The 173,447-nt window shown below is 59.5% G+C and carries 165 protein-coding genes and 1 pseudogene; 88 read left to right on the top strand and 78 right to left on the bottom strand.

All coding sequences use genetic code 11. The features are described 5' to 3' along the window. The 8 genes from AC1DRN_RS05540 to AC1DRN_RS05505 all read left to right on the top strand — a co-directional run. The coding region (locus tag AC1DRN_RS05540) for an NAD(P)(+) transhydrogenase (Re/Si-specific) subunit beta (RefSeq protein ID WP_477786648.1) at nucleotides 1-309 on the top strand (309 nt) is incomplete at its 5' end. Between the two features lie 213 nt (nucleotides 310-522). Beyond that, the gene (locus AC1DRN_RS05535; RefSeq protein WP_223459267.1) at nucleotides 523-2,016 is read left to right on the top strand and encodes an acetyl-CoA hydrolase/transferase family protein; all 1,494 of its coding nucleotides are present in this window, start codon (nucleotides 523-525) and stop codon (nucleotides 2,014-2,016) included. Nucleotides 2,017-2,336: 320 nt separating this feature from the next. Continuing rightward, nucleotides 2,337-2,552, top strand: coding sequence for a DUF1127 domain-containing protein (locus AC1DRN_RS05530; RefSeq protein ID WP_108218709.1), 216 nt, complete (start codon nucleotides 2,337-2,339; stop codon nucleotides 2,550-2,552). 258 nt (nucleotides 2,553-2,810) lie between these two features. Continuing rightward, nucleotides 2,811-3,020 carry a DUF1127 domain-containing protein gene (locus tag AC1DRN_RS05525; RefSeq protein ID WP_223459273.1) on the top strand — a complete coding sequence of 70 codons (210 nt, stop codon included), beginning with the start codon at nucleotides 2,811-2,813 and terminating at the stop codon, nucleotides 3,018-3,020. Between the two features lie 146 nt (nucleotides 3,021-3,166). Then, the gene (locus AC1DRN_RS05520) at nucleotides 3,167-3,487 is read left to right on the top strand and encodes a DUF2388 domain-containing protein (RefSeq protein ID WP_223459265.1); all 321 of its coding nucleotides are present in this window, start codon (nucleotides 3,167-3,169) and stop codon (nucleotides 3,485-3,487) included. 107 nt (nucleotides 3,488-3,594) lie between these two features. Beyond that, nucleotides 3,595-3,912: a DUF2388 domain-containing protein gene (locus AC1DRN_RS05515; protein ID WP_223459263.1), complete on the top strand. Its 318-nt coding sequence runs from the start codon at nucleotides 3,595-3,597 to the stop codon at nucleotides 3,910-3,912. 27 nt (nucleotides 3,913-3,939) lie between these two features. Continuing rightward, on the top strand, nucleotides 3,940-4,260 hold the full coding sequence (locus tag AC1DRN_RS05510; protein ID WP_477786647.1) for a DUF2388 domain-containing protein: 321 nt from the start codon (nucleotides 3,940-3,942) through the stop codon (nucleotides 4,258-4,260). Beyond that, the gene (locus tag AC1DRN_RS05505) at nucleotides 4,257-6,218 is read left to right on the top strand and encodes a DUF7844 domain-containing protein (RefSeq protein ID WP_223459261.1); all 1,962 of its coding nucleotides are present in this window, start codon (nucleotides 4,257-4,259) and stop codon (nucleotides 6,216-6,218) included. The genes AC1DRN_RS05510 and AC1DRN_RS05505 overlap by 4 nt, the downstream gene beginning before the upstream one ends. A 154-nt stretch (nucleotides 6,219-6,372) precedes the next feature. Here AC1DRN_RS05505 and trpA read toward each other — a convergent pair whose 3' ends face one another. Further along, entirely contained in the window at nucleotides 6,373-7,185 is an 813-nt protein-coding gene (gene trpA, locus AC1DRN_RS05500) for a tryptophan synthase subunit alpha (RefSeq protein ID WP_104450435.1), read from the bottom strand. Continuing rightward, complete coding sequence (trpB, locus tag AC1DRN_RS05495) at nucleotides 7,185-8,405, bottom strand: tryptophan synthase subunit beta (protein ID WP_218431420.1); 1,221 nt, start codon at nucleotides 8,403-8,405, stop codon at nucleotides 7,185-7,187. Before trpB ends, trpA begins: the two co-directional genes overlap by 1 nt. A 124-nt stretch (nucleotides 8,406-8,529) precedes the next feature. Here trpB and AC1DRN_RS05490 point away from each other — a divergent pair, with 124 nt between their 5' ends. Further along, the gene (locus tag AC1DRN_RS05490) at nucleotides 8,530-9,423 is read left to right on the top strand and encodes a LysR family transcriptional regulator (RefSeq protein WP_223459258.1); all 894 of its coding nucleotides are present in this window, start codon (nucleotides 8,530-8,532) and stop codon (nucleotides 9,421-9,423) included. Here the strand turns inward: AC1DRN_RS05490 and AC1DRN_RS05485 are convergent. Then, nucleotides 9,420-9,743 carry an ElaB/YgaM/YqjD family protein gene (locus tag AC1DRN_RS05485; RefSeq protein WP_007969764.1) on the bottom strand — a complete coding sequence of 108 codons (324 nt, stop codon included), beginning with the start codon at nucleotides 9,741-9,743 and terminating at the stop codon, nucleotides 9,420-9,422. The two genes, AC1DRN_RS05490 and AC1DRN_RS05485, sit on opposite strands and share 4 nt — an antisense overlap. A gap of 155 nt (nucleotides 9,744-9,898) precedes the next feature. Here AC1DRN_RS05485 and AC1DRN_RS05480 point away from each other — a divergent pair, with 155 nt between their 5' ends. Both AC1DRN_RS05480 and AC1DRN_RS05475 read left to right on the top strand, forming a co-directional pair. Beyond that, on the top strand, nucleotides 9,899-10,114 hold the full coding sequence (locus AC1DRN_RS05480) for a dodecin (RefSeq protein WP_015092929.1): 216 nt from the start codon (nucleotides 9,899-9,901) through the stop codon (nucleotides 10,112-10,114). 120 nt (nucleotides 10,115-10,234) lie between these two features. Continuing rightward, the gene (locus AC1DRN_RS05475) at nucleotides 10,235-10,456 is read left to right on the top strand and encodes a DUF1161 domain-containing protein (RefSeq protein WP_223459256.1); all 222 of its coding nucleotides are present in this window, start codon (nucleotides 10,235-10,237) and stop codon (nucleotides 10,454-10,456) included. 68 nt (nucleotides 10,457-10,524) lie between these two features. Here the strand turns inward: AC1DRN_RS05475 and AC1DRN_RS05470 are convergent, their stop codons facing one another. After that, nucleotides 10,525-11,526, bottom strand: a complete 1,002-nt coding sequence (locus tag AC1DRN_RS05470) for an LLM class flavin-dependent oxidoreductase (RefSeq protein ID WP_223459254.1) — start codon at nucleotides 11,524-11,526, stop codon at nucleotides 10,525-10,527. A gap of 99 nt (nucleotides 11,527-11,625) precedes the next feature. Next, nucleotides 11,626-11,805 (bottom strand): hypothetical protein, encoded by a 180-nt coding sequence (locus AC1DRN_RS05465; protein ID WP_457266021.1) that lies wholly within the window; start codon nucleotides 11,803-11,805, stop codon nucleotides 11,626-11,628. A gap of 111 nt (nucleotides 11,806-11,916) precedes the next feature. On the opposite strand from AC1DRN_RS05465, the gene AC1DRN_RS05460 reads away from it, so the two are divergent. After that, nucleotides 11,917-12,150 (top strand): DUF1161 domain-containing protein, encoded by a 234-nt coding sequence (locus AC1DRN_RS05460; RefSeq protein ID WP_223459252.1) that lies wholly within the window; start codon nucleotides 11,917-11,919, stop codon nucleotides 12,148-12,150. A 4-nt stretch (nucleotides 12,151-12,154) separates the two neighbouring features. Here the strand turns inward: AC1DRN_RS05460 and AC1DRN_RS05455 are convergent, their stop codons facing one another. Further along, complete coding sequence (locus tag AC1DRN_RS05455) at nucleotides 12,155-12,577, bottom strand: PA0061/PA0062 family lipoprotein (RefSeq protein ID WP_223459250.1); 423 nt, start codon at nucleotides 12,575-12,577, stop codon at nucleotides 12,155-12,157. Between the two features lie 41 nt (nucleotides 12,578-12,618). Beyond that, nucleotides 12,619-13,041, bottom strand: a complete 423-nt coding sequence (locus AC1DRN_RS05450) for a PA0061/PA0062 family lipoprotein (RefSeq protein ID WP_223459248.1) — start codon at nucleotides 13,039-13,041, stop codon at nucleotides 12,619-12,621. Nucleotides 13,042-13,100: 59 nt separating this feature from the next. On the opposite strand from AC1DRN_RS05450, the gene AC1DRN_RS05445 reads away from it, so the two are divergent. Further along, the gene (locus tag AC1DRN_RS05445; protein ID WP_223459246.1) at nucleotides 13,101-14,198 is read left to right on the top strand and encodes an aminopeptidase; all 1,098 of its coding nucleotides are present in this window, start codon (nucleotides 13,101-13,103) and stop codon (nucleotides 14,196-14,198) included. On the opposite strand, the gene AC1DRN_RS05440 is transcribed toward AC1DRN_RS05445, so the two are convergent. From AC1DRN_RS05440 to AC1DRN_RS05425, 4 genes are all read right to left on the bottom strand, one after another. Next, nucleotides 14,180-15,409, bottom strand: coding sequence for a nucleoside recognition domain-containing protein (locus AC1DRN_RS05440; protein WP_223459244.1), 1,230 nt, complete (start codon nucleotides 15,407-15,409; stop codon nucleotides 14,180-14,182). The two genes, AC1DRN_RS05445 and AC1DRN_RS05440, sit on opposite strands and share 19 nt — an antisense overlap. A 230-nt stretch (nucleotides 15,410-15,639) precedes the next feature. Continuing rightward, entirely contained in the window at nucleotides 15,640-16,971 is a 1,332-nt protein-coding gene (gene gltP / locus AC1DRN_RS05435; protein ID WP_223459242.1) for a glutamate/aspartate:proton symporter GltP, read from the bottom strand. A gap of 792 nt (nucleotides 16,972-17,763) precedes the next feature. Continuing rightward, nucleotides 17,764-17,928 carry a DUF1328 domain-containing protein gene (locus AC1DRN_RS05430; protein WP_223459238.1) on the bottom strand — a complete coding sequence of 55 codons (165 nt, stop codon included), beginning with the start codon at nucleotides 17,926-17,928 and terminating at the stop codon, nucleotides 17,764-17,766. Between the two features lie 70 nt (nucleotides 17,929-17,998). Beyond that, entirely contained in the window at nucleotides 17,999-18,286 is a 288-nt protein-coding gene (locus AC1DRN_RS05425) for a hypothetical protein (protein ID WP_223459236.1), read from the bottom strand. A 438-nt stretch (nucleotides 18,287-18,724) separates the two neighbouring features. Between AC1DRN_RS05425 and algB the strand changes: the two genes are divergently transcribed. Together algB and AC1DRN_RS05415 are read left to right on the top strand one after the other, a co-directional pair. Next, nucleotides 18,725-20,071 (top strand): sigma-54-dependent response regulator transcription factor AlgB, encoded by a 1,347-nt coding sequence (gene algB, locus AC1DRN_RS05420; protein ID WP_223459234.1) that lies wholly within the window; start codon nucleotides 18,725-18,727, stop codon nucleotides 20,069-20,071. 10 nt (nucleotides 20,072-20,081) lie between these two features. Next, nucleotides 20,082-21,872, top strand: coding sequence for an ATP-binding protein (locus AC1DRN_RS05415; protein WP_223459232.1), 1,791 nt, complete (start codon nucleotides 20,082-20,084; stop codon nucleotides 21,870-21,872). Between the two features lie 7 nt (nucleotides 21,873-21,879). Here AC1DRN_RS05415 and AC1DRN_RS05410 read toward each other — a convergent pair whose 3' ends face one another. The 7 genes from AC1DRN_RS05410 to AC1DRN_RS05380 all read right to left on the bottom strand — a co-directional run bounded on the left by AC1DRN_RS05410 (nucleotide 21,880) and on the right by AC1DRN_RS05380 (nucleotide 29,150). Then, the gene (locus AC1DRN_RS05410; protein WP_223459230.1) at nucleotides 21,880-23,499 is read right to left on the bottom strand and encodes an EAL domain-containing protein; all 1,620 of its coding nucleotides are present in this window, start codon (nucleotides 23,497-23,499) and stop codon (nucleotides 21,880-21,882) included. Between the two features lie 76 nt (nucleotides 23,500-23,575). Further along, on the bottom strand, nucleotides 23,576-24,355 hold the full coding sequence (locus tag AC1DRN_RS05405; protein ID WP_457266017.1) for an N-acetylmuramoyl-L-alanine amidase: 780 nt from the start codon (nucleotides 24,353-24,355) through the stop codon (nucleotides 23,576-23,578). Nucleotides 24,356-24,458: 103 nt separating this feature from the next. Beyond that, nucleotides 24,459-26,453 (bottom strand): GGDEF domain-containing protein, encoded by a 1,995-nt coding sequence (locus tag AC1DRN_RS05400; protein ID WP_457266016.1) that lies wholly within the window; start codon nucleotides 26,451-26,453, stop codon nucleotides 24,459-24,461. After that, nucleotides 26,450-27,328, bottom strand: coding sequence for an endonuclease/exonuclease/phosphatase family protein (locus tag AC1DRN_RS05395; protein ID WP_218431436.1), 879 nt, complete (start codon nucleotides 27,326-27,328; stop codon nucleotides 26,450-26,452). The genes AC1DRN_RS05400 and AC1DRN_RS05395 overlap by 4 nt, the downstream gene beginning before the upstream one ends. Nucleotides 27,329-27,342: 14 nt before the next feature. Continuing rightward, nucleotides 27,343-27,984: a thiol:disulfide interchange protein DsbA/DsbL gene (locus tag AC1DRN_RS05390; protein ID WP_223459224.1), complete on the bottom strand. Its 642-nt coding sequence runs from the start codon at nucleotides 27,982-27,984 to the stop codon at nucleotides 27,343-27,345. A gap of 200 nt (nucleotides 27,985-28,184) precedes the next feature. Beyond that, a complete protein-coding gene (locus AC1DRN_RS05385) occupies nucleotides 28,185-28,814 on the bottom strand; it encodes a c-type cytochrome (RefSeq protein WP_223459222.1) in 630 nt (209 codons plus the stop codon). Nucleotides 28,815-28,859: 45 nt separating this feature from the next. Continuing rightward, nucleotides 28,860-29,150, bottom strand: coding sequence for a c-type cytochrome (locus AC1DRN_RS05380; protein ID WP_457266015.1), 291 nt, complete (start codon nucleotides 29,148-29,150; stop codon nucleotides 28,860-28,862). 191 nt (nucleotides 29,151-29,341) lie between these two features. On the opposite strand from AC1DRN_RS05380, the gene yihA reads away from it, so the two are divergent. Beyond that, a complete protein-coding gene (yihA, locus tag AC1DRN_RS05375; RefSeq protein ID WP_008002192.1) occupies nucleotides 29,342-29,986 on the top strand; it encodes a ribosome biogenesis GTP-binding protein YihA/YsxC in 645 nt (214 codons plus the stop codon). A gap of 418 nt (nucleotides 29,987-30,404) precedes the next feature. Here yihA and polA read toward each other — a convergent pair whose 3' ends face one another. Next, a complete protein-coding gene (polA, locus tag AC1DRN_RS05370; RefSeq protein ID WP_223459218.1) occupies nucleotides 30,405-33,209 on the bottom strand; it encodes a DNA polymerase I in 2,805 nt (934 codons plus the stop codon). A 74-nt stretch (nucleotides 33,210-33,283) separates the two neighbouring features. Here polA and AC1DRN_RS05365 point away from each other — a divergent pair, with 74 nt between their 5' ends. Both AC1DRN_RS05365 and AC1DRN_RS05360 read left to right on the top strand, forming a co-directional pair. Then, nucleotides 33,284-33,571 (top strand): DUF2782 domain-containing protein, encoded by a 288-nt coding sequence (locus tag AC1DRN_RS05365; RefSeq protein WP_223459216.1) that lies wholly within the window; start codon nucleotides 33,284-33,286, stop codon nucleotides 33,569-33,571. Between the two features lie 60 nt (nucleotides 33,572-33,631). Continuing rightward, entirely contained in the window at nucleotides 33,632-34,582 is a 951-nt protein-coding gene (locus AC1DRN_RS05360) for a homoserine kinase (protein WP_223459213.1), read from the top strand. 128 nt (nucleotides 34,583-34,710) lie between these two features. On the opposite strand, the gene znuA is transcribed toward AC1DRN_RS05360, so the two are convergent. Continuing rightward, complete coding sequence (znuA, locus tag AC1DRN_RS05355; protein ID WP_223459211.1) at nucleotides 34,711-35,631, bottom strand: zinc ABC transporter substrate-binding protein ZnuA; 921 nt, start codon at nucleotides 35,629-35,631, stop codon at nucleotides 34,711-34,713. A gap of 66 nt (nucleotides 35,632-35,697) precedes the next feature. Here znuA and zur point away from each other — a divergent pair, with 66 nt between their 5' ends. The 7 genes from zur (at nucleotide 35,698) to AC1DRN_RS05320 (ending at nucleotide 41,382) form a co-directional block, all read left to right on the top strand. After that, entirely contained in the window at nucleotides 35,698-36,180 is a 483-nt protein-coding gene (zur, locus tag AC1DRN_RS05350) for a zinc uptake transcriptional repressor Zur (protein WP_223459209.1), read from the top strand. Next, nucleotides 36,180-36,965 (top strand): zinc ABC transporter ATP-binding protein ZnuC, encoded by a 786-nt coding sequence (znuC, locus tag AC1DRN_RS05345; RefSeq protein ID WP_223459207.1) that lies wholly within the window; start codon nucleotides 36,180-36,182, stop codon nucleotides 36,963-36,965. The genes zur and znuC overlap by 1 nt, the downstream gene beginning before the upstream one ends. Continuing rightward, the gene (znuB, locus tag AC1DRN_RS05340) at nucleotides 36,958-37,746 is read left to right on the top strand and encodes a zinc ABC transporter permease subunit ZnuB (RefSeq protein WP_223459205.1); all 789 of its coding nucleotides are present in this window, start codon (nucleotides 36,958-36,960) and stop codon (nucleotides 37,744-37,746) included. Before znuC ends, znuB begins: the two co-directional genes overlap by 8 nt. 37 nt (nucleotides 37,747-37,783) lie before the next feature. Next, the gene (locus tag AC1DRN_RS05335) at nucleotides 37,784-38,500 is read left to right on the top strand and encodes a PA5502 family lipoprotein (RefSeq protein WP_223459203.1); all 717 of its coding nucleotides are present in this window, start codon (nucleotides 37,784-37,786) and stop codon (nucleotides 38,498-38,500) included. Between the two features lie 367 nt (nucleotides 38,501-38,867). After that, nucleotides 38,868-39,875: a methionine ABC transporter ATP-binding protein gene (locus AC1DRN_RS05330; protein ID WP_477786646.1), complete on the top strand. Its 1,008-nt coding sequence runs from the start codon at nucleotides 38,868-38,870 to the stop codon at nucleotides 39,873-39,875. Then, nucleotides 39,875-40,549, top strand: coding sequence for a methionine ABC transporter permease (locus AC1DRN_RS05325; protein WP_223459201.1), 675 nt, complete (start codon nucleotides 39,875-39,877; stop codon nucleotides 40,547-40,549). The genes AC1DRN_RS05330 and AC1DRN_RS05325 overlap by 1 nt, the downstream gene beginning before the upstream one ends. 62 nt (nucleotides 40,550-40,611) lie before the next feature. After that, nucleotides 40,612-41,382, top strand: a complete 771-nt coding sequence (locus AC1DRN_RS05320; protein WP_223459199.1) for a MetQ/NlpA family ABC transporter substrate-binding protein — start codon at nucleotides 40,612-40,614, stop codon at nucleotides 41,380-41,382. 173 nt (nucleotides 41,383-41,555) lie between these two features. Here AC1DRN_RS05320 and AC1DRN_RS05315 read toward each other — a convergent pair whose 3' ends face one another. The 5 genes from AC1DRN_RS05315 to AC1DRN_RS05295 are packed head-to-tail and all read right to left on the bottom strand — an operon-like array spanning nucleotide 41,556 to nucleotide 45,455. Then, nucleotides 41,556-42,191 (bottom strand): SCO family protein, encoded by a 636-nt coding sequence (locus AC1DRN_RS05315; protein ID WP_223459197.1) that lies wholly within the window; start codon nucleotides 42,189-42,191, stop codon nucleotides 41,556-41,558. Then, nucleotides 42,188-43,087, bottom strand: a complete 900-nt coding sequence (gene cyoE / locus AC1DRN_RS05310) for a heme o synthase (protein WP_223459195.1) — start codon at nucleotides 43,085-43,087, stop codon at nucleotides 42,188-42,190. The genes AC1DRN_RS05315 and cyoE overlap by 4 nt, the downstream gene beginning before the upstream one ends. After that, nucleotides 43,075-44,145 carry a COX15/CtaA family protein gene (locus tag AC1DRN_RS05305; RefSeq protein ID WP_223459193.1) on the bottom strand — a complete coding sequence of 357 codons (1,071 nt, stop codon included), beginning with the start codon at nucleotides 44,143-44,145 and terminating at the stop codon, nucleotides 43,075-43,077. The genes cyoE and AC1DRN_RS05305 overlap by 13 nt, the downstream gene beginning before the upstream one ends. A 10-nt stretch (nucleotides 44,146-44,155) precedes the next feature. Beyond that, on the bottom strand, nucleotides 44,156-44,749 hold the full coding sequence (locus tag AC1DRN_RS05300; protein WP_223459191.1) for a hypothetical protein: 594 nt from the start codon (nucleotides 44,747-44,749) through the stop codon (nucleotides 44,156-44,158). After that, nucleotides 44,715-45,455, bottom strand: coding sequence for an SURF1 family protein (locus AC1DRN_RS05295; RefSeq protein ID WP_223459189.1), 741 nt, complete (start codon nucleotides 45,453-45,455; stop codon nucleotides 44,715-44,717). The genes AC1DRN_RS05300 and AC1DRN_RS05295 overlap by 35 nt, the downstream gene beginning before the upstream one ends. A gap of 70 nt (nucleotides 45,456-45,525) precedes the next feature. On the opposite strand from AC1DRN_RS05295, the gene AC1DRN_RS05290 reads away from it, so the two are divergent. Then, the gene (locus AC1DRN_RS05290) at nucleotides 45,526-45,729 is read left to right on the top strand and encodes a twin transmembrane helix small protein (RefSeq protein WP_223459187.1); all 204 of its coding nucleotides are present in this window, start codon (nucleotides 45,526-45,528) and stop codon (nucleotides 45,727-45,729) included. Between the two features lie 5 nt (nucleotides 45,730-45,734). Here the strand turns inward: AC1DRN_RS05290 and AC1DRN_RS05285 are convergent, their stop codons facing one another. The 4 genes from AC1DRN_RS05285 to coxB form a co-directional block, all read right to left on the bottom strand. Beyond that, the gene (locus AC1DRN_RS05285; RefSeq protein WP_223459184.1) at nucleotides 45,735-46,622 is read right to left on the bottom strand and encodes a cytochrome c oxidase subunit 3; all 888 of its coding nucleotides are present in this window, start codon (nucleotides 46,620-46,622) and stop codon (nucleotides 45,735-45,737) included. 25 nt (nucleotides 46,623-46,647) lie between these two features. Further along, nucleotides 46,648-47,199 carry a cytochrome c oxidase assembly protein gene (locus tag AC1DRN_RS05280; RefSeq protein ID WP_457266012.1) on the bottom strand — a complete coding sequence of 184 codons (552 nt, stop codon included), beginning with the start codon at nucleotides 47,197-47,199 and terminating at the stop codon, nucleotides 46,648-46,650. A gap of 117 nt (nucleotides 47,200-47,316) precedes the next feature. Beyond that, complete coding sequence (gene ctaD / locus AC1DRN_RS05275) at nucleotides 47,317-48,909, bottom strand: cytochrome c oxidase subunit I (protein WP_103397925.1); 1,593 nt, start codon at nucleotides 48,907-48,909, stop codon at nucleotides 47,317-47,319. 82 nt (nucleotides 48,910-48,991) lie between these two features. Beyond that, on the bottom strand, nucleotides 48,992-50,119 hold the full coding sequence (coxB, locus tag AC1DRN_RS05270; RefSeq protein ID WP_223459179.1) for a cytochrome c oxidase subunit II: 1,128 nt from the start codon (nucleotides 50,117-50,119) through the stop codon (nucleotides 48,992-48,994). A gap of 370 nt (nucleotides 50,120-50,489) precedes the next feature. Between coxB and AC1DRN_RS05265 the strand changes: the two genes are divergently transcribed. Further along, nucleotides 50,490-51,140: a hypothetical protein gene (locus AC1DRN_RS05265; protein ID WP_223459177.1), complete on the top strand. Its 651-nt coding sequence runs from the start codon at nucleotides 50,490-50,492 to the stop codon at nucleotides 51,138-51,140. 59 nt (nucleotides 51,141-51,199) lie between these two features. Here AC1DRN_RS05265 and AC1DRN_RS05260 read toward each other — a convergent pair whose 3' ends face one another. From AC1DRN_RS05260 to AC1DRN_RS05250, 3 genes are all read right to left on the bottom strand, one after another. Next, nucleotides 51,200-52,726, bottom strand: coding sequence for a SulP family inorganic anion transporter (locus tag AC1DRN_RS05260; protein ID WP_223459175.1), 1,527 nt, complete (start codon nucleotides 52,724-52,726; stop codon nucleotides 51,200-51,202). A gap of 90 nt (nucleotides 52,727-52,816) precedes the next feature. Further along, nucleotides 52,817-53,548: a carbonic anhydrase gene (locus AC1DRN_RS05255; RefSeq protein ID WP_223459173.1), complete on the bottom strand. Its 732-nt coding sequence runs from the start codon at nucleotides 53,546-53,548 to the stop codon at nucleotides 52,817-52,819. Between the two features lie 243 nt (nucleotides 53,549-53,791). After that, nucleotides 53,792-54,850 carry a PA0069 family radical SAM protein gene (locus AC1DRN_RS05250; protein ID WP_223459171.1) on the bottom strand — a complete coding sequence of 353 codons (1,059 nt, stop codon included), beginning with the start codon at nucleotides 54,848-54,850 and terminating at the stop codon, nucleotides 53,792-53,794. Between the two features lie 214 nt (nucleotides 54,851-55,064). On the opposite strand from AC1DRN_RS05250, the gene AC1DRN_RS05245 reads away from it, so the two are divergent. Further along, nucleotides 55,065-55,370, top strand: coding sequence for a hypothetical protein (locus AC1DRN_RS05245; protein WP_223459168.1), 306 nt, complete (start codon nucleotides 55,065-55,067; stop codon nucleotides 55,368-55,370). Nucleotides 55,371-55,610: 240 nt separating this feature from the next. Then, nucleotides 55,611-56,255 (top strand): dual specificity protein phosphatase family protein, encoded by a 645-nt coding sequence (locus AC1DRN_RS05240; RefSeq protein ID WP_223459166.1) that lies wholly within the window; start codon nucleotides 55,611-55,613, stop codon nucleotides 56,253-56,255. A 42-nt stretch (nucleotides 56,256-56,297) separates the two neighbouring features. On the opposite strand, the gene AC1DRN_RS05235 is transcribed toward AC1DRN_RS05240, so the two are convergent. Both AC1DRN_RS05235 and prlC read right to left on the bottom strand, forming a co-directional pair. Then, nucleotides 56,298-56,585 carry a YheV family putative zinc ribbon protein gene (locus AC1DRN_RS05235; RefSeq protein ID WP_008018424.1) on the bottom strand — a complete coding sequence of 96 codons (288 nt, stop codon included), beginning with the start codon at nucleotides 56,583-56,585 and terminating at the stop codon, nucleotides 56,298-56,300. Then, nucleotides 56,582-58,633 (bottom strand): oligopeptidase A, encoded by a 2,052-nt coding sequence (gene prlC / locus AC1DRN_RS05230; protein ID WP_223459164.1) that lies wholly within the window; start codon nucleotides 58,631-58,633, stop codon nucleotides 56,582-56,584. The genes AC1DRN_RS05235 and prlC overlap by 4 nt, the downstream gene beginning before the upstream one ends. A gap of 88 nt (nucleotides 58,634-58,721) precedes the next feature. Here prlC and AC1DRN_RS05225 point away from each other — a divergent pair, with 88 nt between their 5' ends. Together AC1DRN_RS05225 and AC1DRN_RS05220 are read left to right on the top strand one after the other, a co-directional pair. Continuing rightward, nucleotides 58,722-59,267 (top strand): gamma carbonic anhydrase family protein, encoded by a 546-nt coding sequence (locus AC1DRN_RS05225; RefSeq protein WP_223459162.1) that lies wholly within the window; start codon nucleotides 58,722-58,724, stop codon nucleotides 59,265-59,267. 26 nt (nucleotides 59,268-59,293) lie between these two features. Next, on the top strand, nucleotides 59,294-59,944 hold the full coding sequence (locus tag AC1DRN_RS05220) for an HAD family hydrolase (RefSeq protein ID WP_223459160.1): 651 nt from the start codon (nucleotides 59,294-59,296) through the stop codon (nucleotides 59,942-59,944). A gap of 120 nt (nucleotides 59,945-60,064) precedes the next feature. Here AC1DRN_RS05220 and AC1DRN_RS05215 read toward each other — a convergent pair whose 3' ends face one another. From AC1DRN_RS05215 to AC1DRN_RS05175, 9 genes are all read right to left on the bottom strand, one after another. Then, nucleotides 60,065-60,688 carry an ABC-type transport auxiliary lipoprotein family protein gene (locus tag AC1DRN_RS05215; RefSeq protein ID WP_223459158.1) on the bottom strand — a complete coding sequence of 208 codons (624 nt, stop codon included), beginning with the start codon at nucleotides 60,686-60,688 and terminating at the stop codon, nucleotides 60,065-60,067. After that, entirely contained in the window at nucleotides 60,685-61,623 is a 939-nt protein-coding gene (locus tag AC1DRN_RS05210; RefSeq protein ID WP_223459157.1) for an MlaD family protein, read from the bottom strand. Before AC1DRN_RS05210 ends, AC1DRN_RS05215 begins: the two co-directional genes overlap by 4 nt. A gap of 1 nt (nucleotide 61,624) precedes the next feature. Continuing rightward, nucleotides 61,625-62,428, bottom strand: coding sequence for an ABC transporter ATP-binding protein (locus AC1DRN_RS05205; RefSeq protein ID WP_223459156.1), 804 nt, complete (start codon nucleotides 62,426-62,428; stop codon nucleotides 61,625-61,627). Then, nucleotides 62,425-63,573, bottom strand: a complete 1,149-nt coding sequence (locus AC1DRN_RS05200; protein ID WP_223459155.1) for an ABC transporter permease — start codon at nucleotides 63,571-63,573, stop codon at nucleotides 62,425-62,427. The genes AC1DRN_RS05205 and AC1DRN_RS05200 overlap by 4 nt, the downstream gene beginning before the upstream one ends. 54 nt (nucleotides 63,574-63,627) lie before the next feature. After that, on the bottom strand, nucleotides 63,628-64,656 hold the full coding sequence (locus tag AC1DRN_RS05195) for a DUF5924 family protein (RefSeq protein WP_223459154.1): 1,029 nt from the start codon (nucleotides 64,654-64,656) through the stop codon (nucleotides 63,628-63,630). A 145-nt stretch (nucleotides 64,657-64,801) separates the two neighbouring features. Beyond that, nucleotides 64,802-66,178, bottom strand: coding sequence for a M16 family metallopeptidase (locus AC1DRN_RS05190; RefSeq protein ID WP_223459153.1), 1,377 nt, complete (start codon nucleotides 66,176-66,178; stop codon nucleotides 64,802-64,804). 56 nt (nucleotides 66,179-66,234) lie between these two features. Continuing rightward, nucleotides 66,235-67,893: a Na/Pi cotransporter family protein gene (locus AC1DRN_RS05185; protein ID WP_223459152.1), complete on the bottom strand. Its 1,659-nt coding sequence runs from the start codon at nucleotides 67,891-67,893 to the stop codon at nucleotides 66,235-66,237. Nucleotides 67,894-68,187: 294 nt separating this feature from the next. Beyond that, nucleotides 68,188-68,955 (bottom strand): TerC family protein, encoded by a 768-nt coding sequence (locus AC1DRN_RS05180; RefSeq protein WP_223459151.1) that lies wholly within the window; start codon nucleotides 68,953-68,955, stop codon nucleotides 68,188-68,190. A gap of 85 nt (nucleotides 68,956-69,040) precedes the next feature. Then, nucleotides 69,041-70,348, bottom strand: coding sequence for a CitMHS family transporter (locus AC1DRN_RS05175; protein WP_223459149.1), 1,308 nt, complete (start codon nucleotides 70,346-70,348; stop codon nucleotides 69,041-69,043). A 319-nt stretch (nucleotides 70,349-70,667) separates the two neighbouring features. Between AC1DRN_RS05175 and AC1DRN_RS05170 the strand changes: the two genes are divergently transcribed. After that, nucleotides 70,668-71,069, top strand: a complete 402-nt coding sequence (locus AC1DRN_RS05170) for a GFA family protein (protein WP_223459147.1) — start codon at nucleotides 70,668-70,670, stop codon at nucleotides 71,067-71,069. Here AC1DRN_RS05170 and AC1DRN_RS05165 read toward each other — a convergent pair whose 3' ends face one another. Then, nucleotides 71,070-71,396: a DOPA 4,5-dioxygenase family protein gene (locus AC1DRN_RS05165; protein WP_477786645.1), complete on the bottom strand. Its 327-nt coding sequence runs from the start codon at nucleotides 71,394-71,396 to the stop codon at nucleotides 71,070-71,072. Between the two features lie 61 nt (nucleotides 71,397-71,457). Then, complete coding sequence (locus tag AC1DRN_RS05160; RefSeq protein WP_223459143.1) at nucleotides 71,458-72,408, bottom strand: choline sulfate utilization transcriptional regulator; 951 nt, start codon at nucleotides 72,406-72,408, stop codon at nucleotides 71,458-71,460. A 114-nt stretch (nucleotides 72,409-72,522) separates the two neighbouring features. Here AC1DRN_RS05160 and betC point away from each other — a divergent pair, with 114 nt between their 5' ends. The 3 genes from betC (at nucleotide 72,523) to AC1DRN_RS05145 (ending at nucleotide 76,699) form a co-directional block, all read left to right on the top strand. Then, entirely contained in the window at nucleotides 72,523-74,037 is a 1,515-nt protein-coding gene (betC, locus tag AC1DRN_RS05155; RefSeq protein ID WP_223459141.1) for a choline-sulfatase, read from the top strand. 16 nt (nucleotides 74,038-74,053) lie between these two features. Next, nucleotides 74,054-74,974, top strand: coding sequence for a choline ABC transporter substrate-binding protein (gene choX, locus AC1DRN_RS05150; protein WP_477786644.1), 921 nt, complete (start codon nucleotides 74,054-74,056; stop codon nucleotides 74,972-74,974). Nucleotides 74,975-75,130: 156 nt separating this feature from the next. After that, nucleotides 75,131-76,699, top strand: coding sequence for a SulP family inorganic anion transporter (locus AC1DRN_RS05145; RefSeq protein ID WP_223459137.1), 1,569 nt, complete (start codon nucleotides 75,131-75,133; stop codon nucleotides 76,697-76,699). A gap of 164 nt (nucleotides 76,700-76,863) precedes the next feature. Here the strand turns inward: AC1DRN_RS05145 and aroE are convergent, their stop codons facing one another. Continuing rightward, nucleotides 76,864-77,685, bottom strand: coding sequence for a shikimate dehydrogenase (gene aroE, locus AC1DRN_RS05140; RefSeq protein ID WP_223459135.1), 822 nt, complete (start codon nucleotides 77,683-77,685; stop codon nucleotides 76,864-76,866). Nucleotides 77,686-77,698: 13 nt separating this feature from the next. After that, complete coding sequence (gene hemF / locus AC1DRN_RS05135) at nucleotides 77,699-78,613, bottom strand: oxygen-dependent coproporphyrinogen oxidase (RefSeq protein WP_223459133.1); 915 nt, start codon at nucleotides 78,611-78,613, stop codon at nucleotides 77,699-77,701. A 163-nt stretch (nucleotides 78,614-78,776) separates the two neighbouring features. Between hemF and AC1DRN_RS05130 the strand changes: the two genes are divergently transcribed. Next, on the top strand, nucleotides 78,777-79,754 hold the full coding sequence (locus AC1DRN_RS05130) for an NADPH:quinone reductase (protein WP_223459131.1): 978 nt from the start codon (nucleotides 78,777-78,779) through the stop codon (nucleotides 79,752-79,754). 132 nt (nucleotides 79,755-79,886) lie between these two features. Here AC1DRN_RS05130 and tsaC read toward each other — a convergent pair whose 3' ends face one another. The 3 genes and pseudogenes from tsaC to AC1DRN_RS05115 form a co-directional block, all read right to left on the bottom strand. Continuing rightward, on the bottom strand, nucleotides 79,887-80,444 hold the full coding sequence (tsaC, locus tag AC1DRN_RS05125; protein WP_057397341.1) for an L-threonylcarbamoyladenylate synthase type 1 TsaC: 558 nt from the start codon (nucleotides 80,442-80,444) through the stop codon (nucleotides 79,887-79,889). A gap of 54 nt (nucleotides 80,445-80,498) precedes the next feature. Then, nucleotides 80,499-81,605: a DNA-processing protein DprA gene (dprA, locus tag AC1DRN_RS05120; RefSeq protein ID WP_223459129.1), complete on the bottom strand. Its 1,107-nt coding sequence runs from the start codon at nucleotides 81,603-81,605 to the stop codon at nucleotides 80,499-80,501. An 81-nt stretch (nucleotides 81,606-81,686) separates the two neighbouring features. Then, nucleotides 81,687-82,433: pseudogene (locus AC1DRN_RS05115) on the bottom strand (peptidoglycan-binding protein); the annotation flags it as partial. 265 nt (nucleotides 82,434-82,698) lie between these two features. Here AC1DRN_RS05115 and def point away from each other — a divergent pair. The 5 genes from def (at nucleotide 82,699) to AC1DRN_RS05090 (ending at nucleotide 87,441) form a co-directional block, all read left to right on the top strand. Next, nucleotides 82,699-83,205 carry a peptide deformylase gene (def, locus tag AC1DRN_RS05110; RefSeq protein WP_108218782.1) on the top strand — a complete coding sequence of 169 codons (507 nt, stop codon included), beginning with the start codon at nucleotides 82,699-82,701 and terminating at the stop codon, nucleotides 83,203-83,205. 69 nt (nucleotides 83,206-83,274) lie between these two features. Beyond that, a complete protein-coding gene (fmt, locus tag AC1DRN_RS05105; protein ID WP_223459124.1) occupies nucleotides 83,275-84,234 on the top strand; it encodes a methionyl-tRNA formyltransferase in 960 nt (319 codons plus the stop codon). Further along, complete coding sequence (rsmB, locus tag AC1DRN_RS05100; protein ID WP_223459122.1) at nucleotides 84,231-85,541, top strand: 16S rRNA (cytosine(967)-C(5))-methyltransferase RsmB; 1,311 nt, start codon at nucleotides 84,231-84,233, stop codon at nucleotides 85,539-85,541. The genes fmt and rsmB overlap by 4 nt, the downstream gene beginning before the upstream one ends. A 22-nt stretch (nucleotides 85,542-85,563) precedes the next feature. Continuing rightward, nucleotides 85,564-86,940, top strand: a complete 1,377-nt coding sequence (gene trkA / locus AC1DRN_RS05095) for a Trk system potassium transporter TrkA (RefSeq protein ID WP_223459120.1) — start codon at nucleotides 85,564-85,566, stop codon at nucleotides 86,938-86,940. 177 nt (nucleotides 86,941-87,117) lie between these two features. Next, nucleotides 87,118-87,441, top strand: coding sequence for a tetratricopeptide repeat protein (locus AC1DRN_RS05090; RefSeq protein ID WP_223459118.1), 324 nt, complete (start codon nucleotides 87,118-87,120; stop codon nucleotides 87,439-87,441). A gap of 59 nt (nucleotides 87,442-87,500) precedes the next feature. Here the strand turns inward: AC1DRN_RS05090 and AC1DRN_RS05085 are convergent, their stop codons facing one another. Both AC1DRN_RS05085 and tag read right to left on the bottom strand, forming a co-directional pair. Next, nucleotides 87,501-88,388 carry a lysophospholipid acyltransferase gene (locus AC1DRN_RS05085; RefSeq protein ID WP_223459116.1) on the bottom strand — a complete coding sequence of 296 codons (888 nt, stop codon included), beginning with the start codon at nucleotides 88,386-88,388 and terminating at the stop codon, nucleotides 87,501-87,503. Between the two features lie 40 nt (nucleotides 88,389-88,428). After that, nucleotides 88,429-88,986 carry a DNA-3-methyladenine glycosylase I gene (gene tag / locus AC1DRN_RS05080; RefSeq protein WP_204932641.1) on the bottom strand — a complete coding sequence of 186 codons (558 nt, stop codon included), beginning with the start codon at nucleotides 88,984-88,986 and terminating at the stop codon, nucleotides 88,429-88,431. A gap of 81 nt (nucleotides 88,987-89,067) precedes the next feature. Between tag and glyQ the strand changes: the two genes are divergently transcribed. The 4 genes from glyQ (at nucleotide 89,068) to AC1DRN_RS05060 (ending at nucleotide 93,492) form a co-directional block, all read left to right on the top strand. After that, nucleotides 89,068-90,021, top strand: coding sequence for a glycine--tRNA ligase subunit alpha (glyQ, locus tag AC1DRN_RS05075; protein WP_003187265.1), 954 nt, complete (start codon nucleotides 89,068-89,070; stop codon nucleotides 90,019-90,021). Next, nucleotides 90,018-92,072 carry a glycine--tRNA ligase subunit beta gene (glyS, locus tag AC1DRN_RS05070; RefSeq protein ID WP_223459114.1) on the top strand — a complete coding sequence of 685 codons (2,055 nt, stop codon included), beginning with the start codon at nucleotides 90,018-90,020 and terminating at the stop codon, nucleotides 92,070-92,072. Before glyQ ends, glyS begins: the two co-directional genes overlap by 4 nt. A 4-nt stretch (nucleotides 92,073-92,076) precedes the next feature. Then, complete coding sequence (gene gmhB, locus AC1DRN_RS05065; RefSeq protein WP_223459112.1) at nucleotides 92,077-92,622, top strand: D-glycero-beta-D-manno-heptose 1,7-bisphosphate 7-phosphatase; 546 nt, start codon at nucleotides 92,077-92,079, stop codon at nucleotides 92,620-92,622. A gap of 90 nt (nucleotides 92,623-92,712) precedes the next feature. After that, on the top strand, nucleotides 92,713-93,492 hold the full coding sequence (locus tag AC1DRN_RS05060) for a lysophospholipid acyltransferase family protein (RefSeq protein ID WP_223455494.1): 780 nt from the start codon (nucleotides 92,713-92,715) through the stop codon (nucleotides 93,490-93,492). A gap of 216 nt (nucleotides 93,493-93,708) precedes the next feature. Here AC1DRN_RS05060 and AC1DRN_RS05055 read toward each other — a convergent pair whose 3' ends face one another. Continuing rightward, a complete protein-coding gene (locus AC1DRN_RS05055) occupies nucleotides 93,709-95,244 on the bottom strand; it encodes a sensor histidine kinase (RefSeq protein ID WP_223459109.1) in 1,536 nt (511 codons plus the stop codon). A 169-nt stretch (nucleotides 95,245-95,413) separates the two neighbouring features. Between AC1DRN_RS05055 and AC1DRN_RS05050 the strand changes: the two genes are divergently transcribed. Then, nucleotides 95,414-96,130: a response regulator transcription factor gene (locus tag AC1DRN_RS05050; protein WP_223459106.1), complete on the top strand. Its 717-nt coding sequence runs from the start codon at nucleotides 95,414-95,416 to the stop codon at nucleotides 96,128-96,130. Nucleotides 96,131-96,191: 61 nt separating this feature from the next. On the opposite strand, the gene gyrB is transcribed toward AC1DRN_RS05050, so the two are convergent. From gyrB to dnaA, 4 genes are read right to left on the bottom strand one after another with little or no spacing between them, the layout of a single operon-like run. Beyond that, the gene (gene gyrB, locus AC1DRN_RS05045; protein WP_095943029.1) at nucleotides 96,192-98,609 is read right to left on the bottom strand and encodes a DNA topoisomerase (ATP-hydrolyzing) subunit B; all 2,418 of its coding nucleotides are present in this window, start codon (nucleotides 98,607-98,609) and stop codon (nucleotides 96,192-96,194) included. A gap of 5 nt (nucleotides 98,610-98,614) precedes the next feature. Continuing rightward, nucleotides 98,615-99,718, bottom strand: a complete 1,104-nt coding sequence (recF, locus tag AC1DRN_RS05040; protein WP_007985068.1) for a DNA replication/repair protein RecF — start codon at nucleotides 99,716-99,718, stop codon at nucleotides 98,615-98,617. Between the two features lie 20 nt (nucleotides 99,719-99,738). Continuing rightward, the gene (dnaN, locus tag AC1DRN_RS05035) at nucleotides 99,739-100,842 is read right to left on the bottom strand and encodes a DNA polymerase III subunit beta (protein ID WP_007969885.1); all 1,104 of its coding nucleotides are present in this window, start codon (nucleotides 100,840-100,842) and stop codon (nucleotides 99,739-99,741) included. A gap of 39 nt (nucleotides 100,843-100,881) precedes the next feature. Beyond that, nucleotides 100,882-102,402, bottom strand: a complete 1,521-nt coding sequence (gene dnaA, locus AC1DRN_RS05030; RefSeq protein WP_223459104.1) for a chromosomal replication initiator protein DnaA — start codon at nucleotides 102,400-102,402, stop codon at nucleotides 100,882-100,884. Between the two features lie 566 nt (nucleotides 102,403-102,968). Between dnaA and rpmH the strand changes: the two genes are divergently transcribed. From rpmH to glmS, 21 genes are all read left to right on the top strand, one after another. Next, nucleotides 102,969-103,103, top strand: a complete 135-nt coding sequence (gene rpmH, locus AC1DRN_RS05025; protein WP_003213577.1) for a 50S ribosomal protein L34 — start codon at nucleotides 102,969-102,971, stop codon at nucleotides 103,101-103,103. A gap of 16 nt (nucleotides 103,104-103,119) precedes the next feature. Continuing rightward, a complete protein-coding gene (rnpA, locus tag AC1DRN_RS05020; protein WP_056727027.1) occupies nucleotides 103,120-103,521 on the top strand; it encodes a ribonuclease P protein component in 402 nt (133 codons plus the stop codon). Beyond that, on the top strand, nucleotides 103,514-103,759 hold the full coding sequence (yidD, locus tag AC1DRN_RS05015; RefSeq protein WP_010207715.1) for a membrane protein insertion efficiency factor YidD: 246 nt from the start codon (nucleotides 103,514-103,516) through the stop codon (nucleotides 103,757-103,759). The genes rnpA and yidD overlap by 8 nt, the downstream gene beginning before the upstream one ends. Nucleotides 103,760-103,761: 2 nt before the next feature. Further along, nucleotides 103,762-105,441, top strand: coding sequence for a membrane protein insertase YidC (yidC, locus tag AC1DRN_RS05010; protein WP_008002313.1), 1,680 nt, complete (start codon nucleotides 103,762-103,764; stop codon nucleotides 105,439-105,441). 79 nt (nucleotides 105,442-105,520) lie between these two features. Then, nucleotides 105,521-106,891, top strand: coding sequence for a tRNA uridine-5-carboxymethylaminomethyl(34) synthesis GTPase MnmE (gene mnmE / locus AC1DRN_RS05005; RefSeq protein ID WP_223459101.1), 1,371 nt, complete (start codon nucleotides 105,521-105,523; stop codon nucleotides 106,889-106,891). A 549-nt stretch (nucleotides 106,892-107,440) separates the two neighbouring features. Continuing rightward, on the top strand, nucleotides 107,441-109,339 hold the full coding sequence (gene mnmG / locus AC1DRN_RS05000; protein WP_223459100.1) for a tRNA uridine-5-carboxymethylaminomethyl(34) synthesis enzyme MnmG: 1,899 nt from the start codon (nucleotides 107,441-107,443) through the stop codon (nucleotides 109,337-109,339). Continuing rightward, nucleotides 109,336-109,980: a 16S rRNA (guanine(527)-N(7))-methyltransferase RsmG gene (gene rsmG, locus AC1DRN_RS04995; RefSeq protein WP_223459098.1), complete on the top strand. Its 645-nt coding sequence runs from the start codon at nucleotides 109,336-109,338 to the stop codon at nucleotides 109,978-109,980. Before mnmG ends, rsmG begins: the two co-directional genes overlap by 4 nt. An 18-nt stretch (nucleotides 109,981-109,998) precedes the next feature. Continuing rightward, nucleotides 109,999-110,796 carry a ParA family protein gene (locus AC1DRN_RS04990; protein ID WP_007969897.1) on the top strand — a complete coding sequence of 266 codons (798 nt, stop codon included), beginning with the start codon at nucleotides 109,999-110,001 and terminating at the stop codon, nucleotides 110,794-110,796. A 9-nt stretch (nucleotides 110,797-110,805) separates the two neighbouring features. Next, nucleotides 110,806-111,678, top strand: coding sequence for a ParB/RepB/Spo0J family partition protein (locus AC1DRN_RS04985; RefSeq protein ID WP_223459096.1), 873 nt, complete (start codon nucleotides 110,806-110,808; stop codon nucleotides 111,676-111,678). 148 nt (nucleotides 111,679-111,826) lie between these two features. Continuing rightward, nucleotides 111,827-112,234, top strand: a complete 408-nt coding sequence (locus AC1DRN_RS04980; protein ID WP_223459271.1) for a F0F1 ATP synthase subunit I — start codon at nucleotides 111,827-111,829, stop codon at nucleotides 112,232-112,234. A 16-nt stretch (nucleotides 112,235-112,250) separates the two neighbouring features. After that, a complete protein-coding gene (atpB, locus tag AC1DRN_RS04975; protein WP_223459093.1) occupies nucleotides 112,251-113,120 on the top strand; it encodes a F0F1 ATP synthase subunit A in 870 nt (289 codons plus the stop codon). A 134-nt stretch (nucleotides 113,121-113,254) separates the two neighbouring features. Further along, nucleotides 113,255-113,512 (top strand): F0F1 ATP synthase subunit C, encoded by a 258-nt coding sequence (gene atpE, locus AC1DRN_RS04970; RefSeq protein WP_003097235.1) that lies wholly within the window; start codon nucleotides 113,255-113,257, stop codon nucleotides 113,510-113,512. 58 nt (nucleotides 113,513-113,570) lie between these two features. Next, nucleotides 113,571-114,041 (top strand): F0F1 ATP synthase subunit B, encoded by a 471-nt coding sequence (locus AC1DRN_RS04965; RefSeq protein ID WP_108218798.1) that lies wholly within the window; start codon nucleotides 113,571-113,573, stop codon nucleotides 114,039-114,041. A 12-nt stretch (nucleotides 114,042-114,053) separates the two neighbouring features. Continuing rightward, a complete protein-coding gene (locus AC1DRN_RS04960) occupies nucleotides 114,054-114,590 on the top strand; it encodes a F0F1 ATP synthase subunit delta (RefSeq protein ID WP_108218799.1) in 537 nt (178 codons plus the stop codon). 21 nt (nucleotides 114,591-114,611) lie between these two features. Beyond that, nucleotides 114,612-116,156, top strand: coding sequence for a F0F1 ATP synthase subunit alpha (gene atpA / locus AC1DRN_RS04955; RefSeq protein WP_030132553.1), 1,545 nt, complete (start codon nucleotides 114,612-114,614; stop codon nucleotides 116,154-116,156). Nucleotides 116,157-116,206: 50 nt separating this feature from the next. Then, entirely contained in the window at nucleotides 116,207-117,067 is an 861-nt protein-coding gene (gene atpG, locus AC1DRN_RS04950; RefSeq protein WP_007934344.1) for a F0F1 ATP synthase subunit gamma, read from the top strand. 27 nt (nucleotides 117,068-117,094) lie between these two features. Continuing rightward, nucleotides 117,095-118,474: a F0F1 ATP synthase subunit beta gene (gene atpD / locus AC1DRN_RS04945; protein ID WP_223459090.1), complete on the top strand. Its 1,380-nt coding sequence runs from the start codon at nucleotides 117,095-117,097 to the stop codon at nucleotides 118,472-118,474. Nucleotides 118,475-118,519: 45 nt separating this feature from the next. Next, a complete protein-coding gene (locus tag AC1DRN_RS04940) occupies nucleotides 118,520-118,945 on the top strand; it encodes a F0F1 ATP synthase subunit epsilon (RefSeq protein ID WP_007985046.1) in 426 nt (141 codons plus the stop codon). A gap of 114 nt (nucleotides 118,946-119,059) precedes the next feature. Beyond that, nucleotides 119,060-120,427: a bifunctional UDP-N-acetylglucosamine diphosphorylase/glucosamine-1-phosphate N-acetyltransferase GlmU gene (gene glmU / locus AC1DRN_RS04935; protein ID WP_223459088.1), complete on the top strand. Its 1,368-nt coding sequence runs from the start codon at nucleotides 119,060-119,062 to the stop codon at nucleotides 120,425-120,427. A 201-nt stretch (nucleotides 120,428-120,628) separates the two neighbouring features. Next, the gene (locus tag AC1DRN_RS04930) at nucleotides 120,629-121,405 is read left to right on the top strand and encodes a DeoR family transcriptional regulator (RefSeq protein ID WP_204932607.1); all 777 of its coding nucleotides are present in this window, start codon (nucleotides 120,629-120,631) and stop codon (nucleotides 121,403-121,405) included. Nucleotide 121,406: 1 nt separating this feature from the next. Next, nucleotides 121,407-123,239, top strand: coding sequence for a glutamine--fructose-6-phosphate transaminase (isomerizing) (gene glmS / locus AC1DRN_RS04925; protein ID WP_223459085.1), 1,833 nt, complete (start codon nucleotides 121,407-121,409; stop codon nucleotides 123,237-123,239). Nucleotides 123,240-123,284: 45 nt separating this feature from the next. Here glmS and AC1DRN_RS04920 read toward each other — a convergent pair whose 3' ends face one another. The 4 genes from AC1DRN_RS04920 to AC1DRN_RS04905 are packed head-to-tail and all read right to left on the bottom strand — an operon-like array spanning nucleotide 123,285 to nucleotide 128,094. Beyond that, entirely contained in the window at nucleotides 123,285-124,310 is a 1,026-nt protein-coding gene (locus AC1DRN_RS04920) for a DUF2955 domain-containing protein (protein WP_223459082.1), read from the bottom strand. Further along, nucleotides 124,300-125,418, bottom strand: a complete 1,119-nt coding sequence (locus AC1DRN_RS04915) for an HlyD family secretion protein (protein WP_223459080.1) — start codon at nucleotides 125,416-125,418, stop codon at nucleotides 124,300-124,302. The genes AC1DRN_RS04920 and AC1DRN_RS04915 overlap by 11 nt, the downstream gene beginning before the upstream one ends. Beyond that, the gene (locus tag AC1DRN_RS04910) at nucleotides 125,411-126,922 is read right to left on the bottom strand and encodes an efflux transporter outer membrane subunit (protein WP_223459078.1); all 1,512 of its coding nucleotides are present in this window, start codon (nucleotides 126,920-126,922) and stop codon (nucleotides 125,411-125,413) included. The genes AC1DRN_RS04915 and AC1DRN_RS04910 overlap by 8 nt, the downstream gene beginning before the upstream one ends. Nucleotides 126,923-126,936: 14 nt before the next feature. Continuing rightward, complete coding sequence (locus tag AC1DRN_RS04905; protein WP_223459076.1) at nucleotides 126,937-128,094, bottom strand: AI-2E family transporter; 1,158 nt, start codon at nucleotides 128,092-128,094, stop codon at nucleotides 126,937-126,939. 579 nt (nucleotides 128,095-128,673) lie between these two features. Here AC1DRN_RS04905 and AC1DRN_RS04900 point away from each other — a divergent pair. The 5 genes from AC1DRN_RS04900 to AC1DRN_RS04880 all read left to right on the top strand — a co-directional run bounded on the left by AC1DRN_RS04900 (nucleotide 128,674) and on the right by AC1DRN_RS04880 (nucleotide 135,830). Next, nucleotides 128,674-129,576 carry a LysR family transcriptional regulator gene (locus AC1DRN_RS04900; protein WP_223459074.1) on the top strand — a complete coding sequence of 301 codons (903 nt, stop codon included), beginning with the start codon at nucleotides 128,674-128,676 and terminating at the stop codon, nucleotides 129,574-129,576. A gap of 126 nt (nucleotides 129,577-129,702) precedes the next feature. Continuing rightward, nucleotides 129,703-130,329 (top strand): glutathione S-transferase family protein, encoded by a 627-nt coding sequence (locus AC1DRN_RS04895; RefSeq protein WP_223459072.1) that lies wholly within the window; start codon nucleotides 129,703-129,705, stop codon nucleotides 130,327-130,329. 63 nt (nucleotides 130,330-130,392) lie between these two features. Then, nucleotides 130,393-132,423: a pyridoxamine 5'-phosphate oxidase family protein gene (locus tag AC1DRN_RS04890; RefSeq protein ID WP_223459070.1), complete on the top strand. Its 2,031-nt coding sequence runs from the start codon at nucleotides 130,393-130,395 to the stop codon at nucleotides 132,421-132,423. 109 nt (nucleotides 132,424-132,532) lie between these two features. Continuing rightward, nucleotides 132,533-133,729: a DUF3142 domain-containing protein gene (locus tag AC1DRN_RS04885; RefSeq protein ID WP_223459067.1), complete on the top strand. Its 1,197-nt coding sequence runs from the start codon at nucleotides 132,533-132,535 to the stop codon at nucleotides 133,727-133,729. Beyond that, nucleotides 133,716-135,830 (top strand): hypothetical protein, encoded by a 2,115-nt coding sequence (locus AC1DRN_RS04880; RefSeq protein ID WP_223459065.1) that lies wholly within the window; start codon nucleotides 133,716-133,718, stop codon nucleotides 135,828-135,830. Before AC1DRN_RS04885 ends, AC1DRN_RS04880 begins: the two co-directional genes overlap by 14 nt. Before the next feature lie 3 nt (nucleotides 135,831-135,833). Here AC1DRN_RS04880 and AC1DRN_RS04875 read toward each other — a convergent pair whose 3' ends face one another. Continuing rightward, nucleotides 135,834-136,463: a LysE family translocator gene (locus AC1DRN_RS04875; protein ID WP_223459063.1), complete on the bottom strand. Its 630-nt coding sequence runs from the start codon at nucleotides 136,461-136,463 to the stop codon at nucleotides 135,834-135,836. A gap of 146 nt (nucleotides 136,464-136,609) precedes the next feature. Between AC1DRN_RS04875 and AC1DRN_RS04870 the strand changes: the two genes are divergently transcribed. Beyond that, the gene (locus AC1DRN_RS04870; RefSeq protein WP_108218814.1) at nucleotides 136,610-137,083 is read left to right on the top strand and encodes an Lrp/AsnC family transcriptional regulator; all 474 of its coding nucleotides are present in this window, start codon (nucleotides 136,610-136,612) and stop codon (nucleotides 137,081-137,083) included. A 122-nt stretch (nucleotides 137,084-137,205) separates the two neighbouring features. Here the strand turns inward: AC1DRN_RS04870 and lpdA are convergent, their stop codons facing one another. Next, nucleotides 137,206-138,606: a dihydrolipoyl dehydrogenase gene (gene lpdA / locus AC1DRN_RS04865; RefSeq protein ID WP_223459061.1), complete on the bottom strand. Its 1,401-nt coding sequence runs from the start codon at nucleotides 138,604-138,606 to the stop codon at nucleotides 137,206-137,208. A 213-nt stretch (nucleotides 138,607-138,819) separates the two neighbouring features. Between lpdA and hflK (AC1DRN_RS04860) the strand changes: the two genes are divergently transcribed. The 5 genes from hflK (AC1DRN_RS04860) to cfaB all read left to right on the top strand — a co-directional run bounded on the left by hflK (AC1DRN_RS04860) (nucleotide 138,820) and on the right by cfaB (nucleotide 146,181). Further along, the gene (hflK, locus tag AC1DRN_RS04860; RefSeq protein ID WP_223459059.1) at nucleotides 138,820-140,778 is read left to right on the top strand and encodes a protease modulator HflK; all 1,959 of its coding nucleotides are present in this window, start codon (nucleotides 138,820-138,822) and stop codon (nucleotides 140,776-140,778) included. Then, nucleotides 140,775-141,815, top strand: a complete 1,041-nt coding sequence (hflC, locus tag AC1DRN_RS04855; protein ID WP_223459057.1) for a protease modulator HflC — start codon at nucleotides 140,775-140,777, stop codon at nucleotides 141,813-141,815. The genes hflK (AC1DRN_RS04860) and hflC overlap by 4 nt, the downstream gene beginning before the upstream one ends. Further along, on the top strand, nucleotides 141,812-142,870 hold the full coding sequence (gene hflK / locus AC1DRN_RS04850; protein ID WP_223459055.1) for a protease modulator HflK: 1,059 nt from the start codon (nucleotides 141,812-141,814) through the stop codon (nucleotides 142,868-142,870). Before hflC ends, hflK (AC1DRN_RS04850) begins: the two co-directional genes overlap by 4 nt. Then, nucleotides 142,867-144,777 (top strand): cation-translocating P-type ATPase, encoded by a 1,911-nt coding sequence (locus tag AC1DRN_RS04845; RefSeq protein ID WP_223459053.1) that lies wholly within the window; start codon nucleotides 142,867-142,869, stop codon nucleotides 144,775-144,777. Before hflK (AC1DRN_RS04850) ends, AC1DRN_RS04845 begins: the two co-directional genes overlap by 4 nt. Before the next feature lie 219 nt (nucleotides 144,778-144,996). Then, nucleotides 144,997-146,181 carry a C17 cyclopropane fatty acid synthase CfaB gene (cfaB, locus tag AC1DRN_RS04840; RefSeq protein ID WP_223459051.1) on the top strand — a complete coding sequence of 395 codons (1,185 nt, stop codon included), beginning with the start codon at nucleotides 144,997-144,999 and terminating at the stop codon, nucleotides 146,179-146,181. Here the strand turns inward: cfaB and cls are convergent. Continuing rightward, the gene (gene cls, locus AC1DRN_RS04835) at nucleotides 146,178-147,617 is read right to left on the bottom strand and encodes a cardiolipin synthase (RefSeq protein WP_223459049.1); all 1,440 of its coding nucleotides are present in this window, start codon (nucleotides 147,615-147,617) and stop codon (nucleotides 146,178-146,180) included. The two genes, cfaB and cls, sit on opposite strands and share 4 nt — an antisense overlap. Before the next feature lie 132 nt (nucleotides 147,618-147,749). On the opposite strand from cls, the gene AC1DRN_RS04830 reads away from it, so the two are divergent. Next, nucleotides 147,750-148,271, top strand: a complete 522-nt coding sequence (locus AC1DRN_RS04830; protein ID WP_223459046.1) for a DUF3617 domain-containing protein — start codon at nucleotides 147,750-147,752, stop codon at nucleotides 148,269-148,271. Between the two features lie 99 nt (nucleotides 148,272-148,370). Here the strand turns inward: AC1DRN_RS04830 and AC1DRN_RS04825 are convergent, their stop codons facing one another. From AC1DRN_RS04825 to AC1DRN_RS04800, 6 genes are all read right to left on the bottom strand, one after another. Then, nucleotides 148,371-149,249 (bottom strand): His/Gly/Thr/Pro-type tRNA ligase C-terminal domain-containing protein, encoded by an 879-nt coding sequence (locus AC1DRN_RS04825; protein ID WP_457266010.1) that lies wholly within the window; start codon nucleotides 149,247-149,249, stop codon nucleotides 148,371-148,373. Nucleotides 149,250-149,378: 129 nt separating this feature from the next. Further along, a complete protein-coding gene (locus tag AC1DRN_RS04820) occupies nucleotides 149,379-150,254 on the bottom strand; it encodes a metal ABC transporter substrate-binding protein (protein ID WP_457266009.1) in 876 nt (291 codons plus the stop codon). Nucleotides 150,255-150,265: 11 nt separating this feature from the next. Continuing rightward, the gene (locus AC1DRN_RS04815) at nucleotides 150,266-151,132 is read right to left on the bottom strand and encodes a metal ABC transporter permease (RefSeq protein WP_223459040.1); all 867 of its coding nucleotides are present in this window, start codon (nucleotides 151,130-151,132) and stop codon (nucleotides 150,266-150,268) included. Then, nucleotides 151,132-151,800, bottom strand: coding sequence for a metal ABC transporter ATP-binding protein (locus AC1DRN_RS04810; RefSeq protein WP_457266008.1), 669 nt, complete (start codon nucleotides 151,798-151,800; stop codon nucleotides 151,132-151,134). The genes AC1DRN_RS04815 and AC1DRN_RS04810 overlap by 1 nt, the downstream gene beginning before the upstream one ends. Beyond that, complete coding sequence (gene folE2, locus AC1DRN_RS04805; RefSeq protein ID WP_223459036.1) at nucleotides 151,797-152,693, bottom strand: GTP cyclohydrolase FolE2; 897 nt, start codon at nucleotides 152,691-152,693, stop codon at nucleotides 151,797-151,799. The genes AC1DRN_RS04810 and folE2 overlap by 4 nt, the downstream gene beginning before the upstream one ends. Before the next feature lie 145 nt (nucleotides 152,694-152,838). Next, nucleotides 152,839-153,216: a glutamine synthetase gene (locus AC1DRN_RS04800; RefSeq protein ID WP_223459034.1), complete on the bottom strand. Its 378-nt coding sequence runs from the start codon at nucleotides 153,214-153,216 to the stop codon at nucleotides 152,839-152,841. Nucleotides 153,217-153,356: 140 nt separating this feature from the next. Here AC1DRN_RS04800 and zigA point away from each other — a divergent pair, with 140 nt between their 5' ends. After that, on the top strand, nucleotides 153,357-154,562 hold the full coding sequence (gene zigA, locus AC1DRN_RS04795; protein ID WP_223459032.1) for a zinc metallochaperone GTPase ZigA: 1,206 nt from the start codon (nucleotides 153,357-153,359) through the stop codon (nucleotides 154,560-154,562). A 15-nt stretch (nucleotides 154,563-154,577) separates the two neighbouring features. Here zigA and AC1DRN_RS04790 read toward each other — a convergent pair whose 3' ends face one another. Beyond that, the gene (locus AC1DRN_RS04790; RefSeq protein ID WP_223459030.1) at nucleotides 154,578-154,934 is read right to left on the bottom strand and encodes an NADH:ubiquinone oxidoreductase; all 357 of its coding nucleotides are present in this window, start codon (nucleotides 154,932-154,934) and stop codon (nucleotides 154,578-154,580) included. Nucleotides 154,935-154,961: 27 nt separating this feature from the next. Here AC1DRN_RS04790 and AC1DRN_RS04785 point away from each other — a divergent pair, with 27 nt between their 5' ends. Next, on the top strand, nucleotides 154,962-155,933 hold the full coding sequence (locus AC1DRN_RS04785) for a CobW family GTP-binding protein (protein WP_223459028.1): 972 nt from the start codon (nucleotides 154,962-154,964) through the stop codon (nucleotides 155,931-155,933). 4 nt (nucleotides 155,934-155,937) lie between these two features. Here the strand turns inward: AC1DRN_RS04785 and AC1DRN_RS04780 are convergent, their stop codons facing one another. Continuing rightward, a complete protein-coding gene (locus tag AC1DRN_RS04780; RefSeq protein WP_223459025.1) occupies nucleotides 155,938-156,351 on the bottom strand; it encodes a DUF3301 domain-containing protein in 414 nt (137 codons plus the stop codon). Nucleotides 156,352-156,470: 119 nt separating this feature from the next. Here AC1DRN_RS04780 and pdxY point away from each other — a divergent pair, with 119 nt between their 5' ends. Next, complete coding sequence (gene pdxY / locus AC1DRN_RS04775) at nucleotides 156,471-157,343, top strand: pyridoxal kinase PdxY (protein ID WP_046038853.1); 873 nt, start codon at nucleotides 156,471-156,473, stop codon at nucleotides 157,341-157,343. A gap of 112 nt (nucleotides 157,344-157,455) precedes the next feature. Here pdxY and AC1DRN_RS04770 read toward each other — a convergent pair whose 3' ends face one another. Beyond that, nucleotides 157,456-157,938: an acyl-CoA thioesterase gene (locus AC1DRN_RS04770; protein WP_056726807.1), complete on the bottom strand. Its 483-nt coding sequence runs from the start codon at nucleotides 157,936-157,938 to the stop codon at nucleotides 157,456-157,458. A 286-nt stretch (nucleotides 157,939-158,224) separates the two neighbouring features. Between AC1DRN_RS04770 and AC1DRN_RS04765 the strand changes: the two genes are divergently transcribed. After that, nucleotides 158,225-159,988: a cation:proton antiporter gene (locus tag AC1DRN_RS04765; RefSeq protein WP_457266005.1), complete on the top strand. Its 1,764-nt coding sequence runs from the start codon at nucleotides 158,225-158,227 to the stop codon at nucleotides 159,986-159,988. Between the two features lie 22 nt (nucleotides 159,989-160,010). Here AC1DRN_RS04765 and AC1DRN_RS04760 read toward each other — a convergent pair whose 3' ends face one another. From AC1DRN_RS04760 to uvrD, 4 genes are all read right to left on the bottom strand, one after another. Further along, the gene (locus tag AC1DRN_RS04760; RefSeq protein WP_003187120.1) at nucleotides 160,011-160,418 is read right to left on the bottom strand and encodes an SMI1/KNR4 family protein; all 408 of its coding nucleotides are present in this window, start codon (nucleotides 160,416-160,418) and stop codon (nucleotides 160,011-160,013) included. A gap of 138 nt (nucleotides 160,419-160,556) precedes the next feature. After that, nucleotides 160,557-161,435, bottom strand: a complete 879-nt coding sequence (locus AC1DRN_RS04755; protein ID WP_104450320.1) for a Tim44 domain-containing protein — start codon at nucleotides 161,433-161,435, stop codon at nucleotides 160,557-160,559. 179 nt (nucleotides 161,436-161,614) lie between these two features. Further along, a complete protein-coding gene (locus AC1DRN_RS04750) occupies nucleotides 161,615-162,055 on the bottom strand; it encodes an EamA family transporter (RefSeq protein ID WP_007971691.1) in 441 nt (146 codons plus the stop codon). A gap of 79 nt (nucleotides 162,056-162,134) precedes the next feature. After that, the gene (uvrD, locus tag AC1DRN_RS04745) at nucleotides 162,135-164,318 is read right to left on the bottom strand and encodes a DNA helicase II (protein ID WP_223459021.1); all 2,184 of its coding nucleotides are present in this window, start codon (nucleotides 164,316-164,318) and stop codon (nucleotides 162,135-162,137) included. 257 nt (nucleotides 164,319-164,575) lie between these two features. Between uvrD and AC1DRN_RS04740 the strand changes: the two genes are divergently transcribed. The 3 genes from AC1DRN_RS04740 to AC1DRN_RS04730 all read left to right on the top strand — a co-directional run bounded on the left by AC1DRN_RS04740 (nucleotide 164,576) and on the right by AC1DRN_RS04730 (nucleotide 168,953). Next, entirely contained in the window at nucleotides 164,576-167,446 is a 2,871-nt protein-coding gene (locus AC1DRN_RS04740; protein ID WP_223459019.1) for an EAL domain-containing protein, read from the top strand. Between the two features lie 200 nt (nucleotides 167,447-167,646). Continuing rightward, nucleotides 167,647-168,513 carry a transcriptional regulator HexR gene (hexR, locus tag AC1DRN_RS04735; protein ID WP_007954250.1) on the top strand — a complete coding sequence of 289 codons (867 nt, stop codon included), beginning with the start codon at nucleotides 167,647-167,649 and terminating at the stop codon, nucleotides 168,511-168,513. A gap of 230 nt (nucleotides 168,514-168,743) precedes the next feature. After that, a complete protein-coding gene (locus AC1DRN_RS04730; RefSeq protein ID WP_223459017.1) occupies nucleotides 168,744-168,953 on the top strand; it encodes a PA3496 family putative envelope integrity protein in 210 nt (69 codons plus the stop codon). Here AC1DRN_RS04730 and AC1DRN_RS04725 read toward each other — a convergent pair. Then, nucleotides 168,895-169,857, bottom strand: coding sequence for a LysR family transcriptional regulator (locus AC1DRN_RS04725; RefSeq protein ID WP_223459015.1), 963 nt, complete (start codon nucleotides 169,855-169,857; stop codon nucleotides 168,895-168,897). The genes AC1DRN_RS04730 and AC1DRN_RS04725 overlap by 59 nt on opposite strands. Nucleotides 169,858-170,046: 189 nt before the next feature. Here AC1DRN_RS04725 and AC1DRN_RS04720 point away from each other — a divergent pair, with 189 nt between their 5' ends. Together AC1DRN_RS04720 and oadA are read left to right on the top strand one after the other, a co-directional pair. After that, nucleotides 170,047-171,462 carry an acetyl-CoA carboxylase biotin carboxylase subunit gene (locus tag AC1DRN_RS04720; protein ID WP_046038868.1) on the top strand — a complete coding sequence of 472 codons (1,416 nt, stop codon included), beginning with the start codon at nucleotides 170,047-170,049 and terminating at the stop codon, nucleotides 171,460-171,462. An 11-nt stretch (nucleotides 171,463-171,473) separates the two neighbouring features. Then, nucleotides 171,474-173,282 (top strand): sodium-extruding oxaloacetate decarboxylase subunit alpha, encoded by a 1,809-nt coding sequence (gene oadA / locus AC1DRN_RS04715; protein WP_223459013.1) that lies wholly within the window; start codon nucleotides 171,474-171,476, stop codon nucleotides 173,280-173,282. The last annotated feature ends 165 nt before the right edge of the window (nucleotides 173,283-173,447 follow it).

Below are 173,447 nucleotides of genomic sequence, written 5' to 3'. Positions count from 1 at the left end.
GCCGAAGTACCTTACGACCAGGTGTTCGAGATGGACGACATCAACTCCGAGTTCGGCCAGGCCGACGTGGTGCTGGTGCTGGGGGCCAACGACGTGGTCAACCCGGCGGCGAAGAACGATCCGAAATCGCCGATTGCCGGCATGCCGATCCTCGAGGCGTTCAAGGCCAAGACCATCATCGTCAACAAGCGCTCGATGGCCAGCGGCTATGCCGGTCTGGACAACGAGCTGTTCTACCTGGACAAGACCATGATGGTGTTCGGTGACGCCAAGAAGGTCATCGAAGACATGGTCAAGGCTGTCGAGTAACCCTCTGCGGCACACAGAACGCCCCGACTCGTCGGGGCGTTTTTGTTTGCGCAAATCGTCGGACAAACTATTCTTTTGTTACCGATCCGGTAACGGTGTTTTGCTTGAAAGGCCCGGAATAGACGCCTCGATTGCGACCTTGGTAGCGGGACAGAAGCTGGCGCAATTCACTAGACTGCACGTCCTGCTACCTGTTGCCCGAGATAACAATCCATGTACCGTGACCGTATTCGCCTGCCTTCGTTGTTGGACAAAGTGATGAGCGCTGCCGACGCTGCCGCTCTGATTGAGGACGGCATGACCGTCGGCATGAGTGGCTTTACTCGCGCCGGCGAAGCCAAGGCCGTCCCCCAGGCGCTGGCCGAGCGCGCCAAGGTCACGCCGCTGAAGATCAGCCTGATGACTGGCGCAAGCCTGGGCAACGACCTCGACAAGCAGTTGACCGAAGCTGGCGTGCTGTCGCGACGCATGCCGTTTCAGGTCGACAGCACCCTGCGCAAGGCGATCAATGCCGGCGAGGTCATGTTCATCGACCAGCACTTGTCGGAAACCGTGGAGCAATTGCGTAACCAGCAACTGAAACTGCCGGACATTGCCGTGATTGAAGCCGTGGCGATCACCGAGCAAGGGCATATCGTGCCAACCACCTCGGTCGGCAACTCGGCCAGCTTCGCGATTTTCGCCAAGCACGTGATCGTCGAGATCAACATGGCGCACAACCCGAATCTCGAAGGTCTGCACGACATCTATATTCCGACCTACCGTCCGACCCGTACACCGATTCCGCTGGTCAAGGTCGACGACCGCATCGGCAGCACCGCCATCCCGATTCCAGCGGAAAAAATCGTCGCCATCGTGGTCACCAACCAGGCCGACTCACCCTCCACTGTGCTGGCACCGGACGCCGATACCCAAGCCATTGCCGATCACTTGATCGACTTCTTTAAACAGGAAGTGGCAGCCGGACGCATGACCAACAAGCTCGGCCCGCTACAAGCCGGTATCGGCACCATCGCCAACTCTGTGATGTGCGGCCTGATCGACTCACCGTTCGAAGACCTGACGATGTATTCCGAGGTCCTGCAGGACTCGACCTTCGACCTGATTGACGCTGGCAAGCTGAGTTTTGCGTCGGGCAGTTCGATCACCCTGTCGAGCCGGCGCAATGCCGACGTGTTCGGCAACCTGGAGCGCTACAAGGACAAACTGGTCCTGCGCCCGCAGGAGATCTCCAACCACCCTGAAGTCGTGCGCCGCCTCGGCATCATCGGCATCAACACCGCCCTGGAGTTCGACATCTATGGCAACGTCAACTCCACCCATGTCTGCGGTACACGGATGATGAACGGCATCGGTGGCTCGGGCGACTTCGCGCGCAACGCGCACCTGTCCGTGTTCGTGACCAAGTCGATCGCCAAGGGCGGTGCGATCTCCAGCGTGGTGCCGATGGTCAGCCATGTTGACCACACCGAACATGACGTCGACATCCTCGTGACCGAAGTCGGTCTGGCAGACCTGCGAGGCCTGGCACCGCGGGAGCGTGCCCGGATCATCATCGACAAGTGCGTGCACCCGGATTACCGCCAGGCGCTGAATGATTACTTCACCGCCGCATGCGCCATCGGCGGGCACACCCCGCACATCCTGCGTGACGCCTTGAGCTGGCACATAAACCTGGAAGAAACCGGGCAAATGCTGAAGAAGTAATTGCTACAGATAGCAGCTGGCGCAAACACAGTTTCGTCAGCTGGCTCTTACCCGCCTCCCAATATGAAAAAAACTGTACTGCTGTACCGGTCATTTCCCGAGGAAAATTCCTACCTTACCGAGCCAAAACAGCAATTTTGCACCTTAATAGTGCGCATAGGTACAGTTGCCTCAATTTTGACCAGTACACCCCCTATAAACAGTTAACTGAGCCCTCACAATACAGATGAACTGTATCTACAGAGACTAGGCAAACGAGAGGATCATGGGCACCAGTTAAACCACTACCTAATCCCGCCATAAGCGGAAGGATGACCACCATGGAACGTACACTCAGTTCCGATCTGTTCTTTCAAGACACTGCTGCAAAAACCCAGGCTTCCCTGCCTCTGCGCGTTATCGCCAACCTGATGCTGTGGCAGCGCCGCATCACCAGCCGCCATCAACTGGCTCGCCTGGATTCGCGTCTGCTGGCTGACGCCGGGATTAGCGAAGCACAACGCTACGAAGAGCTGAGCAAGCCGTTCTGGCGCTAAGCTAGCGTCGCTGGCTCTGACCTGAAGGTCCACCGCCAGCAACCCGAATTGAAAAAACAAGACCCGTCGTGGGAAACCACGACGGGTTTTGTCGTTTTGGCCTGTCAAATCCAGTCTTACAGTAGGGAAACCCGGATACCAGTACAGTTTGAAAAAAATACAAATTTGATGAGTACAATATCATCGCAGTGTGTCTGTAGCGGATGTTCGGCCGGTGTCAGCATGGAACCCTCTACCTATCAGGACAGGGACCGCACCATGAATTTTTTACAGGATGTTTCCACCCCATCGGTTCAATCGAGACCTCGCCTGAACGGGGTCAGCGATCTGTTAACAGGGCTCTTCGCCAGTCTCGAAAGAGCGAGAACACGACGTTTACTGGCTCAACTCGATGATCGTCAGCTATCAGATCTTGCTATCAGCCACGCCGACCGCAGCAATGAATTGGATAAACCGTTCTGGCGCTGACTTCCTGCTGGCATGGTCGGGGCTGTTCGAACCGGCACGCACAAGCCTAATATCAGACCAGAACGTAGCGAACGCCGAGTGCCTGGCGTCTGACATTGCAGACACTGCGCCATATTTCAATTGGTCTACCCAAAGGAGTTACCCCAATGCCCCGTCTTCGCCTGCTTAGCGCCGCGGTCCTGTTTGCCGTGGCTGCCAGTGCCCAAGCCAGCAGCTTCATCGTGACCACGGATGCTGTAGTCAATGCGCTCAAAGCCACGTCCGATGCGACCACCAACGTCGTCTCGTCTTCGTTCAAGGATGACAAGATCGTGCTTGCCGCCCGTGACGACGCCGCCAGCTTCGTCGCCAGTGAAGGCTCCATCCGCGGCGTGAAACTGGAAAGCGCCATCGATCACATTCACCGCCAGGCGCCACAGCTGAACGCAACCGACGCCCAACTGGCGCAAGCGATCCTGACGATCTAAACGACGGCACAGACATGGGGCACGCCCGGCGCGCCCCAATGTTTCGACGCTGGCTCTAGATCGGGCCTTGCGCTAGCCTTGGGACTCATTTCCAACTGTCGAGTCTCATGCGTTTTCCTTCAAGTCTCTTGATCGCTCCAGTCTTGCTTACCCTTGGTTACTGCGGATCAGCCCACGCTTATGACGCTTTCAACCTGTCCACCCAAGGCGTCGTCGCCAGCGGTTACGCCACAAGTTTGGTGACCAGCGCCCCCTTCGACCATAAACTGCTGCTCGCCGCCCAGGATGACGCCGCGGCATTCATTGCCAGTGACGGCCAACTGAGAGGCGCACGACTGGAGTCGGCCCTGCGGTATCTGCGCCGAACCCAGGCAAAACTTCATGCCAGCGACCTTGAACTGGCACAAGCAATTCTCGTCCAATAGTTATCCCTGCTTTTCTGGAGTCGTTCCATGCGTAACCCGCTGATTGCTGCCACCTTAGGCCTGCTGCTGTTGGCCGATGTGGCCCAGGCACATACTCTGGTTGCCACCAGTAATATGCTGATCCGTGCTACCCAGCGCACCCTCGATTTCACCTCCGACACCACCACGTCCATCCGCGATTCGAAAATCGTGYGCGAAGCCCAGGACGACGCCGCCAGTTTCGTTGCCAGCAATGGCGACATTCGTGGCGCTCACCTGGAGTCCGCTTTCGACCTGCTGCGTACCCGCGTGCCTGAAGCTCGCGACGCCAGTGATCAGGACCTCGCCGAAGCCATCCTCGCGCTGTGAAGCGTCCAGGCGCCTGGCTGCTGGCCGGGGCCCTGTTGCTGCTAGGCAACACGGCCCACGCAGGCCTTCAATTACAGCTAAAGACCGAAGGTCTGACTCCCACGCAACAGCAAGCCAGCCAAGCTTTGCTCGATGAAGCCATGCAGGCACTGCCGCCACGCTTTATCGAGCAACTCGATCGACGCATCGACGTCGGCTGGACCGATGACATGCCACGCAACGCCTACGGTCAGGCATCACTGGTGTCCGAGCTCGATCTGAACCGCAACCTGCTGGCCGGTCTCACCGATGGCAGCGCCGCGACGAAGAAAACCCATCGCCCCCATGGCACCGTGCGCCGGGAAATGCTGGCCACGGTGTTGCACGAGCTGACTCACATCTACGATCGCTCGCGCCTGTGGCCGGATGCCGAGCGCAAGCTGATTCAACGCTGCACCCAGCGCAACAACAGCTCAGGGCTGGTTGGCATTCCCGACCAATGCCGGGGCCAGTCGGATCGGCGTTTTACCCTCAGTGATGATCCACGCCTGCTCGACCTCGCCGGTTGGCAGCAATACGTAGGCCGTCGCGGTGAACGCGAACAGCACAATCGCCAGATTGCCCGCAGTCCGGACATCTACGAGACCAGCAATCCAAAGGAATTCGTCGCGGTCAACATGGAGTATTTCCTCCTCGACCCGAGCTACGCCTGCCGCCGACCCGCGCTGTACCGCTACTACAAGGAACATTTCGGTTGGGCGCCTGCCGCCAAAAACACCTGCAGTAAAACCTTCGCTTTCCTCAATGCCGGCAACGACTTCGCCAAGACACCTTTGGGCCAGGTCGATCCGGAGCGGGTGTATGCCGTTGACTATCTGCTGGCCGAGGCCAACCAGAACCTGTTCAGCCGCTGGGGCCACAGCATGTTGCGCCTGGTGATCTGCGCGCCGGGCCGACCACGCGGACCGGATTGTCGACTGGACCTGGACCAGCATCTGGTGCTGTCGTACCGCGCCTTCGTCGGCGACGTACAGCTGTCGAGCTGGGATGGCCTGGTCGGTAAATACCCGTCGCGGCTGTTTATCCTGCCGCTGTCCCAGGTCATCGACGAATACACCAAGACCGAACTGCGCAGCCTGGCCTCCGTGCCCCTGAACCTGTCGCGCAGAGAGATTGAAGACGTGGTGGGACGTGCCGCCGAAATGCACTGGAGCTACGACGGCAACTACTTCTTCCTGTCAAACAACTGCGCAGTGGAGGAACTGAAATTGCTGCGCGGCGGGACCAACAACCCGCAGTTGGTTGGACTCGACAACATCATGCCCAACGGTTTGCTGGAAGTGCTGAAGGGACGGGGACTGGCGGACACCAGTGTGCTGGACGATCCACGGGAAGCCCTGCGTCTGGGTTATCGTTTCGACTCCTTCCGCGATCGCTATCAAGCCATGTTCGATGTCCTGAAAAAGCACCTGCCGATCAAACAGGAAACCGTCGAAGACTGGCTCGACTTGAAAGCCGCGGAGCGTCGGCAATGGTTCGAGCAGGCTGATTTGCGCACCAGTGCGGCGTTGCTTCTGCTGGAGCAAGCGAGTTTTCGTCGGCAACTGCTGTTGGCCCAGGATGAAGTGAAACAGCGTTATCTGGGCGCCCGAGAACTGAAGAATGGCGGCATGGACAAGGCCAACGAGACGCTCAAGGACATTCTCGCCAACAGTGGCTTCCTCAGCCGGCCGGCGGAGCTGCTGGGCACCAACGGTTATGGCTTGCCGCAACCGAGCGAGTGGGAGCATCTGGAATCGGAAAGCAGCCAGCGCCAGAAGCAGCTCCTGGCACTGTCCGGGGATCTGGACAAGGAAGTGAGAGCGTTGCTTGAACCGGGCCGTGCCGCCGAAATGGCTGCCAATGAGGCCAACGTGAAACAGATTGGCGAGCACTTGCGCAAACTGCACAAGGCGTCAGGCGGGATAGAATTGCCTTGATAGCGCAACCTTGTGGGAGCGAGCTTGCTCCCACAAGGTTTACATCGTTCAGCCACACACAGCAAAAAGGGCTTCAGAACACAGTCCTGAAGCCCTTTTTGCTGTTTTGTCGGTGCCGCGAGGCTCTAATTCCTCTGTATCAGGAACTTTACCCTTAGCTGACGCGGGCTTTACGCACGCCGTCCGCCAACGCCGAGCACAGGCTCAATACACCGTCGACGGCCTGTTCTGCGGTTGCCGCATTGGCGATCTGGTCGATCAATGCCGACCCCACCACCACACCGTCAGCCAAGCGAGCGATGGACGCCGCCTGCTCTGGGGTACGGATACCGAAACCGATGCTGATCGGCAGGTCGGTATGGCGGCGCAGACGGGCGACCGCTTCCTCGACGTGTTCGAGCGTGGCGGCCCCGGCACCAGTCACGCCAGCCACAGAGACGTAGTAGACGAAACCGGAGCTGCCGTTGAGAACGGTCGGCAGGCGCACATCGTCGGTAGTTGGCGTGGTCAGGCGGATAAAATCCAGGCCCGCGGCCTGCGCCGGGTCGCACAGTTCGCCGTTATGCTCCGGCGGCAGGTCGACCACGATCAGGCCGTCAACGCCGGCCTCTTTGGCTTCGGCAATGAAGCGCGGTACGCCGTACATGTGGATCGGGTTGAAGTACCCCATCAGCACCAGCGGCGTTTCGTTGTTGTCCTGGCGGAACTCGCGAACCATTTGCAGGGTTTTCGCCAGATTCTGCTTGGCACCCAACGCACGGATGTTGGCGAGCTGGATGGCCGGGCCGTCAGCCATCGGGTCGGTGAAGGGCATGCCCAGTTCGATCACGTCGGCACCAGCCGCCGGCAAGCCCTTGAGGATGGCCAGGGACGTGTCATAGCCCGGGTCGCCGGCGGTCACGAAGGTCACCAGGGCGGCGCGGTTCTGTTCCTTGAGTTCGGCAAAACGCGTTTGCAGGCGGCTCATCAGTGTTTCTCCTGCTTTGATTGTTCCATATGGTGCATTACGGTCTGCATGTCTTTGTCGCCACGGCCGGACAGGTTGACCACCATCAGGTGATCCTTTGGCAGGCTCGGTGCGCGCTTGAACACTTCAGCCAGGGCATGGGCGCTTTCCAGGGCAGGGATGATCCCTTCCAGACGGCAGCACTGGTGGAATGCAGCGAGGGCTTCGTCGTCAGTCACCGAGGTGTACTGAACGCGGCCGATGTCATGCAACCATGCGTGCTCCGGACCGATACCCGGGTAGTCGAGGCCGGCAGAGATCGAGTGGGCGTCGATGATCTGGCCATCGTCGTCCTGCAGCAGGAAGGTGCGGTTACCGTGCAACACACCCGGTACACCGCCGTTCAGGCTGGCCGCATGCTTGCCGGTCTCGATGCCGTAACCGGCGGCTTCAACGCCAATGATTTCAACACTCTTGTCGTCGAGGAACGGGTGGAACAGGCCCATGGCGTTGGAACCACCGCCAATGCACGCCACCAGGCTATCTGGCAGACGGCCTTCCTGGGCTTGCAGTTGCTCACGGGTTTCTTTGCCGATCACGGCCTGGAAGTCGCGAACCATTGCTGGGTAAGGGTGCGGACCGGCCACGGTGCCGATCAGATAGAAGGTGCTGTCGACGTTGGTCACCCAGTCACGCAGGGCTTCGTTCATCGCGTCTTTCAGCGTGCCGGTGCCAGCCACCACCGGGATCACTTCGGCACCCAGCAGCTTCATGCGAAACACGTTGGCCTGCTGACGTTCGATGTCAGTGGTGCCCATGTAGATCACGCAATCCAGACCGAAACGCGCGGCGACGGTGGCAGTGGCCACACCGTGCATGCCGGCGCCGGTCTCGGCGATGATTCGTTTTTTGCCCATGCGTCGCGCCAGCAGGATCTGGCCGATGCAGTTGTTGATCTTGTGCGCGCCGGTGTGGTTCAGCTCTTCGCGCTTGAGGTAGATCTTCGCGCCGCCACAGAACTCGGTCAGGCGCTCGGCGAAGTACAGTGGGCTTGGGCGTCCGACGTAGTCGCGCTGGAAGTAGGCCAGTTCCTCCTTGAATGCAGGATCTTCCTTGGCCAACTCATATTCACGGGCCAGGTCGAGGATCAACGGCATCAGGGTTTCGGCAACGTAGCGACCGCCGAACGCGCCAAACAGGCCGTTGGCATCAGGGCCGTTGCGCAGATTAGTCTGGGTCATTTGGCGCTCCAGTTGAATGCGTGAAGTGATGCATAAAGAGATAGTGGGCTTCACTCTACCCCTGACGCCCCGACCTGAAAACCGATAAGATCGCCGCCACCTGTCAGGAAAACTCACAGATCAAATGAGCCATGACCTTCCTCCGCTGAACGCGCTTCGCGCCTTCGAAGCCGCTGCCCGCTTGAACAGCGTAAGTCAGGCGGCCGAACAGTTGCATGTCACCCATGGGGCCGTCAGCCGGCAACTCAAGGTGCTTGAAGAACACCTCGGCGTAAGCCTGTTCATCAAGGACGGACGCGGCCTGAAACTCACAGATGCCGGGTTGCGCCTGCGTGATGCCAGCAGCGAGGCCTTCGAGCGTCTGCGCAGCGTTTGCGCCGAACTCACACAAAGCACGGCCGATGCTCCATTCGTGCTCGGTTGCTCGGGAAGCCTGCTGGCGCGCTGGTTTATCCCGCGACTGGGGAGACTCAATGCCGACCTGCCGGACTTGCGCCTGCACCTGTCGGCCGGAGAAGGCGATCTCGACCCGCGAAGGCCGGGGCTGGACGCCTTGCTGGTATTTGCCGAGCCCCCCTGGCCCGCGGACATGCAGGTTTTTGAGCTGGCCAGCGAACGCATCGGCCCGGTCATGAGCCCACGGTTCACCGGCTATGAACGGCTCAAGGACGCGCCGGACACTGCACTGCTGAGCGAGGCTTTGCTGCACACCACCTCACGCCCGCAAGCCTGGCCGAGTTGGGCGCAACCACGTGGACTCGACGCGAGGGTGCTGAAGTACGGTCAGGGATTTGAACATTTGTATTACTTGCTGGAAGCCGCCGTCGCGGGTCTGGGTGTGGCGATTGCCCCCGAACCCTTGGTGACGGAGGACTTGAAGGCCGGCCGCCTGGTTGCGCCATGGGGCTTCAGTGAAACCCCGGCACACCTGGCGTTGTGGCTCCCCAAGCGCGCCGCGGACGGGCGCGCCCGGCAACTGGCGCAGTGGCTCAAGAACGAACTGCGTCAAACGGATTAATCACGCTTGCACAACAGATAAGCGGCCAGCAGGCCTAATGCGCCCACGGCGACACCGGCTGTTGTCCAGGGGTGTTCCTGGGCGTAGTCCCGGGTGGCAATCCCGGTTTCGCGGGTTTTGACCTTGACCTCTTCATAGGCATCGGCCAGCAAATGGCGCGAGTGCTTCAAGGCATTCTCGGCGTTGCTTTTCAGGGTCTTGAGTGTTTTACGCGACTCATCCGAGGCGTCGTCCTTCAAGCTTTCCAAAGACTTGAGCAGACTCTCGATCTCGGCTTCCATGCTTTGCAATGAGGCTTTGCGTAACGAGGTGTTGGCCATGGTGACTCTCCTGCATTGGTGATGAGTGGCATGTGTTGGTTGGGACTGCAGGGGTTCGAGAAAGTGCAGAAAACCTGAACTTCATCCTCACAGCGACCAACAGAAAATAGGAAAAATCACTGCTAGGCTGTAATTCACACGCCGAGGAGAACGCCATGTCTGACCATCACACCTACAAGAAAGTCGAGCTGGTTGGCTCGTCTACCAGCAGTATCGAAGATGCGATCAACAACGCCCTGACCGAAGCCAGCAAAAGCATCAAGTACATGGAATGGTTTGAAGTGACCGAGACCCGTGGGCACATCAGGGACGGTAAGGCTGCGCACTTTCAGGTGACCTTGAAAGTCGGGTTCCGGATTGCCAGCAGCTGACTTTGGGCTAGTCTTCTGAACTTGCACGCCGGCCGAATGCCATAGGGAATGGTAAAGCACTGCATGAGTGCGTCCGGCTGACGGCTGGTTACCCCTATGATCTGACCAGGGAATGCACCGATGAAGAAGTTTATGTTGGCGGTAGGCTTGTTGAGCCTTGCAGGGACCGCATTGGCGGGCGGCAAGCCATGCGATGAGCTGAAAGCCGAAATCGCAGCGAAACTTGATGCCAAGGGCGTTTCCGGATATTCGCTGGAGATTGTCGATAAAAGTGCCGCTGCCGGCGGGAAAGTCGTTGGCAAATGCGAAGCGGGCGCCAAAGTGATCGTCTATAAAAAGTAGGCCGACTCTCGCCTGAATGAATAAGCCGACGCCCTGGCGCCGGCTTTTTTATGCCTGCCGTTTGAGTATCAGCCTCGCATGAGCTGCGCCAGTAGCTCGTAGGAATGCACGCGATCCGAATGTTCGTACAGGTCACAGGTGAAAATCAGCTCGTCGGCCTGGGTCTGTTCAATCAGGACCTCGAGTTTGGCGCGGATTTTCTGCGGGCTGCCGATCATGGCCAAGCCAAGGAAATCGTGCACGGCCTCTTTCTCATGGGGCAGCCACAGGCCGTCCATGGTCTTCACCGGTGGACGCTGTACCAGGCTTTGGCCACGCATCAGGGCGAGAATCCGCTGGAACACCGAAGTCGCCAGGTAATCGGCCTGCTCGTCGGTATCGGCTGCCACTAAAGGCACGCCGAGCATCACGTAAGGTTTGTCCAAAACGGCTGACGGCTTGAAGTGATTGCGATAGACCCGAATCGCTTCATGCATGTAGCGCGGTGCGAAATGCGATGCGAAGGCGTAGGGCAAACCACGCTCACCGGCCAGTTGTGCACTGAACAGGCTCGACCCCAACAACCAGACTGGCACATTGCTCCCGGTGCCCGGCATGGCGATGATGCGTTGGTCCGGAGTACGCGGCCCGAGATAGCGCACCAGCTCCGCCACATCTTCCGGGAAATCGTCGGCGCTGCCGGAGCGTTCACGGCGCAGCGCACGTGCGGTCATCTGGTCGGAACCGGGCGCGCGCCCCAGGCCCAGGTCAATGCGGCCCGGATATAGACTTTCCAGGGTGCCGAACTGCTCGGCAATCACCAACGGTGCGTGGTTGGGCAACATCACCCCACCCGAACCGACACGAATGGTCGACGTGCCACCGGCCAGGTAACCAAGCAGCACCGAAGTCGCGGAACTGGCGATACCGTCCATGTTGTGGTGTTCAGCCACCCAGAAGCGGTTGTAACCGAGTTTCTCGACGTGCTGCGCCAGGTCCAGCGAATTGCGCAGCGACTCGGCCGCGCTGCCGTTCTCGCGCACCGGCACCAGGTCGAGGGTCGAGAACTTGATATCGGACAGTCGTTTCATAAACCTGCTTCTCCAATTGAGGGCGCAGGTTTGTTCTTGCGAACGCAAACCTGCCGAATCCAAAAGCGTGTTCATGCAATGTGGGCATATACCCGAGTTTCAATAGCCCGGTAAAAAATCCCGCGAAAAAAGCAGATTGATCGGACAGGGCTGCCCGGTTTCCAAAGTGCTGAATGCGAAGATCAGCCTGGAGGCCACACTGGTTGGCTGGATTTTCGTTGAACACAAAAGATCGCAGCCTTGGCAACCTGCCGGGATCATTCGGTAGATGGTGCTCAAGTCTGCGATCTTTTTTGCGTCGCGACAGATTTGCCCGCTAAAACTGTGGTCGAATAAACGACAGCAGCGAAAACCCATGACTGTGCGTGCTGCGTCAAAGGAGCTTCAACCATGAAACGTTTTACCCTGGCGGTTATCTGTTGCGCACTGGCCACTTCGGCCCTCGCGGCACCGAAACCCTGCGAAGAACTCAAGGCCGAGATCGAAGCCAAGATCCAGGCCAGTGGCGTCACCGCCTACACGCTTGAAATCGTCACCAACGACGAGGTCCACGACCAGAACATGGTCGTGGGCTCGTGCGAAAACGGCACCAAGAAAATCATCTACCAGAAGAACGACCGCTGACACCTCACATCAAGCAGTAAGACTCCCGATCTTCTGCAACGATCTCCCGCTTGGCGTTGTATAGCCTGGCTTCAGGGATGAAGGCAATCGAGCGGCCTTCAAGCACATAACGTTGGCCGGCTTCGAAATGATCGAAGTTGATGGTCAAGTAACATATGCGTTCAGAAGGGCCGCCCATCATGTTCAAGCCCCCGCCACCAGGTACTTCGTAGTCAAAGCGGACGATCAGTTCATGGCTGCCGGGCATAACCTCAAAAAAACGCCCGTCGGCCAAGCGCTGTTTATCCAGACGCTCGGCCATCAGCAATTTATCGTTAGGGAAGGGCGTGGAAAAATCGACCCAGGCCATCTTTGGATTAGCCGTCGGCATCGGGCTCTGACAGCCAGCGACAATGCTGGCAGCCAGCAACAGCATCAACCTGTACATGATGAATGTCCCAAGGGGTTATACATTCAGCATAACGCCGATCAGGTGTGTTGACAGCCCGCAGGCGTGCCTTGGCCAACCACTTTTCGCTGTTCATCGTAGAGCTTCGCCCAAGGCCGAAAACCGATGTTCCCCACCTTTAGCCGATAACGCTCGCCCGCGTTGAAGTCGTTGAATTTCACGTTCAACTGGCAATCGCGCCACAACGGTTCGGCGTCAGGGCCGATGTTGGTGGGCTGGACCGAGAATTGGTAGCGGACCGTCAGCTCATGGCTACCGGGCCGGACCTGGAAATAGCGTTTGTCGTCGGTGGCCTTGTTATCAACCTCCAGCGCCTGCAGAGTCGTATCTTTTTGCTTCGAGTCCAGGTCGATCCAGGCTTGCGCAGGATCAGGGCGGGGTAGTCCGAAAAAAGCACAGCCGGCCAGCATCAGCAGGCCTCCTGTCAGTATCAACATGCGCATAGCGGAGCTCCAGTCAGGCAGGATAGTCTTGCGGAAAGACTCTCCAAGGAAGAATTATTGTGTTCAGGCCGCTTCCTAGCCTTGGCTTACTTGATCGCGTTTTTCGCGTTTTGTTTCCGGGTGTGATGTTTTTGTTGCTCAACGGTTGCGCCAGCGTCAGCTACTACCACCAACTGGCCAGCGGCCAACTGCAGTTGCTGCGGGCCAGGGAGCCGGTTTCCAGCGTGATTGCCGACCCGGCGCGCGATCAAAAACTGCGCACACACCTGGAGCAATCGCAAAAGGCCCGAACGTTCGCCAGCCAGCAATTGCACCTGCCGGATAACCAGAGTTACCGCTTGTACGCGGACATTGGGCGCCCCTTCGTGGTCTGGAATGTCTTCGCCACGCCGGAATTTTCTCTCAAGCCTGTAAACCACTGCTTCCCCATCGCCGGCTGCGTGGCCTACCGCGGTTACTACAGCCAGAGTGCAGCCCGCGGCGAAGCAGCTTTGCAACGTTTGCAGGGCATGGACGTGTCGATTGGCGGCGTCGAGGCCTATTCGACACTCGGCTGGTTCAACGACCCGATCATCAGTTCGATGATGGGCTGGGGGGACGAGCGACTGGCCACGCTGATCTTTCACGAGCTGGCCCATCAGCGCTTCTATGTGAAGGACGACACGGAGTTCAACGAATCCTTCGCCACCTTCGTCGAGCAGGAAGGTACTCGCCAATGGCGCGCCTACCGCCTCCTGCCACCGGATAACAATGCGCAGGCGCGTCAGCGCAACCAGTTCACTGCGTTGGTGCTCAAGACCCGCACCCGACTGGAAAAGCTCTACACCTTGCCGCTGCCAACCGGACAAATGCGCCAGCGCAAGGCTGCCGAGTTCGAGCGCTTGCGCAGCGAATACCGGCAATTGCGTGACAGTCAGTGGGCCGCAGACAAACGCTACGACGCCTGGATCTATGCCCCGATGAACAATGCCCGACTTTTGCCGTTTGGTTTATACGACCAATGGGTACCGGCATTTGCCGTGCTGTTCCATCAGGTGAATGGCGATTGGCTCAGGTTTTATGCCGCCGTGGAGAAGCTCGGCGCCTTGCCCGCGGGCGAGCGCAAGGCGGCGCTGAAAGCATTGGCTGACGGGGCCGATCAACCAAAGAACCAATAGCAAACCCCGATTGCACCCAGCACCCCGGCCAGCTCCGCCAGCAATGCACAACCGACTGCATGGCGTGCGCGCTGGATGCCCACGGCGCCGAAGTACACCGCCAGGACATAGAACGTCGTCTCGGTACTGCCCTGGACCGTTGCCGCCACCAGCGCCGGGAAGCTGTCGACGCCCGAGGTCTTCATGGTTTCGATCAGCATCGCCCGGGCAGCGCTACCGGAGAAGGGTTTGACCATCGCCGTCGGCAGCGCATCGACGAATCGCGTGTCCCACCCGGCCCACGCGACCAGATGGCGAATCCCGTCCAGGCCGAAGTCCAGCGCACCGGAAGCTCGCAATACGCCAACCGCGCAGAGCATCGCCACCAGATAGGGCAGCAGGTTTTTGGCGACGTCGAACCCCTCTTTGGCACCCTCGATGAAGGCCTCGTAGACCTTCACCTTACGCAGCGCGCCGATCAGCAGAAACAGCATGATCAGGCCAAACAGCGTCAGGTTGCCGAGGATCGATGACAGACCGGCCAGCGCGGTCGCCGAAAGGGTCGCCAGTAACGCCATGAACCCACCAAGAGCGAGGGCACCGGGGATCATGTAAGCCAGCACCACGGGGTCCCAGATGCGCAGGCGCTGCATGAACGCCACCGACAGGAAGCCGACAATGGTCGAGCAACTGGTCGCCAACAGGATCGGCAGGAACACCAGCGTCGGGTCGGGCGCGCCTTGCTGGGCGCGATACATGAAGATGGTCACCGGCAGCAGGGTCAGCGAAGAGGCGTTGAGCACCAGGAACAGGATCTGTGCGTTGCTGGCGGCGGTAGCGCTGGGATTGAGTTCTTGCAGCGCTTTCATGGCCTTGAGACCGATCGGCGTGGCGGCGTTGTCCAGGCCCAGGCCGTTGGCGGCGAAGTTCAGGGTGATCAGGCCGATGGCTGGATGACCCGGCGGGACTTCAGGCATCAGGCGCAAAAACAGTGGCCCCAGGGCCTTGGCCAGCCATTCGACGATCCCGGCTTTCTCGGCAATGCGCAAAAAACCCAGCCAGAGGGTGAGGGTGCCAAACAGCAGCACCATGACTTCGACCGACAGCTTGGCCATGGCAAAAATGCTTTCCACCATTGCCGCGAAAATCCCGGCATTACCGCCGATCAGCCACTGCGCCAGCGCCGATACGGCTGCCACGATGAAGAAGCCAAGCCACAGGCCATTGAGCATCAGTCAAATCCCCCAAAAGATCCGCGAATGATAGCGGGGTGGCCAGAAACGACAAACCCCGGATTTCTCCGGGGTTTGTTGGGACAGCCGTCGTAGATCACTGTGGGAGCGAGCTTGCTCGCGATGAGGGACTCACAGCCAGCATTGATGTCGATTGATACACCGCTATCGTCGGAACGCCGCCCGGAGCAAGCTCACTCCCACAAAAAGCCAATCTACACAGGGTTTGATCAGCCCTTGAAAGTTTCACCCGCCGGCAGTTTTTCCTTGCTGCGCCAGTGCGGCAGGGAGTTCCAGTAGCGCTGGCCCTTGGCGTCGTCGTACATGCCTTCCCAGCGAGCGATAACCAGAACAGCCAGGGCGTTGCCGATCACGTTCAGTGCGGTACGGGCCATGTCCATGACGCGGTCGACACCGGCGATGAACGCCAGGCCTTCCAGTGGAATACCGACGCTGCCGAGGGTAGCCAGCAGTACCACGAAGGACACGCCCGGTACGCCGGCGATGCCTTTGGAGGTGACCATCAACGTCAGTACCAGCAGCAGCTGCTGACTGATCGACAGGTCGATGCCATACAGCTGGGCAATGAAGATCGCCGCGATGCTTTGGTACAGGGTCGAACCGTCGAGGTTGAACGAGTAACCGGTCGGCACCACGAAGCTGCAAATGGCTTTCGGCGCGCCGTAGGCTTCCATCTTCTCGATCACGCGCGGCAACACGGTTTCGGAGCTGGCGGTGGAGTAGGCCAGTACCAGCTCATCCTTGAAGATGCGCATCAGCTTGATCACCGAGAAGCCGAACAGGCGAGCGATCAGGCCCAGGATCACGAAAGCGAAGAAGGCGATGGCGACGTAAACCAGGATCACCAGTTTGGCCAACGGTATCAGCGACGCGAAGCCGAAGTTGGCCACAGTCACCGCGATCAGTGCGAACACGCCGATCGGGGCGTAGTTCATGATCATGTGAGTGACCTTGAACATGCTTTCCGATACGCCCTGGAACATCTTCACCAGCGGCTCGCGCAGGTCCGCCTGCAGGCTCGACAAGCCGAGACCGAACAATACGGAGAAGAAGATGATCGGCAGCATTTCGCCGCGAACCATGGCCGCGAAGATGTTCGACGGGATCAGGTTGAGGATGGTTTGGACGAACGCGTGTTCATGCTGAACCTCGGCCGCCGTGGCCTGGTACTTGGAAATGTCCACAGTGCCCAGGGTGCTCATGTCGATGCCGGCACCCGGATGGAACAGGTTGGCCAGCAGCAGACCGACCACGATGGCGATGGTGGTGACGATCTCGAAGTAAATGATGGTCTTGAAGCCGATACGCCCCAGCTTCTTGGCATCACCGACGCCGGCAATGCCGACAATCAGGGAGGAGATGACGATCGGGATCACGATCATCTTGATCAGACGGATAAAGATATCGCCTGCCGGTTGCAGGACGTTGCTGATCCACCAGGCTTTTTCGGCACTGAAATGGTTGAGCAGCGCACCGATTGCAATCCCCAATACCAAACCGATGAGGATCTGCCAGGCGAGGCTAAGCTTTGCCTTCTTCATATCTTTACCCTTAATTGTTGTTTGACTCAGGGAGATGCACGAACTGGAACGCTTATGGCGAAAAAGTCTAGTGCATCTACCCCCGTATAAGGTGCCCCGGAACGCGTGTTTATGGCTCTCCGGCAGGCGAAAAAGGCGCAACTATTCCGATGCAAGGGAGCGCCGTCTAATGCCGTAAACGCCTACCCTATGCCGAATCGGCATGAAGTTTTTTTAGTAAACCGCGCGTCCCAACCGGTTCGAATACGACATTTCGGCAGGTATAAGTGCCGTGAACCGGTCATCATAGAGCAGATTGAGTGTTTTTTGAGCAGTGGCCGAGAATTGATTTTTCAGCAGAATCCCGCAGGACGAAGCGAAAAATCGCGGCCAAAAAAAAGTGATTTTTCTCGATATACGGTCGCTGGTGAAACACCGGGAAAAGTATTTTCCGACGTTACCAGGACAAGAACGCGAGAACGGTGAGGAAGCCGAGACGAGCGCTCTATTTCAATGTGTTGCGTGATCAAGCCCTTCGCAAGCCCGTCGAACCATGGCGGTCCGGCGAACTTGCGCAGCAGCTTTTCCTGACCCGGCCCTTGCGCAGGCACTCGCTGTACCCGTAGGTCACTCCGCCCCTGAAACAGGCAGAACATCCCGACCCCTTGGTCATGCGCCAGCCTTCCTCAGGTGACGCAGGTGGAATGAGGCGCTGTGGCCTCCCTCATGTGTGTACTTCAATACCCGTTCGGATCTTTCTTCGTTTGCTCCATCGACAGGGCGGCTGCCAGTGCCTTGAACAAACCGTTCATGTCAGCTTCGACCGCGACGGCCAAAGAAGAAGGAAGCAACGAACATCACCAGGAACACGACAAACAGAATCTTGGCGATACCTGTGGCGGTGCCCGCGATACCACCGAAACCCAGTACGGCAGCGACTATGGCGATGATCAGGAATGTGATTGCCCAGCTCAACATGGTAATTCTCCTTACGCTTGTGTTTAGAGGTGCTGCGTTTCCCGGCGCATCGTGTACGCAGAAGTTTTGCCTAGAACACCCAATGCTCCTGATGACGTATCTCACCCACAGGCCCGGTCTGGTCGACATCCATCATGCGCATCGGGGTGGTGTCGGCCTGAAGACTACTGACAGCACTGAAATGGGTTTGGGTCGGATGCGGAATCGACAGGCGTGGCGCTTCCGGCTGCTGACTCTGCTCCCAGCGCAGAAACTGCTGGCCGCCGATCAGGGTGATCAACAGCGCCAGAACAGCAAGCAGTCCTTGCTCGATATGCACAGGCGAGAAGTGCAGGTAGGCGGCGCGTTGGCGGTTCATCCTGGATCTCCTGCCACTCGGGTCGGTATTCGATAGCGGGCGTCTGTTTTTGAATGCCCTGGTTAACCAGACAATTGCAGCCCACATGCCAGCTTTGACTCAATTTAATTTTCTTTAATTTCAATATCTTACAATCATCAAAAAAATCACTTCGCACGCATCCTGCACGATGCCACTTGCGCGGTCGTGCGTATTGCATGATTCGTTTGAAGGAGTGCGTAAATTTTTTGAATTGAGAGGAGGGCGCGGATGTCAGAAATACACGCTGGTTTTTGTAAGAAACCGGGCATCCATTAAAAGACCGGCGAAATCAGGTGGCTAAGCGATACATGGGATGAAAGCTACCCTGCCATGATCGGAATGGCTCAGAATCAATCATGCAACTTGCCCGATTTCTCCGAGACCAAATAAAGATTATTCATTAAGGAGCGTAGGAAAATGGAATCAGCCACTGAGCATCAAGGCCGCATTCTGCTGGTGGATGATGAGTCCGCCATCCTGCGTACTTTCCGTTATTGCCTCGAAGACGAAGGCTACAGCGTGGCTACCGCCACCAGCGCAGCGCAGGCAGAAGCCCTGTTGCAGCGACAGGTCTTCGACCTGTGCTTCCTCGATTTGCGTCTGGGTGAAGACAACGGCCTTGATGTGCTGGCCCAGATGCGTATTCAGGCGCCCTGGATGCGGGTGGTGATCGTCACCGCGCACTCAGCGGTCGACACCGCAGTGGATGCGATTCAGGCCGGTGCCGCTGACTATCTGGTCAAACCGTGCAGCCCCGATCAATTGCGGCTGGCAACCGCCAAGCAACTGGAAGTGCGGCAACTGTCGGCGCGACTGGAAGCCCTGGAAGGTGAAGTACGCAAGCCCAAGGATGGGCTGGACTCCCATAGCCCGGCCATGAAAGTGGTACTCGAAACCGCCCGCCAAGTTGCCACGACCGATGCCAATATCCTGATTCTTGGTGAATCCGGTACCGGCAAGGGCGAACTGTCCCAAGCCATTCACGGCTGGAGCAAACGCGCGAAGAAATCCTGCGTCACGATCAACTGCCCGTCACTGAACGCTGAACTCATGGAGAGCGAACTTTTCGGCCACAGCCGTGGCGCCTTCACCGGTGCCAGCGAAAGCACCTTGGGCCGAGTCAACCAGGCTGATGGCGGTACGCTGTTTCTCGACGAGATCGGCGACTTTCCCCTGACATTGCAGCCAAAGTTGCTGCGTTTCATTCAGGACAAGGAATATGAGCGCGTCGGTGATGCGGTGACCCGTCGCGCCGATGTGCGCATCCTCGCGGCCACCAACCTCAACCTTGAGGACATGGCCCGCGACGGTCGTTTCCGAGAAGACCTGCTCTATCGCCTGAATGTCATTACCTTGCACCTGCCACCGCTACGCGAACGCCGCGAAGATATTCTCAACCTCGCCGATCGTTTCCTCGCACGCTTCGTCAAGGAATACGCCCGTCCCGCGCGCGCCTTCAGCGACGAGGCGCGGGAAGCACTGCTGGGCTATCGTTGGCCGGGCAACATCCGTGAGCTACGCAACGTGATCGAGCGGGCGAGCATCATCTGTCCGCAGGAGCGGGTCGAGATCAGTCATCTGGGCATGGCCGAAACCCCGGTCCACAATGCACCGCGTATCGGCGCGGCTCTGAGCCTGGATGAACTGGAAAAGGCCCACATTGGTGCGGTCCTCGCCACCGCCGACACGCTGGACCAAGCGGCGAAAACCCTGGGCATCGACGCCTCGACGCTGTACCGCAAACGCAAACAGTACAACTTGTGAGCAACAGCGGATGAAACTGGCGATGAAATTGCGGACCCGGCTGTTCCTGAGCATCTCCGCACTGATGACCATCGCGTTGCTCGGGCTCTTGCTCGGGCTGGTCAGCGTGATGCAGATGGCCGGCAGCCAGGAAGTGCCCACCCGCAAAAACTTCGTCACTCTGGACCTGGGGCTCAAACTGCGTCAGACCCTGGGTGATCAACTGATCATCATGCTCAGCGAGAAACCTGACTCCGCCGCTTTCGCCGCCTCGAAGCAGCATTACTTCGAACTGCTCGAGGAAGGCATCGCCCAGGAGCCAGCGCAGACTGGAAGCGAGTACGGCTTCAGAAAAGCCAAGGCCGACTACGAGCGCTTTATCCAGGCTTATGAAACGTCCCCGGACCCGTCGAATGTGCTCGGCAGCCACAGCAACCTGACGGAAAAACTCAACGCGCTACGCAATGGCCTGATCGCCGAGCACAAGCGCGCACTGGATAACATCAAAGATACCGAGCGCCAGGCCCGGGAGCAGGCGCAGCTGATTGCCGGGTTGCTTGGCCTGGTGGCGCTGGCGGTGCTGATCGTCGGCTTCGTGACCGCGCAGGCCATCGCCCGGCGCTTCGGGGAGCCCATCGAGGCTTTGGCCAAGGCGGCGGACAATATCGGCCAGGGCAATTACGATGTCACCCTGCCGATCTCTTCGGCGGTGGAGCTGAACCAGCTGACCCGGCGTTTCGGGATCATGGCCCAGGCGCTGCGTGAGCATCAGGCCACTAACGTCGATGAACTGCTGGCCGGTCAGCAGCGTTTGCAGGCTGTACTCGACAGCATTGACGACGGACTGCTGATGATCGACCGTCAGGGCCATCTGGAACACCTTAACCCTGTGGCCCAGCGTCAGCTGGGCTGGGAATCCGATCGTCTGGGTCTAGGGTTGGGAACGGCGCTGGAGCGCCCCGAACTCGATGAGCAGCTACAACTGGTGCTGCGCGGCGGCACGCTGGAGCGGGCGCCGGAAGACTTGAGCATCGAAGTCGATGGCGAGTCGCGACTACTGACCTATAGCCTGACCCCGGTAAGCCATACCCAGGGACATATTCTCGGTGCCGTGATGGTGCTGCATGACGTCACGGAACAGCGTGCCTTCGAGCGGGTACGCAGCGAATTTGTATTGCGCGCCTCCCATGAGTTGCGCACACCGGTCACCGGCATGCACATGGCTTTCGGATTGTTCCGCGAGCGCGCTCACTTTGCCCGGGATTCCCGGGAAGCCGACCTGCTCGATACCGTGAATGAAGAGATGCAGCGGCTGATGCAGTTGATCAATGACCTGCTGAATTTCTCCCGTTACCAGAACGGCTTGCAGAAACTCACCCTGGCGCCGTGTTCCATCGAGGCGTTGCTGGAACAGGCTCAGTCACGCTTTGCCACAGCGGCCGAAGAGAAGGAAATCAATCTGCTGGTGGATGTGCAGGGACCTTTGCCGCGATTACAGGCCGACCAGCCACAACTGGACCGGGTACTCGACAACTTGCTCGACAATGCCTTGCGTCACACCGGCTCCGGCGGGCGAATACGCCTGCAGGCCCGGCGCCACGGCGACCGGGTCATCATCAGTGTCGAGGACAACGGTGAAGGCATCGCCTACGGTCAACAGGGGCGGATCTTCGAGCCGTTCGTACAGGTCGGACGCAAAAAGGGCGGGGCCGGGCTCGGCCTGGCCTTGTGCAAGGAAATCGTGCAATTGCATGGCGGGCGCATGGGCGTCTACTCCCGGCCGGGGCAAGGTACTCAGTTCTACATGGCGCTGACCGTTTAGCTCACCTTCACGCCTCGTCATCCAGACGTCGGCCAGCGCCGGCCAGGCGTCGGCCCCGGGTTATCAATTCAATGAACTGCACGGCGCTCAGCGCGCGGGCGAACAGCCAACCCTGGCCGAACTTCACGCCTTCACTGCTGAGGAATTCGGCCTGGGCCTCATGTTCGATGCCTTCGGCAATCACCTTCAGGTGCAGCGACTGGGCCATGTGAATGATGTGCGGGGCCACACCACTGCTGGCGGCGTCATGGCCCAACGCATCGATGAACGCCTTGTCGATTTTCAGGCAATCCACCGGCAGGGTTTGCAAATAGGCGAGACTGCAATAGCCGGTGCCGAAGTCATCGATCAACACCTGGTGCCCGACATCCCGTAACGATTGCAGGTTTTCCCGGGCCACCACCACATCGACCAGCCCGCGCTCGGTGACCTCAAAGGCAATTTGCCGTGCAGCGACACGGTGCAGGGTCAGCAGCCGCGCCATCACCTGACCAATCCGCGGAACCATCACATCACACGCCGCGAGATTGACCGAGATGTACAGTTGCGGGTTGGCACGCAGCAACTGGCCGAGTTGCTCGAGCAGGCGTTGCAGGACGAAGTCTGTCATCTGGCGAATCTGCCCGGTGTTCTCCGCCATCGGAATGAACAGGTCGGGACTGGTCAGAGTACCGTCCGGCCTGCGCCAGCGCAGCAGCGCTTCAGCCCCGACACAGTTGCGGCTATCGAGGTCGAAGATCGGTTGATACAGCACCTGCAACTCGCCACGGCGAATCGCGCCGGTCAGTTCGGCGTCCAGCGACTGCCGCTGGCGCACCAGCAGAAACACCAGGAACCCAACGCATATGCCCAGCGTGAGGCTGGCCGGCAGCAGCCACCACCAGACCGCCGGGATATGCATGCCGCTGCGCGGGCTGATCAACACCAATTGATATTCCGGATTGTCGGTGGGCATGCGGTATATCAGGCGTGTCTGGGTTATCTGCAGCGCATCACGGTTTCTCGGTGGCCAGGCCTCGGCCGGCGGCCAGATCTGAGTAGCGCCCAGCACCGGAATCGCGCGCGCGCCATGGTCAAGGACCACCAGCAGACTGCTGCCCGGCGACAGGTCGACCATATCGGTCAAATGTCCACGAGAGGTCGCGACCCGGAAATTCCCGCGCCCGAGCATCAGCGCGGCGCGGTTTTCATCGGGTTCGGTGGTGGTGTTGAGCCAATAGCTGTAAGTCGGGCCTTTGATGTCTGGCGATCGACTCAGCGACAGCCCTTCCTGGCGAGGGCGATTGGAGCAGATTCGCGAGGAGTCCATGTAGGCGGCTTCGTAGACGAAGCGATAATTGAACGTAACCTGTTGCAAGGTCGCGATCATTTCCGCATCGCAGCCACGCAACGGCTGCGCTTCAAGGTCGTCAAGGCTTTCGCGTAGTTGCCCGAAGAGCTGTTCCAGGCGGGCGAGGAAGCGCTCACCCTGAGCATTCATTTCTTCGCTTTCGTTTTGCTCGACCTGATGAATGGCGACGAACAGGCTGCCGGCCATCAATAACGTTGCGCTCAAGACAGTAGACATCAGCCCCAGGAACCAGGGGCGATGGAACCAACTACGGAGGGTCTCTCGAGCAACAGTCATTGTGCAATATCCGAAGGATTACCAATGAGTTATAGCTGCTGATTGGAAAAAAGCCCTGACCGTCGGGCGGGCGTCATTATTTTGTCTGATTCAACACCAAAAGTAGCGCTGCAGTTTGCGCATCCGGAGTGCCATCGAAACGCGCCGGACGGAAATGCATCTGGAATGCCGCTATCACATGCCGTGTCGCGACATCGAGCTCGCCGGTTTGTGGCGAGGCATAACCCAGTCGGGCCAATTGAGCCTGAAACCAGCTGATGCCCGGCAACTGTTCGGCGAACTGCATTTGCTGGCGCGCCACCGACTGTTCGTTCGGCCAGATGCCCAGGCCTTCGGCGGCCAGGCGCTTCCAGGGGAACAGCGGCCCCGGGTCCAGCTTGCGCAACGGCGCAATATCGCTATGACCGATGATGTTGCGAGGCCTTATACCGTGACGTTTGCTGATGTCCTTGAGCAATACGATCAACGACTGGACCTGATCTTCGGTGTAGGGGTGCCACACGCGTCCGGTCGGTGTGTCCTCGAAGCCCGGGTTGACGATTTCGATACCGATGGAACTGGAATTCAGCCAGGTTCGGCCATCCCACTCGCTCTCACCGGCGTGCCAGGCCCGCACATTTTCATCCATCAGCTTGTAGATGGTGGCACCCGTGTCGTCGCCAATCAGGTAATGGCTGCTGACTTCACCGTGGGCCAGCAATTGCAACGAACGCTCCAGCGAGGCATTGGTGTAATGCACCACCACAAACTGCACGCGGCTGTCGTAATTGGCCGAAGGGTGGCTGGTGTCGAAACGGGGACCGCTGGCACAGCCGGCAAGCACGATCAGCGATACGATCAGAGCAAAATATTTCATGGCGAAAGGCAGTACACGCAAGACAATAATGCAACAGTGTAACGTAATGCCTTGCGAGCGGACGGCAATCGCATCGAATTAAACAAAATGGAACAAATGATAGTCAGCCCGGCTCCACCCGATTGCGGCCGGCATTTTTTGCGCGATACAGCGCCTGATCGGCTCTTTTAAGCGCTTGATCGCCGTGTTCTCCCGGCCTGAACGCTGTCATTCCGATAGACACGGTGATGGTCACCGGTTCCCCCTTGAAGTGGAACGGACAGGCCTCAATCGAGGCACGCAAGCCTTCCAGCAACTTCAGCCCCGCCGCCGGCACCGTGGATGGCATTAACAGCACAAACTCTTCGCCGCCAAACCGCGCAATGAAATCCGTCCCGCGCAGACGCTTGCGCAACACACTGGCGATGATTTTCAGCACTTTGTCACCGGCCAGGTGTCCGTAGTTATCGTTGATGCGCTTGAAATGATCGAGGTCGAGCATGGCCAGCAGCAGCGTGTTGCCATGTTGCCGCCATTGTGTGACTTCATGATCCAGGCGCTCGCTCCAGGCCGCGCGGTTGGGCAGACCGGTCAACGGGTCGACCAATGCCTTCTGACGCTGCTCTTCAAGGTGCTCACGGTAACCCTGGGCCTCCTGCTCCATATGTGCGACCCGCTCGGCCAGGCTGTGCAGGCGCGTAGCGACCTCTTGCTCGCGCTCATCGCGCTGTTTCTGGTGCTGGTCCATGGTGCCCAGCAAGCCTTCGAGATGGTTTTCCAGGACGTGCTTGAGATCTTCCAGGTCCGCGGCTTCCTGCATGCTGCTTTGCAAGCCATCGACCTGTTCGCGGATCTGCGTGTCCATCTGCCGCGCAGCCGAACGGTTGTCGGCGTGTCCTGCGGTGGCGGCCTGCAAGTTGCTCTGGAACGATTCGAGGCGCTCGTTCAGTCGTTGCAGATAGGCTTCGAACTCATGTTGACCGCTGTCGGTAATGGCCAGCATCAACGTGGCGAAGTCGTCGAGGATCGGCAGCAATTCGTACCAGTTCAAACCGTTTTTCAGACGATCGCGCATGGATTCGGCTTGCGGGCGATAACGTTCGGGCAATGTCAGGTCTTCGAGCAGTCCTAGCAGCGTGTCTTCGATGTGACTGGCCACCGAACTGTAGGAGGGCTCGGGGGAGTCCGGGAGTGCGTAGAGAATGTCGTGCTCGGATGGCGCCTGATCGGTGGCGACCACGTCCTCCGTCGGAACCGGAAGCACGGGCACACTATCCGTCGATGCTTGCGCGGTAAGCTCGTCGGGGTTTGGTTCCGGCTCAGGAGGTGTCGCGATGGTTTCCGGGGTCGGTTGCTCGGCCGATTCGATTTCTGTCGCGGCTGCTCTGGCTGGTTGAGGCTCCGCAGCCGGGGGTGCAAAAGCCACGGCTGGCTCAGTCGGCGCGGACTCGTCCTCAGCTCGCTCAACAGCGGGTACCTCGCAGATTACCGGCTCAATCACGACCGTGGCCGACTCGATAATCGCCGCAGGGCTCTCGGCTACAGGGGCAGCCAGCGCAGGAGAAATAGCCGTTGAGGCCGCCGTCTCCTCCGCTTCACGACCGCCGAACAACCGCTGCAGCAAGCCCGGCCGATCGGATTCCGTCGGGGTCTCCAGCTGACTCAGGGCCCTGCCTTGCAAGCCACTCAGCTCGCTGAGCAACAACGGTATCTCACGTGCCTGACTGACCCGCGCCTCCAGTTGCTTGGCGAAACTCTTGAGTGGTCGGCTCACATCCCGTGGCAGCGGCAATGTTTGCAGCTGAGTGACCAGCGCAGTCAGGGCAGCACTGGTCTGGCTGACTCGGGTTTCCCGACGCTGTTCAGAGTCGAGCACGGCTTTTTCCAGGCGCGGAATCAGCGCGGCCAGGCCGGCGTCCATGTCGTCGGTACGCACGACCTCACGCATTTCCTTCATGCATTGGTCAACGGCGCGGTCGGTTCCTTCAGCCGCCAGGGTGCTGCGCACCAGCCCACGACGCAGTAAGTCGAGCCGCGCGTCCCAGCGACGTTCGAGCTTTTCCTGTTGTTCGATGCTTTTGAGGTATTTCTCTTTCCAGCGCTGTGCTTCGTCGCTCATTCATGGGATCCGCGAAGGGCAGGACTCAACGCGGGCAATGCATCGGCCGTGAGCGAACCCGGCAGACGAATCTCTACCGCGACCGGCAGGTGATCGGAAATGGGCTGTGCCAGCACCTCGACCTTTTCCAGGGTCAGGCTCGGGCTCAGCAGGATATGGTCCAGGCAGCGCTGCGGGCGCCAGCTGGGAAACGTCGCTTCCAGTTGTGGCGCAAGCAGGCCGAGATCGCGCAACGCGGAGTTTTGCAGCAGGTCACTGGCATGGGTATTCATGTCGCCCATCAGTACCTGGTGTTTGTAATCGCCAATCAGATCGCGGATGTAGGCCAGTTGCAGGCTGCGCGCCCTGGCGCCCAAGGCCAGGTGCATCATGACCACCACCAGCGCTTCCGGGCCTTCGCCGAACCGTACCAGAATGGCTCCGCGACCTTTTGGCCCCGGCAACGGATGATCTTCAATGGCCCACGGGCGCAATCGACTGAGCACGCCATTGCTGTGCTGGGCCAGGCGACCGAGGTTGCGATTGAGTTGTTGATACCAGTAGGGGAAGGCGCCGAGCTGGGCCAGGTGTTCGACTTGATTGACGTAGCCTGACCGCAGGCTGCCGCCATCAGCTTCCTGCAAGGCGACCAGATCGAAATCGCCCAGCAGATTGCCGATTTTCTGCAGATTGTCGGCACGCCCGGTGTGTGGCAGCAGATGCTGCCAGCCCCGGGTCAGGTAATGCCGATAACGCTCGGTACTGATACCGACCTGGATATTGAAGCTGAGCAAGCGCAGACGACTGTCTACGGGCAGGCCCGTGGACTCCAGATGATGCTCGTTGACCCGCGGATCATGCCGGCCAACGACGCGTTCAGTACCCCATCGGCGCATGGCAGTGACTGCCCTTAGTTGGCGGCAGCCTTGTTAGCCGCCCGCTCTTTGTCGATCAGTTTGTCGGCCAGTTGCAGGGCCTGTTCGGCACCGCCGGCAGAACCCACGTCAAACCGGTACTTGCCGTTGACGATCATGGTTGGAACACCACTGATTTCATACTTCTTGGCCAGTTCACGCGCCTTGACGATCTGACCTTTGATAGCGAAAGAGTCGAAGGTCGCGAGGAACTTGTCCTTGTCCACGCCTTGGGTAGCGAGGAAGTCGGCCATGTCATCCTTGTCGGTCAGTTTCTTGTGTTCTTTCTGAATCGCGTTGAACACCGCGGCGTGAACGTTGTGCTCGACACCCATGGCTTCAAGGGTCAGGAACATCTGACCGTGGGCGTCCCACGGGCCACCGAACATCGCAGGGATGCGAACGAAGTTCACGTCCGAAGGCAACTTCTCCGCCCACGGATTGATCACCGGCTCGAAGGCATAGCAATGCGGGCAGCCGTACCAGAACAGCTCTACCACTTCGATCTTGCCAGGCACAGCGACCGGAACCGGATTGCTCAGTTCGACATAAGGTGCGGCGGGGGCGTCAGCGGCCTGGGCAGTCATGCCGAACAGGCTGGCAGCGGCAAAAACGGCGCTGATGATCAGATTACGCATGCTTCACTCCTGGACAAATTTTTTCGCCTCGCGCGACCTGTTATCAGACAGGTCCTGGCGGGCTTGAGTTCTGTAGTGTAACGGCAGCGGCCACAAAAAAGGGCGGCCAAGGCCACCCTTTTTATACTTGCTGTGACGGATTAATCGAGCGTTAACGTTGCAGGCGATAAGCACCCTGTTCAACGCCCGATCCGCCGGCCTTAGTGCAGGCCCTGAATGTAGCTGGACACCGCGGCGATGTCTTCGTCGCTCAGCTTTTTGGCAATGGTCTGCATGGGTTTGGTGTCGCCGTCGTTGTTGCGGCCGCCTTCTTCCTTGCGGAAATCGGTCAGTTGCTTGGCGATGTACTGAGCGTGCTGGCCTCCCAGGTGCGGGAAACCGGCGGGGGCGTTGCCCGCGCCATTTGGCGAATGGCAACCGGTGCAGGCTGGCATACCCTTGCCCATATCACCGCCACGGAACAAGGCTTCACCGCGAGCGACGACTTTCGGATCGGCGGCACCGACGCTGCCTTTCTGGCTGGCGAAGTAGGCGGCGATGTCCGCCAGGTCCTGATCGCTCAGGTTGGTCAGCAGACCGGTCATTTCCAGAACGGTGCGCTTGCCCGACTTGATGTCGTGCAATTGCTTGGTCAGGTAGCGTTCACCCTGACCCGCCAGTTTTGGAAAGTTTGGCGCCATGCTGTTGCCATCCGGGCCGTGGCAGGCGCCACATACGGCAGCTTTGGCCTGGCCGGCTTTTGCATCACCCGGTTGTACTGCCTCACCTGCAGCATGGGCCATGCCGGAGATGCCCACGGTCAACAGCAGACTCACGATCAATTTCTTCATCAGCTAATCCAACTACGGCTAAGGGTTAAGAGTTATGGACCGGGCTTACTCGCTCATCCAAAGGATGATGGCTTGGTAATCCTCGGCACTGCAGTCCATGCACAAACCACGCGGCGGCATCGCCTTGAAACCCTGGGTCACGTGTTGCACCAGCGTCTCCATACCTTTCGCCAACCTCGGCGTCCAGGCTTCCTGATCGCCTTTTTTCGGCGCCATGGGGAGTTGGCCGGAATGACAGGCACCACAAACACGGTTGTACACAGCTTGCGGTTCCTGTGTAGCCTGAGCGCTGTAAAGCGGCATCAAGACACCGGCAGCTAGCAGCCATTTCGTCATAAAACGACCTTTTCAGGGTTGAGAGCGTGCTGCGTTCTAGTGCGCAATCAAGGTCTGTCGCTCTCGTGAACTTCATCCTACGCTGGGACAAAGCGCACACAAAATCTGCGGCATTATATACTGGCGTCACTGAAACGGAAGCGACACTGCTTGCCGCACCCATTCCTGGCGCCGCCCACATCGGAAATCCCATGCAACTCAAGAATCCCATCCTCGGTCTGTGCCAACAGTCCACCTTCATGCTCAGCGCAGCCAAAGTCGACCAATGTCCGGATGACGAGGGCTTCGAAGTCGCCTTCGCCGGGCGTTCCAACGCCGGCAAGTCGAGTGCCTTGAACACCCTGACCCATGCCAGCCTGGCGCGCACCTCGAAAACCCCGGGGCGCACGCAACTGTTGAATTTCTTCAAGCTAGACGATGAACGCCGTCTGGTCGACCTGCCGGGCTACGGTTATGCAAAAGTACCGATCCCGCTCAAGCAACACTGGCAGCGTCACCTGGAGGCGTACCTGGGTGGTCGCGAGAGTTTGAAAGGTCTGATCCTGATGATGGACATCCGCCATCCGATGACCGATTTCGACCTGCTGATGCTCGACTGGGCCGTGGCTGCCGGCATGCCGATGCACATTCTGCTGACCAAAGCGGACAAGCTGACCTATGGCGCGGCCAAGAACACGCTGCTCAAGGTTCAGGCGGAAATTCGCAAGGGCTGGGGTGATCTCGTGACGATCCAGCTGTTTTCGGCCCCGAAACGCATGGGCCTGGAAGACGCCTACACCGTACTCGCTGGCTGGATGGAGCTGGCGGACAAGGGTGCCGAGGTAGAAGCCCAGTAAGCAGCGAAGGCTGCCTGGGGCGCCCCAGGCAGTTTTCTGCAGGCAAAAAAAACCCCGGACTTCATATGGGGAGGGAGAAGTTCCGGGGTTCAAGCTCTAGACCGCTAGGGCGGGGTCCAGATATCTGCCAACACTTAACACAACATAGGAGCATCGAAGGGCTTCACCAGCCATTCAGTAACTCTGAGTGGTGGTCGCAAGATTAGTTCAGATTTTTTTCAAATAGCTTTGAAATAACTCCAAGCGCCTTCCGGACTAAGCGATTTGCGCCCTTCTGCCGCGGCACCATGCCGCAACAGAACACGACAATTTCCTGTAGGAGCGAGCTTGCTCGCGATGGAATTTCAGTCGAAATCGATGTATCTGACGCTCCATCGTCGGAACGCCGCCCGGAGCAAGCTCGCTCCTACAAGAAGGCTCAGTGAGCCTCATCCCAGTTATTTCCGACACCCACTTCGACCAGCAACGGGACATCCAGTTTCGCCGCCTCGCTCATGTGTACGCGAATTTCATCGCGAACCTGGTCGACCAGGTCTTCACGCACCTCAAGCACCAGTTCATCGTGCACCTGCAAAATGACTTTGGCGTCGAGGCCAGACGCGGTCAGCCAGTTATCAACTGCAACCATGGCTTTCTTGATGATGTCCGCAGCGGTGCCTTGCATCGGTGCGTTGATCGCCGTACGTTCCGCGGCGGCGCGCTCTTGCGGCTTGTTGGAGTTGATGTCCGGCAGGTACAGGCGACGGCCGAAGAACGTCTCGACATAACCTTGCTCGGCAGCCTGGGCACGCGTGCGGTCCATGTACTGGCGAACGCCGGGATAGCGGGTGAAGTAGGTATCGATGTAGGCCTTGGCGGTCTTGGTGTCGACGCCGATGTCCTTGCCGAGCTTCTGCGCCCCCATGCCGTAGATCAGGCCGAAGTTGATCGCCTTGGCGCTGCGACGCTGGTCGGAGGTCACGTCGGCCAGTTCGACCTTGAACACTTCGGCGGCGGTCGCGCTGTGCACGTCCAGATTGTGGCGGAAGGCGTTCATCAGCCCTTCATCCCGGGACAGGTGCGCCATGATCCGCAACTCGATCTGCGAGTAGTCCGCTGCCAGCAGCTTGTAACCGGTCGGGGCCACGAAGGCCTGGCGAATGCGACGCCCTTCGGCGGTGCGCACCGGAATGTTCTGCAGGTTCGGATCGCTGGAGGACAGCCGCCCGGTGGACGCCACCGCCTGGTGGTACGAGGTATGGATCCGCCCGGTACGCGGGTTGATCTGCTCCGGCAGGCGGTCTGTGTAAGTGCTTTTCAGCTTGCTCATGGAGCGGTATTCCATGAGCACTTTGGGCAATCGATAGTCGTCTTCAGCCAGTTTGGCCAGCACTTCTTCGGCGGTGGATGGCTGGCCCTTGGCGGTTTTCTTCAATACCGGCAAGCCAAGCTTTTCGTAAAGGATCACGCCCAGTTGCTTGGGCGAACCGAGGTTGAACTCTTCGCCGGCAATCTCGAAGGCTTCACGTTCCAGCGCCACCATCTTGTCGCCCAGTTCGATGCTTTGCACACCCAGCAGGGCGGCGTCGACGAAAGCGCCCTGGCGCTCGATGCGCGCCAGCACCGGCACCAGCGGCATTTCGATGTCGGTCAGCACGCTGGCCAGACTTGGAATGGCCGAAAGTTTTTCGAAGAGAGTCTGGTGCAGACGCAAGGTGATATCCGCATCTTCGGCGGCGTAAGGCCCGGCCTGCTCCAGGGCGATCTGATCGAACGTCAGTTGTTTCACGCCTTTGCCGGCGATGTCCTGGAAACTCACCGTGGTGTGGTCCAGGTACTTCTGCGCCAGGCTGTCCATGTCATGGCGCGTGGCCGTGGAGTTGAGCACGTAGGACTCGAGCATGGTGTCGAAGGCGATGCCGCGTACGGTAATGCCGTTGTCCTGATCGCCGCCGATGGCGCAGTTGGCCAGGATGTTCATGTCGAACTTGGCGTGCTGGCCGACCTTGAGTTTGTTCGGGTCCTCCAGAATCGGCTTGAGCGCACGCAGAACAGTGTCGCGGTCCAGCTGTTGCGGCACGCCGATGTAGGAATGGGTCAACGGGATGTAGGCCGCTTCGTTGGCCTGAACCGCGAATGACAGGCCCACCAGTCGTGCCTGCTGCGCATCGATGCCGGTGGTTTCGGTGTCGAAGGCAAACAGCTTGGCGTTGTTCAGTTTTTCCAGCCAGGCATCGAAACGCGCCTGATCGAGGATGGTTTCATAGGCAGCTTCAGCAGCAGCGGCTGGTGCTTCGGGCTCTGGCTCGCTGAACAGATCGGCGGCCGGTGCAGGCTCGGCGGCAGCGCTCAGTTCCAGGCGTTTGGCGTCGCGATCAAGGTCGTTCAGCCAGCTCTTGAATTCCAGCAGGGTGTACAGCTCGTAGAGTTTGGCCGGATCTTCAGGACCCATTTGCAAGTCGTCGAGCCCAACGTCCAGCGGCACGTCGATCTTGATGGTCGCCAGCTGATAGGAAAGGAAAGCCATCTCCTTGTGCTCTTCAAGCTTGGCCGGCAGGGTCTTGGCGCCACGAATCGGCAGGGTCGGCACGATGTCGAGTTGCGCATAGAGTTCGGTCAGGCCGCCGTTCACACCCACCAGCAGGCCGGACGCGGTCTTGGGACCGATACCCGGAACACCCGGAATGTTGTCGGACGAATCGCCCATGAGCGCCAGATAATCGATGATCTGCTCGGGAGCGACGCCGAATTTCTCCTTCACGCCCTCCACATCCATGCTGCTACCGGTCATGGTATTGACCAAGGTAATGTGACCGTCGACCAGTTGCGCCATGTCCTTGTCACCGGTGGAGATGATCACCGGACGATCCGCCGCCGCGCTACTGCGGGCCAGGGTGCCGATCACGTCATCGGCCTCGACGCCTTCGACGCACAGCAGCGGGAAGCCCAGGGCGATCACGCTCTGGTGCAGCGGCTCGATCTGCACGCGCATGTCGTCAGGCATGCTCGGACGGTTAGCCTTGTATTCTGCGTACATGTCATCGCGAAAAGTCCCACCCTTGGCGTCGAACACCACGGCGAACGGACTGTCCGGATACTGCTTGCGCAGGCTCTTGAGCATGTTCAAGACGCCCTTGACCGCGCCGGTCGGCAGGCCTTTGGACGTGGTCAGCGGCGGCAGCGCGTGAAAGGCGCGGTACAGGTAAGAAGAACCGTCCACCAGGACGAGGGGGGCTTGGCTCATGAGCAGGATCAACCTTTTCGGCGGGTCCGGCGCTAGAATAGCGGGACCGTTGACGACAAAGGGACAAGGTTATCATGCGCACACTAAATCGCCTGTTGCTGGCTGGATTGTTTGCAATCGCACCATTGGCCGTCATGGCGGCGGACGATGCGCCATCGCCGGAACCGGATGTCACCATTCGTACGGAAGGGGACAAGCTCATTCAGGAATATCGCCAAAACGGCTTCCTGTATGCGATCAAAGTCACGCCAAAAGGCGGCAAGCCGTATTTCCTGGTGCGCGCGGATGGCTCGGAAGGAAACTTCATCCGCTCCGACTACCCGGATATGCTGATTCCGGCGTGGGAAATTTTTAAGTGGTAAGTCGTCCCTAACTTTAATCGGCGCTGGCTCAACAGCGGCGCCCGTACTGGCAGCTTAAACATGTCTGTGTTCACCCCCCTGGCTCGGCCCGAGCTGGAAACTTTTCTCGCCCCTTATGGCCTCGGCCGCCTGCTTGATTTCCAGGGGATTGCCGCCGGTAGCGAAAACACCAATTTCTTTATCAGCCTGGAGCAGGGCGAATTTGTCCTGACCCTGGTCGAGCGCGGTCCGGTTCAGGAAATGCCGTTCTTCATCGAACTGCTCGACGTGCTGCACGGCGCCGACCTGCCGGTGCCTTACGCCTTGCGCACCACCGACGGCGTGGCCTTGCGCGAACTGGCGGGCAAACCTGCGTTGCTGCAACCGCGTCTGGCCGGCAAGCACATCAAGCATGCCAACGCGCAACATTGCGCGCAGGTCGGTGAGTTGCTCGGTCATCTGCACCTGGCGACCCAGGCCAATATGATCAAGCGTAAAACCGATCGCGGCCTGGACTGGATGCTGGAAGAGGGCACGCAGTTCCTCTCGCACCTCGGTGCCGAGCAGAAAGACCTGCTGCAACGGGCGCTGGAAGAAATCACCCGGCAGAAGGAAAAAATCCTGGCACTGCCGCGGGCGAACATTCACGCCGACCTGTTCCGCGACAACGCGATGTTCGAAGGCACGCACCTGACCGGGCTGATCGATTTCTACAACGCCTGCTCCGGGCCGATGCTCTACGACGTGGCGATTGCCTTGAACGACTGGTGCTCGGACGACGATGGCGTGATCGATGGACCGCGAGCGCGGGCCTTGCTGGGCGCTTATGCAGCCCTGCGACCGTTCACCGCTGCCGAAGCCGAGTTGTGGCCGACCATGCTGCGGGTGGCTTGCGTACGGTTCTGGTTGTCACGCTTGATCGCCGCGGAGTCGTTCGCCGGGCAGGATGTGTTGATTCACGATCCGATGGAGTTCCAACTGCGCCTGGCGCAGCGGCAGACGGTCAATACGCCATTGCCTTTCGCCCTTTAAAGGCTTTGACCTGTGGGAGCGAGCTTGCTCGCGAAGGCGGCATTACATTCAACATCAAGTTGACTGACCCGCCACTATCGTCGGAACGCCGCCCGGAGCAAGCACGCTCCCACAGGGTCCGGTGTCGGTTACAACGACTCCAGACACCCCGCCAGATCATTCCCCAACTTCTCCAGCACCTGCTCATAGCCCTGGGCAGTCGCCGGCGTGTACCCGCCCAGCGCATCCAGCTCAGCCAGTTTCACTGGCAAACCCGTCACCAAAGTTTCCGCCAGACGCGGGCGCAACGGCGGTTCGCTGAACACGCAGGTCTTGCCGACTTCCTGCAAACGCGCGCGCATCGCCGCGACATGCTGGGCACCGGGTTGCACTTCGGCCCCGACGCTGAACACTCCCACGTGCTTGAGGCCGTAAGCGTCTTCGAAGTAGTCGAAGGCTTCGTGGAACACGAAGTAGGGTCTGCCCTGAACATCGGCCAGGCGTTTCTTCAGGCGCGCATCCAGTGCATCGAGGCGCTCGTCGAAGGCCTTCAGGTTGCTCTGATAGCGCGCGGCATTGTCAGGATCGGCGGCACTCAGGTCGGCCGCCATTTTCGTGGCGATGACCCGGGCGTTGACCGGCGACAGCCACAGGTGCGCATCCAGGCTGCCCGGGCGGTGATCGTGGTCGTGTTCGTCGGCTTCTTCGGCGTGGGAGTGGCTATCTTCGGCGAAGCGGCGCAGTTTCATGCCCGGCAACTCCTGCACGGCGACGCTGGGCAGCGTACGACCATTGAGCACGCGAGGCAGGAAACCTTCCATGTCCGGGCCGATCCAGTACAGCAGGTCCACCGATTGCACCTTGCGTACGTCAGAAGGGCGCAACGCATAGTTATGCGGCGATGCTCCAGGTGGCAGCAAAACCTCGGGAATCGCCACACCGTCCTGCACCGCCGCGGCGATCAATTGCAGAGGCTTGATGCTGGTAAGGACCTTGACCTCGGCCTGCGCCGAACCGATCAGCAGAAAACTTGCGACAAATGCGACAAAGATAGAAAAAAGTCGGGACACGATGACCACTCGAAGAGGCGAGAACGGGTAACATAATAACGTCTCTCACAAAACTCGTCGCCGCTCATGCTAAAAACACCGATTGCCAGCCGCCCCCACGACCACTCACATTGCGTTCACAGCGCTTTGTCCGAGGCCGATGCCCTGTGCGCACGTCAAGGCCTGCGCCTGACCGCATTGCGCCGGCGGGTGCTGGAACTGGTGTGGCAAAGCCACAAGCCCCTGGGTGCCTACGACATTCTCGCGGTCCTCAGCGAGCAGGACGGTCGCCGCGCCGCGCCACCGACGGTGTACCGCGCGCTGGATTTCCTGCTGGAAAACGGCTTGGTCCATCGGATCTCCTCGCTCAACGCCTTCATCGGCTGCAATCACCCGGAACATGCTCACCAGGGTCAGTTCCTGATCTGCCGTGGGTGCCACGCCGCCATCGAGCTCGAACAAAAATCCATCAGCGACGCGATCATCGCCAGCGCCAAGGATGTCGGGTTTATCGTCGAAGGCCAGACCGTCGAAGTGGTCGGTCTCTGCTCGGGTTGCCAGGGGGCTTGATGAGCAACGCGCTGATCCGTCTTGAGCAGGTTGCCGTCACGTTCGCCGGGCAACCGGTGCTGGACAACATCGAGCTGAGCGTCGAACCGGGGCAGATCGTTACCCTGATCGGCCCCAACGGCGCCGGCAAAACCACACTCGTGCGTGCCGTGCTCGGCCTGTTGAAACCGGACAGCGGCAGCGTCTGGCGCAAGCCGAAACTGCGGGTTGGTTACATGCCGCAAAAACTTCACGTCGATCCGACCCTCCCGCTGTCGGTCCTGCGTTTCTTGCGCCTGGTGCCGGGCGTGGACCGTGCGATGGCCTTGGCGGCACTCAAGGAAGTCGGTGCCGAGCAAGTAATCGACAGCCCGGTGCAAAGCGTTTCCGGTGGCGAAATGCAGCGCGTGTTGCTGGCCCGGGCCTTGTTGCGCGAGCCGCAACTGCTGGTGCTCGACGAACCGGTGCAGGGTGTCGATGTGGCCGGCCAGGCTGAGTTGTACAGCCTGATCACCCGCTTGCGCGACCGTCACGGTTGCGGCGTGCTGATGGTCTCCCACGATTTGCATCTGGTGATGAGCACCACGGACCAGGTGGTTTGCCTCAATCGTCACGTCTGCTGTTCCGGCCATCCCGAGCAGGTCAGCGGCGATCCGGCTTTCGTCGAGCTGTTCGGAAAAAACGCACAAAGCCTGGCGATTTATCACCACCATCACGACCACGCCCACGACTTGCATGGCTCGGTGGTCAAGGCGCCCGCGTCGGGCCAACCCCATATTCACGGAGATAGCTGCAAGCATGGCTGATTTTCTGCTCTACGCCCTGCTTGCAGGCCTGGCCCTGGCCGTCGTTGCAGGCCCGCTGGGGTCTTTCGTGGTTTGGCGGCGCATGGCCTATTTTGGCGACACCCTGTCCCACGCGGCATTGCTCGGTGTGGCCCTGGGCTTCCTGCTGGATGTCAGCCCGACCGTTGCCGTCACCGTTGGCTGCTTGCTGTTGGCAGTGTTGCTGGTGACCTTGCAACAACGCCAGCCGCTGGCGTCCGACACACTTTTGGGAATTCTCGCACCCAGCACACTTTCTCTGGGTCTGGTGGTACTAAGCTTCATGCACGAAGTGCGAATCGACCTGATGGCCTATTTGTTCGGCGACCTGCTGGCGATCAGTCCGACCGACCTGGCCTGGATTCTTGGCGGTAGTGCTGCAGTACTGCTCTTGCTGGTTGCATTGTGGCGCCCATTGCTGGCAATCACGGTGCATGAAGAACTGGCCAGGGTCGAAGGTCTGCCGGTGGCTGGATTGCGCCTGGCCCTGATGCTGTTGATCGCCGTAGTGATTGCCGTGGCGATGAAAATCGTCGGCGTATTGCTGATCACTTCGTTGCTGATCATCCCGGCTGCTGCGGCACAACGTCACGCCCGTTCGCCGGAGCAGATGGCACTGGGCGCGAGCCTGCTGGGCATACTCGCCGTGTGTGGCGGGCTGGCGCTGTCCTGGTTCAAGGATACCCCGGCCGGCCCGTCGATTGTGGTGACGGCCGCCGCGCTATTTCTGCTGAGTTTTGTTCTGCCCCGTCGAGGGGTGTAGACTTGCTCGTTTTTTGCGCAAATAGAGAGTCGCAGGAATGAAGTCGTTCGCCTCCCGTTATCTGCTCCTTGTCGCATTTTCTTTGCTGCTGGGCGCCTGCCAAAGCACGCCACCGGCGGCCACCGAGGCCGCCGACGCGCGGGCCACGGCCATCGTACAGCTGGAACAAAACATCGCCAGCGATGAACTGGCCACCGCCGAAGACCAATTGGCAGCCTTGCAGGCCGAATCGCCCAACGATGCTTCCCTTGAGCAATACCAGCGGCAACTGGCCGAAGCCTACCTGCGCCGCAGCCAGATCGTGCTGCAAAAGGGTGACGTGGATGCTGCCGCTACCGCCCTTAGTCGTGCCCGCGCATTGATGCCCAAGGCTCCGGCACTGACCGGTGGAGTCAACGGCTCGATTGCCCAGGCGCGCAAGGCCGAGCTGGAAAAAGCCGAGGCTGCCCTCAAGGCTGCCGAAGCCAAGCCAAAAGCCAAGGTTGTCGATCTAATGGCTGAAAGCACCACGGTCGAGCTGAATATCAACGATATGGGCAAACTGCGTCGCCAACTCGATGCCATCGCTGCCGATGTGGTGAACTTTCAGTGTGACGTGAGCATTCAGGCACCGCGCACCAATGATTACCCTTGGCTGGCTAATTTGCTGACCAAACGGGTGAACAAGCTCGATCCTGAGTTTGATCTGAAGCTTGAGCGGCAGATTTTGCGCAGTGTTCCGGCGCAGATGGTTCTGACCCCTCGCAAATCTTAAAAGCATCGCGAGCAAGCTCGCTCCCACAGGGTTTCGGGTTGCCCACACATTTTGTGACCAACACTTCTCTACTGTGGGAGCGAGCTTGCTCGCGATGGCGGTCGCTCTAGCTCCGCAGATCTTCAGGCCAGAATCGCCTTGGCCTTCGCCTCCCTGTCCCAAACCCGATGCTGCCCAGCAGGTCGAAATTGCCTTCGGCCTTGGGCGAGCCTCTTCAGCCGTTACTTTTTTCAGACCTTTGATCGCGTTATTGCCAAATGACAGGACTAATGCGAAATAAATGCTAAGAACCTCTATACGGACAGGCTAAAATGCGCGCCCGGCTAACCGCTGATCCTTTTCTAACGCGCCCCACAAGGTTCGCTACGTGATCGAGTTTCAAAACGTCCATAAAACCTACCGCGTCGCCGGTAAGGAAATCCCCGCTCTGCATCCGACCAGTCTGACGATTGAGAACGGGCAGGTTTTCGGCTTGATCGGTCATTCCGGAGCAGGAAAAAGTACCCTGCTGCGTCTGATCAATCGCCTGGAAAACGCCAGCGGCGGCAAGATCACCGTCGGCGGTGAAGAAGTCACCGCGCTCGACGCCAATGGCCTGCGCCGCTTCCGTCAGCAGGTCGGGATGATTTTCCAGCACTTCAACCTGCTGGCCTCCAAGACTGTCGCCGACAACGTCGCGCTGCCACTGACCCTGGCCGGCGAACTGTCGCGTAGCGAGATCGACTCGCGCGTGGCCGAGTTGCTGGCGCGGGTCGGTTTGTCCGACCACGCGAAAAAGTACCCGGCGCAATTGTCCGGCGGACAAAAGCAGCGTGTCGGCATTGCCCGCGCCCTGGCGACCAAGCCAAAAATCCTGCTGTGCGATGAAGCCACCAGCGCCCTTGACCCGCAAACCACCGCATCGGTGTTGCRATTGCTGGCCGAGATCAATCGCGAGCTGAAACTGACCATCGTGTTGATCACCCACGAGATGGACGTGATCCGCCGGGTCTGCGACCAGGTGGCAGTCATGGACGCTGGCGTGATCGTCGAGCAAGGCTCGGTGGCCGAGGTGTTCCTGCATCCGAAGCACCCGACCACCAAGCGTTTCGTGCAGGAAGACGAGCAGATCGACGAAAGCGAACAGCGTGATGACTTCGCTCACGTGCCGGGTCGCATCGTGCGTCTGACCTTCCAGGGCGAAGCGACCTACGCGCCATTGTTGGGCACCGTCGCCCGGGAAACCGGTGTGGACTACAGCATCCTGGCCGGTCGTATCGACCGCATCAAAGAAGTCCCATACGGGCAACTGACCCTGGCCGTGACCGGCGGTGACATGGAAGCGGCCTTCGCCTGCTTCACCGCGGCCGACGTTCACATGGAGGTGCTGCGCTAATGGAAGCCCTGACAAGTTTCTTTGCCAATATCGACTGGTTCGAAATCTGGCTGGCCACCTGCGACACCCTGCTGATGCTCGGCGGTTCGCTGTTGTTCACCGTGCTGCTCGGCTTGCCGTTGGGTGTGCTGCTGTTCCTGTGCAGCCCGCGCCAGTTGCTGGAAGCCAAGGGCATCTACGCGATGTTGTCCCTGGTGGTGAACGTTCTGCGTTCGCTGCCGTTCATCATCCTGTTGATCGTGATGATTCCGTTCACAGTGTTGATCACCGGCACGTCCCTCGGTGTCGCGGGTGCAATCCCGCCGCTGGTGGTGGGTGCCACGCCGTTCTTCGCCCGCCTGGTGGAAACCGCCTTGCGTGAAGTGGATCGCGGCATCATCGAAGCGACCCAGGCCATGGGCGCGACCACGCGGCAGATCATCACCAACGCGTTGTTGCCTGAGGCTCGTCCGGGCATCTTCGCGGCGATTACGGTGACGGCCATTACGCTGGTGTCCTACACGGCGATGGCCGGTGTCGTGGGCGCCGGTGGTCTGGGCGACCTGGCGATCCGCTTCGGTTACCAGCGTTTCCAGACCGATGTGATGGTCGTGACGGTGGTATTGCTGCTGGTATTGGTCCAGGTACTGCAAACCGTCGGCGACAAACTGGTTGTGCATTTCTCCCGTAAATAAGACATGAGCCGGCCATTCGCTGGCAGGCGCCGGAAACCGGCGCCGCACAAGGAGTTAGCTGAATGAAAAAACTACTCGTGGCCTTCGCGGCCGTTGCCGCGTTCTCTGCCCACGCTGAAACCCTGACTGTCGCAGCCACTCCGGTTCCGCACGCCGAGATCCTCGAATTCGTGAAGCCAGCCCTGGCCAAAGAAGGCGTGGACCTGAAGGTCAAGGTATTCACCGACTACATCCAGCCGAACGTGCAGGTCGCGGAAAAGCGCCTGGACGCCAACTTCTTCCAGCACCAGCCATACCTGGATGAGTTCAACAAGGCCAAGGGCACCCACCTGGTTTCCGTGGCCGGCGTGCACCTGGAGCCCCTGGGCGCTTACTCCAGCAAGTACAAGACCATTGCCGAACTGCCTGGCGGTGCCACCGTGGTCATCCCGAACGACGCCACCAACGGCGGCCGGGCACTGTTGCTGATGGCCAAGGCCGGTCTGATCAAGTTGAAAGATTCGAACAACATCCTGTCGACCGTGAAGGACATCACCGAGAACACCAAGGACCTGAAAATCCGTGAGCTGGAAGCCGCGACCATCCCGCGTGTGCTGACCCAGGTCGACCTGGCGCTGATCAACACCAACTACGCGCTGGAAGCCAAGCTCGATCCGTCCAAGGACGCGCTGTTCATCGAAGGCAGCGACTCGCCGTACGTGAACATCCTCGTGGCTCGTCCGGATGACAAGGACAGCGAAGCGATGAAGAAACTGGTGGCTGCCCTGCACAGCCCGGAAGTGAAGGCCTTCATTCTCGAGAAGTACAAAGGCGCGGTGGTGCCGGCGTTCTGACCGACTGCTGCAACGAAAAGGGGGCGCATCGAATGCGCCCCTTTTTTGTGCCCGAAACACAGCCCTCCTGTGGGAGCGAGCTTGCTCGCGATGGGGCCGTCACATCCAACATAGATGTTGAATGTCAGTCCGCCATCGCGAGCAAGCTCGCTCCCACAGGTTTAGTGGTGCCGTTATTGACGCTTGAGCATCACCGGCAACTGCGCCACCAGCTTCGCATTGTTCAGCGGCGCCCGTATAAACCCGCGTTGGGTGCCGTCCGGCCCGATCACCGCGAGGTTGCCGCTGTGGTCGACGGTGTAGTTCGGCTTGCTGGTGTCCGCCGGAATGTATGGAATGCTCACCGCGTTGGCGATCTTTTGCAGCTCTTCGGTCGACGCCGGGGTCAGGCCGATGAACTGCGGGTCAAAGTAACCCAGGTACTGCTTGAGCTGCTTGGGCGTATCGCGATTGGGGTCGATGCTGACCAGCACGATTTGCAGTTTATCCACCGCTTCTTGCGACAACTCGCTCTTGATCTGTCGCAGCTGGGCGAGGGTGGTCGGGCAGATGTCCGGGCAGAAGGTGTAGCCGAAGAACAGCAGGCTCCACTTGCCTTTCAATTCATTGATCGCGACCGGCTGGCCGTCCTGATTGGTCATCGTCACGTCCGGCAGATTACGGCTCTGCGGCAGCAAAATGATTCCGGCGTCGATCAGCGCTGTCGGATCGCCCTGATTCTTCCCGGACAGCACCTTGTTGACGGTCAGGCCCAGGATCAGTGCGACCAGGGCAACGAGAATGAAGACGGTTTTCTGGGTTCGAGTCATAGGTTCAACAGTAAGTAGTGGTCTACGAGCAGGGCGATAAACAGCAGGAACAAGTAGTAAATAGAGTACTTGAACGTGTTGATCGCCGCGTGCGGCCGAGTGCCACGGTACAGCACCACGGCCCATTGCAGAAATCGCGCACCCAGCCCGAGCGCACACGCCAGGTACAGCACACCGCTCATGTGGATCACGTAAGGCATCAGGCTGACAGCGAGCAACGCGAAGGTATACAGCAGGATATGAATCTTGGTGTAGTGCTCGCCATGGGTGACCGGCAGCATCGGTATGTCGGCCTTGGCGTATTCCTCCTTGCGATGGATCGCCAGCGCCCAGAAGTGCGGCGGGGTCCAGGCGAAGATGATCAGCACCAGCAGCAGCGGTTCGGCGCTGACGTGACCGGTGGCGGCAGTCCAGCCGAGCAACGGCGGCGCAGCACCGGCCAGACCACCGATGACAATGTTCTGCGGGGTCGCGCGCTTGAGAAATCCGGTGTAGATCACCGCGTAGCCGAGCAACGAGGCGAGGGTCAGCCACGCGGTCAGCGGGTTGGTAAACGTCAGCAACATGGCTTGCCCGAGGGCTGCCAATACCAGCGCGAACGTCAGCGCAGCTGTCGGTGACACCCGGCCTTCGGCGAGCGGCCGTTTGTGGGTGCGCGCCATGACCGCGTCGATGCGCCGGTCCACCACATGATTGACCGCCGCCGCGCCACCGGCACACAAAGCGATGCCCAGGTTGCCGAAAATCAGCACCGTCCACGGCACGCCGGCACGGGTCGCGAGGAACATCCCCACCAGTGAAGTGATGAGCATCAGCACCACGACTTTGGGTTTGGTCAGCTCCAGGTAGTCACGCCAGATCGCCTGACTGGGACGTTCGCCGATCAGAATCGCCATGGCATCTCTCCTTTTATTGTTATGGGCCCGGCTGAGTGTTTACGCGGGCTGAAGTGCCAGCGCGCTTGCTTGACCCGGACCAGACTGGTGCGGGCGTGGTAATTGACCAGCACCATGGTCAGCAACAGCGCCGCCCCTCCCGCGTTATGCGCGACGGCCACCGGCAGCGGCAGATGGAACAGCACGTTGCTGATACCCAGGGTGATTTGTGCGCCAAGGACGATCAGCACCAGGCCTGCCAGGCGCGTCATGCCAACCGCCTTCAGTTGCCAGGCCAGACCGAGCAATACCAGGGTGACCAGCAACGCACCGATGCGATGGGTCAGGTGAATGGCCGTACGGGCATCGCTGTCCAGTTGCCCGCCGAGATAGTTCGGACCGATGTGTTGGGTCAGGTGAAAGCCATTGGCGAAGTCGGCAGGCGGCAGCCATTGGCCGTGGCAAGTAGGAAAGTCGATACAGGCCACGGCGGCGTAATTGGAACTGACCCAGCCACCGAGGGCGATTTGCCCGATCACCAGCAGCAGTCCGGCCGTCGCCCAGTGCTGCAAGCGTCGCGGCACGGTCAACGCCGGCAGTACGCCGGACAGGCGCAAGGTCAGCAGAAACAACAGGCTCAAGGTCGCGAAACCGCCAAGCAAATGCCCGGTAACCACCTGCGGCCAGAGCCTGAGCGTTACTGTCCACATGCCGAACGCGGCTTGGCCAAGAACCACCGCCAACAGAAACAACGGCAGCTTCACCGGTTGCCCCGGATGGCGGCGATGCCCCCACGCACGACCGGCCAACACCGCGATCAACAGCCCCAGCGTGCCCGCGAAGTAGCGGTGGATCATCTCGTTCCAACCCTTGTGGGCCTCGACTGGAGTGTCCGGGAAATGCAATTCGGCATGGGCCAGCTGGGCTTCGCTTTTCGGCACGCTGATGAAGCCGTAGCAGCCGGGCCAGTCCGGGCAGCCGAGGCCGGCGTGGGTCAGGCGGGTGTAGGCGCCGAGCAACACCACAATCAGTGCCAGCAAGGTGGCAAACAACGCGAGGCGAAATCCAGGTTTGGCCATGACGATGCCCTTATCCGATATTCGACAGTTTCAGCAGGTGACGCAGGTCGTTGAGCAGGTCCTTACCCTTCACCGACGGGTCATAGCGCAGCACCAGGTTGCCGTGAGGGTCGATGATCCACAGGTGCGGCGCGTCATTGCTTTGAGCGCCTTTAGTGTAGGCAGGCAAGTCCAGTGAATAGCGTTGCAACTGCGGGTACTCGCGTTGAAGTTTAGTCTCGTAATCGCTGTTCAGCGTCTGCGCGGCAGCCAATGCATGGCTGGCGCGGGACGCATCGCGGCCGAGGCCGATCTGGATCTGCCGCGCCAGATACACCAGTTGCTGGCAGTCCACCGCACAATCCTTGGGCGCCGTTACCAGTATCTGCCAGCGATCCTCCTGAGCCTGCACGCCGATGTCGGCACGGGTCTGGCCGTTACCGATCAGTTCGCCGTGATAACTGCGGCCCTCGGGCACCCAGAAATTCAGCTTGTACATGCCGGTGGCGAGGATCATCGGACCGATCACCCCGAACAGGATCAGCAGCAGTTGCAAGCGGCCCTTGCGCCGGTTCACCGACGGTTTCGCCTCAGATATGCTGGGTGGATTCATGGCCGCTCCCATGGTGCTTCTCCTTTGCGTTGTGCCAGCCGAGATAGAGATAAAGGCCGAACAGGGCGATCGTCATGGCGAACCACTGCACGGCATAAGCAATGTGTTTTTCCGGCCCCATGACCACCACCGGCCAATCGGCCTGATAAGTGGCGGGGCCGGTTTCGGCGCGTAGCTCAAAGGCAAAGCCTTCGCGGTTCAGCGCAGTCCAGAGCCTGGTTGGCTCAACGGCCGTAATCAGCTTCGGCCATGTCAACGTTGTGGGATCTGCGTGCAATTGGAACGTCGCACCGGGGGAGACGTAGACCCACGCGTCGAGGCTGACCGCTTCGGTGGGTGTCTTGAATTGAGGTGGTGTGCGGCGCTCCGGCCACGGCAGCCAGCCGCGATTGACCAGCAGCCAAAGCCCGGTGGCCTGATCGTGAAACGGTTGCAACAGCTCGACACCAACCCTGCCGTTGCGTTGACTGTTGTCCAGCAGCAGGCTGTGTTCGGCATCGAACTGGCCATGCAGGCGAACCCGGCGGAAGGCCGGGTCAGTGATGTATTGCAGTTCGGTGCTGGCCATCGGCTCGGCGACACGGCGCTCGGCGTAGGTTTGCAGCAGCGCGCTTTTCTCCGCGCCCCGGCTCAATTGCCAGAACCCCAAAGACACCAGCAGCGGCAGCAACAACGCCACCACCAGCGTTGGCACGACACCTGGCCGAAAGCGCTTCATGGCGTCGCCAGAAAGTTGATCATCGCGATAGCTATACTCATATCATCGCTTCTCCCCCCGGAGTCTCACCATGCTCAAAGCAGCCATCGTCCTGATGCTGATTGCCACGGTTGTCAGCCTGTTCAGCGGCCTGTTTTTTCTGGTCAAGGACGACAGCCGCTCAAGCCGCCTCGTCATTGCCTTAAGTGTGCGAGTGACGCTGGCCGCCCTTACCCTCGGTCTGATCGCCTGGGGCTTTTTCAGCGGCCAACTGGTCTCTCACGTGCCTTGGTAAAAGGCTTAGAGCACATAGACGAAAACGAACAGCCCGATCCACACCACATCCACGAAGTGCCAGTACCAGCTCGCCGCTTCGAAGCCGAACTGATGCTCGCTGTCGAAGTGCCCGCGCATGATCCGCATCAGCATCACGAACAGGATGATGGTGCCGATGGTCACGTGGGCGCCGTGGAACCCGGTGAGCATGAAGAATGTCGCGCCGTAGATGCCCGAGCCCAGGGTCAGTCCCAGTTCGTGATAGGCGTGCATGTACTCTTCGGCCTGGAAGGTGAGGAACCCGCAGCCGAGCAATACGGTGAGCAACAGCCAGAGTTTCAGTGCGCCGCGATGGCCCTTTTTCAAGGAGTGGTGGGCGATGGTCACGGTTACGCTGGAACTCACCAGTAACACGGTGTTGAGCAGCGGCAGGCCCCAGGGGCTGATGACTTCCTTGGGCGGCGGAAACAATTTCGAGTCGGGGTTGTTCAGCAACGGCCAGACGAATTCGAAGTTCGGCCACAGCATGTGCGCGATGCCTTTGGCGCCTTCACCGCCGAGGGCCGGGCCGGAGACATGACGCACATAGAACAGCGCGCCGAAAAAGGCGATGAAGAACATCACCTCCGAGAAAATGAACCAACTCATGCCCCAGCGGAACGAACGATCCATTTGCGCGCTGTACAAACCACCGCGACTTTCCTTGATGACCGTACCGAACCAGCCGAACAGCATGTAGGCCAGCAGCAACCCGCCGACGAAAAAGATCAGTGGCCCGTGGGACTCCGGGCGCGCCGCTTTCAGATCATTGAACCAGGTGGCCAGGCCGTACACGGTAGTGACCATGCCGAGCGTGGCGATGATCGGCCATTTGCTCTGGGCGGGAACGTAATAATGTTCATGAGTTGCCATTTATTGTTCTCCTTATCGGGCACGCTCAGCCGCCAGTGTTTACTGCTACTGGTGGATGTCGGGCGGTGATATCGAACAGCGTGTAAGACAGCGTCAGGTGCTTCACATCCTTGGGCATGTCACGGTCAACGATGAAACGTACCGGCATCTCGATCCGTTGACCGGGCTGCAGCACTTGCTGGGTAAAGCAGAAGCATTCGGTCTTGTGGAAGTACGCCGCCGCGGTGCTCGGCGCAATGCTCGGCACCGCCTGGGCGCTCATCGGCTTATCGGTGGGGTTGTGAGCGATGAAGATCATCTCGTTCACCGCCCCCGGATGGGCCACCAGTTCCTCGCCCTTGGGATAGAAGTCCCACGGCATATCGGCAGTGTTGGTCGACAGAAACTGCACACGCACCTGCCGCGAGGTGTCGACCGTCTGCTCGCCCTCGTACTGCCCGGCGGTTTTGCCATTAATGCCGAAAGCCTTGCACATCACGTCGTAGATCGGCACCAGTGCAAACCCGAACACAAACATTGCCACCACCACGGTCAGCAAACGCGTGACCAGTTTCTTCAACGAAATTGAGTCAGCCATGGTTTCGAACCTCCACACCAATCCCTGTGGGAGCGAGCTTGCTCGCGATAGCGGTGTGTCWGACACACCGAGTTGGCCCTATCGCGAGCAAGCTCGCTCCCACAGAAGGGCGCGCGTTCATTTCACTTCCGGCGGCGTGGTGAAGGTGTGATACGGCGCCGGTGACGGGATGCTCCACTCCAGGCCTTCAGCCCCGTCCCACGGTTTGGCCGGTGCTGGGGGGCCGCCGCGAATGGTCTTGATCACGATGAACAGGAAGAAGATCTGCGTGGCGCCGAACATGAATGCACCGATCGACGACACCATGTTGAAGTCGGCGAATTGCAGGTTGTAGTCCGGAATCCGTCGCGGCATCCCCGCCAGCCCCACGAAATGCATCGGGAAGAAGGCCATGTTCATGCCGATGAACGACAGCCAGAAATGCAGCTTGCCGAGGGTTTCGTCGTACATGTGGCCAGTCCATTTCGGCAGCCAGTAGTAGGCTGAGGCGAAGATCCCGAAGATCGCCCCTGGCACCAGTACGTAGTGGAAGTGCGCAACCACGAAGTAGGTGTCCTGATACTGGAAGTCCGCCGGGGCGATGGCCAGCATCAACCCGGAGAACCCGCCGATGGAGAACAGGATGACGAACGCCACGGCAAACAGCATCGGTGTCTCGAAGGTCAATGAGCCTTGCCACATGGTGCTGGCCCAGTTGAACACCTTCACGCCCGTTGGCACCGCAATCAGCAGTGTGGCGTACATGAAGAACAGCTCGCCCACCAGCGGAATGCCGACCACGAACATGTGGTGCGCCCAGACGATGAACGACAGGAACGCGATACTCGCCGTGGCGTAGACCATCGAGGTGTAGCCGAACAGCGGCTTGCGCGAAAAGGCCGGAATGATCGAGCTGACGGCACCGAAGGCCGGCAGGATCATGATGTACACCTCGGGGTGACCGAAGAACCAGAACACATGCTGGAACAGCACCGGGTCACCGCCACCGGCGGCGCTGAAGAAGCTGGTGCCGAAATGGATGTCCATCAGCATCATGGTCACGCAGCCCGCCAGTACCGGCATCACCGCAATCAACAGGAACGCGGTGATCAGCCAGGTCCAGACGAACAGCGGCATTTTCATCAACGTCATGCCGGGGGCGCGCAGGTTGAGGATGGTCGCGATCACGTTGATCGCCCCCATGATCGAACTGATCCCCATCAAGTGAATGGCGAAGATGAAGAAGGTCACGCTTTCCGGCGCGTAGGTCGTCGACAGCGGTGCATAGAAGGTCCAGCCGAAGTTCGGCCCGCCGCCGGCGGTGAACAGGGTCGATACCAGCAGCAGGAACGCCGCCGGCAACAGCCAGAAGCTGAAGTTGTTCATCCGCGGCAGGGCCATGTCCGGCGCGCCGATCATCAGCGGGATCATCCAGTTGGCGAGGCCGACGAAAGCCGGCATCACTGCACCGAAGACCATCACCAGACCGTGCATGGTGGTCATCTGGTTGAAGAACTCCGGCTGGACGATTTGCAGCCCCGGCTGGAACAGCTCGGCACGGATCACCATGGCGAACGAGCCGCCAAGCAGGAACATGGAGAATGCAAACCACAGGTACAGCGTGCCAATGTCCTTGTGGTTCGTGGTCAGCACCCAACGCATCAAGCCTTTGGCGGGGCCGTGGGCGTGGTCGGTGGCGGTATGAACATGTTCATCGATTACAGCAGTCATGTCCTGTCTCCTGCAAACAGATGGGCTGGGCAGGCCGGGGTGCAAAGCCCCGACCGGTTCCGTACGTGCGCAATAGACCGGGTCATTTGCTTTCCGCCTGTTTCAGCTCCAGTACTTCTTTAGGCGTGACCATGTCGCCTTTGTTGTTGCCCCAGGCATTACGTTCATAGGTCACGACCGCCGCGATATCGACTTCCGATAGTTGCTTGCCGAACGCCGCCATTGCGGTGCCGGGCTTGCCGTGGAAGACAATGCTCAGGTGAGCTTCTTTCGGTCCGGTGGCGATTTTCGAGCCCTTGAGCGCCGGGAACATCGGCGGCAGGCCCTGGCCTTCGGCCTGGTGACAGGCCACGCAGGTGGTGTGATAGACCTTGTCGCCGCGCTCCTTGAGCTCGTCGAGGGTCCATTCCTTGCTGGTCAGCTCCTTGAGCTGCGCGGCCTCGACCTTGCGATCGGCCAGCCATTTTTCGTAATCGGCCTTTTCCTTGACCTCGACCACTGTCGGCATGAAACCGTGATCCTTGCCGCACAACTCGGCGCACTGGCCACGGTAGATGCCGGGCTTGTCGATGCGGGTCCAGGCCTCATTGACGAACCCGGGAATCGCATCGCGCTTGACGGCGAAAGCCGGCACCCACCAGGAGTGGATCACATCGGCGGAGGTCACCAGAAAGCGCACCTTGGTGCCGACCGGCAGCACCAATGGCTTGTCGACTTCGAGCAGGTAGTGCTCGCTCTTGGCTTCCTTGTTGTGGATTTGATCCTGAGGGGTGGTCAGGTTGCTGAAGAACTCGACGTCCTGGCCCAGGTATTTGTAATGCCACTTCCACTGGTAGCCGGTGATCTGTATATCGATCTCCGGCTCGCTGGCGTCGTACATCTTGATCAGGGTTGCGGTAGCGGGAACCGCCATGGCCACCAGGATCAGGAAGGGCACGATGGTCCAGAGGATTTCGACGGTGGTGCTTTCATGAAATTTGGCGGCCAACTGCCCGGTCGAGCGGCGATGAAGAATCATCGACCAGAACATGGCACCAAAAACGATGATGCCGATCACCACACAGATCCAGAAAATGGTCATGTGCAGGTCGAATACTGCGTGACTGATTTCAGTCGCTCCAGGCGCCATATTCACAGTCCAGGCCGCTTGCGCCTGACTGAAAATCGACCACAACAGGAGGCCCATCCAGACATGTGGATGTCGCATCATTGCGGGTTCCCCTTATCGTTCTTGTTATCCCGCCGGCTTTCACCTGCGGCAAGGGAGCGGCTGCATCAGACTACGAACTTGATTCGCCGGGCCTTGCTGCACATGCAGTCGGGCGTTATCAGCTAACTCCATTCAATGGCGAGTATAGACAGCGACTCCGACCTCGCAACGCGATGACGTAAATGATCTGAAACAGCGGGGACTTGCATTCAAGGGCACGATTGGAGAAGGATGCAGACGAGTGGTGGCAAATCGATATAACGCAGATGCATCAAGGATGAAATAATTATGACAAATGCGTCTTAGCATTTTTCATAAGCCAGCTAAGTTATGTCTTCCCTATTTCATTGCCTTGTTTCCTGGAGTTTTCATGAACACCGCCGCATTGCGCGAGCAGATCCAAAAAGCCCAACAACATGAAGCCGACACCGGCCTGCTGACGCGTCAGCTGGAAAGCAAACTGCCTCATCTACACCCGGCGATCCAATTGCCGGAGACCGATACCAACGGCGTACTGACGCGATTTGTCGCCGCCTACATCGAAGAAGTGCCCGATCTGCTGGATGCAGCCAATGAAGTCGCCAGGGAAGCGGGCATTGAGTCACAGATCAAACCGGTGCTGAATATCGCCGAGCAGTACTTCCTCCAGCCGCCAGCCATCATGGCCGGCCATGTCGGGCTCGACAGCCTGCTGGATGAAGCCTACCTGGCGCACCGGTTTGTCGAAGAGGTCAACGACCTGTACATCAAGCATTTCGGCCAGCCACTGATCCCCTTGGACATGACTGTCGCCAACCTGATTGCTCACCAATTGATCGGTGAGGAGTTTGCCAACCAACTGGACGAAGTCGTACATCACGCGTTCGATCAAATGCTGACCGAAGAGAGCTTTGCGCTAGAGTCGGTGGAAGCCTACCGCGACAAGCTCAGCAGCCCGGACACCGGTGCCGCGTGGAAGCGCTGGCCGTGCATGTCGCGCCGTTTGGGCGTGGGCCTGGAGCTGGATCAGCCGGCAGCTTGATCCATCGCTAAACACAATCCCCTTGTAGGAGCGAGCAAGCTCGCTCCTACACAGGAACCTCAACCAGCCGCGCCTATGCCGGTATTCGTCCGCACCCGCCCCTCGAGCCTGCGCTTCAACCCCCGCGATTCAATCAACAGCTTCGAACCCTTGGCCGCATTCGCCCGACCCCATTCCTCCAGCAACTCCAGACACGAGTGATCGATGTAGCTCAGATTATTGAGCGGCACATGCACCGTCGCGCCTGCTGGAATACTACCCAGCACCTGGGTCAGCGCCGGCACTTTGAGGAAGGTCGCAGCGCCTGTCAGGCGCAATTCCATTTGCCCTTCCTGAGGCAGGTCGATCAGGCTGATTTTCAAGCGCGAGGCTTTAAGCGCGAGCTTCACCAGCGTCAGGCCGAAGCCAATCAACACGCCGGTCAGCAGGTCCGTGAATACGATGGCGAGCGCGGTTGCCGCGTAAGTGAACATCGGCGCCCGACCATACCGGCCCAAACCACGAAAGACTTTGAGGTCCACCAGTTTGAAACCGGTGTACACCAGCACGCCCGCCAGGCTTGCCACCGGAATGCTTTGCAGCACGCTGGACAGCAACAGCACGAACGCCAGCAGCCACAGGCCGTGGAAAATGGTCGAAAACCGCGTAGTTGCTCCGGCCTGAACATTCGCCGAACTGCGCACGATAACGCCCGTCATCGGCAACGCCCCTAGCAGGCCACACAGCATGTTGCCGATACCTTGCGCCGACAATTCCCGGTCGAAGTCCGAGCGCTGGCCGCTGTGCATGCGATCAACCGCCGCGGCCGAGAGCAAGGTTTCGGCGCTGGCGATGAAGGCCACGGCAAACGCGGCAATCAGCAAGGTCGGATCAGCCAGGTTGAGCAGATCCACCGGCTTCAGCCAGTCGATGGCCTCCGTCAGGTTTGCCGGCACCTCAACCCGTTTGACCTGCAATGCCAGCACCAGACTGGCAAGCGTGGCCAGACCGACGCCCAGTAGCGCGCCGGGAATGAAGCGCAGGGATTGCGGACGGAGTTTGTCCCACAGCCACATGACGGCAATCGTCGACAAACCGAGCAACCCGGCTTGCCAGCCAAACGTGGGCAACGCCTGAGCCAGCGCCGCCGGGAAGGTTGCCAGGTTATCCAGGCCCGAGGGTTTGGGCACGGCATCCAGCATCACATGCACCTGAGACAGGATAATCAACACTCCAATCCCGGCCAGCATGCCGTACACCACTGCAGGCGCCGTCACCCGAAACCAGCAGCCCAGCTTCAATCGACCGGCCAACAGTTGCAGCAAACCCGCCAGCAACAGAATCGGCCCGAGCATGGCGATACCGTGCTGGCGGACCAGTTCGAATACCAGAACGGCCAGGCCCGCCGCCGGGCCGCTGACTTGCAGCGGCGAACCGGCTAACCAACCGACCACCAGACCACCGATGATGCCAGTAATCAGACCTTTGGCCGGCGGCAGCCCCGAGGCAATCGCGATGCCCATGCACAGGGGCAGGGCAACCAGAAACACAACCACCGAAGCCAGCAGCTCCCGTGGCAGAACAGCTTTTAATTGAGCAGCACGCATGGTGAGTCTCCCGAAGTTTTCTTCAGGCATGGCAAAGCCAGGCTGCCTGAATGGCAGCCTCGGCTAAACCACACATCGATTTAGGAAGATTTAGAAGCGCGCTTTTGGCGTCGCCACAGGAATCGGCAGGCTGCCATTTAGCGGCAGGAAACAACCTTGATCGGCGTCGTAGGCTTTGATTTCGCTGGTTTCGATGTTGTAGACCCAGCCGTGAATAAATAACTGACCGTTGGCCATGCGCGAAGCCACCGACGGATGGGTGCGCAGATGCTGCAACTGGGCGATCACATTCTCTTCGGTGAGGATGTGCATGCTTTCGCTTTCGCTAGAGCAGTTGCAGTTCTCCTGCACCATGGTTTTTGCCACTTCGGCGTGCCGCAGCCAGGCTTTGACCGTGGGCATTTTTTCCAGGCTGTCCGGGTTGAGCACCGCGCGCATGGCGCCGCAGTCGGAATGCCCGCAAATAATGATGTGATGCACCCCCAGAGCCAGTACGGCGTACTCGATCGCCGTGGAAACACCGCCGTTCATTTGCCCGTAAGGCGGTACAACGTTGCCGACATTGCGGGTTACGAACAGGTCGCCGGGGGAGCTTTGGGTAATCAACTCGGGCACGATGCGCGAATCGGCGCAGGCGATGAACATCGCTCGTGGCCGCTGGGCCGTGGCAAGTTTTTTGAAGAGCTCTTCCTGTTGCGGAAAGATCTCATGATGAAAATGCAAAAAGCCGTCAACAATATGCTGCAACGCTGCATCGGCGGTTTCCGCCTCGGGTTCGGGCGAGGCCGACGCAGCCAACGGCTGTTTATCCTTGTCACTCATGATTCATCCTCATTGACGGGCTCAGGGAGTCATCCCGTGTGGTCCGGTGTGAAGCCAGTGGCTGGTTAAAAAACATCCAGGCCAATCATCTCGACCCATCGGTCACTCGATGAACAAGGTAGCGGCCGAATCTTAATTGAAACTGAATAAAACGCTCTAGGACGCGTGTTCCAGGTCACATAAAACGTGACCAGACTAATACGTAAGCGTGCTCTTCAGTACTCAACCATAGGCCAATTGTCCTCAAATCAACGACATTTGGCGACCCGGCGGACAAAAGGCTTCGCAGTCCAGATTGAACCCCTCCCGGTGATTGAGTCCCAGCCGTTTGATCGCTTTGGCAAAGCGCTGCGCCAGCAGGTCCGCAAACGGGCCTTCACCGCGCATCCGCGCACCAAAGCGGCTGTCATACAGTTCGCCACCACGGCTCTGGCGAATCAGGCTCAGGACATGCGCTGCCCGTTGAGGGTAGTGGGCCGCCAGCCATTCCTCGAACAGGGGCGCCACTTCCAGCGGTAAGCGCAGCATCATGTAGGCGGCGCTCTGTGCCCCGGCACCGTGGGCCTCGGCGAGCAGACTTTCGAGTTCGCTGTCGTTGATCATCGGAATCATCGGTGAACACAGCACGCCCACCGGGATGCCTGCATCGCGCATGACCCTGATCGCCCGCAACCGGGCCTTGGGCGCCGCGGCGCGCGGTTCGAGGATGCGTTTGAGTTCGTCGTCCAGGGTGGTCAGGCTGATCATTACCGCAACCAGTCTTTGGCCGGCAAGCTCGGTCAACAGGTCCAGGTCGCGAAGAATCAGCGATCCCTTGGTGACGATGGTCACCGGATGCCGATAGCGCAGCAACACTTCGAGGGTTTGCCGGGTGATCTTGTATTCACGCTCGATCGGTTGATACGGGTCGGTGTTGGAACCGAGGTTGATTGGTGCACATTGATAGCCACGTTTGGACAACTGCTCCTCCAGCACATCCACGGCGTTGGTCTTGGCGATCAGCTTTGTCTCGAAATCCAGCCCCGGCGACATGTCCCAATAGGCGTGACTGGGGCGCGCATAGCAATAAATGCAACCGTGCTCGCAGCCGCGATAGGGATTGATCGAGCGATCGAAGGGCAAGTCCGGCGACGTGTTGCGGGTAATGATGGTTTTCGCCTTTTCGATCTGCACCTCTGTGCCTTGGGTGATCGGCACTTCCTGGTACCAACCATCGTCTTCAGCCACCGAACGGTTCGGGGCGAAGCGGTTGTGCGGATTGGTCGCGGTGCCGCGGCCACGTGGGGGCAATGGCGTGTGCATGGGGGAGAATCCTGACTGCTGTATGCACATACAGTATATCGACAACGATCAGCCGACCAGTGCCGTTCGGCATTTTCTCAGCGCTCATATATCGCAAAGTTGTTGAACGGCAACTAAGAGATACATATTGTGGCTGGTCATCTCATAAGAAATATCGCTATTGTCTTTTCCGCAACAAACGTAAACATGGATATTTTTTAAAAAGGACTTAATGATGTCATTTTTCAATCGTCGCGGTATTTTTCTGCAAAAGCTTGGCCCAACAATAGTCGACCCAAACGAAGTGCTTGTCTCAATGCAGTTCGCATTGAAAGAAGAAGATTGGGACGCTGAAAATAACCTGGGGACCACAGCTTTACTGGACTCTACCATCCTCATTGCATCGTCCCATGACGGTGGCCAATCGTTCAGCCTCGGTAATATCAACAAGGATATCGATGGTGACGGCGATATTGACGCCGATGACAAGGCTAAACTTCTGGCCCTGGCTAAAGCCTATGTCAGTATTGCCAGGCCTTGATCAGTATTTATAGAAAATTCAGACACAGCTAATTAGCCCTGGTCGAACTTAGCATTCGACCGGAGTACTTTTACTGCAAGTATTAGTTCATCGATATTTTACGAATCCATCATGTTTAGTGAAAACAACCACCAAGCTATCTGCTTCACGATTCTTTGACGAACAGCTCACAGACCTTTGACCGTGCATGGCAGACCCTTGTCAGCATCTTCCCGTCCCTTTCTGAACGGTCGCTCAAGCATGCCTCTATCACGAATTTTATCTGCAATATGCCTGTCGTTGGTTGCACTCGCTAACCTGACACTGGCACTTGCTGACGACAGCGCGACGCAGCGTCCGGCGGACTGGGCCCAACCGGTCGAGAAGCAATACAACCTCTTCCAGATGTCGCCGACGCTCTTTCGCAGCGCCTTGCCGGACAAGGGCGCGGTGCCGCTGCTGGAGAAGCTGAAGGTGGGCACGGTGATCAACTTCCTGCCTGAAGCGGACTCCAGTTGGTTGTCAACGCCAGGCATCACGCAAGTACAGCTGCCTTATCGCACCAACCACGTGGATGACGCCGATGTGCTCAAGGCCTTGCGCGCCATCAAGTCGGCCGAAGCCAAAGGCCCGGTGCTGATGCACTGCAAACACGGTTCCGACCGTACCGGCCTGATGGCGGCCATGTACCGGGTTGTCATCCAGGGCTGGAGCAAGGAAGAGGCACTGAACGAAATGACCCAGGGTGGCTTTGGCGACAGCACCCATTTCAAGGACGGTATTCGCTACATGATGCAGGCCGACGTGGACAAACTGCGCACGGCGCTGGCCAATGGCGATTGCAGCACCAGCCCGTTCGCCGCGTGCTCGATGAAGAGCTGGTTCAAGTCCGCTCATATCGAATAAAAAAAGCCCCCGCGGCATTGCGCAACGGGGGCTTTTTTTCACTCAGTGTTGTTCGTCCGGCTTTTTCTTCAGTTTCGGGTTCGGGAAGAACTGAACCGCCTGAACCTTGGTGTCGGCTGGTTTGAGTGCACTGGTATTAACCCGCGTACCCAACTCCTTGGGCACCGACAGCCCTTGCTCATTGAGTGTGTCGGAGTAACCGCAGGCCACGCACTCACGGTGCGGGACCTGGTCTTCGTTCCACATCATCAACTTGTCCGGCTCGCTGCATGCCGGGCAGACCGCCCCGGCGATAAAGCGTTTTTTCGTAATCACAGGTCCCTCGCTCATGCTGCTGCGTCCTCACTCAGGCCGCTATGGCGCAAGAGTGCGTCAATCGATGGCTCACGGCCACGGAAGTCGACGAACAGCACCATAGGCTCCTGGGAACCGCCGCGTGCCAGGATCGCTTCACGGAAGGCGCGACCGGTGTCGGCGTTGAGCACGCCTTCTTCTTCAAACTTCGAGAACGCATCGGCCGACAGCACTTCAGCCCATTTGTAGCTGTAATAACCCGCGGCATAACCACCGGCGAAGATATGCGCAAAGCTGTTGGGGAAGCGGTTGTAGGCCGGCGGGCGCATCACCGAGACCTCGTCACGCACGCCTTCGAGCACTTGCAGCACGCTGCGGCCGTCGCCGTGGGTCGCGTGCAATTCGAAGTCGAACAGAGAGAACTCCAGTTGGCGGACCATCATCAGGCCGGACTGGAAGTTTTTCGCCGCGAGCATTTTCCCGAGCAGGTCCTGAGGCAGCGGTTCGCCGGTTTCATAATGACCGGAAATCAGCGCCAGGCCTTCCGGCTCCCAGCACCAGTTTTCCATGAACTGACTTGGTAGTTCGACGGCATCCCAGGCCACGCCATTGATGCCGGACACCCCAGCATGCTCGACGCGGGTCAGCAAGTGATGCAGGCCGTGACCGAATTCATGGAACAGGGTGGTGACTTCATCGTGGGTCAGCAGCGCAGGCTTGCCGCTGTCGGCCGGGGTGAAGTTGCACACCAGGTTCGCCACCGGGCTTTGTAGCACGCCGCCAGCGGTACGACGACGGTCCCGGGCGCCATCCATCCAGGCCCCGCCACGCTTGTTGGCACGAGCATACAGGTCGAAGAAGAAGCGGCCGACATGCTGGCCGTTTTCCTTGATCTCGAACAGGCGGACATCCGGGTGCCAGGTGTCGAAGCCTTTGAGCTCGGCGATTTCGATGCCGTACAGTCGCTGAACAATGGCAAACAGACCACTCAACACCTTGTCGATCGGGAAGTAGGCGCGCAGGGCTTCCTGGGCCACGCTGTAACGCTGTTCACGGAGTTTTTCACCGTAGAAACCGCTGTCCCAACTCTGCAGATCCGGGCAGCCTTGTTCGGCGGCGTAAGCCTTGAGCTGCTCCAGATCCTGGGCGGCGAACGGCTTGCTGCGCTTGGCCAGATCACGCAGGAAACTCAGCACCTGATCGCTGGATTCAGCCATTTTGGTCGCCAGGCTCAGCTCGGAGAAACTACTGAAACCCAACAGCTTGGCCAGTTCCTGACGCAGGTCGAGGATTTCTTCCATGACCGGGCCGTTGTCGTTCTGACCGGCATTCGGTCCCTGGTCCGACGCACGGGTGCAGTAAGCCGCATAAACTTCTTCACGCAGTGCGCGGTCCTGGGCGTAGGTCATCACCGCATAATAGCTCGGGAATTCCAGCGTGATCAGCCAGCCATCCAGATCCTTCGCCTGGGCCGCGGCGGCCATTTGTGCCTTGGCGGAATCCGTCAGGCCGGTGAGGGCGGCTTCATCGGTGATGTGTTTGGTCCACGCCTGAGTGGCGTCGAGCAGCTGGTTGGAGAAACGGCTGCCCAGCTCGGACAGCTTGCTCTGCACTTCGGCGTAACGCTTCTGCTCGGCTTCCGGCAGGTCGATACCCGACAGGCGGAAGTCACGCAGGGAGTGCTCCAGGATAGTTTTCTGCGCGACGTCGAAACCGGCCGCTTCCGGGCTGCTGGCCAGGGCTTCGAAGGCCTGGAACAGTTCGCGGTTCTGACCCAGTTCGGTGGAGTAGGCGCTCAAGGCCGGCAGGCACGACTCGTAGGCTTCACGCAGTTCAGCGCTGTTGCACACGGCGTTGAGGTGGCTGACCGGGCTCCAGGCGGCGCCCAGGCGGTCGTTGAGCTCGTCCATCGCCAGTACCAGACCGGCCCACGTTGGCTGTTTGACCTGGGTCTTGAGGATCTCGACGATGGCAGCGCGGTTGTCAGCCAGGATCTGTTCAATGGCCGGTTGTACGTGTTCGGCGCGGATGGCGGAGAACGGCGGCAGGTCATAGGACTGCAAAAGAGGGTTGTTCACGCTCACGGTTGATACCTTGGCTGGAGAAACATGCAACCATCTTAATTACAATCGACGTTCACCGCAGCTATCAGCAACAGAGAGAAACCCTATCGTGAACCTTCGCAAGTATCAGAACCACACGCCGCTGCTGGGTAAAGGCGCTTTTGTAGACGGCTCGGCGGTGGTGATCGGCGATGTTGAAATCGGTGAAGACAGCTCGGTCTGGCCGCTGACAGTGATCCGTGGCGACATGCACCGCATCCGCATCGGTGCGCGCACCAGCGTGCAGGATGGCTGCGTGTTGCACATCACCCACGCCGGGCCGTTCAATCCGGATGGCTTTCCATTGCTGATCGGCGATGACGTGACCATCGCCCACAAAGTCATGTTGCATGGCTGTTCGGTGGGCAGCCGGGTGTTGATCGGCATGGGCAGCATCGTCATGGACGGTGCGCTGGTCGACGATGATGTGATCATTGGTGCCGGCAGCCTGGTGCCGCCGGGCAAGCATCTGCAAAGCGGCTTCCTGTATGTGGGCAGCCCGGTGAAGCAGATCCGCCCGCTGACCGACAAGGAGCGCGCCTTTTTCACCTACAGCGCGGCGAACTACGTGAAGCTCAAGGACCTGCATCTGGCCGAAGGTTACGACCAGCTTTGACCCGGCCCTCTTATTCAGGATTCGACATGCATTACCAAACCGTTTTGTTCGACCTCGATGGCACCCTGACCGACCCACGCGAGGGTATCACCCGTTCGATCCAGTTCGCCCTGGGCAAACTGGGTATCGATGAGCCGGACCTGGCCAAACTCGAACACTTCATCGGCCCGCCGCTGTTGCAGGCGTTCATGCAGTTCTACGACTTCGACGAAGCCAAGGCGTGGGAGGCGGTGAATTTCTACCGTGAGCGCTTCAAGGTCACCGGCCTCTACGAAAACCGGGTGTTCGATGGTGTCACGCCGCTGCTGGAAACCCTGAGCGGACAAGGCCGGCAACTGTACATCGCAACCTCGAAACCGTGGGTGTTCGCCCGGGAAATCGCCCGGCATTTCGATTTTGCCAAACACTTCAAGGTGATTTACGGCAGCGAACTGGATGGCACCCGGACCAACAAGATCGAGCTGATTGCTCACCTGATGGCCGAAGAAAACCTGGACCCGGCCAGCACCCTGATGATCGGCGACCGTAAGCACGACCTGATCGGCGCACGCAGCAATGGCCTGGACGCGGCGGCGGTGGGTTACGGGTTCGGCAGCCACGAAGAATTGAGCGCCGAGGCTCCGGCGTATCACTTTGAAACGCTGGAAGAGATGCATCAGGCGTTTTTGCAGCGCTGATACGGCTTTACCCCTGTGGGAGCGAGCTTGCTCGCGATRGCGGTCGCACATTCAAAATAAATATGTCTGACATACCGCYATCGCGAGCAAGCTCGCTCCCACAGGGGGCTGCGCAGGCTTTCAAGGCCTGGGCGGCGGGGCGAGTTTCTGTCCTTGCTCGACTGCCCAATTCACCACCTGCGCGGTCAACTGATCGTTCGCCTGACCGAACCCGACCACCACCGCCGGAACCTGCACATTGCTCAAAGGCTGGCGCACTTCGAAGCGGCGGCTGGCAAGGATGCGCTGGTCGTAGCTGCGCACCAGCAACGCATCCAGACGCACGACCACGCTGGCATTCGTGCCCTGGTATTCAGTCTGGAACGCCTGCAGGCTGCCGCCCAATTCAAGATCGGTCTGGAAAATGCTGTCATCGGTGCTCAACAGCGGCACCCGCCCGTCATGCTGAAAACCTTCCAGCATGCGATTGCGCAACAGCACCGGCGCCGGGTCGCTCCAGCGTGAACCCTTGTAATGGCTGATCACATCGCCCTGGGGAATCACTGCAATGTTCGGACTGTTCAGCGCTTCGCTGGACTGGAATTTGGTCACGCGCAGCGACCAGCGCTGCGGTGTGCCAGGGCTGGTCGATGCACTCTGGGCCGAAGGCAATCGATAGACCTCGAAAGGCTCGGGCTTGGGCAGGATCGAGCACGAACTGATCAGCGTGAAGCCAGCGAGGAGGACAATCCGAATCAGCTTCATGGCGTGAATTCCTTGGTCTTTTCACTGCCCAGCAGGTAACCGCTGGGGTTGGCTTCCAGGCGTGTGGTAATGGTGCGCAACGAACTCAGGGTTTCGCGCATCTCACGCACGGCGGGGCCCAGGCCATTGAGGCCCTGCATGCCGCTGTTGAGCGAATCCTGATTGGCGGTGATCAGTTTGTTGAGGGTGGCACTGCTCTCCTGCAGCGACTTCATCGCCTGCTCGGCGCTGCCCAGCGCCTCCTTGCCATGCTCGTTGAGCAGCCCATTGGCATTGCGCATCAGCGCCGTGGTCTGCTCCAGCATGTTGTTGGCCTGCTTGCCGACCGAGGCCAGTTGCTGCATGGCCTGGCGAATATCGCCGCGCTGCTCGGCAATGGTCCCGGTGGTTTGCTCCAGGTGCTCCAGGGTGTTGCTGATGCGCTCGATGTTTTCCGTGGAGAACATCAGGTTGGCGTTATGCATCAGCGTGGTCACCCCGGCCATCAGGTCCTCGCTGTCATTGAGCAGGCGGGCGATGGGCGAGGGCAAGGCGATAATGGTCGGCAAGTTGCCGTCCTTGCCCCTGAGCGTCGGGCTCTGAGGCGTGCCGCCACTGAGCTGGATGATCGAGGTCCCGGTGACCCCGGTCAGGGCCAGCTTGGCATTGGTGTCTTCCTTGACCGGGGTATCGCCGGCCAGGCGAATTCGCGCCAGTACCCGGCGCGGGTCTTTCGGGTCCAGGCGCAGCGAGATCACGTCGCCGACCTTGATCCCGCTGTACTGCACCGAACTGCCCTTGGACAAACCGCTGACCGCCTCGTTGAAGACGACCTCGTAGTCCTTGAACTCGGTGTCGACACTGGACTTGGCCAGCCACAGGCCGAATAGCAGCGCGGCCGTCACCACAATCACGGTGAACAGGCCGATCAATACATGATGGGCTCGGGTTTCCATGTCAGACCTCGTTGAGCTGTTGGGCGGCCGTCAATGCCGCGCGGCCGCGAGGGCCATGGAAGTATTCGTGAATCCACGCATCGTTGGTTTCCGAGACCTTGTCGATGGCGTCCGCCACCAGCACTTTTTTCTGCGCCAGCACCGCCACCCGGTCAGTGATGGTGTAGAGCGTGTCAAGGTCGTGGGTCACCAGAAAGACACTCAGGCCCAGGGCATCGCGCAGGGTCAGGATCAATTGGTCGAACGCGGCGGCGCCAATCGGATCGAGACCGGCGGTGGGCTCGTCGAGAAACAGGATGTCCGGGTCCAGCGCCAACGCCCGGGCCAGCGCGGCACGCTTGATCATGCCGCCGGACAGCGACGCGGGGTATTTCTCTGCCGCCGACAGCGGCAACCCGGCCAGGGCCATTTTCACCGCTGCCAGGTGCTCGGCGTCATTGCGGCTCAAGCCGGCGTGTTCGATCAGCGGCAGGGCGACGTTCTCGGTCACTGTCAGCGAGGAAAACAGCGCGCCCTTCTGGAACAGCACGCCAAAGCGTCGTTCCACCAGCGAGCGTTCGTGTTCGGACAAGGTTGGCAGGTTCTTGCCGAAGACTTTCACCACGCCTTCGCTGGGCTGGCGCAACCCGACAATGCTGCGCAGCAGCACCGATTTGCCACTGCCGGAGCCGCCGACCACAGCGAGTATCTCGCCCTTGTACAAGTCCAGGTCGAGGTTCTCGTGCACGCTCTGGCTTCCAAAGCGGTTGCACAGCCCACGGACTTCAATCACCGCCTCGGAGGGCGCTCGGGGGATACGACTCACCAACCCATCTCCATGAAAAACATCGCGGCGATCGCATCCATCACGATCACCACGAAAATCGACTGCACCACACTCGACGTGGTGTGCGCGCCCACCGACTCAGCGCTGCCACTGACCTTGAAACCTTCAAGGCATCCAATCGCAGCAATCAGGAAAGCGAACACCGGCGCTTTGACGATGCCCACCAGAAAGTGCTGAACGCCGATATCCGTTTGCAGCAACGATATGAACATCGCCGGCGAGATATCCAGCGCCACCGCGCAGACCACGCCACCGCCGATAATCCCCGACAGCATCGCCAGAAAGGTCAGCATCGGCAGGGCGATCAGCAGCGCCAGGACTCGCGGCACCACCAGCAACTCCACGGGGTCGAGGCCCAGGGTGCGGATGGCATCGATTTCTTCGTTGGCCTTCATCGAACCGATTTGCGCCGTGAACGCACTGGCGGTGCGCCCGGCCATCAGGATCGCGGTCAGCAGCACACCGAATTCGCGCAAAAAGGCAAACCCCACCAGGTCCACGGTAAAGACAGTGGCACCGAAAGTGGCCAGCACCGTCGACCCGAGAAACGCCACCACGGCGCCCACCAGAAAGGTCAGCAGGGCAACAATCGGCGCGGCGTCGAGGCCAGTCTGCTCGATGTGCGCGATCATCGCCGTGACGCGCCAGCGTTTTGGCTGGAACAGGCCGCGGACGATGGTCTCGATGATCAGGCCGACGAAACCCAGCAGTTCCAGGGTGTCCTGCCAGACGGCGTCCACCGCCCGGCCGATGCGGGTCAGCAACTGAATGGTAACGCTGACTTCCGGCTCCTTGATCGGTACGCAGAAATCGGTCAACGAGCAGTAGACGGTTTGCAGCAACGCCCGATCGGCGGCGGAGAGCGTGCAATCAGGATGTTCGGCGGAGCGACCGAGGCGCTCGGAGCCGAGCAGCTCTACCAACAGCGAGGCGCCGGCGGTGTCGAGGGCACCAAGTCCATTGAGGTCGACGGGGGTGTTGGCGTCGTACTGGCCGTGGAGCTTTTCGCTCAACAGTTTGAGGTCCGCGTAATGGGCAAGCGTCCAGTCGCCCGTCACCCGCAACCGCGCAGGGGTAAACGACGTGTCCAATCGGGCGTTGCCGGCCATCGTGCTGCTGATCATAAGCTCCGTGCTTGTTCAGTGATTACGCAGTTTTACGTAATAGCACGAACCACACTACTTTTCTTTGATCGATGTGCTGTCCGTGACTTTGAAGCGCAGCACGCCGATGACCTGGCCATCTTCGGTCAGCACCCGAACCTGCCATTTGCCGGCCGGGTTGCCCGGGAAATTCTGCTTGTGGGTCCAGGCCCGGTAACCTTCCTTGCGCCCGCCGCGAATATCCAGAGGAATGCGGTCGACCTCTTTACCGTTGAACTGCCAGACGTGATAAATCCGTTCGTCCAGGCCACGAGGGGCGTTGATCGCGGTGTACGCGTAGAGCCCGCCATTGCGGATCTGCTCGGCACTGACTTCGTCGAGGCTGGCGCCAGGTGTGCGGTCCTGCATTTGCGTGCTGATGGCCACATCGGTCATCCACAGCGTGGCCGGCGGCACCCACGAGCGCAGCTCCCAACCAATGACGCCGATGCCCAGGGTGATACCAAAAATCGCCAGCGCATTGCGCACGGTACGAATCGGGAAGATCGACGCCAGGCTCGGGAACGACAACAGCACCGAGATGCCCAGCGCCCATTTGAAACTTTGCGCGGTGGTCAGGTGCATGATCACCGGCAACGCGGTGAGCAGCGCGGCGAACAGGGTCAGGGTGTGCAGGGCCAGAAACGCCCAGCGCCGTGGCGCCAGCCATTTGTAGTAAAGCGGGTCGACGATCGAAATCAGCGCCGCGACGCCCAGCAGCCCGGTGAAAACCAACTGGCCGCTGTTCCACGTCGTGGTGATGAAGAAGAACGGCAAGACAAAGAACAGGCTTTCCTGATGGATCATCTGCGTTGCGTAACGCAGCAACGGTTCCGGAATTTCGCGCTTGAAAATGCGTGTGAACAGCTTGGTCAGGCTGTTTTCCAGCATCAGCCAGATCCAGCTGATCAGCATGATCGTGGCAATCCAGCTCGCCAGGCTTTGCTGGCGATCGACCAGGATGAAACTGCCCACCCCGGAGATGAAACCACAGAGCGCAATGACCCCAGGGTAGCGCTTCATCAATTCGAGGATGCGCTGTACGAAAAGGGTCAGGTTTTGCATTCGGCGGGTTCACAGTTGTCGTGGGAAAAAAACCTCGACAGGGTACCTGTTGCCGCGGCGCCGTGGCGAGAGTTTGCGGTCAGTCACGCCGCGCAACCTGGGGGATTGTCTTTCCCACAAGGAGTTTGCTTGCCAAACAGAGTGGTTACTTCCTGCGGTGCAAACGCCAGCCCACCAACATCAACACGATCATGCCCAATCCCCCGACCACCAACCACATCAACTGGTCATAACTGAACAACGGCTTTTCGATCCGCAAATACCCCGGCTGCAACAACAGTTCACGCACGGCCTTGTTCGCCTCTTCCAGCGTCACCCCTTGCAGCTCCCGGGCCGGGTCGGCGAAGTGGCCGTCCTCGTAATCACCGATGGCGCTCCAGTAGTAGTCGGCCAACGCGCTGTTGCCTTGCACGGCCCAGGCCTGGCGGGCAATCGCGGCCTGCTTGAGGCGGTTGAAGGTGTCGGCATTGAGGCCATCCTTGAGCAGTGCGGCCTTCAAGTCGTCGAGCACTTGTTCGGCCGCGGGCACGTCGTCGCGTTCAAGGTCGGCATTGAGGCTCATGAAACCCACGCCGCCGAACACCTCGCGTTCCGCCCACGGGCCGTAGGACAAACCGTGAGCCAGGCGCAGCTGGCGATAGAGCGCCCAATCCAGATAATCCTTGAGCAAATCGAAGGTTTGGTCGTGCCCGTCGTCCAGCACCGGCTCCGGCACCAGCCAGTGCAATTTGGCGCCGTTGCCGACCAGACCGTGGGTCAGAGTGCGCTCGTGGGCAGCGCTGACCTGGATTTGCGGCAGCGCAGGATGCTCGCCAGGGGTAATCGCTTCCAGCGCGCCATACGCCTGTTCCAGATAGGCCGGCAGCAACTTGTCGAGGTCGCCGACCACGATCAGGGTCATGTTGTTCGGCGCATACCAGTCCTTGCGCACCTGCTCCAGTTGCTCATGGGTCAGGTCATCGACTTGCGCACGCTCCGGGCACTTGAGGCCCAGCTCCACGGCCAGCTGGTTGCTGGCCGTGTGGCCGAGGTCCTGACGATCGAGCCAGCGTTGCAGGTGCGAGTAGTGGCCGCCGTCTTCACGCTCGACCACTTGCTTGGCCGCGTGGATGGCGTTGTCGTCGAAACGGGTCTGGGTCAGCAGCGCCAGCAGCAGGTCGAGCACCTTGCGCTGGTTTTTTGCCGGCGCTTCGATGACGAAAGTCGTATCGGCATTACTGGTGAAGGCGTTCCACTCACCGCCCAGGGCCTGCATGCGCTCTTCCAGGCCACCTTCGCCACTGGCGTCGATGCCGCTGAACAGCAGGTGTTCCAGCAGATGCGGCAATTCCTTTTCTTCGCAATTGAAATCGTCCAGACCAACGCCGACCACCAGCCGGATCGCCACATGCCCTCGGTCAGTGCCGGGTTTGAGTAGCAACTGCAAACCGTTGCGCAGGGTGTAGCCCTCGACCTGGAAGCGATCCAGGGCAAATGACGGGAATGAACCAAGCAACAGGCAGGCGAACAACAAACAACGCATAACGGACTTCCATACGGCCAGCGTAAGTTCAACAGACTTCAGGTAATGGTGGACGTTCAGGGTGAATGAGTAATGTCAGTCAAATCGTCGACCACCAGCGCACCGGTATCCGATGTTTCCAGCACCACGTAGGCACTGCTGCAAAACAGCGAATTCAGACGCTTCATGTCGGCGATCAGCTCCAGGTGCAACGAACTGGTTTCGATACTTTGCACGATTTTACGGTGCAAGCGGCTGACATGAGCATGGGCCAGGCGCCGTTCCTGTGCGCGGAAACGACGTTTTTCACGCACCAGCTGGCGGGCACTTTCCGGGTCGCCACTGAGAAACACTGACATCCCGAGCCGCAGGCTGGAAATCAACTGAGTATGCAGCCCGGTCAATTCGTCCAGCCCGACTTCGGAAAACGATCGGCGCTGCGAGGTTTTCTGCTGCTGGACTTTACGCAGCATGCGTTCGATCAAGTCGCTGGCGAGTTTCAGGTTGATCGCCAGCTCGATGATTTCCGCCCAGCGCCGGCTGTCCTGATCGCTGAGATCTTCCCGGGGCATTTGCGCCAGATACAACTTGATCGCGCTGTAGAGCGCTTCGACATCGTCGGTCAGGCGGCGCATTTCCTGGGTGACGGCGGTTTGCTTGCCGCGCAACACATCGAGCATGGCTTCGAGCATGTTGTCGATCAGGTCGCCCATGCGCAGGGTTTCCCGGGCCGCGTTGGCCAGCGCCAAACCGGGGGTGACCAACGCTGTGGGGTCAAGGTGCCGGGGCTTGGCCGTGCCGTTGGCCTGCGGGCGCTCCGGCAGTACCCAGGCACAAAATCTGGCCATCGGCCCGACACTGGGCAGCAGGATCAGGCAGCGCACGGTGTTGTAGAGCAGGTGAAAGCCGATGACCAATTCCTGAGGGCTGAAATCCAGGCCATCGAGCCAGTGCACCAGCGGATCGAGTACCGGAATGATCAATAAAAGACCAATCAGTTTGTACAGCAGGCTGCCCAGCGCCACTTGGCGCCCGGCTGGGTTCTGCATGCTGGTGCTGAGGAAGGCGAGTACGCCGCTGCCGATATTGGCGCCGATCACCAGTCCGATGGCTACCGGCAAGCTGATCACTTTGGCACCCGCCAGGGTCGCGGTCAGCAGCACAGCGGCCAGGCTGGAATAGGAAATCATCGCGAACAGCGCGCCGACCAAGGCGTCGAGCAGGATATCGCCGGTGAGCGAGGCGAAAATCACCTTCACCCCTTTGGCATGGGTAATCGGATGCGCCGCTTCGACAATCAGTTGCAGCGCCAGAATGATCAAGCCCAAGCCAATGGCGACACGGCCCATCTGCCCGAGTCGGGTCTGCTTGCGTGACAGAAAGAAAATCACCCCGACAAAAATCAGCAGCGGCGACAGCCACGACAGATCGAACGTCAACACCCGCGCCATCAGCGCCGTACCGACATCGGCACCGAGCATGGTGACCAGTGCCGGCGTCAGCGCCATCAGGCCCTGACCGACAAAGGAGGTGACGAGCATGGCGGTGGCGTTGCTGCTCTGGACCATCGCCGTCACGACGATCCCGGAGACGAAAGTCAGCCAGCGTTTGGACATGTTCTGGCCAATGACATGGCGCAAATTGGTGCCGTAGACCCGCAGGATGCCGGTTCGGACGATATGCGTGCCCCAGATCAGCAGGGCCACGGCAGAAAGTAAATTGAGCAGGGTGAGCATACAGGCCCCCTGTGGTGTAGCGCTCCAAAGGAGCAAGTTGACGGTACCGCGCGACGTTCTACGTTCTGTACTTAAGCTTGTAGTTGGCTAACGGTCTGCGCGCCAGCATCGCATAGCCAAAGAAGGGATTGAAATAAAACTGTCATGAAAATGGCGATCTTCCAGCCACACAAAACACTGTGGGAGCGAGCTTGCTCGCGATGAGGCCATCAGCTTCAACATTGATGTTGACTGACGGACCSYCATCGCGAGCAAGCTCGCTCCCACAGGTTTTGCGAATTTAGCGCTTTCGGGTTACTGGCCCGGAATGTCCTTGCGCAGCTTTACCGGATCCTGCTGTTTCTTTTTTTTCGCAATGGCGGTGCGCATCTTGATGTTGATCGCTTCCACTGCCAGCGAGAACGCCATTGCGAAGTAGACGTAGCCTTTTGGCACGTGCACGTCGAAGGCTTCGGCGATCAGCACCGTACCGACGATCAACAGGAACGACAGCGCCAGCATCTTCAGCGATGGGTGCTTGTCGATGAACTCACTGATGGTGCCAGATGCCCACATCATCACCAGCACGGCCACGATGATCGCTGCGACCATGACCGGTACGTGGGAGACCATGCCGACCGCGGTGATCACCGAGTCCAGGGAAAACACGATGTCGATGATCGCGATCTGGATGATGGTGTAGAGGAAGTTGCCGCCCTTGCCCGAAGGTTCGTCGCTGCTTTCATCTTCACCTTCCAACGCGTGGTACATCTCTTGCGAGCTTTTCCACAGCAGGAACAGACCACCGAAGAACAGGATCAGGTCGCGTCCGGAAATACCCTGGCCGAACACTTCGAACAGATCCGCCGTCAGGCGCATGACCCAGGTGATCGACAGCAGAAGCAGGATCCGCGTGATCATGGCCAGCCCAAGACCGAAAATCCGGGTACGCGCCTGCATGTGCTTGGGCATGCGGCTGACCAGGATCGAAATCATGATGATGTTATCGATACCCAGGACGATTTCCAGGGCGGTCAGGGTGAAGAAGGCAACCCAGATTTCAGGGTTGGTCAGCCATTCCATGTGTATTCCTTTGAGCGATTGTTAAACCACAAAGGGCCCGGGCTTCAAACAGCGAAGCCTGGACCCGAAGTGGTGAGTCTTGAGCTTATAGAGTGCTGAACACCGGGAAAGTCCCCAACAGCATTGCAGCAATCAGTATGCAGATACAAACCAGCACCGCCCACTTGAGAGTGAAGCGTTGATGGTCACCGAAATCGATACCGGCCAGGGCCACCAACAAATAAGTCGATGGAACCAGCGGGCTCAACAGGTGGACGGGCTGACCGACGATCGAGGCACGTGCCATTTCCACCGCGGTTATACCGTAATGGCTGGCGGCTTCGGCAAGTACCGGTAACACGCCGTAATAAAATGCATCGTTCGACATGAAGAAGGTGAACGGCATGCTGACCAGCGCCGTGATCACCGCCAGGTACGGGCCGAGGACATCCGGAATCACTGCCAGCAGGCTTTTCGACATCGCGTCGACCATCCCGGTGCCGGTCAGGATACCGGTGAAGATACCGGCCGCGAAGATCAACCCGACTACCGCCAGCACGCTACCGGCGTGAGCCGCGACGCGATCCTTCTGCTGTTGCAGGCAAGGATAGTTGACGATCATGGCGATACTGAACGCCACCATGAACAGCACCGGCAAAGGCAACAGGCCGGCAATCAGGGTGCCCATCAGGGCCAGGGTCAGGGCGCCATTGAACCAGATCAGCTTCGGACGACGGGCATCCGGGAACTGCGAAACGCTGATTTCACTGTGGTCGATTTCATCGCCCACCAGGTGCAACTCACCCAGGCGTGCACGTTCACGCTTGCCGTAGCAGTAAGCGATGACCAGGATCGCCACCACACCGGCCAGCATCGCAGGAATCATCGGTACGAAGATGTCGGACGGATCCACATGCAACGCACTGGCAGCGCGTGCGGTCGGGCCGCCCCATGGGGTCATGTTCATCACGCCACCGGCGAGGATGATCAGGCCGGCCATGATCCGCGGGCTCATGCCGATACGGCTGTAGAGCGGCAGCATGGCGGCCACGCAGATCATATAAGTGGTCGCGCCGTCACCATCGAGGGAAACGACGAGCGCCAGAACGGCGGTGCCGACCGAAACTTTCAACGGGTCGCCCTTGACCAGTTTGAGGATCTTGCGCACGGCCGGGTCGAACAGGCCGGAGTCGATCATCAGGGCGAAGTACAAAATAGCGAACATCAGCATCACGCCGGTTGGCGCGAGTTTGGTGATGCCTTCGAGCATCATTGGGCCGATTTTCGGCGAAAAGCCGCCGAACAGGGCAAAAATGATCGGAATCAGGATCAGGGCGATCAGCGCGGACAGGCGCTTGGTCATGATCAGGAACATGAACGTGATGACCATGGCGAAGCCAAGGAAAGTCAGCATGGGAATACTCCAGGCGTAGCGCGGCTAGGGAATGGGCGGACCGGGCGGGATCAGCGCAGAACGGGAGGCACGAGACGTACGGACGGAGTTACAGCGAAGCGGCGGATAGGAGAGGACATCAGAATCACCATTGTTGTTGTTAAATGGGCCTGGCGAGCAGTCAAACGCTCGCATTGGCCACCGGTCTTTTGCCGGTAGTGGCGGCGATCCTAATCGGGGAAGCTTTCAGCCAGCTTTCGCCAATGAAAGCAAAGACCGGATGTGCAACCGGTCGTCGGATTGGGTTTCAAGCCCCTGAACACAGGGTGGGAGGTTGAACATGGGCGAACTTCACACCGGCGGCTGCCATTGCGGGCAACTGCGCTATCAATTCAGCGGGCCGCTGCACGATATCGCCCACTGCCATTGCTCCATTTGCCGACGGGTCAGCGGCGGCATCGTGACCACCTGGATCACCGTGCCGGCATCGGCCTTTCAATGGCTGGCCGGGACGCCGTCGAGGTACGATTCTTCATCCACCTGCGCGCGATATTTCTGCGGACACTGTGGGGCGCAACTGGCGCTGGTGACGCACCTGAGCCCGGACAGCATCGACCTGACCATCGCCACCCTCGACCATCCCGAGCAAGCACCGGCCGAGCGACACATCTGGACCGACAGTCGCTTGCCGTGGCTGCACCTGGACGAACACTTGCCCGGAGAGGCTGAAGAAACACTCTGATCAAAAAATAGACAGATCCAGCGGGCGTATTGCGCCCATCCAGATCGCATGCTCGGTGTGGTCGCGCAGATCGTCACCGGTATCAGGGTGCAGAAACACCACCAGACCCTGGCGGTTGRGCGCCAGCCAGGGCAGCACGTCGCCCAGCACCTGCGGCTCGAACGCCAACTGACAGCTCCAGTCCGGGTGCGGACCGACAGGGCGCTCGTGCACGCGGCCCATTTTCAGTGGAAACAATTGCGCCGCCTGCTCACACAAGGCCCGCGCCTGATCGATGGTACTGGCGTCGAAATAGACATGGGCGTGGTAGCCCGTTATGCGTTGCATTTGAAATCCTCTAAATCCGGTCGAGCAGATCACGCGGCACAGGCTGCGATCTTTTCACGTTTCACACTGCAATCGAAGGCAATGACAACCCCGACAACGACTCCGCACTGCCAGCCTGTTCGGCCATCAACCAATCCACAAACTGTTGAATCAACGCTCCGCGTCGTTTGCGCTGGGGCAGGACCACGTAATAACCCAGTCTCGACATCACCGTTTCGCCGATCGGCCGACACAACAACCCTTGCGCCAGCAAGTTATCCACAAGGTGGCGCCAGCCGATGGCCACGCCCTGACCACCAATCGCGGCCTGAATCAGCAGGGTGTAGTTGTCGAAGCGCAACTGCCCGGGCGCCGGGGGCGAGGTGATGCCCAACTCGCGGAACACACCACTCCAGTCGAACCAGTTACTGCTGTGTTCCCCACGCAGGTGCAGCAACGGAAACTCCAGCAATGCCTGGGCCGGCAAGGGTAGGGGACGCTCACCCAACAACTGCGGACTGCACACCGGAAACACTTCCTCGCTGAACAGCCAATGGCTTTCACCCTGCTTGAAGCGGCCATCGCCGAACAGCACCGCCACATCGATATCGGTACGTAGCATGTTATGGCTGCGTTCACTGGTGACCAGGCTGACATCCACCTGCGGATTGGCCGCGTGAAAACGGTGCAGTCGCGGCATCAACCAATAGGCGGCGAAGGCAAAATCCGTGGCAACCTGCAGTACTTCATGCTGTTGCTGTGCGTTGATTGCACTCAATCCTGCGTCGATATTCTGCAAACCGAGCTGAACCTGTTCGAAAAGAATCTGCCCGGCCTCGGTCAGTTCGATACCGCGATAAATGCGATCGAACAAGCGGGTCGCCAGTTGTTCTTCCAGGCGCTTGATCTGCTGGCTGATGGCCGGTTGCGTGGTGCCCAGCTCAACCGCCGCCGCGGTGAAACTGCGTTGGCGGGCCGCCGCTTCGAAGGCGCGAAGCAGATCAAGAGACAGGTCACCAAGGGCGTCATACATAAGCTGTGCTTATCCTAGTCATTGTCGCGCGTGGGCTTTACCGCAAGGTGCGAGGGTTTCATTCTCGAAGCCAGCACTCTCGCATAAACATCCACTATGGAATGCCGCGATCACATGAAGCGCAAGAACATTCTTTTCATCATGGCCGATCAAATGGCCGCGCCAATGTTGCCGTTCTACGGCCCATCGCCCATCAAACTGCCTCATCTCAGCCGCCTCGCCGCACAAGGCGTGGTGTTCGACTCCGCTTATTGCAACAGCCCCCTGTGCGCGCCGTCGCGTTTCACCCTGGTCAGTGGCCAGTTGCCGAGCAAGATCGGTGCCTACGACAACGCCGCCGATTTCCCCGCCGACGTACCGACCTATGCCCACTACCTGCGCCGCCTCGGCTACCGCACTGCCCTGTCGGGCAAGATGCATTTCTGCGGGCCAGACCAACTGCATGGCTACGAAGAACGCCTGACCAGTGACATCTACCCGGCCGACTACGGCTGGGCGGTGAACTGGGATGAACCGGACGTGCGCCCGACCTGGTATCACAACATGTCGTCAGTGCTGCAAGCCGGCCCGTGCGTGCGCACCAATCAGCTGGATTTCGACGAAGAGGTGGTGTTCAAGGCCCAGCAGTACCTGTTCGACCACATCCGCGAGGATGGCGACCAGCCGTTCTGCCTGACTGTTTCGATGACTCACCCACACGATCCGTACACGATTCCCAAGGCTTTCTGGGATCTGTACGACGATGCCGACATTCCATTACCCACAACCCCGGATCAGCATTCACTCGATCCACACTCCCAGCGCTTGCTCAAGGTCTACGACCTGTGGGACAAGCCGCTGCCTGTGGATAAGATCCGCGACGCCCGCCGTGCCTATTTCGGCGCGTGTAGCTATATCGACAGCAACGTCGGCAAACTCCTGCAAACCCTCGAGGATACCGGGCTGATCGACGATACCATCATCGTGTTCTCCGGCGACCACGGCGACATGCTCGGCGAACGTGGACTCTGGTACAAAATGCATTGGTTCGAAATGGCCGCACGGGTTCCCTTGTTGATCAGCGCGCCGGGGCAATTCGGCGCCGGCAGGGTCAGCGCCAGTGTTTCCACGGCCGACCTGTTGCCGACCTTCGTTGAACTGGCCGGGGGCTCGCTGGAACCGGGCTTGCCGCTGGACGGCTGCTCGCTGGTCCCGCACCTGCAAGGGCAGGTCGGTCACGACGAGGTGTTCGGCGAATACATGGCCGAAGGCACCATCAGCCCGTTGATGATGATCCGCCGCGGCGCCTACAAATTCATCTACAGCGAAGATGACCCTTGCCTGCTCTTCGACGTACACAATGACCCTCGCGAACTGGAAGAACTCAGTCATTCGCCGCAACATCGCCAACTGTTCGACGATTTTCTCGCCGAAGCGCGAGCCAAATGGAATTTTCCGGCGATTCACCAGCAGGTGCTCGCCAGCCAGCGGCGCCGGCGGTTCGTGGCCGAGGCGCTGACCCTCGGCAAGCTGAAGAGCTGGGATCACCAGCCACTGGTGGACGCCAGTCAGCAATACATGCGCAACCACATCGACCTCGACGATCTGGAGCGTAAAGCACGTTATCCACAACCCTGCCAAAACCAATAATGTTAAGGGGAAGTCCATGCAAAGGTTATCCACAGTACTGACGGTCGGGCTCCTGGCTCTGGGCAGTGCATCGGCGTTTGCCGATCAGAGTTGCGAGACCGTGAAAATGGCCGACCCGGGCTGGAGCGACATCGCCGCGACCAATGCCATCACCGGGTTTCTGCTGGACGGCATGGGCTACAAGGCCAAGATCGACACCCTCGCGGTGCCGATCACCTTTGGCGGGCTCAAGGATGGCCAGGTCGATGTGTTCCTGGGTAACTGGATGCCGGCGCAGCAAGGCTTCTATGACAAGTTCGTCGCCAACGGCGATGTCACGCAACTGGCGAAGAACCTCGAAGGCACCGAATTCACCCTCGCCGTTCCGGATTACGTGTGGGRCGCGGGTGTGCATGACTTTGCCGACCTGAACAAATACGCCGACAAGTTCGACCGCAAGATCTACGGCATCGGCTCCGGCGCGCCGGCGAACATCTCGCTGCAAGAGATCATCAAGAAAAACGATTTCGACATGGGTCAGTGGAAACTGGTCGAGTCCAGCGAGCAAGCAATGCTGGCCGAGGTGTCCCGCGCAGTGAAGAAACAGAAATTCGTGACCTTCCTCGGCTGGACCCCGCACCCGATGAACGTGCAGCTGAAAATGCATTACCTCAAGGGTGGTGAAAAATACTTCGGTGACACCGGCAGCGTGCATACACTGACCCGCAAAGGCTATGCACAGGCCTGCCCGAACGTCGGCAAACTGCTGACCAACCTGAGTTTCACCCAGGACATGGAGAACAGCATCATGGCTGAGGTGGTGAACAAGAAGATCAGTAACGCTGATGCGGCCAAGGCTTGGATCAAGGCCAATCCGGCGGTGCTGGATAAATGGCTCGATGGGGTGAAGACCGTGGATGGCAAGGATGCGTTGCCGGCGGTCAAAGCCAAGTTGTAACCAATACCTGTGGGAGCGAGCTTGCTCGCGATGACGTATTCACATTCAGCAAATTTGCCGACTGTCCCATTGCCATCGCGAGCAAGCTCGCTCCCACATGGGCACATCGTCATCTCGTCCTGATACCCTTGCGCAAAATCCCACTCGAGAGGCCCCATGGCCCTGCCAAGCCGCCATTCACTCTTCCCTTTCCTCACCTGGCTACCCCGGCAAACCCGCGCCAGCGTCGGGCGCGACATGATCGTCGGCCTCAGCGGCGCGATTCTCGCGTTGCCGCAATCCATTGCCTACGCACTGATTGCCGGTCTCCCACCGGAATACGGCCTCTACGCGGCAATCATCCCGGTGTTGATCGCCTGCCTGTGGGGTTCGTCGTGGCATTTGATCTGTGGCCCTACGGCGGCCATCTCGATTGTCCTGTACGCCAGCGTGAGTCCTCTGGCCGTTCCAGCCTCGCAGGATTACGTCATGTTGATCCTGTTGCTGACGTTTCTTGCCGGTATCTTCCAGTGGCTGCTGGGTTTACTACGGTTTGGCGCACTGGTGAATTTCGTCTCTCACTCGGTGGTACTCGGCTTCACCCTGGGTGCTGCCGTGGTGATTGCCATCGGTCAATTGCCTAACCTGCTGGGGCTGGATTTGCCCAGCCAGGCCACCGCTCTGGATAGCTTCATCACGTTGTTGCGCCATCTCGGCGAAATGGACAAACCTTCGCTGGCGCTGGGGTTGGCGACGGTGGTGGTGGGCGTGATCCTCAAGCTGTGGTTGCCACGCTGGCCGACGCTGTTGATCACGCTGGTGCTGGCTGCATTGCTGGTCTGGCTTTGGCCATCAATGTTCGGCCATGTGCAACTGGTCAGCGCCTTCACCGGCAAGCTGCCGCCTTTCAGTCCGTTGCCGCTGGATCTCGATCTGATCCTGCGCCTGCTGCCCAGTGCAGTGGCGGTCGGTATGCTCGGGCTGGTCACCAGCCTGTCGATTGCCCGCTCGATCTCGGCGCGTTCGCAGCAATTACTTGATGCCAATCAGGAAGTTCGTGCCCAAGGCCTGTCGAACATCGTCGGGGCGTTTTTTTCCGGATCGCTGTCGGCCGGCTCTTTCACTCGCTCAGGCCTGAGCTATGAAGCGGGAGCCTGTTCGCCACTGGCGGGGATTTTTTCGGCGTTGTGGGTGGCGCTGTTTGCAATCTTCGGCGCGAGCCTGATCGCGCACATCCCGATCCCGGCGATGGCCGGGAGCATTCTGTTGATCGCCTGGGGGCTGGTGGACCACCGCGGCATTCGCGCGTTGTTGCGGGTCAGCCGCGCTGAGTTCGTGGTAATGGCGCTGACCTGCGTCGCCACGCTGCTGCTGGAATTGCAAACGGCGATCTACGCCGGCGTGCTGGCCTCGCTTTTTTTCTACCTCAAGCGCACCTCGCAGCCACGGGTGCAGCATGTGCGAGATGGCGAGGAAGACATTCTGCGGGTGGGCGGTTCAATTTTTTTCGGTGCCAGCCATTACTTGCAAGTACGCCTGCAACGCATGCACGGCGCGCGGGTGGTGATCGAGGCGCAGCAGATCAACTTCATCGACTATTCAGGGGTGGAAATGCTGCATCAGGAAGCGCGGCGATTACTGCGGCAAGATCGCAGCCTGACCCTGCGCCGGGCCCGGCCGCAGGTGGTGGAAGAGTTGAGGAAGCTGGAAGGGGCGGAGAAATGCCCGATCCGGTTTGAGGATTAATCCGACTTGACTCTGAACCCTGTGGGAGCAGGCTTGCTCGCGATGACGGCAGTACATCCAGCATTGATGTGCCAGATATACCGCTATCGCGAGCAAACTCGCTCCCACATTTGATCTGTGTCGTTCACAAATCCAGTGTGGGAGCAGGCTTGCTCGCCAAGCTTTCAAAGGGCCAATTGCCGCCGTAATTCAGCCAGTACCGGCGCCGTATCCGGGCGCACGCCGCGCCACAGGAAAAACGCTTCCGCCGCTTGTTCGGCCAGCATCCCCAAGCCATCCATCGCCACCGCAGCCCCGTGTTCACTGGCCCAGCGGCAGAACGAGGTCGGTTCCTTGCCGTACATCATGTCGTAGCATACCGTTTTGCCCGGTTCGATCAGGCTGGGCGCAATTGGCGGCACATCGCCTGTCAGGCTCGCGGAGGTCGCGTTGATGATCAGGTCCACCGACTCCTGCAACCAGTCGTAGCCACTGGCCGAGACCGGTCCCAGATCACAGAACAGTTCCGCCAAAAGCTCGGCCTTTTCCACCGTGCGGTTGGCGATGATCACCGATGCCGGTTGCTCGGCCAGCAACGGCTCCAAAGCACCTCGCACCGCACCACCAGCACCGAGCAACAGGATGCGTTTGCCCTTGAGGCTGAATCCGGCGTTGACCGTCAGGTCCCGCACCAGCCCGGCGCCGTCGGTGTTGTCGCCCAGAAGACTGCCGTCGGCCAGTTTGCTCAAGGTATTGACCGCACCGGCGCGCTGCGCCCGTGCCGTCAGGCTGTTGGCCAATCGATAGGCCTCTTCTTTGAACGGCACCGTCACATTGGCGCCGCGTCCTTCGAGGAAAAACGTCCGGGCACAGGTGGGAAAGTCGTCGAGTGGCGCCAGCAGCGTGTTGTAGTCCAGCTTTTGCGCGGTCTGCTCGGCGAACAGGCGATGGATCAACGGCGACTTGCTGTGGCCAATCGGGTTTCCGAATACGACATAACGGTCCATCAGGTTTCCTCGTTCAGGCGTCGGCCAACCAATCGCGGTCTTGCAGGAAATACTCGGTCAGGCGCGCTTCTTCGCTGCCAGGCTCGGCCTTCCAGTCGTAACCCCAGCGTACTTGTGGTGGCAGCGACATCAGAATCGACTCGGTCCGCCCACCCGATTGCAGGCCGAACAACGTGCCACGGTCATAGACCAGGTTGAATTCAACGTAGCGGCCACGGCGGAATTCCTGGAACTCGCGCTGCTTGGCTGTGAACGCATCGTTCTTGCGGCGCTGCACAATCGGCAGATAGGCGTCGATGTACGCATCGCCGATGGCGCGCATGAAGGCGAAGCTGGTGTCGAAGTCCCACTCGTTCAGGTCGTCGAAAAACAGCCCGCCGATGCCGCGCGGCTCGTGGCGATGCTTGATGTGGAAATAGCTGTCGCACCAGGCCTTGTAACGCGGGTAAACGTCCGGGCCGAACGGCGCACAGGCCTGCTTGGCGACGCGATGCCAGTGGATGCAGTCTTCTTCGTTGCCGTAATACGGGGTCAGGTCGAAGCCGCCGCCAAACCACCACACCGGTTCTTCACCTTCTTTTTCAGCGATGAAAAAGCGCACGTTGGCGTGGGAAGTCGGCACGTGCGGATTGTGCGGGTGAATCACCAGCGACACGCCCAGGGCTTCAAAGCCACGGCCCGCCAGCTCCGGTCGATGAGCGCTGGCGGAGGGTGGGAGACCGCTACCGAAGACGTGGGAAAAGTTCACGCCACCCTTTTCAATCACCGCACCGTTTTCAAACACACGGGTGCGACCGCCACCGCCGGCAGGCCGGGTCCAGGCGTCTTCGACGAATTGCGTGCCGCCGTCTTCGGCTTCCAGGGCGGCGCAAATGCGCTCTTGCAGGTCGAGCAGGTAGGCTTTTACGGCCTCGGTGCGGGTCGTCATGTCATCACCTTGAATCGGGCAAAACTACGCGGCGCTCCATTGGAGCTCAGTCTGCGCAAATGGGCCCGTAGCATAACATCGCACGTTACCCCTCCGCAGTTGACGAAGATCAAGCTTAGGAGTCCGATAGGGAGCTTGGTAAAACGACCTATGGAGAGTTCAGATGGCAAAGCGTATCCAGTTCCGCGCCCATGGCGGCCCCGAAGTACTCGAGTATGTGGATTACCAACCCGCCGAGCCAGGCTCCAGGGAAGTGCGCGTGACCAACAAGGCCATCGGCCTGAACTTTATCGACACCTATTATCGCAGCGGTCTTTACCCGCCGCCGTCCCTGCCATCGGGTGTCGGCTCGGAAGGTGCGGGCGTGGTCGAGGCGGTGGGCAGCGACGTGACCCGCTTCAAGATCGGCGATCGTGTGGCCTACGGCAGCGGCCCTCTGGGCGCCTACAGTGATGTTCACGTGTTGCCCGAGGCCAATCTGGTAAAGCTGCCGGACGCCATCAGCTTCGAACAGGCCGCCGGGGTGATGCTCAAGGGCCTGACCGTGCAGTATCTGCTGCGTCAGACTTATGAACTCAAGGGTGGCGAAACCATCCTGTTCCACGCCGCGGCCGGTGGTGTCGGTTCCCTGGCTTGCCAATGGGCCAGGGCCTTGGGCGTGAAGCTGATCGGCACGGTCAGCTCGGCAGAGAAAGCTGCACTGGCCAAGGCCAACGGAGCCTGGGCGACCATCGACTACAGCCATGAAAACGTCGCCCAACGCGTGCTGGAATTGACTGACGGCAAAAAAGTCCCGGTGGTGTACGACGGCGTCGGCAAGGACACCTGGCTGACTTCACTCGACTGCGCCGCGCCGCGTGGGTTGGTGGTGAGCTTCGGCAATGCATCTGGTGCGGTCGACGGCGTGAACCTGGGGATCCTGGCGGGCAAAGGCTCGCTGTACGTGACCCGGCCAACCCTCGGCACTTATGCGAACAACGCCGAAAACCTGCAGCGCATGGCCGACGAACTGTTCGAGATGATCACCAGCGGCAAGTTGACGGTGGACATCAGCCAGCGTTATCCGCTGGCTGATGCGGCGAAGGCGCAGACCGAGTTGTCGGCGCGGCGTACGACCGGTTCGGTTGTTCTGCTGCCTTAACATTTTCAGTGCCTGCCTGGGCCTCATCGCGGGCAAGCCCGCTCCCACAAGGATCAGCGGTGACCACAAATTTTGTGAACATCAGAAGACACTGTGGGAGCGGGCTTGCCCGCGATTGGGGTCGCCTCGGTATCAGTCCGGGCGCACAACCTTGCCGGTCGCCAGATCGCGAATCACGCTCGGGTTCTTGCGCCCCCCCAGATTTCCGCCTAGCACCAGATCCACCTGGCCACGGAAATACTGCTCGACGCGAATCCGCGTACGTGCCGCCGGGCGCCCCTGCGGGTTGGCCGACGTCGACACCAGCGGCCCGACCAGTGCGCACAAATCCCGTACCAGCGGGTGATCGCTGACGCGTAGCGCTACCGTCTCATGCACCCCGGTAATCCACTCCGGCAGCAGGTTCTGGTGCGGCACCAGCCAGGTGTTCGGACCTGGCCAGGTGCTGGCCATGCGGTCCATCCACAACTCGGGAAAGTCTTCGAAGAGGAAATCGAACTGACGGATGTTGTCGGCGACCAGAATCAGCCCCTTATCCACAGACCGGCCCTTGATCAGCAGCAGACGCTCCACCGCTTCCTCGTCCCACGGGTCGCACCCCAGGCCCCAGACTGCTTCGGTTGGGTAGGCAATCACCGCCCCGGCGCGAATTGCTTGCGCGGCTTGTTGCACACGCCAACTGTTGACCATGAAAAACACTCCAGAATAAGGCTCTGCGCAGTTTACCGATCTTGTTTATAAAACCTAGCTCACCCGCGCAAACCAGCGTCCGCTTTCGCACACGGCGCAGCCATCCATTTCCAGTTCCGTCAACGCAGCCAGCACTTTTGGCAAGGCCCAGCCGCTTGCGTCGGCCAGCGCTTCGCTGGTGAGAGGCGCGGCATGCAGCAGCTTCAGCAGTGGGTGAGTCGTTGCAGGGGTGCAGGTTTCTGTGGACAACGGCAGTCGCTGCCATCCGCGCAAGGCTTCGAGGATATGTTCGATGGTTTCCACCAGCACCGCACCGTCCCGGATCAACTGATGACAGCCGCGGGCGCCGGGGTGATGGATCGACCCGGGCATCGCAAACACTTCGCGCCCCTGTTCCGCCGCCAGCCTCGCGGTGATCAGCGAACCGCTGGCGACACTGGCTTCGACCACCAGCACCCCGAGAGACAAACCACTGATGATCCGGTTGCGTCGAGGGAAGTTGCCGGCGCTGGGGCCTGCATCCAGCGGGAACTCCGAAAGCACTGCGCTGCCCGAAGCGATCATGGCGTCCGCCAGGCGTCTATTTCGCTGTGGATAAAACTTCTCGAGCCCCGTACCGAGCACACCGACCGTTTGCCCGCCGACATCGAGCGCGGCTTGGTGCGCGGCGGCGTCAATGCCCAGGGCGAGGCCGCTGGTAATGACAAAACCGGCACCGGCCAGGCTGCGGGAAAACGCCGCAGCGGTGTCCATCCCCGGCCGGGACGCGCGCCGGCTGCCGACCATCGCCAGTTGGGGTTTTTCCAGAATGCCCGGATTGCCCGCGACAAATAACAGCGGTGGTGCATCGCTGATTTGTGCCAGCAGTGCCGGGTAGTCAGGCTGGTCCCACATCAGTAAATGCTGGGCCGGGCGGTCTAACCAGGCCAATGCGTGGCTGGCGCCGTCACGAATCTCAGTGCTTCGTCTGGCCTCGGAACAGGCCAGTGGCAAACCCAGCGAACGCCAGGCACTGGCCGGCGCACTGAGGGCTTTGGATGCCGAGCCGAAGGCTTCGAGCAATTTCTTGAAACGCGCAGGACCGAGTTCCGGCAAACGATGCAGACGTAATCGAGCTTCCAGTTCCGCGGGGGAAACCGGTGTAACAGTAGACAGCGACATGGATCATCCTTGATCGTAATAAGCACCCGTACAAACGGGAATAAGCTGTGGATAACTCTGTTGGTAACTTGTGAAGCACGCTTACGGATTTCGCACCTTGTCCATCACCGACAGCGAGCGCGAAGCGCTAAGCACCAGCCCATAACTGAGTTTTTCGTAGGTACGGAAAACCATCAGCAGACCGGCGCGCTCATCAGGAATTTTCAACGGCTGACCAGTGATCCGGTCGCGCACGGTTTCGCCGGTCTTCATCACCGCAAGCAGATTGCCTTCGGCCAGACCGTCGCGCTGCCCCTTGTTCAGCGTAACCACGTCCAACTCGCCGATCTGCGTGACCCCACGCGGCACATCGATGATCAAACCGTTGATTTCGTGGCTCGGTGCGTTGGGCGTGAAGGTCGAGTTGATCGCGTGCTCTTCACCGCTGAACAAGCGATCGCCGATGCGGACCTCTTGGGTCGTGCGTTGCAATGCCAGAGTGGCGACGTCACCTTCGATGGCCACGACCTCGCCGCCGCCGATGTCGTCGGCGTTGATCCCCAGAATTTCCTTGCTCTGCGGATCGGTGTAGACCTTGCCCTGGCGGAAGATGCCGTACGCCGGTTGCGCCGGATCGAAATGGCCGCGGGCAAAGATGCGGTCACCCGCGCCGCTGAGTACGCGCTCGGCATCGCCGGCGACGATGTAGGGCGCCTTGTCGAAGTCCTCGGCCTTGTCGACGATGCGGTTGCTCAGCAGAAAGCTGTTGATCGATTTCAGCGCAATGCTGGGGATAGCCTCGGTCACCGGGCTACTGCGCACCTGAGGCGAGAGCTTAATGGTGGGAATGTCTTCCCGAAGTTGCACTTGCCCATGCGCCCAACCTGCCGAGACCAGGAGCAGCAGGGTGAGTAGTGATTTCCTCATGCGGTGAATCCCTTTATTATGTACGTTCGCGTGAAACGCCAGAGCCCTCAACGGCTCGCTCCCGGCTTGCTTGTCAAAACTTGCTTGTCAACAGAAGGGAGCTACGTTTTACAACGGTAGCCTGCATTTCTTCGGACCCGCCAGGCCATCGACCCGACCTTACTTCACACGTGCAATCATCAAGCTTATGGCCATTTTGAACATCCTCGAATTCCCTGATCCGCGCCTGCGCACTATCGCCAAGCCAGTGGCCGTAGTGGACGCCGAAGTGCGTCAGTTGGTCGACGACATGTTTGAAACAATGTATGAAGCGCCTGGCATCGGCCTTGCCGCTACCCAGGTCAACGTGCACAAACGTATCGTCGTGATGGACCTCTCCGAAGACCGCACCGAACCGCGAGTGTTCATCAACCCCGAGTTTGAACCGCTGACCGACGAGATGGGCCAGTATCAGGAAGGCTGCCTGTCGGTGCCGGGCTTCTACGAAAACGTCGATCGCCCGCAACGGGTCAAGGTCAAGGCGCTGGACCGCGACGGCCAGCCTTACGAACTGATCGCCGAAGATTTGCTCGCGGTGTGCATCCAGCACGAATGCGACCACCTCAACGGCAAATTGTTCGTTGATTACCTGTCCACGCTCAAACGCGACCGCATCAAGAAGAAACTGGAAAAGCTCCATCGCCAGAACGCCTGATGCCCATCTTCAAAGGCTTGCTGCGGCAAGCCTTTTTCTTTTCAAGATGCTTTGCAATAGAGAACACCCATGACTGAGCCACTGCGCATTGTCTTTGCCGGCACCCCGGAATTCGCCGCCGAACACCTCAAGGCCCTGCTCGACAGCCCTTACGAGATCGTCGCGGTCTACACCCAACCGGATCGTCCGGCCGGTCGCGGGCAAAAACTGATGCCGAGCCCGGTCAAGCAGCTTGCTCTGGAGAACAACATCCCGGTGTTGCAGCCGCCCACCTTGCGCAATGGAGACGCGCAAGCGGAACTGGCCGCGTTGAAGCCAGACTTGATGGTGGTGGTCGCCTACGGCCTGATCCTGCCGCAAGTGGTGCTGGATATTCCGCGTCTGGGTTGCATCAACAGCCACGCCTCGCTACTGCCGCGCTGGCGTGGCGCTGCACCGATCCAGCGCGCCGTGGAGGCGGGCGATGCGCAAAGTGGCGTGACGGTGATGCGCATGGAGGCTGGCCTCGATACCGGGCCGATGCTGCTCAAGGTCACCACCCCGATCAGCGCCGAAGACACCGGCGGCAGCCTGCACGATCGGCTGGCCGAAATGGGCCCTCCGGCCGTGGTCCAGGCGATTGCCGGCCTCGCCGCCGGAACCTTGGAGGGCGAAGTGCAGGACGACAGCCTGGCGACCTACGCGCACAAATTGAACAAAGACGAAGCGCGCATCGACTGGACCCGCCCGGCGGTTGAGCTGGAACGTCTGGTCCGCGCCTTCAACCCATGGCCGATCACCCACAGCACCTTGAATGGCGAAGCCCTGAAAGTGCTGGCCGCGAACCTGGCCGAAGGCAAAGGCGCCCCAGGTGAAATCCTCGGCGCCAGCAAGGACGGCCTGATCGTCGCCTGCGGCGAACAGGCCCTGTGCCTGACCCGCTTGCAGTTGCCCGGCGGCAAGGCGCTTAACTTCAGCGACCTGTTCAACAGCCGCCGCGAGAAATTCGCCACCGGCACGATCCTCGGTCAAGCGGCGGACGCTCAATGAATCCGCGTCTGGCCGCCGCCAAGGCACTCGCCGCTGTCCTGAGCGGAAAAGCCTCGCTCAACAGTTCGCTGCCAACGCAGATGGACAAGGTGGAGGACCGTGATCGCGGCTTCACCCAGGACCTGGCGTTCGGCACCGCGCGCTGGCAGCCACGCTTGTCGGCGCTGGCGGACAAGCTGCTGCAGAAACCGTTCAAGGCCGCCGATGCCGATGTCGAGGCGCTGTTGCTGGTCGGTCTCTATCAGTTGCTCTATACCCGTGTCCCGGCCCATGCCGCGATTGGCGAGACGGTCGGTTGCGCCGACAAGTTGAAAAAGCCTTGGGCCAAGGCTCTGCTCAACGCTGTGTTGCGTAATGCTCAGCGCGAAAGCGAAACGATTTTCGCCGAGCTGGAGCGTGACCCGGTGGTGCGCACCGCTCACCCTCGCTGGCTGCAGAAATCCCTGAAGGCGTTCTGGCCGGAGCAATGGGAAGCCATCTGCGCCGCCAACAACGCGCATCCGCCGATGATCCTGCGGGTCAACCGTCGCCATCACAGTCGCGATACCTACCTCGGTTTGCTGACAGATGCCGGTATCGCCGCCACGCCGTGTGTCTATAGCCGCGACGGCATCGTGCTCGAAGCCGCCACCGACGTGCGCGGCCTGCCGGGTTTCGCCGATGGCTGGATCAGCGTGCAGGACGAAGCCGCGCAACTGGCCGCTGATCTGTTGGACTTGGCCCCCGGCCAACGGGTGCTCGACGCCTGCTGTGCTCCGGGCGGCAAGACCTGCCACATCCTCGAAGCCGAGCCCAAACTGGCCGGCGTCGTGGCGGTAGACCTGGAAGCCAAGCGCCTGGTGCGGGTGCGGGAAAACCTCGAACGTCTGAAGCTGAGCGCCGAACTGATTGCCGCCGACGGCCGCGACACTCAGGCGTGGTGGGACGGCAAGCCATTCCAGCGCATCCTGCTGGATGCGCCATGCTCGGCTACTGGCGTAATTCGTCGTCACCCGGACATCAAGCTGACCCGCCAACCCGACGACATCGCCGCGTTGGCGGTGCTGCAAGGCGAATTGCTCGACGCCATGTGGAACACGTTGGAAGTGGGCGGCATTCTGCTGTACGCCACCTGTTCCACGCTGCCGACCGAAAACACCGAAGTCATCGCAGCCTTCCTCGCCCGCACGCCGGGTGCTCGTGAGCTTGACCTCGCCACGGCAGCCGGCATCAAGCAGCCCCATGGTCGCCAGTTGCTGGCCCAGGAAGGCGGCCACGACGGTTTCTACTACGCCAAGCTGATCAAGATCGCCGCCGCTCGCGGTTAAACGGATTCAATGGAGTGACTGGATGAAAATCATCATCCTCGGAGCAGGGCAGGTGGGCGGTTCACTGGCGGAACACCTGGCCAGCGAAGCCAACGACATCACCGTGGTCGATACCGATGGCGAACGCCTGCGCGATCTCGGCGACCGCCTGGACATCCGCACGGTACAAGGTCGTGGCTCATTCCCGACTGTGTTGCGTCAAGCCGGAGCGGATGATGCCGACATGCTGGTCGCGGTGACCAACAGTGATGAAACCAACATGGTCGCCTGCCAGGTCGCCCACACCCTGTTCCACACCCCGACCAAAATCGCCCGGGTTCGCGAAGCCGCGTACCTGACCCGCGAAGAGCAATTGTTCCAGAATGAAGCGATTCCGGTGGACGTGCTGATCAGCCCGGAACAAGTGGTTACCAACTACATCAAGCGCCTGATCCAGCACCCCGGCGCCTTGCAGGTGATCGACTTCGCCGAAGGCAAGGCGCAACTGGTGGCGGTGCGGGCGTACTACGGCGGGCCACTGGTGGGTCAGCAACTGCGGCAGTTGCGCGAGCACATGCCGAACGTTGAAACCCGTGTCGCGGCGATTTTCCGTCGTGACCGGCCGATCCTGCCCCAGGGCGACACGGTGATCGAGGCCGACGACGAAGTGTTTTTCATCGCCGCCAAAGCGAACATTCGCGCGGTCATGAGCGAAATGCGTCGTCTCGATGAAACCTATAAACGCATCGTCATCGCCGGTGGCGGGCAAATCGGCGAGCGTTTGGCCGAGGCCATCGAAAGCCGTTATCAGGTGAAAATCATCGAGATGAACCCGGCCCGTTGCCGTCATCTCTCGGACCACCTCGACAGCACCGTGGTGTTACAGGGCAGCGCCTCGGACCGCGACCTGCTGATGGAGGAGAACATCGCCGACGCGGACCTGTTCCTCGCCCTGACCAACGACGACGAAGCCAACATCATGTCGTCGCTTCTGGCCAAGCGCTTGGGTGCGAAGAAGGTGATGTCCATCATCAACAACCCGGCTTATGTCGATCTGATCCAGGGCGGTGACATCGACATCGCCATCAGCCCTCAACTCGCCACCATCGGCACCTTGCTGGCCCACGTGCGCCGGGGCGACATCGTCAGCGTGCACTCACTGCGCCGAGGCGCGGCGGAGGCCATCGAGGCGATTGCCCATGGTGATGCGAAATCAAGCAAGGTGATCGGCAAGGCCATCGAGAACATCGGCCTGCCGCCGGGCACCACCATCGGTGCGATCATCCGCGACGAAGAAGTGATCATTGCCCATGACGACACCGTGATCGAAACGGGCGACCATGTGATTTTGTTCCTTGTGGATAAAAAGCATATTCGCGATGTGGAGAAGTTGTTCCATGTGGGGTTGAGCTTCTTCTGATCCGGATTTTTCGGTGATCAGGCTGGCCTCATCGCGAGCAAGCTCGCTCCCACAGGGTTCTCGGTCGTACACACCATTTGTGTTTCTGAAGATCAACTGTGGGAGCGAGCTTGCTCGCGATAGCGGACTTCCAGATCCCGGATATCTTCCTGACACACCTCAAAAAGGAATCCACCAATGATCGAATCCCTGGAAAAAATGCTCGCCAAGGGTGTGGATAACGCTTTGCTACGCTTCGGCTTGGGCAAGGGCTATCTGGATCTGGGGGAGAACGCCAAGGCAGTGGAGCATTTTCAACGCTGCGTCGAATTCGACCCGAAGTATTCGGCGGCGTGGAAACTACTGGGCAAGGCCCACCTGGCGCTGGCGGACTTTGCGGCCGCGCGACAAGCCTGGGAGCAAGGCCTGGAAGCTGCCCGCGGCCATGGTGACAAACAGGCCGAGAAGGAAATGACAGTGTTCCTGAAGAAGCTCGAGCGTCAGGCGCACGCAGGCCAATAAAGATCAAAAGATCGTCCGAAGGCTCGGGCCGCGTTCGGACGATCTTTTGATTTTTTGCATCAATACCAGCGAGCTTCACCCGGTGGACGCTTCTTGAAGCGCTTCATGCTCCACATGTACTGGCTCGGATAAGCCCGCACATAGCGCTCGACCACCTGGCTCATGGCCGCGCAGGAGGTTTCGGTATCGGTGCTGTACATGGCCTCCGGCGCGGCTTCCAGTATTACCTTGTAACCTGAACCGTCCGGCAGGCGCAGTGCATGCAGGAACACGCCGACCGCCTTGCCGCCGGCGAGCATGTTCGGCACGAACTTGCTGGTCAGCGCCTGAGTGGCGAAGAACGGCACGAAGATCCCGGCGGATTCAGCCGGTTCCGGGTCAGCGGGAATGCCCACTGCGCCACCTTTGCGCACTTCCTTGATGACGCTGAGGATGCCTTCCTTGGTGGAAGCTGCGACCTTGTTACCCAACTGCACCCGCTGCTTTTGCAGCAATTCATCCACCGCCTTCAATTTGGGTGGACGGTAGAAAATGATCGGTTTGCACTGGCTGCAATAGAAGTGGTTGAGCACTTCCCAGTTGCCCAGGTGACTGGTGATGCCGACCACGCCTTTGCCGGACGCGAGGGCGTCTTTCAACACGTCGAGGCCTTCGACCTCGCGCACCAGGTCGATGGAACGCTGGGCGGGCCAGATCCAGGCACAGGCGCTTTCGGTCAGGGACTTGCCAATGTCCTTCAGGCTCTGGCCCACCAGGCGCTCACGCTCGGCAGGGTCCATGTCCGGAAAGCATTTGGACAGGTTGATCCGTACCACGTCGCGGGAACGGTTCGGGGTTTTCCACATGACCCAGCCAATCGCCGAGCCCACGGTCTGCACGGCCCTCCACGGAAGCAGGGCAAACAGCCGCAGAGCGCCTACCAGCAAGGCGCCTTTCAACTTATCCACAGGTCACTCCTGATCTTGTGCTGTGCGCGAGGCGGCCATTCTAACCGCCGTTCGCCAACTGCGCGTAGCGGTCGCAATCGCGGGTGTGATCCATGACCATGCCCGAGGCCTGCATCAGCGCGTAACAAATGGTCGGCCCGACGAACGTGAAACCGGCTTTTTTCAGGCCTTTGCTCATTTCCACGGCGGTCGGCGTAACGGCCGGGACTTCGCTGCGATCCTTGAAATGATTGATCACGGGCGTGCCACCGACAAACGACCAGAGAAACTCCACCGGGTCCTCCAGCGCCAGCCAGGCCTGGGCATTGCGCCGGGCCGCGTTGAGTTTGAGGCGGTTGCGGATGATGCCCGGATCGAGCATCAATTCGTCGATTTCGGCATCGCTCATCTGCGCTACGCGCTGGACGTCGAAGCCGAACATCACCTGGCGATAATGCTCGCGTTTGCGCAGCACCGTGATCCAGGAAAGCCCGGCCTGGAACCCTTCGAGCAAAAGCAACTCGAACAATCCCTGCGCATCGCGTAGCGGCGTGCCCCACTCCTGATCGTGATAAGCCATGTACAACGGATCTTCGGAACACCAAAAGCAGCGTGGCATAAGGCTCCAGGGGGCGTGCGCAGCAACGAATCGGGTATACTCCCGCTCTTTAAATCGCAGCCCAAGAAACAGGTGAATTTCGTGAGCCAGCCTACGCCAGCCGTGCGTACCTTCCAAGACTTGATCCTCGCCCTCCAGCAATACTGGGCCGAGCAAGGTTGTGTGGTACTTCAGCCCTACGATATGGAAGTAGGCGCCGGCACTTTCCACACTGCAACATTCCTGCGCGCCATTGGCCCGGAAACCTGGAACGCCGCCTACGTGCAGCCAAGCCGTCGTCCGACTGACGGCCGCTACGGCGAAAACCCGAACCGTCTGCAGCACTACTACCAGTTCCAGGTCGTCCTGAAGCCGAACCCGGACAATTTCCAGGAACTGTACCTGGGCTCCCTCAAGCACGTCGGCCTGGACCCGCTGGTCCACGACATCCGCTTCGTCGAAGACAACTGGGAATCGCCGACCCTCGGCGCCTGGGGTCTGGGCTGGGAAGTCTGGCTCAACGGCATGGAAGTCACCCAGTTCACCTACTTCCAGCAAGCGGGCGGCATCGAGTGCTACCCGGTGACCGGCGAGATCACCTACGGTCTCGAGCGTTTGGCCATGTACCTGCAAGGCGTGGACTCGGTCTACGACCTGGTCTGGGCTGACGGCCCGTTCGGCAAGGTGACCTACGGCGACGTGTTCCACCAGAACGAAGTGGAACAGTCGACCTACAACTTCGAACACGCCAACGTCGACAAGCTGTTCGAACTGTTCGATTTCTACGAAAGCGAAGCCAAGCGCCTGATCGAACTCGACCAGCCGCTGCCGTTGCCGAGCTACGAAATGGTGTTGAAGGCTTCCCACACCTTCAACCTGCTGGATGCGCGCCGGGCAATTTCCGTGACTGCGCGTCAGCAATACATCCTGCGTGTACGCACCCTGGCGCGTTCCGTTGCGCAAGCCTACCTGTTGGCTCGCGCCAAGCTGGGCTTCCCGATGGCGACCCCGGACCTGCGTGATGAAGTACTGGCCAAGCTGGAGGCTGCACAATGAGTGCTCTGGATTTTCTGGTTGAACTGGGCACTGAAGAACTGCCACCCAAAGCCCTGAACACCCTGGCCGAGGCGTTCCTCGCCGGTATCGACAAGGGCCTGCAAGCCGCCGGCCTGAACTACGAAAGCAAAACTGTTTATGCCGCCCCGCGCCGCCTGGCCGTGCTGATCACCTCGCTGGCCACCCAGCAGCCGGATCGCAGCATCAACCTCGACGGCCCGCCACGCCAGGCCGCATTCGATGCCGAAGGCAACCCGACCCAGGCGGCCCTGGGCTTCGCCAAGAAGTGCGGCGTCGAACTGAGCGAAATCGATCAGAGCGGCCCGAAACTGCGCTACAGCCAGAGCATCGCCGGCAAGGCGACCGCGAGCCTGCTGCCGACCATCGTCGAAGATTCCCTGAACGACCTGCCGATCCCGAAACGCATGCGTTGGGGCGCGCGCAAGGAAGAATTCGTTCGTCCGACCCAATGGCTGGTGATGCTGCTCGGTGACCAGGTCATCGATTGCACCATCCTCGCCCAGAAGGCCGGCCGCGATTCCCGTGGTCACCGCTTCCATCACCCGGAAAGCGTGCGCATCGGTTCGCCATCCAGCTACCTGGCCGACCTGCGTGCCGCCTACGTGCTGGCTGACGCCAACGAGCGTCGCGAGATCATCAGCAAGCGCACCGAAGAGCTGGCCACCCGTCAGGAAGGCACGGCAATCGTTCCGCCAGCGCTGCTCGATGAAGTGACCGCGCTGGTCGAATGGCCGGTGCCGCTGGTGTGCTCGTTCGAGGAACGCTTCCTCGACGTGCCACAGGAAGCCCTGATCACCACCATGCAGGACAACCAGAAGTACTTCTGCCTGCTGGACGCCGACGGCAAGTTGCTGCCACGTTTCATTACCGTGGCCAACATCGAAAGCAAAGACCCGCAGCAGATCATCGCCGGTAACGAGAAAGTGGTCCGCCCACGCCTGACCGACGCCGAGTTCTTCTTCAAGCAAGACAAGAAGCAGAAGCTCGAAGACTTCAACCTGCGCCTGCAGAACGTGGTGTTCCAGGAAAAACTCGGCAGCGTCTACGACAAGGCCGAGCGCGTTTCCAGGCTCGCCGCATTCATCGCTCAGCGCATCGGCGGCAACGCTGCATGGGCAGCCCGTGCGGGCCTGCTTTCGAAGTGCGACCTGTCGACCGAGATGGTCGGCGAGTTCCCGGAGATGCAAGGTGTCGCCGGTTACTACTACGCCCTCAACGATGGCGAGCCGGAAGATGTCGCCCTGGCCCTGAACGAGCAGTACATGCCACGCGGTGCCGGCGCTGAACTGCCGTCCACCCTGACCGGTGCGGCCGTGGCCATCGCCGACAAGCTCGACACCCTCGTGGGTATTTTCGGTATCGGCATGCTGCCGACCGGCAGCAAAGACCCGTATGCCCTGCGCCGTGCCGCACTGGGCGTGTTGCGCATCCTGATCGAGAAACAACTGGACCTGGACCTGACCGACGCCGTGGCCTTCGCCGTGGATGCATTCGGGACCAAGATCAAGGCTGCCGGCCTCAATGACTCGGTGCTGGAGTTCATCTTCGACCGTCTGCGTGCCCGTTACGAAGACGAAGGCGTCGACGTCGCCACCTACCTGTCGGTACGTGCCTTGAAGCCAGGCTCGGCCCTGGACTTCGACCAGCGTGTGCAAGCGGTACAGGCCTTCCGCAAACTGCCGGAAGCCGCCGCCCTGGCCGCGGTGAACAAGCGCGTGTCGAACTTGCTGAGCAAGGTCGAAGGCTCCGTTCCGACAGTCGTGGAAGCCAAGTACTTCGACAACGCCAACGAGTTCTCCCTGTACTCGGCGATCCAGCAGGCTGACCAGGCTGTACAGCCGATGGCCGCCTCGCGTCAGTACAGCGAATCCCTGGCACGCCTGGCTGCACTGCGCGAGCCGGTGGATGCGTTCTTCGAAGCCGTGATGGTCAACGCGGAGGACGCAAAAGTCCGCGCCAACCGTTATGCGTTGCTGGCGCGTCTGCGTGGTTTGTTCCTCGGTGTCGCCGACATTTCACTGCTGGGTTGAGGGATTGCTGTTGAAACTGCTGATTCTCGATCGGGACGGAGTGATCAATTACGACTCCGACGCTTACATCAAGTCGGTGGAGGAGTGGATTCCGCTCCCCGGTTCGATCGAAGCCATCGCGCAGTTGAGCAAGGCCGGCTGGACGGTAGCGGTCGCCACCAACCAGTCGGGCATCGCTCGCGGCTATTACGACCTCGCCACCCTGGATGCCATGCACGAGCGCTTGCGCGCGCTGGTGGCAGAGCAGGGCGGTGAAGTCGGCCTGATCGTCTACTGCCCCCACGGGCCGGACGAAGGCTGCGATTGCCGCAAGCCGAAACCCGGGATGTTGAAAACCATCGCCGCTCATTACAACGTGTCGCTGACCAATCTCTGGTTCGTCGGCGACAGCCTTGGTGACCTGGAAGCCGCCAAAGCCGTCGATTCACAGCCAGTTTTGGTAAAGACCGGGAAAGGCGAAAAGACTTTGGGTAAAACCCTTCCGGTTGGCACATTGATTTTTGACGATCTGGCGGCGATTGCCGCAGAACTTGTGCACAAATGCACTTAACTAAGTGTGCGCTTCTGAAATTCCTGGCATAGGATGATAGGGAAGTGCGCTTTACATAGGCGGGTATTTCCCGCAACGGTAAACGTCACCATGTCGATATTGCAGGCCATCAGAACCTTCCTCTTTTACCTGCTGCTGGGCACCAGCTCTTTGCTGTGGTGCAGCCTGAGCTTTTTTATCGCGCCGTTTCTGCCCTTCAAGGCACGTTACCGCTTTATCAACGTGTACTGGTGCCGCTGCGCCTTGTGGCTGAGCAAAGTGTTTCTGGGTATCCGCTACGAAGTGAAGGGTGCCGAGAACGTACCTGAACGGCCTTGCGTCATTCAGTCGAACCACCAGAGCACGTGGGAGACGTTCTTTCTCTCTGCTTACTTTTCACCGCTGAGCCAGGTGCTCAAACGTGAACTGCTCTATGTGCCGTTCTTCGGTTGGGCCATGGCCATGCTGCGACCGATCGCCATCGATCGCGACAACCCGAAAGCCGCACTCAAGCATGTTGCGAAGAAGGGCGATGAACTGCTCAAGGACAATGTCTGGGTGCTGATCTTCCCCGAAGGCACGCGCGTTCCTTTCGGCACCGTCGGAAAGTTCTCGCGCGGTGGCAGCGCATTGGCGGTCAACGCCGAATTGCCGGTGCTGCCGATTGCGCACAACGCAGGCAAGTTCTGGCCGAAAACCGGTTGGGCGAAGAAGCAGGGCGTCATCACTGTGATCATTGGTGCACCGATGTATGCCGAAGGCAACGGGCCACGAGCCATTGCCGAATTGAACGACCGGGTTCAGGCGTGGAATGAGCAGATGCAACGGGAAATGGGCTCGCTGCCACCGGCTCCGCAAGCGCCGGTTTCAAACGATCAGGTGGCTGTCTGAGATTCTGTGGATAACCTGTGTACCGTTCCACTGAAAACCGTCGTTATTTGTACGTAAGTTTATGATTTTTTTACATATTTCTCAGAGAGATAAAAATCATAAAAACGTGCATAAGTTTTTTTCGGACGTAAAAAAACCGGCTGATATAGCCGGTTTTTTTATGCCCGGAACAATCGCAGACTGGCGACATGACAGGGCGACCTGGGTCGCTCGCTTTCATTCTGTAAATAGCGGAAATTGCAGCCTGAATGTCGTGCCCCGACCCACCTCGCTCTGACACTCGATTCGCCCGCCGTGCCGATCCACAACGGCTTTGACCATCGACAATCCCAGCCCCACGCCATCGATACCCTGGGCGGAAGAAAAGCGCCGGTATTGGCTGAACAGTTCGGGTAACTCCTCTGCGGTGATGCCTTTGCCCTGATCGATGAGCTCACAGATCAGCCAGCCGTCGCGTTGACTGACGCGCAAATGGATACGAGTACCTGAAACACTGTACTTGATGGCATTTTCCAGCAGATTGAACAACGCCCGGGTCAGCAGTGCCTGATCCGCCAGAACCAGACTTTCCTGTGCCTCTTCTTCCACTTGATGAACCAGTTCGATCTGTTTCAGCTGCGCGATGGGCAGCGCCTGATCGAATACATCCAGTACCAGCATCGCAAACAGGCTCGGCTGAAACTGATAAGCCTCGGACTCGGCCCTCGCCAGTTGAACGAAGCCGTCAGTCAGTTCCAGGGCCCGGCGTACCTGCCTTTCGATTTGATCGAAGAGTTGCAGGTCACCGCCCACCTGATGACGATGCACATCGAGCAGCGCGAGGATGGCCGAGTGGGGTGCCCGCAGGTCGTGGGACAGAAAACGCAACAGGACCGCGCGTTGCTCTTCTGCATCACGTTCGACACTCAGGTCAGTCAGGTTCCACAACCAGCCGACAGGGGTTTCCCCGTCTACTGGTAACAGCTCGGCACGCTCCAGACGCAGGCTGCGTTCCTTTAGGTCGCGAAACTCCAGCAACGGCAGTGTCGATAAAGATGAGCCCGGCCCACGGTTCATATCCGGATAACCCAGCTGTTTAAGTCGCCCGAGCACATCATCGCCGACCAGATCGCCACCAAACAGGTCGCGGGCCTTGCGGTTGCCGAGCAGAATCTGCCCCTGGGGATCGCTGATCAACGTGGCCACCGGCAAGTACTCCAGGCCATCGGCGATAAATCGGTGGGTATCGCGGGTCAGGCTCATGGCTTGTTCCAGCGCCATGATCTGCTTCTGCAAACGGTCGCCACCGGGATACTGGGCACGACGGCGCTCCGGAAACACTTTCGGCTCGCTGTCCAACCGCGCCAATTCCCAACCGAAATAGGTCAGCACCACACTGAGGCGCCGCCAGTTCCAGATCAGATAACCAAACAGCATCCCCAGCACCGCAGGCGTCGGTGACCACCACCAGCGCTTGAACTCCGCAAGGCCGGCGCTGGTCAGCAACGCACAAGCCATCCCCGTGAGCGTCAACCAGAGCGCCAGGCGCGGGCGCCACAGCAGCAACCCGAGCACGCACGTCACCAGACCAAGGGAAAGCCCTGCGCTCAAGCCCGGGGATGCATCACCCAGGTTGATTTGCACGCGATAGGACAGCAACGTCGTCAGCGGTAACAGCACAAGACTTATCCACAACCACTCGCGCACCAATTGCCGAAACAATCGCTGTACCTGGCTGGGCTCTCGGCTTTCACGGCTACGTTGGTCAAACATGGCCAACAGGGCAGGGCGGGATAAACGGTTTCATGATTCCTACGCCTGAGGATTCGACTCAAAGAATCATAGCGGACGCCGCGACCAACGGCGGGGCGCTTGCTTTCACTGTATCGATTGAGCCGCTATGGTCGATGAAGAGCTGCCCAAGCGACAAGGAATCACCTGTATGCGTGTTGCGATTCTGGACGATGAGCCCGCCGAACTGCGCCGGGTCGAACAAACCCTGCAACAAATGGCCGAAGCCGGAAAGCAGCCGTGGTCGCTGCACAGCTTCGAACGGGCCGAAGACCTGTTGCGACAATTGCGTCGGGAGACCTTCGACCTGCTGATCCTCGACTGGCAACTGCCAGACCTCACGGGTTTGTCATTGCTGCTATGGACCCGCGAACACATGGAAGCACCGCCGGCGGCAATCATGCTCACCAGTCGCGACGGCGAAAGCGATATCGTTCAGGCCCTGAATGCTGGCGCCGACGACTACGTCAGCAAACCTTTCCGCCCCAATGAACTGAAAGCCCGTGTTGGCGCGGTACTGCGCCGCCATGCCCAGCAGCGCGCAACTGCTGAAGTGTTGAGCTTCAATGGCCTCGTTTTCGACGACGCCGAACTGACCGTCACTCGCGACGGCAAACCGATCGTCATGACCGAACGCGAGTACCGCCTGGCGCATTGCCTGTTCAGCAACCTCGGCCGACCGCTGTCGCGGGATTACCTGTACGAACGACTCTGGCCCCATGAAGAAATGTCGTCGTCCCGGCCGCTGGATACGCACATCTATCGCCTGCGCAACAAGCTTGGCCTGACGGCGGACCGCGGTTGGCAGTTGCTGACGATTTACGGGTATGGGTATCGGTTGGAGAGTGTGGTGGGGGCGCGCGAGTGAAACGCAGGCAATAAAAAAGGCCAACGCAATGCGTTGGCCTTTTCATTGGCATCGACCGGGATCAGAAGTCCAGGTTGGACACCGCCAGGGCGTTGCTTTCGATGAAGTCACGACGAGGTTCGACCGCATCACCCATCAGGGTGTTGAAGATCTGGTCCGCGCCAATGGCGTCTTCGATGGTCACTTTGAGCATCCGGCGCTGGCTTGGGTCCATGGTGGTTTCCCACAGCTGATCCGGGTTCATTTCGCCCAGACCTTTGTATCGCTGGATGGTGTGACGCTTGGTGCTTTCAGCCATAAGCCATTCAAGGGCTTCCTTGAACTCGGTCACCGGCTTCTTGCGCTCGCCACGCTGGATGTACGCGCCGTCGTCCAGCAGGGTGCTCAGTTGAGCGCCTAGCGAAACGACAGTCTTGTAATCGTTGCTGCCGAAAAAATCGCGGTTGAAGGTGACGTAGTTCGACAGGCCGTGGGAGATCAGTTCGACCTCTGGCAGCCAAACGTTACGTTCACGGTCTTCACGCAGGCTGGCTTTGTAAACCAGGCCGGACTTCTCGACGGTGCGCAGGCGAACTTCGTACTGAGCCAGCCAATCTTGCATCGCTGCGTGATCGGACAGTTGCTCCATGCTCACCGCTGGCAGGTAGATGAAGTGCTCGGTCAGCTCCTGTGGGTACAGGCGCGACAGACGCTTGAGGGTCTTCATCACCAGACGGAAGTCAGTCACCAGACGCTCGAGGGCTTCACCGGAGATACCCGGTGCTTCTTCGTTCAGGTGCAGGCTCGCATCTTCAAGCGCCGACTGCGTCATGTACTCTTCCATGGCGTCGTCGTCTTTGATGTATTGCTCTTGCTTGCCTTTCTTCACTTTGTACAGCGGCGGCTGGGCGATGTAGATGTAGCCACGCTCGATCAGCTCCGGCAATTGACGGAAGAAGAAGGTCAGCAGCAATGTACGGATGTGCGAACCGTCGACGTCAGCATCGGTCATGATGATGATGTTGTGGTAGCGCAGCTTGTCGATATTGTACTCGTCGCGGCCGATGCCACAGCCCAGCGCGGTGATCAAGGTGCCCACTTCTTGCGAAGAGATCATCTTGTCGAAGCGCGCCTTCTCGACGTTCAGGATCTTGCCCTTCAGCGGCAGGATGGCTTGGGTCCGACGGTTACGTCCTTGCTTGGCAGAGCCACCCGCGGAGTCACCTTCCACGAGGTACAGTTCGGACAGGGCAGGGTCCTTTTCCTGGCAGTCGGCCAGTTTGCCTGGCAGGCCGGCGATGTCCAGCGCGCCTTTGCGGCGGGTCATCTCACGGGCTTTACGCGCCGCTTCACGGGCACGAGCCGCGTCGATCATCTTGCCGACGACCAGTTTGGCTTCGTTCGGGTTTTCCAGCAGGAAGTCGGAGAAGTACTTGCCCATTTCCTGTTCGACCGCGGTCTTCACTTCGGAAGACACCAGCTTGTCTTTGGTCTGGGAGCTGAACTTCGGATCCGGCACTTTTACCGAAATGATCGCGGTCAGGCCTTCACGGGCATCGTCACCGGTGGTGGCGACTTTATGCTTCTTCGCCAGGCCTTCTGCTTCGATGTAGGTGTTGAGGTTACGCGTCAGTGCGGAACGGAAACCCACCAGGTGAGTACCGCCGTCGCGCTGTGGGATGTTGTTGGTGAAGCACAACAGGTTCTCGTTGAAACTGTCGTTCCACTGCAGGGCGATTTCCACGCCGATGCCGTCTTCACGCTGAATGTTGAAGTGGAACACCTGGTTGACCGCAGTCTTGTTGGTGTTCAGGTATTCAACGAACGCACGCAGGCCGCCTTCGTACTTGAACAGCTCTTCCTTGCCGCTGCGCTCGTCCTTGAGGACGATGCCGACACCGGAGTTTAGGAAGGACAGTTCACGAATCCGCTTGGCCAGGATGTCCCAGCTGAAGTGGATATTCTTGAAGGTTTCAGCCGATGGCTTGAAGTGAATCTGGGTGCCCGTGGTTTCGCTCTCACCAACGATTTTCATCGGTTCTTGCGGAACACCGTGTACGTAAGTCTGTTCCCAGATTTTGCCGCTACGGCGAACGGTCAGGACCAGTTCTTTGGACAGTGCGTTCACCACCGACACACCTACACCGTGCAGACCACCGGATACTTTGTAGGAGTTGTCGTCGAACTTACCGCCGGCGTGCAGCACGGTCATGATGACCTCGGCTGCCGAAACGCCTTCTTCTTTGTGCACGTCTACCGGGATGCCACGACCGTTGTCACGAACGGTGATGGACTCATCCGGGTGGATGATGATGCTGATGTCGTCGCAGTGGCCGGCGAGAGCTTCGTCGATCGAGTTATCGACCACTTCGAACACCATGTGGTGCAGACCGCTGCCATCGTCGGTGTCACCAATGTACATACCGGGACGTTTGCGTACGGCATCCAGGCCTTTCAGCACTTTAATGCTCGTTGAGTCGTACGTATTTTCTTCGCTCAATGCCTTCACTCCCGATGGTCGTGGGTCTGGGTGATACGGCCCTGTTCCACGTGGAACAGAGCGACTGGCGTTTCCGTCTGCCAGCCTTCCCTCAATAATTCGTGATCTACACAGGTGATAAACACCTGGCAGCGTAAGTCTTCCAACAAGCGGCAAAGCGCGCGACGGTGGTGCTCGTCCAGCTCGGACGGCAAGTCATCCACCAGATAAATACACTGACCGCGTCGAGCCTGGCTGACCAAGTGCCCTTGGGCAATCCGTAATGCGCAAACCACCAACTTCTGCTGGCCACGGGACAAGATGTCCGCGGCGTTGTGCGCGCCCAGTCTGAGACGCAAATCAGCACGTTGTGGTCCGGCCTGGGTATGCCCCATTTGCTGATCCCGTTGAAGGGATCCAGCGAGTACGGCACTCAGTTCACGGTCTTTGTCCCAGCCGCGGTAATAGCTGAGCGTCAAGCCTTCAAGCTCAACCAGATCGCTCAAGGTTTGTTCAAAGACTGGTTTCAAGGCTTTGATATAAGCGCGGCGGTATTCATCAATTTCAGCGCTGGCCTGGCACAGTTCCCTGTCCCAAACCGCTTGCGAAACGGCGTCAAGTGTACCATGCCGCAGCCAAGAGTTTCTCTGGCGCAGGGCCTTCTGCAAGCGCTGCCAGGTTGACATGAAGCGCGGTTCCACGTGGAACACACCCCAGTCCAGAAACTGCCGGCGAATCTTCGGCGCACCTTCCAGCAATCGAAAGCTGTCCGGATTGATCAATTGCAGTGGCAAGATCTCGGCCAGTTGTGCGGCGCTGCGCGCGTTCTGCCCATCGATACGGATCTGAAATTCGCCTTGGCGATCCCGCGAAATGCCCAAGGCGCTATGCCCGCCCTCTGCCAGCTCAACCTGGCCAAAGACTGTGCACGCCAGTTGTTCGTATTGAATGACCGGCAACAGGCGGGTGCTGCGAAACGAACGGGCAAGCCCCAGCAGATGGATGGCTTCCAGAACACTGGTTTTGCCGCTGCCGTTGGCGCCGTAAAGAATATTGATGCGGGGGGAGGGGGAGAAGGTCACCGGATGCAGATTGCGCACCGCGGTGACCGAGACGCGACTTAAGGACATCTAGCTTCTGCTGAGCATGATTACAGACGCATCGGCATGACAACGTAGGCCGAGTCGTCGTTATCCGATTCCTGCACCAGCGCGCTGCTGTTGGAGTCGGACAGGATCAGACGAACCTGCTCGGTGGTCATCACGCCCAGTACGTCGAGCAGGTAGCTCACGTTGAAGCCGATTTCCAGGGAGCCACCGTTGTATTCAACGCCCACTTCTTCTTCCGCTTCTTCCTGCTCCGGGTTGTTCGCCTGGATCTTCAGCTGACCGCTGGCCAGTTGCAGACGGATACCACGGTACTTTTCGTTGGACAGAATCGCGGTACGGCTGAACGCTTCGCGCAGCGCCTGGCGATCACCCAGCACCAGCTTGTCTCCGCCCTTAGGCAGAACACGCTCGTAGTCCGGGAATTTGCCGTCGACCAGTTTCGAGGTGAAGGTGAATTCCCCGGTGGTGGCGCGGATGTGGTGCTGACCCAGCACGATACTGACATTGCCGTCCGGCTCGGTGAGCAGGCGTGCCAGTTCAAGGATACCTTTGCGCGGCACGATGACCTGGTGACGATCCGGCTGGCCGATATCGGCCTGCATCGAGCACATGGCCAGACGATGACCGTCGGTGGCTACGGCGCGGATTACGCCAGCGGACACTTCCAGCAACATGCCGTTGAGGTAGTAACGCACGTCCTGCTGGGCCATGGCGAAGCTGGTGCGTTCGATCAGACGACGCAGTTTGCTTTGCTCCAGGCTGCAGGTCAGCGAACCCGGGCCTTCTTCCACAGTAGGGAAGTCATTGGCTGGCAGTGTCGACAGGGTGAAGCGGCTACGGCCGGCTTTGACCACAAGCTTCTGCTCATCGACCTTGATGTCGATCAGCGCATCGTTCGGCAGGCTTTTGCAGATGTCCATCAGCTTGCGCGCCGGCACGGTGATGGAACCCGGATCCGCCGGCTCTTCGAGTTGAACACGACCGACCAGCTCGACTTCCAGGTCGGTACCGGTCAGCGACAGTTGCTGGCCTTCGACAACCAGCAGCACGTTGGAAAGCACCGGCAAGGTCTGTCGGCGTTCGACGACGCCTGCGACCAGTTGCAGGGGTTTCAACAGGGCTTCGCGTTGAATGGTGAAATGCATGGTCTAGTCCCTTGCCTTAATAAGCTGCGCTGGTATTCATCAAGTGGTCAGCGTACGCAGCAGGTTCTTGTAGTCCTCGCGGATGTCCGCGTCGGATTCCTTAAGTTCGTTGATCTTGCGGCACGCGTGCAAGACCGTTGTATGGTCGCGACCGCCAAACACGTCACCAATTTCCGGCAGGCTGTGGTTGGTCAGTTCCTTGGACAACGCCATGGCGACCTGACGCGGACGAGCGACCGAACGCGAACGGCGTTTGGACAGCAAATCTGAGATCTTGATCTTGTAGTACTCGGCGACAGTGCGCTGAATGTTATCCACAGACACCAGTTTATCCTGCAACGCCAACAAGTCCTTAAGGGATTCGCGAATCAGCTCGATGGTGATATCGCGACCCATGAAGTGCGAGTGGGCGATCACGCGTTTGAGCGCGCCTTCCAGCTCACGGACGTTTGAGCGAATACGTTGGGCAATGAAGAACGCGGCGTCGTGAGGCAGCTCGACTTTGGCCTGATCGGCCTTCTTCATCAGGATCGCCACGCGGGTTTCCAGTTCCGGCGGCTCGACCGCTACGGTCAGGCCCCAGCCGAAACGGGATTTGAGCCGTTCTTCAAGGCCTTCGATTTCTTTCGGGTAGCGGTCACTGGTGAGAATGACTTGCTGGCCACCTTCGAGCAGGGCGTTGAAGGTGTGGAAAAACTCTTCCTGGGAACGCTCCTTGCGGGCGAAGAACTGAATGTCATCGATCAGCAACGCATCCACCGAACGGTAGAAGCGCTTGAACTCGTTGATCGCGTTCAGTTGCAGGGCTTTGACCATGTCCGCCACGAAACGCTCGGAATGCAGGTACACCACCTTGGCATTCGGGTTCTTCTTTAATAGATGGTTACCCACAGCGTGCATCAAGTGGGTTTTACCCAGGCCGACGCCACCATAAAGGAACAGCGGGTTGTAACCGTGCTTGGGGTTGTCTGCCACCTGCCATGCGGCGGCGCGCGCCAACTGGTTGGATTTACCTTCAACGAAGTTCTCAAAGGTAAAGGTGCGGTTCAGGTAACTGGTGTGCTTGAGCGCACCTTCAACCTGCACGGTACGTTGCTCGGCGCGCACAGGTGCCTGTTGCGAACTGGCGCCGGCCATCGGGTCGAAGCTGTCACGGGAAGGTTCTTCCTCGGTGACCTCAGCCACTTTTTGCGGCGCACGCTTGGTCGACGCGGCGGCAGGTGCTGGCGGTGGACTGGCGGGCGCTTGAGCAGCCTGGGCCTGGGAAGCCGCGGCAGCCAGGGGAGCATTGGGTGCGGCACGGGGTGCCGAACTGCGTTTGCTGCCTATTAATAAGGAAAGCGCAGGCGCCATGCCATTGCCGTGCTCATCGAGCAATTCGAGAACACGCCCCAGGTACTTTTCATTGACCCAGTCCAGAACAAAACGATTGGGTGCATAGACACGCAACTCGTCGCCTTCAGCTTCGACCTGTAGTGGACGGATCCAAGTGTTGAATTGTTGGGCAGGCAGCTCATCGCGCAAAAGCTCCACGCACTGCTGCCAAAGTTCCACTGACACGGATATCCCCTAAGTTGAAAGCCGGTGAGGCAAAAACAAGCGGCCATTGTAGCGACCAGACGCCGACTTATCCACACGAAGGTGGTTCATCGACCAAGAAGAATCGCCGTTTCATACGCAAAAAAGACGACCAGTGGTCTGTGCATAAGCTCTGTGGATAACCGGGGTTAAGGTCATTGCACAAGTGGGGGCGAAACTCGGTGGATAACCGGCCTGTGGATAAACCCAGCTTCCACACACAGGTTATCCGACAGCGCAGCACAGGCTGAACACTGTTTTCCACTGTAGTTGTCATTCTCTGTACAGCAGACAAAACAAGGGCTGAATCGACTTATCCACAGAAGACTGCGGGCCTAGCTTTTATAAGCTTTACAGAAAAGCTTTAAATACTTTCCTTTCTTATTTTTATATTTGCCGACGGTTCGTTCAGCGGAAAACGTCCGGAGATCTATTTATAAGGAAACGCTGGTTGGAAATTGACCTGAAGGCTTGCTTTCTCTAGAATCCCCGGTCTCTTAAAACGGGGGCCATTCCGGCCCGTTGTGGACGAACCAGGTAACACGACAATGAAACGTACTTTCCAACCAAGCACTATCAAACGCGCTCGTACCCACGGTTTCCGTGCTCGCATGGCTACCAAGAACGGTCGTGCCGTCCTGTCGCGTCGTCGCGCCAAAGGTCGTGCGCGTCTGGCAGTTTGATAATCCGGCACTGGAGGTGAGTCAGGACTTCAGTCGGGAAAAGCGTCTGCTTACCCCCCGGCAATTCAAGGCGGTCTTTGACTCCCCTACCGGCAAGGTTCCGGGGAAAAATCTCCTGCTCCTTGCGCGCAACAACGATCTTGATCACCCCCGTCTCGGGTTGGTTATCGGGAAAAAGAGCGTAAAGCTCTCCGTCGAGCGCAATCGCCTCAAACGTCTGATGCGCGAGTCGTTTCGCCTGAACCAGGATTCTCTGGTCGGCTGGGACATCGTTATCGTCGCGCGCAAAGGTTTGGGTGATGTAGAAAACCCCGAATTGATTCAGCATTTCGGCAAACTCTGGAAGCGTCTGGCTCGCAGTTCGCCGGTACCAGCAGTCAAAACCGAAACTGTAGGGGTAGACAGTCCAGATGCGTAAACTGGCACTCGTTCCGATCCAGTTTTATCGCTATGCCATTAGTCCCCTGATGGCCAGTCACTGTCGTTTCTACCCCAGTTGTTCCTGCTACGCGTTAGAAGCCATCGAAAATCATGGCCTTCTTCGCGGTGGCTGGCTGACCTTTCGTCGTTTAGGTCGCTGTCATCCGTGGAATCCCGGTGGTTATGACCCGGTTCCACCTATCCCTACCTCCCGTTCTTCTTCGATGGCCGAGTAATCATGGATATCAAACGCACGATCCTGATCGTCGCCCTGGCAATCGTGTCCTACGTTATGGTTCTTAAATGGAACCAGGACTATGGCCAGGCTGCCCTGCCGACTCAGAATGTTGCCACCAATACGACTGCATCGGGCCTGCCGGATACGGCATCTGGCTCCAACGCTTCCGCCAGTGACGACATTCCACGTGCTGCAAGCGACACCAGCGCACCTGCCGAAACTCCGGTGGCTGTGAGCAAGGACCTCATCCAGATCAAAACGGATGTACTGGACCTGGCTGTCGACCCACAAGGTGGCGATGTTGCCCAGCTGACCCTGCCGCTGTATCCGCGTCGTCAGGATCACCCGGAAATTCCGTTCCAGCTGTTCGATAATGGCGGCGAACGTACTTATCTGGCGCAAAGCGGTCTGATCGGAAGCAACGGTCCGGATGCAAATCCGGCCGGTCGTCCGGTTTATTCCTCGGAGAAGAAGGTTTATCAACTGGCTGACGGTCAGGACCAATTGGTCGTAGACCTGAAGTTCAGCAAGGACGGCGTCAACTATATCAAGCGTTTCACCCTGAAACGCGGCCTGTACGACGTAACTGTTTCCTACCTGATCGACAACCAGAGCGCCCAGCCCTGGACCGGTGCGATGTTCGCCCAGTTGAAGCGCGACGCCAGCGCCGATCCTTCGTCGACCACGGCTACCGGCACCGCGACTTACCTGGGCGCCGCCCTGTGGACAAGTTCGGAGCCGTACAAGAAAGTGTCCATGAAGGACATGGACAAGGCGCCGTTGAAAGAAACCGTCACTGGCGGTTGGGTTGCCTGGTTGCAGCACTACTTCGTGACCGCATGGATTCCGGCCAAGGGCGAAAACAACGTCGTCCAGACCCGTAAAGACAGCAAAGGCAACTACATCATTGGCTACACCGGCCCATCGATGAGTGTTGCACCGGGTGCCAAGGCTGAGACCAGCGCTGTTCTGTACGCAGGTCCGAAAAGCCAGGCTGTGCTGAAAGAGTTGTCCCCAGGTCTGGAACTGACCGTCGACTACGGCATTCTGTGGTTCATCGCCCAACCGATCTTCTGGTTGCTGCAACACATCCACGCCATTGTGGGTAACTGGGGCTGGTCGATCATCTTCCTGACCATGCTGATCAAAGGGATTTTCTTCCCACTGTCGGCTGCCAGCTACAAATCCATGGCGCGCATGCGTGCAGTGGCACCGAAACTGGCAGCGCTGAAAGAGCAACATGGCGATGACCGGCAGAAAATGTCGCAAGCCATGATGGAGCTGTACAAGAAAGAGAAGATCAATCCGCTGGGTGGTTGCTTGCCAATCCTCGTGCAGATGCCGGTTTTCCTCTCGCTGTACTGGGTTCTGCTGGAAAGCGTCGAGATGCGTCAGGCGCCGTTCATGCTGTGGATTACTGACCTGTCGATCAAGGATCCGTTCTTCATTCTGCCGATCATCATGGGTGCAACCATGTTCATCCAGCAGCAGCTGAACCCGACTCCACCGGATCCGATGCAGGCCAAGGTGATGAAGCTGATGCCAATCATCTTCACCTTCTTCTTCCTGTGGTTCCCGGCGGGTCTGGTGCTGTACTGGGTAGTGAACAACTGCCTGTCGATCGCCCAACAGTGGTACATCACTCGTAAGATCGAAGCGGCTACCAAAGCAGCTGCCTGATTTACACTGTGGATAACCACTCAAAACGCCCCCTAGTGGGGCGTTTTGCTATCTGTCACTTTTGTCTGGATACCGGTTTATGAGCGCTCCTCGTGAAACCATCGCCGCCGTCGCCACCGCTCAAGGTCGCGGCGGTGTAGGCATCGTCCGTATTTCCGGGCCGTTGGCCAGCGTTGCGGCCAAGGCTTTCAGCGGTCGCGAACTCAAGCCGCGATTTGCTCACTACGGTCCGTTTTTAAGTGAAAACGATGAAGTACTGGACCAAGGCATCGCCCTGTATTTCCCGGGCCCGAACTCTTTCACTGGCGAAGATGTGCTGGAGTTGCAAGGCCACGGCGGCCCGATCGTTCTGGATATGCTGCTCAAGCGCTGCCTGGAACTGGGTTGCCGGCTCGCCCGACCGGGGGAATTCAGTGAGCGCGCCTTCCTCAACGACAAACTTGATCTGGCTCAGGCCGAAGCCATTGCCGACCTGATTGAAGCCAGTTCTGCCCAGGCTGCGAGAAACGCGTTGCGCTCCCTGCAGGGGGCTTTCTCGTCACGTGTGCACAACCTCACCGAGCAATTGATCGGCCTGCGCATCTATGTCGAAGCGGCCATCGATTTCCCGGAAGAGGAAATCGACTTCCTCGCCGATGGCCACGTCCTGAGCATGCTCGACAAAGTGCGCGACGAGTTATCCACCGTCATGCGCGAAGCCGGGCAGGGCGCCTTGCTGCGTGACGGCATGACCGTGGTGATTGCCGGTCGTCCGAATGCCGGTAAATCCAGCCTGCTCAATGCCCTGGCCGGGCGTGAAGCGGCGATCGTGACCGAAATTGCCGGCACCACCCGGGACGTGCTTCGTGAACATATCCACATTGATGGCATGCCGTTGCACGTGGTGGATACCGCCGGTCTGCGCGATACCGATGATCATGTGGAAAAAATCGGCGTCGAGCGAGCCCTGAAAGCCATCGGCGAAGCAGATCGAGTATTGCTGGTGGTCGATGCTTCGGCACCGGAAGCCCTCGATCCGTTCGCGCTGTGGCCGGAATTTCTCGAAATCCGTCCCGATCCCGCGAAAGTCACCCTGATCCGCAACAAGGCCGACCTTACGGGCGAAGCCATTGCCCTGGAGGTCAGCGACGACGGTCACGTCACCATCAGCCTTAGCGCCAAGTCTGGTGGTGTCGGCCTGGAGCTACTGCGTGATCACCTCAAGGCCTGCATGGGTTATGAACAGACGTCCGAAAGCAGTTTCAGTGCTCGCCGGCGCCACCTGGAGGCGCTACGTCATGCCAGTGCTGCTCTCGAGCATGGTCGTGCCCAATTGACCCTGGCCGGTGCTGGCGAGTTGTTGGCCGAGGATTTGCGCCAGGCTCAGCAGTCGCTGGGTGAAATCACCGGTGCTTTCAGCTCTGACGACCTGCTGGGGCGAATTTTCTCCAGCTTCTGTATCGGTAAGTAGCCCTCCTGTTATTCACAGACAGGCCATTCGTGCCTGTCTGCTCTCTCCTTTTCTGAAAAAACCTCCAGTGCCGAGCGGACTTCGTCTGCTTGGGCGCAATTCCTGTACCCGGATTTCGGGCAAACGGCGCTTTTCTGTGGATTAAGCCCTGTGAATAACCGCCGCTAAGGTCAGTTGATAACAGGGCCTGAAAACTGAACATAACCACCTCTGTGGATAACCACCCGTTTCATCCACAGGCTTACACCGGTTATCCAAGGGCCTCATTGGCACATGGACACAGGGTTTTGAATCTCTGTACACATTGAAAACAAAGGGCTGTATAGATCTATCCACAGAAAGGCATGTGCATAGAAATAAACATAAAAACAAAGATTTAATAAATTTCTTTCTTTTTAATTTCTATAACCCCGAGTTTTCCACAGCTGGTTAAATTTTGTGCAAAGGGTTCTTTAGGAAGGGCGAAGTCCCTATACTTGTCGACCAGGTCCAAAAACCTGAGCTCAAACTATTCCTGAATTACCTACTTAAGCAGGCACGAGGTGCGTGGTGGATTTCCCTTCCCGTTTTGAAGTGATCGTCATCGGCGGCGGTCATGCCGGTACCGAGGCAGCACTGGCCTCAGCACGTATGGGGGTTAAAACCCTGTTGCTGACGCATAACGTGGAAACCCTCGGTGCCATGAGTTGCAACCCGGCCATTGGCGGGATCGGCAAAAGCCATCTGGTCAAGGAAATCGATGCCCTCGGTGGCGCGATGGCCATGGCTACCGATAAAGGCGGTATCCAGTTTCGCGTGTTGAACAGCCGCAAAGGCCCGGCCGTACGTGCAACCCGCGCACAGGCAGACCGGGTTCTGTACAAGGCCGCGGTTCGCGAAATCCTGGAAAACCAGCCGAACCTGTGGATATTTCAACAGGCCGCTGACGATCTGATCGTCGAGCAGGAACAAGTCCGTGGTGTTGTCACCCAAATGGGCCTGCGTTTCTTCGCCGATTCGGTGGTGTTGACCACCGGTACGTTCCTCGGTGGACTTATCCACATCGGTTTGCAGAATTTTTCCGGCGGTCGCGCCGGTGATCCGCCGTCGATTGCGCTGGCTCACCGTCTGCGTGAACTGCCATTGCGTGTGGGTCGTTTGAAAACCGGTACTCCGCCGCGTATCGACGGCCGGTCTGTGGATTTCTCGGTGATGGCCGAACAACCGGGCGATACGCCGATCCCGGTGATGTCGTTCATGGGCAACAAAGAACAGCATCCACGGCAGGTCAGTTGCTGGATTACCCACACGAATGCGCGCACCCACGAAATCATTGCCGCGAACCTCGACCGTTCGCCGATGTATTCCGCTGCCGGTGAGATCGAAGGGATCGGTCCGCGTTATTGCCCGTCGATCGAAGACAAGATCCATCGCTTTGCCGACAAGGAAAGCCACCAGGTCTTCATCGAACCGGAAGGCCTGACGACAAACGAGCTGTATCCGAACGGGATATCCACAAGCTTGCCGTTCGACGTGCAACTGCAGATCGTGCAATCGATCCGCGGCATGGAAAACGCGCACATCGTGCGTCCGGGCTACGCCATCGAGTACGACTACTTCGACCCGCGCGACCTGAAGTACAGCCTGGAAACCAAAGTCATCGGCGGCCTGTTCTTTGCCGGGCAAATCAACGGCACCACCGGTTACGAAGAAGCCGGCGCCCAGGGTTTGCTGGCCGGGACCAACGCAGCACTGCGTGCACAAGGCAAAGATGCCTGGTGCCCGCGTCGCGACGAGGCCTACATCGGCGTGTTGGTCGACGACCTGATTACCCTTGGTACTCAAGAGCCATACCGGATGTTCACGTCCCGTGCCGAGTACCGCTTGATCCTTCGTGAAGACAACGCCGACCTGCGCTTGACCGAAAAAGGTCGCGAACTGGGCCTGGTGGATGACGAGCGTTGGGCAGCTTTCTGCAAAAAGCGCGAAAGCATCGAACTGGAAGAGCAACGCTTGAAAAGTACCTGGGTTCGCCCAGGCACCGAGCAGGGCGATGCGATTTCCGAGAAGTTCGGTACGCCGCTGACCCACGAATACAATTTGCTCAACCTGCTGAGCCGTCCGGAAATCGACTACGCTGGTCTGATCGCCGTGACTGGTGGGGGCGCAGAAGATCCACAGGTTGCCGAGCAGGTCGAAATCAAGACCAAGTACGCCGGCTACATCGATCGTCAACAGGATGAAATCGCCCGCTTGCGCGCCAGCGAAGACACCAAACTGCCTGTGGATATCGATTACACGAACATTTCCGGTCTCTCCAAAGAGATCCAGAGCAAGCTCGGTGCGACCCGTCCAGAGACTTTGGGCCAGGCCTCGCGTATCCCGGGCGTAACGCCAGCGGCCATTTCGCTGTTGATGATTCATTTGAAAAAACGCGGCGCGGGCCGTCAGTTGGAGCAAAGCGCTTGAGTTCGTTGGTCACTTCGCAACACGCAGAAGAGTTATCCACAGGTGCCCGCCAGCTTGGCGTCACACTGACAGAAACCCAGCACACGCAACTGCTGGGTTACCTGGCCCTGTTGATCAAATGGAACAAGGCTTACAACCTCACCGCCGTGCGTGATCCGGACGAAATGGTCTCCCGTCACCTGCTCGACAGTCTGAGCGTGATGTCATTCATCGAAAACGGACGCTGGCTCGACGTCGGCAGTGGCGGCGGCATGCCTGGCATTCCGCTGGCGATCCTGTTTCCCGAGTCCCAGGTGACCTGCCTGGACAGCAATGGCAAGAAAACCCGCTTCCTGACCCAGGTCAAACTCGAACTCAAACTGGATAACCTGCAAGTTATCCACAGTCGCGTCGAAGCCTTCCAGCCTGCCCAGCCGTTCAACGGGATCATTTCCCGGGCGTTCAGCAGCATGGAGAACTTCAGCAACTGGACTCGCCACCTCGGCGATAGCGAAACACGCTGGCTGGCAATGAAGGGCGTTCATCCGGCCGATGAGCTGGTAGCATTGCCGGCAGACTTCCACCTCGATAGCGAACACGCCCTGGCCGTACCTGGTTGCCAAGGCCAACGCCATCTGCTGATACTGCGCCGCACGGCATGATTGGGAACACAAGCAAGAATGGCTAAGGTATTCGCGATTGCGAACCAAAAGGGTGGCGTGGGCAAAACCACCACCTGCATCAACCTCGCAGCATCCCTGGTCGCGACCAAGCGTCGGGTGCTGTTGATCGACCTTGATCCACAGGGCAACGCCACCATGGGTAGCGGTGTGGATAAACATGGCCTGGAAAACTCGGTCTACGATCTGCTGATCGGCGAATGTGATCTGGCCCAGGCCATGCACTTCTCCGAACACGGTGGTTACCAGTTGTTGCCGGCTAACCGCGACCTCACCGCGGCCGAAGTGGTGCTGCTGGAAATGCAGATGAAGGAAAGCCGTCTGCGCAGTGCGCTGGCGCCGATCCGGGAAAACTACGATTACATCCTGATCGACTGCCCGCCGTCGCTGTCGATGCTGACCCTGAACGCACTGGTTGCCGCCGACGGGGTCATTATCCCCATGCAGTGCGAGTACTTCGCACTCGAAGGCTTGAGCGACCTTGTGGATAACATCAAGCGTATCGCTGAACTGCTGAACCCGAACCTCAAGGTCGAAGGCCTGCTGCGGACGATGTACGACCCGCGCCTGAGCCTGATGAACGATGTCTCGGCGCAGCTCAAGGAACACTTCGGCGAACAGCTCTACGACACCGTCATTCCGCGCAACATCCGTCTGGCCGAAGCACCAAGCTACGGCATGCCGGCGCTGGCGTACGACAAAGCATCGCGAGGCGCCGTTGCCTACTTGGCATTGGCGGGCGAAATGGTTCGTCGTCAACGCAAAAACTCACGCATCGCCGCTGCTCAGGCAACTTAAGGAATCCCCATGGCCGTCAAGAAACGAGGTCTCGGACGTGGACTGGATGCTCTGTTGAGTGGTCCGACTGTCAACTCGCTGGAGGAACAAGCGGCGCAAGCCGATCAGCGAGAGCTGCAGCACCTTCCCCTGGATCTGCTCCAGCGCGGCAAGTACCAGCCGCGTCGTGACATGGATCCGCAGGCGCTCGAAGAGCTGGCACAGTCGATCAAGGCCCAGGGCGTCATGCAGCCCATCGTGGTTCGCCCGATCGGCAGCGGCCGCTTTGAAATCATTGCCGGCGAACGTCGCTGGCGCGCCAGCCAGCAAGCCGGCCAGGAAACCATCCCGGCGATGGTTCGCGATGTACCCGATGAAACCGCGATCGCCATCGCGCTGATCGAGAACATCCAGCGCGAAGACCTGAACCCGATTGAAGAAGCGGTGGCCCTGCAGCGTTTGCAGCAGGAGTTCCAGCTGACCCAGCAACAGGTGGCCGAGGCGGTGGGTAAGTCCCGGGTGACCGTGGCTAACCTGCTGCGCCTGATTTCCTTGCCGGAAGTCATCAAGACCATGTTGTCCCACGGCGACCTGGAAATGGGTCATGCCCGTGCTTTGCTCGGTTTGCCGGAAATTCAACAGGTTGAAGGGGCGCGACATGTTGTCGCACGCGGACTGACCGTGCGCCAGACCGAGGCACTGGTTCGCCAGTGGTTGAGTGGCAAACCGGAGCCTGTTGAACCGGCAAAACCGGACCCGGATATCGCCCGCCTCGAGCAGCGCCTGGCCGAGCGCCTAGGCTCTGCGGTGCAGATTCGCCACGGTAAGAAGGGTAAAGGGCAGTTGGTGATTGGTTACAACTCTCTGGATGAGCTTCAAGGCGTACTTGCACATATCCGCTGAAACATTTCCTCATGTAGCGCGCAGTCGGAAATCACTACCTGACAGTTGAATAGGGGCAGAACCGCCCCTATACTCTGCGCGCATTTTGTCGGCACAAATTATGCCAAGTTAGTGAGTTTCGGCAGCCGACCATTGGGGAGTAAAAATGATGGAAACCCGCACGCCAAACCGCCTGCCCTTCCATCGTCTGGCAGTTTTTCCGGTGTTAATGGCTCAATTTGTCGTTCTGCTCATTGCCGCTTTGGCGCTCTGGCAACGGTATGGAGTCGTTGCCGGGTACTCGGGGCTCTGCGGAGGCCTGATAGCCTTGCTTCCCAATGTTTATTTCGCTCACAGGGCATTTCGGTTTACCGGCGCCCGGGCAGCTCAAGCCATCGTCCGGTCATTTTATGCCGGCGAGGCGGGCAAACTGATTTTGACGGCGGTGCTTTTTGCATTGACGTTCGCAGGTGTGAAGCCATTGGCGCCGCTAGCTGTATTCGGCGTCTTCGTGCTGACCCAACTGGTCAGCTGGTTCGCTCCCCTGCTGATGAGAACAAGACTTTCGAGACCTTAGGGCGTTTGAGGCAACCATGGCAGAAACAACCGCTTCGGGCTATATCCAGCACCACTTGCAGAACCTGACCTTCGGTCAGCTCCCTACCGGCGGCTGGGGCTTTGCCCACACCGCAGCAGAAGCCAAGGAAATGGGCTTCTGGGCTTTCCACGTCGATACTCTCGGCTGGTCGGTCGCATTGGGTCTGATCTTCGTTCTTCTTTTCCGCATGGCGGCAAAGAAGGCGACTACCGGTGTTCCTGGTGCTTTGCAGAACTTCGTTGAAGTATTGGTCGAATTCGTCGATGGCAGCGTGAAAGACAGCTTCCATGGCCGTAGCCCGGTGATTGCACCGTTGGCACTGACCATCTTCGTCTGGGTGTTCCTGATGAACGCCGTCGACCTGGTACCGGTCGACTGGATTCCTCAGCTGGCCATCCTGATCTCCGGCGACCACCACATCCCGTTCCGCGCCGTGTCGACCACCGACCCGAACGCGACTCTGGCCATGGCCTTCACGGTGTTCGCGCTGATCATTTTCTACAGCATCAAGATCAAGGGCCTCGGCGGCTTCATCGGCGAGCTGACCCTGCACCCGTTCGGCAGCAAGAACATCTTCCTTCAGGCCCTGCTGATCCCGGTGAACTTCCTGCTGGAATTCGTGACCCTGATCGCCAAGCCGATCTCCCTGGCTCTGCGTCTGTTCGGCAACATGTACGCCGGCGAGCTGGTCTTCATTCTGATTGCTGTGATGTTCGGCAGCGGTCTGCTCTGGCTCAGCGGCCTGGGCGTCGTTCTGCAGTGGGCGTGGGCTGTGTTCCACATCCTGATCATCACCCTGCAGGCGTTCATCTTCATGATGCTGACCATCGTCTACCTGTCGATGGCACACGAAGAAAACCATTAAGACCAGTCTCGACTAGTCTGATGTCCCTCCCCGTTAAACGGGAGGGGGCTCTTAACGGGGCCTCTGAAACGATTTGTTTTACCGCTTTAAATTAAAAAAACCTAAACCATACGACGTAAAAGTCGGGAGGAAAGATGGAAACTGTAGTTGGTCTAACCGCTATCGCTGTTGCACTGTTGATCGGCCTGGGCGCACTGGGTACCGCAATTGGTTTCGGCCTGCTGGGCGGCAAGTTCCTGGAAGGCGCAGCGCGTCAGCCAGAAATGGTTCCAATGCTGCAAGTTAAAATGTTCATCGTTGCCGGTCTGCTCGACGCCGTAACCATGATCGGTGTTGGTATCGCTCTGTTCTTCACCTTTGCGAACCCGTTCGTTGGTCAAATCGCTGGCTGATTACTCGGATCTTCCGGGTAATTTGGTGTGATGGACAACGTAACTGCGAGGTGTTGGCGTGAACATTAATGCGACCCTGATTGGCCAGTCCGTTGCGTTCCTGATTTTTGTACTGTTCTGCATGAAGTTCGTATGGCCTCCGGTCATTGCGGCACTGCACGAACGTCAAAAGAAGATCGCTGATGGTCTGGACGCTGCCAGCCGTGCAGCTCGCGACCTGGAGTTGGCCCAAGAGAAAGCGGGTCAGCAACTGCGCGAAGCGAAAGCTCAGGCAGCTGAAATCATCGAGCAAGCCAAGAAACGCGGTAATCAGATTGTCGAAGAGGCTGTTGAAAAAGCCCGTGTCGACGCTGACCGTGTGAAGGTTCAGGCTCAGGCCGAGATCGAACAGGAACTGAACAGCGTCAAAGACATGCTGCGTGCCCAAGTGGGCTTGCTGGCAGTCGAAGGCGCCGAGAAGATCCTGGGTGCCACAATCGATCAAAACGCGCACGCAAAGCTGGTTAACCAACTGGCTGCTGAAATCTAAGCGAGGGCGATCATGGCAGAACTGACCACGTTGGCCCGACCTTACGCTAAGGCGGCCTTCGAGCACGCTCAGGCCCACCAGCAACTGGCCAATTGGTCAGCCATGCTCGGCCTGGCTGCGGCGGTGTCGCAAGACGACACCCTGCAGCGCGTGCTCAAGGCCCCGCGACTGACGAGCGCAGAAAAGGCCACCACGTTCATTGACGTGTGTGGCGACAAGTTTGATGCCAAGGCACAGAACTTCATCAATGTCGTTGCCGAAAACGACCGTCTCCTGCTATTGCCGGAGATCGCCGCTCTTTTCGACCTGTACAAGGCCGAGCAAGAGAAGTCGGTAGACGTTGAAGTGACCAGTGCTTTTGCATTGAACCAAGAACAGCAAGACAAACTCGCCAAGGTTCTCAGTGCACGACTCAACCGGGAAGTGCGCCTGCAAGTTGCGGAGGACGCTGCCCTTATTGGTGGTGTCGTCATCCGCGCCGGCGACCTGGTTATCGATGGCTCGATTCGCGGCAAAATCGCGAAACTGGCCGAAGCATTGAAATCTTGAGTTTGAAGGGGCAGCAGAGCAATGCAGCAACTCAATCCTTCCGAAATAAGTGAAATTATCAAGGGCCGCATCGACAAGCTCGATGTGACCTCCCAAGCCCGTAACGAAGGCACTGTCGTCAGCGTATCTGACGGTATCGTGCGGATTCACGGTCTGGCCGACGTTATGTACGGCGAGATGATCGAGTTTCCGGGCGGCGTCTTCGGCATGGCCCTCAACCTGGAGCAAGACTCCGTAGGTGCCGTTGTATTGGGCGCTTACCAGTCTCTGGCTGAAGGCATGAGCGCCAAGTGCACCGGCCGCATCCTGGAAGTTCCAGTTGGTAAGGAACTGCTGGGTCGCGTTGTCGACGCACTGGGTAACCCTGTTGACGGCAAAGGTCCGTTGGGCAACACCGAGACCGACGCGGTCGAGAAAGTTGCTCCAGGCGTGATCTGGCGTAAGTCGGTAGACCAGCCTGTACAGACTGGCTACAAGGCTGTCGATGCCATGATCCCGGTCGGCCGTGGTCAGCGTGAGCTGATCATCGGTGACCGTCAGATCGGTAAAACCGCTCTGGCGATCGACGCGATCATCAACCAGAAGAACAGCGGCATTTTCTGCGTCTACGTAGCTATCGGTCAGAAACAATCGACCATCGCCAACGTGGTTCGCAAGCTGGAAGAAAACGGCGCCCTGGCCAACACGATCATCGTGGCTGCCAGTGCTTCGGAATCTCCTGCGCTGCAATTCCTGGCACCGTACTCCGGTTGCACCATGGGTGAATTCTTCCGCGACCGCGGTGAAGACGCGCTGATCGTTTATGACGATCTGTCCAAGCAAGCAGTGGCTTACCGCCAGATTTCCCTGCTGCTGCGCCGTCCACCAGGCCGTGAAGCTTACCCAGGCGACGTGTTCTATCTCCACTCCCGTCTGCTGGAGCGCGCATCCCGCGTTTCGGAAGAATACGTAGAGAAGTTCACCAACGGCGCAGTGACCGGCAAAACCGGTTCCCTGACCGCACTGCCGATCATCGAAACCCAGGCTGGCGACGTTTCCGCGTTCGTTCCGACCAACGTGATTTCCATCACTGACGGTCAGATCTTCCTGGAATCGGCCATGTTCAACTCGGGCATCCGCCCTGCAGTGAACGCCGGTGTTTCGGTATCCCGTGTGGGTGGTGCCGCTCAGACCAAGATCATCAAGAAGCTGTCCGGTGGTATCCGTACCGCTCTGGCTCAGTACCGTGAACTGGCGGCATTCGCCCAGTTCGCTTCTGACCTGGACGAAGCGACCCGTAAGCAACTTGAGCATGGTCAGCGCGTTACCGAGCTGATGAAGCAGAAGCAATACGCACCAATGTCGATCGCTGACATGGCGCTGTCGCTGTATGCCGCTGAGCGTGGGTTCCTGACTGACGTTGAAATCGCCAAGATCGGCAGCTTCGAACAAGCGCTGATTGCTTTCTTCAACCGCGATCACGCCGATTTGATGGCGAAGATCAACGTGAAAGGTGACTTCAATGACGAAATCGACGCTGGCATGAAAGCCGGTATCGAGAAGTTCAAGGCCACCCAAACCTGGTAAGCCGCAGCGGGAGCCGCAAGGCTCCCGCTTGCTAACCTGATAGGTGTTACATGGCAGGCGCAAAAGAGATTCGCAGTAAGATTGCGAGCATCAAAAGCACGCAAAAGATTACCAGCGCCATGGAAAAAGTGGCGGTCAGTAAAATGCGCAAGGCACAAATGCGCATGGCTGCTAGCCGTCCTTACGCGGAGCGCATCCGCCAGGTTATTGGTCATCTGGCCAACGCTAACCCGGAATATCGCCACCCGTTCATGATCGACCGTGAAGTAAAGCGAGTTGGTTATGTCGTAGTGAGCAGTGACCGTGGTCTGTGTGGTGGCTTGAACACCAACCTGTTCAAGGCTCTGGTCAAGGACATGGCGGTAAACCGCGAAAACGGCGTCGAGATCGATCTGTGTGTAGTTGGTAGCAAGGGTGCGGCTTTCTTCCGCAACTTCGGCGGTAACGTCGTAGCAGCTATCAGCCACCTGGGTGAAGAGCCGTCGATCAATGATCTGATCGGCAGCGTCAAGGTGATGCTGGATGCCTACCTGGACGGCCGTATTGACCGCCTGTCCGTGGTGTCCAACAAGTTCATCAACACCATGACGCAACAGCCTACCGTGGAGCAGTTGATTCCACTGGTGGCAACCCCGGATCAAGAACTCAAGCACCACTGGGACTATCTCTACGAACCGGACGCCAAAGAGCTGCTTGATGGCTTGATGGTCCGTTACGTCGAGTCGCAGGTCTACCAGGCGGTGGTCGAGAACAACGCGGCTGAACAGGCTGCGCGGATGATCGCGATGAAGAACGCTACCGACAACGCCGGTGATTTGATCAGCGATTTGCAGCTGGTCTACAACAAGGCGCGTCAGGCTGCGATCACCCAAGAGATCTCGGAAATCGTCGGCGGCGCTGCCGCGGTTTAACGGTTCAAATATTCAGAGGATCCAGCTATGAGTAGCGGACGTATCGTTCAAATCATCGGCGCCGTTATCGACGTGGAATTTCCACGCGACAGCGTACCGAGCATCTACAACGCGCTGACAGTTCAAAGCGCGGCCGGGACCACCCTGGAAGTTCAGCAGCAGCTGGGCGACGGCGTGGTTCGTACCATTGCGATGGGTTCCACCGAGGGCTTGAAGCGCGGTCTGGACGTCATCGACTCCGGCAAAGCCATCTCCGTACCGGTCGGTAAAGCGACCCTGGGCCGGATCATGGACGTCCTCGGTAACCCGATCGACGAAGCTGGTCCGATCGACACCGAAGAGCGTTGGGGCATTCACCGTCCAGCGCCTTCGTTCGCTGAACAGGCAGGCGGCAACGACCTGCTGGAAACCGGCATCAAGGTTATCGACCTGGTTTGCCCGTTCGCCAAAGGCGGTAAAGTCGGTCTGTTCGGTGGTGCCGGTGTAGGCAAAACCGTAAACATGATGGAACTGATCCGTAACATCGCCATCGAGCACAGCGGTTATTCCGTGTTCGCCGGTGTGGGTGAGCGTACTCGTGAGGGTAACGACTTCTACCACGAGATGAAGGACTCCAACGTTCTGGACAAAGTGGCACTGGTTTACGGTCAGATGAACGAGCCGCCGGGTAACCGTCTGCGCGTAGCACTGACCGGCCTGACCATGGCCGAGAAGTTCCGTGACGAAGGTAACGACGTTCTGCTGTTCGTCGACAACATCTATCGTTACACCCTGGCCGGTACTGAAGTATCCGCACTGCTGGGCCGTATGCCTTCGGCAGTAGGTTACCAGCCGACCCTGGCTGAAGAGATGGGCGTTCTGCAAGAACGTATCACTTCGACCAAGGAAGGTTCGATCACCTCGATCCAGGCGGTATACGTACCTGCGGACGACTTGACCGACCCGTCGCCAGCGACCACCTTCGCCCACTTGGACGCTACCGTCGTTCTGTCCCGTGACATCGCTTCCCTGGGTATCTACCCGGCGGTCGATCCACTCGACTCGACTTCGCGCCAGCTGGACCCGAACGTAATCGGCCAGGACCACTACGATACCGCTCGCGGTGTTCAGTACGTTCTGCAGCGTTACAAAGAACTGAAGGACATCATTGCGATCCTGGGTATGGACGAGCTGTCGGAAGCCGACAAGCAGTTGGTAAACCGTGCTCGTAAGATCCAGCGTTTCTTGTCGCAGCCGTTCTTCGTGGCTGAAGTCTTCACCGGTGCATCGGGTAAATACGTTTCCCTGAAAGACACCATTGCTGGCTTCAAAGGCATCCTCAACGGTGACTACGACCACCTGCCAGAACAAGCGTTCTACATGGTTGGCGGCATCGAAGAAGCGATCGAGAAAGCCAAGAAACTGTAATCCCGGCGCCCGGCAACGGGCGCTAATTTAGGTTGAGGCAATCAGATGGCTATGACAGTCCATTGCGATATCGTCAGCGCGGAAGGAGAAATCTTTTCCGGTCTGGTCGAGATGGTGATTGCGCACGGTGCACTGGGTGATCTTGGTATCGCCCTGGGTCACGCGCCGCTGATCACTAATCTGAAGCCAGGTCCGATCCGCCTGGTCAAGCAGGGCGGGGAAGAGGAGGTGTATTACATCTCCGGTGGTTTCCTCGAGGTTCAGCCGAACATGGTCAAGGTTCTTGCCGACACCGTGCAACGTGCTGCCGACCTGGACGAAGCCGCAGCTCTGGAAGCCGTTAAGGCTGCCGAGAAAGCCTTGCATGAGCGGGGCGCGGAATTCGATTACGGTTCTGCTGCTGCTCGACTGGCCGAGGCTGCAGCTCAGCTGCGCACCGTCCAGCAGATCCGCAAGAAGTTCGGCCATTAAGGCAGCGCTTGTTGTGTGATTGATAAAAAAGGGTAGCCTCGGCTACCCTTTTTCTTTTTCGACATTTTATAACCTTGGTCGCAGTCGCTGACCACCCTGGATTGGTAGCCAGTCATGTCCCTTGAAATCGTTATTCTCGCTGCTGGCCAAGGCACGCGCATGCGTTCTGCCTTGCCGAAAGTCTTGCACCCGATTGCCGGCAATTCGATGCTCGGCCATGTTATCCACAGCGCCCGGCAACTTGATCCACAGCGCATCCACGTCGTGATTGGTCATGGTGCCGACGCCGTGCGCGAACGTCTGGCCGCTGACGACCTGAACTTCGTCCTGCAGGACAAGCAACTGGGCACCGGGCATGCCGTGGCCCAGGCTGTTCCTTTCATCAAATCCGACACCGTGCTGGTTCTTTACGGTGACGTGCCGTTGATTGAAGTGGAAACCCTGCAACGCCTGCTGACTCAGGTAGTGCCAGGACAGATGGGCCTGCTGACTGTCGAACTTGATGATGCGACCGGTTATGGCCGCATCGTGCGCGACGTTGAAGGTAAAGTAGCTGCCATCGTTGAACACAAGGATGCCAACGAAGCGCAACGCGCGATCCGCGAAGGCAACACCGGCATCCTCGCTGTTCCTGCCGATCGCTTGGCCGACTGGACGAGCCGCCTGTCGAACAACAATGTTCAGGGTGAGTATTACCTGACCGACGTGATCGAAATGGCGGTCAACGATGGTCTGGTAGTGGCCACCGAACAACCCCACGACGCCATGGAAGTGCAGGGCGCCAACGACCGCAAGCAGCTTTCCGAACTCGAGCGCCACTATCAGCTGCGCGCCGGCCGTCGTTTGATGGCCCAAGGTGTGACACTGCGCGACCCGGCTCGTTTCGATGTACGCGGCGAAGTCACCGTTGGCCGCGACGTGCTGATCGATATCAACGTGATCCTCGAGGGCAAGGTGGTCATCGAAGACGACGTGGTGATCGGCCCGAACTGCGTGATCAAGGACAGCACCCTGCGCAAAGGCGTGGTCATCAAGGCCAACAGCCATATCGAGGGTGCCATTCTGGGTGAAGGCAGCGATGCCGGCCCATTCGCCCGTCTGCGTCCAGGCACCGTGCTGGAAGCCCGGGCGCATGTGGGTAACTTCGTCGAGCTGAAAAACGCTCACTTGGGCGAAGGCGCCAAGGCCGGTCACCTGGCCTATCTGGGCGATGCCGAGGTGGGTGCGCGCTCCAACATCGGTGCCGGTACCATCACCTGCAACTACGACGGCGCCAACAAGTGGAAAACCGTGTTGGGTGAAGACGTGTTCATCGGTTCCAACAACTCGTTGGTGGCGCCTGTGGATATCCTCGCCGGTGCAACGACAGCGGCCGGTTCGACCATCACCTCGACTGTGGATAAATCCCAGTTGGCCATCGGACGTGCTCGCCAGAAGAACATCGACGGCTGGAAGCGGCCGGAGAAAATCAAGAAGAGCTGAGTTATCCACAACTCTCTTGTAGGAGCGAGCTTGCTCGCGATGAATTCGAGAGCGGCGCATTTTTCCAGAAGGAATGCGTCATCGTTCACGCCCATCGCGAGCAAGTTATCCACAGTGCTTTTTATCGCAAGACGCTTGACGAAGTTTCGCTGATAGGTTTTGATTGCTTCCGCTATCTTTCGAAACGAAACTTATCAGCTCATGTCGAAGCGCAACACACCTCAGCGTCGTCACAACATCCTCGCCTTGCTCAATGAGCAGGGCGAAGTCAGTGTGGATGAGTTGGCCAAGCGCTTCGAAACGTCGGAAGTTACGATTCGCAAGGATCTGGCGGCACTTGAAAGCAATGGTCTGTTGCTGCGTCGTTACGGCGGGGCGATCACCATGCCTCAGGAGCTGGTCGCGGATCTTGGTCAGCCGGTTTCCATATACAAGCAAGCCATCGCCCGTGCCGCCGTCGCGCGGATTCGCGAGCATGCGCGCATCATTATCGACAGTGGCAGTACCACCGCCTCGATGATCCCGGAACTCGGACAGCAACCCGGTCTGGTGGTGATGACCAACTCGCTGCATGTTGCCAATGCCCTGAGCGAACTTGAGCACGAACCGGTGCTATTGATGACCGGTGGCACCTGGGACCCGCATTCCGAGTCCTTTCAGGGGCAGGTTGCCGAGCAGGTACTACGCTCCTACGACTTCGACCAGCTGTTCATCGGGGCCGATGGCATCGATCTGGTTCGCGGTACAACCACCTTCAACGAACTGCTCGGGCTGAGCCGGGTCATGGCTGAAGTCGCCCGCGAAGTGGTCGTGATGGTGGAGGCTGACAAGATCGGCCGCAAGATTCCCAACCTGGAGCTGCCCTGGAGCAGCGTCCATACCCTTATTACGGATGAACGCCTGCCACTAGAGGCTCGCGATCAGATTCAGGCCCGCGGCATCAATTTGATTTGCGCGGCTGTCAGTCAGGAGAAATAGCATGTGTGGAATTGTCGGCGCAGTCGCAGAACGTAACATCACCGCCATCCTCGTCGAAGGCCTGAAGCGCCTCGAATACCGTGGGTATGACAGTGCCGGCGTGGCGGTCTACACCAATGACGAAAAACTCGAGCGCGTGCGTCGTCCGGGCAAGGTCAGTGAGCTGGAGCAGGCATTGGCCACCGAGCCGCTGGTCGGTCGTCTGGGTATCGCCCACACCCGCTGGGCCACCCACGGTGCACCGTGCGAGCGCAATGCTCACCCGCATTTCTCCGGTGACCTGGCGGTGGTGCACAACGGCATCATCGAAAACCACGAAGCCCTGCGTGAACAACTCAAAGCCCTGGGCTATGTGTTCACTTCGGACACCGACACTGAAGTCATCTCCCACCTGCTGAACCACAAACTCAAGGATCTGCGCGATCTGACTGTGGCCCTCAAGGCAACCGTCAAAGAGTTGCACGGTGCTTACGGCCTGGCAGTGATCAGCGCGCAGCAACCGGATCGCCTGGTCGCAGCCCGCAGCGGCAGCCCGTTGGTGATCGGCCTGGGCCTGGGGGAAAACTTCCTGGCGTCCGACCAGTTGGCCCTGCGTCAGGTCACTGACCGTTTCATGTACCTGGAAGAAGGCGATATCGCCGAAATCCGCCGCGACAGCGTGCAGATCTGGGACGTTGACGGCCAGGCTGTCGAGCGCGAATCCGTGCAGTATCGCGACGGTGCCGAAGCCGCTGAAAAGGGCGAGTTCCGCCACTTCATGCTCAAGGAAATCCACGAGCAACCGTCCGTGGTGCAGCGCACCCTGGAAGGTCGCCTGAGCCAGAACCAGGTACTGGTACAGGCATTCGGCCCACAGGCGGCCGAGCTGTTCGCCAAAGTGCGTAACGTACAGATCGTCGCGTGCGGCACCAGCTACCACGCCGGCATGGTCGCGCGTTACTGGCTCGAAGAGCTGGCCGGCATTCCTTGCCAGGTCGAAGTCGCCAGCGAATTCCGCTACCGCAAGGTGGTGGTGCAGCCGGACACCTTGTTCGTGACCATTTCCCAGTCCGGCGAAACCGCCGACACCCTGGCCGCACTGCGCAACGCCAAGGAACTGGGTTACCTCGCCAGCCTGGCGATCTGCAACGTCGGCATCAGCTCGCTGGTACGTGAGTCCGACCTGACCCTGTTGACCCAGGCCGGTCGCGAAATCGGTGTGGCTTCGACCAAAGCCTTCACCACGCAATTGGTTGGCCTGTTGTTGCTGACGCTTTCCCTGGGCCAGGTTCGTGGCACCTTGGCCAAAGGCGTCGAAGCGACGCTGGTCGAAGAACTGCGCCGTTTGCCAACCCGTCTGGGCGAAGCGCTGGCCATGGACAGCACCGTGGAAAAAATCTCCGAGCTGTTCGCCGAGAAACACCACACGCTGTTCCTCGGCCGTGGCGCGCAGTTCCCGGTAGCGATGGAAGGGGCACTCAAGCTCAAGGAAATCTCCTACATCCACGCCGAAGCCTACCCGGCCGGCGAGCTGAAACACGGCCCGTTGGCGCTTGTGGATAACGACATGCCAGTGGTGACCGTGGCGCCGAACAACGAACTGCTGGAGAAGTTGAAGTCCAACCTCCAGGAAGTCCGTGCCCGCGGTGGCCAGTTGATCGTCTTCGCAGACGAGAAGGCCGGCATGACCAACGGTGAAGGCACCCACGTGGTGCACATGCCGCACATCCACGACATCCTGTCGCCGATCCTCTACACCATCCCGCTGCAGCTGCTGTCGTACTACGTTGCCGTGCTCAAGGGCACCGACGTTGACCAGCCGCGCAACTTGGCGAAGTCGGTCACTGTGGAATAAGTTATCCACAATGAAAAACCCCCTCTTCAGGGGTTTTTTCTGTTTCTAGGCGGTCGTAATTCGACGTTGCCGCCGCGTATCCAGCAAGTGGACCATCACACAGGCATACAAAGTCACCAGAATGAACAGGCCCATGCGGATAGCGAAGGCGGTGTAGACATCCTTGCCCGCGGCACTGTCCTGCACCGATTGGCCAAGCAGAATGATCAGGGTCGCGAGGCTGTTGAGCCAGAAACTCGGTGGTTGTCGGGTCCGGGCCAGGCCATAGAGCTTTCTGGCCGCCAGCAATCCGAACAGCAACATCCACAGAAAGAACATCCACAGGTTGACGAACAGGCTCAGCGCGCACCAGAAAAGGATCGCCATCAGCCCTCCGAGCAAGGTCGAGCCGAGTAATTCCTGGCCGGCGGTGCGGGTGCTGGTCGCGCAGCTTTGTTGGCCGAGGCTGACGGCTTTCATGATGATCGGCAGGTAGCTGGCCGGGTCGATCATGGCCAGCAGGAACGTCGGCAGCACCACCAGTGTGGCACGTAGAGCCAGCCAGCCGCTTTCGGTTGGGGTAAGGCTCGGGCCGGGTTTGGCCGCGGGGGCACTGGCGGGGTCGGGAAACAGCCAATGGCTGATGGTCAGCGTGGTGACGGCCAGGAACAGTCCCTTGACCAGGGCCACGATCACCTCAAGCGCCAGGGCGAATTCAGCGGTTCCGGCCGAACTGATCAAGGTCAGGCCCACCACCAGGAAAGTCGCCACCAGCGGGTTGCCGCCGCGCAAGCCATACCCGAAGGCCATGAACAGGCACAGTCCGACCAGCAGCACACCACTGAACGGGTAGTAACGCAGCAGGGGAATGAGCAGCAGGCCGGTCCCGGTGGTCAGCATAAGGATCAGGATCAGGCCCAGGCTGGCCTTGAACGGCAACGGTCGGTTCATCGCTGCCAGCATCATCAGCGCCAACATCGGCGCGAGGAACGGGATGGGCAGGGCCAGACCGAAGCTCGCCGCCAGGCACAGTGCCGTACCGAAGCCCAGGCGCAGGGCGCGCTGGACCCGGGCCGGACGCTCAATACGCATAGGACATCCAGCTCATCAGGCGCAGGAACAGGCGACCCAGTATATTCAGCGGGTTACCTTCGCTCGGGAACGCCATGACTTCGGCCTGCCCGCCGGACCTGATGCCTTGCGGGCTGGTCAACTCACCGGGCTCGAACTCGATGATGACTGGAAAGCGCTGGGCAGGACGTAGCCAATCGCGGCTGTTCTCCACTTTTGGCAGGCTGCCCGGTTGGGTGGTCTGGCCGATATCAACGCCATAGCCGACGCTGCGTACATGGCCTTTGAAAATTTTCCCCGGCAGGGCGTCGAGGACGATGGACACCGGCGTCCCGGGCTGAACGCTTCCCAGGTTGTTTTCGGTCATGTCGGCGCTGATCCACACATCGTGGATGGCAATCAGGGTCATCACCGGCGCACCGGCAGCGGCGAACTGGCCGACATCGGTGCGCAGATCGGTGATCAGGCCGGCCGAGCGTGCGTGGACCTTGGTATTGCTCAAGTCCAGCTCGGCTTTTTCAAGGTTGCTGGCGGCGCTGAGCAACTGGGCGTTTTCGTCTTCGTTACCGCCCTGTTGTTCGCGCGCACGTTGCACTTCGGCCTTGGCCGCGGCGACCTGGCTTATGGATTCTTCCAGGGTGGCGCGGGATATCTCCAGGCGTCGCAGCGAGATGGTGCCCGGGTCTTCGCGGTACAGGCGTTCAAGTCGCTGGATGTCCTGGCGTGCCTTGAGCTCGTTGGCCTGGGACGCGCGCAGGGACGCTTGCTTGGAGTCGACGCCGGCGGTGTTGGCGCCCACCTGGCGACGGGTCGACTCAAGGTCGGCGCGGGCACGATCGACGGCAATCTGGTACTGCTCGGGATTGACTTCAAACAGCAACTCGCCAGCCTTGACGTCCTGGTTGTTGCGTACATGCACCTTGGTCACCCGGCCCGATACCTCAGCCGCCACCGGAACAACGAAGGCCTGCACCCGTGCCTGTTGCGTGTAGGGCGTGTAACGGTCGGCCATCAGGTACCAGACCAGGCTCAGAATGATCAGCAGCACCACCCAATTGATCGCTTTTTTCGCAGGGTCGGCGGCGGGTGCCGGGGCTTTCTCGTCGACCGGTTGTTGGCTGTCAGTCATGGGCACTTTCCTTCGGTTCATCGAGCAAATCGCCCCAATCAGTCCGTTGTTGCATCTGTTGGCGGGTGGCCGGGTCGATCATCGGCTGGTCGCTGTACCAGCCACCGCCCAGGGCCTTGTACAGGGCGATCAGGCTGTTGACCGCGGTGCCACGGTTGACCAGATAGATATCCTGTTGGGCAAACAGGGCGCGCTGGGCATCCAGCACGCGCTGGAAATCCGAATAGCCTTCGCGGTATTGGGCATTGGCCAGGGTCACTGAACGTTCGGCGGCTACCGAGGCCTCGCTGAGGATTCGGTCGCGCTCCAACGCTTTGATCAAACCGGTAGCGGCATCGTCAGCCTCGCGCGCCGCCTGGCGCACGCTGTCCTGATAGATAACGATCAACTGCTGCAAGCGGGCATCCTGCACACGGACGTTGTTGGTGATCCGGCCGTGATCGAAGATGTCCCAGCGCAGGCTGGGGCCGGCCACCATATCGAGGGTATTGGGCGCACCGTTGAGCGAACTGGCGGACCAGACGATGCTGCCCAGCAGGCTGATGGAGGGGTACAGGTCGGTCTCGGCCACACCGATCAACGCCGACTGCGCTGCCACTTGCAGCTCGGCAGCGCGAACATCGGGGCGCCGCACCAGCAGGTTGGCCGGCACATCCTGCAAGACCGCGGTATCGAGCAGTGGCACCACTCCGGTGTTGCGATCCAGGTCAGGGATCGAGCCAGGTGGCTGGCCGATCAGTGTGGACAGCGCATTGCGCAAGCTTGCCACCTGGCTTTCGAAATCCGGGATGGTGCTCAGGGTGCCCAGGTACTGGGTCTTGGCTTGTTGCAGATCGAGTTCGGCTTCGGCCCCGCTGTTGAACAGGCGCTCGGTGATCTCGTAGCTGCGTTTTTGCAATTTGGCGTTACTGCGGGCTATGGCCAGGCGCGCCTCGGCGGTGCGCAAGGCGTAGTAGTTTTGCGCCAGTTGCGCGTGCAACAGCACCAGGGCATTTTCGTAGTTGGCCTGGGCGGCAAACCAGGAGGCGTCGGCCGACTCGATGGCACGGCTGAAACGCCCCCAGAAATCCAGTTCCCAGCCGATATCGAAGCCGACGCTGTGTTGCCAGAAATGCGTGTCCTGGGGGTTAGTGCCGCCCGACTGTCGACGGTTCAGGTACAGGCTGTCGGCGCTGGCCTGTTGCAATTGCGGGTAGCGGCCGGCCAGTGCGATGCCCAATTGTGCGCGGGACTCCATGACCCGCAGGCCGGCGACGTGCAGGTCGGGGTTGTGGGCATCGGCTTCGGCCATCAAATGGTCCAGCACCGGGTCGTTGAACACGCGCCACCATTGGCGGCTGTCAGGTTGCGCGTGTTGTTGGCCGGCGATCTCCAGGGCCGGGGTGTTCCAGTGGTCGACCCAGGGCTGGGCCGGCGACTGGAAATCCGGGCCCAGTTGCACACAGCCTCCCAGAACGACGGTGCCACAGAGCAGAAGCCGGCTGATGCGAGCAGGGCGTGGCATCAAGCGCAAACTCCTCAGACAGGACGCTGATCGTTCATTGCCTCTGTCTTCGGTGTCTCGTTCAACGCCTCGATCTCGGGTGTCTCGTTCATTACCTCGGCAGGCGGTTGGTCCTGGACCCATTGCCAGAACAGTTGGTAGCCCACCGCCAGCGCAACCGGCCCGATGAACAAACCAATGAAGCCGCCGCTCACCATACCGCCCAGGGCGCCAATCAGAATCACCGGCATGGGCACATCGACGCCGCGGCCTAGCATCAACGGCTTGAGGACGTTATCGGCCATCCCGGCAATCAGGCTGTAGATGCCAAACACAATGGTGGCCAGGCTGGTCCCTTCGGTGGCGAAGACATACGCGATCACCGGAAGAGTTACCAGCAGCACCGGCAATTGCATGATCCCCATCAACAGCGCAACCATCGCCAGCAGGCCGGCACCGGGCACGCCCATGAGCACGAAGCCCACGCCCACCAGTAACATCTGAATGAACGCGATGCCCACCACGCCCTGGGCGACCGCGCGGATGGTGGCAGTGCAGAGCTCGGTAATGCGTGGGCCACGCTCCGGTCCGGAAAGGCGCGAGGTGATGGCCAGGGCACTTCTTTCGCCGTTTTCGCCATAGGCCATGAGCACGCCGGCAATGATCAGGGCGCCGATGAACAACAGAAAGCCCACGCCGACGTCGGCCATCTTGCCCAACAAGGTCAGGCCGACGGACTTGATATAGGGCATCACCTTCATCACCACGCTGCTCATGTCGGTGGCAGCCTGCATCCAGTAGCCATAGAGCGGCTGGCCAATGAGCGGCAGGGAAGCGATTTTTTCGCTGGGTAGCGGAATCTGCAGCGTATCGGACTTGAGGATCGCCAGAGTGCCCTGGATCGATTCACTGATCGAAGTGCCCAGCAGGTAGATCGGCACCATCAGCAAGGCCARGGAGACCACCACGATCAGGGTGGCGGCACGCCCGTCCTTGTTGACCACCTTGCGCTTGATGAGCGCATGCAGTGGATACAGGGTGATGGCCAGAATCAGCGCCCAGAGCATGAGGTTGAGGAACGGGTGGAAGATCTGGAAGCAGAACAACACCAGCACGGTAATCAGCCCGGCGCGTATCAGTACATCGAGCAAACCACCGGACAGTGCTCTTGCGGAAATGTTTGTGCGCAACATTCTCGAACTCCTTGCGGTGTCACCAGGTTAGCCAGCTAGTTGAAGTTCACTCTTCCCTACTCAGTGACTCTTGAAAGCAGGATCGATGGACAGGCGTCCAAGCGTTAACAACTAACGCCTTATTTCACGTAGGGAAGATTTCAACGAGGTACCTACTAATACTCAATAGGTAACAGGGTGGCTTGTAGTATAGGAGCAGTCGTATATTCCGCCTGTTTATGCAGGCTGGAATTCTGCCGCTGTGGATATCGTCCGCTGACGAGCCCATGCCTGGAAACGGGTTGGGAGCCGAGCCAGTGGCTCTTTTTCCCTGTCAGGCATTAGCCGTTGCAGCGGGCGGGTCCGGATAATTACGAACAGTCGCACCTGTCGCAAGAAAATAACCCTCATTAATTATCAATAATCCCCCGGCCTGGTCTTTGAGGTTTGTGCCACGCTTGGTTTTTACAGCGCAGGCGCTAGAGTGCAGTAGCCCATTGATTTACTTGATGGTCGGACGCCCAACTTTGTTATTGAGCACTTGCGTTTAACATCCCGGCCTTTTATTGCGATTTATCTATCTGAAATAAGGACATGCCCATGGACCGTTTCCAGGAAATGCAGGTCTTCGCTGCCGTCGCCCAGGAACAGGGGTTTTCGGCGGCGGCGCGGCGTTTGGGGCTGTCGGCGGCCAGCGTCACCCGAGCGGTGGCGGCGCTGGAGCAGCGTATTGGCACGCAACTGCTCACGCGTACCACGCGCAGCGTGTATTTGAGTGAGGCCGGTCAGCGGTATCTGGAGGACTGTCGGAGAATTCTCGCCGAGGTGCAGGAAGCCGAGGACTCGGCTGCGGGCAGCCATATCCATCCTCGTGGGCAACTGACCATCACCGCACCGGTCTTGTTTGGCGAGCTGTTTGTTACGCCGCTGATGGTGAGTTACCTGACGCAATTCCCCGAGGTCTGCATCAACGCGCTGCTGGTGGATCGGGTGGTGAGCGTGGTCGAGGAGGGCGTCGATGTGGCCATTCGCATCGGCGAGCTACCCGACAGCAATCAGCATGCGATCCGGGTGGGTGAGGTGCGGCGGGTGATCTGCGCCTCGCCACAGTTTCTGGCCAGCCATGGTCGGCCCAGGCATCCTCGGGAACTGGCCCAGGCGCCGATTATCGCGACATCGGCCATTGGCCAACTCAGGAGTTGGCCATTCATTGAAGACGGCGAAACCTTGAGTGTCCGGGCTGAACCACGACTGGTGGTGACAGCGAATCAGGCGGCCATCACGGCAGCCTGTCTGGGGTTGGGCTTCACGCGGGTACTGTCTTATCAAGTCGCGAGCAAGGTGGCTGCCGGAGAGCTGGAAATCATTCTGGCCGACTTCGAACTGCCGCCGTTGCCCATCCATGTGGTCTATCAGGGCGGACGCAAAGCGCCGGCCCGGGTGCGCAGTTTTGTTGATTTCGCGGTGAAGACCCTGCGCGAGCATCCGGCGCTCGCGCGTTGAGTTATTTCACCCACTGAAATAATGGATTGCGTTTGCTGGTGATTCTGTTGTTTTGGTCGTAGGTGGAAGATACGACCCATCGGCGCTGGTCTTCCTGAGCAGCACCACTGACCCGAGGTGTCGACCATGCAAGCGATCAAACTCTACAACTTCCCACGTTCCGGCCACGCTCACCGTGTCGAGTTGATGCTGTCCCTGCTGAAATTGCCGACCGAACTGATCTTCGTTGACCTCGCCAAGGGCGAGCACAAGCAACCGGCGTTCCTGGCGCTCAATGCATTCGGCCAAGTGCCGGTGATTGATGATCAGGGTGTGGTGTTGGCCGACTCCAACGCGATTCTGGTGTATCTGGCGCAAAAGTACGGCAACGGTCGCTGGCTGCCGGCTGATCCGGCGGGTGCGGCCAAGGTCCAGCGCTGGTTGTCGGTGGCTGCCGGCCCGATTGCCTTCGGCCCTGCCCGGGCAAGATTGATCACCGTGTTTGGCGCGCCTTACAACGCTGCAGAAGTGATTGCTTACGCCCATACCGTGCTCAAAGTGATCGATCACGAACTGGCCAATACGCCGTATCTGGCCGGCACTGAACCGACGATTGCCGACGTCGCCGCCTACAGCTACATCGCCCATGCGCCCGAGGGCAATGTGTCGCTGGACGAGTACGCCAACATTCGCGCCTGGCTGGCCCGCATCGAAGCCTTGCCGGGTTTTGTCGGCATGCCGCGCACCGTTGCCGGTCTGCAAAAAACCGCCTGATACTGGCGGCCCGGAGTTACCGGGCCGCCCCGTTCTGCGCCACTGGCGCAAGGGAGCAGCCGTATGGACCGTTCACCCTGGCATGCCGGCGAAAAACAGTTGCAGGCGCATGTGGGCGTTGCCGAACGAATGGAGACGTTTGGTCGTAAGGTGATTCGCAGCGAGATGCCGGACCAGCACCGCACGTTCTATCAGCAATTGCCGTTCATGCTGTACGGGGCGGTGGATGCCGACGGTCATCCCTGGGCCAGCATCCTTGAAGGTGAGCCTGGTTTCGCCCACTCGCCAGAACCGGGCTTGCTGCAATTTCGCAGCCTGCCTGCCGTTGACGATCCCGCGCAGATGAGCGATGGCTCGGCCATTGGCCTGTTGGGTATCGAACTGCACACTCGCCGCCGCAACCGCATCAATGGACATGTCCGCGCCATGACTACGGGTGGTTTCGGGGTGACGGTAGACCAGTCCTTCGGCAATTGCCCGCAGTACATTCAGTTGCGCCAGTTTCGCTCGGTGCCGCTGACCGATCCTTCGACGCGTGCCGCCCAGCATTTCAACGAACTGGATGACGCGGCCAAAGCCATGATCGCCGAGGCAGACACGTTCTTCGTTGCCAGTTATGTGGATGTCGACGGTGAACGTTCGGTGGATGTGTCGCACCGTGGCGGTCAGGCCGGTTTCGTACAAGTGGAAGGCAATCGCCTGACCGTTCCGGACTTCGCCGGCAACCTGCATTTCAACACCTTGGGCAACCTGTTGCTCAACCCCCGGGCCGGACTGTTGTTCATCGATTTCAATAGCGGTGATTTGCTGCAGCTCAGCGGGCGGACCGAAATCATTCTGGAGGGCCCGCAGGTCGAGGCGTTCCAGGGAGCCGAGCGGCTGTGGACAATCGATGTCGAGCAGGTGGTACGTCGCCCCGGCGCCCTGGCCTTGCGCTGGCGCTTCGATGGCGTGTCACCCACCAGTTTGCTCACCGGCACATGGGAGCAGGCCACGGCGCGTTTGCAGGCCAAAGCCATGGGGGATCAATGGCGGCCGTTGCGGGTGGCGCGGATTGAAGCGCAAAGCCACAACATTCGCTCGATTTACCTGGAGCCTGCCGACGGAGCCGGGTTGCCACTGTTTCAGGCCGGACAGCATTTGCCCCTGCGTTTCAACATTGACGGCGATGTGCACATCCGCACGTACAGTTTATCGAGCGCGCCGTCCGATGATTTTTTCCGCATCAGCGTGAAGCGTGACGGGCGGGTGTCTACGCATTTGCATGAGCAGATTCGTGTTGGCGACCTGTTGGAGGCGCGGGCGCCGCAAGGGCATTTCACCGTGGCGCCCCATGAGCGTCGGCCTTTGGTATTGCTGGCGGCCGGGGTCGGTATCACGCCACTGTTGTCGATGTTGCGGGAGGTGGTTTACCAGGGATTGCGCACCCGTCGTATCCGCCCGACATGGTTTATCCAGAGTTCGCGCACACTGGCTGACCAGCCGTTTCGCCGGGAGCTGGATCGCTTGCTCGAAGACGCCGGTGACGCGGTGCGGGTGGTGCGTTTGCTCAGCCAACCGGAAGCCGAGGCGATGCAAGGAGAGGACTTCGACCTCCGTGGACGGATCGACGTCGCGCTGCTCAAGGATCTGCTGACAGTCGAGGACTACGATCAGCTGGATTTTGTCGTCTGTGGCCCCGGAAGTTTTACCCAGGCGTTGTACGACGGCTTGCGCGAACTGGACATTCGCGATTCGCGGATTCACGCCGAAACTTTCGGCCCATCCACCTTGCGCCGGCGTCCAGACCCCGATGCCGTGGTCATCGAGCAACCGCCAGCCGCCACCACGTCGGTGCCCGTGGTGTTCCAGCGCTCGGCCAAGGAGGCGCGCTGGCAGCCGGAGGGCGGCAGCTTGCTGGAGTTGGCGGAAAGCCGTGGCCTGCGCCCGGAATTCAGTTGTCGCGGCGGCTCTTGCGGCACCTGCAGGGCGCGCTTGATCAGCGGTCAGGTGCATTACCCACTGCCGCCAGCCGAGGTGCCGGATGACGGCCAGGTGCTGATTTGCTGTGCGATTCCGGCTCAGGGGGCGCAGCCGTTGGTGCTCGATATCTGAAGGATGATTGCTGGTGAACATTGCCCGCCGGTCGATGGCTGAGTAGGGTAGGGGCAGAACGAACAAGGGCCGCAATGGCCCTTTCTGCATTTCAGGAACAGGCGTTTCAATGGTTTTTTTCACTCGCTCGATCGCCTTGCTGATGGCGCTGGCGCTGACCACCGGATGCGAAAGACAGGATGCACCGCCTCTGGATCAACAGCTTTACGTCTGGCAGCGGCAGTGGACGCCGGCCCACGACGCCGCCCTCAGGGACAGTCGTGCAGACTTTTCGACGTTACGAGTGCTGGCCTTGCAGGCCTTCCCCCATGCCGGCTGGAGCCGAGCCCGAATGGATGCGCAGTTGCTCAAGCGTGATGGCCGACCGGTGATTGCGGTGGTTCGCCTGGACGGACAGCTCAAAGCGCTGGATCAGGAGGAAGTCACTGCACAGATCCGCCGGGTGATCAGCGATTGGCGGGGACAGGGGTTGAACCTCACCGGGGTGGAAATCGACCACGATGCCAGCAATGCCCGGCTACCGGCGTATCGCGAGTTTCTCGCGCATTTGCGCGAAGCGTTGCCGACTTCGCTGCCGTTGAGCATCACCGCGTTGCCGTCCTGGCTCGACAGTCGTGAACTGCCGGCGTTGTTATCCACAGTCGACAGCAGCGTGTTGCAGGTGCATGCGGTGAGCGATCCGCGTCGTGGTTTGTTTGATGCCGAACAGGCCCGGCAATGGGCGAAAGCCTGGAGCCGCGTCACGACGAAACCTTTCTATCTGGCGCTGCCGGCCTATGGCGTGGCGTTGCTGCCGTCGGCGGACGGCGCACCTGTGGTGGAAAGCGAAGTGACGCTGGAGCGTGCAGGCCAGCGTCGGGAATTACTCGCCGATCCGCAGGCGTTGCGCACCCTCGGCACCGAGTTGCGTGCCGATCCACCGAAACATCTGGCGGGCCTGATCTGGTTTCGCCTGCCATTGGCCAACGACCGTCGGGCCTGGAGTTTGACAACCTTGCGCGCGGTGGCGCGTGGTGATGCCCTCGACAGTCAACTGAAACTGCAACTCTCGGCCGACAATGGCCTCTATGACATCGGTATCAGCAACCAGGGCAATCTCGACCGCGTCTGGCCCGAACGCCTGACACTGGCGGTCAGTGGTTGTGAGGGGGCCGATGCCCTGGCCGGTTACGCGTTGCAACAGAGCCCGGATCTGCTTACCTTCACCCGCCTGCGCGATGGCCGAATAACGGCCGGCGGACAGCGTGCCATTGGTTGGGCTCGCTGCGCACACATTGATCAAGGAGGTTCGAATGTTCACCCGTAACTGGCCGCGTCATTTGCTTTGCCTGAGCCTCAGCCTGCCACTGGGTTCGGCGCTGGCCTGCGGCCCGGACTTCCCCATGCGCCTGCTGGATAACCGTGGCCAGTCGCTGGCGGAACTGCCAGAAGGCAACTTCAGCTTTGAAATCAATCGCCTCGGCCACGCCATCAAAGGCTTGAAGAATGTCACCGCTGGCGCCAGCTACGCGGATGAAACTGACCCGGTAGCGCTGCGGGATCAGGCCGAGCAGGCCGGACTTTCCGCTGAGCAACAGGTGTTGGTGAAACACCTGCGCAGCCTGACCGATGCTCGTCAGGTTGAAACCGAAGGGGCGCAACTGCCGCCTGAGCTCAGGTTGTACCTGGCCGGCGCCGTGGCATTTGCCGCGGGTGATCCTGCCCTGGCCGCCGGGTATTTCAAGAAAGTGCTGGCCTTGCCCACCGAGCAACGGGCTTCGCGCAGCACCTGGGCGGCTTACTCGCTGGGGCGCGCGTTGTTCGCCATGAGCGCCGAAGCCAATGCGGCTCCGGATCTGCTCGCACAATCCGCCAAGGCCTTCGAGCAAGCCCGGCAACTGAGTATCGACGGCTTCAGCGATCCACTGGAACTGGGCGTCGCCAGCCTCGGTGAAGAAGCCCGGGTGGTACGCACCTCCGGCGACTGGAACCGCGCCATCGAGCTGTACGCCACGCAGAATCTGCACGGCTCTGCAGTGGGCTACACCTCGCTGAAGCTGTTGATGGCGGACCTGATGACGCTGCCGGATGATCAAGTGGCCGAGTTGCTCAAGGGACAGCCCGTGCAGCAGTTGGTGACCGCGTCGCTGATCAGCCGGTTGGGTTGGTCGTTCGGCGACCAACCTGCCAACGAACAAAAAATGATCAAGCTGCTGCAAAACAGCACCCGCGGCAGTCTCGAAAACGCCGATCGTCTGGCGGCGATGAATTATCAACAGGGCGATTACGCCAGCGCCAAGGCTTTCCTCGAGCATGCCGGCGATGGCGGGTTGGCCTGGTGGCTGCGGGCAAAACTGGCAGTGCGCGACGGCGATAAAATCGCGGCCGCCGCAGCCTACGCCAAAGCGGCCCAGGCCTTCCCGAAGAATGAATCCTGGGGTGAGCGACGGACCCCGGACTACGATTACGAAACGCTTCAGCCCAAATGCCGGGTCGAGGGTGAAAGTGCGATCCTCGCCCTGCAACGCGGGGATTACCTGCAAGCCTTCGATCAACTGTATCGCAGCCAAAGCATTTACTGGTTCGATGCCGCCACCGTTGCCGAGCGAGTGTTGACCCTCGAAGAACTCAAGCACTACGTCGACACACAAGTGCCGGCACCCCCACCGCTCAGCCAGCAGGACCGCGACAACTACGTGCCCTTGCCGGTGGCGGCGAGCCTGCGCAATCTGCTGGGGCGGCGTTTGTTGCGTGAGGGGCACTATGAGGAGGCGCCGGCGTACTTCGATAACGTTGAACTACAGAACAAGGCCAAGTCATACGGAATATTACGCAAGGAGGCGGATGCTGCCTGGTGGCCCACGACTCGCGCTGCTGCGCTATTTAACTCGGCCTGGGCCGCGCGCACGTGGGGAATGGAAATCCTGGGATATGAAATGGCCCCGGATTTCGCCACATTCGGCGGCAACTACAGCCTGGAAAGCACTGAGCTCAAGGTCGGGCCGTTAACGACCGAGGACGAAGTGAAGCGCCAGCAGGCCAGCGTTGCTCAGCCCGATGAGCGTTATCACTATCGTTTTATAGCCACGGCATTGGCCAGTCGTGCGGCTGACAATTTGCCTCACTCCAGCCAGGCCTTTGCGGCAGTGCTGTGCGCGGCAGCAGGCTGGAACAGCAGCCCTGAAGAGGAACACGCTTTCTACCAGCGCTATGTCAAAGAGGGGCCGTACGTGGATTGGGCGTTCCATTTCGGTCATCAGTGCCCCTATCCCGACTTCCAGAACGCCGACAAGCGCTACGTGACCCAGGTTACCGATGCCGCGCGTTCAGCGCTGCGGCCGTACAAGAAGCCGCTTCAGTATGGCGGTGTGATTGTGGTCACGGCGGCGGCATTGTTCCTGATCAATCGTCGGCGCAAGGCGCAGTGAGGTTCAAGCCTGTTGCACAAAGGTCAGCCGCACGGCGAAACCGATCAACAGGCTGCCGAACAACCATTGCTGCAAGCGTTGGGCAGAGGGGCTGCGTTGCAGCCACCGGCCGAGTGCCGCACCGACCAGGGCGTAGGCGCTGTCGAACAGCAAACCGACGCCGACCAGCACCACGCCCAACGTCGCAAATTGCCCGAGCACCGGCCCGGCCTGTGGGTTGATGAATTGCGGTAGCAGCACCGAGCAGAACAACAGTGCCTTGGGGTTGAGCAGGTTGGTCAGCAGTCCGCGTCGGATGGCTGCGCCCAAGCGTGGTTTTTCGCCGGCTGTGTCAGTGCTGGTCAAGCTCGGCAGCATCGTGGTTCGCAGGCACTGAATGCCGATCCACAGCAAGTACGCGGCGCCTGCCAGGCGCACCACATCGAAGGTCCAGGGCGCCGCCTTGAACAGTGCCGCCAGCCCCAGCGCCGCCAATGCCACATGACAACCCCGGGCGATGCCCAACCCCACGGCCGTGGCCAGCGCGGCGCCTTTGCCCTGGCGGGCACCGGTCTGCAATAGCAGGATCATGTCGGGCCCCGGCAACAGGTAGACCACCGCCAGCGCCATGAAAAACAGCCAGAGCCCTTGCATGTTGTACCCCCATTCGTTGTCGATTCGGTCGTACCAGTCTAGGGCTGGAGGGCGGGGCAGGTGCTTGCGTTGTCAGCTTCTATCAGGACGTGTATTGGCATAACCTGCCACTTAATCAAGCTTGAACCATCAGGATCTGCCAAACCATGAAACTCGATGCCTACGACCGCAAGATTCTCGCCGCACTGCAACGGGACGGCCGCCTGAGCAATGTGCAACTGGCAGACGAGATCGGCCTGTCGGCGTCACCCTGCTTGCGCCGGGTGCGGATGCTTGAAGACGCGGGGGTGATTCGCGGCTACCAGGCCAATCTGGATCGCGATGAGGTGGGGTTAGGGCTGACGGTGTTTGTCGGGGTCAAGGTCGAGCGTCATAACGACGAACAAGCCGAAAGCTTTCGCCTGGCGGTGACGGCATTGCCCGAGGTGATTTCGGCGTTTCTGGTGTCAGGGGAGTCGGATTTTCTGCTGCAGGTGGTGGTGCCGGACTTGCGTGCCTATGACCGGTTTCTCACCGGGCGTTTGCTGAAGCTGCCGGGGGTGAGCGATATCCGCAGCAATTTTGCGATTCATACGGTGAAGGCGCCGGGGGCGTTGCCTTTGGAGCATCTGCCGCTGTAGACCGAGTCGTTTGCATCGCGAGCAAGCTCGCTCCCACAGTGATTGTGTGAACACCACAAATCCAATGTGGGAGCGAGCTTGCTCGCGATGGCATTAGACCAGGCACCCAAGCCCTGTGGGCCTTACATCTGCGTCGCCATCCCCTCCACATTCATCGCCGCCTGGCGCAAGGCCTCGGAGCGGGTCGGGTGAGGGTGGCAGGTCAGGGCGATGTCTTCGGCCGAGGCGCTGAACTCCATGGCCACGCAATACTCGCCAATCATTTCACTGACGCTCGGGCCGACCAGATGCACGCCGAGAACTTCGTCCGTGCGCTCATCGGCCAGCACTTTGGCGAAGCCTTCGGTTTCATGGTTGATCTTCGCCCGGCTGTTGGCGGTGAAGGGAAACTTGCCGACCTTGTACGCCCGACCTTCAGCCTTGAGCTGCTCTTCGGTCTTGCCGACACTGGCCAGCTCCGGTCTTGTGTAGACCACGCTGGGGATCAGGTCGTAGTTGACCTCGCCAGCCTTGCCGACGATTTGCTCGACGCAAGCCATGGCTTCGTCCTCGGCCTTGTGGGCGAGCATGGGGCCCGAGGTCACGTCTCCAATCACCCAGACCCCGGCGGCTTCGGTGCGATGACCCTTGTTGGCGAGCATGCCGCGTTTGTCCGTCGCGAGGCCGACGTTCTCCAGCCCCAGGCCCTGTGTATAAGGTCGGCGCCCTATGGCCACCAGCACGTAATCGGCTTCCAGCAACTCTGCAGCACCGCCTGCGGCAGGCTCGATGCTGAGTTGCACACCGGAGGCGGAGGTGGTGGCGCTGGTCACTTTTGAACTCAACTTGAAACTCAAGCCTTGCTTGCTCAGGGAACGCTGCAGGGTTTTGCCGGCTTCGATGTCCACGCCGGGGCAGATCCGGTCGAGGAACTCGACCACCGTCACCTGTGCCCCAAGGCGTCGCCAGACCGAGCCCAGCTCCAGGCCGATCACGCCGGCGCCGATCACCACCAGATGCTTGGGCACTTCGGTCAGCGCCAGGGCGCCGGTGGAGTCGAGTATGCGTTTGTTATCGATGTCCACGCCGGGCAGGGGCGTGGGCTCGGAGCCGGTGGCGATGATGATGTCCTTGGCGTGCAACTCAGTCTTGCCGCCGGCGCTATCGGTCACCGTGACTTTGCCCGGCCCGTCGATGTGGCCCCAGCCTTTGATCCAGTCGACTTTGTTCTTGCGGAAAAGAAACTCGATGCCCTTGGTCAGCCCGGTAACGCTTTCATCCTTTTGCTTCATCATCTGGGCGAGATTGAGGCTGGGTTTGACGTCGATCCCCAGGTTGGCGAATTCCGCACCCATGGCCGCGTCGTACAGTTCGGAGGCATGCAGCAGCGCCTTGGACGGCATGCAGCCGACGTTCAGGCAGGTGCCGCCGAGTGTGGCGCGTCCTTCCACGCAGGCGGCTTTCAGACCCAGTTGTCCGGCGCGGATCGCCGCGTTGTAACCGCCGGGGCCACCGCCGAGTATCACGACGTCATAAGTGCTCATGGATGTACTCCTGGATCGAAAGGGGAAGGATGGGTAAAAGTAGTTCCCGGATAAAATTACGAACGTAATATGTGCGTTCTGCCGCATTTCGGTCAAGGCTTCAGGTAAGCGACAGGTTGGGAATCTTTAGATAGCGCGCGTGAGTACGGAAATTTCACCATTTCCGTTATATTGTAACGAATTGTCCTGTAAGCGAAGACACTCTGGGGTGGTATGCAAGTCGATCTCGATGTTGATGAAGCTCCGTTAGCCGGGTTGCCGCGCTTTCAGCAGGCGTTCATTCAAGGGCGGCGTTTGCGCCAGTTCGCCATCGGTGCGGGCGTATTCGCGACGGTGGGTGTGCTGCTGGCGCTTTTTGCCGGGCTGTTTTCCTCGCAAACACTGTGGCCGGCGTTGCTGCTGAACCTGAGCGCGGCGTCTGTGGTGTTGATGGCCGGTTTGCAATCGGCCTGGTGGGTAACCCAGTGGCGTGCCCGCGCCATGAATCCCGTAGTGCCGGTGGTTGTTGTCGACGAGTCTGTCGCGCCTTCGGGGTGGTATGAACGTTTGCTGGACCGGATCAGCCGGAAATCGCAGCACTTGCTCGGGCAAATCGGCGCGCCGACGTTGTGGCTTGGCGGCTGGGCATTGTTGGCGGTATTGGGTGTCGAACAGGCCTGGAACCTCACATTGCCCCCGGCAGCGTTGGGCCTGTCGGCCCCTGTCGGGGCAGCGTGCTTCTTGCTGTTGGCGTTCGGCCTGTTGGTGATGGAGCGCCATCTGGCGCAGGAAAATACCGCGCAATGGCCTGAAGCCGCTACGTTGGCGCAATTGATCCGTGTGGCGATCATCAGCCTGGTGCTCGGTGCTTTTTGTCTGTTGTTTGCCGATGAAACCTCGGTATGGCCTGTACGTCTGGCAGTGTTGATCGGTCTGCTGCCGGGGCTGGTGGCGGCAGAATTGTTGCTGCGTGCGCTGTTGTCATTGTTCAGCCCACGCCGCGATCGTCTTGAACCGGAGTTGTTGGCACGCAGTTTTGTCGTCGACATGCTGCGCTGGCCGCCACAGCCTTTGCTGGCGTTGCAGCACGAATTGCATAACCGCTTCGGCATCGATCTGCGGCAGATCTGGGCCTTCTCTTACATGCGTCGGGCGTTCCTGCCGGTACTGGCGGTGGTTTCGCTGGTTGGCTGGTCGCTGACCGGCATTCACGAAATTGCCCTGCAAGGGCGTGGCATTTACGAACGATTCGGCAAACCGGTGGAGGTGTTTGGCCCAGGTTTGCACATGGGTTTGCCTTGGCCATTGGGCCGCGTGTTGAGCGTCGAGAATGGGGTCGTTCACGAGTTGGCCACCAGTGTTGGCGAAACCTCGGCCCCCGCTCAGGCCGACCCCGCCGAAGGCCCGGCCCCGGCGATTGCCAATCGCTTGTGGGACGCCAGCCATGTGAACGACAAATCTCAGGTGATCGCCAGCAGCCGAGCCGACAAGCAGAGCTTTCAGATCGTCAACATGGACGTGCGCTTCGTCTATCGCATCGGTCTGAGTGATGAGGCGGCGTTGGCCGCAACCTATAACAGTGCCGATGTGCCGATGTTGATTCGCAGCACCGCCAGCCGAATCCTGGTTCACGATTTCGCCTCGCGCACCCTCGACGGTTTGCTTGGCGAGGACAGGGTAGGGCTGGCCGAAGAAATCGGCCGCGCGGTTCAGGCGGACCTGCAAAAACTCGACAGCGGCGTGGAAATTCTCGCCACCGTGGTCGAGGCGATTCACCCTCCGGCCGGTGCAGCCAATGCCTATCACGGCGTGCAAGCGGCGCAGATTGGCGCGCAAGCCTTGATCGCCCGTGAACGCGGCGCCGCTGCCGAGGCCACCAATCAGGCGCAGTTGCAGGCCAGCATCGCCCGCGATCAGGCGACGGCCAGCGCCCGTGAGATCAATGCTGGCGCCGAGGCCGCGGACCTGAAATTCAACGCCGAGCAAAAAGCCTATGCCAGCGCTGGCCAAGCCTTCGTGCTGGAGCAGTATTTCAGTCAGTTGTCCCAGGGTTTGGCCAATGCCAAATTGCTGGTGCTCGATCATCGTCTGGGCGGCAGCAGCAATGCGCCAACCATCGACCTCCGTACTTTCGCGCTGCCGGTTGACCCTGCGCCGTCGCGTAAAACCGCTCAGCCAGGAGCTGCCAATTGAGCCAGTCCCAGACCCACGATCACGATGACCACGCCGGCCACGATCACGGCCATGGCGGGCATCACCACCACGGCCATCACCATCATCACGGCGATCCGCAGGAGGCCGGTCCTTTCCCATGGCGGCGGATGGGTTGGGCGGCATTGCTGGTGGCGTTTGCGGTCGCCGCTGCAAGTCTGGTGCAGGTGCGCTCAGGTGAAGCCACTGTGATCACGCGCTTCGGCAATCCATCGCGAGTCTTGCTGGAGCCTGGACTGGGTTGGCGCTGGCCGGCACCATTCGAGGCGGCGATCCCGGTGGATCTGCGGCTGCGCACCACGTCCAGCGGTTTGCAGGATGTGGGCACGCGGGATGGTTTGCGCATCATCGTTCAGGCCTACGTGGCGTGGCAGGTGCAGGGTGATCCGGACAACGTGCAACGTTTCATGCGCGCGGTGCAGAACCAGCCCGATGAAGCTGCACGGCAGATTCGCACTTTTGTCGGCTCCGCACTGGAAACCACCGCCAGCAGTTTTGATCTGGCGAATCTGGTGAACACCGATGCCAGCCAGGTGCGCATCGCCGATTTCGAAGCACAACTGCGCAAGCAAATCGATCAGCAGTTGCTCACCACTTATGGCGTGCGCGTATTGCAGGTCGGTATCGAACGATTGACGCTGCCTTCGGTGACGCTCACCGCGACGGTCGACCGGATGCGTGCCGAGCGTGAAACCATCGCTACTGAGCGCACGGCGATCGGCAAGCGTGAAGCCGCGCAAATTCGTTCCGCCGCCGAACGTGATGCGCGGATAGTGCAGGCCGATGCCACAGTGAAAGCGGCAGATATCGAAGCGCAATCGCGCGTCGAAGCGGCGCAGATTTATGGTCGTGCCTATGCGGGATCGCCGCAGCTCTACAACCTGCTGCGCTCGCTCGATACCTTGGGCACGGTGGTAACGCCGGGAACCAAGCTGATTCTGCGCACCGATGCCGCACCGTTCCGGGTGTTGGTTGACGGTCCGCCGAGCCTCGACAACAAGTCCGGATCGCAGCCATGAGTTTGGTTCCACGTGGAACAAATGAGTTGAGCAGCCCCTGGATTCAGGCCGGGCGCTTGGCGTTTCTCGCCCTGTACGCGGTGACGGTATTGGCGGCATTGGCGTGGGCGTTTTCCAATGTGCGGCAGATCGATCCACAAAATCGCGCCGTGGTTTTGCATTTCGGGGCGCTGGATCGCATTCAGAATGCCGGGTTGTTATTGGCCTGGCCGCAACCCTTCGAGCAGGTGATTTTGTTGCCGGCGGCGGACCGGGTGATCGAGCGGCGAGTGGACAGTCTGTTGCGCAGTGGTGCCGCGATGCAGGCAGATCGCGTGGCCAGTTTTGCCACGCCCATCAGCGATGCCCTTGCAGGCTCAGGCTATCTGTTAACGGGTGATGCCGGAGTGGTGCAACTCGATGTGCGGGTTTTCTACAAAGTCACCGAGCCCTATGCATTCGTGCTTCAGGGTGAACATGTGTTGCCGGCATTGGATCGGTTGGTCACCCGCAGCGCTGTGGCACTCACCGCCGCACGCGATCTGGACACGATTCTGGTAGCCCGGCCAGAGCTGATCGGCGCTGACAGTCAGGCGGCTGAAAGACGCGAACGCTTGCGTGGCGATCTGGTGCAGGGCGTCAACCAGCGTCTTGCCGAACTCACAGCGACGGGGCAGGGACTGGGGATCGAGGTGGCGCGAGTCGATGTGCAATCGAGTCTGCCAAGCCCGGCGGTCAATGCCTTCAATGCGGTCCTGACAGCCAGTCAGCAGGCCGACAAAGCCGTGGCCAATGCGCGTACCGAAGCCGAAAAGCTGACGCAAACTGCCAACGAGCAAGCCGACAGAACACTACAAGTTGCCCATGCCCAGGCGAGTGAACGACTGGCCAAAGCATCCACCGACACGGCCACGGTGTTGAGCCTGGCCAAGGCGCAGCAACAGGGCACCGATCCGCAAATGCTGTTGCGCATTTACCGTGAACGAATGCCGAAGATCCTCGGCCAGGCCGGTTCTGTCACGACGGTCGACCCTAAAGACGATTCCCGCCTGATCATTCAGGGAGCAGCACAATGACTGCGCAAACCGCCACCGCGTCGAGCATGTTGTCTTCGACAGAACAACGTAGCGCCGCGCGCCAACTGACCCTGGCCATGCTCGCATTGGGCTTGCTGGCCTTGGGACTGATCTGGCGCTGGTTGTCGTCAGAGCAAACCGGCGTCAGTCAGCTGCTGCTGGGTTTTGCCTCGCTGCTGGTCGCCATACCGGTCATGCGTTCGGCCTGGTACAGCCTGCGCTATCCGAGCCTGCACGGCATCACCGATCAATTGATTGCCCTGGCCATGCTGGGTGCCTGGGCCACCGGAGATCTGCTGACGGCGGCGCTGTTGCCGATCATCATGATCTTCGGCCATGTGCTGGAAGAGCGCAGCGTGATCGGCTCCCAGGAAGCGATTCACGCCCTCGGCAAACTGACCCGCAGCCACGCACGCAAGGTGCAGGTGGACGGCTCCATCATCGAAGTCGACAACGGCACGCTCAAGGCGGGCGATCTGGTCGAGGTGCGCGCCGGGGACCGGGTGCCGGCGGATGGCCGGGTATTGTCCGGTCAGGCCAGTCTCGATACTGCCTCCATTACCGGCGAATCGGTGCCGATAGAGGCGGGCGTCGGCATGTCGGTGTTCGGTGGCGCAATTAACCTCGACGGTCTGCTGCGAATCGAAGTGACCCGTACCGGCCAGGAATCGACCCTCGGCAAAGTCATCGCCCTGATGCAAAACGCCGAGCGCTCGAAACCGCCGATCACTCGTTTGCTGGAGCGTTACGCGGGCAGCTATATGGTGCTGGTGTTGCTGTTGGCGGCGGTGACCTGGTTCATCACCAACAACGCTCAAGCGATGCTCGCGGTGTTGGTGGCGGCCTGTCCTTGTGCGCTGGTGTTGTCGGCACCGGCGACGGCTATTGCCGGGGTGGCGGTAGCAGCACGCCACGGGATTCTGATCCGCAGTTCTGCGTTCCTTGAAGAGTTGGCGGACCTGACCTCGCTGGTAGTCGACAAAACCGGGACGCTGACATTCGGCACCTTGCGCCTGCAATCCATCGACAGTCCGCTTGAGGATCGCAGCCATGTCATGAAGCTCGCCGCCAGCCTCGGCTCGGCCAGCAGTCACCCGGTCAGCCGTGCGCTCGCGGGGTTGGTGACCCAGGAGCATTTCCTGCTGCTTTCCGACATTCGTGAACGCCAGGGCCTCGGTGTGGTGGCGATGACCGGGCAGGGTGAGGCGGCGCTTGGCCGGCCGGAGTTGTTCGCGCAACTGGGCATCAGCACAACGGAGATTCCCGATCACGACGGCCCGATTGCCGGGCTGGCGCTCAACGGGGAGTTTCTTGCCTGGCTGTTGCTGGCCGACAGCGTCAAACCCGAGGCGCAGTTTGCCTTGGGTGAGTTGCGTGATCTGGGTTTGGGCCGCCAGTTGTTGCTCACCGGTGACCGGCACAGCGTCGCGCAGACGTTGGCCCGGGATGTCGGGATCAGTGACGTCGAAGCACAAGCCTTGCCCGAAGACAAACTCAACCGCGTGCTCAAGGAAATCGACAGCGGCTTCCGGCCGATGGTGGTCGGCGATGGCATCAACGACTCCCTGGCCCTCAAGGCTGGAGTAGTCGGTGTGGCCATGGGCGCGGGCGGTGCGGACATTGCCCTGGCATCGGCGGACATCGTGCTGATCGGCAGTGACCTGCGCCGCCTCGGCACCTGCGTGCGCCTGAGTCGTCAATGCCGCCAGACGTTGCAGGTCAATGTGATCATCGGATTGGGCTGGACCCTGGCGATCGTAGCCTTCGCCGCTTTCGGCTGGCTTGGCGCTGCAGGGGCGATGATTGCGGCGTTGCTGCATAACCTCAGCACCTTGCTGGTGTTGGGCAATGCCGGTCGTTTGCTGCGGTTCCAGGAGCCGTTGCTCAAGCTCAAGGACGAAACCTGAAGGCGAACGCTCTAAACCGGGTAATCACGGGGCTTCAACTTTTTAGAACTGTGCGCCCGGTTCGTAGTCATTGAAGATGAGGGCACATCATTTTTGTGCGTTCGCGGCGGCAGCTGTAGGCGTCGCGAATCATTGAAAACGGCTATTAATTCGATAGCCAGCTATTTTTCAAAGATGGTCTACCCTCTGTTTAGACGTCTGAAACAAGGGAGATTCTCCATGCTCGCGCATCTTCCACCGGCCTTACAGAATCTGCAGTTACCGCTTCGCCTGAGACTCTGGGATGGCCATGAACTCAATCTGGGGCCGACGCCCAGTGTCACGATTGTGGTCAAGGATCCGCAGATGGTCACCCAGTTTACCCATCCCAGCCTGGACACCCTTGGCGCTGCATTTGTCGAAGGCAAACTGGAACTCGAAGGCTCCATCAGCGATGTGATCCGCGTCTGCGATGAGTGGAGCCAGGCGTTGCTGGATGAAAACTACGACAATCTGCCTGTGCGTAGCGTCCACGACAAAGAGACGGACGCCAAGGCGATCTCCTACCACTACGACCTTTCCAACGCGTTCTATCAGCTGTGGCTCGACAGCGACATGGCGTATTCCTGCGCCTATTTCGAGACCGGCAGCGAATCCCTGGAACAAGCCCAGCAAGCCAAGTTCCGTCATTTGTGCCGCAAGCTGCGCCTGCAGCCCGGCGAATATCTGCTGGATGTGGGTTGCGGGTGGGGCGGATTGGCGCGTTTTGCGGCGCGGGAATTTGGCGCGAGAGTGTTCGGTATCACCCTCAGCAAGGAGCAGTTGGCCCTGGCCCGGGAGCGCGTAAAAGCGGAGGGCCTGGAGGACCTGGTCGAACTGCAACTGCTCGACTATCGCGATCTGCCGCAGGATGGCCGTTTCGACAAAGTGGTTAGCGTCGGTATGTTCGAACACGTTGGTCATGCCAATCTGGCCGAGTACTGCAATACCTTGTTCGGCGCGGTGAAAGAGGGCGGCCTGGTGATGAACCACGGGATCACCGCCAAATACACCGATGGCCGTCCGGTGGGACGCGGTGCCGGTGATTTCATCGGGAAATATGTGTTCCCCAACGGCGAGCTGCCGCATCTGTCGATGATTTCTGCCGAGATCAGTGAGGCCGGACTGGAAATCGTCGACGTCGAAAGCTTGCGCCTGCACTACGCACGCACGCTCGATCACTGGAGCGAACGCCTGGAAGACAACCTCGAAGCGGCCTCCAGACTCGTACCGGAACAGGTCCTGCGTATCTGGCGGCTTTATCTGGCCGGTTGCGCTTACGCGTTCGCCCGGGGCTGGATCAACCTGCACCAGATTCTCGCAGTGAAGGCCCACGCCGATGGCAGTCATGAACTGCCATGGACCCGTGACGATATCTACCTCTAGAGAATCGGCGAAATAAGCCGGGCGACCCGCATGCCGACCTGTTGGACGCGGCGGGTCTCCCGGCCTTCTTCCTTGGCGATTTCGTGGGCGTTGGCAAAGTCATCGTTGAGCATCTCTTCCACCTCGGCGGCGAACGCGCGGTCGACGGTCAGCAACATCACTTCGAAATTCAGCCGGAACGAACGGTTGTCCATGTTGGCACTGCCGATGGCGCTGATTTCGCTGTCGATCAATACCACTTTCTGATGCAGGAACCCGGGTTGGTAACGGAATACCCGCACACCGGCGCGCACCGCTTCGAAGGCGTAGAGGCTTGAGGCGGCGTAGACGATTCGATGATCGGGCCGGGATGGCAACAGCAGGCGCACATCCACGCCGCGCAGTACCGCCAGGCGCAATGCTGCGAACACGGCTTCATCGGGGATGAAATACGGGCTGGTGATCCAGACCCTTTCCGTCGCCGCATGGATCGCTTCGACAAAGAACAGAGAACAGGTTTCACAGGCGTCTGCCGGCCCACTGGCGAGCAACTGGCACAGTACGCCGTCTTCCGGATAAACCTCGGGCAGGATCAGCGGCGGCAGTACACGAGCCACCCAGAACCAGTCTTCGGCGAAAGACTCCTGCATGCACGCCACCACCGGCCCGCGCACTTGTACGTGGGTATCGCGCCAGGGCGCCAGGGGCGGTTTCTCGCCCATGTATTCGTCACCGACGTTGTGCCCGCCGACGAAGCCGAGAATGCCGTCCACCACCACGATCTTGCGGTGGTTGCGGAAGTTCACCTGAAAGCGATTGAGCCAGCCACTGCGGGTGGCGAAGGCTTTGACCTCGACCCCGCCATCACGCAAGGCCTGCACATAGCCGTGGGGCAGGGAATGGCTACCGATTCGGTCATATAACAGGTAAATCGCCACGCCTTCGGCGGCTTTCTTCAACAGCAGGTTTTGCAGGCGCTGGCCGAGGCGATCGTCGTGAACGATGAAAAACTGGATCAGCACGGCTTCTTTCGCCTGGCTGATGGCATCGAAAATGGCCTCGAACGTGTTCTGACCGTTGATCAACAGACGCATTTGGTTGTTGGCCAGGCAGGGCATCTGTCCGAGCTTGGGCATCGCTCTGAGTGAGGCGTATGCAGAAGAAGCGCGGGCGGTGAGCGCCTCTTCTACCCAGGGTCGCCAGTTGAGTTCGGAAACAGCCTTGCGCATTTCTTCGTTGGCCTGCCGCCGGGCCTTGATGTAGCCATCGAAGGTGCTGCGGCCGAACATCAGGTACGGGATCAGCGTGAAGTAAGGGATGAAAAACAGCGACAGCGCCCAGGCGATCGAGCCTTGGGCGGTACGGACGGTCAACACGGCGTGTATGGCCGCGATCATGCCCAGCGAGTGCAACAGGGCGATGGTATAACCGAAAATATGCGGTCCGAAATAATCCATGGGGGCTGCCTTGCTCCTGAAGATTCAATGCTTAACAGACCATGTTCCGTACAGAATGTCGCTAATTAATTGGCCCATGAACCGAAGCGCGCGGCTGACGTCTAACGGCCACTACTGATCAGGAGTTACTCGATGAACGTTCGTCTGCTGGGTTTGGCCATGGCACTGGGTTTGGCACTTCCTGTTGCGGCTCACGCGCAAATGCTGCAACCAGGATTGTGGGAGCTGACTACGAGCAACATGAAGGTCGATGAACAGAATATGCCGGACCTGCAATTGATCCTTGGTCAGCTCCAGAGCCAGATGACCCCTGAGCAGCGTGCACAGCTGGAAAAACAGGGCATCACTATGGGCGGTAAAGGGGTCCGGGCGTGCCTGACCCCGGAGCAAGTCAAGACCGACAACATTCCTCTGACCGATCCGCAGTCGGGCTGCAAGCAGGAAATCACCGACCGCTCCGGCAATCAGTGGAAATTCCGTTTCAGCTGCCCGAGAGCCCAGGGTGCGGGCGTGGCGACATTCCTCAGTGATCGCGAGTTCACCACCAAGGTCAACGGGACGTTCAACGCCACCGGCATTCAGCAGAAGGGCAGCCTCGAATCCCGCGCCGTCTGGCTGGGGCAGGATTGCGGTACTGTGAAGCCAAGAGCTTAAAAGCTTCGTCGGATCGCCGCCCGGAGCAGGCTCGCTCCCACATTGATTGTGCTTTCTCTGTGGGAGCGAGCCGGCTCGCGAGGGCGTCCGCAAGCCGCCCTAAATCCCCGGCCGACTCAACCATTCACACGCCGCCTCGACAGGCATCCGGCCAAAATCTTCCCCCGTGCGGCTGCGCACACTGACAAATCCCCCAGCTTGTTCTTTCTCGCCCACCACCACCAGGTACGGCACGGTCTGGCTGTGCTGGCGAATCTTGTAGTGAACTTTTTCGTTACGCAGGTCGGCCCTGGCGCGTACGCCCCGTTGGCGCAAGGATTCGGTCACCGCTTGTGCATAAGTCGCCTGGCGATCATCCATGCTCACGACGACCACGTGGGGTGGAACGCTCCACTGTTGCAGTTCCTGATGGCTGGACCAGCAAGTGCCGTAGATCCGTTGTTGTAACGTGCCGTTGATGTGGTCGAGGGTAAACGCCTGCAAGACTTTGGTGGTGGGGACGTGCGGTCCATGGCTCTGGTACTCGGTGTCCCCCAGACGGTACAGCGACACTGCTTCGCGCACCGGCCGACGACGGATCGAGTGATTGGTCGCTGCCAGTGATTGCATGCGCGCTTCGATGAGGGGCAGGTCTGCCACGGTCAGCGGTGGCTCGACGGCAAACTCGTAAAAGAAACCGTCGCCCAATTCCTTGCCCACACGCATTTGCGCATGCGGGTGGAGTTGCTTGACCGCCATTGCCAGCATCAAGGCACAGGAGCGGCGCAAGATCTCCAGGCCGTCCGGCTCCCGGGGGGTGACAATGCTGACCCGGGCATTTGCCTCGATCATGTATTCGCAGTCCACCAGGACCCCATTGACCCGGCCCGCCACAGCCGCGCTGGCCAGTTCGGGGCCGATGCTGGCGGCAACCTCGTGCACGGACAGCGGCTGGTCGTACTCACGCAATGAACCGTCGGGCAGGGTGATCTGGATCATGGTCGGCGTACTCAGGTGCTTCTAACGAGCGTTATCGCATAAACCGTAGGGGAAAACCCTGGCGGTTGTCATTAAGACGTTTGTCGTGCCAGGCAATCAGCGGTAAATCTCCGGAAGGGTTCCTGCGGATCATGGCTGGCTCAACGCGTTGTACAGGGTGTTGAGGTTGTACTCGAACATCCCGGTAAAGGTGCTGGCCGGACCGCTCGCCGCGAGGGCATCGGAGTACAGCGTACCGCCGATCTGCGCGCCGCTTTCATCTGCGATTTGCTTGAGCAGGCGGGCGTCCTTGATATTTTCCATGAACACCGCCTTGACCTTGGCCTGACGAATCTGGGTAATCAGTGCGGCCACTTCGGCGGCTGAAGGTTCGCGCTCGGTAGACAGACCTTGAGGCGCCATGAACTCGATACCGTAAGCTTGGCCGAGATAACCGAAGGCGTCATGGGACGTCACGATCTTGCGGTTGCCTGGTGGCAGTGAGCCGAGTTTGGCCTTGGCTTCGGCGAGCAGGGCGTAGACCTGTTTCAGGTACATCTGGCTGTTGCGCTCATAGTCGGCGGTGTTCGCCGGGTCGGCGGCGATCAGCGCCCTGGTGATGTTGGCGATGTACAGTTCGGTGTTCGCCAGGTTATGCCAGGCATGCGGGTCGGGAACGGTTTCGCCGTCTTCATCCAGGCTACGCGGTATAACGCCGCGGCTCGCGCTGATGACCGGCGCCCGGGTCTCTGTGCTCGTCACCAGGCGATCCAGCCAGGGCTCGAAACCCAGGCCGTTCTTGATGATGAGTCTGGCTTTGAGCAGTGCTTTAGCGTCGTCCGGTGTCGGCTCGTAGGTATGGGCATCCGCGTCCGGGCCGACCATGTTGGTGATCTGGATATGATCCTTGCCGATCTGTCGGGTCATGTCGGCAAGGATGCTGAAGCTGGTGACCACCTGAAGTTTTTCGGCGGCAGACAGCGACATCGACACCATCAAGCTGAACAACACGAGTAAAGCGCGCATCGGGTAACACCTCATTGGGATGTGAGCAAAGGTGGGCGGCGCAGCAAGCCGTGCACCGGCCCGAACACCACGGACAACAGATACCCGCCGCCGGCCACCAGCACGATTGCCGGGCCACTGGGCAGTGAGTAATAGAACGAGATCAATAAACCCATCCACACCGAGAGGCTGCCGAGCAACGCGGCGACGACGATCAGCACCGGCAGGCGGCGGCTCCAGAAGCGTGCCGCGGCGGCAGGCAACATCATCAGGCCGACTACCATCAACGCACCGATCGCCTGGAAGCCGATGACCAGATTCAACACCACCAGCGTCAGGAACACGCCGTGGGCCAATGGGCCGAGTCGGCTGACGGTTTGCAGAAAAAGCGGGTCGAGGGTGTCGAGCAGCAGTGGTTTGTAGATCAGTGTCATGGCAATCAGGCTCAGGCCCGAGACCCAAAGCATGCCGGTCAAGGTCGGACCGTCGACAGCCAAAGCCGAGCCAAACAGCAGGTGCAACAGGTCCAGGCGTTTGCCGGCGATGCCGAGAATCAGCACGCCACCGGCCAGGGATATCGGGTAAATCGCCGCGAGGCTGGCGTCCTCTCGCAGGCCGGTGCGTCGCGTAATCCAGGCCGCGAGGCCAGCCATGCTCAGGCCGGCGCCGAGACCGCCTATGGTCAACGCCGGGAGGCTCAACCCGGCAAACCAGAAACCCAGCGCCGCACCGGGAAGGATGCCGTGGGCGACGGCATCGCCGATCAGGCTCATGCGCCTGAGGATCAGAAACACCCCAAGGGGCGCCGTACTGCACGCCAGGAGCAAGCCGCCGAGCAGCGCCCGACGCATGAACACGAACTCGTGGAACGGTTGCCAGAGATGCGCGGTAGCGATCATCAGGCCACCTGTGCCTGTGGTAGTTGGCGGATCAGTTCGGTGCTCGGGCCGAATGCACAACCGCTGCTTTTGATCAGCAACGTGCATGGGATGTGCTCGCGGACGGCGGCCAGGTCATGGCATACGATCACCAGTGTCCGGCCTTCGAGGTGCCAATCGTGTATGTGCTTCCAGAGCAATACCTGGCCGAGTTCATCGAGGGCCGCGTGGGGTTCATCGAGCAACAGTACGGGTGCGTCGGTCAGGCTCAATCGGGCGAGCAGGGCGCGTTGCAATTCGCCGCCGGAGAGGGCCATCAAGGGTCGATCTTCCAGACCGTTCAGGCACCAATTTTCGAGGACGGTTTTCAGTCGTTGGCTGCGGATCTCCGGCGACTTTTTGTTGCCCCAGAAACCGGCGGCGACCAATGCCTGAAGGCTGATCGGAAATTGCCTGTCCAGGTGTTGTTGCTGGGGCAGGAACGACACACCGCCCTTGATTGGAACACTCAGTCGCACCTTTCCGGCCAACGGTTTTTGCAAGCCGGCGATGACCTTCAACAGGCTGCTTTTCCCGGAACCGTTCGCGCCGATGATGGCGGTCAGGCTGCCCTTCGACAGTTCGAAGTCCAGCGCTGGCGTGAGTGGCTGCCCCGGTGCGCCCCAGCGCAAGGCCTGGCAACCAATCATGCGACCTCCCAGTTGAAACGGCTTTCGGCTACGGCGTCATGGGCGTGCAGGCTTTCGGCGTGGGTGACACGAATGTGGAAGGCATTGATGCCTGTGGAGCGTTTCAGGGCCAGATTCAAACGGCGTGCGGCGTCCTCGCAGAACATCAGGTTCTGACCATTGGCCAGGGCGAAGGCTTGTTCGTCGGCGCGTTTTACCGCTGTTTGAACGGCGGTGCCGAGTGCGGCTTCGGCGTCGTTGATGACGGCGATCAGAGGCAGATCGTCCAAAAAATCAGCCAACCGTACGCGCAACTTTGCGCTGCTGCGTTGGCTGTGAGGTGTGGCGACGATGCCGTTCGTGGAGCCGAGCCACGCTAAAACGTCGGCGTGTTGCAGTGCCTTGTTGGCGAAATCGTCGACGAAGTGCTGCTGAATTAGCTGTCGAGAAAGGGCCGCGGAACACGGGCAGGTTGAGGAATAAGACACATCGACTTTTAGTTCCACGTGGAACATTGCGTTTTTCAAACGTGCTTCGATGTTCACCGGATAGCTTTTCCAGCCAGACAATGGACTGATCAGCGCCGGCCTTTTCAGCAATAAATCGGCGTGAATGGCTAAGTGAGCACTGTTGGAAAGCCCTTCATGGCTCTCAAGAAAACGCTGCAGAACCCTCCTCAATAAAGCCGGAGAAAGGTTTTCCTGCTCCAGCAATTCAAGCGCCAGATAGAGCCGTGACATGTGAATGCCGCGCGCGTTGCCATCGTCGAGACTCACGCCGGCATCGACCTTTGCATTCAATCGTTGGCCATCAAACAAAACAGGTAGAGCAATGCCGCACATGCCCACCCACTCCAGTGGCAGGGCTTGGCGTGAGGCCTGCGCGGCGATATCCGGCAGAGTCAGCGCATTCATGAGCAGGTCCATCGAGAGAGTTGACTTAAAATGTTATATCATAACAACTAAGTCGGCGATGCCTTTTTCATGAGCGGACTTTCATCATGCGCAACCGCCACATGCTCAGCCTGATTTCACGCCATCAACAGAAAAACAAAGAGGTTTAACAGCCAGCGATCCGGCTGCAAGTGAACCTGGCGCTGCTGCCGCCGGAGCTGGAAAACCGGTTGATTGTGGTCCAGCCGACGCGCTGGTTGTAGCCAACCCAGGCCTCGCCATCGGAAGCGATACCGGTGAAAAATACAAACTGGCCGTAGCGGCTGTTGGTCTGCGCCCAATAGCGTTTTCCGGCCGTTTCGAAACCCCGCAGATAGATGGTGCTTCCGGCGGTATTGACGCTGTAGGCGTTGCCATCCGCATCCACGCAGGCCAACAGGTTGGCGCTACGGGTGCACTTGGCCAGGCTCGGGATCTGGGCCATCGCGTCGGCAGCCACCAGCAGGGAAAGCATGATCAGTGCAGGTTTCAGGACGTTGTGCATAGGGCTTCTCATGGAAGGAACGCGTACAGCATCGTGTCCTTTGCCCTACCGGGCAAGAGGGGATGGCATATTGTTGTTGTTACAGTATAACATTGTGTAAGCCCGACGCAGCGACCGGGCACCCTGTGAGGAATATGCAGATGTCCAATCGACTCCCCGTGACCGTTCTCTCCGGCTTTTTAGGCGCCGGAAAAAGTACACTTCTTAATTACATACTACGTAATCGCGATGGATTGCGAGTGGCAGTCATCGTCAACGATATGAGCGAAATTAACGTCGATGGCACCGAAGTCCAGCGCGATGTCAGCCTGAACCGAGCCGAAGAACGGTTGGTGGAGATGAGTAACGGGTGTATTTGCTGTACGTTACGTGAAGACTTGCTGGAGGAGGTGAGTCAACTCGCCAGGGAGGGTCGCTTCGACTATCTGCTGATCGAGTCCACCGGGATTTCCGAACCGCTGCCTGTGGCGGAAACCTTCACCTTCCGCGATGAAAACGGCCAGAGCCTCAACGACATCGCACGTCTCGACACCATGGTCACGGTGGTCGATGGCATGAACTTCCTGCTCGACTACCAGGCTGCCGAAAGCCTGGCTTCCCGAGGAGAAACCCTAGGGGAGGAAGACGAGCGTTCGATTACCGATCTGTTGATTGAGCAGGTCGAGTTCGCCGATGTGATTTTGCTCAGCAAGATCGACTTGATCAGCAGCCACCAGCGCGAAGAATTGATCGCCATTCTTGAACGGCTCAACGTCCGGGCGGAAATCATTCCGATGTCGATGGGCGAAATCCCCTTGAACAAGATTCTCAACACCGGTCGTTTTGACTTCGAAAAGGCTGCCCAGGCACCGGGATGGTTGCAGGAGCTGCGCGGTGAACATGTGCCGGAAACCGAAGAGTACGGTATCGCTTCCAGTGCTTACCGGGCTCGCCGGCCGTTCCATCCACAGCGTTTCTTCAACTTCATCGACGGTCCCTGGGACAACGGCAAACTGCTGCGCTCCAAGGGCTTTTTCTGGCTGGCGAGCAAGCAAATGGACGCTGGCAGCTGGTCCCAGGCCGGTGGTTTGATGCGCTATGGTTTTGCCGGGCGCTGGTGGCGTTTCGTACCGAAAAACCAGTGGCCGCAGGACGCAGAAAGTACCGCCGGGATCATGAAAAACTGGACTGCCGACAGCGGGGACTGTCGTCAGGAACTGGTGTTCATCGGCCAGAACATCGACTTCACGCAGCTCACGGCCGAACTGGACGCCTGCCTGCTGACCGAAGAGGAAATGGCGCTGGGCGTAGAGGGCTGGCGTTTGCTGCCCGATCCATTCGGCCCTTGGTACGAAGAGGCCGCCTGATCCTCTACTGGCGCTTCAGGGCTTGAGCCAGGTGCCCTGGCTCTGGGCCTCGCAGTACGGCTGCAAATATGCCGCGTCGGTGGCAACGCCGTAATAGTGAATATCCTGGCGGTAGGGCATATTGGCGACTTGGGCGTTGCTGCAGATACCAAATGCGCCGCCGGGGCATTGATCGACATACTGCACCTCGACTTTCTGCCCCGCCAGGTTCGGCTGGCAGAAGCCGTCGGCAAAGAGCTTTGGCGGGATGTTGCGGTTCTGCTGGCAAACCTGGACATCAAGCCGCTCGCCCTGGCTGTGAACCACACAAGCCTGGGCCAGCACCTCGCCTGAAACGAGTGCCAGGAGCAACGACAAGCCAATCAACCGCATCCACCACCTCCTCAGAAATCATCAACCATGCTGCAGAATATCCCCACTCATGTCATTGCCGGACCGTTGGGCGCCGGCAAGACCAGCCTGATCAAGCACTTGCTGGCCCAGCGCCCGGCTGGCGAGCGCTGGGCGGTGTTGATCAATGAGTTTGGCCAGATCGGTCTCGACGCTGCGCTACTGACCCAGGACGCCGATGGTATCGCACTGGGGGAAGTGGCCGGGGGCTGCTTGTGTTGCGTCAACGGTGCGCCGTTTCAGATTGGTCTTGGGCGTTTGTTGCGCAAGGCACAACCGGATCGGCTATTCATCGAACCCTCAGGGCTGGGGCATCCGGCGCAGTTGCTCAGGCAATTGAGTGAAGCGCCGTGGCAAGGCGTGTTGGCTGTTCAGCCTTGTGTGCTGGTGCTGGACGCCCAGGCGCTCGCCGCAGGCAAGCCATTGCCGGATGCGCAACAGCAAGCGCTGGGCCATGCGGGGCTACTGCTGTTGAACAAGTCTGAAGGTCTCGAAGAAGAAAGCCGCCAGCGAATCGCCGGACAATTGCCGCCGCTCCCCCTGTGCTGGACGCAACAGGCGGCTTTACCCTTAAGCGAGTTGCCGGGGCTGAATACCAAAGCACTGGCAGGTGTGAATAACTTCGTCGTACCCAAGGGATTGGCGCAGTTGCCGGCGGTCTGGAGCGATCCCGCGTTGCCCATTTGCTTGAGTCAGGAACAGGACGGTGGCTGGAGCATCGGATGGCGTTGGCACCCAAGCCAGGTATTTGATGTCGCTCTGGTGAGCCGGTGGCTTGAAAGTCTTGGATGGAGGCGGGCGAAGCTGGTTATCCACAGCTCGCACAGGTGGGTCTCGGCGAACGCGGTGGATAACTCGGTGCTGGACTGGCGGCCCAGTGAATGGCGGCAGGATTCGCGTATCGAGCTGATTTTCAGTGAAGCGCAGAATGCAGAACGACTGCAGCGTGAGCTGGCAGCGTGCCGATCCGGATCGGGTTAACGGCTCAAGGCCGCCACTTGGTATGGTCCTGACGCCACTGGCTCAGCTCGATCACTTCCGCGCGAGGTTTCGCCACTTCGACCACTGGTTCGGTTTCGTCGAACGGGACCGGGTAGGGTGCCAGCTCAATCTGTGCGCTGTGAGCACCGAACTGGGTGATGGTGCCGTTGTGGCGGGTTTCGCCCGTCACGGTGAATTCGAAGTTATACACACGGGCCAGGCGTCGGCGACCACTGGCATCCCTGATGAACGCGATTCTTTTCAAGGCCACGTTGCCGTCAAGCAATTCGATCCCGAGTTTGCCGCAATGCTGCTTCACCCGCTCCAGCGCGCGCTCGCGCAAGCCGTGGTTGTGCCATAGCCATGCGCCGGCAGTGGCGAACAGCATCAGCACGAATATATTTCCAAGGGTCAGCATCAACAGGGTGCTCCAACAAGATAGTGTCAGCTTAACTGCGTCGCTGGTCTGTCGTACAGGCTGCGTTTAGTCGCATACTGCGCGGCTAGAATTTCAATCGTTTTACGGAAATCCACCGCATGAAACGTACTCCGCATTTGCTCGCTATCCAGTCCCACGTGGTATTCGGTCACGCCGGCAACAGTGCCGCGGTTTTCCCGATGCAACGGGTCGGGGTGAATGTCTGGCCGCTCAACACCGTGCAGTTCTCCAATCACACCCAGTACGGTCAGTGGGCCGGTGAAGTGCTGGCGCCGCACCAGATCCCGGACCTGGTCGAAGGCATCGCGGCGATTGGCGAGTTGGGCAACTGCGATGCGGTGCTCTCCGGTTACCTCGGCAGTGCGGCCCAGGGCCGGGCGATCCTGACAGGGGTGGCGCGGATCAAGTCGATGAATCCCAAGGCGCTGTACCTGTGTGACCCGGTCATGGGGCATCCGGAGAAGGGCTGCAGTGTTCCGGCGGAGGTCAGTGATTTCCTGTTGGAAGAGGCCGCCGCCGTGGCGGACTTCATGTGCCCGAACCAGTTGGAGCTGGACAGCTTCTCCGGGCGCAAGCCGCAATCGCTGTTCGATTGCCTGGCCATGGCGCGTGCATTACTGGTGCGCGGCCCGAAAGCGGTGCTGGTCAAGCATCTGGACTACCCAGGCAAATCGGCAGAGGTCTTCGAGATGCTGCTGGTGACGGCCGAAGGCAGCTGGCATTTGCAGCGCCCGTTGCTGGCGTTCCCGCGTCAGCCGGTGGGCGTGGGCGATCTGACGTCTGGTCTGTTCCTGGCGCGTGTGCTGTTGGGCGACAGCCTGGTGGCCGCGTTCGAGTTCACGGCATCGGCGGTGCATGAAGTGCTGCTGGAAACCCAGGCGTGTGCCAGCTACGAGTTGGAACTGGTTCGGGCTCAGGACCGGATTGCCCATCCGCGGGTGAGGTTCGAGGCGACGTCGATCAGCCTTTGATTCGGCGCTGCCCCCATCGCGAGCAAGCTCGCTCCCACAGGGTTAATGCTGTACCTGTGGGAGCGAGCTTGCTCGCGATAGCGGTCCGAAGATCACGCAAGAGCGACCCGCCTTAGGCGTCGCCCTTGATCTCCTGATAACGCTTTTCCAGCTCCTGACGAATCTGCCGGCGCTGCTGAGCCTGGATGAAGCGGCGCTTGCTCTCGCTGTTATCCGGTTGCAACGGTGGTACGGAGGCAGGTTTACGCTGGTCATCCACCGCGACCATGGTGAAGAAGCAACTGTTGGTGTGACGCACCGAGCGTTCGCGGATGTTCTCGGTCACCACTTTGATTCCCACCTCCATGGAGGTGTTGCCGGTGTAGTTGACCGAGGCGAGAAAGGTCACCAGTTCGCCGACATGGATCGGCTCACGGAAAATGACCTGATCCACCGACAGGGTCACCACATAGCGGCCGGCATAACGGCTGGCGCAGGCGTAGGCCACTTCGTCGAGGTATTTGAGCAGGGTGCCGCCGTGAACATTGCCAGAGAAGTTGGCCATGTCGGGGGTCATCAATACCGTCATCGACAGCTGGGCGTTTCCGGGTTCCATAGCATTCTCACGGGTCAAGGCCAGGTTTGAGGGATGCACCTCTGCGGGTGCCTCGGCGGTTTTTTCAAACCAACAGTTATCGGGACGCCGGGTGCGGAGTCGCCGTCACGCCGGATCGATCTGTTTCCATATATTGCACCGCCTTTCTGCCAGAAGTCGCGGTGTTACCCTGCAAAAAGCCCTGACTTAAGGGCATTTCCTACGTGCAATTCCGATTTTTGTTCTGCTCGATCAGACTTTTCCTGCGGACGGGGATCGAGCAATGCCATCCAGGGAGTCTCACGCCATGCATGCCATCAGTTTCATTCAGGATCTGGCAGTGATCATGTTGATCGCAGGAGTGGTCACCGTGGTCTTCCATCGCCTGAAACAACCGGTGGTGCTGGGATACATCGTCGCCGGTTTCATCATTGGCCCGCACACCCCGCCATTCGGCCTGATCCATGACGAAGAAACCATCAAGACCCTGGCCGAACTCGGGGTGATATTCCTGATGTTCTGCCTGGGCCTGGAATTCAGCCTGCGCAAGTTGTTCAAGGTCGGTGCCACGGCATTCATCGCGGCATTCCTGGAAATCGTGCTGATGATCTGGATCGGCTACGAAATCGGTCGCTGGTTCGACTGGAACACCATGGACTCACTGTTCCTCGGCGCGATCCTGGCGATTTCCTCGACCACCATCATCGTCAAGGCGCTCAACGACCTGAAGTTGAAAAACGAGCGGTTTGCCCAGTTGATATTCGGGGTGCTGATCGTCGAAGACATCCTGGGCATTGGCATCATCGCGCTGTTATCCAGTATCGCTGTCAGCGGTACGGTCAGCTCCGGCGAAGTGTTTTCTACAGTCGGCAAGCTGTCGCTGTTCATGATCGTCGCATTGGTCATCGGTATTCTGATGGTGCCGCGGTTGCTGGCCTACGTGGCCAGATTCGACAGCAACGAAATGCTACTGATTACCGTGCTGGGCCTGTGTTTCGGCTTCTGCCTGCTGGTGGTCAAGCTTGAATACAGCATGGTCCTCGGGGCGTTCCTGATCGGCGCAATCATGGCTGAATCCCGGCAACTGCCGAAAATTGAACGCTTGATTGAACCGGTTCGTGATCTTTTCAGTGCGATTTTCTTCGTGGCCATCGGGTTGATGCTCGATCCGGCGATCCTGCTTCAATACGCTTGGCCAATCGCCGTAATCACCGTAGCCGTGGTGCTCGGCAAGATGTTGTCCTGCGGCCTTGGTGCATTTATCGCCGGCAATGACGGACGCACCTCACTGCGAGTCGGGATGGGTCTTTCACAGATTGGCGAATTCTCTTTCATCATTGCGGCACTGGGCATGACGCTGCAGGTCACCAGTAACTTTTTATACCCCGTGGCTGTGGCGGTTTCGGTGATCACGACCTTACTGACGCCCTATCTGATCCGTGCGGCTGATCCATTGTCGATCAAGCTCGTCGGTGTCATGCCAGAACGCCTGGGACGAGTGTTGGGGATGTACGGCGAATGGCTGCGCAGCATCCAGCCTCAGGGTGAGAGGGCGTTACTGGCATCCATGATTCGGCGGATTTTGCTGCAGGTGGGAGTCAATCTGGCGCTCGTGATCGCGATCTTCTTCTCGGGGGCATACTTCGCCGAACGTATGTCAGCTTACCTGCAAGGCTGGATCAGCGATCCAAGCTGGCAAAAGGCGTTGATCTGGGGTGGGGCGCTGCTGTTATCGCTGCCGTTTTTGATTGCGGCGTACCGCAAGCTAAAGGCACTGTCGATGTTGCTGGCGGAAATGGGCGTGAAGCCGGAGATGGCCGGGCGCCACACGCAGCGAGTGCGCCGGGTGATCGCCGAAGTGATCCCGATTCTGTCGTTGCTGGTGATCTTTTTACTGCTGGCAGCCTTGTCGGCCAGTATTCTGCCGACCAACAAGTTGCTGGTGCTGATCGCCGTGGTCGCGGCCGCCGTAGCGGCGCTGCTGTGGCGCTGGTTCATTCGTGTGCATACGCGGATGCAGGTGGCGTTGCTGGAAACCCTCGACAATCACAAAGAGTCGTCCGGGCATTGACCACCCTGCGGCGTTGACTGGGTCAGCTTTCCAGCCAGACGTCCCGTGCCCAGTGCCACACCGATTCCCAGGTTTCTTCGGCGATCAGCTCTTCTTCGGCTTGCCAAAGCACCACGGTGCCGTCTTCTTCGACGCAATAGTAGTCATCACCGTCCTGGCAGATCGGGATCAGGCTGCGATCGACGCCGGCGTCCCAGGCGTTGGCGGCAACGTCGGGCAGGTAGGTGTGGGATTGCGGGTCGGTCACGGTGACCGGTTCCAGGCTGCCGTAGACCACGTCGCTGACGGTCAGCAGAAACTCTCTGAAGACGAACGGAATGTCGATGAACAGTTGTTCTTCGATTTCGACCAGCAGGTCTTCGTCAGGCAATTCCAAGGGGACCGGTACCGGTTCGTTGGCTTCACGCAGTTGTTCGATGATTTCTTCCACGTCCGGGATCCTCTTGCTTGTATGGCGCGGTTTATATGGGGCGGTTTATACAGTAGCTCGCTATAGATGCAACCGCGAAATAGAAAACCCCGGCCTGAGCCGGGGTTTTTTTTACAGCAAGTGAAGTTCTACGCGGGATCAGCCGTTCTGGCGGATACCAGCCACCAGCCAAGGCTGGTTTTCGCCCTGTGCACGTTCCATGTTCCAGCTTTCGCTGAAGACTTCGCCCTGGTCGAAACGCGAGGTTTTCGACACGCCAGTGAAGGTCAGGGTAGCGATGGTCTTGTCGGCGCGATCGTCCACGCCGTCCAGTTGTACATTGAGGTTATCAATGTAGGTGGACTGGAAACCGTCACCCAGGTCAGCACGCTCACGCTTGAGGAATTCCAGCATTTGCGGGGTCACGAACTCGGCGATCTTGTCCATTTCGTTGGCGTCCCAGTGCTGTTGCAGGGACTGGAAGTGATTGCGAGCCGCTTCGACGAAGTTTCTTTCGTTGAACCAGGCTGGAGCATTGATCACTGGACGAGCGGCAACAGGCGCAGCCGAACCACCGAAGATCGAACCGCCGGCAGGCTTTTGTTCGAACGCTTCACGCTGCATCGGCGCATGACCGGCCGGAGCGTAATGCTCCTGCTGCTTGCGACGACGGGCGGCGATGAAGCGGAAGACCAGGAACGCGATAACCGCCATGATCAGGATGTCGAAGATCTGCATGCCCTGGAAGCCGTCACCCATGAACATGGAGGCCAGCAGGCCACCGGCCGCGATACCGGCCAGAGGGCCGAGCCAGCGCGAGGCGCCACCGGCCTTGGCGGCGGCGCCAGCGGCGCCGGCAGCACCAGCGGTCGCCGCAGCGCCGCCCATGCCTGGAGAAGAAGGAGCCATCTGGCTGGTCTGGTGTGTCGGCGCAGCGCCGGCGCTTTTGCCACCACCGAAGCGCTTGGCGGCATTGACGTCGAGACTCATCGTCAGGCCGATGCACAACGCCATGGCGATGCTAAGAAAACGTTTCATAAAGGGAATTCCCATTTGTGGAAGGCACGCGCGCCATGTTGCACAGCTGAAGTGTTACTGGCTAGCGGCAGAGTGTTTCGGGCTTTTGCCTGACAGGTTTCATTCAGCTTCAGTCAGCGCAATAGGGCCTTTTGACTTTGATATGTCAGATGAGTGGATAAGTTTTGTAGGACGGTCGCCTAGCGACGTAATGCCAGCATGACGACTCCGGCCGTGATCAGACCGATTCCGCCCCATTGACGCAGGTCGAGTTTTTCACCCAGCAGGACTACGCCAAGAACGGCCACCAGCACCACGCTGAGTTTGTCCACCGGGGCAACCAGTGACGCCGGACCGACCTTGAGTGCGCGGAAATAGCAGATCCACGACGCACCAGTAGCCAGACCGGACAACAGCAGGAACAGGTAGCTCTTTGCAGAGATCGATCCCAATGACTGATATTGGCCCGTGGCGTACAAAATCAAGGCCAGGCTGACCAATACCACTATCGTACGTAGCAGGGTGGCGAAGTCGGAATTGACGTTTTCGATGCCAACTTTCGCGAAAATGGCGGTCATCGCCGCGAATGCCGCCGATAACAGGGCCCAGAATGTCCAGGAAGAAAAAAAGCCTGAGCCCATCTCATCGCACCTTTAAATTCAGATATCGGCCTGGAGCCTGTCTACAACCTGTGGGAGCGAGCTTGCTCCCACAGAAAAGCTAGATCGCTTCCAGCTTGGCGTAACCCAGCATCAGCCACTTGCTGCCTTCGCTGAAGTTCACCTGCACCCGGGCCTGTGCACCGGCGCCCTCGAAGTTGAGGATCACGCCGTCACCGAAGATCGAATGGCGCACAGTCTGACCCAGACTGAAGCCGGTTTCCGGAATCTCGCTGCCGCTGAACAGGTTGCTGCCACTCATCGACTGGTTGCCACCGAACGGACGGCTGACGCTGTTGGACAACCGCACCTCCTGAATCAGGCCTTTCGGAACTTCGCGTACGAAGCGCGACACCTTGTTGTAGGTCTCGCTGCCATAAAGGCGCCGGGTTTCAGCATAGGTCATCACCAGGTTCTGCATGGCCCGGGTGATGCCGACGTAGGCCAGACGACGCTCTTCCTCAAGGCGGCCGGGTTCTTCCAGGCTCATCTTGTGCGGGAACAGGCCTTCCTCCATGCCCACCAGGAACACGTAAGGGAATTCCAGGCCCTTGGCGCTGTGCAGGGTCATCAGTTGAATGCTGTCTTCGTGCTCGTCGGCCTGCGTATCGCCGGCCTCCAGTGACGCGTGACCGAGGAACGCCGCCAATGGCGTCAGGTCTTCGTCTTCTTCGCTGTTTTCGAAGTTGCGCGCGGCGCTGACCAGTTCCTCGAGGTTTTCCACCCGGGCCTGGCCTTTCTCGCCTTTTTCCGCTTCGTGATAGGCGATCAACCCCGACTGCTCGATGACGGTCTGGGTCATCAGGTGCAGCGGCATTTCCATGCACTTGGCGGCGAGGTTCTCGATCAGCTCGATAAACGCGCCAAGGGCACCGGCCGCGCGACCGGTCAGGCCTTTGTTGGCCACCAGTTGGCGCATCGCTTCCCACATCGACACATCGCTGTGGCGCGCATGGTCGCGGATCGCTTCGACGGTTTTCTCGCCGATGCCACGGGCCGGCACGTTAATGACCCGCTCCAGAGCCGCATCGTTGCCACGGCCTTCGAGCAAGCGCATGTAGGCCATGGCGTTCTTGATTTCGGCGCGTTCGAAGAAGCGCTGGCCGCCATAGATGCGATAGGGAATGCGCTCGCGCAGCAAGGCTTCTTCCAGAACCCGCGATTGGGCGTTGGAGCGGTACAGAATCGCGATATCGCTGCGAGACAAGCCGGTTTTCAGCGCACTTTCGATGGTTTCGACAACGTAGCGTGCTTCGTCGTGTTCGTTGAAGGCGGCGTACAGGTTGATCGCTTCGCCGTCGCCGCCGTCTGTCCATAGCTCTTTGCCCAAGCGCCCGGTGTTATTGGCGATCAAGGCGTTGGCAGCCTTCAGGATGCCGGCGGTGGAGCGATAGTTTTGCTCCAGGCGAATGGTTTCGGCGTCCGGGAAGTCTTCGGAGTACTGGTAGATGTTCTCGATTTTCGCGCCGCGCCAGCCGTAGATCGACTGGTCATCGTCGCCCACCACCATCAGGCTGTCGCCACCCTTGGCCAGCAGGCGCAACCAGGCGTATTGCACGGCGTTGGTGTCCTGGAACTCGTCCACCAGAATGTGCCGGAAGCGCTTCTGATAGTGCGCCAGCAGCCCCGGATGGTCCCGCCACAGATCGAGAGCACGCAGCAGCAACTCGGAGAAGTCGATAACGCCTGCGCGCAGGCAAGCGGCCTCGTAGGCTTCATAAATGCCGCGCATGGTCGCCAGGAACAGGTCGCCGCTGGCTTGAATGTGTTGCGGACGCAGGCCTTCGTCTTTCTGCCCGTTGATGAACCACTGGGCCTGACGGGCCGGCCAACGCTGTTCGTCCAGGCCGAGCTCGCGGATCACCCGCTTGACCAGCCGTTGCTGGTCGTCGCTGTCGAGAATCTGGAACGTCTGGCTTAAGCCCGCTTCCTGCCAGTGCGCCCGCAGCAAGCGGTGCGCCAGGCCGTGGAAGGTGCCGACCCACATGCCGGCCGGGTTGATACCCATCAGCTGTTCGATGCGCTGGCGCATCTCGGCAGCGGCCTTGTTGGTGAAGGTCACCGACAGGATGGAGTGGGGCGAGGCGTTTTCGACCTGGATCAGCCAGGCGATACGGTGCACCAGCACTCGGGTTTTACCGGAACCAGCACCGGCCAGGACCAACTGACGACCCACGGGGGCTGCTACAGCCTGGCGTTGGGCATCGTTGAGGGAGTTCAGCAGAAGGGAGAGATCATCGCGCATCGGGGCATTCTAGGGGGCGGCGACACACCGGGCAAACTCCACTTTGCTTTAGCCGATGAAAGTTAAGTGAAGGACGACCGGTCGGTCATTGGCTGCAGGCGTTGGCGGGGCGTGTCCGTAGCGTTTTCAGGGGGATCGGCGGCTGAAAAAATTTGGCCATTTATTGATCTGCAGCAGTTTGGTCCGGGCAATTGCTTGTGTATGCTCCGAGCAGTTTCGGGCCCATGCTCATCATTATAAGAACAAGAACATCGCCTATGACCCTCAGCTTCGACCTGTCGGGCCCCATTGTGGAGCCCAGGGTCATCCGTAAACAGTACGCCATGGAAATGGCGGTCGAACGCACGCGCCTGTTGTATCAGGGCTCGCTGTTGCCCACGTTGTTCATGCTGATCAATGGCCTGGTCTGCGCCGGTTTGCTCTGGAGTCCGCAGCGCTATTTCCTGGTCAGTGTCTGGCTGGTGTGGTTATTGTCATTGGTGGCGTTGCGGGTGATTCAGGTCGCAGCCTTCGATTCGGCCATTCCCAATCGTCAGGCCCATCCCATTTGGCGACGGATGTTTTTGCTGGGCTCCGGCCTCACCGGTCTGACCCTGGCTGGTGCCGGCATCGCCCTGGTTCCCGCCGATAACTTCATTCAGCAAGCCTGGGTCTTCGGCCTCATCGGTGCCGCAGCGCTCTCGGCCAGTGTTGCTTATGCGGTCAGTTTGCCGGCCTTTCTGTCATTTACCTTGCCCTGCCTGTTGCCGGCCATCGCCTATATGTTTTGGGGGGCTGACGAACAGCAGCAAGGTTGGGGCTGGTTCGGGCTGATCCTGCTCGGTGCATTGAGCGTGGTTGCCTGGCAAGTCAATCGATTGATCGATCGGGGCTTGATGCGGCGCTTTCAGAATCAGGCGCTGATCGAGCATCTGCAGCAGGCACAAAGCTGCAGTGATCAGCTCAATCAGAAGTTGGCCAAGGAGATTGAACAGCGTCGACGTGCCGAGGATGAATTGCGAGAAATCCAGATCGACCTGGAAAACCGTGTCGCTCAGCGCAACCTGGAACTGGATGCCGCCAACCAGGCACTGAGCAAGAGTGAGGCGCGTCTGGCGCTGGCATTGAAGGCCAGCGAGTTGGGGTTGTGGGACTGGAATCTGCAAACCGACGAAGTCCATCACACGCAGATTCAGGAATTGTTCGGCCTGGAGCCGGAACAGGTCACGGCGATATTGCGTCACCTCAAGCCGCGCCTTCACCCCGAGGATCTTCCTGCGCTGAAACGGGCGCTGGTCGAGCATTTGAAGGGCCGCACCGAGGACTATCAAATCGAGTATCGCGTGCGGCATGGCGACGGCCACTGGGTCTGGATCGAGGACCGCGGGCGGGCGGTCGAGCGCGCCGAGAACGGCCGGGTGATTCGCATGGTCGGCACTCGCCGCGACATCAGCGTCAGCAAAGGCCTGGAAGAGCAGCAGCAACTGGCAGCGACCGTGTTCGAGGCGGCCAGCGAAGGGATCGTGATTTTCGATCCGAACTACGCCCTGATCGCGATCAATCAAGCCTTTAGTCGGGTGACCGGCTATGACATCGAAGACATGATCGGACGTAATGTCATTGAACTGCCATGCAGTCGCGATGCGCGTCGGCATTACGCCGCAATACATCAGGCGCTGGAACAGCAAGGCAGCTGGCAAGGCGAATTGGTGGAAACCCGCAAGAGCGGCGAGATGTATCCGCAATGGCTGCAACTGAATGCTGTGCGCGATACTCGGGGAAATGTCAGCCATATTGTGGGCTTTTTCGCCGATCTCTCAGCCCGTCGAGAATCCGAAGAGCGCATGCGCTATCTGACCCACTACGACGAACTGACCGGTCTGGCCAACCGCGCGATGTTTCGCGAACGACTCAGCGAGGCTCATCAACGAGTGCGACAGGGCGGTTATCGCAGCCTGGCATTGCTGCACATCAATCTCGATCGGTTCAAGCAACTCAACGACAGCCTCGGGCATGAAGTCGCCGATCAGTTGCTGCAGAAAATGGCCCGGCGGCTGGTGAATGCATTGCCTGAAGCAGACACCATCGCGCGCCTTTCCGGTGATGAGTTTGCCGTGCTGTTCAACGCTTACGGCAACCTTTCGAGCCTGGCCCGGGTGGCGACTCGCCTGGCGAGCAAGTTGCGTTTGCCGGTGACCATTGAGGGGCATGAACTGGTGGTCAGCGTGTCGATGGGCATCAGCTTGTTGCCGGACAGCGCCCGGGAAATTTCTGCATTGGTCAGTCAGTCGAACATGGCCATGCAGCACGCCAAACACCTGGGTGGTGATAATTTCCAGTTTTATACCGACAGTTTGCAAGCCAGCACGCTGGAGCGTTTACAGCTGGAAAACCACTTGCGCAAAGCCATCGAAGACAAACAACTGAAGGTGTTTTACCAACCGAAACTGTGCCTTGCTACGGGCAGGTTGAATGCCGCTGAAGCCTTGGTGCGTTGGGATCATCCGACCATGGGCCGTGTGCCGCCGGGGGATTTCATCGGCCTGGCTGAAGAAACCGGATTGATCGGCCCGATCGGTGAGTTCGTGCTGCGTCAGGCCTGCTGGCAAGCCTGTGAGTGGCAGCGGCAGGGGCTTGAAGCGATTCGAGTGTCGGTCAACTTGTCGGTGCATCAATTGCGCCAGGGCAAATTGGTCAGCCTGGTGCGACAGGTGCTGGAAGAAACCGGGCTGGCACCGCATCTCCTGGAGCTGGAACTCACCGAAAGCCAGTTGCTGGACAGCGTCGAGCACATCATCGCAACCTTCCAGCAATTGCGTGATCTCGGGGTGAAACTGGCCATTGATGATTTTGGCACTGGCTACTCATCCCTGAGCTATCTCAAGCGGATCCCGGTGGATTACGTGAAGATTGATCAGGCGTTTATCCGTGGCTTGGGTGAGGGCGCCGAGGATGCGGCGATCACCCGGGCGATCATTGCCATGGCTCATGGCCTGTCTCTGAAGGTCGTGGCGGAAGGGGTGGAGCGGGGAGAACAGCTTGAGTTTTTGAAAGCCGAGCGCTGCGATGAAGTACAGGGCTATTTGATCAGTCGCCCGGTTGAGGCCGAGACATTGGCGGGTTTACTGCACACGCAAGCCGCAAGCTGACGAGGATACGTAAGGCGCTTTTGTCCATTTAAACGCGCACTCGGCGCACCTGGACAGGCGCCATGAGTGCTACATGAAGCGCGGGCACCTGAAATCGAGGGATTCGGTTACGCATTGAGCAGGCAAAAAGCCGATTCATGTAGTATAACTACAAGCGTGCTACATCACCGGCACCTGCCAATAACAAAGAGTCCAGCCCCTTGAACCTGCTGCAACACATCGCCCAGTCTCGCCACCTGTTACGCAAGTCGGAGCTCAAGGTCGCCGACCACGTGCTGCTCGATCCTGCGGCCGTGATGCACAGCTCCATGGCTGACCTGGCCCACAGCGTGGGCATCAGCGAACCGACCATCGTGCGTTTTTGCCGTGCCATCGGTTGTTCCGGCTTTCAGGACCTGAAGCTGAAGCTGGCCCAGAGCCTGGCGGCAGGTGCGAGTTTCGGCCAGTTTGCGATCCACGAAGACGATTCGGTCGCCGACTACAGCCTGAAAATCTTCGACACCACCCTGCATACCCTGATGGAGGTTCGCGAGAAGCTCGATCCGCTGGAATTGCAGCGGGCAGTGACACTGATGTCCCAGGCCCAGCGTGTCGAGTTCTACGGCTTCGGCGCCTCGGGTGCGGTTGCGGCGGACGCCCAGCACAAGTTCTTCCGTTTGCTGCTGACAGCAGCGGCTTATTCCGACCCGCACATGCAGGCGATGTCGGCCGTAACGCTCAAGCCAACCGACGTGGCGATCTGCATTTCCCAGTCCGGGCGCTCCAAGGACCTGTTGATCACCGCCAACCTGGTGCGTGAAAGCGGTGCCTCGTTGATTACCTTGTGCCCGAGCCAGACGCCATTGGCCGAGCTGTCTACGGTCAATCTGGCGATCGATGTGCATGAAGACACTGAAATCTATACGCCGCTGACTTCGCGGATCGCCCACCTGGTGGTGATCGATGTGCTGGCGATGGGCGTGGCCATGGCCCGTGGCCCGAGCCTGGTCAACCACCTCAAGAGCGTCAAGCGCAGCCTGCGCAGCTTGCGGTTGTCGCCCAAGTCGGTGAAAGCGCTGGACGACTGACGTCGTCGTAAGGTCGTTCCGACCTTAATCGCGAGCAGGCTCGCTCCCACAGGGTTCAGTGCTGTAAATGCAATTTGTGCAGCGCTCGAGATCCATTGTGGGAGCGAGCTTGCTCGCGATGGCGGCCTAGAATACACCGCAACTTTCATCAGCCTGTAACGCCCGAGCCGCCAAACCGTCATCCCCCGCGCCTATCTTGAAACTCCCGTACTCGCCTTGGGAGACTCGAAATGGCCATGCCCTACGAAGAACGCAACAGCGCTGTCAGAACCCGTCGTCAGCAAGAAGATCAGCGCCGCATGGAATTCCGCCGCGCCATCGAAGATCGCTGCGAACGCCGTCAGCTTCTGGCCGAAATTGGCGATTTTCCGGAGTTGGAACTCAACTTCTGGCAGGCATCTGCCTCGACTTCCCGTCGAAGCGCTCAGCCAGCGCGCTGATCTGAAGCCGTTCGCTACGGATAAACGCCAGGAAGGCGTGCGCCACCGGTGACAGGCGTTTCGCCTTGGCCTGCACCAGGCACCAACTGCGAAACAGTGGCAGCTCCTCGACCGGTAGCTCGATCAGTCCACCGGTTGCCAGCTCAAGGCTCAGGGCGTGGCGCGTCAACAGCGCAACGCCCAGGCCTGCCAGTACACATTCGCGCTGAGCTTCGGCAGACGAGACTTCCTGAGTCTGGTTGAAGTGCACGCGCTTCTCCTTGAAGTATTCTTCGCACGCAAGCCGCGTCCCCGAGCCGGGTTCGCGCAGCAGAAGGGTGTAGGGCTCGAGATCCTGCAGGCGCAGCGGCCCCATATGACACAGCGGGTGATCCGGTGGCGCCACGGCGACGATCGGGTTGTTCAGGAACGGCAGGAATTCCAGGCCCATGTCCTGCGGCACCATGGACATGATCACCAGGTCGTCGCGGTTGTCCGACAGGCGCCGAATGACCTGGCCACGATTGACCACCGTCAATTGCAGGTTCACTTCCGGGTGCTGGCGTTTGAACGCGGCAAACAGATGCGGTACGAAGTATTTGGCGCTGGATTCGATCGCCAGTTTCAGTTGCCCCTGCAACGAGCCCTGCATGTCCGACAGCTGCATGTCGAGGTTTTCCAGGCGCCCGAAAATATCCCGACTGGCCCGCTGTAACGCTTCAGCCGCTTCGGTCATGTAGAGTTTTTTGCCGACGTAATCGAACAAAGGCTGGCCAATCAGCTCTTCAAGTTGACGAATCTGCAGGCTGACGGCAGGTTGTGTGAGCGACATTTCCTCGGCCGCACGGCTGTAGGACCGCAAATCACAGACCTCGTTGAAGATCTGCAATTGCCGTAAAGTCATACGCATCAATGACTTACGCATTATCTGGTCACTCTCGTCGCTGGCTGGTGAATCAACTATAAGTCTTTACTTATGCACGACCCAATTTTTATTCATTTTTGTTAATCCCTTGTGGGCGCTAGTGTGGACCTGCGACCAAACTGAAACATTTGGTCACTCGTCGACCTGGTCTAGCAGGTCGTGGGTACACCGGCTCAAGGGAACCTCCAAGTGATAACAAAGATCCTGATCGCCAACCGTGGTGAGATTGCCGTACGAATCGTACGTGCCTGCGCCGAAATGGGGATTCGCTCGGTCGCGATCTACTCCGACGCCGACCGTCATGCCCTGCACGTAAAGCGTGCAGATGAGGCCCACAGCATTGGTGCCGAACCTCTGGCCGGTTACCTGAACCCGCGCAAGCTGGTGAACCTGGCGGTGGAAACCGGCTGTGATGCGTTGCACCCAGGCTACGGATTCCTTTCGGAAAACGCCGAACTGGCGGAGATCTGCGCCGAGCGCGGAATCAAATTCATTGGTCCATCGGCTGAAGTCATTCGCCGCATGGGCGACAAGACCGAAGCCCGCCGCAGTATGATCAAGGCCGGCGTCCCGGTTACACCGGGCACCGAAGGCAACGTGTCGGGCATCGAAGAAGCCCTGACCGAAGGTGATCGCATCGGTTACCCGGTGATGCTCAAGGCCACTTCCGGTGGTGGCGGCCGCGGCATTCGTCGCTGCAACAGCCGTGAAGAACTTGAACAGGCTTTCCCACGGGTCATTTCCGAGGCCACCAAGGCTTTTGGTTCGGCGGAAGTGTTCCTGGAAAAATGCATCGTCAATCCGAAGCACATCGAAGCGCAGATTCTTGGCGACAGCTTCGGCAATGTGGTGCACCTGTTCGAGCGTGACTGTTCGATCCAGCGCCGCAACCAGAAACTGATCGAGATCGCCCCGAGCCCGCAACTGACCCCGGAACAGCGCGCCTACATCGGCGACCTGTCGGTGCGCGCAGCCAAGGCCGTGGGTTACGAGAACGCCGGCACCGTGGAGTTCCTGCTCGCCGAGGGCGAGGTGTACTTCATGGAGATGAACACCCGGGTGCAGGTGGAACACACCATCACCGAAGAAATCACCGGAATCGACATTGTCCGCGAGCAGATCCGCATTGCCTCCGGCCTGCCGCTTTCGGTGAAGCAGGAAGACATCCAGCACCGTGGTTTCGCCCTGCAATTTCGGATCAACGCCGAAGACCCGAAGAACAACTTCCTGCCGAGCTTCGGCAAGATCACCCGTTACTACGCCCCCGGCGGCCCTGGCGTGCGCACTGACACGGCGATTTACACCGGTTACACCATCCCGCCGTACTACGACTCGATGTGCCTGAAACTGGTGGTGTGGGCGCTGACCTGGGAAGAGGCGATGGACCGTGGCCTGCGCGCCCTGGACGACATGCGCCTGCAAGGGGTCAAGACCACCGCCGCGTACTACCAGGAAATCCTGCGTAACCCGGAATTCCGTAGCGGCCAGTTCAACACCAGCTTCGTTGAAAGCCACCCTGAACTGACCAACTACTCGATCAAGCGCAAACCCGAAGAGCTGGCCCTGGCCATCGCCGCCGCCATCGCCGCCCACGCAGGCCTGTGAGGAATAGAACAATGTCCAAGAAAATTCATGTAACCGACACGATCCTGCGCGACGCCCACCAATCGCTGCTCGCGACCCGCATGCGCACCGAAGACATGCTGCCGATCTGCGACAAGCTCGACAAAGTCGGCTACTGGTCGCTGGAGTGCTGGGGCGGCGCAACGTTCGACGCCTGCGTACGTTTCCTGAAAGAAGACCCGTGGGAGCGTCTGCGCCAACTGCGCGCCGCGCTGCCTAACACCCGCCTGCAAATGCTGTTGCGCGGCCAGAACCTGCTGGGCTACCGCCACTACAGCGACGACGTGGTCAAAGCCTTCGTCGCCAAGGCAGCGGTCAACGGCATCGACGTGTTCCGCATCTTCGATGCCATGAACGACGTGCGTAACCTGCGCGTGGCCATCGAAGCGGTGAAAGCCGCCGGCAAACACGCCCAGGGCACCATCGCCTACACCACCAGCCCGGTGCACACCATCGAGGCCTTCGTGAACCAGGCCAAGCAAATGGAAGCCATGGGTTGCGATTCGGTGGCGATCAAGGACATGGCCGGTTTGCTGACCCCGTACGCCACCGGCGAACTGGTCAAGGCATTGAAAGCCGAGCAGTCGCTGCCAGTGTTCATTCACTCCCACGACACCGCTGGCCTGGCTGCGATGTGCCAGATGAAGGCCATCGAAAACGGCGCCGATCACATCGACACCGCGATCTCCAGCTTCGCCTGGGGCACCAGCCACCCGGGCACCGAGTCGATGGTCGCCGCCCTTAAAGGCAGCGAGTTCGACACCGGTCTGAACCTGGAGCTGCTGCAGGAGATCGGTCTGTACTTCTACGCCGTGCGCAAGAAGTACCACCAGTTCGAAAGCGAATTCACCGCCGTCGACACCCGTGTTCAAGTCAACCAGGTACCGGGCGGGATGATTTCCAACCTGGCCAATCAGTTGAAAGAGCAGGGCGCACTGAATCGCATGAGCGAAGTGCTGGCCGAAATTCCGCGTGTTCGTGAAGACCTCGGCTTCCCGCCGCTGGTGACCCCGACTTCGCAGATCGTCGGCACCCAGGCGTTCTTCAACGTGCTGGCCGGCGAGCGCTACAAGACCATCACCAACGAAGTGAAGCTGTACCTGCAAGGCGGCTACGGCAAGGCGCCGGGCACCGTGAACGAACAACTGCGTCGCCAGGCCATCGGCAGCGAAGAAGTGATCGACGTTCGCCCGGCCGATCTGCTGAAGCCGGAAATGGCCAAGCTGCGTGCCGACATCGGCGCACTGGCCAAGTCTGAAGAGGACGTGCTGACCTTCGCCATGTTCCCGGACATCGGCCGCAAGTTCCTCGAAGAGCGTGCTGCGGGCACCCTGACACCTGAAGTGCTGTTGCCGATTCCTGAAGCCGGCGGCGTCGCCTCGGCTGGTGGCGAAGGCGTACCGACTGAGTTCGTCATCGACGTTCACGGCGAAACCTACCGCGTCGACATCACCGGTGTCGGCGTCAAGGCTGAAGGCAAGCGTCACTTCTACCTGTCCATCGACGGCATGCCGGAAGAAGTGGTGTTCGAACCGCTCAATGAATTCGTTGGCGGCGGCAGCAGCAAGCGCAAGCAAGCCACTGCACCGGGTCACGTCAGCACCACCATGCCGGGCAACATCGTCGACGTGCTGGTCAAGGAGGGCGACACCGTCAAGGCAGGCCAGGCCGTGTTGATCACCGAAGCGATGAAGATGGAAACCGAAGTCCAGGCGGCCATCGCCGGTAAAGTCACCGCCATTCACGTGGCCAAGGGCGACCGGGTGAACCCGGGCGAGATTCTGATCGAGATCGAAGGCTGAGTTAACAGCCGCGATAACAACGTTTTAAACCTCGGGGGGGCATGTGCTCCCCTTTTTTTGTGCGCCCAGCATGGGCGCAATCTTGCGGGTGAAAGTCCCGTCGTAAGCTGACCACAGCGAACGAAGTGAAGCGCAACTGCATGAGGGCGACCGAGTGTGGGGAGG

The organism is Pseudomonas sp. P5_B3 (assembly GCF_056400405.1).
Note: the sequence above shows the minus strand (reverse complement) of the source record. Positions and strands in the feature narration are given on the sequence as shown.

Bases quoted from the DNA above. Each gene is read 5' to 3' on its own strand.
- betC (WP_223459141.1), top strand. From the start codon at position 72,523: ATGAAGCGCAAGAACATTCTTTTCATCATGGCCGATCAAATGGCCGCG.
- zigA (WP_223459032.1), top strand. From the start codon at position 153,357: ATGTCCAATCGACTCCCCGTGACCGTTCTCTCCGGCTTTTTAGGCGCC.
- dprA (WP_223459129.1), bottom strand. From the start codon at position 81,605: ATGTCGCTGTCTACTGTTACACCGGTTTCCCCCGCGGAACTGGAAGCT.
- atpA (WP_030132553.1), top strand. From the start codon at position 114,612: ATGCAGCAACTCAATCCTTCCGAAATAAGTGAAATTATCAAGGGCCGC.
- znuC (WP_223459207.1), top strand. From the start codon at position 36,180: ATGAGCAACGCGCTGATCCGTCTTGAGCAGGTTGCCGTCACGTTCGCC.
- AC1DRN_RS04845 (WP_223459053.1), top strand. From the start codon at position 142,867: ATGACTGCGCAAACCGCCACCGCGTCGAGCATGTTGTCTTCGACAGAA.
- gltP (WP_223459242.1), bottom strand. From the start codon at position 16,971: ATGAAGAAGGCAAAGCTTAGCCTCGCCTGGCAGATCCTCATCGGTTTG.
- AC1DRN_RS05380 (WP_457266015.1), bottom strand. From the start codon at position 29,150: ATGACGAAATGGCTGCTAGCTGCCGGTGTCTTGATGCCGCTTTACAGC.
- AC1DRN_RS05260 (WP_223459175.1), bottom strand. From the start codon at position 52,726: ATGCGTGCTGCTCAATTAAAAGCTGTTCTGCCACGGGAGCTGCTGGCT.
- AC1DRN_RS05325 (WP_223459201.1), top strand. From the start codon at position 39,875: ATGGAAGCCCTGACAAGTTTCTTTGCCAATATCGACTGGTTCGAAATC.
- AC1DRN_RS04890 (WP_223459070.1), top strand. From the start codon at position 130,393: ATGGACCGTTCACCCTGGCATGCCGGCGAAAAACAGTTGCAGGCGCAT.
- AC1DRN_RS05440 (WP_223459244.1), bottom strand. From the start codon at position 15,409: ATGCTCAATGGCCTGTGGCTTGGCTTCTTCATCGTGGCAGCCGTATCG.
- AC1DRN_RS05320 (WP_223459199.1), top strand. From the start codon at position 40,612: ATGAAAAAACTACTCGTGGCCTTCGCGGCCGTTGCCGCGTTCTCTGCC.
- AC1DRN_RS05520 (WP_223459265.1), top strand. From the start codon at position 3,167: ATGCCCCGTCTTCGCCTGCTTAGCGCCGCGGTCCTGTTTGCCGTGGCT.
- AC1DRN_RS05475 (WP_223459256.1), top strand. From the start codon at position 10,235: ATGAAGAAGTTTATGTTGGCGGTAGGCTTGTTGAGCCTTGCAGGGACC.
- oadA (WP_223459013.1), top strand. From the start codon at position 171,474: ATGTCCAAGAAAATTCATGTAACCGACACGATCCTGCGCGACGCCCAC.
- mnmE (WP_223459101.1), top strand. From the start codon at position 105,521: ATGAGCGCTCCTCGTGAAACCATCGCCGCCGTCGCCACCGCTCAAGGT.
- AC1DRN_RS04880 (WP_223459065.1), top strand. From the start codon at position 133,716: ATGTTCACCCGTAACTGGCCGCGTCATTTGCTTTGCCTGAGCCTCAGC.
- AC1DRN_RS05180 (WP_223459151.1), bottom strand. From the start codon at position 68,955: ATGGAATGGCTGACCAACCCTGAAATCTGGGTTGCCTTCTTCACCCTG.
- AC1DRN_RS04870 (WP_108218814.1), top strand. From the start codon at position 136,610: ATGAAACTCGATGCCTACGACCGCAAGATTCTCGCCGCACTGCAACGG.
- AC1DRN_RS05240 (WP_223459166.1), top strand. From the start codon at position 55,611: ATGCCTCTATCACGAATTTTATCTGCAATATGCCTGTCGTTGGTTGCA.
- folE2 (WP_223459036.1), bottom strand. From the start codon at position 152,693: ATGAATGCGCTGACTCTGCCGGATATCGCCGCGCAGGCCTCACGCCAA.
- AC1DRN_RS04910 (WP_223459078.1), bottom strand. From the start codon at position 126,922: ATGCCACGCCCTGCTCGCATCAGCCGGCTTCTGCTCTGTGGCACCGTC.
- AC1DRN_RS05455 (WP_223459250.1), bottom strand. From the start codon at position 12,577: ATGTACAGGTTGATGCTGTTGCTGGCTGCCAGCATTGTCGCTGGCTGT.
- AC1DRN_RS04830 (WP_223459046.1), top strand. From the start codon at position 147,750: ATGAACGTTCGTCTGCTGGGTTTGGCCATGGCACTGGGTTTGGCACTT.
- AC1DRN_RS04980 (WP_223459271.1), top strand. From the start codon at position 111,827: ATGGAAACCCGCACGCCAAACCGCCTGCCCTTCCATCGTCTGGCAGTT.
- AC1DRN_RS05515 (WP_223459263.1), top strand. From the start codon at position 3,595: ATGCGTTTTCCTTCAAGTCTCTTGATCGCTCCAGTCTTGCTTACCCTT.
- AC1DRN_RS05365 (WP_223459216.1), top strand. From the start codon at position 33,284: ATGCGCACACTAAATCGCCTGTTGCTGGCTGGATTGTTTGCAATCGCA.
- AC1DRN_RS05200 (WP_223459155.1), bottom strand. From the start codon at position 63,573: ATGATCAGCAGCACGATGGCCGGCAACGCCCGATTGGACACGTCGTTT.
- coxB (WP_223459179.1), bottom strand. From the start codon at position 50,119: ATGATGCGACATCCACATGTCTGGATGGGCCTCCTGTTGTGGTCGATT.
- AC1DRN_RS04820 (WP_457266009.1), bottom strand. From the start codon at position 150,254: ATGCGCGCTTTACTCGTGTTGTTCAGCTTGATGGTGTCGATGTCGCTG.
- AC1DRN_RS05450 (WP_223459248.1), bottom strand. From the start codon at position 13,041: ATGCGCATGTTGATACTGACAGGAGGCCTGCTGATGCTGGCCGGCTGT.
- AC1DRN_RS05250 (WP_223459171.1), bottom strand. From the start codon at position 54,850: ATGCACACGCCATTGCCCCCACGTGGCCGCGGCACCGCGACCAATCCG.
- AC1DRN_RS05315 (WP_223459197.1), bottom strand. From the start codon at position 42,191: ATGACTCGAACCCAGAAAACCGTCTTCATTCTCGTTGCCCTGGTCGCA.
- trpA (WP_104450435.1), bottom strand. From the start codon at position 7,185: ATGAGCCGCCTGCAAACGCGTTTTGCCGAACTCAAGGAACAGAACCGC.
- cfaB (WP_223459051.1), top strand. From the start codon at position 144,997: ATGCTCGCGCATCTTCCACCGGCCTTACAGAATCTGCAGTTACCGCTT.
- AC1DRN_RS05305 (WP_223459193.1), bottom strand. From the start codon at position 44,145: ATGGCCAAACCTGGATTTCGCCTCGCGTTGTTTGCCACCTTGCTGGCA.
- AC1DRN_RS04785 (WP_223459028.1), top strand. From the start codon at position 154,962: ATGCTGCAGAATATCCCCACTCATGTCATTGCCGGACCGTTGGGCGCC.
- AC1DRN_RS05060 (WP_223455494.1), top strand. From the start codon at position 92,713: ATGTCGATATTGCAGGCCATCAGAACCTTCCTCTTTTACCTGCTGCTG.
- atpB (WP_223459093.1), top strand. From the start codon at position 112,251: ATGGCAGAAACAACCGCTTCGGGCTATATCCAGCACCACTTGCAGAAC.
- AC1DRN_RS05145 (WP_223459137.1), top strand. From the start codon at position 75,131: ATGGCCCTGCCAAGCCGCCATTCACTCTTCCCTTTCCTCACCTGGCTA.
- AC1DRN_RS05090 (WP_223459118.1), top strand. From the start codon at position 87,118: ATGATCGAATCCCTGGAAAAAATGCTCGCCAAGGGTGTGGATAACGCT.
- AC1DRN_RS04780 (WP_223459025.1), bottom strand. From the start codon at position 156,351: ATGCTGACCCTTGGAAATATATTCGTGCTGATGCTGTTCGCCACTGCC.
- AC1DRN_RS04900 (WP_223459074.1), top strand. From the start codon at position 128,674: ATGGACCGTTTCCAGGAAATGCAGGTCTTCGCTGCCGTCGCCCAGGAA.
- znuB (WP_223459205.1), top strand. From the start codon at position 36,958: ATGGCTGATTTTCTGCTCTACGCCCTGCTTGCAGGCCTGGCCCTGGCC.
- atpD (WP_223459090.1), top strand. From the start codon at position 117,095: ATGAGTAGCGGACGTATCGTTCAAATCATCGGCGCCGTTATCGACGTG.
- AC1DRN_RS04765 (WP_457266005.1), top strand. From the start codon at position 158,225: ATGCATGCCATCAGTTTCATTCAGGATCTGGCAGTGATCATGTTGATC.
- pdxY (WP_046038853.1), top strand. From the start codon at position 156,471: ATGAAACGTACTCCGCATTTGCTCGCTATCCAGTCCCACGTGGTATTC.
- AC1DRN_RS04750 (WP_007971691.1), bottom strand. From the start codon at position 162,055: ATGGGCTCAGGCTTTTTTTCTTCCTGGACATTCTGGGCCCTGTTATCG.
- AC1DRN_RS05460 (WP_223459252.1), top strand. From the start codon at position 11,917: ATGAAACGTTTTACCCTGGCGGTTATCTGTTGCGCACTGGCCACTTCG.
- AC1DRN_RS05470 (WP_223459254.1), bottom strand. From the start codon at position 11,526: ATGAAACGACTGTCCGATATCAAGTTCTCGACCCTCGACCTGGTGCCG.
- AC1DRN_RS04960 (WP_108218799.1), top strand. From the start codon at position 114,054: ATGGCAGAACTGACCACGTTGGCCCGACCTTACGCTAAGGCGGCCTTC.
- recF (WP_007985068.1), bottom strand. From the start codon at position 99,718: ATGTCCTTAAGTCGCGTCTCGGTCACCGCGGTGCGCAATCTGCATCCG.
- zur (WP_223459209.1), top strand. From the start codon at position 35,698: ATGCTAAAAACACCGATTGCCAGCCGCCCCCACGACCACTCACATTGC.
- AC1DRN_RS05530 (WP_108218709.1), top strand. From the start codon at position 2,337: ATGGAACGTACACTCAGTTCCGATCTGTTCTTTCAAGACACTGCTGCA.
- AC1DRN_RS04740 (WP_223459019.1), top strand. From the start codon at position 164,576: ATGACCCTCAGCTTCGACCTGTCGGGCCCCATTGTGGAGCCCAGGGTC.
- AC1DRN_RS04915 (WP_223459080.1), bottom strand. From the start codon at position 125,418: ATGACTGACAGCCAACAACCGGTCGACGAGAAAGCCCCGGCACCCGCC.
- glyS (WP_223459114.1), top strand. From the start codon at position 90,018: ATGAGTGCTCTGGATTTTCTGGTTGAACTGGGCACTGAAGAACTGCCA.
- AC1DRN_RS04930 (WP_204932607.1), top strand. From the start codon at position 120,629: ATGTCGAAGCGCAACACACCTCAGCGTCGTCACAACATCCTCGCCTTG.
- AC1DRN_RS04725 (WP_223459015.1), bottom strand. From the start codon at position 169,857: ATGCGTAAGTCATTGATGCGTATGACTTTACGGCAATTGCAGATCTTC.
- AC1DRN_RS05425 (WP_223459236.1), bottom strand. From the start codon at position 18,286: ATGAACCGCCAACGCGCCGCCTACCTGCACTTCTCGCCTGTGCATATC.
- aroE (WP_223459135.1), bottom strand. From the start codon at position 77,685: ATGGACCGTTATGTCGTATTCGGAAACCCGATTGGCCACAGCAAGTCG.
- AC1DRN_RS05525 (WP_223459273.1), top strand. From the start codon at position 2,811: ATGAATTTTTTACAGGATGTTTCCACCCCATCGGTTCAATCGAGACCT.
- AC1DRN_RS05185 (WP_223459152.1), bottom strand. From the start codon at position 67,893: ATGCTCACCCTGCTCAATTTACTTTCTGCCGTGGCCCTGCTGATCTGG.
- AC1DRN_RS05295 (WP_223459189.1), bottom strand. From the start codon at position 45,455: ATGAAGCGCTTTCGGCCAGGTGTCGTGCCAACGCTGGTGGTGGCGTTG.
- tsaC (WP_057397341.1), bottom strand. From the start codon at position 80,444: ATGGTCAACAGTTGGCGTGTGCAACAAGCCGCGCAAGCAATTCGCGCC.
- glmS (WP_223459085.1), top strand. From the start codon at position 121,407: ATGTGTGGAATTGTCGGCGCAGTCGCAGAACGTAACATCACCGCCATC.
- AC1DRN_RS05405 (WP_457266017.1), bottom strand. From the start codon at position 24,355: ATGAAATATTTTGCTCTGATCGTATCGCTGATCGTGCTTGCCGGCTGT.
- rpmH (WP_003213577.1), top strand. From the start codon at position 102,969: ATGAAACGTACTTTCCAACCAAGCACTATCAAACGCGCTCGTACCCAC.
- lpdA (WP_223459061.1), bottom strand. From the start codon at position 138,606: ATGAGCACTTATGACGTCGTGATACTCGGCGGTGGCCCCGGCGGTTAC.
- AC1DRN_RS05050 (WP_223459106.1), top strand. From the start codon at position 95,414: ATGCGTGTTGCGATTCTGGACGATGAGCCCGCCGAACTGCGCCGGGTC.
- AC1DRN_RS04770 (WP_056726807.1), bottom strand. From the start codon at position 157,938: ATGGAACCCGGAAACGCCCAGCTGTCGATGACGGTATTGATGACCCCC.
- cyoE (WP_223459195.1), bottom strand. From the start codon at position 43,087: ATGGCGATTCTGATCGGCGAACGTCCCAGTCAGGCGATCTGGCGTGAC.
- AC1DRN_RS04990 (WP_007969897.1), top strand. From the start codon at position 109,999: ATGGCTAAGGTATTCGCGATTGCGAACCAAAAGGGTGGCGTGGGCAAA.
- dnaN (WP_007969885.1), bottom strand. From the start codon at position 100,842: ATGCATTTCACCATTCAACGCGAAGCCCTGTTGAAACCCCTGCAACTG.
- rsmB (WP_223459122.1), top strand. From the start codon at position 84,231: ATGAATCCGCGTCTGGCCGCCGCCAAGGCACTCGCCGCTGTCCTGAGC.
- yihA (WP_008002192.1), top strand. From the start codon at position 29,342: ATGCAACTCAAGAATCCCATCCTCGGTCTGTGCCAACAGTCCACCTTC.
- AC1DRN_RS05430 (WP_223459238.1), bottom strand. From the start codon at position 17,928: ATGTTGAGCTGGGCAATCACATTCCTGATCATCGCCATAGTCGCTGCC.
- fmt (WP_223459124.1), top strand. From the start codon at position 83,275: ATGACTGAGCCACTGCGCATTGTCTTTGCCGGCACCCCGGAATTCGCC.
- AC1DRN_RS04885 (WP_223459067.1), top strand. From the start codon at position 132,533: ATGGTTTTTTTCACTCGCTCGATCGCCTTGCTGATGGCGCTGGCGCTG.
- trkA (WP_223459120.1), top strand. From the start codon at position 85,564: ATGAAAATCATCATCCTCGGAGCAGGGCAGGTGGGCGGTTCACTGGCG.
- hflK (WP_223459055.1), top strand. From the start codon at position 141,812: ATGAGTTTGGTTCCACGTGGAACAAATGAGTTGAGCAGCCCCTGGATT.
- AC1DRN_RS05280 (WP_457266012.1), bottom strand. From the start codon at position 47,199: ATGGCTGACTCAATTTCGTTGAAGAAACTGGTCACGCGTTTGCTGACC.
- AC1DRN_RS04825 (WP_457266010.1), bottom strand. From the start codon at position 149,249: ATGATCCAGATCACCCTGCCCGACGGTTCATTGCGTGAGTACGACCAG.
- AC1DRN_RS05485 (WP_007969764.1), bottom strand. From the start codon at position 9,743: ATGGCCAACACCTCGTTACGCAAAGCCTCATTGCAAAGCATGGAAGCC.
- AC1DRN_RS05220 (WP_223459160.1), top strand. From the start codon at position 59,294: ATGCATTACCAAACCGTTTTGTTCGACCTCGATGGCACCCTGACCGAC.
- AC1DRN_RS05410 (WP_223459230.1), bottom strand. From the start codon at position 23,499: ATGACTGTTGCTCGAGAGACCCTCCGTAGTTGGTTCCATCGCCCCTGG.
- atpG (WP_007934344.1), top strand. From the start codon at position 116,207: ATGGCAGGCGCAAAAGAGATTCGCAGTAAGATTGCGAGCATCAAAAGC.
- AC1DRN_RS05235 (WP_008018424.1), bottom strand. From the start codon at position 56,585: ATGAGCGAGGGACCTGTGATTACGAAAAAACGCTTTATCGCCGGGGCG.
- AC1DRN_RS05415 (WP_223459232.1), top strand. From the start codon at position 20,082: ATGAAACTGGCGATGAAATTGCGGACCCGGCTGTTCCTGAGCATCTCC.
- AC1DRN_RS05480 (WP_015092929.1), top strand. From the start codon at position 9,899: ATGTCTGACCATCACACCTACAAGAAAGTCGAGCTGGTTGGCTCGTCT.
- AC1DRN_RS05385 (WP_223459222.1), bottom strand. From the start codon at position 28,814: ATGAAGAAATTGATCGTGAGTCTGCTGTTGACCGTGGGCATCTCCGGC.
- AC1DRN_RS04790 (WP_223459030.1), bottom strand. From the start codon at position 154,934: ATGCGGTTGATTGGCTTGTCGTTGCTCCTGGCACTCGTTTCAGGCGAG.
- tag (WP_204932641.1), bottom strand. From the start codon at position 88,986: ATGCCACGCTGCTTTTGGTGTTCCGAAGATCCGTTGTACATGGCTTAT.
- AC1DRN_RS05265 (WP_223459177.1), top strand. From the start codon at position 50,490: ATGAACACCGCCGCATTGCGCGAGCAGATCCAAAAAGCCCAACAACAT.
- AC1DRN_RS05215 (WP_223459158.1), bottom strand. From the start codon at position 60,688: ATGAAGCTGATTCGGATTGTCCTCCTCGCTGGCTTCACGCTGATCAGT.
- AC1DRN_RS05360 (WP_223459213.1), top strand. From the start codon at position 33,632: ATGTCTGTGTTCACCCCCCTGGCTCGGCCCGAGCTGGAAACTTTTCTC.
- AC1DRN_RS04920 (WP_223459082.1), bottom strand. From the start codon at position 124,310: ATGCGTATTGAGCGTCCGGCCCGGGTCCAGCGCGCCCTGCGCCTGGGC.
- AC1DRN_RS04985 (WP_223459096.1), top strand. From the start codon at position 110,806: ATGGCCGTCAAGAAACGAGGTCTCGGACGTGGACTGGATGCTCTGTTG.
- AC1DRN_RS04895 (WP_223459072.1), top strand. From the start codon at position 129,703: ATGCAAGCGATCAAACTCTACAACTTCCCACGTTCCGGCCACGCTCAC.
- AC1DRN_RS05245 (WP_223459168.1), top strand. From the start codon at position 55,065: ATGTCATTTTTCAATCGTCGCGGTATTTTTCTGCAAAAGCTTGGCCCA.
- AC1DRN_RS05490 (WP_223459258.1), top strand. From the start codon at position 8,530: ATGAGCCATGACCTTCCTCCGCTGAACGCGCTTCGCGCCTTCGAAGCC.
- AC1DRN_RS05300 (WP_223459191.1), bottom strand. From the start codon at position 44,749: ATGGGAGCGGCCATGAATCCACCCAGCATATCTGAGGCGAAACCGTCG.
- AC1DRN_RS04875 (WP_223459063.1), bottom strand. From the start codon at position 136,463: ATGCAAGGGCTCTGGCTGTTTTTCATGGCGCTGGCGGTGGTCTACCTG.
- AC1DRN_RS04755 (WP_104450320.1), bottom strand. From the start codon at position 161,435: ATGAAACGTTTTCTTAGCATCGCCATGGCGTTGTGCATCGGCCTGACG.
- yidD (WP_010207715.1), top strand. From the start codon at position 103,514: ATGCGTAAACTGGCACTCGTTCCGATCCAGTTTTATCGCTATGCCATT.
- ctaD (WP_103397925.1), bottom strand. From the start codon at position 48,909: ATGACTGCTGTAATCGATGAACATGTTCATACCGCCACCGACCACGCC.
- AC1DRN_RS05400 (WP_457266016.1), bottom strand. From the start codon at position 26,453: ATGAGCGACGAAGCACAGCGCTGGAAAGAGAAATACCTCAAAAGCATC.
- AC1DRN_RS04800 (WP_223459034.1), bottom strand. From the start codon at position 153,216: ATGCACAACGTCCTGAAACCTGCACTGATCATGCTTTCCCTGCTGGTG.
- hflK (WP_223459059.1), top strand. From the start codon at position 138,820: ATGCAAGTCGATCTCGATGTTGATGAAGCTCCGTTAGCCGGGTTGCCG.
- trpB (WP_218431420.1), bottom strand. From the start codon at position 8,405: ATGACCCAGACTAATCTGCGCAACGGCCCTGATGCCAACGGCCTGTTT.
- yidC (WP_008002313.1), top strand. From the start codon at position 103,762: ATGGATATCAAACGCACGATCCTGATCGTCGCCCTGGCAATCGTGTCC.
- AC1DRN_RS04940 (WP_007985046.1), top strand. From the start codon at position 118,520: ATGGCTATGACAGTCCATTGCGATATCGTCAGCGCGGAAGGAGAAATC.
- AC1DRN_RS05195 (WP_223459154.1), bottom strand. From the start codon at position 64,656: ATGCAAAACCTGACCCTTTTCGTACAGCGCATCCTCGAATTGATGAAG.
- AC1DRN_RS05335 (WP_223459203.1), top strand. From the start codon at position 37,784: ATGAAGTCGTTCGCCTCCCGTTATCTGCTCCTTGTCGCATTTTCTTTG.
- AC1DRN_RS04730 (WP_223459017.1), top strand. From the start codon at position 168,744: ATGGCCATGCCCTACGAAGAACGCAACAGCGCTGTCAGAACCCGTCGT.
- AC1DRN_RS05190 (WP_223459153.1), bottom strand. From the start codon at position 66,178: ATGCGTTGTTTGTTGTTCGCCTGCCTGTTGCTTGGTTCATTCCCGTCA.
- AC1DRN_RS05210 (WP_223459157.1), bottom strand. From the start codon at position 61,623: ATGGAAACCCGAGCCCATCATGTATTGATCGGCCTGTTCACCGTGATT.
- AC1DRN_RS05130 (WP_223459131.1), top strand. From the start codon at position 78,777: ATGGCAAAGCGTATCCAGTTCCGCGCCCATGGCGGCCCCGAAGTACTC.
- AC1DRN_RS05175 (WP_223459149.1), bottom strand. From the start codon at position 70,348: ATGCTGACTTTCCTTGGCTTCGCCATGGTCATCACGTTCATGTTCCTG.
- uvrD (WP_223459021.1), bottom strand. From the start codon at position 164,318: ATGCGCGATGATCTCTCCCTTCTGCTGAACTCCCTCAACGATGCCCAA.
- AC1DRN_RS04810 (WP_457266008.1), bottom strand. From the start codon at position 151,800: ATGATTGGTTGCCAGGCCTTGCGCTGGGGCGCACCGGGGCAGCCACTC.
- AC1DRN_RS05055 (WP_223459109.1), bottom strand. From the start codon at position 95,244: ATGTTTGACCAACGTAGCCGTGAAAGCCGAGAGCCCAGCCAGGTACAG.
- polA (WP_223459218.1), bottom strand. From the start codon at position 33,209: ATGAGCCAAGCCCCCCTCGTCCTGGTGGACGGTTCTTCTTACCTGTAC.
- atpE (WP_003097235.1), top strand. From the start codon at position 113,255: ATGGAAACTGTAGTTGGTCTAACCGCTATCGCTGTTGCACTGTTGATC.
- AC1DRN_RS05290 (WP_223459187.1), top strand. From the start codon at position 45,526: ATGCTCAAAGCAGCCATCGTCCTGATGCTGATTGCCACGGTTGTCAGC.
- AC1DRN_RS05395 (WP_218431436.1), bottom strand. From the start codon at position 27,328: ATGCGCCGATGGGGTACTGAACGCGTCGTTGGCCGGCATGATCCGCGG.
- AC1DRN_RS05390 (WP_223459224.1), bottom strand. From the start codon at position 27,984: ATGCGTAATCTGATCATCAGCGCCGTTTTTGCCGCTGCCAGCCTGTTC.
- AC1DRN_RS05170 (WP_223459147.1), top strand. From the start codon at position 70,668: ATGGGCGAACTTCACACCGGCGGCTGCCATTGCGGGCAACTGCGCTAT.
- algB (WP_223459234.1), top strand. From the start codon at position 18,725: ATGGAATCAGCCACTGAGCATCAAGGCCGCATTCTGCTGGTGGATGAT.
- def (WP_108218782.1), top strand. From the start codon at position 82,699: ATGGCCATTTTGAACATCCTCGAATTCCCTGATCCGCGCCTGCGCACT.
- cls (WP_223459049.1), bottom strand. From the start codon at position 147,617: ATGGATTATTTCGGACCGCATATTTTCGGTTATACCATCGCCCTGTTG.
- AC1DRN_RS05255 (WP_223459173.1), bottom strand. From the start codon at position 53,548: ATGAGTGACAAGGATAAACAGCCGTTGGCTGCGTCGGCCTCGCCCGAA.
- AC1DRN_RS05160 (WP_223459143.1), bottom strand. From the start codon at position 72,408: ATGTATGACGCCCTTGGTGACCTGTCTCTTGATCTGCTTCGCGCCTTC.
- AC1DRN_RS05285 (WP_223459184.1), bottom strand. From the start codon at position 46,622: ATGGCAACTCATGAACATTATTACGTTCCCGCCCAGAGCAAATGGCCG.
- AC1DRN_RS05535 (WP_223459267.1), top strand. From the start codon at position 523: ATGTACCGTGACCGTATTCGCCTGCCTTCGTTGTTGGACAAAGTGATG.
- glmU (WP_223459088.1), top strand. From the start codon at position 119,060: ATGTCCCTTGAAATCGTTATTCTCGCTGCTGGCCAAGGCACGCGCATG.
- hemF (WP_223459133.1), bottom strand. From the start codon at position 78,613: ATGACGACCCGCACCGAGGCCGTAAAAGCCTACCTGCTCGACCTGCAA.
- AC1DRN_RS04815 (WP_223459040.1), bottom strand. From the start codon at position 151,132: ATGATCGCTACCGCGCATCTCTGGCAACCGTTCCACGAGTTCGTGTTC.